Genomic DNA, 226493 nt, shown 5'->3' on the forward strand with positions numbered 1-226493 from the left:
GAGTTCGTCGGCCGCCTGCCGGTGATCGCGACGCTCGAGGACCTCGACGTGCCCGCGCTGGTCAAGATCCTGGCCGAGCCGAAGAACGCGCTGGTGAAACAATATCAGAAGCTGTTCGAGATGGAGGAGGTGAAGCTCGGCTTCACCGACGACGCGCTCACCACGGTCGCCAAGAAGGCGATCGAGCGCAAGACCGGCGCGCGCGGGCTGCGCTCGATCCTGGAGGCGATCCTGCTCGACACGATGTTCGACCTGCCGGGGATGGACTCGGTCGACGAGGTGATGATCGACCGCGACGTGGTCGAGGGTCGCAAGGAGCCGGTCCGCGTCTACGCCGAGAAGAAGAAGGCCGGCGAGGTCGCCTGATCGCTTCGGGGCTCCCGCGCGCGCGGGAGCCCAGGGGCGTCGATGGGTGGCGCTGGGTTCCTGCCCTCGCAGGAACATGATGCCGGATGACGGGCGCTCGCCGGACGCCCGTCGTCGTCCCGGACCCCAGGTCGGGCTTCATCGCTCCGCCGCCGTGGTGCTGGCGGGACGGTCGAGCCTGAGGCAAGCCCGGGAAGACGCTGAGGGACGGCGTTCGCATCGACCCGGGGCGCTCGGTACTGGTCAGGCATATCACGGGCGTCGCGGCATCACGGCGGCGCCCTTCTTCTTTGCTTATCATGTCCGGCGGATCGCACCGGCGCGTTCGCGCATTGCCCAGGGATGCAGACGAATACCGACACCCCGCTGCCGCCGCCGCCGACGCTGATGCCCCGGTGGGCGATCGGCTTCCCGCTCGCGGGGCTGGCCGCGGTGCTCGCCGGCGTGGCCAAGCTCGGCAGCGCTGGCACGGTCGCGGCGGCGGCGATCCTGTTCGGCGCGGTGCTCGCCGCGGTCCATCACGCCGAGGTGGTCGCGCATCGCGTCGGCGAGCCGTTCGGCACCCTGGTGCTCGCGATCGCGGTGACCGTGATCGAGGTGTCGCTGATCGTCGCGCTGATGCTGTCCGACGCGGGTGACGCCTCGGCGCTGGCGCGGGACACGGTCTTCGCCGCGATCATGATCATCCTCAACGGCATCATCGGCCTGTGCCTGATGGCAGGCGGGCTGATCCACGGCGAGCAGCGTTTCTCGCTGCGTGGCGCGAGCGCGGCGCTCTGTACGCTCGCCGCGCTCGCGATCCTCACGCTCGTCCTCCCCAATTACACCTCGACCGTGGCGGGTCCGAGCTACTCGACGTCGCAGCTCATCCTCGTCGCGGTCGTCAGCCTGTTCCTCTACGGCGTGTTCGTGATGGTGCAGACGCTGCGGCACCGCGACTATTTCCTCGCGGCGGGGGGCGAGGACGATCACGGCGCGGTCCCGGACGCGCGCACCACCTGGATCGCCTTCGCGCTGCTGCTCGTCGCGCTGGTCGCGGTGGTGCTCCTCGCCAAGGCGCTGTCGGCGACGATCGAGCGCGCGGTGCTCGACGCCGGGCTGCCGCTCGCGGTGGTCGGGGTGGTGATCGCGGCGCTGGTGCTCGCGCCCGAGAGCCTGGCTGCGTTCCGCGCGGCGCGGCGCAACCGCATCCAGACCAGCCTCAACCTCGCGCTCGGCTCGGCGCTGGCGACGATCGGGCTGACCATTCCCGCAGTGGCGATCGTCAGCCTGGTGCTCGACCTGCCGCTCGCGCTCGGGATCGGTGCCAAGAGTCTGGTGCTGCTCGCGCTGTCGCTGTTCGTCGCGACGATCTCCCTGGGCAACGGGCGGACCACGGTGCTCCAGGGAGCGGTGCACCTCGTGATCTTCGCGGTCTATCTGTTCACCACCGTGGTGCCATGACTGGCCACGAGGGGGTGACCGACGACGCTTGATCGTGCTCCTGCGAGCGCAGGAAGCTGAGCTCGAACGGCGACGCTCGTGGCCCTGATGTCCCGCCCCCCGCACGCGGACGCGCGACGCCTCGGACTCACCGCGCGTGCTGGCGCGCCGCCAGCGCGATGCCCGCCGCGATCTGCAGTAGCGCGTAGGCGCGCCGCCGCCCGGGCCGTCCGACGAAGGGCGCCACCAGCGCCTCCGCGCCGAGCGCGCGCTCCTGCCACAGCGCGACGTGGCGGCGCGGCTGGAGCAGCCCGAGCATGCCGTCGCCGATCATGAACACCGCGGCCATCTCGACGGTGCGGCGCGCCAGCAGCCGGGTCACTTCGGGCTCGTGGGTCGCGCGCGCCATGCCTGATAGTCCTCCACCGCGACCGAGCGGCGCAGGACGCGCGCCGCCGGATCGATCGTGACGTGCGCGCCCGCGGGGACCCGCAACTCGCCCGGCACCGCCACGCGACGCACCGCCTCGCCGACCTGAACCTCGACCGGCAGCGCGAAGGCGCGCGGCCGCTCGGTCTTCCAGGCCAGACGCAGCACGTCGCCGTCGCGGGTCGCCAGCAGCTCGGGTAACGCGCGGTCGCGCAGATAAGTGTCGAAGAACCAGCCATAATCCTTGCCGGTCACGCGCGCGACGATCGCCTCGAACTCGCGCGTCGAGCCGTAGCGCGGGCGGAAGTTGCCGGGGCGCGGGTCGGGGCGGCCGTAGACCAGCCGCCGCACCGACTCGTAGAAGGCCGCGTCGCCGATCAGCCAGCGCAGGGTGTGGAGCGTCCACGAGCCCTTGTAATAGATGTCGGTGCCGGCGCCGCCCTTGCCGGGTTCGTACACCTCCTCCTCGGTGAGCACGCGGTCGCGCACCACCGGGGCGCGGTTCGCGATCTGGTTGCGCTGCGCCTCGAGCATCACCGCGTAGCGCGCCGCGCCCTCGCGCCAGCGCCCGTAGAGCGGCTGCATGTAGCTGCCGAACCCCTCGTGCAGCCAGTAATCGTCCCAGTTCGCCGCGGTCAGCTGGTTGCCGAACCACTCGTGCGAGAATTCGTGGTGGAACAGCCAGTCGAACCCCTCGGGCGCCTTGGCATAGCCGTTGCCATAGGCGTTGATCGTCTGATGCTCCATGCCCTTGTGCGGCGTCTCGACCACGCCGAGCTTCTCGTCGCCGAAGGGGTAGGGTCCGATCACCGCCTCGAAGAAGTCGAGCGTCGGCGCGAACTCGGCGAAGAGCGCGCGCGCCTGCGTCTCCTCGCCCGGCAGATACCAGTAAGCGAGCGGGATCTGGTTGCCGTAGCGGCTGCGATACTGCCCCTCGAGCACCTCATAGGGGCCGAGATTGATCGCGATCGCATAGGTGTTGGGCTGGCGCGCGCGCCAGTGCCACACGCTGCTCCCGTCGGGCAGCGCGTCCACGCCGAGCAGCCGCCCGTTCGATGGCGCCTTGAGCCCCTTGGGCGCGGTGATGTGGAGCAGCGCCTCGCCCGGCTCGCCCTCGGGGAAGTCGAGGCAGGGCCAGAGCAGGTCGCAGCCATAGCCCTCGGTCGTCGTGGCGACCCAGGGGCGGCCGTCGGGCGTGGTCGACCAGACGATGCCGTCGTCCCACGGCGCGTTGACCGCGACGTGCGGCGTCCCGTCATAGGCGATATCGACCGAGGCGGTCGCGCCCCTCGCCAGCGGCACGGCGAGCGCGAGCTGGCCGTCGGGGCGCCGCACCGCGGCGGCGGGGAGGGGGCGGCCGTCGACTCTGACCGAGCGCACCGCATAATTGGAGTCGAGGTCCAGCAGGAGCCGCGGCACCGCCGCCTCGGCACGCACGCTCAGCCGCGCGCGCGCCGCCAGCGTGTGTCGCGTCGGGTCGAGCGCGAACCAGAGCTCGGCCGAGGCGAGCCGGATCGCGGCCTGCTCGGCCGGGCGGACACCCCCCGATCGCTGCGTCTGCGCGCTGATCGGCGGCTCACCCTTCTCCGGCAGGTGCGATCCGCGCGCCGCCGCCGCCGCCGAGAGCGCCAGCAAGGTCGCGAGCACTGCCAGATTGATGCGGCGCCCCCACACACCATATACAGCGTGTTGGCCGTCCTCGTTGGGCGGCGCCGGAGTATCCATGACGTCCACTTTCCCCGTACTGCCGCTTCGCGACATCGTCGTCTTCCCGCACATGATCGTGCCGCTGTTCGTGGGCCGCGACAAGTCGGTCGCCGCGCTGGAGGCGGCGATGGCCGCGGACAAGGAGATCTACCTGGTCGCGCAGCTCGACCCGGCAGAGGACGACCCCTCGCGCGACGATCTCTACACGATGGGGGTCACCGCCACGGTGCTCCAGCTGCTCAAGCTGCCCGACGGCACGGTGCGCGTGCTGGTCGAGGGCAAGGCGCGCGCGACGCTGGAGACGCTGGAGGAGAGCGGCGCCTATCTCACCGCCACGGTCGCGCCGGTCGCCGACGCCGAGGTGGAGGGGCCCGAGCTGGCCGCGCTGATGCGCTCGGTGGTCGACCAGTTCGAGAATTATGCCAAGCTGAACCGCAAGCTCCCCGCCGAGCTGGCGGCGCAGCTGGCCGAGATCGAGGGCGCGGGCCAGCTCTCCGACACGGTCGCGGGCAACATCCAGGTCAAGGTCGCCGAGAAGCAGTCGCTGCTGATGGAGGCTGACCCGCTCAAGCGCCTCGAGATGGCCTATGCGCTGATGGAGGGCGAGCTGGGCGTCCTGCAGGTCGAGAAGAAGATCAAGAGCCGCGTCAAGCGTCAGATGGAGAAGACGCAGCGCGAATATTATCTCAACGAGCAGCTGAAGGCGATCCAGCGCGAGCTGGGCAACGACGGCGAGGAGGGCGAGGGCGACGAGATCGCCGAACTCACCCAGAAGATCGCCACGCTGCGCCTCTCCAAGGAGGCGCGCAGCAAGGCGACCGCCGAGCTCAAGAAGCTGAAGACCATGGCACCCATGAGTGCCGAGGCGACCGTCGTGCGCAACTATCTCGACGTGCTGCTGGGCTTGCCCTGGGGTAAGAAGAGCAAGATCAAGAAGGATATCGCCGCGGCGCAGGCGGTGTTGGACGAGGACCATTACGCGCTCGAGAAGGTCAAGGACCGCATCGTCGAGTATCTCGCGGTGCAGGCGCGCACCAACAAGCTGAAGGGGCCGATCCTGTGCCTCGTCGGGCCGCCGGGCGTGGGCAAGACCTCGCTGGGCAAGTCGATCGCCAAGGCGACCGGGCGTGAGTTCATCCGCCAGTCGCTCGGCGGCGTGCGCGACGAGGCCGAGATCCGCGGCCATCGCCGCACCTATATCGGCTCGCTGCCGGGCAAGGTGGTCACGAATCTCAAGAAGGCGGGGACGAGCAATCCGCTGTTCCTGCTCGACGAGATCGACAAGCTCGGGCAGGACTTCCGCGGCGACCCGGCGTCGGCGCTGCTCGAGGTGCTCGATCCCGAGCAGAACGCACGCTTCAACGACCATTACCTCGAGATCGACATCGATCTCAGCGACGTGATGTTCGTCTGCACCGCCAACTCGCTCAACCTGCCGCAGCCGCTGCTCGACCGGATGGAGATCATCCGGCTCGAGGGCTATACCGAGGACGAGAAGGTCGCGATCGCCGAGCGCCACCTCATCGCCAAGCAGGTCCAGGCGCACGGCCTGAAGCCGGGCGAGTTCACGCTCACCGACGAGGGACTGCGCGCGCTGATCCAGCGCTACACGCGCGAGGCGGGGGTACGCACGCTCGAGCGCGAGGTGGCCAAGCTGTGCCGCAAGGCGCTGCGCCAGATCCTCGAGGGCAAGGTGACGAGCGTGACGATCACGCCCGACACGCTCGCCGAGTTCGCGGGCGTGCAGAAGTTCCGCCACGGGCTGTCCGAGACCGAGGACCAGATCGGCGCGGTCACCGGCCTGGCCTGGACCGAGGTGGGCGGTGAGCTGCTGACGATCGAGAGCGTCACCGTGCCCGGCAAGGGGCAGGCGAAGGTGACGGGCAAGCTGGGCGACGTGATGAAGGAATCGGTCCAGGCCGCCTACAGCTTCGTCCAGGCGCGCTCGCCCTCGTTCGGGATCAAGCCCAGCCTGTTCCATCGCAAGGACATCCACATCCACCTGCCCGAGGGCGCGGTGCCGAAGGACGGTCCGTCGGCGGGGATCGGGCTGGTCACCTCGATCGTGTCGACGCTCACGGGCACCCCCGTGCGCAAGGAAGTGGCGATGACCGGCGAGGTGACGCTGCGCGGCCGCGTGTTGCCGATCGGCGGGCTCAAGGAGAAGCTGCTCGCGGCGCTCCGCGGCGGCATCGAGACGGTGCTGATCCCCAAGGAGAATGAGAAGGACCTGGCGGAGATCCCCGCGAACATCCGCGAGGGGCTGCGGATCGTGCCGGTGAGCCATGTCGACGAGGTGCTGAAGCTCGCGCTGACCCAGCCGCTCGAGGCGATCGACTGGACCGAGGCGGACGAGCTGGCGGCGCTGCCGCCCGCTCCGATCACCCCGGTGGGCGGCGAGCTGCATCACTAACTCACGTTAACGCAACGTAACTTATTGCCGCCGCGTCCTGTCCCGGGGCGCGGCGGTTTCGTTTGACTTGGGCTAGGGCGCGCGCCTTACTGGAGGGATGCGGACCATGCTCCGCGAATCCATCACGAATGCGTAACGGTAAGGAACGGGGTCTTTTCGCATGAACAAACAGGAATTGATCGCGCAGGTCGCGACGGCGGCCGGGCTCGGCAAGAGCGAGGCGAGCCGCGCGGTCGAGGCGGTGTTCGACACGATCTCGACGTGCCTGAAGAAGGGTGACGAGGTCCGCCTGGTCGGCTTCGGCACCTTCGCGGTCAGCCGTCGCAAGGCGTCGACCGGGCGCAACCCGCGCACCGGTGAGCCGATGACGATCAAGGCCTCGAGCCAGCCCAAGTTCAAGGCGGGCAAGGTGCTCAAGGACTCGCTCAATTAAGTGCTGGACAGGGCCGGCGTGCTCCCGTAGGTGCGCCGCTCCCGACGCGGATGGGCGCGTAGCTCAGCGGTAGAGCACACCCTTCACACGGGTGGGGTCACAGGTTCAATCCCTGTCGCGCCCACCATCCGGCCGGCCCGAACGCCCCGCTCGTCCCTGTGACCGGCGGGGCTTCTCGTATCTGGCGTCCGTCGTCGCGAGAGCGCAGGATTCGTTCAGCATATCGCTTGTGGCTCCGTGTTCGTGCGTGTGCGGGAACACCGGTGAGCGCGCGCCCTCCGTCCCAGATCGGGGCATGCGCACTTCTGTCACGTAAGCGTAACGGAAGCGACGCCGAACTGTCTTCGAAGACTCATTCAGCTGTCATCGTCGGGGCCTAGCCGCGCTGCTCAGGGAGCGAGCGGACGCACAAGGTTCGACTCGCGCACCGGGTCCCAACGCGGGACCTGTCCTAACAGGGAGTGAGTCATGGTCAGCTTCAGCCGTCGCAGCAAGTTCCTGCTGGCGACCTCCGCCACGTTGTTCCTCGCCTCGTGCGGCGCGGACGATGTCGCCTCGCCGGGCGCCGGCAGCCTGCCGATCACGATCGTCCAGCCCGCGCCCACGCCGACGCCTACCGCGGCGCCGACCCCGACCGCGCTGACCAACGCGCAGATCGCGCTGGCGACGACGCAGTCGGGCGTCACCGTCACCGCCGACGAGCAGGTCGCGATCCTCAACGCTGGCCAGAACAACAATCTGCAGGGCTTCGGCAGCACGCTGAACGGCGTCTACCCGATCAACGGCACCTCGCTGGCGACCGCGAGCAACCCGCAGACCGTGCTCGGCAATACCAGCTTCATCCAGAACACCAGCTATGTCGGTGCGCTGAGCGGCCCCAACGACGCGGCCTTCTCGGGCTGGACCTGCAGCTCGACCGCGGCGAGCTTCCTCAACAGCAGCAGCTGCACCGCGGTGCCCGCGGTCGGCACCGGCGGTTCGGCCGCGGCCTGCCCGACCGGCACCACCGACGACGGCATCGTCCAGACCTTCCGTGCCTGTCGCCTGCCGCAGGCGATCACCTCTGACCTCACGCTGCCGAAGATTGCGGGTGTGTTCTACCGCTTCCGCGGTCAGACCGAGGTGGGTGACATCAACAGCGCCACGGGCGTGACGCTGACGATCGCGGCCGGTGTCGTGCTCGCGGCTGACTCCTCGGAGACGTCGAACGACCTGCTGCTGGTCAACCGCGGCAGCCGTCTCAACGCGGTCGGCACCGCCGACGCGCCGATCGTCTTCACCGCGCAGCAGAACCTCGGCAGCAACGGCGTGTCCGACGCGACCCAGGGCCTGTGGGGCGGCGTGATCCTGCTCGGCCGCGCGCCCACTGCCGTCTGCGCGGCGGGCACCGGCCCGAACGACGCCAACGGCAGCTCGGCGACCTGCCAGCAGGCGATCGAGGGCGTCACCGGCCGCTTCTACGGCGGCACCAACCAGGCGGACAGCTCGGGCACGCTCCAGTACGTCCAGATCCGCTACACCGGCATCGCCATCAGCGAGGGCAACGAGCTGCAGGGCCTCACGCTCGGCGGCACCGGCTCGGGCACGACGATCGACCACGTGCAGAGCCACAATTCGTCGGACGACGGCGTCGAGATCTTCGGGGGCGCCACCAACCTGAAGTACTTCGTGGTGACCGGCGCCGATGACGACGGCTTCGACGTCGACAACGGCTGGCGCGGCTTCATGCAGTTCATCATCGCCGCGCAGAAGGCCTCGGGTTCCACCGCCGACTCGTTCGCGACCGAGATCGACTCCAACGGTGCAGAAGACCTGCTGCCGCGTACCTATGGCCGCTACGCCAACTTCACGTTCGTGCAGACGACTCCTTCGGCACCGGCGGCCATCCGCCTGCGCGGCGGCGCGGACTTCGCCTTCGTCAACGGCGTGGTGAAGTCGGCCAGCGGCTCCGCGTGCGTCAATATCATCGCGGGCGCGGGCGACGGTGCTAACCGCACCACCATCCGAGCCGCCGATAGCGCGCTGCAGGACGTCGGGCCGCCGACCTTCAACTCGGTCTACTTCCAGTGCCAGGGCCGCTGAGGCGCCACCAGCCCTCGTGATGCTCGGCGGAGCCCGGGGAGCGCCTCTCAGCGCCGCCCCGGGCCCGCTCATAGAAACAGACTGGAACCCTCCGCCATGCGCCAGCGCACCTATGCCTCGCTCCTTCTCCTGACGACCACGTTGGTGGCCCCCGCGGCGCTGGCGCAGGTCGCGCCGCAGACGGGCACGCCCACCACCTCGTCCCCCGCCGGCCCGCCGCCGACGAGCACCACCACCAACCCCGACGCCGCGCCGGCGGCGCAGGACCAGGCCACCACCACCGCGACGCCCGGCACCGAGCAGGGCACGACGCAGGGCACCGACCCCGCGGCCGACGAGCCCCAGGCCGAGGTCTCCGCGCCCGGGCTCGACGCCAGCGGCGGCGGCGACATCGTCGTCGTCGGGCGCAACATCCCCAACACGATCCGCGCTACCGCGCAGGTGGTCAGCGTGCTCTCCAGCGCCGACATCGCGCGCACGGGCGAGGGTGACATCGCCGGCGCGCTCACCCGCGTCACCGGCCTGTCCGTGGTCGGCAACGGCTATGTCTTCGTGCGCGGTCTCGGCGACCGCTATTCCTCGGCGCTGCTCAATGGCTCGCCGCTGCCGAGCCCCGAGCCGCTGCGCCGCACCGTGCCGCTCGACATCTTCCCCACCACGGTGGTCGGCTCGGCGCTGGTGCAGAAGACCTATTCCGCCAACTATCCGGGCGAGTTCGGTGGCGGCGTCATCAACCTGACGACGAAAGCCATCCCCGACGAGAATTTCTTCACGGTCGGCGCCTCGGGCGGGATCGACACCGAGTCGACGGGCAAGCTCGGTTACACCTATTTCGGCTCCAAGACCGACTGGCTCGGCTATGACGGCGGGGAGCGCAACGTTCCCGACTTCATCAAGCAGGCGCCCACGGGCAGCGGTGTCATCCCGAGCGCGCAGGTGCTGCAGCTCTCCAACGCGCGCACCACCCTGCTCCAGCGCAACACCGACACCCCGGCCAATTACTCGGGCAGCATGGACCTCGGCGTCACCGGCGACATCGGCTCGACCCGCGTCGGCCTGATCGGCAGCCTGGGCGTGTCGAACACCTGGCGGACCCGCGACGCGACGCAGCAGGACACGGTCAGCGTCGACGGCACGCTGCGCAACGACTTTCAGACGGTGATCACCGACAATCGCGCGGTGGTGAACGGCCTGCTCGGCTTCGGCGCCGAGTTCGGCGAGAACAAGGTGCGCTGGACCAACGTCTATATCCACGACACGCTCAAGCAGGGCCGTGCCTCGGGCGCGACCGTGTACAACAACTCGAGCGGCAACCCGCTCTTCCAGCAGAACACCAACTGGTTCGAGCGCAAGCTGATCGAGACGCAGCTGGTCGGCGAGTTCAAGCCGATCACCGACCTGTCGATCGACGTGCGCGGCGCCTATGCCAACACGCAGCGCAACTCGCCCTATGAGCGCCAGTTCATCTATCTCTGCAACACGACGCTGACCAACCAGACCGGCGACGTGCCGATCAGCGACCGCGGGCTCAACTGCCCGGGCGCGTGGCAGGCCACCAACGCGTTCGACCGTTTCGCCACGGTGGTGTTCAGCGAGCTCAACGAGGATCTCTACTCGGGCCAGGCCGACGTCGCGTACAAGATCCCGGGCGAACGCCCGATGACCGTGTCGGGCGGCTATTACTTCTCGGAGAACGACCGCACCTCGACCCGCCTGCCGTTCGTCTACCAGACCGTGTCGGGTGGCGCGATCCCGTTCCCGTGCAACCTGCTGCGCCCCGACTATCTGCTCTCGCCCGACGTGGTGAACGGCTGCCCGACGCCGGTCTCCGGCGATCCTGCCAACACCGCGGTGCAGCTTCGCTTCGACGCGGGCCAGAACGGCTCGTACGAGTATGACGCGCTGCTGCGCGTCCACGCCGGCTACGCCCAGGTCGAGGCGGAGGCGCTCGACGGCCTGCGCGCGATCATCGGTGTCCGCTACGAGACCGCGACCCAGCGCGTCACTCCGATCAACGCCACCTCTACCCGGCTCAAGAACGACTATTTCCTGCCGGCGGCGACGATCACCTGGAACTTCGCCAACAACCAGCAGCTGCGTTTCGCCGCCTCCAAGACGATCGCGCGGCCGCAGTTCCGCGAGCTGGCGCCGCAGGCCTTCCGCGACTTCGAATCCGACCGCCTGTTCTTCGGCAACCCGCGGCTGAAGGACTCGGAGCTCTACAACCTCGAGGCGCGCTACGAGTGGTTCTTCGCGCGTGACCAGCGCATCACGCTGGCGGGCTTCTACAAGCGGATCGACAACCCGATCGAGCAGGTCGGCTTCTTCCCGACCCCCGACGCGCGGCTCCAGACCGGCTTCACCAACCTGCCGAGCGCCAAGCTGTACGGCGCCGAGGTCGAGGCGCAGAAATACGTGCCGCTCGACTTCATCTCGGTGGGCATGGCGGGCAAGCGCGCGGTGCTGATCGCCAATTATACGTGGACCCACTCCGCGATCACCGCCGATCAGAGCTGCGTCCCGGGCGTGCTTGAGGGCACGACGCTCGGCGGCTGCCAGGCGAACTTCGCGCCGGCGCAGTCGCTTTTCCGCGACGGCGCGCCGCTGACCGGCCAGTCGGACCATCTCGTCAACCTGCAGCTCGGCTACGAGGACACCGACAACGGCACGCAGGCGACGCTGCTGTTCAATTATGCCAGCGAGCGCGTCACCAACCGCGGCCCGTCGCTGCTCGACGGCTCGGGCTTCCAGCCCGACATCATCGAGAAGCCCGGCATCCGGCTCGACTTCGTGATGCGACAGCAGGTCCAGTTCGTCGGGCAGAAGGTCGAGATCAAGGCGGAGGCGCGTAATCTCACGGGCACGCGCTATCAGGAGTTCCAGACCTTCGACGGCGGCAATCGCGTCGACATCAACCGCTACCGGCTGGGTCGGCTGTTCACGCTCGGCGCGAGCGTGAGCTTCTGATCCGGGCGCGCGACCGGCGGTGGGTGCCGCCGGTCGCCGCTCAGCCCCAGGGGTGCTCGCGAAACCACTTGGTGATGACGTATTTCACACCGGCGCGCACCTTCATGCCGTGGTGAAGCGTGGCGGGATTGGGCGTGTCGTCGGCGCGGCGATTGTTCCAGCAGACGAGTTTGCCCGGCTCGGGCTGGATCGTCTTGTCGATCGCCTTGAACCGCGTCGCCCCGCCCGCCTCGGGCTCGTTGAGATAGACCATCATCGTCCAGGTGCGATTGCCCGCGACGCTGCAATAGCGCGCGAAGTCCGCCCCGGTCGGCTCGAAATAGTCGGTGTGCGCCTTGAACTCCTGGCCGACCGCGTAGCGCTGGCCCTGGAGCGGCTCGCCGTGGCGCGGGTCCAGCCCGGCGAATTCGGCGAGGCGTCGGTTGATCGCGGCGACCAGCGGGTCGTCGCCGCGCAGGTCGCATGTCTCGCTGGTGCGGAAGGCGGTGTCACCGTTCGGGTCGGCGATGGTCGAGGGCCGCCGATCCACGTCGATCAGCCCGATCAGCGCGGCGCACTCCGCCGCGTCGAGGAAATCGCGGCGGATGAACAGGGTCAGCTTGGGGGAGGGGACGCGCTGGATCAGCGGCTGCGCACTCAGTCGCGCGATGATGGGGTCGGTCGCCATGGCCCCGCTATATTCTACCCGAAGCAAGTCGAACCAGCCTCAGAAATATTACACAAGCCGCCGACGCCGATGTAACAGGGCGATCGTGGTGGCGCAGGGAGTTCAGCCGAGCGCATGCGTTTGAAATTCGACGCCCGGGCGCGGGCGATCCTGCGGCGGTTGCCGGTGGTGAACGCTTACTCGGCCGTCGAGCTGCTGCTGCTCGCCGGGCTCGCCGTGCAATGCGCGCGGCTGATGTGGGTGATCGTGACCCCCGTATCGCCGCTCGGCGCCTGGGTGCCGGCCGGCCCGACGATCCCGGTCGATCCCGCCGGTGTGCTCACCAGCGTCGATCCCTTCTACCGGGTCAGCGGCGCACAGGCGCAGGGTCCCGCGGTGGTCACCTCGCTTCAGCTCACGCTGTTCGGCACGCGGATGGACGACGCGCAGGCGCGCGGCGCCGCGATCCTGGCCGGGCCGGACGGTCTGCAGCGCAGCGTCAGCGTCGGCGAGGAGGTCGTGCCCGGCGTGATCTTGCGCGGGGTCGCCTTCGACCATGTCACGCTCGAGCGCGGCGGCGCGCGTGAGGACCTGTTCCTCGACCAGTCGACCAGACCGAGCGCCGAGGTGCCGCCGCCCGGCGCGGTCCCCGCGGCGATGCCTGGGCCGGACCCGCGCGTGCCGCGCGACTCCGACGCGGGCGGCGGCGCGATGTCGCCGGATCGGCTGCGCACCGACATCACCGCCATCCCGCAGATCGAGGGCGGGCGCGTCGTCGGGCTGACGGTCCGCGGGCAGGGCGGCAACGCCTTCCGCGCGTCCGGCCTGCGCGACGGCGACGTCGTCACCCAGGTCGCGGGCCGGCCGGTCTCCGGCCCCGCCGACCTCGATCAGTTCACCCGGGAGCGCGCCCCCGGCGGCGCGGTCCCCGTCACCGTCCAGCGCAACGGCCAGACGGTCGCGCTCTCCATCCCGGTAAAGTGATGACGCCCCGCCACGTCCTTCTCGCTCCCCTCGCCGTGGCCGCCGCGGCGCAGCCCACGCTCGCGCAGACCACGCTCAACGTGCGCGACGCCGATATCCGCGCCTTCATCGCCGACGCCGCCAAGGTGACGGGGCGCACCTTCATCATCGACAACCGCGTCCAGGGTAAGGTGACGGTGGTCACCGACCGGCCGCTGTCGCGCTCTGAATATCTCGAGGTGTTCCTCTCGACGCTGCGCGCCAACGGGCTGGTCGCGGTGCCGAGCGCCAACGGTGCCTTCCGCGTCCAGCCGATCGACAATGCGGCGAGCCAGCCGGGACGGATCGGGCTCGCGGGCGCGCCGCGCAACCAGCTCGTCACCGAGATCATCCGGCTGCGCTCGGTCGACGCGGCGCAGGCGGTCGACACGGTGCGCCCGCTGGTCAGTGCGCAGGGCTCGGTGACCGCCAACCGCGGCGGCAACAGCCTGGTGGTGGTGGACTTCGCCGACAACGTGCGGCGCGTGCGCGAAGTGGTGCGGCGGATCGACTCGGACACGTCGGCGACGCGGATCATCCCGCTCAAGAACGCGCGCGCGAGCGAGGTGGCGACCGCGCTCCAGGGGCTGCTCGGCGGCGGTGGCGCGGGCGGCGCCGCGGCCGCGGCAGGTGGTGCCTCGGCGGTGGCGATCGAGAGCTCGAACGCGGTGGCGCTGCGCGGCGACCCGCAGACCGTCGCGCGGCTGGCGGCGCTGGCGCGCGAGCTCGACCAGAGCGCGCGCAACGCCACCGAGATCCGCGTCGTCTTCCTCGAGAACGCCGACGCCAACCAGCTGCTGCCCGTGCTCCAGCAACTCGTCGGCCAGGCGCCCGACGCGATCGAGGAGCAGGCGCTCACCCGCTCGGGGCTGAGCAGCTCGAGCACCGGCTCGACCGGCGTCGGCGCGACGCCGCAGCCGGCGACACGCTCGCGGCCGACGCAGACGACGACGCAGCAGTCGGGCAGTCAGCCGCAGCAGGCCGCGATCACCGGCCAGGGGAATCGCACCGCCGCGGTGGTGACCCGCTACGCCGGTGCCAACGCGATCGTCATCGCCGCGCCCGCCGACATCCAGCGCCAGCTGTCCGACGTGGTGAAGCAGCTCGACCAGCGCCGCCAACAGGTGCTCGTCGAGGCGATCGTCGCCGAGGTGTCGGACTCGACCGTCAACCAGCTTGGCGCGCAGTTCATCCTCGGCAATCTCGACGGGGGCGCCTTCGCCGCCTCGACCTTCAGCAACTCGGCGCCCAACATCCTCCAGATCGCGGGCGCGATCGGCGCGCGCGAGCTGGCGAGCTCGACCACCACCACGATCGCCAACGGCGTCACCACCACGGTGACCAACAACACGCCGTCCGACACGCTGACCCAGTCGGCGATCCAGTCGATCATCGGCTCGTCGGGCGGGTTCGGCGGCTTCGGCGGCCAGATCGGCAGCACCATCTTCGGCGCGATCATCAACGCGGTGAAGCGGGACAATACGTCCAACCTGCTCCAGGTGCCGCAGATCATGACGATCGACAACCAGGAGGCGCACACGCTCGTCGGCCAGGAGATCCCGATCACCACCGGCGAGGCGCTGTCGAACAATTTCGACAACGCCTTCCGCACCACGCAGCGGCAGAACGTCGGCATCGGGCTGGACGTGCGGCCGCAGGTGAACTCCTCGGGCACGATCAAGATGAACCTCCACCTCGAGGTCAGCTCGATCGCGGGGCCGGTGTCGAGCAACAACTCCGACCTGATCCTCAACAAGCGCGAGGTCGAGACGGTGCTGACCGTCGACGACGGCGCGATCGGCGTGATCGGCGGGCTGCTCTCCGACGAGGAGCGCCGCACGATCGAGAAGATCCCGCTGCTCGGCGACATCCCGGTGCTCGGCAACCTCTTCAAGTCGCGCGCCAAGACCCGGTCGAAGACGAACCTGATGATCTTCATCCGCCCGACCGTGATCCGCAGTGCCGCCGACAACCGCCGCGTCACCGAGCAGCGCTACGGCTATCTCCGCCTGCAGCAGGCGGCGCAGGAGCCGCTGTCCGAGCCCTCGATCGACACGCTGGTGCGCGACTATATGGGCGCGACGCCGCCGCTGCCGCCGCCGGGGCAGCCGGGCAGCATCGAGGACCCGCGCGTCGCGGTGCCGGTCTATCGCAACTCCACCACCGTCATCCCCGGAGGAGGCAGGCGCAAGTGATCGTGCGCACCGGAGCCGAGATCGACGCCATCGCGGCGCCGCTGCCGCCGCCGGGAGAGGGGGTGACGGTGCCACCCGCGGTGCTGCCGCCGGCCGCGCTGCCTTACTCCTTCGCGCGCAAGTTCGGCGTGGTGCTCGACCAGGGCGGTACGGTCGGCACGCCCAAGGTGGCGCTGCGCGAGGGCGCCGACCCGCGCGCCTTGATCGAGGTGCGCCGCGTGCTCGGCCGCGCCTTCGACGTCGCGGTCGTGCCGGTCGCGGCGTTCGACCGGCTGCTCAGCGACAATTACGCGATGGACGGCCAGGCCACCGCCGCCGCCGCGGTCGGCATGGGCGACGAACTCGACCTGCTTGCCGAGGGGCTGCCCACCGCGGAGGACCTGCTCGACACCGCCGACGACGCGCCCGCGATCCGGCTGATCAACGGCATCATCGCCGACGCCGCGCGCAACGGCGTGTCCGACATTCACATCGAGCCCTATGAGACCGGGCTGGTCGTCCGGATGCGGATCGACGGCGTGCTGCGCGAGACCCTGCGCATGCCGCCGCACGTCGCGCCGGTGGTGGTGAGCCGCATCAAGGTGATGGCGCGGCTCGACATCGCCGAGCGGCGCGTGCCGCAGGACGGGCGCATGGGGCTGACGCTCGGCGGCAAGCTGCTCGACGTGCGCGTCTCGACGCTGCCCAGCCGCGCGGGCGAGCGCGTGGTGCTGCGCATCCTCGACAAGGAGAATGCGGGGATCGATCTCGACGCGCTCGGCATGACGCCGCCGATGTACGCGCTGCTGCGCGACGTCATCGCTGAGCCTAACGGGATCGTGCTGGTCACCGGCCCGACCGGCAGCGGCAAGACGACGACGCTATACGGCGCGCTGCGCCTGCTCAACGACGGCAGCCGCAATATCCTGACGGTCGAGGACCCGGTGGAGTACGCGGTCGAGGGCGTCGGCCAGACCCAGGTCAACAGCAAGGTCGGGCTCACCTTCGCCGCCGGCTTGCGCGCGATCCTGCGCCAGGACCCCGACGTGGTGATGGTCGGCGAGATCCGCGACCGCGAGACCGCCGAGATCGCGGTCCAGGCCTCGCTCACCGGGCATCTCGTGCTCTCCACCGTCCACACCAACGACGCGGTCGGCGCGATCACGCGCATGCGCGACATGAAGGTCGAGCCGTTCCTGCTCGCCTCGACCCTGCGCGCGGTGATCGCGCAGCGGCTGGTGCGGCGACTGTGCACCAACTGCCGCCACGCGGTGCGCGCGAGCGAGACGGTGGCGCCGCTGCTCGGGGTCGACCCGGAGGCGGTGGTGTACGAGGCGGTGGGCTGCGAGCAGTGCAACCGTACCGGGTTCCGCGGGCGAGTCGGCGTGTTCGAGGCAGTCCGAGTGGACGCGGTGGTGCGGCGCATGATCAACGAGGGCGGCGACGAGGACGCGATCGCGCGCCACGCCTTCGCGCAGAGCGACACGCTCGCGATCGCGGCGCGTCGGCTCGTCGAGAACGGCCAGACCACCGCCGAGGAAGCCGTGCGCGTCTCGCGCAGCGAGAACGCCGACGCCGCCGAGTTGGCCATCACCGATGCGTGATCAACGACGCCCTTCCAGCCGCCTCCTGCCGTCATCCCCGCGACGGCGGGAATCCATACACGCTGACGTCGCGGCTCCATCGCGGAGGTCCGCGCGTCTGGATCCCCGCCTGCGCGGGGATGACGGTCGGGAGGGGACGAGGCACCTTCGATTCTGCCGCCGCTTCCGTGGGGCGGGCCGCCATGGCTGACTTCGACTATCTCGCGATCGACACACGCGGCAACGAGACCCGCGGCCACGTCGCCGCGGCCGATCTCGCCGCCGCGCGCGCGACGCTCGATCGCCGCCGCCTCTATGTCGTCCGCCTCGAGCCCGGCAGCGCCCCTCCGACGCGCCAGAGGCCGCTGTTCGGGCTCGAGCTCGGCCGTGCCAAGATGTCGGGCAAGCAGCTGACGCTGTTCACGCGCCAGCTCGCCACGCTCAACCGCGTCTCGCCGCTGGAGGAGTCGCTCCGCACCATCACGCGCCAGACCGAGCAGGAGAGCGTGCGCGCGATCGTCCAGACGGTGCACGGCGGGGTGGTCGAGGGCCGCCGTCTCGCCGACGCGATGGCGCGCGAGCCCAAGAGCTTCCCGCCGCTGTACCGCGCGATGGTCGCCGCCGGCGAGAGTTCGGGGACGCTGCCCGAAATCATGGAGCGGCTCTCCACCCTGCTCGAGCGACAGGCGGAGATCCGCGGTAAGCTGCTGACGGCGATGGCCTATCCCAGCGTGCTGTCGGCGGTGGCGTTCAGCGTGGTGATCGCGCTGATGACCTTCGTGGTGCCGCAGGTGGTCGAGCAGTTCGACACCGTCGGCCAGCAGCTGCCGCTGCTCACGCGCATGATCATCGCTCTGTCGGACCTGCTGGTCGGCTGGTGGTGGCTGCTGCTGCTGATCGTGGTCGCGGCGGTCGGCGGCGCGGTGATCGCGCTGCGCCAGCCGCCGATCCGCCTCGCCTTCGACACCTGGCTGCTGCGCGTACCGCTGATCGGGCGGCTGCTGCGCGACCTCCACGCCGCACGGATCGCGCGCACGCTCTCGACCATGGTGGCGAGCCGGCTGCCGCTGCTCGAGGGGCTGACGCTGACCGGGGGTACGATCCACAACCGCCGGCTCAAGGCGGCCTCGGACGAGATCACCGAGTCGATCCGCGGCGGCGGCAGCCTCTCCACCGCGATGCGGCGCACCGGCGTGTTCCCGCCCCTGCTCGTGTATCTCGCCGCCAGCGGCGAGGCGGCGGGGCGGCTCGACGAGATGCTGGAGCGCGCCGCCGACTATCTCGAGCGCGAGTTCGACCGCTTCACCGCGACCGCGCTGTCGCTGCTCGAGCCGCTGATCATCGTCGTGATGGGCGCGATCGTCGCCACGATCGTGCTGTCGATCCTGCTCCCCATCCTCCAGCTCAACACCCTGGCCGGCCAGTGAGACCCCTGATGCACAACGTACAGACCAAGCGCCGTAAGAAGAAGAACGGCTTCACCCTCGTCGAGCTGATGGTGGTGATCGTGATCATCGGCCTGCTCGCCACGATCGTGGCGCTCAACGTGCTGCCCTCGGGCGACACCGCGCGGATCCAGAAGGCCAAGGCCGATATCGCCACGATCGAGCAGGGGCTGGAGCTCTATCGCCTGCAGATCGGCAGCTATCCGACGACCTCGCAGGGGCTCCAGGCGCTGGTGACCGCCCCCGCGGGCGCCGACGCGGCGCGCTACCAGGCCGGCGGCTACGTCAAGAAGCTGCCCAAGGACCCGTGGGGCCGCGACTATCTCTACGCCGCGCCGGGCCAGCACGGCGCCGCCGACGTGTGGACCTTAGGTGCCGACGGCAAGGACGGCGGCGAGGGGATCGATGCCGACATCGGCTCCTGGCAGTAAGCGCGGGCCGTCTCGGCTCGCGCGTCGCCGCGCGCGTCCCGCGAGGCATGTGGCGGAGTCCCGCGCCTTCTTCCTGCCCCCCCGTCATCCCGGATTTGGTCCGGGATCCACCCTTCCGTGCATTCTGCGACCGGGGAGCCTGCGAGACGGTGGATCGCGGGCCAGGTCCGGGATGACGGCAGCGGAGCGCGGCGGGGAAGGAACAACAGGCGTGCGCCACGGCGAGCTACGCCGCACCACCCGCGGCTTCACCCTCATCGAGCTCATGGTCGTGATCACCGTCATCGGCCTCGCCTCGGCCGCGGCGGTGCTGGCCATGCCCGACACGCGCGGGCGGCTGGCCGACGAGGCGGCGCGCTTCGCCGCCCGCGCGCGCGGGGCGCACGATGCCGCGATCGTCGAGTCGCGGCCGGTCAGCCTGTGGGTGACCGAGACCGGCTACGGCTTCGACCAGTGGCGCGGCGGCCGCTGGTCGCCGATGGAGCCGCCCCTCGGCGTCGAGCAGTGGCGCCCCGGCACCGCCGCGGCGGGGATCGTCCGCGAGCGCGTCACCTTCGACACCACCGGGCTGGCCGACCGCCCCCTGACGATCACGCTGACTCGCGAGGGCGCGCGCACCGACGTCGTGATCGAGCCCGACGGGCGCGCGCATGTCGCGGGCTGAGCGCGGCTTCACGCTGATCGAGATCATGGTGGCGCTCGCGGTGTTCAGCCTCGCCGCGCTCGCGCTGATCCGGCTGGAAGGGCAGACGATCCGCTCCACGGGCGCGCTCTCGGCGACGCTGCTGGCGCAGGCGGTGGCGCGCAACGTGGCGATCGAGGCGGTGACCGACGCCGAGCCGCCGGTGCGCGGCCGGGCCAGCGGCGTGGAGCAGAACGGCGGTCGCTCCTGGACCTGGGTGCGCGAGGTGCAGCCGCTCGGCGACGGCGACGTCATGCGGATCGACGTCAGCGTCAGCGATCCCAGCGGCGCGGTGCTCGGCCGCATGACGATGGTGCGGCCGCCCGCGCCGCCGCTCTCGGTGGACGTGGCCGGGTGAGCACGCGCCGCGACGCCGGCTTCACCCTGGTCGAGGTGATGATCGCGCTGATGATATTCGGCATGATCGCCGCCGCGGGTGTGGCACTGCTCGCCTTCAGCGTGCGCGCGCAGGGCGCGACCGAGATCGCGCTCGACGACACCGGCGCGCTCAATCGGCTGTCCTCGATCCTCACCACGGACCTCGCCCAGGCGCAGGACCGCAACACGCGCGACGCGGGCGGCGTCCTGTTGCCGGCCTTCAGCGGCGACGCAGCCGCCACGCCGCTGCTGCGGCTGGTTCGCGCCGGCTGGAGCAACCCCGATCAGGCGCCGCGCGCCGATCTCCAGAAAGTGGAATATCGGCTGGCGGGCGACGGTCTCGAGCGCGTCGCCTATCCGGCGCTCGACGGCGCCGCGCCGCTGCCGCCCGCGCTGCTGCTCGACCGGGTGCGCACGGTGCAGCTGCGCTTCCGCTACCGCGGCGCGTGGAGCGACACCTGGCAGGGCAACCCGCGCGCGGCGCTGCCCCAGGCGGTCGAGCTGGTGGTGACCCGCGCCGACTCGCGGCTCTATCGGCTGCTGTTCCTCGTCGGCACCGGCGCGGGGCGCGTGCAGGAGAGTGGCAACGGCGCGTCGGGCGGTGCCGCGGGGGGTGGTACGGTGTCGCCGGGCGCGGGCGCCCCGGCGCGGATGCCGGGAGGCGGCGATGCGGCACGGTGAGCGCGGCGCCGCGCTGCTGACGGTGCTGCTGCTCGTCGCGGTGATCTCGGTGATGGCGGCGAGCGCGCTCGAGCGGCTGCGGCTGTCTACCCGGCTCGCCGCCAACGCGGTCGCGCTCGACGCCGCGCGTGGCTACGCCTATGCCGCCGAGACGCTGGCGACGACGCGCGTGACGTCGCTGCTGAGCCAGGCACGCGGCCGGGTCGCGCTGACCGGCGGGTGGAGCGGGCGACCGTTCGGCCTGCCGATCCCCGGCGGCACCGCGACGGCGCGCGTGACCGACGGCGGCAATTGCTTCAACCTTAACAGCCTCGTCGTGCGCGCGCCCGACGGTAGCTACGCCGTCAACGTCGAGTCGCTCCAGCAGCTGCAGCGGCTGGCGCGGCTGCTGCGCGTGCCCGACGGGGACCGTGTCGCGGCGGCCGCGGCCGATTGGATCGACAGCGACGACAGCCCGCTGCCCGGCGGCGCCGAGGACAATGACTATCGCGGCTATCGCACGTCGGGCGTGCTGATGGCGGACGTCAGCGAGATGCGCGCGGTGCGCGGCGTCACGCCCGAGGTGTATCGCGCGATGCGGCCCTATCTCTGCGCCCTGCCGCTGGCGCAGCGCACCGTCCTCAACGTCAACACACTGCTGCCCGAGCAGGCGCCGCTGCTGGCGATGCTGGTAGGCGAGTCACTCAGCGTCGAGGCGGCGCAGGGCGTGCTGTTGCGTCGGCCGCCCGATGGCTGGCCCAACGTCGACCAGATGTGGGCGCAGCTCTCCACGCAGAGCGGCGGTGCCTCGCAGGTGGGTGCGGCGCAGTCGACCAGCGTCAAGACGTCGTGGTTCGCGCTGCGCGTCGACGTGGCGCTCGGCAACGCCGAATTGCACGAACAGGGGCTGATCGACGCGCGGACCCTTCCCGTGCGGCTCGTGACGCGGCAATGGGGGGATGCGCCATGACCGCTGCCACGCTCCTCTTCCTGCCCTCCGCCGACGACCAGCCGTGGCGCTGGTGGCGGATCCTCGACGACCGTATCGAGGGCGAGGGGGAGGGCGTGCCCGCGCGCGACGAGCACGTGCCGGTGATCGCGGTCGCGCCCGCCGACGCGGTGACGCTCCACTGGGCCGAGCTGCCCGCGCGCTCGCCGGCGCAGGCGCTCGCCGCGGCGCGCGTGGTGGTGAGCGACGCGACCGCCGAGCCGGCGCAGGATCTGCACGTCGCGGTCGGCGGCGAGCGCGGCGGCGAGCGCGCGATCGCGGTGGTCGCGCCGGCGCTGATGCGGGGATGGCTGGAGGCGCTCGCGCGCGCCGGGATCGATCCGGGCGCGATCGTCCCCGCGCCATTGCTGCTCCCCGCGCCCGAGGAGGGCTATGTCGCCGCGGACCTGCCGGGGCAGCGCGTCGTGCGCGGTCGCACCAGCGGCTGGGCCGACGAGCCGCTGCTGACCGAGCTGATCACCGGGGGCGAGCGCCCCTCGCCGCTCGCGCGCGAGGCGGTGCGCGGTGCCGCGGTCGCCGCGATCGCCGCGCCGGCGATCGACCTGCGCCAGGGCGCCTTCGCGCGGCGGCGCAAGCGCGCGGTGGACTGGGCGCTGCTCCGCCGGATCGCGGTGCTGCTCGGCTGTATCCTGCTGGCGACGCTGGCGATCGATCTGGTGCGGATCCTGCGGTACTCGTTCGGTGCCGACACGATCGAGGCGCGCGCCGACGCGGTGGCCCGCCAGGCGCTGCCGCGCGGCGCGAGCGCGGGCGACTCGTCGCGGCTGCTCGGCGAGCGGCTGACCCGGCTGCGCGGCCCGGGGCAGGGGTTCACCCGAACCGCCGCGGCGGTCTACGCGATCGTCGACGCGGTGCCCGAGAGCGAGGTCACCGCCCTCCAGTTCGAGCCCAATGGCGCGTTACGGGTGTCGCTGTCGCTCGCCGGCGAGGCGCAGGCCAACGCCATCAAGCAGCGGCTCGCCGGCGCGGGCTTCACCGTGGAGTCGAGCGTGTTTCAGCAGGCCAACAACCGGCTCACCGGCGACATGACGGTGCGGCCGTGAACGCCGCGCGCGCCTGGTTCGAGTCGCGGTCGCGCCGCGAGCGGCGGTTGATCGCGGTGATGGCGGTGCTGCTGGTCGTCACGCTCGTCTGGGGCGCGGTGATCCTGCCGGTGCGCAACGGCCTGTCCTCGTCGCGCGCGCGCTACACCGACGCGGTGGTGCGGCTGGGCGCGGCGCAGAGCGGGCTGGCGCAGGTGAAGTCGCTCCAGCGCCGCGGCGCCACCGCGCTGGGCGGCTCACTCGCCGACGTGGTGCGAGCGCGCGCCGACGCGGCCGGCTTCGCGCTCGCCTCGCTCGACGTGGTCGCGCCCGACCAGGTGCGCACCTCGATCACCAGCGCGCGCGCTGGCGCGCTGATGCGCTGGGTCGCGGGGCTGGAGCAGGAGGGCATCTTGGTCGACTCGCTCAGCGTGACGGGCAGCGGCGCGGGCAGCGTCACCGCGCAGCTCAGTCTGCGCCAGCGGGGCGAGTGATGCGGATCCGTCTTGCCACCGGGCGCCGCGCGCTCTTCATCGCGCTGTTCGTTCTGGCGGTGCTGGTGTTCCTGCCGATGCGGCTGGCGCTCGGCTGGGCCGGGCTCGACGCGCAGGGCTTCACCGCGCGCGAGGTAACCGGCAGCCTGTGGTCGGGCCGGCTGGTCGAGGCGCGTTTCGGCGACATCGCGCTCGGCGACCTCGACGCGGGCGTGTCGCCGCTGGCGCTGCTGATCGGGCGCGCGCGCATCGGGCTGGCGGGGGCGAGCGCGGACCCGTCGCGCCAGCTGTCGGGCACGGTCGAGCTGGCGCGCAACCGCGCGGCGATCATCGGCGCGCGCGGACCGCTCACCCCGGGCAACGCTTTCCGACCGCTGCCGGTGACCGCGCTCGACCTCGACGACGTCACCGTCCGCTTCGTCGACTCGGCGTGCGAGCAGGCCGAGGGGCGCGTGCGCGCGACCTTGTCGGGGCAGTTCCTCGGTCAACCGCTGCCCGGCGCGATCAGCGGCGCGGCGCGCTGCGGCTCCGGCGCGCTGCTGCTGCCGCTGACCAGCGGTGCGGGCGAGGGCGTCAACCTGCGGCTGTGGCCCGACGGCCGCTACCGCGCCGAGCTGACCCTGGTGCCGACCGACCCGACCGTCGCGGCGCGGCTCGACGCCGGCGGCTTCGTCGCCGTCGGCGCAGCGCGCACCTTCGCGGTGGAGGGAAGGTTCTGAGCTGCTTGACGAGGGGCCACGCGCCCCGCTAGGGGACCGGCCTTCGCGGCGATCGTAGCTCAGTTGGTTAGAGCATCGGTTTGTGGTACCGAGGGTCGCGGGTTCAAGTCCCGTCGATCGCCCCATTTTCTCCCATCGTCCATTTCTCGCTGGCCTCGGCGGCCTGCTATGAATATTGCGCTGAGCGGTAATTATCTGCTGCGCTTGACGGAGGCGTGATGACCTCGCTGTGGGACTATCCCGATTTCGACGCCCATGAGGGGCTCCACCTCTTCGCCGACCCGGCCTCTGGGTTGAAAGCGGTGGTCGCGGTCCACTCGACCGCGCTCGGGCCGGCCGCGGGCGGCGTGCGCTTCTGGCATTATGCCGACGACTCGCGCGCGCTCACCGACGCGCTGCGGCTGTCGCGCGGGATGAGCTACAAGAACGCGATGGCGGGGCTGGCGCTGGGCGGGGGCAAGGGCGTGGTGCTCGCGTCGCGTCCCGGCGAGACGATCAGCGAGGCGCAGCTGCGCGCCTTCGGTCGCGCGGTCGAGTCGCTCGGCGGGCGCTACGTCACCGCCGAGGACGTCGGCATGTCCGAGGCGCGGATGAAGGTGATCGCGGAGGAGACGCGCTACGTCTCGGGTCTTCCCGTGGCACAGGGCGCGGCGGGCGGCGACCCCGGCCCGTACACCGCGCACGGCGTGTACCTCGGCGTGCGCGCCGCGGCCAAGCGCGGGCTCGGCAGCGACGACGTGCGCGGCGTGCGGGTCGCGATCCAGGGGCTCGGCTCGGTCGGTGGCGGGCTCGCCAAGCTGCTCGCGCGCGACGGCGCGGTGCTGACGCTCGCCGACGTCGACCAGGCGCGCGCGGAACGGCTCGCGGGGGAGCTCGGCGCGACGGTGGTGGCGCCCGAGGAGGTCCTGCGCGCCGAGGTCGACATCGTCAGCCCCAACGCGCTGGGCGCGATCCTGACCGAACAGTCGATCCCGACGCTCAAGGCCAAGATCGTCGCGGGCGGCGCTAACAACCAGCTCGCCACCGCGGCGGACGGGCGCCGGCTGCACGAGGCGGGCGTCGTCTACGCCCCCGACTATGTCATCAACGCGGGTGGGATCATCAACGTCGGTCTCGAGTATCTCGGTCACGGCGACGAGGCCGAGGTGATGGCGCGGATCGCGCAGATCCCGGGCCGCCTCGACGAGGTATGGGACGAGGCCGCGGCGACGGGTGACCCCACCGCCGAGGTGGCGGATCGGATCGCACGGCGGCTGATTGGGCGCACGTGACGGAGGAGGCGCGGCTGTCATCTCCGATGCGGCGCGTACGCTACACGATCCCGGCGGGGGGCCACGGGAGACACCGTGGAGGAGGCGACCGGTCCACTTCCACTATCGTCATCCCGGACTTGGTCCGGGATCCACGGTGGCGCGTACCCACCGGCGCCTGAGTGCGCGGGCCAGTGGATCCCGGAACAAGTCCGGGATGACGGAAAGAAGGGGGCGTGGTCGTGAAGGCTGAGCATCCGAACTGCGCCCCGATAGTCCCAGGCCCTTCTACCGCGCCAGCCCCGCGGCCGCGCGCGCGCGCGCCTCGATCTCGGGAAGCGTGCCCTCGGTCACCCAGCTGCCGCCGACGCACAGCACCGGGGCGAGCGCGAGCCAGTCGGGGGCGCTCGCCTCGGTGATCCCGCCGGTCGGGCAGAAGCGGCACTGGTAGAAGGGCGCCGCCAGTGCCTTCAGCGCCTTGATCCCGCCGCTCGTCTCGGCGGGGAAGAACTTGAAGTGCGACAGCCCCATGTCGAGCCCGCGCATGATGTCGCCCGCGGTGGCGACGCCGGGCAGCCAGGGGATGCCGCTCGCCAGGATCGTCTCGCCCAGCTTCTGCGACAGGCCCGGGGAGACGATGAACTCGGCGCCCGCGTCCCTCACCTGCGCCACCTGCTCGGCGGTGACGACGGTGCCCGCGCCGACGATCGCGCCGGGGACTTCCTTCATCGCGCGGATCGCGTCGAGCGCGGCGGGGGTGCGCAGCGTCACCTCCAGCACCTTGAGCCCGCCGGCGACCAGCGCCTCGGCCAGCCCGCGCGCCTGCGCGGCGTCGTGGATCACCAGCACGGGAATCACCGCGCTGGTCCGCATCACCGTCTCAATGTCGCTCATGTCACTGATGCTCCTGCGCGAAAGCCGCCGCGGCGCCGAACAGGCCGGGCTGGGGATGGGTGATGAGCTTGACGGGGATGGCCGCCATCATGGACTGGAACCGGCCCTTGGAGACGAAGCGCTGGTCGAAGCCCGAGCGCAGCAACTTGTCCTTGATCCGCAGCCCCAGCCCGCCGGCGATCACCACGCCGTGTGCGCCCTGCGCCAGCGCGAGGTCGCCCGCCACCGCGCCGAGCGCGAGGCAGAAACGGTCGAGCGCGGCGAGCGCGATCGAGTCGGTGCCCTCCAGCGCCTCGGTCCAGATCGCCTTGTCGTCGCGCCGCAGCACCGCGCGGCCCTCGAGGTCGGCGAGCGTCTCGTAGATCGCGACGATGCCGGGGCCGGCGACGATCCGCTCGGCCGACACGCGCGTGTAGGTCTTGCGCAGCCGCTTGAGGATCGCGTCCTCGATCCCGTCGAGCGGGGCATAGTCCATGTGCCCACCCTCGGTCGGGAGCACCCAGTAGCGGCCGTCGCGCTTGAACACCTGCGCCACGCCTAGCCCGGTGCCGGGGCCGCACACGGTGGTCACCCCGTCGCCGGGCAGATCGGTGTCGGGGCCGCAGAGATGCTCGAAGTCGCCCGCGGGGAGCTGCGCCACGGCATGGCCGATCGCGCCGAAATCGTTGATGATCGTCCACTGCTCGGCGCCGAGCCGCTCGGGGATGAGCGAGGGGCGGATGACCCAGGGGTTGTTGGTGAGGCGGATCACGTCGCCGGTGATCGGCGAGGCGACCGCGATCGCCGCGGCGGGGGGCAGGGTGCCGCCCTGGCGCGCGCGGAACGCCTCATAGGCGGTCTGCAGGCTGGCGTGCTCGGCGGTCTTGAGCGTCACCGGCTCGCCGAGCGTCCGCACGCGGCCGCCGTCGACCTCGGCGATCGCGAAGCGGGCGTGGGTGCCGCCGATGTCCACCGATACGATCTGCATGCTCTTCTCCCTCTCCCCGGCGAGCGGCCGGGCGGATGCCGCGGTGCCGCTCTCCCGACCCTCGTCCCGCGGGAGAGGGCCTCGATCTACTACAATCCGGCGCCGGCCAGTATCGCGCTGGCACCTTTCTCGGCCTCGTCGGCGAGCCCGCGGAAGAGGCCGAACAGCTCGCGTCCCATGCCGCTGGCGGGTGGCGGCGCGGCGGCGGGCGTGCGCGCCTTCCACTCGGCCGCGTCGACCAGTGCGGTGAGCGTGCCCGCCTCGGCGTCGACCCGGACCAGGTCGCCGTCGCGGATCAGCCCGATCGCGCCGCCGACCCCGTTCAACCCGGGCAGCGCCTCGGGCGAGCAGTGGATCGCGCACGGCACCTTGCCGCTGGCGCCTGACATGCGCCCGTCGGTGACGAGCGCCACCTTGAAGCCGCGGTTCTGCAAGACGCCCAGCGGCGGAGTGAGCTTGTGCAGCTCGGGCATGCCGTTGGCGCGCGGCCCCTGGAAGCGGACGACGACGACGACGTCGCGCTCCAGCTCACCGTCGCGGAAGGCGGCGAGCACCTCGAGCTGGTCGGCGAAGACGCGCGCGGGCGCCTCGACCACCCAGCGGTCGCGCTCGACCGCGGAGACCTTGATACAGGCGCGGCCGATATTGCCCTGGAGGATGCGCATGCCGCCGTCGGGGGCGAAGGGGCGGTCGGCGGGGCGCAGGATCGTCTCGTCGCCGCTCGCCGGCACCGGCTGCCACGCCAGCCGCTCGCCCTCGATCACCGGCCGCTCGCCATAGGCCGAGAGGTCGGCGCCCGCGACCGTCTTCAGGTCGCGGTGGAGATAGCCCGCACCGATCAGCTCGTGGATCACGAAGGGCATGCCGCCCGCCGCCTCGAAGGCGTTCACGTCGGCCGAGCCGTTGGGATACACTCGCGCGACGGTGGGTACCGCGGCGGAGAGCCGGTCGAAATCCTCCCAGTCGATCACGATCCCCGCGGCGCGGGCGATCGCGGGCAGGTGAAGCAGGTGGTTGGTCGAGCCGCCGGTGGCGAGCAGCCCGACCGCGGCGTTGATGATCGCCTTCTCGTCGACGCAGACGCCGAGCGGGCGATAATCGTCGCCGTGCACGCCGATCGCGGCGAGCCGGTGGACCGCGGCGCGGGTCAGCTCCTGGCGCAGCTTGGTGCCGGGATTGACGAAGGCGGCGCCGGGCATGTGCAGGCCCATCACCTCCATCATCATCTGGTTGGTGTTGGCGGTGCCGTAGAAGGTGCAGGTGCCCTGGGTGTGATAGGCCTGGATCTCGGCGTCGAGCAGCTCGTCGCGGGTCGCCTGGCCCTCGGCGAAGCGCTCGCGCACCGCTGCCTTCGCCTTGTTGGGCAGTCCCGAGGGCATCGGGCCGCCGGGGATCAGGATCATCGGCAGGTGGCCGAAGCGCAGTGCGCCCATCAGCAGCCCGGGCACGATCTTGTCGCAGATGCCGAGCAGCGCCGCGCCCTCGAACGTGCCGTGGCTCAGCGCCACCGCGGTGCTGAGCGCGATCGTGTCGCGGCTGAACAGCGACAGTTCCATGCCGGCATAGCCCTGGGTCACGCCGTCACACATCGCGGGCACGCCGCCCGCCACCTGGGCGGTGGCGCCGACCTCACGCGCCCATATCTTCATCTGCTCGGGGTAGCGGTAATAGACCGCGTGCGCCGACAGCATGTCGTTGTAGGCGGTGACGAGGCCGATGTTCATCGCCTCGTGCCGCGTCGTCATCGCCTCGCGGTCCTCCGGGGTGCCGGCATAGGCATGGGCGAGGTTGGCACAGCCGAGCCGCGGGCGGCCGATCCAGCCGTCGCGCTCGCGCTCGATCAGCGAGAGATACGCCTGGCGGGTCGGGCGCGAGCGCTCGATGATCCGGTCGGTGACGGCGCTGACGGCTGGATTCATGCTGCTACCTTCGGCTCGGGCGGGTCCTCGCGCGGCGGCGCGGTTGTGCGGCAGTGCCGTGCCGCACTCAAGTCCCGCTGGGTCGGAATACGTATTCGGCGGCGGCGCTCAGGCCGCCCAGTGGATGTCGACCGGCAGCTCGACGTCCGCCAGCACGCGCCCGATCGGGTAGGGCGAGCCCGCGCCCTCCTTGATCGCGTCCTCGATCACCTTGCGCTTGGCGTCGCCGGTCACCGCGATCATCAGCGCGCGCGCGGTGGCGATCGCCTGACGGCTGAGCGTCACCCGCGCCACCGGCGCCTCGGGCGGCAGCGGATCGGGCATCACGCCGAGCGCACGCCGCTCCTTGGGGCCGCTGAGCGCCTCGTCATAGTCGGGGCCCGGGAAGATCGACGCCGTGTGCCCGTCGCCGCCGACGCCGAGCAGGCAGAGGTCGAGCGGCCAGTGCAGGTCCTGCATCAGCGCGTCGGCCGAGCGGCCCGCGGCCTTATAGTCGTCGGTCGCCTTGGGCACGATCGGCATGACGCGCGCGCCCTTGGGAATGAAGATCTTGCCGAGCGCGGTGACGTTGGAGAGCGGGTCGCCGAGCGGGACGATGCGCTCGTCGCCCGGGATGATCGTCACGCGCTTCCAGTCGAGCTTGGCCTGGGCGAGCTTCTCATAGGCGGGCAGGGGCGTCTTGCCGCCCGCCAGCGCGATCACCGCCGAGCCGCGCGCGTCGATCGCGCTCTCGACGACGAACTGGATGTCGCCCGCGACCGCGTCGGCCAGCTCGGCCGCGTCGTCATATTCCCACCATTCGATCTCGGTCATGTCTCTCTCCGTCGCGGCGCTCGGGGCCGCGCTGGTCGCCGCGCGGTAGGCGCCGGCAGGTCGTGGCCTGCTTTCGCAGGAAGTTCGGTCAGGTCAACCGAGCAATGCGGTGGTGAGGGCGAGGAGGCAGGCATGTGGCGCGCTTTGAAGCGCTCGCCCGACGAGCTGCACCCCGGCGCACGCCGGAGGTCCGGCTGGGAGACGATGGTGAGTCCCAAGGCGGCCTTCCCACCCTGGCCCCGGCGTCTGCCGGAACGGTGGCTGGTCGGGCGATCCGTGCTCCTGCGCAGGCAGGAGCCTGGCGCCACGAGCGCCCCTCCCGCCAACCCTGGGTCCCTGCGTTCGCGGGAACACCGCGCGTTCAGTCGTCGTGCCAGCTCACCCCGTCGCGCTCGGTCAGCGCGATCGCGCCGGCCGGACCCCAGGTGCCCGCCGCGTAATGTTTCGGCTTCGTCTGCGCCGCGGTCCAGCCGGCGCGGATCGCGTCGATCCACCCCCATTGCGCCTCCACCTCGTCGCGCCTGACGAACAAGGTCTGGTCGCCCTCGATCAGGTCGAGCAGCAGTCGCTCATAGGCGATGCGGCGGCGCGAGCCCGCGAACTGAGCGTCGAGGCTGAGGTTGAGCGGCACCTCGCGCAGCTTGATCCCCTCGCGATCGAGCCCCGGCTCCTTGGTCATCACCAGCAGCTGAATATATTCCTCCGGCTGGAGGCGGATGATGAGCTTGTTGGGCTGGAGAAGCCCGCCGCGCCCCGAGAACATCGAGTGCGGCACCGGCTTGAACTGGATCGCGATCTCGCTGCGGCGCTTGGCCATGCGCTTGCCGGTGCGGAGATAGAAGGGCACGCCCTGCCAGCGCCAATTGTCGACGAAGGCCTTGATCGCGACGAAGGTCTCGACGTCGCTGTCATAGCCGAGCTCAACGTCGTACCCGCGCACGACCTTACCGCCGACCGCGCCTTCCTCATACTGGCCGGTGACGGTGGCGGTCTGCACCTCCTCCGGCTTCATCCGACGCAGCGAGCGGAACACCTTGGCCTTCTCGTCGCGGATCGCGGTGCCGTCGTACAGCGCCGGCGGCTCCATCGCGATCAGCGCGACGAGCTGGAGCATGTGGTTGGCGACCATGTCACGCAGCGCGCCGGCGCCCTCGTAATAGCCGGCGCGATCCTCCAGCCCCACCGTCTCGGAGATGGTGATCTGGACGTTGTCGATGCCCGTCGCGTTCCAGATCGGCTCGAACATCGAGTTGCCGAAGCGCAGCGCGAGGATGTTCTGCACCGTCTCCTTGCCGAGATAGTGATCGATGCGGAAGATGCGATCCTCGGGGAAGACCGAGGCGACGGTGTCGTTGATCTCGCGGCTCGACTCGAGGTCGTAGCCGAGCGGTTTCTCCAGCCCGATCCGCACCGTGCCGCCGGCCAGGCCGACGCTTTCCAGCCCCTTCACCGCGGGCTCGAACAGCGAGGGCGCGGTGGACAGATAGATGGCCAGCCCGCCCGAGACGTCGCCGATCTTGTCGGCGAGCGGCTGGAAGCTCGCCGGGTCGGACAGGTCGGCGGGCTGGAACTGCAATCGCTGGAGGAAGCTGTCGATCGCGCCGGCGTCCTTGCGGTCGGCGGGCAGGAACTCGTCGAGCGCCTTGCGCGTGGCATCGCGGAAGGCATTGTCGTCGAGGTCGCCGCGCGCCGAGCCGGTGATCGTCAGCCCCGCGGGCAGCAGCCCGTCGGCGTGCAGCCCGTAGAGCGAGGGCAGCAGCATCCGCTTGGCGAGGTCGCCGGTCGCACCGAATAGCAGCAGCTTGCCCACCGGATTGCGCTCCATCTGAGTCTCCTGCGTCGCTTTCTAGAGGGTCAGGCCGGCGACGGGGTCGAGTCCGGCCATGATATTGAGGTTCTGCACCGCGGCACCAGCCGCGCCCTTGCCGAGATTGTCGAGCGTGGCGATCAGCAGCGCCTGACCGCTCGCCTGGTTCCCGACCACGCGCAGCGTCATGCGATCGGTGCCGGCATCGTCCTCGATCCGCACCACCGTCGCGGCCTCGTGCGCGAAGCGGACGACGCGCCCGCCATCATAGGCCTCGGCGAGCACCTCGGACAGGTCAGTCAGCGTCGCGGCGCGCGTGAGCTGGCGCAGGTGCAGCGGCACCTGCACCACCATGCCGCGATAGGTGCGCGCCACCGCCGGCTGGAAGATCGGCGCGACGCTCAGGCCCGCGTGGCGGGTCATCTCGGCGACGTGCTTGTGCGCGAGCGCGAGCGCGTACGGGCGGAAGGCGGTCACCGCCTCGCCGCCTTCGAACTCGGCGATCATCGCCTTGCCGCCGCCGGAATAGCCCGAGGCGGCGTTGACGCTGAGCGGCGCATCGGCGGCGAGCAGACGGGCGCGCACCAGCGGCCGCACCAGTGCGAGGAAGCCGGTCGGATAGCAGCCCGGGTTGGTGACGTAGCGCGCCGCGGCGATCCGCTCGGCCTGGTCGACCTCGAGCTCGGCGAGCCCGTAGACCCAGTCCGGCGCCACACGGTGCGCGGTCGAGGCGTCGATCACCCGGGTGCGGTCGTTGGCGATCATCGCCACGGCCTCGCGCGCGGCCTCATCGGGCAGGCACAGGATGACCACATCGGCATCGTTGAGCGCCTCGGCACGCGCCGCGAGGTCCTTGCGGCGCGATTCGTCGACCGTCACCAGCGCGACGTCGCCGCGAGTCGCCAGTCGCTCGCGGATCTCGAGGCCGGTGGTGCCCGCGGCACCGTCGATGAAGACCGCGAGCGTCACGCCGGGCGCACCGCCGCGGCGTCGACATAGCCGACGAGATTGGCGTCGACCGCGATACCCCAGGCGAACCCGCCGGTGAGGTCGAGGAGGTCGAACGCGGCACCGGCGGGAAGCTCGGCCAGCGCCGCGGAGGCGGAGTCGCGGGACTCGCGCAGCGTCGCCGCGGCGGCGAGCGCGCGACGCAGTGGCGCGGCATAATGGGGCGCGAAGACGCGATCGGCGAGGCGGACGTCGGCGATGTCGGCGCGCACCGCATGGGTGCGCGGGTCGAGCGTGCGCGACCGCCCGGTGAGCGTGAAGCCGCTACGCGGTGACGTGATGCTGCTCGGCGGTACGGGCGGGTGGGTGGTCGCCGTCACCGATGAACTGGCCGAACTCCTCAAGAAAATCTGCCCCTTCGGATGTACGCGCGACGAAGATGTTGCGCTTGTCGCTGTCGTCGCGTTGGCGGCGCAGATAGCCGAGCGCACCCAGTCTGTTCAAGGCGCGCGTCACCACGGGTTTGGAGACGTTGAGCACGCGCGCCAGCCCGCGCACTGTGTGCGGGCCGGGCCGCAAGTATACGACGAGGAGGAGCGCCATCTGGCGATTGGTGAGGTCGGGCTCGCCCGAGCGCACGTAATCGACCAGCGCGTTCATCCACGAACTGAGTTCGGGTTGCGCCAATGTTGCCACGTCCTCGTCCCGCTGCATCGCGCCCGGTCCGTTCCGGGTTTGTGCGAGAATAACGCCCGCTTCCGCGGCTGGTTTCAGCCATGTCACGAATTAGCGAGCCGTTTTCGTGCCGTTCCGGGGGTGAGCGGCGCGGTTGATCCGCGCTCGCCGCTCCCCTATGTGCCCGCCATCCGGCGTGCGCGACCTGGTCGCGCGTGCCCCTGGCTGTATCGGACCCGCGTCGCTCCCATGTTCACCTTCCTGCTCGTCCTCCAGGCCATCATCGCGGCTGCCCTCGTCACCGTGATCCTGATGCAGCGCTCGGAAGGCGGCGGGCTGACCTCCTCGGGCAGTCCCTCGGGGCTGATGTCGGCGCGCGGCGCGGCGGACTTTCTCACGCGCGCCACCTCGGTGCTGGCGGGGATCTTCGTGGTGATGAGCATCGTGCTCGCCTTCATCGCGGCGCATCGCGGCGCAGTGTCGGTCGACACCTCGTTGCAGCGGCGGGTGCCCGCCGCACAGACGCAGCAGCCCGCGCCGACTCAGCCCGACGCCGCCGCGCAGGTCCCGCTCGCCGGTGGCCCGGCCAACGCCGCCGCGCCCGCGCCGGCACCGGCCGACAACGGCGTGCCGCTGGCGCGCTGATCGCCCTCACAGCGTCGACTCGTCGCGCGCGGCCTCACCGCGCGCTTGCCCTCGCTCGTACTCTAAGGTTAGGCAGTTCGCCCCATGGCGCGGTATATCTTCATCACCGGCGGCGTGGTCTCCTCGCTCGGCAAGGGTCTCATGGCGGCGAGCCTCGCGGCGTTGCTGCAGGCGCGCGGCTATCGCGTGCGGATCCGCAAGTTCGATCCCTATCTGAACGTCGATCCCGGGACGATGAGCCCGTACCAGCACGGCGAGGTGTACGTCACCGACGACGGCGCCGAGACCGACCTCGACCTCGGCCATTACGAGCGCTTCACCGGCGTGGCGTCGCGCCAGTCGGACAACATCACCTCGGGCCGGATCTACAAGACGATCATCGAGCGCGAGCGCCGCGGCGACTATCTCGGTGCCACGGTGCAGGTGATCCCGCACGTCACCGACGCGATCAAGGCCTTCGCGCGCGCCGAGACCGACGACCTCGACTTCGTGCTGTGCGAGATCGGCGGCACCGTCGGCGACATCGAGTCGCTGCCCTTCATCGAGTCGATCCGCCAGCTCAAGAACGAGGTCGGGCGCGGCAACGCCATCTCGGTCCATGTCACGCTGGTGCCGTACATCGCCGCGGCGGGCGAGCTGAAGACCAAGCCGACGCAGCATTCGGTGCGCGAGCTCGCCGCGCTCGGCGTCCAGCCCGACGTGCTGGTGTGTCGCTGCGAGAAGCCGCTGCCGGTGTCGGAGCGTGCCAAGATCGCCTTGTTCTGCAACGTGCCCGAGAGCGCGGTCATCCCCGCGCTGGACGCGGCAAGCATCTACGCGGTGCCGCTGCAATATCATGCCGAGGGGCTCGACTCGGAGGTGCTGCGCGCCTTCGGCATCACGCCCTCGTCGCCCCCCGACCTGACGCGCTGGCAGGAGATCGTCGACCGGCTCCAGCACCCCGAGGGCGAGGTGACCGTCGGCGTCGTCGGCAAATACGTCGGCCTGCAGGACGCGTACAAGTCGCTCAACGAGGCGCTGGTGCACGGCGGCATCGCCAATCGGGTCAAGGTCAACGTTCGCTGGATCGACGCCGAATTGTTCGAGCACGACGACGAGGAGATCGTCAGCCAGCTGGAACCGCTCGACGCGATCCTCGTGCCCGGCGCCTTCGGCGAGCGGGGCGCGGAGGGCAAGATCAAGTCGGTGCGCTTCGCGCGCGAGCGCGAGATCCCCTATTTCGGTATCTGCTTCGGCATGCAGATGGCATGCATCGAGGGCGCGCGCGACCTGGCCGGGATCGCCGAGGCCTCGTCGACCGAGTTCGGTGCGACCGAGCAGCCCGTGGTCGGCCTGATCACCGAGTGGATGGGGCGCGACGGGCTCGAGCAGCGCGAGGCGCAGGGCGATCTCGGCGGCACGATGCGGCTCGGCGCCTATGACGCGACGCTCGCGGGCAAAAGCGTGGTAGCCTCGATCTACGGCGACACGCATATCTCCGAGCGCCACCGCCACCGCTATGAGGTCAACACCGGCTATCGCGAGGCGCTGGAGAAGGGCGGCCTGGTGTTCTCGGGCATGTCGCCCGACGGCACCTTGCCCGAGATCGTCGAGCGGCCCGACCATCCCTGGTTTGTCGGTGTCCAGTTTCACCCGGAGCTGAAGAGCAAGCCGTTCGAACCGCACCCGCTCTTCGCCAGCTTCATCGAGGCGGCGGTGAAGCAGAGCCGGCTCGTGTAGCGCCGAGACCGTCCGGGCGGGCGGTCGTCTTATAATTGGGGAACGGAACCGCTGCGCCGACGTGGGCGCGGGTCAACGGAGCTTGCCCCTAATGAACCAGCTACGCATCGCGCCCAGGCTCGTCCTGTCGTACGCGGTGGTCTTCGTCGTGATGCTGGGCATCAACCTGCTCGCGCTCGCCAATGTGAGCAGGATCGACGCGATCGCCGAGGACATCGGCGTGCATCGCCGTCTCAACTACGAGGCGATCTCGGCGCTGGGGCTCGCGGCCACCCAGTATCGCCTGGGCGAGGCGGCACTGGTGGCGGCGCGGGACGGCGCCGAGGCCGCGGCGGCGATGGCCGACGTCGCCGACCGCGCGCGCGCGGTGGAGACGCGTATCGCCGAGCTCAACGGCCGGCTGCGCTCGCCAGTGACCCAGGGCATGCTGCGGGAGTTCACGCATGACTGGGAGACGTATCGCGCCACGGCCTCGAACCAGCATCGCGGCGGTACCGCACTGGCGGAGCTGACGACGTTTCGCGCGCGCGCGCCGGCCTTCGCCGACGTCGCGCGTGACGCGGGGCGGCTGCTGGTGCAGCAATCGGGCTCGCTCGACACCGGCGTGGCCACCGCGCGCGCGCTCGTCGACGGGGCGCGCACCACCACTTATGCCGCGATGGCGGCGACCGCGCTGCTGGCGATCGCGATCCTGGCGATGCTGATCCGCGGCATCGCGCGCCCGCTCGACGCGGTGACCGGCGTGCTGCTGCGGCTCGCCGACGGGGACCTGGGCGTCGAGGTGACGGGCGCGGGGCGCGGCGACGAGATCGGCGATGTCGCCGCCGCGACGATCAGGCTGCGCGACCGGCTGCTCGCCGCCGAGCAGGAGAAGGCGCGGCAGACCGCGTTGATCGTCACCAGCGTGGGTGCCGGGCTCGACTCGCTCGCGCGCGGCGACCTGACCACCCGGGTCGACGACGAGTTGGAGGGCGCCTTCGGCAAGCTGCGCACCGACTTCAACGACGCGATCGAGGCGCTGGCGGCGGTGCTCGCGGCGGTGCAGGAGAGCGCCGCCGGGATCAGCGACGGTGCCGCCGACATCCTCCAGGCGAGCGACGACCTGTCGCATCGCACTGAGAAGCACGCCGCGGGGCTCGAAGAGACATCGGCGGCGATGCAGCAGATCACCGAGACGGTGCGCCAGACCGCCGACGGCGTCTCTCGGGTCAACGGGGTGGTGGTGGAGACCCGCGGCGACGCCGAGCGCTCGGGCGAGGTGGTGCGCCGCGCGGTCGCCGCGATGAGCGGGATCGAGCGCGCCAGCCACGAGATCGGCGACATCATCAGCGTGATCGACGGCATCGCCTTCCAGACCAACCTGCTCGCGCTCAACGCGGGCGTCGAGGCGGCGCGCGCGGGTGACGCCGGGCGCGGCTTCGCGGTCGTGGCGCAGGAGGTACGCGCCTTGGCGCAGCGCTCCGCCGACGCGGCCCGCGACGTCAAGAGGAGGATCGGCGCCTCGACGGAGCAGGTCGGCGCGGGCGCCAAGCTGGTGGTGGAGGCGGGCGACGCGCTGACGCGGATCATCGCCCGGGTGGGTGAGATCGGCGCGCTGGTGGCGCAGATCGCCGAGGCGGCCGAGCAGCAGTCGACCGGTCTGATGCAGGTGAGCAAGGCGATCGCCGAGATGGACGGCGTCACCCAGCAGAATGCCGCCATGGTGGAGCAGACCACCGCCGCGGCGCGCGCGCTCGCCGGCGAGGCGGACGCCTTGGCGCAGGAGGTGGCGCGCTTCCTGCTCGACCGCCCCGCGCCGACCCGCGCCGGCATGCCACGCCACCGTCAGCTCGAGGCTCCGCCGCGGCAATTGCCCCGACCGGCGACGCGACTCGGTCCCGCGGCGCGGGCGCGACCCGGCGAGGACGACGCGGCGCGGCGTAGCGAGTGAGCCGATGAAGGAAAGGCGCCCGAGCCTGTCGGCCCGGACGCCCCCACCGGCGCCTCGAAAGGGAGCAAAGAGGCGCCGATCCCGCTCGGGCGGCTGAGGTTACGCAGCCTTGGCCGCGTCGGTGGTGTTGTCCTCCACCGCGGCGAGCTGCGGACCGGTCTTGATCGCGATCGACTTCGGCTTCATCGCCTCAGGCACTTCGCGGACCAGATCGATCACCAGCAGCCCGTCGTTCAGCCGCGCGTCCTCCACGAACACGAAGTCGGCCAGCTCGAACCGCCGCTCGAAGCTGCGGTTGGCGATGCCGAGGTGGAGGAACTGCGCGTTCTCCGCGCGATCATCCTTCTTGCCGGCCACCATCAGCAGGTTCTGCTGCGCGGTGATCTCGATCTCGTCGCGGCCGAAGCCGGCGACGGCCAGCGTGATACGGTAGCGGTCGTCGGCGACTCGCTCCAGGTTGAACGGCGGATAATTCTCGGACGCGCCGCGCGCGTTCGCCTCGATCATGTCGAACAGACGATCGAAGCCGATGGTCGAGCGGCGGTAGGGAGTCAGGTCGAAACGCATGTTCAAATCCTCCGATGAGCTATTTGAAGCAAGGCACCCGGTCATCCGCGGCGCCTCTGGTTCGTGCGGCCCGGCCAGCGGCGCCGCACGCTAGCTACATGGGAGTAGCGCGAAGCGTTTCAAGTCCCCCTGATACTCCTACTTCGTTGATGGACATTGCCGGATCGGCCATGCAGGATGGCGACGACGTAAACAGGGGGTAATCGATGTCGCTCACGCTCGCGCTCTTGCTGGCACAGGCCGCCGTGCCGTCGGTCGCGGCCGACCAGGGAACGGGCGCGCCCGGCGACTCGGCGCCGGCGCAGGACGACGCGGTGGTCCGCGGCGCCGGCGACGGCAACGGCGACAACCAGCGCGGGCGGCTCGGCCCGGCACAACAGGGTGGGGGCGACATCGTCGTCACCGCGCGGCGCCGCGCCGAGAGCGTCCAGCGCGTCCCGCTCGCGGTCTCGGTGATCGGCGGCACCGCGCTGGCGGAGACGGGCGCGTACAATGTCAGCCGGCTGACGCAGATCCAGCCGACGCTGCAATTCTACTCGACCAACCCGCGCAACTCGGCCGCCAACATCCGCGGCCTGGGCGCGCCGTTCGGCCTCACCAACGACGGGATCGAGCAGGGCGTCGGCATCTACGTCGACCAGGTCTATTACTCGCGGATCGCCTCCGCGACGTTCGACTTCACCGATACCGAGCGGATCGAGATCCTGCGCGGGCCGCAGGGCACGCTCTACGGCAAGAACACCACCGCGGGCGCGATCAACATCACCACGCGCCGGCCGAGCTTCACGCCGGAGGCGCGCGTCGAGCTCACCGCGGGCAACCTCGAGTTCGTCCAGGCCAAGGCCTCGGCCTCGGGCCCGCTGATCGACGACACGCTGGCGATCCGCCTCTCCGCCTCGGTGACGTCGCGGCGCGGCACGATCTACAACACGCGCACCGGCGCCTATGTCAACGCGCAGGACAATCGCAGCCTGCGCGGCCAACTGTTCTGGCAGGCGACGCCCAACCTCGATCTGACACTGGCGGGCGACTATAATCACCAGGACCCGGAGTGCTGCGCGCAGATCTACGCGCGCGTCGGCCGCACCCAGCGCCCGCTGGCGCGCCAATATGAGGCGCTCGCCGCCGCCTTCGGCTATCAGCCGCCGTCACGGAACGCGTTCGACCGGCTGACCGACCTCGATACCCCGTTGCGCGCGCGGCAGGAGCTGGGCGGCGTGTCGCTGGTGGCGAACTGGGACCTGGGCGCGGCGACGCTCACCTCGGTCTCGGCGTGGCGCAAATGGGACTGGGATCCGTCCAACGACCGCGACTTCGTCGGCCTGCCGATCACCACCGTCTCGGCCAACCCGTCGCAGCAGGAGCAGGTGAGCCAGGAGCTGCGCGTCGCCTCGAATGGCCGCCACACGCTGGATTACGTCGCCGGCCTCTTCTACTTCCACCAGACGATCGACACCCAGGGACTGCAGGTGCAGGGCCCGGCGGCGAGCCGCTGGCTGCTCAACCCGGGCGACCCGCCGTTCGGCGCCAACGGCTGCGCGCGCCCGAGCAGTGCGGCCTGCAATCCCGCGATCCTGGACGGGCTGACCGCGCGCAACACCATCGGCTTCAGCAACACCTCCGCGGCGGCGTTCGGCAAGGTCACCTGGCACCTGGGTGACAGCTTCTCGATCGCACCCGGCGTGCGCGTCAACTACGACAGGAAGCGCGGCTCCTACGTCTCGGTGGTGACCACGGGGAGCGGCTCGACCACGCTCACCAGCGACCAGCGCGGCGTGCTCGCCCCGCAGAGCTACGCGCCCGACTTCGACGATTGGAACGTCTCGGGCGACATCACCGCCGCCTGGGACCTCGCCGCCGACGTGCACGGCTATGCCACCTACGCGCGCAGCTACAAGTCGGGCGGGATCAACCTGTCGGGCCTGCCGCTGGACGCGAACAACGACCCCATCCTCAGCGCCGCGACGGTGAAGCCCGAGCAGGTCAACCACTACGAGCTCGGGCTGAAGACCCAGTTCCTCGGTCGCCGCGCGACGGTGAACCTGGCGGCCTTCTGGACCGACATCTCGGACTATCAGGCGACCGTCACCAACGGTCAGCTCGGCGTGCTGCGGGGCTATCTCGCCAACGCGGGCAAGGTGCGGACGCGCGGCGTCGAGCTCGACTCGGCGTTCCGCCCGACGTCGCGGCTCAACGTCTACGCCAACGCCGCCTACACCGACGCCAAATACGTCGACTTCACCGACGCGCCGTGCCCGCCCGAGCTGTCGGGCGGCACGAACAGCCCGGCCAATTGCGACATCTCGGGCCAGCGGCTGCCGGGCATTTCCAAATGGGCCTTCTCCTACGGCGCCGAATATGCGGTGCCGGTGACGCTGGGCGGGGAGGGCGGCAACGTCTATCTCGGCTATGACGGCAGCTATCGCTCGGACTTCTCGAGCAACCCCTCGGAGTCGATCTACACCAACGTCGACGGCTACTCGCTCTCGAACGTTCGCCTGGGCTATCGCAGCGACCGCGGGCTCAACGCCTTCCTGTGGCTGCGCAACGCCTTCGACCAGGATTATTACGAGCTGCTGGCGACCCAGTCGGGCAACACCGGGCTGGTGGTCGGCCAGCCGGGCGACCCGCGCACCTATGGCGTGACGGTGTCGGCGAGTTTCTGAGCGGGCGAGGTCGCGGGATCGCTTGTCCGCGCGACACTACCCCGTCATCCCGGACGTGTTACGGGGTCCACGCCGCCGTGCATCAACCGACGTCGAGATGAACGACGAGGTGGATCCCGGAACCAAGTCAGAGTGACGAGGAGGCTTACCGCTTGAACGCGCGCCGAGCGGCACCACATTCCCGCCACAAAGCAAACGCCCGGGCCGCTCATCGCGACCCGGGCGCCTGCGTGACGATCGCTCGTCAGCCCCCTATCCCGCCGTCTGCCCGCGCGCCTCGGTGTGAAGCGGAGCTCGACGACATTCCCCGAACCACGGCCTTTGCCTGTGTGCCAGTGACACGAGCTATGCTGGTGACGCGCTCGGCTGTCGACCGAAATGAACCCCGGCAAAACCGATTGCGGCGACTCTGTGTCGAATCCGCCACACGCCCCGTTGCGCCGCTGCCCGCGGCATCCTAGAGGCGGCGGCATGTTGCTGTCGCGCTACGAGAGCATGATCGCGCGGCGGTACCTGCTGCCTGGTCGCGGTGAGCGGTTCATCGTCCTGGTCGCGGGCTTCTCGCTCGGCGCGGTGATGCTGGGCGTCGCCGCCCTGGTCATCGTGATGAGCGTGATGAACGGCTTCCGGGCCGAGCTGTTCGACAAGATCGTCGGGCTCAACGGTCATGCGGTGATCCAGGGCTATAACGGCCGCCTGCCCGACTGGCGCCGCGCGCTGGCCGAGGCCAAGGCGACCCCCGGGGTCACCAGCGCGATCCCGATGATCGAGCAGCCCCTGTTCGTCACCTACAACGGCCGCGCCGAGGGCATCATCCTGCGCGGCATGCGCCCCGAGGACATCCGCGCCAACAGGACGATCAACTCCAAGGTGATCGTCGGCAGCCTGGCGAGCGTGACCCCGGGTAGCAACAACGTCGCGATCGGCGCGCGGCTGGCCGAGCGGCTCGGCGCGACGATCGGGTCGGAGATCACCTTGATCAACCCGCTCGGCCCCTCGACGCCGTTCGGGACGATGCCGCGCTACGTCAACTACACCGTCGGCGCGATCTTCGAGGTCGGCGTGTACGACTATGACAAGGCCTATGTCGTGATGCCGCTCGCCGACGCGCAGACGCTGCTGCTGAGCGGCGACAGCGTCGGGATCATCGAGCTGCAGACCAGCGATGCCGACCGCGTCGGCGAGATCCTGGCACCGCTCACGCGCAAGGTGCAGGGCTATGCCGCGGTGGCCGACTGGCGCCGCCTCAACGCCGAGCTGTTCGACGCGCTCGCGGTCGAGCGGGTGGCGATGTTCACCGTGCTGTGCATCATCATCCTGGTCGCCGCCTTCAACATCGCCTCGTCGCTGATCATGCTGGTCCGCTCGAAGACGCGCGACATCGCGATCCTGCGCACCATGGGGGCGAGCCGCGGGGCGATGCTGCGCATCTTCATCACCGTGGGGACGACGATCGGGGTGCTGGGCACCGTCGCGGGGCTGCTGCTCGGCTTCGGCTTCCTGTTCATCCGCCAGTCGGTGGTCAACGCGGTGCAGGCGATCACCGGGCAGAACCTGTGGGACCCGTCGATCCGCTATCTCACCGAGCTGCCGTCCAAGCCCAACCCGGTCGAGATCGTCGCGATCGTGCTGATCACGCTGCTGATGACCTTCCTGGCGACGGTCTATCCCGCGCTCAAGGCGGCGGGGACCGACCCGGTCGAGGTGCTGCGCTATGAATGAGGCGGTGCTCCAGACGAGCGGCCTGGCGCGCAGCTTCACCCAGGGTGGGGCCACCATCCACGTGCTGCGCGGGGTCGACCTGGCGATCGCGCCGGGCGAGATCGTCGCGCTGCTCGGGCCGTCGGGCTCGGGCAAGTCGACGCTGCTCCAGGCGGTGGGCCTGCTCGAGGGCGGTTTCGCGGGCTCGATCCGGATCGGCGGGGTGGAGGCGGCGCAGCTCGACGCCGCCGGGCGGACCGCGATGCGGCGCGACCGGCTCGGCTTCGTCTATCAGTTCCATCACCTGCTGCCCGACTTCAACGCGAGCGAGAATGTCGTGCTGCCCCAGCTGATCCACGGCGCCGAGCGCGCACCGGCGGAGGAGCGCGCCGCCGGGCTGCTCACCGCGCTCGGCGTCGGGCACCGGCTGACGCACCGGCCGGCGCAGCTCTCCGGCGGCGAGCAGCAGCGAGTCGCGGTGGCGCGCGCGCTGGCCAACCGGCCGGCGCTGGTGCTGGCCGACGAGCCGACCGGTAACCTCGACGAACATACCGCCGACATCGTGCTCGCCGAGTTCCTCAGGCTGGTGCGCGGCGAGGGCTCGGCCGCGCTGGTGGCGACCCACAACGAGCGGCTCGCCGCCAAGATGGACCGCGTGGTGCGGCTGCATGAGGGCACGATCGCGTGAGCCGCTGGCGTGAGACGCCGCGGCTGGTGGGCCAGCACGTGGTGCTCCGCCCGCTCACCCCGGGCGACGCGCCCGCGCTCGCCGCGGCGGCGGGGGACGGCGACCTGACCGAGCTGTTCTTCGCCAACGTCTCCGGCCTGACCGACCCGGACGCCTTCGTCGCCGCCGCGCTGCGCGAGCGCGACTTCGGGCGTGCGCTGCCGTTCGTGGTGGAGAGGCCTGACGGCGGGGTCGTCGGGCTCACCCGCTTCATGCGGATGAGCGAGGCGCATCGCCGCGTCGAGATCGGCGGCACCTTCTACGCGCGCTCGGTGCAGCGCACCGGAGTCAATACCGAGGCCAAGCTGCTGCTGCTGGGCCACGCCTTCGACGCGCTCGGCTGTCAGGTGGTGCAGATCCGCACCGACTGGTTCAACAAGCGCTCGCAGGCCGCGATCGAGCGGCTCGGCGCCAAGCGCGACGGGGTGCTGCGCTCGCACCAACTGTTCAACGGGCGGGTGCGCGACCTGGTGGTCTACTCGATCATCGCGAGCGAGTGGCCGGGGGTGCGGACCAACATCGAGTTCCTGCTGCGGAGGCACGGATGAGCCCGATCACCGATCTGAGCGTCCGCACCGCCACGGGCGGCGAGACGTCGCTCGCCGACTGCGCCGGCAAGGTGCTGCTGGTCGTCAACACCGCGTCCAAGTGCGGGTTCACGCCGCAATATGCCGGGCTCGAGGAACTCCATCGCACCTACGCCGAACGCGGCCTGGCGGTGCTGGGCTTCCCGTGCAACCAGTTCGGCGCGCAGGAGCCCGGCGACGCTGACGAGATCGCGACCTTCTGCTCGACCAGCTACGACGTGACCTTCCCGGTGTTCGCCAAGGTCGAGGTCAACGGACCGGGCGCCGACCCGCTGTTCGAGCGGCTCAAGCGCGCCGCGCCTGGGCTGCTCGGCTCGCGCGCGATCAAGTGGAACTTCACCAAGTTCTTGGTCGCGCGCGACGGTCAGACGGTGCGCCGCTATGCCCCCACGACCGCGCCCGAGGCGCTGCGAGCCGACATCGAGGCGCTGTTGTAGCGGAGGACCGGGGTTGGAAGATGGCGGGCTTCCCCATCGACTTGGCGTCATCCTGAACTCGTTTCAGGATCCACCGCGCCGCCCACTCAAGTGCCACGACGTCCGCGGGACCGTAGATCCTGAGACAAGCTCAGGATGACGGCAGGAGCGGGAGCGACGTTGCCGGCGCGATCCCTCTCCACCTCACCACGCCCCCTCACTGCTGCACCATCTCCTCCGGCATCGCGAAGGCACTCGCGCCGCTGCGGTGGTCGCTCGCCGCGGCGATCGCGGTCACCCCGCCGAAGAGGAAGCTGATCCCCAGCACGTAGCCCGGCAGCGTCAGCGCCGACCACGGCACCGTGAACAGGATGAACAGCGCGAGCATCAGATTGATCGCACCCAGCACGATCATCATCACCCGGCGGCGCCGCATCCGCGTGCCCGCGACGATCTCCAGCACGCCGCGCACGCCGAGCCACACCGCCACCATCAGCGTCAGCGACACCGCGCCCGTCACCGGCTCGAAGACCATGATCGCGCCGACCACCACCGACAGCACGCCGAACAGCAGCGCGTAGATCCGACTCTCGCTGCCATGGCCGAACACGCCCGCCGCGATCGAGAAGACGCCCGAGACGAAGAACAGCGTGCCGATCACCACCGTCGCGGCGTAGGTCGCCACATAGGGCCAGATCATCGCCGCGACGCCGACCAGGACCGAGACCACGCCATAGGCCATGATCCAGCCCCACCCCGCACCCATCGCGCGCGGCGCACCCCTGAGATCGCTCATGTCCGTCCTCCTGCTGCGCTGGCGAACGGGCCGGCGCTGGCGCGGTTCCGGCGGTCGCGCGGGCGCTGGTCGAATCGGGTCGGGAGGCTTAGCTAGGAGCGATGCCACATTCGGGCTTCGTGCCGCTCCGCATCTTCTCCAGCTACACCATGCTCGACGGCGCGATCGAGCCCAAGGCGATCGCCAAGCGCGCCGCCAAGCTAGGCTTCCCCGCCGCGGCGCTGACCGATCGCAACGGTCTCTACGCCGCGATGGCCTTCTCGGACGCGGCCAAGAGCGCGGGCGTCCAGCCGGTGATCGGCACGATGCTGGGTGTGGCGCGACCGGACATGCCCGAGGGCGCCACCACGGTGGTCGACTGGGTCGCGCTCTACGCGCAGGACGAGGCGGGCTACGACAATCTGTGCGCGCTGGTCAGCCATGCGCACCTCGACCGCCCGCTCGAGCTCGCGCCGCACGTCGAGCTCGACGTGCTCGAGCGCCATGCCGCCGGCCTGATCGTGCTGACCGCCGGCGGCGAGGGCGGCGTGGCCCGGCTGTTCGCCGAGGACCAGCCCGCCCGCGCGATCGCCTATGCCGAGCGGCTCCACGCCACCTTCGGCGACCGGCTCTACGTCGAGCTGTGCCGTCGCGGCGACTCGATAGAGGAGCGCGCCGAGGAGGCGCTGCTCGACCTCGCCTATGCGCGGGGATGGCCGATCGTCGCGACCAACCCGAGCTGCTTCGAGGAGGCCGACTTCGGCGCTGCGCACGACGCCATGCTGTGCATCGCCAGCTCGAGTTACCTCGAGAGCGACGACCGCCCGAGGAGTTGCGGCCACGCCTGGATGAAGCCGGCCGAGGCGATGCGCGAGCTGTTCGCCGACCTGCCCGAGGCTATCGCCAACACGTTGGTGGTGGCGCAGCGCTGCGCGGTCGCCGCGCCCAAGCGCAAGCCGATCCTCCCCAGCCTCGCGGGCGATCGCGAGGGCGAGGCGGCGATGCTGCGCGACCGCGCGCGCGAGGGGCTGGCGGCGCGCATCGAGCGGATCGTCGCGCTAGGCCAGGCGCCCGCCGACCCCGACTGGCAGGAGACCTACCGCCAGCGGCTCGAGTTCGAGCTCGACGTCATCATCCAGATGGGCTTCCCCGGCTATTTCCTGATCGTCGCGGACTTCATCCAATGGGCCAAGTCGCACGACATCCCGGTCGGGCCTGGGCGCGGCTCGGGTGCGGGCTCGGCGGTGGCCTGGGCGCTGACCATCACCGACCTCGACCCGATCAAGCTGGGCTTGCTGTTCGAGCGCTTCCTCAACCCCGAGCGCGTGTCGATGCCCGACTTCGACATCGATTTCTGCGAGACCCGGCGCGGCGAGGTGATCCGCTACGTCCAGGAGAAATACGGCCGCGACCAGGTCGCGCAGATCATCACCTTCGGTAAGCTGAAGGCGCGCGCGGTGCTGAAGGACACCGGGCGCGTGCTGCAGATGAGCTACGGCCAGGTCGACCGGCTCGCCAAGCTCGTCCCCAACCACCCGACCGACCCGTGGACGCTCGACCGCGCGCTGAACGGCGTGTCCGAGCTGGCGCGCGAATATTCGAACGACAATGAGGTGCGCCGGCTCCTCGATCTCGCGATGAAGCTGGAGGGCCTGCCGCGCCACTCCTCGACCCACGCCGCGGGCGTGGTGATCGGCGACCGGCCGCTGGCGCAGCTCGTCCCGCTCTATCGCGACCCGCGCTCGGACATGCCGGTGACCCAGTTCGACATGAAATATGTCGAGGGCGCCGGCCTGGTGAAGTTCGATTTCCTGGGGCTCAAGACGCTGTCGGTGCTGAAGAAGGCAGTGCAGCTGCTGGCCAAGCGCGGGATCGCGGTCGACCTCGACGCGCTGCTGTGGGACGACGAGGGCGTCTACAAGCTGCTCCAGCGCGGCGACACGGTGGGCGTGTTCCAGCTCGAATCGGAGGGCATGCGGCGCACGCTGTCGGCGGTGCGCCCGACCAATTTCGGCGACATCGTCGCGCTCGTCTCGCTCTATCGCCCCGGGCCGATGGACAACATCCCGTCCTTCGGCCGGCGCAAGCAGGGCACGGAGGAGATCACCTACCCGCACCCGCTGCTCGAGCCGATCCTGAAGGAGACCTACGGGATCTTCGTCTACCAGGAGCAGGTGATGCAGGCGGCGCAGATCCTCGCCGGCTACTCGCTCGGCGGCGCCGACCTGCTGCGCCGCGCGATGGGCAAGAAGATCAAGGCGGAGATGGACGCGCAGCGCGCCACCTTCGTCGCGGGCTGCGCCGAGCATAACGGGATCAAGAAGGATTATGCCAACCAGCTCTTCGACTTGATCGACAAGTTCGCGGGCTACGGCTTCAACAAGAGCCACGCCGCGGCCTATGCTCTGCTCGCCTATCAGACCGCCTGGCTGAAGGCGCATCACCCGGCCGAGTTCTTCGCCGCCTCGATGTGCTACGACCTGCACCTCACCGACAAGCTGGCGATCTTCGTCGACGACATGCGCCGGCTCGGGGTCGGGCTGCTGCCGCCGTGCATCAACGCCAGCGCGGCCGAGTTCGACGTCGAGGTCGACGGCGAGGGCGTGCCGTCGGTGCGCTACGCGCTCGCCGCGCTCAAGTCGGTCGGCGAGGGCGCGATGGAGCGGCTGTGCGAGGAGCGCGCCACGGCCGGCGCGTTCCGTGGCCTCGACGATCTCGCCACCCGCGTCGACCCGCGGCTGCTGAACAAGCGCCAGCTCGAGACGCTCGCGGCAGGAGGGGCGTTCGACTCGCTCGAGCGCGATCGCGCCGGCATCCACGCCGTCGCCGAGACGATCCTGGCGATCGCGGCGCGCACGCACGAGGGGCGCGCGAGCGGGCAGGGTGGCCTGTTCGGCGACGACGCGGGCGCGGGCGACACGATCAAGCTGCCCGACGCGCGCTGGTCGCTCGCCGAGCGGATGGAGCAGGAGAAGGAGGCGTTCGGCTTCTATTTCTCGGCGCACCCGGTCGATCGCTATCGCCATCTCGCCAAGACCCACGGCGCGCGCAGCTATGTCGCGCTGGGCGAGCTGCCGATCGCCGAGGGCGCGCGCGTGATGGCGACGATGGCGGTGCTGGTCGAGGACGCGCGCTGGCGGACCTCGGCGCGTGGCAAGCGCTACATGATGGCGACGCTGTCGGATGCCACCGGGCAGTTCGTCGCGACCTGCTTCGACGACGGCCCCGCCGCCGACCTAGAGGAAGCCGCGCGAAACGGCGGCTGCGGGCTTGCGACGGTCGAGCTCGACCGGCGGCCGGGCGAGGAGACGCCGCGCGTGACGGTGAAGGCGATCAGACCGTTCGAGGGACTGGCCTCGTCGACGCGCTTCGCGCTGGAGGTGCATGTCACCGATGCCGCGGCGGTGGCTGGGCTGGTCGCGCTGGTCGGCGAGCTGCGCGGCGCGCGGGGCAAGGTCACGCTCAAGGTGCCGCTCGCCGGCGACGAGCAGGCCACCGTGATCCTCGGCCGCGACTTCGCGCTCGACGCCGAGCTGGCCGAGCGGATCGAGCATCTGCCCGGCGTGACCAGGGTCGAGTTCGACGTGGAGGAGACGCGGCTCAAGTCGGTCGGCTGATCCCGGCGACGTAGAGCGCCAGCACCGCGCTGACCTGCGCCGGCGGCGCGTCGACGCGCGAGTCGAGCGCGAGCGTGGCGAGGCCGTGGACGATCGCCCAGCACCCGAGCGTCGCGTCGGCCGCGTCGCGCCCCGCCAGCGCGGCGACGCGGTCGGCGAGGATGGCGAAGGCGGGGGCGTTCTCGCGCGTCTTCTCGGGCGCGGGATCGCCCTCCGTCGGGCGGGCGAACATCAGCCGGAACAGCGCGGGGCGCGCGCGGGCGAAGGCGACATAGGCGCGGCCCTGCGCGACCAGCCGCTCGGCGTCGCTGCCGCTGGCGTCCGCCGCGGCCAGCTCGGCCGCCAAGGTCGCGAAGCCGCGCTCGGCCACCGCGGTCAGCAGCGCGGCCTTGTCGGCGAAATGGCGATAGGGCGCCATCGCCGACACGCCCGCCGCCCGTGCCAGCGCGCGAATGCCCGGCTCGCTCTCGCCCGCCTCCAGCATCGCCTCGGCATGATCGAGCAGCTGATCGCGCAGGCTGGCGGGAACTTTCACCTGTTTACACCGTACACACAGCAGAATATGTGTACGGTGTAAACGAAGGAGGCGATGATGCAAGCCAAGGATGCGCGACGCGTGACGGTGGACGTGTCGGCCTGGCCCGACATGGTGGTGGTGCTGCTCGGCTTCCGCGTCGGCGCGGTGCGGGGGCTGCCCTCTTTCCTGTCGATCGGTCGCGGGCTGGCCGCGATCAAGCGGTCGCCGCCCGACGGACTGCTCTACAGCCAGACCGGGCTCTATGCCTGGAACCACGTCGGCATCCGGCAATATTGGCGCGACCTGGAGAGTCTGGAGGCGTTCACCCGCTCCGACCCGCACAGCGGCTGGTGGCGCACCTTCCTCGCCGACCGTCACGGCAACGGCTTCTGGCACGAGGCTTTCTCGGCGCGCGGCGGGATGGAGGCGATCTACGTCGACATGCCGGAGCCGCCGGGGCTCGGCGCCTTCGCACCCGCGGTCGCCGCGCAGGGGCTGCTGCTGTCGAGCCGGGGGCGGCTCGGGCGGTAGAAGGTCGCGATGGCAGACGCCACCGTGCGTCGGCGAACGCCGGAGCCTTGGGGCGGGAGGGTGGCGTGCTTGGCGCTGGCCTCCCGCTCGCGCGGAGCACGCCGGTTCAGACGTGCCGGATCACGTGCAAGCGGCAAACGGTGGCAGCTTCCACTCTCTGAAGCCCACTCCGAAATCGGGTCCGGCCTGACGAACGTGACAATCAGAACAACTCCCCCTGTGCCGCCGCCGGTGCGCGGAAGAGGTCGCAGCGCAGGTCGAGCCGGCGCCGCTCGTCGCTGAACCCGTGGCGCGCACGCGCGATGCGGAAGCGCGTCCGCAGCAGCTCGGCCCAGGGCCCCTGGCCGCGCATCCGCTCGCCGAAGCGCGGATCATTGTCCCTGCCGCCGCGGAGGCTCTGGATGATCGCCATCACCTTGGCGGCGCGTTCGGGATAATGTTCGTCGAGCCAGGCGCGGAACAGCGGTGCCACCTCCCAGGGCAGCCGTACCGGGATGTACGAGACGCCGAGCGCGCCCGCGGCGGCGCTGGCGGCGACCACCGCCTCCACCTCCTCGTCGGTGATCGCCGGGATCACGGGCGCCATGTTGACATAGGTCGGCACGCCGGCGTCGCTGAGCCGCCGCACCGCGGCGAGCCGGCGCGCCGCCGCGGGCGCACGCGGCTCGACGGTCATCGCCACGCGCGGGTCTAGCGAGGTGACCGAGATCGCCACCGCGACGAGGCCCTTCGCCGCCATCGGCGCGAGGAGGTCGAGGTCGCGCACGACGCGGTCGGACTTGGTGGTGATCACCAGCGGGTGGTCGCAGGCGGCGAGCACCTCGATCACCTCGCGCGTGACGCGCCACTCGCGCTCGATCGGCTGATAGGGGTCGGTGTTGGTCCCCATCGCGATCGGCGCGCAGCGATAATCGCGCCTGCCGAGCTCGGCGCGGAGCAGCGCGGCGGCGTCGGGCTTGGCGAAGAGCTTGGTCTCGAAGTCGAGCCCGGGCGAGAGATCGTGGAAGGCGTGGCTCGGTCGCACGAAACAATAGATGCAGCCGTGCTCGCAGCCGCGATAGGGATTGATCGAGCGGTCGAACGGCACGTCGGGCGACTGGTTGCGCGTGATGATCGTGCGCGCGCGCTCGACCGTGACGCTGGTGCGCGCCGGGGCGGGGGCGCCGTCGATCGCCTCGCGCGAGTCGAGCCAGTCGCCGTCCTCCTCGGCCTGCGGCAGGGTGAAACGCGTGCTCGCCGCGTTCAGCGTGGCACCCCGGACGGCTCTGGGCTTGCGATCGGCCATTGCGCCAACCTAGCTCAAGGATTAGAACATAGCAAGAACAGAAGGAGAGACCTTATGTCACGGCTCAACTATCTGGAACTGCCGGTCGCGGACACGACGCGCGCCAAGGCCTTCTACGGCGCGGCGTTCGGCTGGTCCTTCGCCGACTACGGCCCGACCTATGCGGCGACCACCAGCGGCGACACCGACGTGGGTTTCCAGGCCGACCCGGCGGAGTCGACCGTGGCGGCGCTGCCGGTGATCGCGGTCGACGACCTCGAGACGGCGCTGGAGGCTGTCACGGCGGCGGGGGGACACGTCACCCGGCCGATCTTCGCCTTTCCCGGCGGGCGCCGCTTCCATTTCACCGATCCCGACGGTCACGAGCTCGCCGCCGTGGTCGCGGGCTGAGGTCGCGTGTCGGGTGCGGCTCAGCGCTCGGTGAGCCGCGGCATCAGCTCGACGAAGTTGCAGGGACGATGGCGGATGTCGAGCTGGCTGGCCAGGATGCCGTCCCACGCGTCCTTGACCGCGCCGGTGGAGCCGGGCAGCGCGAAGACATAGGTGCCGCGCGCGACACAGGCGCAGGCGCGGCTCTGCACCGTCGAGGTGCCGATCGTCTGGAAGCTCAGCCAGCGGAACAGCTCGCCGAAGCCGGGGATCATCTTGTCGGCGACCCGCTCGATCGCCTCGGGGGTGACGTCACGCCCGGTCACGCCGGTGCCACCGGTGGTGATGACGCAGTCCACGCCCTCGTCGTCGATCCAGCGGTGGAGCTGCGCCACGATCGAGTCGACGTCGTCGCGCAGGATCGCGCGCTCGGCGAGCACGTGCCCGGCCTCGCTGAGCCGCGCCACCAGCGCGTCGCCCGAGCGGTCCTCTGCCAGCCCGCGCGTGTCGGAGACGGTCAGCACCGCGATGCGCACCGGGACGAAGGTGCGCGTGAGGTCGAGACTCATCGCTCGGCGTGGGTCGTCGACTGCGCCGCGACCGTGCCGTTGATCGCGATCGCGGTCACCGGCGCCGAGGTCATCCGCACCGCGCTGTCGCCGGGCAGGCCGGGGAAGCGCGGCCACATGCCCTGCGCCAGCGCGACGCGGCTGGGGCTCTTCGCCTTGCCGCCGAGCGACTCATACATCCAATAGTTGCGCAGCACCGTCACGACATAGCCGCGCGTCTCCCAGTAAGGGATGCTCTCGATGTAGAGCAGCGGGTCACCGCCGTCGCGTACCAGCGCGTTCCACTCGCCGACGGGCTTGGGACCGGCGTTATAGGCCGCGATCACCTTGGGCAGCAGCCCGCCGGTGAGGCCCATGTCGCGCAGCTTCTCGATATGGCGCTGGCCGATGTCGATGTTGGTGGAGGGGCGGGCGAGCGCGTCCTGGTCGATCGCGACCCCGCGCTCGCGCATGTAATCGGTCGCCGCGGCGGGCATGATCTGCATGAGCCCGAACGCGCCCGCGGGGCTGCGCACCCGGTTGCGGAAACCCGATTCCTGCAGCGTGTGCGCGTAGACCAGCGCCTTGTCGATACGCCAGCCGGTGTCGGGCGTCCAATTGGGCATCGGGTAGCGCGTGTCGGCGGTCGCGGTCGCGCCCTGCGGCATGTTGTGCGCCAGCCACACGGTGGTCGCGGGCAGGTCGAGCGTCTCGCTGATATGGACGAGGCTGGCGAACTCGGCCGGGTCGCCGATCCGCGCCTGCTGGCGCACCACCGCGTCGGCGCGCTCGCCTTCGCCCAGCTCGGCGAGCGCGGCGGCGACGCGGACGTTCGGGCGCCGCTCGAGCCGCGCCCATTCCTCACTCACCAGCTCGGGGCGAACGCGCTCGACCGGTAGCCCGAGCGACTGACGCGCGAGCAACCCGTAGAAGGTCTCCTTATATTGCGCCGCGGTCTTGAGCCGCGCCTCGACCCGGTCGGGTCGACCGCACGCCATATCCGAGCGCGCCGCCCAGTAGAGTGCGGTGGCGCGCAGGTCGGTGTCGGTCGCGCGCGCGGCGACATTCTCGAAATCGACCTGGGTCGCGGCACAATCGTGCTGGCGCCACGCCGAGAGCGCCTCGGTCCAGCGGCCGTGGAGCGCCCACTCGCCGCTGCCCGCCGCTGCCCTGGCCGCGAGCGCGCGTGCCTGCGGGTCGAGCCCCTGGAGAAAGTAGATCCAGGCGACGCGCGCCTGCCACTCGGTCGTCGCCTCGGGGGAGAGACCGTCGGTCGACTCGAGCAGCGCCTGCGCCTCGGCACCCATGTCGGCCTTGACATAGGGCTGCATGCGCTGCGCGAGATCGGCGGCGACCTCGTCGCTGCGGGTGGCGCGGGCACGGACGCGCGCGGGCGCGCCGTCCTGCCAGATCAGCCGCTGCGCGCTCGGCAGCGCGGGGAGGTCGGCGAAGCCACGCGCGCTCGCCAGCCGCATCAGCGCCTCCGCCTGGGGTAGCTCGGGCGCCTCGGCGATCAGCCGGGTCAGCGCCTCGTCGCCGACGCGCGGCGAGCCCTTGGCCAGCACCAGCTCGGCGCGGGCATAAGCGTGCAGCGGGCCGCTCGCCATCGTGTCGAGCGTGATCTGCGCGTCGCTCCAGCGCCCGTCGCGGATCGCGGCGAAGACCGCGCGATAGCCCGAGCGCTGCTCGGGGGTGAGCTGCGCCGGGATGCCGGCGGTGCGCGCGGTCGCGACCGTCACCGGCGGTGGCGGCGCCACAAGCACGGGAGACGCGAAGGCTGGCGCGGCGGCGACGACGAAGGCGGCGGTGGCGGCCAGCGCGGCGCGGCGGGGGCTCATGACGCGATCTCCCCGGTGAGCATCAACAGGTCCTTCCAGGTCTCGGCTTTGGCGGCGGGGCGATCCAACAGGAAGCGCGGGTGATGGGTCGCCACGACGTGCGTGATCCTGCCCTGCTTATGGTTAATCATGTGCGTACGTCCCCGCGCGTCGGCGACGCTCATCGCCAGCAGCGCACGGCTCGCCGCATCGCCCATCGCCAGCAGCCGCTTCGGCGCCGCGAGCGCGACGTGGTGGCGTGTGATCTCGCCGAGCCGGTCGGCGATGTCGCGCGGCACGCGGCCCGTCGTGGGGCGGCGCGCGCAGACCGAGGCGAGCGCGGTGTCCGCGCGCGAGCGACCGATCGCGGCGAGCATCCGATCGAACAGCCGCCCCGTCTCGCCTTCCAGCAGCGTCTCGCGGTCGTCGCGCTCGGGACAGTCGACGAGCACCATCAGCTCGGCGTCCTGCGGCCCGCTCGCCGCGATCGCGACGCCGCCCCAACGCGCCTCGGGCGCCTCGTCGCCGAGCCGCCACGTCGCGAACGCCTCGCGCGTGTCGGGCAGGGAGGCCGGTTCGGGGGCAGGGGCCGACGCCGGCGCGGCGAGGGACCCGGCGAAGGCGAGCGGCGCGGCCGGCTCGACCGGCGCGAGCCAGTCGAACGGCGCGTCCCCGACGAGCACGTCGACCCCCGCATCGCGCCACCATTCGAGCGCGCTCGCGGCGAGTTTGGCCCAGTCGTGGTTCTGGTCTGCCCCCATGGACGCATCATAGGATCGCAGTTGACGTGAGCGTCAACTTTCTGGCACCGCCGGCCCGATCAGCCGTGGCGACGACACGACGAGTGCCCGCGAAGAGGCGGCGCCGGGTGCTCCTGAGGAGAAGATGACGTGAGCGAGCGCGAGTCCATGCCCTATGACGTGGTGATCGTCGGCGCCGGGCCGGCGGGCCTGTCGGCGGCGATCCGGCTCAAGAAGGTCGCGGCGGAGAAGGGCGCGGAGGTCTCGGTCTGCGTGCTCGAGAAGGGCTCCGAGGTCGGCGCACACATCCTCTCCGGCGCGGTCATCGACCCGCAGTCGCTCGACGAGCTGCTGCCGGACTGGCGCGAGCAGGGCTGCCCGCTCGCCGAGGTGCCCGTCACCGAGAACCTCCACTGGGTGCTCACGCGCGGCGGCAAGTTCACGCTGCCGCACCTGTGGACTCCGCCGTTCCTCCACAACAAGGGGACCTACACCGGCTCGCTCGGCAACCTGTGCCGCTGGCTCGCGGGCAAGGCGGAGGAGCTGGGCGTCGAGATCTTCCCCGGCTTCGCCGCCGCCGAGATCCTGTTCCACGAGGACGGGAGCGTGAGGGGCGTCGCCACCGGCGACATGGGCGTGGCGCGCGACGGCACGCGCAAGCCCGATTATCAGCCCGGGCTCGAGTTGCACGCAAAATATACCTTCTTCTCAGAGGGTTGTCGCGGACACCTGTCGAAGGAACTGATGCGGATCTTCGATCTGCGGCGCGACTGCGACCCGCAGGTCTACGGCCTCGGCGTCAAGGAATTGTGGGACATCGACCCCGCGCTGCACACGCCCGGCAAGGTGATCCACACCCAGGGCTGGCCGCTGAGCGAGAGCGGCTCGAACGGCGGCGGCTGGATCTACCACCAGGCCAACGGTCAGGTGAGCATCGGCTTCGTCACCTGGCTCAACTACAGCAACCCCTATGTCTCGCCGTTCCAGGAGATGCAGCGCTGGAAGACCCATCCCGCGGTGGCGGCGCTGCTGGTGGGGGGCAAGCGGGTGAGCTACGGCGCGCGCGCGATCAACGACGGCGGGCTCCAGTCCATCCCCAGGCTGGTCTTCCCGGGCGGCGCGCTGATCGGCGACAGCGCGGGCTTCCTCAACGTGCCGCGGATCAAGGGCACGCACACCGCGATGAAGAGCGCGATGCTCGCCGCCGAGGCAGCCGTCGACGCGATCGTGTCGCAGCGTGGCGGCGACGAGCTCACCGCTTATCCCGAGGCCTTCGAGCGCAGCTGGGTCAGGAAGGAGCTGTCGATCGTCCGCAACGTCGTGCCGCTGGTGAAGCGCTTCGGCGACCTGATCGGCTCGGGGCTGGCGGGCGTGACGATGTGGCTCGAGTATCTGGGGCTGCGCATGCCCTTCACGCTGCACCATCACCCCGACCACGAGACGTTGTGGCGCAAGGATCTGGTCAGGAAGATCGACTATCCGAAAGCCGACGGCGTGCTCACCTTCGACCGGCTCTCCTCAGTGTTCCTGTCGAACACCAACCACGAGGAGGACCAGCCGGTCCACCTGACGCTCAAGGACCCGACTGTTCCGGTCGAGTACGACCTGCCGCTCTACGACGAGCCGGCGCAGCGCTACTGCCCGGCCGGCGTCTACGAGATCGTCGGCGAGGACGTCGGTGAGCCCAAGTTCGTGATCAACGCGCAGAATTGCGTCCACTGCAAGACCTGCGACATCAAGGACCCGACGCAGAACATCAACTGGGTCGTGCCCGAGGGTGGGGGCGGGCCCAACTACCCGAATATGTGAGGACGCGGGTCGTTGCGGGCGCGGACGACCTTCCAACTCCCGTCATCCCGCACGTGGTCCGGGATCCAGTCTTCCGCGAGAGCGACGCGCCCCGGATGTGCGGCGCGGTGGATTCCGGCTCACGTCCGGGATGACCGTGGAGCGGAAGCGCGCGTCACGGTAACGAAGCGCCTGTCCCCACCGCGCGCAATAAACGCGGGCGGCGGGGTTGACGCGACCGCGCCCGAGCCGCGACAGCGGGGCATGCGGTTCAGCCCTCCCGGTCTCGCCTCCGCCGCGCTGCTCGCGCTGCTCGCGCCGGGCGCCGCCGCGGCCGCGACGGGCGACCTCGGCGCGTACATGAAGGCGCGCGCCGCCGCGGCGGACGGCGCGGTCACCACCGCCACGCGCGACTATGCCCGCGCGCTCGCCGCCGCGCCCGACAATGCCGTGGTCGCGGTGCGCGCCTATCGCGAGGCGGTGCGCGGGGGTGACCTCGCGCTCGCCGATCGCGCCGCCGCCTCGCTCGCCGACCAGGGTGTCGCGCCCGCCGACGCCGCGCTGCTCGCGCTCGCCCGCGCCGCGCGGACGGGCGACCGCGTCGCGGCGAGTGCCGCGATCGCGCGGCTGCGCGACGACCAGCTTCGCATCCTCGCCGCGCCGCTCGCCGCCTGGGCCGCGCTCGACGCGGGCGGTGACGCGTTCGCCCCGCTCGCGCGCGCGGCCGCCGACGCGGTCTCGCGCCGCTTCGTCGAGGAGACCCGCGCGCTGCTGCTGATCGCCACCGGCAAGGTGGCGGAGGGCGAGGCGGCGCTGCGCCCGCTGCTCGGCAACGACCTAGCCAGCCAGGACCATCGCGTCGCCGCGGCGCGGCTGCTGCTCGGGCGCGGCGAGCGGCAGGCGGCGGCGCGTCTGCTCGCCGTCGGCGGCGAGTCGGCGATCACGACGCTGCGCGCCGCCGCGGCCGACCCCGCGCTCGCCGCGCGCTACGCCGCCGCGCCCTCGCTCGCGTTCGGCGCCTCCTATCTGTTCACGCGCGTCGCCTCGGACCTGGCGGTGGGCGCGCCCGGCCCGCTCACCTACACGCTGCTCCAGGCCGCGCTGCGCGCCGAGCCGGGCAACGACCGCGCCCGCGTGCTGCTCGCCGGCGTGCTCGCGCGCGACGACGCGGTCGACCAGGCGCTGGCGGTGCTCGACGCCGTGCCACCGACCAGCCTCTACGCGCAGATCGCCGCGACCGGCCGCGTCCAGCTGCTCGCGGACGACGGGCGCGACGCCGAGGCGCTCACCGCCGCGCGGGCGCTCGGCACCGCGCCCGACGCCGCGACCGAGGACGTGCAGCGGCTCGCGGACCTCAACGTCCGCCTCGGCCGCCCCGGCGAGGCGGTGCCGCTCTACCGCCGCCTGCTCGATCGCGCCGGCACGGGTGCCGACTGGGCCGACTGGCTGCAGTACGGCGCCGCGCTCGACGAGGCGAAGCGCTGGGACCAGGCGCTACCCGCGCTGGAGCAGGCGGTGCGGCTGGGGCCGAGCGAGCCGCTCGCGCTCAACTATCTCGGCTACGCGCTGGTGCAGCGGCGCGAGCGGCTGGGCGCGGCGCAGAAGCTGCTGGAGCGCGCCGCCGCGCTGAAGCCCGACGACGCCGCGATCGCCGACTCGCTCGGCTGGGCGCTGCTGGTGCGCGGCCAGCGCGCGCGCGCGCTGTCGCTGCTCGAACAGGCCGCGCTGGGCGACCCCGCCAACGCCGAGATCGGCGAGCATCTCGGCGACGCGTATTGGACGTCGGGGCGGCGCTACGAGGCGCGCTACGCCTGGACCGCGGCGCGCCAGGTCGCCGACGCCGACGGCGCCGCCCGGCTCGACGCCAAGATCGCGCGCGGCATCGGGTCGCTGCGATGAGCGCGGCCGCGGCGGCCGCGACGGCGGCGGCGGTGCTGGTCGAGCCCGCGCCGGCGAAACTCAACCTCGCGCTCCACGTCCGCGCGCGCCGCGCCGACGGCTATCACGAGCTGGAGACGCTGTTCGCCTTCGCGCGCGACGGCGACACGGTGACGCTCGCGCCCGCCGAGCGCGACACCTTCCGCGTCACCGGGCCGTTCTCGGAGATCGTGGGCGACGACGCCGACAATCTCGTCGTCCGCGCGGTCGCGGCGTTCCGCGCCGCCTTCGGCGTGGACGAGCGCTACGCGATCACGCTCGACAAGCGGCTGCCGGTCGCCTCCGGGATCGGCGGCGGCTCGGCGGACGCGGCGGCGACGCTCCGCGCGCTCGCGCGGCACCGCGGCATCGCGCGCGACGACACGCGGCTCGACGCGGTCGCGCGCGCGCTCGGCGCCGACGTTCCCGCCTGCCTGCTCGGTCGCGCCGCGCTCGGCACCGGGCGCGGCGACGACCTCGTCGCGATCGCGGGGCTGGGCGATCGTCCCGCGCTGCTCGTCAACCCGCTCGAGAAGGTGTCCACCGCCGCGGTGTTCGCGCGCTGGGACGGCATCGACCGCGGCGGTGTGGGGGAGGGGGGCACGCTGGCGCGGGCGCTGGTGGGACGCAACGATCTCCAGCCCGCCGCGGAGGCGATCGCGCCCACGGTGCGCGACCTGCTCCGGGCGCTGGCGAACCAGCCCGGCGTGATCCTCGCGCGCATGTCGGGCTCGGGCGCCACCTGTTTCGCGCTGTTCGACGAGGTCAGGGCGCGCGACGTCGCGGCGCGCGCGATCTCCGCCCAGCGACCGGGCTGGTGGCAGCTGGCGACCACGGTGGCATGATCGCGCTCGACGTCCTGGAGGATGTCGCGGTCGTCTCGCTCGAGCGGCCCGCCGCGCGCAACGCGCTGCCGACCGGCGCGTGGCAGGCGCTCGCCGCCATCCTCCAGACGCTGCCGACGAGCGCGCGCGCGCTGCTGCTGCGCTCGGCCGTGCCCGGGGTGTTCTGCGCGGGCGCCGACCTCGTCGACCTCGCGCGGCTGGTCGACGATGTCGACGCGCGGACCGAGTTCCGGCTCGCGCTGGAAGACGCCGTCGGCGCGCTCGCGGCGCTGTCGATCCCGACCGTGGCGGCGGTGGAAGGCGGCTGCTTCGGGGCGGGCGTGGCGCTGGCGCTCGGCTGCGACCTGATCGTTGCCTCGCCCGCCGCGCGGTTCGGCGTCCCGCCGGCGCGCCTGGGGATCGGCTATCCCGTCGCGGACGTCGCGCGATTGGCGCAGCGGGTCGGCCGCGCGCAGGCGGCGCGGCTGCTGTTCACCGCCGGCTCGATCGACTCGGCAGAGGCGCTGCGGATCGGGTTGATCGACATGATCGGCGACGCCGCCAAGGTGGTCGACGAGATCGTGCGCAACGACGAGACGGCGCTGTGGCTGCTCAAGCGCACGCTCGACGACCCGCTCGACGAGTCGCTCGATACCGCCTTCGAGGATTCGTTCGCGGGCGCGCGCTTCGCCGCCGGCGTCGCCCACTATCGCGGCAAGGCTTGATATCGCAGTGTAGTTCTCTACTTGTTCTCTCGGAACAAAGAGAATACACCATCGCGGTGCGTTGAACGCGACGCGCGGTTGCTCTAGCGAAAGGGTCCACGGCAATGGCCGCCAAACTTCAGGTGATCGATACCGGCATGGCTACCGCGAACGCAGACCGTCAGAAGGCGCTCGACGCCGCGCTGGCGCAGATCGACCGCGCCTTCGGCAAGGGCTCGGCGATGAAGCTCGGACAGAAGGAGACGATGCAGGTCGAGGCGATCTCGACCGGCTCGCTCGGGCTCGACATCGCGCTGGGCGTCGGCGGGCTGCCGCGCGGCCGCGTGATCGAGGTGTACGGGCCGGAGAGCTCGGGCAAGACGACGCTGGCGCTCCACGTCATCGCCGAGGCGCAGAAGAACGGCGGCACCGCCGCCTTCGTCGACGCGGAGCACGCGCTCGACCCGGTCTATGCCAAGAAGCTGGGCGTCAACATCGACGAGCTGATCGTGTCGCAGCCCGACACCGGCGAGCAGGCGCTCGAGATCGTCGACACGCTGGTGCGCTCCAACGCGATCGACGTGCTGGTGGTCGACTCGGTCGCCGCGCTGGTACCGCGCGCCGAGATCGAGGGCGAGATGGGCGACAGCCACGTCGGCTTGCAGGCGCGGCTGATGTCGCAGTCGCTGCGCAAGCTCACCGGCTCGATCAGCCGCTCGCGCTGCATGGTGATCTTCATCAACCAGCTGCGCATGAAGATCGGCGTCATGTACGGGAATCCGGAGACGACGACAGGCGGCAACGCGCTGAAATTCTACGCCTCGGTCCGGCTCGACATCCGTCGCACCGGCGCGATCAAGGACCGCGACGAGGTGATCGGCAACGCCACGCGCGTGAAGGTCGTCAAGAACAAGGTCGCGCCGCCCTTCAAGCAGGTCGAGTTCGACATCATGTACGGCGAGGGCATCTCCAAAATCGGCGAGATCCTCGACATCGGCGTCAAGGCGGGGCTCGTCGAGAAATCGGGCGCGTGGTTCTCCTATGACTCGGTGCGGATCGGGCAGGGGCGTGAGAACGCCAAGACCTTCCTGCGCGACAATCCCGAGATGATGCAGCGGCTGGAGAAGGCGATCCGCGCGCGCACCGAGCAGGTGGCCGACGGCATGATGGCCGGGCCGAGCGAGGACGACGACGTCTGATCCGCGCGGTCGTCGGGCGCGGCGGGGGCGGCGGGGTCGTGCGGCGAGCCGAACGTGGTCGGCAGTCCGCTCCCGCCTTCGGCCGTCCGCGGGGATGGGCGGGAGGCTGATCGATGACCTCGGGTGCGGAATGGAGCGCGCGTGTCGGGGCGACCTGGGCGGCGGAGTGGCAGCGCACCGAGCGCGCCTTCGCCGATATCGCCGGCGTCCTGGACCCGGTAATCGCCTCGGTGGCGCCGGCGAGCGGGCGGGCCGCGGACGTCGGCTGCGGCGTCGGGAGCACCGCGCTGACGCTCGCCGCGGCCCGGCCTGGGCTGCGTGTCACGGGGATCGACCTCGCCGCGCCGCTCGTCGCCGTCGCGCGGGAGCGTGCGGGCACCCTCGCCAGCCCCACGGAGGATCGCGCCGACGATGATCGCCGCGTTGACTTCCGTCTCGGTGACGCCGCCGCGGTGCTGCCGACACTCGCCCCGCTCGATCTGATCGTCTCGCGGCACGGCGTCATGTTCTTCGACGATCCCGTCGCGTCCTTCGCGGCGATGGCGCGGGCCGCGCGGCCCGGCGCGCCGCTCGTCTTCTCCTGCTTCAGGGCGCGCGAGGAGAATGACTGGGCGAGCGCGCTCGACGCCGCGGTCGGCGCGACACCCGGCCCGACGGGCTCCTACGCCCCTGGACCGTTCGGGCTCGCCGATCGCGCGCGGACCCAGGATATCCTCGCCGCCGCCGGGTGGCGGGACGCGGATGCGACCGGCCATGACGTGCGTTACCTGGTCGGCGGCGGCGACGACCCGATCGCCGACGCGCTCGCCTTCTTCCGCCGTATTGGTCCTGCCGCCGCAGTGCTCGCCGCGGCGGCGCCGGACGAGCAGGCGGCGATCGAGCGGCGGATCGCGGCGGTGCTCGCCGCGCGGATACGCGACGGCGCCGTCGCGTTCACCGCAGCGATCTGGATCTGGGTCGCGCGCGCCGGGGAGCCACTATGACGATCGTCGTCCACCATCTCGAGAACTCGCGTTCGCAGCGCGTGCTGTGGCTGCTCGAGGAACTCGGGCTGCCCTATGAGGTGGAGCGCTACGCGCGCGACGCCAAGACGATGCTGGCACCGCCCGAGCTGCGCCGGGTCCATCCGCTCGGCAAATCGCCGGTCATTGAGGACCGCGACGACGCCGCGGAGGGCGAGCGCGGTCGGGTCGTCGCCGAGACCGGCGCGATCGTCGAGTATCTGGTCGACCGTGCCGATGGGAGGCTGGGCGCCCCGGCGAAGCGCGACGACGCGCTGCGCTATCGTTTCTGGCTCCATTATGCCGAGGGCTCGATGATGCCGCCGCTGCTGCTCAAGCTGGTGCTCTCCCGGCTGCCACTGATCGGCAGGCGCGCGGTGACTCGAGTCCAGCCGATGATCGACCGTCACCTCGATTTTGTCGAGGAGTCGCTGGTGGAGCGGCCGTGGTTCGCGGGCGAGGCGTTCACCGCGGCGGATATCATGATGAGCTTCCCGCTCGAGGCGGCGCGTCACCGCGCGGGCCTAGGCGAGTCGCGGCCGGCGACGGCGGCGTGGCTCGCGAAGATCCATGCCCGCCCGGCCTATCAGCGCGCGCTCGCGCGCGGCGGCCCTTATGCCTATGCGCGGTGAGGCGTAGCGCGGGACTGGTCGACGCGCGCCGTCGCTCCCTCCCTATCCGACGGCGGTCTAGAGGGGCGGAGGCGACCAGCCGCCTCCTGCTGGCCTGTAGAGGGGAGGCAGCCGCCCGTCAGCGCGCCGCCGTGTCCGCCAGCGCGTGGCGCACGACCGGGGTCACACGATCCGCGATCCGCGCGACGCCGCGCGCGTTGGGGTGGACCCCGTCGGGAAGCATCAGCGCCCTGTCGCCGAGCACGCCGTCGAGGATGAACGGGTACAAGGGCGCGTGATGCTGCTTCGCCAGTTCGGGGTAGATCGCGTTGAAGCGCGCCGCATAGTCCGGCCCCAGGTTGGGCGGCGCGAGCATCCCGGTCAGCACCACCGGCACCTTCCGCTTCCGCAACTCGTCGAGCATCGCCGCGAGATTGTCGCGCGTCACCCCGGGGTCGAGCTGGCGCAGCACGTCGTTGCCGCCCAGCCCCAGCAGCACCAGGTCGGGCGCCTTGCCCAGGCGATCGAGCGTGTAGCCGAGCCGTCGGCGCCCGTCGGCGCTGGTGTCACCCGAGACGCCCGCGTTGACCAGCCGCGCGTTGATCCCGGCCGCCCGCAGCCGCGCCTGGATCGCGTCGGGCAGGCTCTGCCCGCGGCTCAGCCCATAGCCGGCGTAGAGGCTGTCGCCGAGGGCGAGCACGATCCGCTCGGGGCCGCTCACCGGCACGGTGGCGACCGGGGCGGGCGCGGCCGTCGCGTCGTTGCCGCCGACGCGCGGGCCATGGGGCGCGCCCTCGTCGCGCGGCGAGCAACCGGCGATCGCCAGCGTGGCTTGGAGAAGCGCCGCCGGCACCGCATATGTCAGATATGATCGCGTCACTTATGCCCCGGCCCCGCTGATGTCGCCGCCGGATATGGTCATCGCCGCGCGCGATGTAAGGCTCACCCTGGGGGGCGCCGAGCCGGTCGAGATCCTGCGCGGGGTGGATCTCCAGGTCGCCGCGGGCGAGAGCGTGGCGCTGCTCGGCGCCTCGGGGTCGGGCAAGTCGTCGCTGATGGCGGTGCTCGCCGGGCTGGAGCGCGCCACGTCGGGCAGCGTCGAGGTGACGGGGCTCGACTTCGCCGCGCTCGACGAGGACTCGCTCGCGGTGGCGCGGCGCGGGCGGATCGGCGTCGTGCTCCAGGCCTTCCACCTGTTGCCGACGATGACCGCGCGCGAGAACGTGATGGTGCCGCTGGAGCTGCAGGGCGCCGGTGACGCGCGCGCGCGCGCCGAGGCGGAGCTGGACGCGGTGGGGCTGGGGCATCGGCTCGGCCATTATCCCGCTCAGCTCTCGGGCGGCGAGCAGCAGCGCGTCGCGATCGCGCGCGCGCTGGCGCCGCGCCCCTCGCTGGTGTTCGCCGACGAGCCGACCGGCAACCTCGACGCCGCGACGGGGACGCGCGTCATGGACCTGTTGTTCGAGCGCCGGGCCGCCACCGACGCCAGCCTCGTCATCATCACCCACGACCCGGCACTGGCGCGACGCTGCGACCGGATCGTCGAGCTCGCCGACGGCCGCCTGCGATGAGGGGCTGGGCGCTGGCCTGGCGGCTCGCCCGGCGCGAGCTGTCGCTCCGTTTCAAGGGCCTGCGCCTGCTGCTGCTCTGCCTGTTCCTCGGCGTCGGCGCGCTGGCGGCGATCGGCAGCCTGACCCAGGCGATCACCGGCGAGCTGGCCGCGCGCGGGCGCGTGCTCCTCGGCGGGGACGTCGAGTTCGCGATCTCGCAGCGCGCCGCCGATCCCGGTGAGCGCGCCGCGATCGCGCGGCTCGGGCGCGTGTCCGAGACGGTCCGGATGCAGTCGATGGCGGTGGCGCGCGACGGCGCCACCGCGCCGGTGCAGCTCAAGGCGGTCGACCCGGCCTATCCGCTCTACGGTCGGCTCACGCTCGCGGGGGGACGAGTGACGCGAGTCACCGCCGTCGACGCCGCCTATGTCGCGCCCGCGCTGGTGGAGCGGCTCGGGCTGCGCGTCGGCGACCCGCTGCGGCTCGGCGCGGCCACCTTCCGTGTCACCGGCGTGATCGCGGACGAGCCCGACCGGCTGAGTGAGGGCTTCAGCTTCGGCCCGGTGGTGCTGGTGTCGAGCGCCGGGCTGGCGCGCACGGGCCTGGTACAGCCGGGCAGCCTCTACGAGACCAAGTATCGCGTCGCGATCGGCGCGCGCGATCCCGCCGCGACGGTGGCGGGATTCGGCAGGCGCTATGCCGCGGCGGGGTGGGAGACGCGGACGCGCGACCGCGCCTCGCCGGGTGCCAGCCGCTTCATCGCGCGGATGGGCGAGTTCCTCACGCTGGTCGGGCTCGCCGCGCTGGTGATCGCGGGGATCGGCGTCGGCAACGGCGTCTCCTCCTATCTCGAGCAGCGCCGCGCCAGCGTGGCGATGCTCAAGGTGCTCGGCGCGACGTCGGCGACGGTGACGCGAGTCTATCTGATCCAGGTGCTCGCGGTGGCGGGGGTGGGGATCGCGCTCGGGCTCGTCGCCGGGCTGGTGGCGGTGCCGCTGGTCGGCGCGCTCGCCGGCGCGGTGCTGCCGGTCGCGCCCGGCTTCGTGGTGGCACCGCTGCCGCTCGCGCTGGCCGCATCGTACGGGCTGCTGATCGCGCTCGCCTTCTGCGCGCCCGCGTTGGTCGCGGCCGGGCGCGTGCCCGCCGCGGCGCTGCTGCGCGGCGTCCACGATCGCCGCGCCCGCGGCGGCCGAGTCGCCGCCGCCTGGATGGGCGCGGCGGGCGCCGCGCTGGTGGCGCTGGTACTGGCGACGAGCGATCGGCCGCTGTTCGCCGCGGGCTTCCTCGGCGCCGCCGCGGCGACGCTGCTGCTGCTGGTCGCGCTCGGTCACGCGGTGCGCTGGCTCGCCGCGCGCGTGCCGCCGCCCCGCCGCCCGCTGCCGCGGCTCGCGCTCGCCGCGCTCCATCGCCCGGGCGCGCGCACCGTCGCGCTGGTGGTGGCGCTGGGGCTCGGGCTGACGCTGTTCGTGCTGCTCGCGACGATCCGCACCAGCCTCGACGGCTATATCACGCGCAGCGTACCCGAGCGCGCGCCCGCCCTGTTCGTGCTCGACGTCGCGCCCGAGCGCGAGCGTGAGTTCCGCGCCGCCGTCGCCGCGGCCGCGCCGAGCGCGGTGATCGCCACCGTGCCGCTGATGCGCGGCACGATCACCGGCTATGCCCGGACGCGGGTCGCCGATCTTGCCGAGATCCCCGAGGGCGCCTGGGCGCTGCGCGGCGAGCGCGGGCTGACCTTCGCCGCGGCGCTGCCCGCGGGCAGCACCCTCAGCGCCGGTCACTGGTGGAGCCCGGCCGAGGCACGACGCCCGCTGGTGTCGGTCGACGAGCGGCTGGCGCAGTCGCTCGGGCTCAGGATCGGCGACCCGTTGACGATCTCGGTACTCGGGCTCGAGCGGACCGCGACGATCGCCTCGTTCCGCCGCATCGCCTGGGACACGCTGGGCTTCAACTTCGTGCTGGTGTTCTCGCCCGGCGCGCTGGCCGACGTGCCGCACAATCTCGCCGCGACGATCGACATGCCCGCGGCGCGCACCGGCGCGGTGACGCGCGCGCTGCTGCCGCGCTTTCCCTCGCTGTCGGTGATCGAGGTGGGCGGGGTGCTCGCGCAGGTGCAGACCGTGGTGCGTCAGATGGCCACCGCGATCGCCGCCGCGGCGGGGGTAGCGGTGCTCGCCGGCGTCGCGGTGCTGGTCGGCGCCATCGCGGCGGCGCGCGCGACGCGGACGTATGACGCGGTGGTGCTCAAGGTGCTCGGCGCCACGCGGCGGCAGGTGCTGGTGATGCAGCTGCTCGAATATGCGCTGCTGGCGCTGGTGGCGGCGGCGGTGGCGCTGCTGCTCGGCGTGGCGGGGGGCTGGTACGTCGTGACGCAGCTTTTCGGCTTCGAGTGGCTGCCCGACTGGGGCGCGGTCGCGTCGACCCTGCTGGTCGGCGTGGTCGCGACCGTGGCGATCGGCGTGGCGGGCAGCCTGCCGGTGTTGCGCGCACGGCCCGCCGCGGCGCTGCGCGAGCTGTAGCGAACGGCACCGGCGCCATGCTGAGTCTCCCTCATCGCCTTCCTGAGCGGAGCGATTGATCCTCATCGGCCCGCCGCGCGTTACGATTATCGCCAGTCGACAGGGACTTGGACGCTGCGCCCGGGAGGGCAGGAAGAGGGATACCGGCGATGTCGGACACAGCAGGATTCGCGCTCTCGCGCCGCGGGGTGCTCGCCGGGAGCGCCGCCAGCGCGGTCGCCGCCGCGGCCCCGGCCGAGGCGGCACTGCAGCGCATGCCAGCGAGCGCGACGCCGACCATGCCGGTGCGCCTCACCGTCAACGGCGAGAAGCGCGAGCTGGCGCTCGACCCCCGCACCACCCTGCTCGACGCGCTGCGCGAGCATCTCCACCTCACCGGCACCAAGAAGGGCTGCGACCACGGCCAGTGCGGCGCCTGCACCGTCATCGTCGAGGGGCGGCGGATCAACTCGTGCCTCAGCCTCGCGCTCCAGCACGAGGGTGACGAGATCACCACGATCGAGGGGCTCGGCACCCCCGGCAAGCTCCACCCGATGCAGGCCGCGTTCGTGAAGCACGATGGCTATCAGTGCGGCTATTGCACGCCGGGGCAGATCTGCTCGGCGGTGGCGGTGCTCGACGAGATCAAGCGCGACGTACCCAGCCATGTCCAGGGCGACCTCACCGCCAAGGCGCGTTTCAGCAACATGGAACTGCGCGAGCGGATGAGCGGCAACATCTGCCGCTGCGGCGCCTATTCGAACATCGCCGAGGCGGTGGCCGACGTGGCGGGAGAGCGCGCATGAGGAGCTTCACCTACGAGCGCGCCACCGATGCGGTCGCCGCGGCGCGCGCGGTGGCGCAGCGGCCCGGCGCCAAGTTGCTGGCGGGCGGCACCAACCTGCTCGACCTGATGAAGCTGGAGATCGAGACGCCGACGCACCTCGTCGACGTGCAGGACCTCGGCTTCGACACGATCGAGAAGACCAGCGAGGGTGGCTTGTGCATCGGCGCGCTGGTGACCAACACCGACCTCGCCGCCGACGCGCGCGTGCGGCGCGACTACGGGGTGCTCAGCCGCGCGATCCTCGCGGGCGCCTCGGGCCAGCTGCGCAACAAGGCCTCGACCGCGGGCAATCTGCTCCAGCGCACGCGCTGCCCCTATTTCTACGACACCAACATGGCGTGCAACAAGCGCAAGCCTGGCTCCGGATGCGCCGCCATCGGCGGCTATTCGCGCCAGCTCGGCGTGATCGGGGTGAGCCCGTCGTGCATCGCCACCTTCCCCGGCGACATGGCGGTGGCGATGCGCGTGCTCGACGCGGTGGTGGAGACGGTCGACGCGGGCGGCCAGCGCCGCAGCATCCCGATCGCCGACTTCCACCGGCTATGGGGCGACCATCCGGAGCAGGATACGACGCTGCGCCCGGGCGAGCTGATCACCGCGGTGGTGCTGCCCAGGCCGCTCGGCGGCGAGCATTTCTACGAGAAGGTACGCGACCGCGCATCCTACGCTTATGCCCTGGTGTCAGTCGCGGCGGTGATCCAGCGCGACGGCAGCGGGCGGGTGGCGTTCGGCGGCGTCGCGCCCAAGCCGTGGCGCGTCGAGGCGGCCGAGGCGCTGCTGCCGCAGGGTGCCGCCGCGGTGACCGCGCGCGCCTTCCAGGGCGCGACGCCGACCAAGGACAATGCGTTCAAGCTGCCGCTGGCGACACGCGCGCTCGCCGCGGTGCTCGCCCAGGCGGGCACTCCCGCGCAGAAGAGGGGCTAAGGGCCATGAAGTTCGACACACCGGCCGGCACCAATCCGATCGACACCATGGCGGTGGTCGGCCGCGCGCACGACCGCATCGACGGTCCGCTCAAGACCAGCGGCACAGCACCCTACGCCTATGAGCACCATGACGTCGCCGCGAACCAGGCCTATGGCTACGTCGTCGGCGCGGCGGTGGCCAAGGGGCGCATCCGCGCGCTCGACACCGCCGCCGCCAAGGCCGCCCCGGGCGTGATCGCGGTGGTCACCGCCGCCGACGCGGGCAAGCTCGGCAAGGGCAAGTACAACACGGTCAAGCTGTTCGGTGGCCCCGAGGTAGACCATTACCATCAGGCGATCGCGCTGGTCGTGGCGGAGACGTTCGAGCAGGCGCGCGCCGCCGCCGCGCTGGTGCGCGTGGATTATGCGCGCACCGCCGGCCGTTTCGACCTCGACACCGCGCTCAAGACCGCGCCGCTCACGGGTGGCGACAGCGCCGAGGGCAGCGGCGCCCCGCCGGTCGATCGCACCGGCCAGTTCGAGCAGGCTTTCGCCGCCGCGCCGGTCAAGCTCGACCAGCATTACATCACCCCCGACCACAGCCACGCCATGATGGAGCCCTTCGCGTCGCTGGCGACGTGGGAGGGCGACTCGCTGACGGTGTGGACCTCCAACCAGATGATCGACTGGGGCCGCGGCGATCTCGCCACCACCTTGGGCATGCCCAAGGAGAAGGTGCGCCTGATCTCACCCTATGTCGGTGGCGGCTTCGGCGGGAAGCTGTTCCTGCGCGCCGACGCGGTGCTGGCGGCGCTCGGCGCGCGGGCGGCGGGACGTCCGGTCAAGGTCGCGCTCACCCGGCCGCAGATGGCCAACAACGCCACCCACCGGCCGGCGACGCGCCAGCGCATCCGCATCGGCGCGACGCCCGACGGCACGATCACCGCGATCGCGCATGAGAGCGGCTCGGGCGATCAGCCCGGCGGCGGTCCCGAGACCGCGGTCAACCAGACCAAGCTGTTGTACGCCGGCAAGAACCGGCTCACCGCGATGCGGCTGGCGGTGCTCGACCTGCCCGAGGGCAACGCCATGCGCGCGCCGGGCGAGGCGCCGGGAATGATGGCGCTCGAGATCGCGATCGACGAGATGGCCGAGCAGCTCAAGCTCGACCCGATCGAGTTCCGGATTCGCAACGACACGATGGTCGATCCCGAGAAGCCCGAGCGTCGCTTCTCCGAGCGGCAGCTGGTGCGCTGCCTGCGCGAGGGGGCGCAGCGCTTCGGCTGGTCCCGGCGCAGCGCGACGCCGGCGCAGGCGCGCGACGGGCGCTGGCTGGTCGGCATGGGCGTGGCCTCGGCGTTCCGCAACCACATCAATTATCCCTCGGGCGCGCGTGTGCGGCTTGGGCGCGACGGGCGCGTGACGGTCGAGACCGACATGACCGACATCGGAACCGGCAGCTACACGATCATCGCCCAGACCGCGGCCGAGATGATGGGCGTGCCGATGGAGCAGGTGACCGTGAAGCTCGGGGATTCCGCTTTCCCCGTGTCGGCCGGCTCGGGCGGGCAGTTCGGCGCGGCCAACGCCACCGCGGGGGTCTATGCCGCGTGCGTCAAGCTGCGCGAGGCGGTGGCGCAGCGCGTCGGCGTCAACTCGGCCGATGCGCGCTTCTCCGGCGGCAAGGTGGTGTCGGGCAACCGTACGGTGCCGCTTACCGCGGCGGCGGCGCAGGGCGAGCTGACGGGCGAGGACAAGATCGAATATGGCGGGCTCGACAAGACGTGGCAGCTCTCCACCTTCGGTGCGCATTTCGTCGAGGTGGGCGTCGACGCGTACACCGGCGCGGCGCGGCTGCGGCGTATGCTGGCGGTGTGCGCGGCGGGTCGGATCATCAATCCGAAGTCGGCGCGCAGCCAGGTGATCGGGGCGATGACGATGGGGGTCGGCTCGGCGCTGATGGAGGAGCTGGCGGTCGACACGCGCTTCGGCCTGTTCATCAATCACGACCTCGCGACCTACGAGGTGCCGGTCCACGCCGATATCCCGCACCAGGACGTCGTGTTCCTCGACGAGGCCGACGACAAGGCCAACCCGATGAAGGCCAAAGGGGTCGGCGAGCTCGGCCTGTGCGGGGTCGGCGCGGCGGTGGCGAACGCGATCTACAACGCCACCGGCGTGCGCGTGCGTGACTATCCGGTCACACTCGACAAACATCTGTCGGGACTACCCGCACTCGTCTGAGCCGCACGGCCCCTGGACCGCGACGCGCTCGCTCGAGAGAGCGGGCGCGTTCGTGCGTCTGGCTCGTCGCGCGCCCATCACAAATGGCTGTAAGTGCTCGACGTTACGTCGCCGCATGATGAAAATCGCCGGCAACGGTGCACAACAATAAAGAAATTAGAAAGTTAAATAGGTTTGGCGGGGCACTTTTGTCCGATCAATCCGCGCTGAGATTATACCGTCAGTTCAGTTGACAGCGGCATTCAACTTGATAGCGTTATCACATCTGGTGACTCCACAGGGGCGCCGGTCGTGCCTGCGGGAGGTCCCGCAGCAGCGCTGTAGGGGGGGGATGATGAAGCGTCTTAACGTGCTGTCGAAGCTTGCTCTGTCCACGTCGCTTGGGGCGCTGGCGATCGCCGCCGCACCCGCGCTGGCGCAGACCACCGGCGGCGAGCCGGCGGCGACCAACGCCCAGCCCGGCGGCGGCCAGGCGGTCGACAGCGATACCGCGCGCTCGGGCTCGGTCGCCGATCAGGAGAATGGCGCGGTCGACGACATCGTCGTCACCGGCGTCCGCGCCAGCCTCGATCGCGCCATCGCGATCAAGCGCGACTCGCCGGGCGTCGTCGACGCGATCTCGGCCGAGGACATCGGCAAGTTCCCCGACACCAACCTCGCCGAGTCACTGCAGCGCATCACCGGCGTGTCGATCAACCGCGTCAACGGCGAGGGTTCGCAGGTCTCGGTCCGCGGCTTCTCGGGCGGCTTCAACCTCGTCACCATCAACGGCCGTCAGCTGCCCGCGACCAACATCGACACCAGCGGCGGCAACCTGTTCGCGCGCGGCGCCGGTCGCTCGTTCGACTTCCAGAACATCGCCTCGGAAGGTGTCAGCGGGCTGGAGGTCTACAAGACCGGTCGCGCCTCGGTTCCCACCGGTGGCATCGGTGCGACGATCAACATCAACACGCGCAAGCCGCTCGACTCGCGCGAGACCGGCGTGACCGGCTCGATCGGCGCCAAGGCACTGTACGATACCTCGGTGGAGAAGGCGGTCGGCGACAAGCACCGTGTCACGCCCGAGGTCTCGGGCCTGCTCAACTATAAGAACGAGGAGGGCACCTTCGGCGCCGCGGTGTTCGGCAGCTACCAGCTGCGTTACTCGGCCTCGGCACAGTCCAACCCGAACTATTGGAACGTCATCCCCACCGCCGATTTCTTCAACCCCGGCACGTTCATCAACTCGACCACGGTGCTGGACGGCAACCGCCCGACCGCGCCCTACGTGCTGGTGCCCAACGACAGCCGCTACCAGTTCTCCGAGAACCGGCGCGAGCGCATCAACTTCCAGGGCGTGCTGCAATTCCGCCCGACCGACACGCTCGAGTTCACCGTCGATAGCCTGTTCGCGCAGAACCGACTGCGCGAGCAGCGCAGCGAGCAGACCAACTGGTTCAACCGCCCCTTCAGCGAAGTCCGCTTCGACGACAATCCGAACATGGCGACCGCGATCTTCCTGCGCGACTATCTGCCGACCAGCCCGAAGGACGAGGGCTTCGAGCAGCAGCAGGCCGCGACCAAGGCGCGTCTCGCCTCGGTCGGCCTCAACGCCAAGTGGGATTTCGCCCCGAACTTCACGCTGACGCTCGACGGCCACCACTCGGAGTCGCGCTCGTCGCCCGACAATCCCAACGGGACCACGGCCACCACCGTCGCGCTCGGCGCGCCGGTGATCGCGGGTCACTCGCTCGACTTCAGCACCGGCTTCCCGCAGCAGGCGCAGATCATCAACGACTGCTATCGCGCCACCCCGACCGACGCGCCCAAGGGCAATTGCAACGGCGTGCTCGACATCGGCGACCTGGGCGCCGCGCCGGCGCGGACTATCATCTCGCGCCAGACGCAGCGGATCGACCAGATCCAGGCGCGGCTGGGCTGGGACCTCGGCGGCGGCAGCCGCTTCGACGCGGGCGGTTCGTACACCGACTCGAAGATGCACTCGACCCAGACCCAGACCCAGCAGACGCTGGGCGACTGGGGCCTGCAGAACCCGGGCATCATCCAGCAGCTGGCGCCCGAGTTGGTCCAGCAATATTGCCTGACCTGCAAGTTCGACCACTTCAATCCTGCGTCGGAAGGATCGTCGCTGATCGCCTTCCGCGGCAACGCGATCGACCTCTACAACGTGCTGAGCCCCTATTATACGGGCCTGGGCCAGCCGCCGGCACCGTCGGCGCCGGCGGACGATACCGTGCAGGAGAAGATCTGGGCGGTCTTCGGTCAGTTCACCTGGAACGGCGAGGTCGCCAACCGTCCCGCCAACCTCGTGATCGGCGCGCGCTACGAGCAGACCCGCGTCGTCTCGGACGCGGTGCAGACGTACAACAACATCGTCTGGACCGCGGACAACGACTTCCGCGGCGACGCCAGCGGCGTGTTCACCGCGATCCGCCAGCGCGGCAAATATGAGAACCTGCTGCCCGCGGTCGACTTCAGCATCGAGCCGATCACCAACGTGAAGGCGCGCGTCTCGTTCAGCCGCACGCTGGCGCGGCCCGACTATGGCAATCTGTTCGCCACCGCCTCGGCGGGTGCGCCGGGCCGCCCGACGCTGCTCGGCGGCATCCCGACCGGTAGCACCGGCAACGCCAACCTGCTGCCGCTGCTGTCGGACAACTTCGACCTGTCGCTGGAATGGTATTACAAGCCGTCGAGCTTCGTCTCGATCGGTTTCTTCGACAAGCGCGTCGCCAACTTCCTCGGCACGGGCGTGATCAACCAGAACCTCTTCGGTCTGCGCGATCCCAGCTCGGGCGCGGCGGGTTCGCGCTCGGGCACCGCGGCGGCGTTCCTCCGCTCCAGCGGTTATGACCTGAGCGACGTCAACCTGTTCACCTATACCGCGCTGCTCGTGCAGAACGGCGGCAACCAGGCGGCGGCGACCTCGCAGTTCAACGCCAACTACGTTGCCGGCCGCGGATTGCAGCAGACCTTCGTCGACCAGGTGCTGTCGCAGATCGATATCTCGTCCGACGCCAACGATCCGCTGTTCAACTTCTCGGTCTCGCAGCCGATCAACAATCGCGAGGGCAAGATCCACGGCTTCGAGCTGGCCTGGACCAACTTCTTCGGCAACACGGGCTTCGGCTTCGCGGGCTCGTTCACCAAGGTGAGCGGCGACGTGAACGTCGACCCCTACGCCGACCCGACGGTCAACATCTTCGCGCTCACCGGTCTGGGCAACAGCGCCAACGCCACCGCGATCTATGACAAGAATGGTATCTCGGCGCGCATTGCCTATAATTGGCGCGATAAATACCTCGCCGCTACGAACCAGGGCGGCAACCGCAACCCGCTGTTCGTCGCGCCGTTCGGCACGCTCGACGTCAACATCAGCTACGACGTGAACGACACGATCGCGGTCACGCTGGAGGGGATCAATCTCACGAGCGAGAGCGTGAAGACCTATGGCCGCACCGAGCGCAACCTCGTGTTGGCGCAGGAGCTGAAGCCCCGCTTCCTGCTGGGCGCTCGCTACAAGTTCTGAGCGCGAGGGGAGGGGATCGCCCGGAGGCGGTCCCCTTCGTCGCTCCAGGAACGAGGGTCTCTCCTTCACCATCGTCATCCCGAACCCGTTTCAGGATCCACCGTCCCGCGAGCGCGTCAGCCTTCGACGTCGAGGCACGGTGGATCCCGACACGAGTTCGGGATGACGGCTGTTCTCCGGGTCAGCGCGGTGGACCAAAACGCCGCTTCCGTGCCGCATGGCTCTGGTGCACAACGCCCGGGGAGAGGGCGGCGCCGCCGCGTCGAGAGAGTCGCATGAACCGAGTCCTGCTCAACAACGTCGATCATGCCGAGCTGCGGGTGGCGCCGCGCGTCGGCGCCGATCATGGCGACCGCGCCAATCAGCTGCCGATCTTCCCCGCCGAGTTCGAGCAGGCGCAGCGCGACTTCCCGATCCTGTTCCGCCGTGACGGTGACTCGATCGACGCCATCGTGCTACTGGGGCTCGACCCCGACGAGAATCTTTTCCTGGGCGAGCAGGGCTGGACCAGCCGCTACGTCCCCGCGGTGCAGCGCCGCGGCCCCTTCTCGATCGGGGTGGCGGCCGGTGCCAGCGATGCCGAGCCGATGGTCCACGTCGACCTCGATGACCCGCGCGTCGGCGACGACGGCGGTCTCCCGCTCTTCCTGCCGCACGGCGGCGACGCGCCCTACCTGCAGCACGTCGCAGCGGCGCTGCGCGTGATCTACGAGGGCTCGCAGCAGGCGCGCGCGACGAACGCCCAGCTCGCCGCGGCGGGGCTGCTGCGCGAGGTGGTGCTCGAGATCGATCTCGGCGACGAGGGCGGTTACAACGTGCCCGGCGTGCTCGCGGTCGACGAGGAGGCGCTCGCCGCGCTGCCCGACGCGGAGGTGGTGCGGCTCCATCGCGCCGGGCTGCTGCGGCTCGCCACGATGGCGGCGGCGTCGCTGGCGAACGTGTCGCGCCTGATCGAGCTGAAGAACAAGAAGCGGGCGGGGGTGTGACCGCGCCGATCACGCACCGCCGCGCGCGGGAGATCGCGGCGAGCGACCCGGCGGCGCGCGACCTCGCCGCGCTAGTCGCGGCGGGCGAGCCGGTGGTGGTGCGCGGGCTCGTCGGGGACTGGCCGCTGGTCGCGGCGGGGCGCGAGGGGCCGCGCGCGCTCGCCGACTATCTGCTCGACTTCTACAACGGCCATCCCGTGGTGGGCTATACCGCGCGCGCCGAGTTGGGCGGGCGCTATTTCTACGACGCGGAGGTGACCCGGCTCGATTTCGAGGGCGAGCGCGTGCGCCTCGACGATTATCTCGCGCGCCTGCTCGCCGCGCTCGGGCGCGACGATGCCGAGTCCTTCTACGTCGGCTCGACCGACCTCGACCTGTTCTTCCCCGGCCTCGCCGACGCCAACCCGCTGCCCGAGGCGGGGTTCGACCGCGCGCTGCGGAGCATCTGGATCGGCAACCGCACCACCGCGGTGGCGCACCACGACATGTCGAACAACGTCGCGGTGGTCGGCGCCGGGCGACGGCGCTTCACGCTGTTCCCGCCCGACCAGGTGGCCAACCTCTACCCCGGTCCGCTCGCGCCGACGCCCGGCGGGCAGGTGGTCTCGATGGTCGACTTCCGCGCCCCAGATCTCGACCGCTACCCGCGCTTCGCCGAGGCGGTCGCGGCGGCGCAGGTGGCCGAACTCGAGCCGGGCGACGCGGTGGTCTACCCCGCGCTGTGGTGGCACCAGGTCGAGGCGCTGGGCGAGCTCAACGTGCTCGTCAACTACTGGTGGAACCAGGCGCCCGCCTTCATGGACACGCCGATGAACACCCTGCTCCACGCGCTGCTCAGCCTGCGCGACCGCCCGGCGGGCGAGAAGGAAGCGTGGCGCGCGATGTTCGACTATTATGTCTTCGGTGATGCCGAGCGGCCGGCGGCGCATCTGCCCGCGCACGCGCGCGGCGCGCTGGCACCGCTCGACGATCTCGGCGCACGGCGGTTGCGCGCCGAGCTGCTGCGGAAGCTCAACCGGTGAGGCCGGTGCGCCGCGTCGTCGTCGCGGGGGGCGGCACCGCGGGCTGGCTCGCCGCCGCGATCCTGACGCGCCAGCTCGGCGCGCTGGTCGAGGTGACGCTCGTCGAGTCCGAGGAGATCGGTACCGTCGGCGTCGGCGAGTCGACGATCCCCACGGTGCGCGCCTTCCACCAGCTGATCGGCATCGACGAGCAGGAATTCGTCCGCGCCACCGGCGCCAGCTACAAGCTCGGGATCTCGTTCGAGGGCTGGTCGCGACCTGACGAGCGTTACCTCCACTCGTTCGGCACGCTGGGCCGGTCGACCTGGATGGCGGACTTCCACCATTTCTGGCTCGAGGCCCGCGCGCAGGGCGTCGCCGGGGAGATCGGCGCTTATTGCGTCGAGCATGAGGCGGCGCGCGCCGGGCGGTTCGCGGGACCCCCCGCGGCCGCGCTCAACTACGCCTTTCACTTCGACGCCGCGCGCTACGCACGCTACCTGCGCGAGCGCTGCGAGAGCGACGGCCTGGTCCGCCTCGAGGGGCGGATCGAGCGCGCCGAGCGCGACGCCGCGGGCGACATCGCCGCGCTGGTGATGGCCGACGGGCGGCGGGTCGAGGGAGATCTCTTCCTCGACTGCACGGGCTTCCGCGCGCTGCTGATCGGTGAGACGCTCGGCGTCGGCTACGAGGACTGGACCGAGTGGCTGCCGACCGACCGCGCGATCGCGGTGCAGACCGCCGCGACCGGTCCCGCGGTGCCGTACACGCGCGCGATCGCGCACGACGCCGGCTGGCAGTGGCGTATCCCGCTGCAACATCGCGTCGGCAACGGCATCGTCTACAGCGGCGCCTATCTCTCCGACGACGCGGCGCGCGCGCGCCTGCTCGACACGGTCGAAGGCGAGGTGCTGATCGAGCCCCGGCTGATCCGCTTCCGCACCGGCCGGCGCGAGCGCGCCTGGGAGCGCAACTGCGTCGCGCTGAGCCTGGCGGGCGGCTTCGTCGAGCCGCTCGAGTCGACCAGCATCCACCTGATCATGATCGCGCTGACCCGGCTGCTCCAGCTCTTCCCCTATGACGGGGTGACCGAGGCGCTGGCGGCACGCTTCAACGACATGGCGCGGCGCGAGATCGAGGGCGTGCGCGACTTCATCATCCTTCACTATCACGTCAACCAGCGCGACGAGCCGTTCTGGCGACGCCTCCGCGACATGCCGCTGCCCGACAGCCTCGCGGCGCGCATCGCGCTGTTCCGCGAGGGCGCGCAGGCGTTCCAGGCGAGCGACGAGCTGTTCACGGTCACGTCGTGGGTGCAGGTGCTGCTCGGCCAGCGGCTGATGCCCGAATCGCACAATCGCGTGGCGCGCATGATGCCGCCGGGGCGGCTGGCCACCACGCTCGCCGATCTCGGCCGCGACGTCGCGCGGCAGGTGTCCGCGCTGCCGCCGCATCAACAATATCTCGATCGGCTCGTGGCACCGGCCACGACGGTGAGCGCGCGCGGCGCGGGGGCGCGCTGATCGTGCCACGTGCGAGCACGGGCAGGTGACAGCGCGGCCGCGGGCGGGCACAGCGGCGCCATGTCCCGCCTCGCCCTCGATCGCGCGTGATCCCCCGCGCGCTGCGCCGCTGGCCCGCCTGGTCGCGCCGGCTCGGCGCGCGCGTGCGCTCGATCGAGCTGCTGTTCGTGCTGGTCGCGATCGTGATCGGCATGGGCGCGGGGCTGCTCACGGTGGTGCAGGGCGCGCTGGCGCGGGCGCTGCAGCATCTCCTCTACCATCTGCCCGACGAGCTGCGTCTGAGCGGCGCGCCCGCGCTCGACTGGCGGCAGCTGCTGGTGCTGCCGCTCGGCGGCGTCGCGCTCGTGCTGTTCAACCGGCTGGTGGGCGCGCGGCGGCGCTCGCTGGTCGACGCGGTCGAGGCGAACGCACTCCACGGCGGGCAGCTCTCCGCGCGCGACAGCGCCATCGTCTCGGGCCAGACGATCCTGTCCAACGGCTTCGGCGCCTCGGTCGGGCTGGAGGCCGCCTACGCACAGCTCGGGGGGCTGATCGCCTCGGCGACCGGCCGTTGGCTGGCGCTGCGCCGGATCGACGTGCGCACGCTGGTGGGCGCGGGCGCCGGTGCCGCCATCGCCGCGGCGTTCGGCGCGCCGCTGGCGGGCGCCTTCTACGCCTTCGAGGTGGTGATCGGCGCCTATACGCCGGCCGCGATCGCGCCCGTGGTCGCCGCCGCGCTGGCGGGATCGCAGGTGGCGCAGCGGCTCGGCACCGTGCCCTATATCGTCGCGGTGGAGCGCGGGCCGGCGATCCACACCTTCGGCTATCTCGTCTACGGCGTCCTCGGGGTGCTCTGCGCCCTGATCGGCATCGCGATCATGCGCTCGGTCGGCGTGGTCGAGGCGCAGACTCGCGCGCGTCTGCCAGGCTGGAGCCGGCCGATCCTCGGCGGCGCGCTGCTGGCGGGGTTGGCCGCGGTGTCGCCGCAGGTGCTCTCCGCCGGGCATAGCGCGCTCCACCTCGACATCACCGCCGCGGTGCCGCTCGCCTTCGTCGCGACGATCCTGCTGACGAAGTCGCTCGCGTCGATCGTGTCGCTCGGCCTCGGCTTCCGCGGCGGGCTGTTCTTCGCCTCGCTGTTCCTCGGCACGTTGGTGGGGCATCTCTACGCCGGCGCGCTCGGCTGGGCGGCGGGGGAGTCGATCCTCAACCCGGGCAACGCCGCGATGGTCGGCATGGCGGCGCTGGCCGTGGCGGTGATCGGCGCGCCTTTCACGATGACGATGCTGGTCCTCGAGGCGACGGGCAATTTCAGCCTGACGGGCGCGGTGTTGGCGGCGAGCCTGGTGTCGTCGACGATCGTGCGACAGTTCTTCGGCTATTCCTTCTCGACCTGGCGGCTCCACCTGCGCGGCGAGACGATCCGCAGCGCGCGCGACGTCGGCTGGGTCAAGGCGCTGACGGCGGGCCGCATGATGCGGCGTCAGCCCAACATGGTCGCTGGCAGCACCGGCGCCGCCGAGTTCCGCCGCCGCTTCCCGCTCGGCTCGACCAAGCGCGTGGTCGTGCTCGACGAGAGCGACCGCTACGCCGGGATCGTCGATCCCGTCGCGGCGCATGACGGGACGGTGCGGGACGACACGCCGGTGCTCGCGCTGGCGCAGGGGCGCGGCGAGATGTTGCGCCCCGAGATGGACATCCGCGCGGTGATGGCGCGGTTCGACGCGGCGCAGCGCGAGGAGCTGGCGGTGGTCGACGAGGCGGGGCGGGTGCTCGGCCTGCTCACCGAGGCGCACGTGCGGCGGCGCTACGGCGAGGAACTGGAGAAGAGCCAGCGCGAGCTGTTCGGCGAGGCCTGACCCCCCATCTGGGGGCGTTGTCGTGGCGGTGCCGGGTCGCTAGCCTCCTCGTCACAAGAGGATGGGGAGGACAGGATGATAGGCCGGGTCGCGCGCGCGTGCTGCGCGCTGTTGTTGATGGCGGCATCGCCCGCGACGGCGCAGACCGCGCCTTACTCGTCGCTCACGGTGTTCGGCGACAGCCTCGTCGACGCGGGCAATATCCGCGCGCTCGGGCTCGGCGCCGATCCCGCGCTGGGATATGCCAATGGCCGTTTCACTAACGGCTACGACTATACCGACCTGCTCAGCATCGCGATGTACGGCACGCCCACGCGCGCCTCGCTGCTGGGCGGCAGCAACTATGCCTTCGGCGGCGCGCGCGCGAGCGACACCAGCGGGGTGCCCGACGCGCGCGCGCAGGTCGCCGCGTACGGGGCCGCGCTCGCGAGCGGTAAGACGGTCGACCCCACGGGGCTCTACGTCCTCAATTTCGGCGGCAACGACGTGTTCGCAGCGGTCGCGCCGGGAGCGCCGGCGGGCTATACCAGCGACACCGCCTTCCTGCTGGACGCCGCGTCGCAATATGCCGCGGCGGTGCAGGATCTCGCCGACCTCGGCGCGCGCAACATCCTCGTCACCGGCTTCCCGGTGGCCACCGCGGGCTTGCCGCTCGACCTCTCGATCGAGGCGGAGAAATATCTCACGACCGATCTCGCCGGGCTCTCCGTCGCCGACGGGGTGAGGGTGACGCAGTTCAGCTACCTCGGCTTCTTCGGGCGGGTGCAGGCTGATCCGTCGGCGTTCGGTCTGCCCCCGCTGATCCTGCCCGATCCGAGCGACGCCGCGACGACCTGCCAGGGCGCGGGGGCGCTGCCCGACTGCACCGGCTATTTCTCGCTCGACGGTATCCACCCGACCGCGGCGATCCATCGCGCGCTGTACGACGACCTGAACCGCCAGCTCGGCCTCGGTCTGCCCGCGGTGCCCGAGCCGGCCACCTGGGCGATGATGATCCTGGGCTTCGCGCTGGTCGGCACGTCGCTGCGACGCCGGCGCGTGGCCGCGATGGTGTGACGCAGGCGAGACCGGCGCGGCGACGGGTAGGTATGCGCCAACCTCGCTGCCGCCCGTGTCAGACCGCGATCTCGTCGCGCTCGACCGAGTGGGCGCCGGCGATGACCGTTTCCCCACCGCGTCGTGGACGCGTCCCAGCGACCTGCTTCTCGCCACCGAGCGCAGGCTGGTGACCCCTACGGGGCTCGAACCCGTGTTTCAGCCGTGAAAGGGCCGCGTCCTAACCACTAGACGAAGGGGCCGCGAGGGCGGCTGGTCGGTTACGGGCAAAGCGGCGGACGGTCAAGCCGGTTCGCCGCCTCACCGGGCGTCGCTCACACCGCCCAGGCGGCGTCGTCGAGGTGGAGCTCGGCGGTACCGCGGCCGCTCCACTCGTCGATCCGCGCGCGACCGGCGAGCCACAGCCGGCGCGACGGCCCGGCGGCGAGCAGCGCCTGGCCGAGCGCGGTGTCGGCGGCGCGGAACGCCATCGTCTTGAGGCTGCGCCCGTCGTCGCCCGCGACGATGGCGCGGACGTGCCCGCTCCCGACGACGTCGACCCTGATCGTCCGCACCGGCCCCACCGCGACGCGCGGCGCCGGCCAGCCGCTGCCGTACGGCCCGCCCGCCTCGAGCGCCTCGACCAGGGCCGCGGTCACGCCGCCCGGCGCCAGCACCGAATCGACCAGCAGCGCGCGTCCGGCCTGCGCCAGCGCGACCGTCTCGGCCAGCCTGGCCTCGATCCAGTCGGCGAAGGCGGGCACCTGCTCGGCGGCGATCGTCAGTCCCGCCGCCATGGCGTGCCCGCCCCCCGCGATCAGCAGCCCCTGCTCGCGCGCCGCGAGGACTGCCGCGCCGAGGTCGACGCCGGAGATCGATCGGCCCGATCCCTTGCCCACGCCCGCCTCGTCGAGCGCGATGACGATCGCGGGGCGGCCGGTCTTCTCCTTCAGTCGCCCTGCGACGATCCCGATCACGCCGGGGTGCCACCCGCTGCCGGCGACGACGCCGACCGCGCGATCCTGGTGGAGCAGCGCCTCGGCGGCTTCCTGCACCATCGCCTCGATCGCGCGGCGCTCCTCGTTGAGCCGGTCGAGCTCGGCGGCGAGCGCGCCCGCCTCGACGGGATCGCTGGTGGTGAGCAGCCGGACGCCCAGGTCGGCGCGGCCGACGCGGCCGCCCGCGTTGATCCGCGGGCCCAGCGCGTAGCCCAGGTCGGTCGCGGTCGGCGCGCGCGTCAGCCGCGCCGCGTCGGCGAGCGCGGCGAGGCCGATGTTGCGGCGCTGCGCCATCACCTTGAGACCCTGCGCGACGAAGGCGCGGTTGAGCCCGCGCAGCTGCGCCACGTCCGCGACGGTGCCGAGCGCGACGAGGTCGAGCAGCTCGATCAACCTCGGCTCGGGTCGCGCGACGAAATGGCCGCGCGCGCGCAGCACGCGCAGCAGCGCCGCGCCGAGCAGGAAGGCGACCCCGACCGCGGCGAGATGGCCGTGCGCGGCGCCGTCGGTCTCGTCGCGGCGGTTGGGGTTCACCACCGCGAGCGCGCGCGGCAGCTCGGTGGTGCACTGATGGTGGTCGACCACGATGACCTCGGCGCGCGCCGCGGCGAGGGCCTCGAACGCCTGCGCGCCGCAGTCGACCGTGACGATCAGCGTCGCGCCCTCGACCGCGAGCCGCTCCATCGCCGCCACGCTCGGGCCATAGCCCTCGATCAGCCGGTCGGGGATGTAGACCCGCGGCGCGCGGCCGAGCTCGCCGAGCAGCCGCGCCAGCAGCGCGGAGGAGGTGGCACCGTCGACGTCATAGTCGCCGAACACCGCGACCTGCTCGCCCGTCACCACCGCGTCGGCGAGCCGCTCGGCGGCGGCGTCCATATCGCGGAAGATCGACGGGTCGGGCATGAAGCCGCGGATCGACGGCGCCTTGTGCGCCTCGAGCGCCTCGCGCGGGCAGCCGCGCGCGAGGAGCAATTGGGTGAGGAGATCGTCGGGCACGAACCGCTCGCGCTGGTCTGCCGCCAGCGCTCGCCAGCGCCAGGGCTGGCCGAGGATCGAGCGCTCGACATCGAGGACGTGACGCATCCCACCTCTCCTATCGCATCGCGGACGGACAAGTCACGTGCGGCGACCCCGCCGAGAAAATAAACGGATGAGACATTGTAACATCGCGCCGCATCACCTATTTGGCGCGGCATGTCGTCGTCGCCTGTCCCTCGCAGCGAGCGCCCCGGTCGGATCGACCGTTGGGCGATCTGGCTGTCGGCGGCGTGCGTCGTCCACTGCCTCGCCACCACGGCGGCGGTGGCGCTGCTGTCGACCGCCGGTGGACTGCTGGGCAGTCCGCTGATCCACGAGGTGGGGTTGCTGCTCGCGCTCGGGCTGGGGCTGCTCGCTTTCGGGCGCGGCGTGCTGACGCACCGGCGGCTGCTGCCGGTCGTGCTCGGCGGCGGCGGATTGGTGCTGATGGCGGCGGCGATCGTGGCGCCGCACGGCGACTCGCACCTGATCGAGTCGCTGCTCACGATCGCGGGGGTGCTGCTGCTGGCGGTGGGACATACCGTCAACCGCCGCGCGCGCGGCTGAGCCGGCGCTTGCTGCGCGGGCTTGCCCCGCCTAGTTTGGATCGACCATGGCGCATCGTCACGACGAACCCGAGGGCGCGGACCTGCTGGCCGCCGCGCGCCACACGCTCGAGCGATCGGGCGAGCAGTGGACCGCGATGCGCGAGAGCGTCTACGCGGCGCTGAGCGGCTTCGCCAAACCCGCCTCGGCCTATGACATCGCCGAGGCGGTGTCGCGGACGCAGGGGCGGCGCATCGCCGCCAACAGCGTCTATCGCATCCTCGACCTGTTCGTCGGCGCCAACCTCGCCCAGCGGGTGGAGAGCGCCAACGCCTATGTGGTCAACGCGCACCCGGGCTGCCGTCACGACTGCATCTTCCTGGTGTGCGACGGCTGCGGCACCACCACGCACCTCGACGACGACTCGCTCACCCGCGGACTGCGCGAGGCGGCGGCGGCGTCGGGGTTCGCCGCCGAGCGGCCGGTGATCGAGCTGCGCGGACGCTGCCGCGACTGTGCCGCCGCCACGCACTGAACCACCAAAACCGGTAATCGACAGCCTGATGTGGCTCAGCTATTCCGGTTAGATGGCTGATGCCCCCGACACCCCGCTGCTCGACACGGTCGAGACGCCCGACGCGCTCCGCACCCTGAAGCCCGACCAGCTCCGCCAGCTCGCCGACGAGTTGCGCCAGGAGACGATCTCCGCCGTCGGCCACACCGGCGGCCATCTCGGCTCAGGCCTGGGCGTGGTCGAGCTGACCGTGGCGATCCACTACGTCTTCGACACGCCGCGCGACCGGCTGATCTGGGACGTCGGCCACCAATGCTATCCGCACAAGATCCTGACCGGGCGGCGCGACCGCATCCGCACGCTGCGGCAGGGCGGGGGCCTCTCGGGCTTCACCAAGCGCAGCGAGAGCGAGTATGACCCGTTCGGGGCGGCGCACAGCTCGACCTCGATCTCGGCCGCGCTCGGCTTCGCCACTGCCAACAAGCTGAGTGGCGCGCCGGGCAAGGCGATCGCGGTGATCGGCGACGGCGCGATGTCCGCCGGCATGGCCTATGAGGCGATGAACAACGCCGAGGCGGCGGGCAACCGCCTGATCGTGGTCCTCAACGACAACGACATGTCGATCGCTCCCCCGGTCGGCGGGCTCTCCGCCTATCTCTCGCGCATGGTATCCAGCCGCGAGTTCCTCGGCGTGCGCGAGCTGATGAAGCGAGTCGCGCGGCGGCTGCCGCGGCCGTTCCACACCTCGCTGCGCAAGACCGACGAATATGCCCGCGGCATGACGATGGGCGGCACGCTCTTCGAGGAGCTCGGCTTCTACTACGTCGGCCCGATCGACGGCCACAATCTCGACCATCTCATCCCCGTGCTCGAGAACGTGCGCGACGCGGAGGAGGGGCCGATCCTGGTCCATGTCGTCACCAAGAAGGGCAAGGGTTACGCCCCCGCCGAGAAGGCCGCGGACAAGTATCACGGCGTCCAGAAGTTCGACGTGATCACCGGCACCCAGGCCAAGGCGCCGCCGGGGCCGCCGGCCTATCAGAACGTCTTCGGCCAGGTGCTGAGCGCCGCGGCGGACAAGGACCAGCGGATCTGCGCGATCACCGCGGCGATGCCCTCGGGTACCGGTCTCGACCTGTTCGCCAACGCGCACCCCGAGCGCTTCTTCGACGTCGGCATCGCCGAGCAGCACGCGGTGACCTTCGCCGCCGGGCTGGCGGCGCAGGGGATGCGGCCGTTCTGCGCGATCTACTCGACCTTCCTGCAGCGCGCCTACGACCAGGTGGTGCACGACGTCGCGATCCAGAACCTGCCGGTGCGCTTCGCGATCGACCGCGCCGGGCTGGTCGGCGCCGACGGCGCCACCCACGCGGGCAGCTTCGACGTCACCTATCTCGCCACTCTGCCCAACATGGTGGTGATGGCGGCGGCGGACGAGGCCGAGCTGGCGCATATGGTGCAGACCTGCGTCGAGCATGACTCGAGCCCGATCGCGGTGCGCTACCCGCGCGGCAACGGCACCGGCGTGGCGCTGCCCGCCGAGCCGAAGGCGCTCGAGATCGGCAAGGGCCGGATCGTGCGCGAGGGCAAGAAGGTGGCGATCCTGTCGCTCGGCACGCGGCTGGCGGAGGCGATCAAGGCGGCCGAGGCGCTCGACGCCAAGGGGCTATCGACCACGGTGGCCGACCTGCGCTTCGCCAAGCCGCTCGACGAGGCGCTGATCCGCCGCCTGCTCACCACGCACGAGGTGGCGGTGACGATCGAGGAGGGCGCGGTCGGCGGCCTGGGCGCGCACGTGCTGACGCTCGCCTCGGACGAGGGGCTGACCGACGCGGGCCTGCGCATCCGCACGATGCGGCTGCCCGACCTGTTCCAGGACCAGGACAAGCCCGACGTGCAATATGCCGAGGCCGGGCTCGACGCCGACGCGATCGTGCGCACGGTGCTGACCGCGCTGCGCTACAACGAGGCGGGCGCGATCGCGCGCGCCTGACGCGGGCGTGACCGGCTGGGAGAAGGTCGGCGCGCTCACCGCGCTGTACGCGATCGGCTTGCTCTGGGCCAATTGGCTGATGGTGCGGCGCGTGCGCGGGGCGGTGGCGGCGCGTGCGGCCTGGACCGCGGCGGACTTCGACGACTGTTTCGCCGAACTCGACCCGCGCGTCGCTCCCTCGGTGCGCGCGGCACTGGCGCCGCATTACGGTCCCGGCGTGGTGCCGCGGCCGGAGGACACGCTGCGCCGCTTCCTCAAGCTCGACCGCGGCGAGGTCGAGGACGTCGCGCTCGACGCGGCGGCGCGGCTGGGGCTGGCGCTGGAGGCGGAGCGGAAGGCGCTGCTCGTCGCGGACCTCCCCGACGTCGCGGCGCTGGTGCGGTATCTCGGAGCGAGGGTGAGGCAGTCCTAGATCCTCCCCGGCACCGGGAGGGGGACCAGCCGCAGGCTGGTGGAGGGGGGCTTTCGCAAGAGCCGCGCCTGGTGGAGAGCCCCCTCCATCACTCGCTGCGCGAGCGGTCCCTCCCTGTGCCGGGAGGATCCGGCTGGCGCGTTCCGCTCTCGAACCACCTTCCGCAACCCGTTGCACCTTCACGCATTCCGCTTCCCGCGCGACGCGAATGTTGAGAAAGTTGAGTCGCTGACGCAGCATGACTCAACATTCGTCGCGGGCCGGCGCCGGCGTTCGCTATATCCACGGTGAGAAAGAGCGGCGCGATCGTCGCACGTCCTCACCGATGTAGGAAAGACGAGGCTTGCCAACCCCGCCCCACCACCCTATCGTTTAACGCGTTAAACGGAGGACGAAGTGCTCGGCGTCAGGCTCGACACGGAACTCGAGGAGCGGCTCGCCGCGGTCGCGCGCACGCAGGGGCGTAGCAAGAGCGACATCGCGCGCGAGGCGGTCCGTCGCTACGTCGAGCTGCACGACGAGGCGTTCCGGCGCGAGGCGCGGCGCCAGTCGCTGCGTGCGTCGAAGCGCGACACGAGACAGGATTATGCCTTCTGGGAGACGATCGAGGCGGAGGATTCGGCGTGGCGGTGACGTTGGCCGAGGCCCCGGCGGCGACCGACGCCGCGCCGACGATCACGCACGGCGCGATCGTCGAGCTCGCCGCGCCGGACGACGCCGCGGGTGCCCCGCGCGTCGGCGTCGTGGTCCAGGCCGACCTCTTCAACGAGACCCATGCCACCGTCACCCTGTGCCCGCTGACCGCGGTGGTCGGCGGCGAGTCGCTGTTCCGCGTCGCCATCTCGCCGCAGGAGCACACCGGCCTGACGGTCGAGTGCGAGGTGCAGGTGGATCGCATCACCTCGGTGCGGCGTCATCGCATCGTCAAGGTGATCGGCCATGCCTCGGCGACCCGCATGGAGCAGGTCGATCAGGCGCTGCGTCGCTGGTTAGCTCTTTAGATACAACTGGATAGGGACGGAATATGACCCCGATCGTGAAGTCCATCCTCGACAAATACGAGGCCACCAGCCCGGCGATCAAAGCCAATCTCGCGCGCATCCTCATGCACGGCAAGCTGGGCGGCACGGGCAAGCTGATCATCCTGCCGGTCGATCAGGGCTTCGAGCACGGGCCGGCGCGCAGCTTCGCGGTCAACCCGCCGGCGTACGACCCGCACTATCACTACCAGCTCGCGATCGACGCCGGCCTGTCGGCCTATGCCGCGCCGCTCGGATCGCTCGAGGCGGGCGCGGACACGTTCGCGGGGCAGATCCCGACCATCCTCAAGCTCAACAGCTCCAACAGCTGGGCCACCCGCGCCGCGCAGGCGCAGACCGGCAGCGTCGAGGACGCGCTGCGGCTCGGCTGCGCCGCGATCGGCTTCACCATCTATCCCGGCTCGGACGACATCTTCGAGTCGATGGAGCAGATCCGCGGGCTGCGCGAGGAGGCCGCCGCGGCGGGGCTGGCGACGGTGATCTGGAGCTACCCGCGCGGCGGCAAGCTGAGCAAGGACGGCGAGCTGGCGCTCGACGTCGGCGCCTATGCGGCCCACATGGCGGCGCTGCTCGGCGCGCACATCATCAAGGTCAAGCTGCCGACCGCGCACATCGAGCAGCCCGAGGCGCAGAAGGCCTATGAGGGCACCGACTGGTCGAACCAGGCCGATCGCGTCCGCCACGTCGTCCAGTCGAGCTTCGCGGGGCGGCGGATCGTGGTGTTCTCGGGCGGCGCGGCCAAGGGGATCGACGCGGTCTACCAGGACGCGCGCGATATCCTCGCGGGCGGCGGCAACGGCTCGATCATCGGGCGCAACACCTTCCAGCGCGAGCGCGGCGAGGCGCTGGCCATGCTGGAGAAGCTGGTCGCGATCTATCGCGGCGAGGGGTGAGGGAGGGGGGCGCTCGCCGGTGAGATCGCGGTACGTTCGTCACCGTGCCCCGGCGCAGGCCGGGGCCCAGGTGGGAAGGCTGCGGTGGATCCTGCCGATCGTCGCCCGACTGGGCTCCGGCCTCGGCCGGGGCACGGCTGGCGAGGGGCTGACACCAGAACCGCCCCCGCTTCCCCCCGCGCTCCCGACCCGCTAGTCGCACGCCCATGACAGACGACCCGCTCGGCCCGCTCGACCCCGATTTCGCCGTGAACTTCAAGCGCGACGATCGCCGGCCGCCGTGCCAGCTCTACCTGATCTCGCCGCTCGACGTGGCGGGCGCCTTCCCCGATCGGCTCGCGCGCGCGCTCGACGCCGCGCCGGTCGCGGCGTTCCAGTTCCGCGTCAAGGACGTGGACCAGCATCAGGCGGCGCGGCTGGCCGAGCCGCTCCAGAAGATCTGCGCGCAGCGCGACGTCGCCTTCATCGTCAACGACAGCGTGAGCCTCGCCAAGCGGCTCGGCGCCGACGGCGTCCACCTCGGGCAGGAGGACGGCGACGCGCGCGAGGCGCGCGCCACCCTCGGCCCCTCGGTCCAGATCGGCGTCACCTGCCACGACAGCCGCCATCTCGCGATGGAGGCGGGCGAGGCGGGCGCCGACTATGTCGCGTTCGGCAGCTTCTATCCCACCTCCACCAAGGAGGTGAAGCATCGCGCCGAGCCGGTGATCCTGTCGTGGTGGTCGGCGGTGTTCGAGCTGCCCGCGGTGGCGATCGGCGGGATCACGCCCGCCAATGCCGCGCCGCTGGTCGCCGCGGGCGCGGACTTCATCGCGGCGTCGGGCGCGGTGTGGGGCGGTGACGAGGCGGCGGCGGTGCGCGCCTTCGCCGCGGTGCTGGAGCCCGGGCGCGGCTGAGTCGTTACGCCCCTCACACGTTCGTGAGAGGTGATGTCGATGCGTCTCAACTTCCTTCTGACCGCGGCCGCGGTCCTGGCCCCCGCCGCTGCCGTGGCACAGGCGCCCGCCGCACCGCCGCCGCTCGACCGCGACATCCTCCACGTCCAGGTGATCCTCGACCATCTCGGCTTCGCGCCCGGCATTCTCGACGGGCGCGGCGGCCAGTCGCTCCAGCTCGCGCTGCGCGGCTTCCAGGAGAGCCGCGGCCTCCCAGAGACGGGCAAGCCCGACGCCGCGACGATGCGCGCGCTCTACCCCTATCGCGCGGCGCGGCCGACCGTCACGATCAGGCTGACCGCCGATATGGTGCGCGGTCCGTTCCTCGGCGCGATCCCGCACGGCTATGATAAGCAGGCCGAGCTGCCGACCCTCGGTTACCGCTCGCCGATGGAGAAGCTGGCCGAGATGTTCCACACCACGCCCGCGGTGCTGATGGCGCTCAACTCGCCCGCGACGCGGATCGCGCAGGGCGCGACGGTGACCTTCCCCAACGCGCTGCCCAGCTCGCGCGCTTATCCCGCCGACGTCTCGCCGGAATGGCGCCAGACGCTGACGATGCTCAACGTCGACGGCGCCTCGCCCAAGGGTGAGAGCATCGTCGTCGACAAGTCCGAGGGGTCGCTGCGCGTGCTCGACAAGGCGGGCAAGCTGGTGGCGCAATTCCCGGTCACGACGGGGAGCGAGCACGACCCGTTGCCGCTCGGCACCTGGACGATCAAGGGCAAGGATTACAACCCGAAGTTCCACTACAACCCGGCGCTGTTCTGGGACGCCAAGAAGAACGACAAGAAGACGATGCTGCCGCCGGGGCCGAACGGGCCGGTCGGCGTGGTGTGGATCGATCTGTCCAAGGACCATTACGGCATCCACGGCACGCCCGAGCCGTCGACGATCGGGCGGAGCGAGAGCCACGGCTGCATCCGCATGGCCAATTGGGACGTCGCGCGGCTGACGCTGATGCTCTCCAACGGCGCCAAGGCGGTGTTCCAGGCGTGAGGCGCGCGTGACGAGGCTGGGCTGGGGCATATTGGCGCTGATCGTCGTCGCGGTCGCGGGCTTCATCTCGCTGCTCGAGCCGCATCGACCGGGGCGGGGCGGGGCTCCCGCGGTCTCCGCCTCGTCCACCGCCGCTCCCACTCCGGTCGCGCCGGTGCCGGGCAAGCTGCTGGTCCCGGTCGCGGGCGTCGAGCGCGCCGCGCTGCGCTCCTCCTGGGGGGAGGCGCGCGGCGGCGGCACGCGCGGGCACCAGGGGATCGACATCATGGCGCCGGCCGGCACGCCGGTGCTCGCCGCGGCGGACGGTCGCGTCGAGAAGCTGTACGAGAGCGGGCTCGGCGGCACCACGCTCTACCAGCGCGCCGCCGACGGGGCGTGGGAGTTCTACTACGCGCATCTCTCGGGCTACGCGCCCGGGCTCGCCGAGGGGCAGGCGGTGCGCGCGGGGCAGGTGATCGCCTATGTCGGCGACACCGGCGACGCCGGGCCGGGCAATTACCACCTGCATTTCGGGCTCAGCCGGATGCCCGCGGGGGCGCGCTGGTGGCAGGGCGAGCCGCTCGATCCCTATCCTTACCTTGCCGTCAGCCCCGCCAGCCGCTAGAGCCGCGCCACCCGGCGCCCCGCTGACCAGCGGCGGTGCCCCAGTTCTGTTGACATAGGCACGGCCCCATGAAGATCAGCGGCGTGGACATTCGTCCCGGCAACATCATCGAGTACGAAGGCGGCATCTGGCGCGCGGTCAAGATCCAGCACACCCAGCCCGGCAAGGGCGGGGCGTACATGCAGGTCGAGCTCAAGAACCTGCGCGACGGCCGCAAGAACAACGTCCGCTTCCGCTCGGCCGAGACGGTGGAGCGCGTCCGCCTCGACACCAAGGACTTCCAGTTCCTGTTCGCCGAGGGCGAGGGCCTCGTCTTCATGGACAAGGACACCTACGATCAGGTGACGCTGCCGCGCGACCTGCTCGGCGACGCTGCCGCCTTCCTGCAGGACGGGATGGACGTGGTGATGGAGCTCCACGACGAGGAGCCGATCAGCGTGCAGCTGCCCGACACGATCGAGGCGACGATCGTCGAGGCCGACGCGGTGGTGAAGGGGCAGACCGCCTCGTCGAGCTACAAGCCCGCGATCCTCGACAATGGCGTGCGCGTGATGGTGCCGCCGCACATCAGCAGCGGCACGCGCATCGTCGTCGACGTCTACGAGCAGACCTACGTCCGCCGCGCCGACTGAGGCGCGACGTCCCCGCTCTCGACGGGAGCGGGCCGGGGCGCGGGGCGGCCCCACTTCCCACCGCCCTTTGTTCCTCCGGGCCGGCGCTCTTCCCGGTGCAGGGGGAGGAGAATGATCGAATGCCATCCCATTCCGGCCTGTTCACGGTCATCGAGCGCGCCGCCCGCAAGGCCGCGCCGCGGCTGCGTCGCGACTTCAACGAGGTCCAGCACCTCCAGGTGAGCCGCAAGGGCCCCGCCGATTTCGTGAGCCAGGCCGATCAGCGCGCCGAGCGGACGCTGTACGACGAGCTCTCCAAGGCGCGCCCCGACTGGGGCTTCGTGATGGAGGAGGGCGGCACGATCGAGGGCGACCCGAGCAAGCCGCGCTTCATCATCGACCCGCTCGACGGCACCAGCAACTTCCTCCACGGCGTGCCGCATTTCTGCATCTCGATCGCGGTCGAGGAGCCGCTCGCCAACGGCAAGCGCGAGATCACCACCGCCCTGGTCTACCAGCCGCTCACCGACGAGAGCTTCTGGGCCGAGAAGGGCCGCGGCGCCTGGCTGCAGGACCAGCGGCTGCGCGTGTCGTCGCGGCGTGACCCGTCCGAGGCGCTGGTCGCGACCGGCATCCCCTTCATGGGTCACGGCGACTTCGTGCAGTGGACGCGGATCTTCGGCGCGGTGGCGCCGCAGGTCGCTGGTATCCGCCGGCTCGGCGCCGCGGCGCTCGACCTCGCCTGGGTCGCCGCCGGGCGCTTCGACGCTTACTGGGAGAGCGACCTGAAGCTGTGGGACGTCGCCGCCGGCATGCTGCTGGTGAAGGAGGCGGGCGGCTATGTCACCGACTTCCGCGGCGGCGACAAGCCGATCGAGCGCAACGAGTTCCTCGCCGCCAACGACGGGCTCCATACCAAGCTCCACAAGATGGTGGCGCAGGCGCTGCGCTGAGTCCTCCCGGGCGGGGGGCTGAGCCCTCCCGAGCGGGCGCGCCATGCACCGGCGCGCGGCCAGTTCACCTGCGATTCATTCTCAGCGCCCGCGGCCTTGCCCCCTATCGGGCAGGGGTCTAGAGCGTCCGCGTTCCATTCGCACCTGCGAGAGAGGCGAGAGAGACATAGTGGTCGATCTGTCGCAATATCTGCCGATCCTCCTGTTCCTGGGGGTGGCGCTCCTGCTGTCGAGCGCGTTCGTCTTCCTGCCGATGGCGGTCGCCAAGCTGACCGGCGCGGCCAAGCCGACGCCCGAGAAGCTGGCCGAATATGAGTGCGGCTTCCCCGCGTTCGAGGACAGCCGCTCGCAGTTCGACGTTCGTTTTTATCTCGTTGCCATCCTGTTCATCATCTTCGATCTCGAGGCGGCGTTCCTATATCCTTGGGCGGTAAGCGTTTTCTCGCTCGGATGGACCGCATGGATCTCGATGATGATCTTCATCGCCGAACTCGCGCTCGGCCTGGTATACGCATGGAAGAAGGGAGCGCTGGAGTGGGAGTAGAGGCGCACTCCGGGCCGATCGGGCTCGTCAACAACCCGGAGCCCGCGGGCGGCATCGTCACGCCCGACCAGGGCTTCTTCGACGGCCTCAACGGCGAGCTCAACGACAAGGGCTTCCTGGTCACCTCGACCGAGGAACTGTTCCAATGGGCGCGCACCGGCTCGCTCTGGTGGATGACCTTCGGGCTGGCGTGTTGCGCGGTGGAGATGATCCACGTCAACATGCCGCGCTACGACATGGAGCGGTTCGGCGCCGCCCCGCGCGCCTCGCCTCGCCAGTCGGACGTGATGATCGTCGCCGGCACGCTCTGCAACAAGATGGCGCCCGCGCTGCGCAAGGTCTACGACCAGATGTCGGAGCCCAAGTACGTCATCTCGATGGGCTCGTGCGCCAACGGCGGCGGCTATTATCACTATAGCTACAGCGTCGTGCGCGGCTGTGACCGGGTGGTGCCGGTCGACATCTACGTGCCCGGCTGCCCGCCGACCGCGGAGGCGCTGCTGTACGGCGTGATGCAGCTGCAGCGGAAGATCCGCCGCGCCGGGAGCATCGAACGGTGAGGGCGCCCGCTCCCGCCTATGCGGCGAATCTCAACGACGCGACGATCGAGACCGCGCGCGGCGCGATCGGCGCCGGCCTGCTCGACGCGGTCGAGGTCGCCGGCGAGGTGCAGCTGCATGTGACGCGCGAGGCGCTGGTGCCCGCGCTGACCGCGCTGCGCGACACGCCGGGGCTCGAATATCAGCAGCTGATGGAGATCGCGGGCGTCGACTATCCCGATCGCGCCGAGCGGTTCGAGGTGGTCTACTGCCTGCTGTCGCTGACGCGCAACCACCGGCTCCACGTCCATGTCGGCGCGACCGAGGACACGCCGGTGCCGTCGGTCACCGAGCTGTGGCCGGTCGCGGGCTGGCTCGAGCGCGAGGTGTACGACATGTTCGGCGTGCTGTTCGCGGGCAACCGCGACCTGCGCCGTATCCTCACCGACTATGGCTTCCGCGGCCACCCCTTCCGCAAGGACTTCCCGCTGAGCGGCTTCGTCGAGATGCGCTATTCCGAGGAGCAGAAGCGCGTCGTGTACGAGCCGGTGAAGCTCGCGCAGGACTTCCGCACCTTCGACTTCATGAGCCCCTGGGAGGGCGCCGAATACGTGCTCCCGGGCGACGAGAAGGCGAAGCTGCCCGAGGCGAAGGGCGCGCAGACGCCCGCCACCGCGACCGAGATCCAGAAGGCCGGCGCGACCGAGACGCCGAAGCAGGCGGCGCCCGCCTCGAGCGAGCCGTACGCCAAGAAGGACGCGACCAGCACCGCCGAGACCGGCGCGGGGCGCGCCGAATCCGCTGGTAAGCCCGCGCCGGCCGACCCCGACGTCGTGCCGTCGAAGGGCGGAGGGCAGAACCAATGACCGACATGCTCGTCGACAAGCACCAGCCGAATAGGGATCAGGCGGTCGACCGCGAGGTCGATCCCGCGCTGGAGAAGATCCTCCACGTCACTGACGCCGCGCACCCGAGCGAGGGCGACGTCGCGATCCAGAACTACACGATCAACTTCGGCCCGCAGCATCCCGCGGCGCACGGGGTGCTGCGGCTGGTGATGGAGCTGGACGGCGAGATCATCGAGCGGATCGACCCGCACGTCGGTCTGCTCCACCGCGGCACCGAGAAGCTGATCGAGTACAAGACCTACGCGCAGGCGATCCCCTATTTCGACCGGCTCGATTACTGCTCGCCGGCGTGCATGGAGCACACCTTCGTGCTCGCGATCGAGAAATTGCTCGATCTCGAGGTGCCGCTGCGCGCGCAATACCTGCGCGTGTTCTTCGCCGAGCTGACGCGCATCTCGAACCACATGCTCAACCTGGGCAGCCACGTCATGGACGTCGGCGCGATGACGCCCAACCTGTGGCTGTTCGAGATCCGCGAGGATTGCTACGGCTTCCTCGAGCGCGCCACCGGCGCGCGGATGCACCACAATTATTTCCGCCCCGGCGGCGTCCACCAGGACGTCCCGCTCAAGCTGCTGACCGACATCGCCGACTGGCTCGACACGCGGCTGCCGCGGCTGTTCGAGGACGCGATCAGCCTGGTGGCGGACAATCGCATCTTCAAGCAGCGCAACGTCGACATCGCGACCGTGAGCCGCGACGACGCGATCCGCTGGGGCTTCTCGGGGCCGATGATCCGCGCCGCGGGCATCCCCTGGGACCTGCGCAAGTCGCAGCCCTATGACGTGTACGACCGCATGGACTTCGACGTGCCGGTGGGCACGCGCGGCGACTGCTACGACCGCTTCATGGTGCGCGTCGAGGAGGTCCGCCAGTCGGCGCGGATCATGAGGCAGTGCCTCGCCGAGATGCCGGAGGGGCCGATCGCCTCGACCGACCGCAAGGTGGTGCCGCCCAAGCGCGCCGAGATGAAGCGCTCGATGGAGGCGCTGATCCACCATTTCAAGCTGTACACCGAGGGCTATCACGTCCCCGCGGGCGAGGTCTATGTCGCGACCGAGAGCCCCAAGGGCGAGTTCGGCGTGTATCTGGTGAGCGACGGCTCGAACAAGCCGTACCGCTGCAAGATCCGCCCGACCGCTTTCTCGCATCTCCAGGCGATGGACTTCATGAGCCGCGGCCACATGCTCGCGGACACCACCGCGATCCTGGGCGCGATGGATATCGTCTTCGGGGAGTGCGACCGGTGACGACGGCGGTCACCAACGAATTGATCTACTCGGTGCTGCAGAAGGTGCAGACCGATGTGTCGGAGCTGAAGTTCGACGTTCGTGACCTGAAGGTGCGGATGACGATGGTCGAGGAGCATCTCGGCAGCTCTCTTATCGCGACGTCGGGCGTGAACAGTCGCCTCGATCGTCTCAATGATCGTGTCGAGCGGATCGAGAACCGCCTCGACCTTACGGAACACCGCTGATGGCCGACGCACCTACCATCCCCGACGAGGCCGAGACCCGCGCGCGCTGGGGCGCGTTCCAGTGGAACGACGACAGCCGTGCCAAGCGCGACGCGATCCTCGCGCGCTATCCCAAGGGGCGCGAGCAGTCGGCGTCGATCCCGCTGCTCGACCTCGCGCAGCGCCAGGTCGGCGCCGAGACGCAGACGCAGGGCTGGCTGCCCGTGCCCGTGATCGAGTTCGTCGCGCGCGAGATCGGCGTGCCGTACATGCGCGTGTACGAGGTCGCGACCTTCTACACGATGTTCAATCTCGCCCCCGTCGGCCGCTTCCACGTCCAGGTGTGCGGCACCACGCCGTGCCTGCTGCGCGGCTCGGACGACGTGCTCGCGGCGTGCAAGAACAAGGGGCTGATCAAGGGCAAGACCACGCCGGACGGCCTGTTCACGCTCACCGAGGTGGAGTGTATGGGCAATTGCGCCTCGGCGCCGATGGTCCAGATCAACGACGACAATTACGAGGACCTCGACTATGATCGCACCGTCGCGATCATCGAGGCGCTCGCCCATGGCCAGACGCCCAAGCCCGGCACGCAGGAGCCCGGCCGCCACACGGTCGAGCCCAAGGGCGGCCCGACCTCGCTGACCGCGATGGTGACCGAGAACCACGATTATCGTGGCGAGTGGGCGTGATGGCTGAGATCGACATCGCCAGCCATACCTTGGAGCTGCTGAAGCGGCTGAACGGCAAAATGGACTCGTTCGGCCTGGAATTGGGTGACCTGAAGATGCGCATGGCGTCGGTGGAGGACCATCTCTCGGGCCTCACCGTCTCCAACGCCGGGATCACGCATCGGCTGGACCGGATCGAGGGCAGGCTCGACCGGATCGAGCGCCGGATCGACCTGCGGGATGGGAACGCGTGATGCTCGCCGACAAGGACCGCATCTTCACCAACGTCTACGGCTATCAGTCGTGGCGGCTCGACGCCGCGATGGCGCGCGGCGACTGGGACAATACCAAGGCGCTGCTCGAGCTCGGGCAGGACAAGATCATCGACGTCATCAAGGCGTCGGGGCTGCGCGGGCGCGGCGGGGCGGGATTCCCGACCGGCACCAAATGGTCGTTCATGCCCAAGGAGCCCAAGCCCGACCGGCCCAACTTCCTCGTGATCAACGCCGACGAGTCCGAGCCGGGCTCGTGCAAGGACCGCGAGATCATCCGCCACGATCCGCACAAGCTGATCGAGGGCGCGCTGGTCGCGGGCTTCGCGATGCGCGCGCGCGCGGCGTACATCTACATCCGCGGCGAGTATATCCGCGAGGCCGAGACGCTCTTCGCCGCGGTCGCCGAGGCCTATGACAAAGGGCTGGTGGGCAAGAACGCCTGCGGCTCGGGCTATGACTTCGACGTCTTCGTCCACCGCGGCGCCGGCGCCTATATCTGCGGCGAAGAGACCGCGATGCTCGAGAGCCTCGAGGGCAAGAAGGGCCAGCCGCGGCTCAAGCCGCCGTTCCCGGCGGGTGCCGGCCTGTACGGCTGCCCGACGACGGTGAACAACGTCGAGTCGATCGCGGTGGCGCCGACCATCCTGCGTCGCGGCGCCGAGTGGTTCGCCGGGTTCGGCGCGGAGAACAACCGCGGTACCAAGCTCTTCCAGATCTCGGGTCACGTGAACACGCCGTGCGTGGTCGAGGAGGCGATGAGCATCCCCTTCCGCGAGCTGATCGAGAAGCATTGCGGCGGTATCCGCGGCGGCTGGGACAACCTGCTCGCGGTGATCCCGGGCGGCTCGTCGGTGCCGTTGGTGCCCGCCAAGGACATCATGGACGCGCCGATGGACTTCGACGGCCTCAAGGCGGTCGGCTCGGGGCTCGGCACCGCGGCGGTGATCGTGATGGACAAGTCGACCGACGTCGTCCGCGCGATCAGCCGCCTGTCCTACTTCTACAAGCACGAGAGCTGCGGCCAGTGCACGCCGTGCCGTGAGGGCACCGGCTGGATGTGGCGCGTGATGGAGCGGCTGCGCACCGGCGACGCCGACATCTCCGAGATCGACATGCTCCAGCAGGTCACCAAGCAGGTCGAAGGTCACTCGATCTGCGCGCTCGGCGACGCCGCGGCCTGGCCGATCCAGGGGCTGATCCGCCACTTCCGCCCCGAGCTGGAGCGCCGGATCAACGAGCGGGGCGGCGCGGGCGATCTGGCGCCGATGCAGGAGGCGGCCGAGTGACGCTGGAGCAGGGCAACCTGATCCTCGAGATCCTGCGCCGCATGCAGGGCGACATCGCCTCGCTCAAGCGCGACATTTCCGCGCAGGGCATGCGTTTCTCGGCGCTCGAGGATTTCGTGCGCGGGATCGTGACGTCGCAGTTCAGCACCAACGCCGAGATCACCGGGATCAACCATCGGCTCGATCGCATCGAGCGTCGTCTCGATCTGACGGAAGAGACTGAGTAATGCCAAAGGTTAAAGTCGACGGAGTCGAGATCGAGGTGCCGCAGGGCGCCACCGTGCTGCAGGCGTGCGAGCTCGCCGGCAAGGAGATCCCGCGCTTCTGCTACCACGAGCGGCTGTCGATCGCGGGCAACTGCCGGATGTGCCTGGTCGAGGTGAAGCCCGGGCCGCCGAAGCCGCAGGCCTCGTGCGCGCTGCCCGCGGCGGAGAACCAGGAGATCTTCACCACCACGCCGATGGTGAAGCACGCCCGCGAGGGCATCATGGAGTTCCTGCTGATCAACCACCCGCTCGACTGCCCGATCTGCGATCAGGGCGGCGAGTGCGATCTGCAGGACCAGTCGGTCGCCTACGGCCGCGGCCACTCGCGCTACGCCGAGAACAAGCGCGCGGTGACCGAGAAGTACATGGGGCCGATCGTCAAGACGATCATGACCCGCTGCATCCAGTGCACCCGCTGCGTGCGCTTCGCCGAGGAGGTCGCCGGGGTCGAGGAGATCGGCGCGATCTACCGCGGCGAGAACATGCAGATCACCTCCTATCTGGAGGAGGCGGTGTCGAGCGAGCTGTCGGGCAACGTGGTCGACCTGTGCCCGGTCGGCGCGCTGACCAGCAAGCCCTATGCCTTCGAGGCGCGCCCGTGGGAGCTGCGCAAGACGCTGACGATCGACGTGATGGACGCGGTCGGCACCAACATCCGGCTCGACAGCCGCGGCCGCCAGGTGCTGCGCTGCGTCCCGCGCGTCAACGACGAGGTCAACGAGGAGTGGGCGACCGACAAGACCCGCCACGCCGTCGACGGGCTCGTACGCAAGCGGCTCGACCGCCCCTATGTGCGGCGCGACGGCAAGCTCCACGCGGTGACGTGGGACGAGGCGTTCGCGGCGATCGCGTCGGTGGACCATGGCGGCTCGGTCGCGGCGGTCGCGGGCGACCTGGTCGACTGCGAGACGATGTTCGCCGCCAAGGCGCTGCTCGGGGAGCTCGGCTCGTCGCTGCTCGAGGGGCGGCAGACCGGCATGGACTATGACGCGTCCAGCCTCGCCGCGGTGAACTTCAACACCACGATCGCGGGCACCGAGGAGGCGGACGCTATCCTGCTGGTGGGCACCAACCTGCGCTGGGAAGCGCCGCTGGTGAACACGCGCATCCGCAAGGCGATCAAGAAGGGTGCCAAGGTCTTCGCGATCGGCCCCGAGACCGAGCTGACCTACAAGGTCGAGTGGCTCGGCGCGGACCTGGCGGTGCTCGGCAGCCTGCCGGAGCGCGTCACCGAGGCGTTCGGCCAGGCGGCCAAGCCGATGGTGATCGTCGGCGGCGCGGCGCTCAAGGGCGCGCACGGCGCGGCGCTCGGACTGGTCGAGACGCTCGGGCTCGTGAAGGATGGCTGGAACGGCTTCAACGTCGTCCACATGGCCGCGAGCCGGATGGGCGGGCTGATGCTTGGCTACGCGCAGAAGGCCGGTATCTCAGCGTTGTACGACGCCAAGCTCAGCTTCTTCCTCGGCGCCGACGAGTGCGATCACGCGCGCTTCACCGGCTTCAAGGTGTATGTCGGCCACCACGGCGACCGCGGCGCGCACCACGCCGACGTGATCCTGCCGGCGGCGAGCTACGCCGAGAAGGCGGGCACCTACGTCAACCTCGAGGGGCGCGTGCAGCGCGGCGAGCGCGCGGTGTTCCCGCCGGGCGACGCGCGCGAGGACTGGACGATCTTCCGCGCGCTCAGCGAGAAGATGGGCCGCACGCTGGCGTTCGACACGATCGACGAGCTGCGCGCGGCGATGGCGCTCGACTGCCCCGAGCTGGCGACGCTGGGGCTCAAGACCTTCGCGTGGAACCCGCCGGCGCTCGGCGGCACCGCCGAGGGCGTGCTCGACGGCTATCCGATCAAGGACTTCTACCTCACCAACGCGATCTGCCGAGCGTCGCCGACGATGCAGCGCTGCTCGGCCGAGCTGGTCCATGGTGAGAGTTTCGCGGAGGCGGCGGAGTGACCCAGTCCTCACGCATGGCCGTCATCCCGGCGCAGGCCGGGATCCAGCTCCATCCCTCGCGTAACTGGACCCCGGCCTGCGCCGGGGTGACGGTGAAGTAGACATGACCGCATTCTTCAACTCGACGGTGGGCCTGCCGTACGGCTGGGCCTGGTTCCTGGCGACGATCGTCGGCATCCTCGCGATCGCGCTGCCGCTGATGCTGTCGGTGGCGATGATCATCTACGCCGACCGCAAGATCTGGGCGGCGATGGCGCTGCGCCGCGGCCCCAACGTGGTCGGCCCGTTCGGGCTGCTCCAGTCGTTCGCGGACGGCCTCAAGGTGTTCCTGCAGGAGACGATCGTCCCCTCGGCGGCGAATCGCGGGCTGTTCCTGATGGCGCCGATCATCACCTTCACGGTCGCGCTGATCGTCTGGGCGGTGGTGCCGTTCCAGCCCAGCGTGGTGCTCGCCGACATCAACGTCGGCCTGCTCTACGTGCTCGCGGCCTCGTCGCTGGGCGTGTACGGCATCATCCTCGCGGGCTGGTCGTCCAACTCGAAATACCCGTTCTTCTCGGCGATCCGCGCCGCCGCGCAGATGGTGAGCTACGAGGTGGCGATCGGCTTCGTGCTGATCTCGGTGGTGATGTGGGCGGGGTCGTTCAACCTGACCACGATCGTCGAGGCGCAGAGGGGGCTGTACGGCTTCATCAACGGCTTCGGGTTCAACCCTCTGCTGTTCCCGATGAGCGTCGTGTTCCTGATCTCGTCGCTGGCGGAGACGCAGCGCGCGCCGTTCGACCTCACCGAGGCGGAGAGCGAGCTCGTCGCGGGCTACCAGACCGAGTATAGCTCGATGGCGTTCGCGCTCTACTGGCTCGGCGAGTACGCCAACGTGCTGCTGATGTGCACCCTCAACGCGACGCTATTCTGGGGCGGTTACCTGCCGCCGTTCGACTGGGCGCCGCTGTACATGGTGCCGGGGATCATCTGGCTTTTCGCCAAGATCCTGTTCTTCTTCTTCGTCTTCTCGTGGATCAAGGCGACGGTGCCGCGCTACCGCTACGACCAGCTGATGCGGCTGGGATGGAAGGTGTTCCTGCCGCTGTCGCTGTTCTGGGTGTTCCTGGTGTCGGGCGTGCTGATGTTCATGCGCGTGGGAGTTTGAGATGGGTATCGCGCAGACGATCAAGGCGTTCACGCTCTACGAGTTCGTGAAGGCGCACGCGCTCACCTTGCGCTATTTCTTCAAGCCCAAGGCGACGATCAACTATCCGTTCGAGAAGAACCCGATCAGCCCGCGCTTCCGCGGCGAGCACGCGCTGCGCCGCTATCCCAACGGCGAGGAGCGCTGCATCGCGTGCAAATTGTGCGAGGCGGTGTGCCCCGCGCAGGCGATCACGATCGAGGCCGAGCCGCGCGACGACGGCAGCCGCCGCACGACGCGCTACGACATCGACATGACCAAGTGCATCTATTGCGGGCTGTGCGCCGAGGCGTGCCCGGTCGACGCGATCGTCGAGGGGCCGAACTTCGAGTTCGCCACCGAGACGCGCGAGGAGCTGATCTACGACAAGGCCAAGCTGCTCGACAACGGCGATCGCTGGGAGCGCGCGATCGCGGCCAACCTTGCCGCCGACGCGCCGTACCGGTAGGCGCTCGCGTGAATTCAGGGGTCGACATGATTCTGACGGACACCACCGCGGCCACGGCCGCGGTTCTCTCGACCGCGCGCCGCCGCGGCGCCGACGTGGGGATAGCGTGAGATGATCCAGGCCATCGCCTTCTATCTCTTCGCGATCGTCGTGCTGGTGTCGGGCGCGATGACGATCTCGTCGCGCAACCCGGTCCATTCGGTGCTGTGGCTGATCCTCGCCTTCTTCAACGCCGCGGGGCTGATGGTGCTGGTCGGCGCCGAGTTCATCGCGATGCTGCTGGTGATCGTCTACGTCGGCGCGGTCGCGGTGCTGTTCCTGTTCGTCGTGATGATGCTCGACATCGACTTCACCGAGCTGCGTGCCGGCTTCGTGCGCTACTTCGGCATCGGGCTGGTGCTGGCGGTGGCGCTGGTGGCGGAGATCCTGATCGGCGTCGGCGCGTGGAGCGCGGGCGGGATCGATCTGGCGCGGCGTGCGGCGCCCACCGTCGCGGCCAAGTCGAACATCGTCCAGATCGGCGAGCTGCTCTACTCGCGCTATCTCTTCATCTTCGAGGGGGCGGGGCTGGTGCTGCTGGTCGCGATGATCGGCGCGATCGTGCTGACCCATCGCGAGCGCTCGGGCTCGCGCTACCAGAATATCGCGCGGCAGAACGCGCGCCGGCCGCAGGACGCGACGCGCAACATGCGGCCCGAGATCGGCCAGGGAGTGCAATTGTGAGCGGAGCCATGACGGGCGGGGTAGGCCTGGTCCATTATCTCGTGGTGGCGGCGCTGCTGTTCACCATGGGGGTGCTAGGCATCTTCCTGAACCGCAAGAACATCATCGTCATCCTGATGGCGATCGAGCTGATCCTGCTGGCGGTGAACATCAACCTCGTCGCTTTCTCGGCGGCGCTCAACGACCTGGTCGGCCAGGTGTTCGCGATGTTCGTGCTGACCGTCGCGGCCGGCGAGGCCGCGATCGGGCTCGCCATCCTCGTGATCTTCTTCCGCGGCCGCGGCTCGATCTCGGTCGACGATCCCAGCCGGATGAAGGGGTAATCCGCCCGTGACGTCGATCCTCTTCATCGTCTTCGTGCCGCTGATCGCGGCGATCGTCGCCGGCTTCGCCAACAAGTCGTTCGGCGCGACGCTGCCCAAGGCGATCACCACCGGGGGGCTGTTCCTCGCGAGCGCGCTATCGTGGCCGATCTTCATCGGCTTCCTCACCGGCGCGAACAGCGCGACGGTGACGCCGGTGCTGCACTTCATCCACTCGGGCAGTTTCGACGTGTCCTGGGCGCTGCGCGTCGACGCGCTGACCGCGGTGATGCTCGTGGTGATCACCAGCGTCTCGGCGCTGGTCCACCTGTATAGCTGGGGCTATATGGCGGAGGACCCGGACCAGCCGCGCTTCTTCGCGTATCTGTCGCTGTTCACCTTCGCGATGCTGATGCTGGTGACCGCGGACAATCTCATCCAGATGTTCTTCGGCTGGGAAGGCGTCGGCCTCGCGAGCTACCTGCTGATCGGCTTCTGGTTCCGCAAGCCCAGCGCCAACGCCGCGGCGATCAAGGCGTTCGTGGTCAACCGCGTCGGCGACCTCGGCTTCATGCTCGGCATCTTCGGCACCTATCTGGTCTTCAACACCGTCTCGATCCCCGCGATCCTCGCCGCGGCGCCGTCGATGGCGGGCTCGACGATCGGCTTCCTGTGGTTCCGCGCCGACACGATGACGGTGCTGTGCCTGCTGCTGTTCGTCGGCGCGATGGGCAAGTCGGCGCAGCTGGGGCTGCACACCTGGCTGCCCGACGCGATGGAGGGCCCGACGCCGGTGTCGGCGCTGATCCACGCCGCCACCATGGTGACCGCGGGCGTGTTCATGGTGTGCCGCCTCTCGCCGATGTTCCAGACCTCGCCCACCGCGATGGGCTTCGTGACCTTCATCGGCGCCGCGACCTGCCTGTTCGCCGCGACCGTCGGCACGACGCAGACCGACATCAAGCGCGTGATCGCTTATTCGACCTGCTCGCAGCTCGGCTACATGTTCTTCGCCGCGGGCGTCGGCGCCTATGGCGCGGCGATGTTCCACCTGTTCACGCACGCCTTCTTCAAGGCGCTGCTGTTCCTCGGCGCGGGCTCGGTGATCCACGCGATGCACCATGAGCAGGACATGCGCTATTACGGCGGGCTACGGAAGGCGATCCCGATCACCTTCTGGGGCATGCTGCTGGGCACGCTGGCGATCACCGGCGTGGGGATCTACGGCATCGGTGGCTTCGCGGGCTATCACTCCAAGGACGCGATCATCGAGGTGGCCTGGGCGGCCGGCTCGCCGGTGGCGTCGATGGTGGGCGTGTTCGCCGCGCTGCTGACGAGCTTCTACTCGTGGCGCCTGATGTTCCTCACCTTCTGGGGGGAGCCGCGCTGGGCCGCGTCCGAGCATATCCAGCACGCGCTCCACGACGCGCACGGCCACGCGCATGACGCGCACCACGACCACGCGCATGACGCGCACGGGCACGAGGTGCATGCGGCCGAGCACGGCAGCGCGCACGCGCACGGCCATGACGACGCGCACCATCCCGATCCCGCGGGCGAGGATTCGGGCCACGCGCCGGCGACGGAGTCGCGCGGGTTCAACGAGATTCCCAGGGGCACCGGCGGCTATCACCCGCACGAGAGCCCGGTGGCGATGCTGATCCCGCTGATCGTGCTGTCGATCGGCGCGGTCGCCTCGGGCTTCGTCTTCCACCATTGGTTCATCGACCCGGAGAGCGCGGGCGGCTTCTGGAAGGGTGCGCTCTACTTCAACGAGCATCTCATGCACGAGATGCACCAGGTGCCGCTGCTGGTGCAGCTGGCGGCGACGATCGTGATGCTGACGGGGCTGCTGATCGCGTACCTGACCTACATCCGCTCGCCCGAGGCGCCGGCGAAGTTCGCCGACACCTTCCAGCCGCTCTACCAGTTCCTGCTGCGGAAATGGTATTTCGACGAGCTGTACCATTTCCTGTTCGTCCGGCCCGCCTTCGCGATCGGTCGGCTGCTGTGGCACCGCGGCGACGAGGGGACGATCGACCGGTTCGGGCCGAACGGCTCGGCCTGGGTGGTCCAGGTCGGCAGTCGCGTCGCGGGCCGCCTGCAGACCGGCTATGTCTATACCTACGCGTTCGTCATGCTGATCGGGCTCACCGCCGCGGTCACCTGGGCGATCGCGGGCTGAGGGGCTCCATCACGTGTCGTTCCCGATCCTCTCGCTGATGCTCGCGATCCCGGCCGCCGCGGCGGTCGCGTGCCTCTTCCTCTCGCCCTCGACGGCGCGCTGGACCGCGCTGGCGGCGACGCTCGTCAACCTCGCGCTCGGCGTATTGCTGTGGCTGTCGTACGATATCGGCGGCGCGCAGTGGCAGTTCGTCGAGTATGCGCCGCTGTTCGGGCGTTTCGGCTGGGCGCTCGGCATCGACGGCTACGCGCTGCTGCTGATCGTGCTGTCGGTGTTCCTGATGCCGATCTGCATCGGCGCGAGCTGGCAGGCGATCGAGAAGCGCGTGCCGGAATATATGAGCGCGTTCCTGTTCACCGAGGTGCTGATGATCGGCACCTTCGCGGCGCAGGACCTGTTCCTCTTCTACATCTTCTTCGAGGCCGGCCTGATCCCGATGTTCCTGATCATCGGCATCTGGGGCGGCGCGAACCGGATCTACGCCTCGTACAAGTTCTTCCTGTACACGCTGCTCGGCTCGCTGCTGATGTTCATCGCGATGCTCTACATGAGCATCACCGCGGCGACCACGAGCATCCCGGCGCTGATGAACTACGACTTCCCGCCGCAGGTGCAGACCTGGCTGTGGCTCGCCTTCTTCGCCTCGTTCGCGGTGAAGATGCCGATGTGGCCGGTCCACACCTGGCTGCCCGACGCGCACGTCCAGGCGCCGACCGCGGGCTCGGTGATCCTGGCGGGCGTGCTGCTCAAGCTCGGCGGCTACGGCTTCCTGCGCTTCAGCCTGCCGATGTTCCCCGAGGCCTCGGCGCAGCTGGTGTGGCTGGTGTTCGGGCTGAGCGCGGTGGCGGTGATCTACACCAGCCTCGTCGCGCTGGTGCAGTCGGACATGAAGAAGCTGATCGCTTATTCCTCGGTCGCGCACATGGCGATCGTGACGATCGGGCTGTTCGCGTTCAACGCGCAGGGGATCGAGGGCGCGATGATGGTGATGCTGGGCCACGGCCTGGTGTCGGGCGCCTTGTTCCTGTGCGTCGGCGTGATCTACGACCGGCTCCACACGCGCGAGATCAGCCGCTACGGCGGGCTGGCGATCAACATGCCGCGCTACGCGCTGCTGTTCCTGCTGTTCACCATGGCCTCCATCGGCCTGCCGGGGACGAGCAACTTCGTCGGCGAGATCCTGAGCCTGATGGGCACCTACCAGGTCTCCACCACGGTCGCTCTGCTGTGCACCACCGGGATCATCCTGGGCGCGGCGTACATGCTGTACCTGTACCGCCGCGTCGTGTTCGGCGAGATCAAGTCGGAGGAGGTCGCGGCCATGTCCGATCTCAGCCCGCGCGAACTCTGGCTGCTCGCGCCGATCGCCGCCGCGGTGCTGTGGATGGGCGTCTATCCGGAGAGCTTCCTCGCGCCGATGCGCAAGGATACGCAGGTGCTGCTCGCGCGGATCGATCGCGCGCGGCCGGCGGGTGACTCGCTACCCACGAAAGGCACCGGCGTCGTGCCCGCCGCGCACGCCGAAACTCACGCGCAAGGGAGCGCGCACTGATGGACTATGCCGCTAATCTCGCGATGACGCTGCCCGAGGTGGTGCTCGGGTTGGGCGCGATCGCGCTCATGCTGGTGGCCGCCTGGGGCGGACCGGCCTCGACCAAGGCGGTGTCCTGGACCGCGGTGGCGGTGCTCGCCGGCGCCTGCGTCGCGCTGGTCGGCCCGGCCTCGTCGGGCGGTCAGGCCTTCTACGGCCTGTACCGCGCCGACAGCTTCGCCGCTTTCTCCAAGGTGCTGATCTATATCGCCGCCGCGGTGGCGATCGTGATGGCGCCCGACTTCTTCCGCCGCACCGCCGGCGACGACCTGCGCCCGGAATATCCGGTGCTGATCCTGCTCTCTGCGGCGGGCATGGGGATGATGGTCTCCGCCGCCGACCTGCTGACGCTCTACGTCGGGCTCGAGCTGCAGAGCCTCGCCGCTTATGTGCTGGCGAGCTTCATGCGGCAGGACCAGCGCTCGGCCGAGGCGGGGCTGAAGTATTTCGTGCTCGGCGCGCTGGCGAGCGGCATCCTGCTCTACGGCATCAGCCTGATGTACGGCTTCACCGGCTCGACCCTGTTCGACGAGATCGCGGGCGCCTATGCGGCCGCGCCGCTGACCGGCGACGCCAAGTCGACCGGGCTGCTGTTCGGGCTGGTGTTCGTGTTCGCGGGCATCGCCTTCAAGATCTCGGCGGTGCCATTCCACATGTGGACCCCCGACGTGTACGAGGGCGCGCCGACACCGGTGACCGCCTTCTTCGCCTCGGCGCCCAAGGTGGCGGCGATCGGGCTGGGCGTGCGCGTCGCGGTCGAGGCGATGGGCCCGGCCGAGGGGCAGTGGCGCCAGATCGTGATCTTCGCCGCGCTCGCCTCGATCCTGCTCGGCGCGGTCGCCGCGATCGGCCAGCAGAACATCAAGCGGCTGCTCGCTTACTCGTCGATCAACAACGTCGGGTTCGCGCTGATCGGGCTCGCCGCGGGTACGCCCGACGGCGTCGCCGCGGTGCTGACCTACATGACGATCTACATCGCGATGACGCTCGGCAGCTTCCTCGTCGTGCTGCAGATGCGCGACGCGGACGGCCAGCCGATCGAGACGATCGCGAGCCTCGCCGGCCTGTCGCGCACGCGGCCGGGCCTCGCGGCGGCGCTGGCGATCTTCATGTTCTCGCTCGCTGGCATCCCGCCGCTGTTCGGTTTCTACGCCAAGTTCGCGGTGTTCTACGCCGCGGTGCAGGCGGGGCTGTTCCCGCTGGCGGTGGTCGGCGTCGTGTTCAGCGTGATCGGCGCTTATTACTACCTGCGCCTGGTCAAGACGATGTACTTCGACGAGCCCACGGGCGTGTTCGGCGAGGGGGACCGGCTCGAGGGCGGGCTGATCGCCGCGGCGGCGGTGATCGTGTCGCCGCTCGGCTATCTCGCTATCCCGGCGCTGTCGGCCTGGACGCTGGCGGCGGCCGCGAGCCTGTTCTGACGCGCACGCTCCACGTCCCCGAGACCGGCTCGACCAACGCCGACCTGCGCTCCTTCGCGCGCGACGGCTACGGCGAGCACGGCCTCTGGCTCCGCGCCGATCGCCAGACCGCCGGCCGCGGGCGCGAGGGCAGGGGGTGGGACTCGCCCGTCGGCAACCTCTACGCCAGCACGCTCGTCCGCCTCGCCGCGGGTGACCCGCCCGCGCCGACGCTCGCGCTGGTCGCCGCGGTCGCGCTGGAGGAGGCGGTACGCGCCGCCCTGCCCGACGCGGGTGCGTTGCAAATCAAATGGCCCAACGACCTGCTGCTGGGCGGGGCTAAGCTGTCGGGCATCCTGCTGGAGCGCGTCGACGACTGGGTCGTGATCGGCTCCGGCGTCAACGTCGCGCACCATCCCGAGCTCGCCGACCGCGCCACCACCAGCCTCCGCGCCGCGGGCGCGACGATCGACGCCCCCGCGCTCCAGGCCGATCTCGCCGCCGCGCTCGCGCGCTGGCTCGCGATCTGGCGCGGCCAGGGGCTCGCTCCCGTCACCCAGCGCTGGCGCGAGCGCGCGCACCCGCCCGGCACCGAGCTGCGCGCGCGCCTGCCCGACGGCGGCGAGTGGCACGGGCGCTACGAGACGCTCGATCCCGGCGGCGCGCTCGTCCTGCGCTTGGCGGACGGCACCGCGCGTGTCATGCACGCGGGCGACATATTCCTGCTGTGAGAGAGGGTGCGATGCTGCTCGCGGTCGACGCCGGCAACACCAACGTGGTCTTCGCTTTGGTCGATACCGCCACCCGTGCGATCCGCGCGCGTTGGCGCATCGCCACCGATCCGCGCCGCACCGCCGACGAATATGCGGTGTGGCTGAGCCAGCTGCTCGCGCTGGAGGGCTATAGCCGCGACGACGTCGCCGCGGTGATCGTCTCCACCGTGGTGCCGCGCGCGCTCCACAATCTCGAGGTGCTCGCCGCCAAATATTTCCGCACCGACGCGCTGATCGCCGGCCGAGCGCCGCTGGACTGGGGCATCGCGATCGACGTCGACGAGCCGCGGAGCCTCGGCGCCGACCGCGCGGTCAACACGATCGCGGCGCACGCGCTCCACGCCGGCGACCTGATCGTGATCGACTTCGGCACCGCCACCACCTTCGACCATTCCGACTATACCGGCGCCTACAAGGGCGGGATCATCGCGCCGGGCATCAATCTCTCGCTCGACGCGCTGGTGATGGCGGCGGCCAAGCTGCCCCGCGTCGCGATCGAGGCGCCCGCGAGCGACAGCGTGATCGGGCGCAACACGGTCGACCAGATGAACATCGGCATCTACTGGGGTTATATCGCGATGATCGAGGGGCTGGTCGCGCGGATGAAGCGCGAGATCGCGCGTCCCGTCAGAGTGATCGCCACGGGCGGGCTCGCCGCCCTGTTCGAGCGCCACACCGACGTGTTCGACGCGATCGAGCCCGATCTTACCATCCAAGGGCTGGCGATCATGTACGAACGCGCCCATATATCAGCGTGAACGCCCGGCCGGCGCGCAGTCCGGCCCTTCTTACTCCCTCCCGCTCCATCGGCGCATCCGGCGACCCGCGGGACGACAAAGGACTCGAATGACTCCCAATAACAAGGAACTGCTCTTCTGCGCCCTCGGCGGCTCGGGCGAGATCGGCATGAACGTCACGCTCTACGGCCACGCCGGCAAGTGGCTGATGGTCGACTGCGGCGTCACCTTCGCCGACTCGCATTATCCCGGGATCGACGTGATCTTGCCCGACCTGCGCTTCATCGAGGAGCGGCTCGACTCGCTCGTCGGTATCGTGCTGACGCACGGGCATGAGGATCATATCGGCTCGCTGCCCTATCTCGCCGAGGATCTCGGCGTGCCGATCTACGCCACCGCCTTCACCGCCGGGCTGGTCCGCGGCAAGCTGGAGGAGGAGCGGATCGAGGAGCGCGTCAAGGTGCGCCTCGTGCAGCCACGCAAGCCGTTCAAGGTCGGCCCCTTCTCGGTCGAGGTGGTGCCGCTGTCGCACTCCATCCCCGAGGCCAACGCGCTGCTGATCGACACGCCCGCGGGGCGCGTCTTCCACACCGGCGACTGGAAGCTGGATCCCACGCCGGTGATCGGCAAGCCCTCCACCCCCGACGAGCTGGCCGCGATCGGCGAGCAGGGCGTCGACGTGCTGGTGTGTGACTCGACCAACGTCTTCAACAACGAGGCCTCGGGCAGCGAGGCGACCGTGCGCCAGGGCCTCGCGGAGAGCGTCGCGCGCGCGCGCGGCCGCGTCGTGGTGACCACGTTCGCCTCCAACGCGGCGCGGCTGCACACGCTGGCCGAGGTGGCCAAGGAGACCGGCCGCCGCCTGTGCGTCACCGGCCGCTCGCTCGATCGGATCATCCGTGTCGCCAAGGCGACCGGCTATCTGAAGGACTTTCCCGAGACGATCGACGTCGACTCGGCGATGCGCATGCCGCGCAACAAGGTGCTGATCATCGCCACCGGCGGCCAGGGCGAACCGCGCGCCGCGCTGGCGCGCATCGCCGACGGCTCGCACCCGGTCCGGCTCGACATGGGCGACATGGTGATCTTCTCCGCCAAGCAGATCCCCGGCAACGAGGTGGCGGTGGGCCGGATCCAGAACCAGCTCGCCGCGCGCGGCGTGGAGATGGTCACTGAGAAGCAGGCGCACGTCCACGTCTCGGGCCATCCCGGTCGCCCCGAGCTGGCGCAGATGTACGGCTGGATCCGCCCGGGCGCGCTGCTGCCGGTGCACGGCGAGATGCGCCACCTGATGGAGCACGCGCGCTACGGCCAGACGCAGGGCATCCGCGACGTATTGGTGCAGACCAACGGCGACCTCGTCCGGCTCGCCCCCGGCGCGCCCAGGAAGATCGGCGACGTGCCGGTGGGCCGGCTGGTGCTCGACGGCGACGTGATCCTGCCCGCCGACGGCGGCACGATCAACGACCGGCGCCGCATCGCGGTCAACGGCCAGATCTCGGTCGGCATCGCGGTGGACCGCAACGGGCGCGCCGGGGGCACCCCCGAGGTTCGCATCCAGGGCGTGCCGGTCGAGGAGGAGCGCGAGCCCTTCCTGGCCGAGGCGGCCGAGGCCGCGGCCGAGGCGATGAAGGGCCGCGTGCGCGACCGCGAGCGGCTGCGCGAGGACGTGCGGCTCGCGGTGCGCAAGGTCGCCACGCGCTGGACCGGCAAGAAGCCGGTAATCGACGTGGTGATCGTCCAGGTCTGAGCGGGGAGGGCGGGCGATGCGCTGGACGTCGCTGCTGGCGATCTACGTGCTGTTCTGGTCGTTCTCGGTCTTCCTGGTGCTGCCCTGGGGGGTGCGCACCTCGGCCGAGATGGGCGCCGAGCACGTCCCCGGCACCGCCGAGAGTTCGCCGCACAGCTTCTCGCTCAAGCGGGTGGTGGTGCGCACGACGATCGTCGCGACCCTGTTGTTCGGGCTGTTCGTGGCCAATTACGAGTTCGGCTGGGTGACCGCGGGGATGCTCGACTTCGCGGATCCAGCCAACGCGGTGTAGGAGATCGCGGTGGGAGCTCGGATGCTCGCGCCTGTCGTTCGAGCCACCATCTTCTCGGCCGTCGTCCCGGACTTGCTCCGGGATCCACGGCTCCGGACCTTGTCCGGGATGACGAAGTAGAAGCGCCGGGCCAGTTTAGGGTCCGGTCCACCTCCATCGATCCGTGCTCCGGCGAACGCCGGAGGCGAGCGCCGCTCGCGTGACGCTCGTGGCTCCGCCCTCTTGCGTCCACAGGAGCATTCCGCTGGCCCACATCAGATGGATCAGCCTCTAGCGCAGCCGCTCGATCGCCTGTGCCAGCGCCACGTACAGCTTGCCCATGTCCGACGACAGCAGCGTCACGCCCAGCGGCGAGCCGTCGCGCTGCGCCAGGATCGTGCGCAGCATCGCCTCGAAATCGTGGATGTAGCGGTTGACCTGCTCGCGGAAGGCGCCGTCCTCATCGTACAGCCGCGCCACGTCGCGCTGCTCGCCGCCGTCGAGCAGCCGCACCGCGCGCCGCGTGAACACGCCGCGGTCGCCCTTGAGATAGGCCGCCCAGGCGCTGTCCGAGATCTCGGGCGCGAAGGTACGAGTGAGATCGATCGAGGCCGAGTTGAGCGACTCGATCAGCAGCGAGGCGCGCCGCGCGAAGCTGTCGCGCTCATTCTCCTCGCCCGCCGCGCGCGCTTCCTCCAGCCGCTGGTCGATCAGCGCGATCGTCGCCTCGATCGAGTCGAGCTGCTGCTGCAGCCGCTCGCCCGCGCGATTGGTCGCGGCGACCGCCGCCTCAGCGACCTGCGCCACCTGGCGGACCTGGCCCTGCACGCCGCTCTCGACCGCGCGGCTCAGCGCCGCGGCGCCCGCGCTCTCCAGCGCGTCGGCGGCCTCGGGGATCACGCGCGCGATCGCCTCGCGCGCGTGGTCGGCCGCGGCGGCGGCGGTCTCGCGCACGCGCAGCAGCGCCTCGACCAGCCGCGGCGCGGCCTGCTCGGTGAGGTCATCCATCTGGCGCGAGGCGTCGCCCATCGCCTCGCCGATCTCGTCGGCCTGGCTGCGCCCGCGCGCCAGCCCGTCGTGGAGCCGGCTGGTGAGCGACTCGACCGTCTGGCGCTGCTCGGCGACGACCTGCGCCACCGCCTCGATCGCGTCGTGCGTGCTCTCGGCGGCGGTGACGAGCGCGAGCAGCTCGGGCTTGGCGGCGGTGATCACCTGCTTGGTCGACGCGACTCGGCTCTCCAGCCGCGAGATCGCCTCGGGCATGGTCTCGTCCATCTCGCGCGCCGCGGCGTCGAGCGCGACGAGCAGGTGCTCGGTGGTCGAGATCGTGTGCTGCGCCGAGGCGTGGCCCGCGTCCATCGCGCGCGCCAGCGCCTCGGCCGAGGCGTGGAGCGCGCTCACCGATGCGGCGAGCTGCTGCGTGCGCTCGCCGCCGTCGCGGTGGAGCGCGACGAGGCGCTGGTCGACGCGCAGGATGGCGTCGTCGAGCGAGTCGAACAGCTGGCGCCCGGCGCCCTGCTGGGCGTCGAGCCGCGCCGCGATCCGCTCGATCACGACCTCGATCAACCCGATCCGCTCGGCCAGCGCCTCGGCGCTCTCGCGCGCGGCATGGTCGAGCGCGGTCTGGTTGGTGCTGACCATCGCCAGCATCGCGTCGCCCTGCGCGGCGATCGCCTTGCGGGACTCGTCGATCGCGCGCGCGGTGCGGTCGAGCAGCGCGTCGACCGCGCCCGCCGCCGCGGAGGTGACCGCCTCGAGCCGCGCGCCGGCGGTGTGGCTGGTCGACTCCATCCGCTGCATGTACGCGGCGAGCTTCTCCGCCGCGCCGCCCGCGATCGCCTCGGCGTCGCGCCCGCGCGCCACCAGCGCCGCCACCTGCGCGTCGAGCCCCGCGCTATGCTCATAGGCGACCAGCCCGGCCTGGTCGATCGTCTCGGTCAGCGCGCGCGTCTCGTCCGCGGCGCGCGGCAGCGCGTCGAGCAGCGCGTCGAGCCGCTCGTGCGCCGCGCCGGCGCTGGTCGAGAGGTTGCCCGTCTGCGCGTCGACGCGCTGCACCTCGGCGGAGAGCGTGCCCGCGATCTCGGCCAGCCGCGCGGTCGCGGCGTCACCCAGGGCGGTGAGCAGGCGGACCTGCTCCGCCATCTGGCCGCGCTGCTCCTCGATCGTGGTGCCGAGCACCGCGACGGTATTCTCCAGCGCCACCGCCTCGCCGCGCATCGCGCGCGCGGTCGCGCCGAACCGCTGCGCCTCGGCGGTGCTGGTGCGCAGCGCGGCGAGCCAGACCACCCCGGCGAGCGCGGGCACGGTCGCCAACGCGGCACCATATTGCGCCAGCGCCAGCGGCGTCATCGTGCCGAACGTGTCGCGCGCCAGCCAGAGCAGCGCCGCGACCCACAGGGCCGCGACCGCGATCGCGACCCAGCCGAACACCGGCCGAGGCCCGCCCAGCGCGGGGCGGTCGGGGGCGTCGTCGGAGAAGAACGGGTCGGTCACGTGCGGGGCAGGCTCCGGGGACGGCAGGGTGGCGGGGTCGGGCCAGCTCTCCGGCCAATGGTCTGGCCAGCGTGCGCCCGGCTCGGCCGCGCGTGCGTCGGATCGTGAAGTCGGCCCCCCGTTCATCCCTTCCATCTAACACGTTTGCCCGCATCGGGAAGCCGTCTCGGAGAGGCACAGTCGCTCGGCCCGGCGCATCGCTGCGCCGCGTCACGGATGTTGCCGCGGTGCACGCCACCCCCTAACAGCCATGGGATGCTGGCCGGGCTCCTGTTCGCGATCCATGAGGCAGAGGACCGACCGGGGACGCTGGCGGCGACGCTGCCGTTCGCCGCGGCCTCGCTGATCGAATATCAGGCGCGGCTGCTGGTGGCGTGCGACGCCGCGCAGGTCGTCGTCGTCGTGGGGCGCGAGACCCCCGAACTCGCCGGCGCGCTGGCGCGCATCGCGCGGCGCGGCGTCTCGGTCGACGTGGTCCGCACCGCCGCCGACGCGCTGGCGCGGCTCCACCCGCTCGCGCGCGTGCTGATGATGGCGGACGGGCTGGTTACCACCGAGGGCGTCGTCCACGCGCTGGCCGGCGAGGGCGGCGACGCGCTGCTGGTGGTGCCCGGCGCGCAGGCCTCGCCGCTGTTCGAGCGCGTCGGCGCCGGCGCGGCCTGGGCGGGCGTGGCGCGGCTCGACGCGCGGCGCATCGCCGAGGCGGCGCGGCTGCCCGACGACTATGACCTGCAGTCGACGCTGCTGCGCGCCGCCGACCAGGCCGGGGCGCGCCATATCTCGCTGCGCCTCGACGACATGGAGCTGGGCCATGGCATCGAGCGCCGCGCCAGCGCGCTCGAGGAGCGCGGCCGCGCGGTGCTGTCGGCCTCGATGGCGGTGCGGCCGAGCTGGCTCGAGCGGCTGGTGCTGCGTCCGCTCGCGCGCGCGGTGATCCCGGTGATCGCGCGCCGCGCCATCGGCACCGGCGCGTGCACCGCCGCGGCGGGGGCGGCGGGGCTGGTCGGCTGCGCCGCGATCGCGCTCGGCGCGCCGGGCCTGGGTATAACGGTGGCGCTGGCCGCGGTGCTGCTGGCCGAGATCGCGGGCGCGCTGGCGCTGTTCCGCGACGAGCCCGCGCTGCTGCGCGCCGGGCGCGCGCTGGTCATGGCGGTGCCCGCGGTCGCCGCGCTGCTGCTCGCGCATCTCGTCGACCGTGAGGCGGCGACCGCCAGCGCGCGGCTGCTCGCCCTCGGCGCGCTGGTCGCTGGGGGCGTCGGCGAGCGTGCCGCCGGCGCCGCGCCGCGCCGCGCCTGGTGGGGCACCGCGCCGGGCTATCTCGCGATCCTGGCGGTGGCGACGCTGCTCGGCTGGCCGACATTGGGGCTCGGTCTGGTCGCGGCCTATGCCGCGCTGACGCTGGTGGCCGCGGTCGAGTGGCTGCGGCGGGTGACTTAGAGCGTGGTTAAGGATCGCTCGTTAAGGGGTGGGGAGATGCCCGCCCAACCCTCTCAGGCGATCGACTCGGACCTGGCCGCGCGCGTCGCGGCGCAGGCGGCGTCGGCCGATGGTCGCGCGGGCGCGCGCCTCAGCGCGGCGATCGCCGACGTGTTCGTCGACACGCGCGACCGGCTCGACGAGCGCAGCCGCGTCGCGATCAACCGCCTCGTCGAGACGACCGTCGCCGCGATCGAGCGCGACATTGCCGGCCATGCGGCGCGGCTGCTCGAGGCGCGTGGCCTGCCCGACGCCGCCGCGCTGCTCGCCGGCAATCGCGCGATGACGCTGCCGCGGCTGGTCGAGTCGGGGCTGATGCGCGACCCCGAGGTGATGGGCGAGCTGATCGCCCAGGCGCGCGTCGACCTGATCGACGAGGCGCTGGCGGCGCAGCGCGCCCCGGGCAGCAGCGCGACCCTGCTCGCCGCCTTGGCCGAGAGCGCCGACGGCGTGGTGCGCGGCAGGGCGGTGACCTATCTGGTGGCGGACAGCCGACGCCGGCTGGCGCATGCCGAGCGCCGCGCCGAGCTGCCCAGCGAGCTGCACGAGAGGCTCGCCTGGTGGGTGGCGGCGGCGCTGCGCGAGCGGCTCGGCCACGGCGTGCCGGCCGAGGTCGATCGGGCGCTGTCGGAGGCGAGCCAGCGCAGCATCGCCGCGCACGACGACGCCGAGCGAGTCGAGACCGCCGCGGCGCAGCTCGCCGCGGCGATCGATCCGACCGCGGGCGCGCTGCCGCAGCTGATGATCGACTCGCTCGGCGAGGCACGCACCACCTTGTTCGCCGCGCTGCTGGCGCACGCGCTCGGGATCGAGCCCGCCGAGGCGCGCGGGCTGACGCTCGACGGCGACAGCGATCGGCTGTGGCTGGCGCTGCGCGCGCTCGGGATCGAGCGCCACGTGATCGCGCAGATCGGCTTCGTGCTGTGCGAGGCCGACCGCGAGCGCGACGTCGAGAGCCTGCCCGACTCGCTCGACCGGGTCGCCACGCTCGCGCCCGAGACCGCCGCGCGCGCGGTGGCGCCGCTGACGCTCCACCGCGACTTCCGCGCCGCGGTGCGCGCGCTCGCCCGCAGCCCGCGCGCGTGACCGCGCTGGCGACGCTGCACGCGGCGGTCGACCGCCACGATCGGCTCGCCCGGGCCGACGACGCCTTCGCCGCGCTCAACGCGCGCGCGGGCGGGCGGCACGGCGCGCTGCTCGCGATCCCGCAGGTGGCGGTGCTGGTGCGGCTGGCGCGGCGGTTGCGCATCCTCGTCTCGCGCGCGGTGACGATCGCCGACGGCGAGCGCGACCTCGACTGCTGGGTCAAGGCGATCCCCGACGAGACGGGGGTGGTGCTGACCGTGTCGCTGCTGCGTGAGCGCGCCGCCGGCCACGCCCGCGCCGGCGCCGCGACGTCGGAAGAGGTGTCCGCGCCCGAGGACGCCGACTGGACCTGGGAGGTCGACTCGGAGCTGCGCGTGACGCGCTTGTCGCTCGGCGCGGCGGCGCGGCTCGGGCTCGACCCCGCCGCCGCGCTCGGCCGCCCGCTCAGCCGGCTGTTCGTGCTCGAGCCCGATCGCGGCGGGACGATGCCGCTGCTCGACGCGCTGACCGAGCGACGCGACTTCGCCGACCAGCCCGCCCGGCTGCACGGCGGCGGCCCGCGCGTGACGCTCGCGGGGCATGTGCGGCTCGACACCGGCGGCGGCTTCGGCGGCTTCGTCGGGGGCGCCTATGCCGCCGCGCCCGAGCCCGCGGCGCCGCAGCTCCGCCCGTTCGACCACCGGCTCGACACGCTGTTGCGCGGCGCGCTGGCGCGGATCATCGCCGACGCCGAGGGGATCAGCGCCGCGGGCGACGGCCCGCTCGACAGCCATTACGCCGATTATGCCGCCGACATCGCCGGCGCGGGGCGCCACCTCCTCGGGCTGATCGACGACCTCGTCGACCTCGAGGCGATCGAGCGCGACGATTTCAGCACCGAGCGCACGCCCGTCGACCTCGCCGACGTCGCGCGGCGCGCCGCCGCGCTGCTGGCGACGCGCGCGGCCGAGGCGGGGGTGACGATCGACCGCGCCGGGTGCGAGCACGAGCTCGTCGCGCTCGGTGAGTTCCGCCGCCTGCTCCAGGTGGCGGTGAACCTGATCGCCAACGCGGTGCGCTACGCGCCGCGCGACAGCGCCGTCGTGCTGACCGTGCGGCGCGAGGGCGGGCGCGCGCTGCTGACGGTCGCCGACGCCGGTCGGGGTATCGCGGCGGTCGACCAGGCGCGCATCTTCGGTAAGTTCGAGCGGGTCGATCCCGGCGAGCCCGGCGGCAGCGGGCTCGGGCTCTATATCGCGCGCCGGCTCGCCGAGGCGATGGGCGGCGCGCTCACCGTCGACAGCGCGCCGGGCGAGGGCGCGCGCTTCACGCTGGCGCTCCCCGCGGGCTGAGCCGCGCTCAGCGGGCGCGGGGATCGAGCGCGGGCACCTGCCGCGCCGCGCCGGCGGGCTCGATCCCGGGGCGCGCCCCGGTGGGCAGCCGCTCCTCGCCGCGGATCGCGCGACCCGCGCGCCGGATCGCGGCGGTGAGCCGCGGGTAGATGCCGCAGCGGCAGACGTTGGTGATCGCCGCCGCGATCGCCTCCTCCGAGGGCATCGGGTCACGCCGCAGCAGCACCGCCGCGGCCATGACGATGCCGGGGACGCAGAAGCCGCACTGCGACACGTTCTCGGCCAGCAGCGCGAGCTGGACCGGGTGGGTGCGATCGCGCGACAGCCCCTCGATGGTGGTGACGAAGGTCCCCTCCGCCGCGGCGAGCGTCACCTGGCACGAGCGCACCGCGCGCCCGTCGACGTCGACGGTGCAGGCGCCGCAGCTGCCGGTGCCGCAACCATATTTGGTGCCGGTCAGGTTGGACGCGTCGCGCAGCGCCCAGAGCAACGGCGTCTCGGGGGCGAGGCGATACTCCACCGCCTCGTTGTTGACGGTCAGCCGGGTCATCCGCGCTCGCGATAGGCGTCGCGGATGTGCTGCATCCAGCCGGCGCTGGGCTGGACGCCGGTGTTGCGCGTGCGCGGGCGCCGTGCCGCGGCGATGTCGACCTGCGCCTCGAAGTGCAGCCCCGCCAGTGTCGCCTTGGCCCACATCACGCGCGCCGCGAGCTGCTCCAGCGATCCCATCGTCACGCGCACCTCGTCGCCGTGAGTCAGCCCCGCGCTGTTGTCGACGCACGCGCCGGTGACCGAGAGGTTGCGGACGCGACACTCCACCGCCTCGGTGCCGGTGTCGACGAGCGCGTAGAGGATCACGCTGCTGCGCGGTTCGCGGGGAGGGGTCGACATGCGGGCAGCTCTAGGTCCGGTATCCTAACGGGTTGCTACCTCGATCCCACCGTCTCGCCGCGGGGGCAACCCCCGTGCGACGGTTGTCCCGCGATCGCGCAGAAACGCTATGAAATAGCGCCGGATCAGTTGCCTGTGTCGTAGATTTTGTCATAAGCGCGCGATGGCAGGTCCTACCGTGCAACGCGACCCCGACGCGGAGTCGCTCAACCTGACCGCGTGCGACCGCGAGCCGATCCACGTCCCGGGGGCGGTGCAGGCGCACGGCCTGCTCCTGGTCGCCGACGCGTTGTCGCTCGAGATCGTCGCCGGGGCCGGCGCGATCGAGGCGCTGTTCGGCGACGACTGGCTCGGCGCGCGGCTCGACGCGCTGCTCGCGCAGGACGTCAACGCGCTGGCCGAGGCCGTGCCGATCGGTCCCGGGGGGACGATCCTGGCGGCGCCGGTCCACGGCCACGACGTCGCGCTCCACCGCACCGGGCAGTGGCTGCTCGCCGAGCTGGAGCCGGTGGGCGAGGCGGGCGGCGGCAGTGTCGCCGAGACGCTCGGCTGGCTCGACGCGATGGCGGCGGGGTTCGAGCGCACCACTACCTTCTCCGCGCTCTGCGAGCGCGCCGCCGTGGCGTTCCGCGCGCTGACCGGGTTCGACCGGGTGATGGTCTATCGCTTCCTCGACGACGAGGCGGGCTGCGTCGTCGCCGAGGACCGCGCTCCCGGGCTCGACACCTTCCTGCACCATCACTTCCCCGCGAGCGACATTCCGCGGCAGGCGCGCGCGCTCTACGTGCGCAACCGTACCCGCGTGATCCCCGACGTGAATTACCTGCCCGCACCGCTGCGTCCGTCCGGCTTCGAGCTGACCGATCTCAGCGATGTCGCGATCCGCAGCGTCTCGCCGGTGCACGTCGAGTATCTGCGCAATATGGGGGTGGGCGCGTCGGCGTCGATCTCGATCGTCAAGGACGGGCTGCTCTGGGGTCTGGTGGCGTGCCACCATGCGACGCCGCGGCTGCTGCCGCGCGCGACCCGCGCCGCCGCGGCCGCGCTCGCCGGCGGGCTGGCGCGCCAGCTCCGCGCGAAGGAGGAGGCGGAGGCCTATCGCGAGCGGCTGGCGCTGCGCGGCGAGGAGGATTCGCTGCGCTCGCTGCTGCTGACCAGCGACACGCCGCTCGACGTGGTGCAGGCGCGCGCGGAGGACATCCGCCACGCCTTCGGCGCCGACGGGCTGGCGCTGGTGCGCGGCGGTCGCGCGACCGCGGTGGGCGTGGCGCCGCAGGAGACCGCGCTCGTGGCGCTGGCGCGCTGGCTGGCGTCGCGCGACGAGACCGCGCCGCTCGCGACGCGCGAGCTGGGCAAGGACTGGGCCGATGCCGCCCGCGTCGCGCCGATCGCGGGTGTGCTCGGCTTCGCGCTCGGCGACGGCGACGCGCTGCTGTGGCTGCGCGCCGAGAAGATCGAGGAGATCGAGTGGGCGGGCAACCCGCACAAGGCGGTGCCGCACGATCCCCGGGCGATCCTGCGCCCGCGCGCCTCGTTCGAGTCGTGGCGCGAGCAGGTGCACGGCCGCGCGCGGCGCTGGACGCTCGAGCAGGTCGACGGCGCGGCGCGGCTGCGCCGCCTGCTCGCCGAGGCGCGCGCCGCGGCCGAGCTGCGCCGGCTCAACCGCGAGCTGGAGCGCACCGGCGCCGAGAAGGACGCGCTGCTCGCGCAGAAGGACCTGCTGATGCGCGAGGTCGACCATCGCGTGCAGAACAGCCTGCAGCTGGTCTCCTCCTTCCTCGCGATCCAGGCGCGCGACGCCGGCGCGGGAGCGGTGGCCGACCAGCTCCTCGAGGCGCGCTCGCGCCTATCGGCGGTGGCGCTGGTGCACCGTCGCCTGTACCGCGACGACCAGATCGAGGTGATCGACCTCAGCCGCTACATCGGCGAGCTGATGCAGGACCTGCGTTCGTCGCTGGGCGAGGAATGGAGCCGCCACCTCACGCTCGACCTCGCGCCGGTGCTGATCCCGACCGACCGCGCCGTCAGCGTCGGCCTGATCGCCGCGGAGCTGGTGATCAACGCGACCAAATATGCCTATCCGACACAGCGCGGCGGCGCGATCGACGTGGTGCTGGAGCAGCACGGACACCTGCTGCGGCTGATCGTGGCGGACCGCGGCGTCGGCAAGGCGGCGGGCGGCGACGGCGGTTTCGGCAGCCGGATGATGAGCGCGGTGGTGCAGCGCATCGGCGGCACGGTCGAGTTCCAGGACAACGACCCCGGCACGCGCGCGCTGCTCACCGCGCCGATCGAGGGCGACTGAGCGCGGCGTCGCGGAGGCGGTGAACCCGAGTCGCGAACGGGCCGTTTGTTCGAGCTGATCGGCGTGCCGCGCGCCCCGCCTGTCCGCCACCGCGGCGGAGGTCGCCGCCGCGTCGCTCTCGCGCCGGCGCCCGGCGCCGCGAGGATGGTGCTCGTGGCGCTGGGCTCCTGCCCGCGCAGGCGCCCGGTCCTGCCCCGAACGGGCGGTGGCATCCTAGTCGAACCCGCGCTCCAGGAAGCGTTCCGCCAGCGCGCAGTGCATCGCCACGCCGGTGGCGAAGACCTGCTCGTCGATCGTCATCCGCGGGTTGTGGAGCGGCGGGTTGGTCTCGGGCGTCGTCCCGGGTGCCGCCGCGCCGACGAAGGCGATCGCGCCGGGCAGCTCGCGCAGCACGTAGCTGAAGTCCTCGCCGCCCATGATCGGCGCGGGCATCGTCGCCCAGCCCTGCGCGCCGCCGATCTCCTGCGCCAGCGCGCGCATCAGCCGCGTGGCGCGCGGGTCGTTCATCGTCACGGGATAACCCTCGTCGATGCTGGTCTCGACGGTGCAGCCGTGCGCCTCCGCCACGCCGCGCGCGACCTGGTGGAAGGCGGCGCGCGTCGCCTCGCGCGTGCCCGGCGACAGCGTCCGCAGCGTGCCCGCGAGCTGGACCTCGTCGGGGATGATGTTGTGCGAAGAGCCGGCGTGGATCTGCGTGATCGTCAGCACCGCGGGATCGGCCACCGGCACGCGCCGCGCGACATGCTGCTGGAGCGCGGTGACGATCGCGCAGGCGACCGGGATCGGGTCGATCGCGTCGTGCGGCATGGCGGCGTGACCGCCCCGGCCGCGGACGGTGGCGCGGACGGTGTCGGTGGAGGCGAGCAGCGCGCCCTCGCGCCCGATGAACACGCCCGCGGGCGCGTTGGGCAGGACGTGGAGTGCGAAGGCGGCGTCGGGGCGCGCGCGGTCGAGCAGCCCGTCGGCGATCATCTCGCGCGCGCCGTGATGCCCCTCCTCGCCGGGCTGGAACATGAAGACGACCGTGCCGGCCAGCTGGTCGCGTCGCTTCGCCAGTGCCTTGGCGGCGCCGACCAGCATCGCGGTGTGCGCGTCATGACCGCAGGCGTGCATCGTGCCCGGCAGCGTCGAGGCGAAGGGCAGGCCGGTCTCCTCGGTGATCGGCAGCGCGTCCATGTCGCCGCGCAGCAGCACCGTGCGCGCGTTCGAGCCCGCGCCGCCGTCGCTCCGGCCACCGCGCAGGATCGCGACGAAGCCGGTGGTGCGCGTGCCGTCGTGGATCTCGAGCGGCAGGCCGGCGAGCGCGGCCTTGGCCTTGGCGGTGGTGAGCGGGCAGTGCAGACCCATCTCGGGCTCGGCGTGGATCGCGCGGCGCAGCGCGACGACGTCGGCGAGCTGCTCGGCGCCGAGCGCGCTCCAGTCGGTGGGCGAGTCGAGCGGTGGGGACATCGGGGACACTCCTTCTCGCCCCGGTGTAGACCCTCGCGCGGCGCTAGTCGACGCGCCGCGCCGCGGTGATCGTGATCACGGGCGCGAGCATCTGCCCCTTCATCACGCCCTCTCCCAGCGTCGGCGAGGTCGGCGCGGCGAGGATGCGGCGCACCACGTCCATCCCTTCCAGCACGCGGCCGAAGGCGGCGAAGCCGGGGCTGTCGGCGGTGGCGTCCATCGAGCTGAGATCGCCCACGGTGATGAAGAAGTCGCCCGCGGCGGTGTCGGGCTTGGCCATCGCCATGGACAGCGTGCCGTCGCGGTGGCTCAGCTTCGTGAGCGTGGTCGGCTCGTGCTTGATCGGCGGCAGCGTGCGCTTGGGGTCGTTGCGCGTGCCGAACTGCGCCAGGCCATAGCCGTCCGCCACCTTGACCGCGCGGTAGAAGCCGACGCCGTCGAGCTTGTGCTGGTCGACGTAGCGCAGGAAATTGCCCGCGGTGACCGGCGCCGCCCTCGTGTCGACCCCGACGAGGATGTCGCCCGCCGCGGTGCTGAGGCGGACTCGGGTGAGCGCGGCGGCGTCGGTCGCGGGGGCGGGTGACGGGGCAGGGAGCTGCGGCGCGGGCGCGACGCTCGCGGGCGCCTGCGGCCGGGTCTCCGCCGGGGCCGCGGGCACGGTCTGCGCGGCGAGCAGCAGGGCGAGCGCGGCGATCATGCCGCCACCCGCGGCGCGCGCGCGATCATCACCGGCAGCGAACTCGCCTTGGTGCCGCTCAGCTGGAGCACGTAGCGCCCCGGCCCGAGCTGGAAGTCGACCATCTTGCGGATGCCGCTGCACGCCGGGCCGTGGCCGTGCGCGCTCGCCGCCAGGGCGCGGCCGGCGCGCACCACGTCGATCCATGCCGCGTCCCCGAGCGCCACCCGATAGGTGCCTGCGCGCGCGATCTGGAAGAGCGCGAGGCCGGCCGTCTCGCCGAGATCCGGCTCACGCGGCGGGGCGACCGCGGGGGTGACCTGCTCGGCGGGGGCGAGCCGCAGGTCGGCACCGTGGCCGACCACGATCACCGGCGCGCTGCGCGTGCTGATCCCGGCGGCGAGCGGCGCGCGGCGCGACCATCCGGTCAGTCCCGCGGGCAATGCCGGCCGCGCGACGGCACAGCGCTGGTCCGCCGCGGGCTCGGGCGCGGGCGCCTGCGCGATCGGCGCGGCCGCGACGAACAGGGGAAGCAGCAGCGAGACTGTGGACATCCTGGGCTCCATGGAGGAACCTCTCTCTACCTTCTCGGCGCCCGCGCATCCAGCCCGGGAGTCCGGCGTTGAGGCACACAGGCGACCCGCGACGGTGCGATCGCGCCGGAGCGAGGTGGTCGGCACAGGAGAGCGAGCATGAGCGACTCGAGCGAGGACGGCGCGGGCAAGAGCGGGGCGGACGGCACGGGCACCCTCGGGGGAGGGGCGGCCGACCAGGCGCGGCGCGGCGCCGAGCAGATGCGCGACGCCTTCAACGAGCATGTCGTCGACCCGGCACGGCGCGCGGGCGAGGCGATGCGCGCCTCGGGCGAGCGGATCGCGCAGAACGGCTCGGCGCTGGGTTCGACGATCATCGACCAGGCCGAGGCCAACGCGCGCGAGGCCTTCGCCGCGCTGCGCTCCGCGGCGGGCGCGCGCGACCTCACCGAGGTGATGCGGATCCAGGGCGAGTATCTGCGCAAGCAGGGCCAGCGCTCGATGGAGCAGGCGCGCGAGATCGGCCAGCTGATCATGCAGTTCGGTCGCGAGGCGATCCACCCGGCCGTGGGCGAGGAGCCGAAGCGGGAGGAGTGAGGCCGCCACTATCGGACCGCTTGCACTCACGATGGCGTCCTGAGTTTGTCTCAGGATCCACTGTCCCGCACGCACCGCGCGAGCGGATGGGGCGGCCCGGTAGATCCTGAAACGGGTTCAGGATGACAGACCTGGATGAAGGATCGCTTCACTGCCGTAAGTTACCCTCCTGTGTCCGCGGGAGCACGGCCGCCAATCAGCGACTTATCGCGCCCCCGTCGTCGCGCGCACGCCCGCCGCGTCCGCCGCGCTCCCCGTCGCGGTGACCGGCCCCTGCGGCGTCGCGTCCAGCAGCGAGTCGCCGCCGAGCGTGCGGTACAGCGTCACCAGGTTGGTCGCGCGGGTCAGTTGGGTCTGCACCAGCGTCTGCTGCGCCGAGTAGAGCTGACGCTGCGCGTCGAGCGACGAGAGGAAGGTGTCGATGCCACCGCGATAGCGCGCGTTCGTGAGGTCGAGCGTGTCACGCGCGGCCTCGTAGAAGCGCCGGTTGGCGGCGAGCTGCTCGGTGATCGTCCCGCGCCGCGCCAACGCGTCCGACACTTCCTGGAAGGCGGTCTGGATCGTCTGCTCGTAGGTGGCCAGAGCGGCGTCGCGCTGCGCGACGCTATACTCGACCCCGGCACGGCCTGCCCCGGCCCGGAAGATCGAGTAGCTGGCGTTGGGTGCGACAGAATAGTTGAATGAGCCGCTGTTGAAGAGCGTCCGCAGCGCGGTGCTGGCGAAGCCGACCAGGCCGGTGAGCGAGATGCGTGGGAACAGCTCGGCGCGCGCCGCGCCGATCTCGGCGTTGTAGGCGCGCAGCGAATATTCCGCCTGAACGACGTCGGGGCGGCGCAGCAGCACGCCCGAGTCGATCCCGGCGGGCAGCTCGCCGATCGTCGTCGCGGCCTGCTCGATCGAGGGAGGGAGCAGCGCGGCGTCGACCGGCGCGCCGACGAGCAGCTGGAGCGCGTTGACGTCCTGCGCCAGCAGCGTCGTCTGCTGCGCGAGATCGGCCTCAGCGGTGGCGAGGATCTGCTGCGCCTGGCGCAGGTCGGTGCGCGGCGCCACCCCGCCGCGCAGGCGCGCCTCGGTGAGTCGGACGCTCGCGCGCGCGGCCTCGGCGGTCTGCTCCGACACGCTGAGCAGGCTGCGGTCGGCGGCATAGGTGAGCCAGGCGTTGGCGATGTCGCCCACCAGCGTCAGCCGCGTCGCTCGCGCCGCCGCCTCCTGCGCGAAATAGCGCGACAGCGCCGCGCTGGTGAGCGAGCGGACGCGGCCGAACAGGTCGATCTCAAAGGCGGTGACGCCGAGCTGCGCCTGGAAGGTGCTGCGCGCCGAGGAGACGGTGGTGACACCGGTGCCGCCCGTTCCCGTGCCGGTCCCGCCCGTGCCCGTCCCACCCGTACCCGTGCCGCCGGTACCTGTGCCGCCCGTCCCCGTGCCGGTGCCCGTCCCGCCGGTGTTGGTGCCGGTGACCACGCCGCTGCTGCCGCTGTCGCGATAGCTGTAGGCGCCCGTGGCGTTGACCTGGGGGAAGAGGTCGGCGCGCTGGATGCGATATTGCGCGCGCGTCGCCTCGATGTTCGCCACCGCGACGCGCAGGTCGCGGTTGTTGGCGAGCGCCTGGTCGATGATCGCCTGCAGCCGCGGGTCGCGGAAGATGTCGCGGTAGGTGACGCTCGGTAGCCGCGCCTCCGACTGGCGCAGATAGGCGTCGCCGGCGGGCCAGGAGGTCGGCACCGGCGCGGCGGGGCGGACATAGGTCGGCGCGAGCGAGCAGCCGGCCAGCGCGGTGCCGGCGGCGAGCGCGACGAGCGCGGGGAGGCGGGTCATCGGGCGGGCTCCGGCGCGGGCAGCGCGGGGTGGTCGATCGGGCGCGGCAGCTGCGGCGGGCGCTCGCCCCCGGGCGCGCCGCCCCCTGGACCGCCGCGGTCGCCGCCACCACCCTCTTCCTCGTCCGGACTCGGGTCGGCGCCGCGACGCAGGCCCTTGAGGCCGTCGCGGAAGCCGCGGCGCACCAGCACGAAGAACAAGGGGATGTAGAAGATCGCGAGCACCGTCGCGGTCAGCATCCCGCCGATCACCGAGGTGCCGATCGCGATCCGGCTGTTCGCGCCCGCGCCGGTCGAGATCGCCAGCGGCAGCACGCCGAAGATGAAGGCGAGGCTGGTCATGATGATCGGGCGCAGCCGGATGCGCGCGGCGGAGAGCGCGGCGTCGATCACGCGCTTGCCCTTCTTCTCCTCCTGCTCGGCGAACTCGATCATCAGGATCGCGTTCTTCGCCGCCAGCCCCATCGTCGTCAGCAGGCCGATCTGGAGGTAGACGTCGTTGACCAGCCCGCGCAGCGTGGTGAACAGGATCGCGCCGACCAGCCCGAGCGGGATCACCAGCAGCACCGCGAACGGGATCGACCAGCTCTCGTACAGCGCGGCGAGGCACAGGAACACGACGAGGATCGAGAGGCCGTAGAGCAGCGGCGCCTGCCCCGAGGAGAGCCGCTCCTGGTACGACAGCCCCGCCCAGGACACGCTGGTGCCCGGGATCTGCCCGGCGAGTTCCTGGATCCGCGTCATCGCGTCGCCCGAGCTCTTGCCCGCCGCGGCCGAGCCCTGGAATTCGAACGAGGGCACGCCGTTGAAGCGCGACAGGATCACCGGCGCCTGGCTCCAGCCGATCCGCGCGAAGGCGGAGAAGGGCACCATCTGCCCGCTGCTGCCGCGCACGAACCATTGGTTGAGGTCGGTCGGGGCGGCGCGGTACGGCGCGTCGCCCTGGACGTAGACGCGCTTGACCCGGCCGCGATCGACGAAGTCGTTGACGTAGCGGCCGCCCCAGGCGGTCGACAGCGTCGTGTTGACGTCGGCCTGGCTGAGCCCGAAGGCGGCGAGCTTCTGCTGGTCGACGTCGACCTTGAGCGTGCCGACGTCGGGCAGCTCGGTCAGGCGCACCGAGGTGAGCGCCGGGTCGGCGTTGGCGAGCGCGAGCAGCCGGTCCTTGGCGTCGTTGAACTTCTCCGCGGTCATCCCGCTGGTGTTCTGCAGCTCCATGGTGAAGCCGTTCGACTGGCCGAGGCCGCGGATCGCGGGCGGCACCAGCGCGAAGACGCGCGCGTCGCGCAGGCCCCGGAACGCCGCCGAGGCGCGCGCCACGATCGCGTCGGCGGTGTTCTCCTTGCCCTTGCGGTCGTCCCAGTTCGTCAGGTTGACGAAGCCCTGGCCCGTATTCTGCCCGCTGACGCCGCCGCCGCCGCCGCCGCTGACGGTGAACATGGTGGTGACGTTCTTGCCCTCGCTGCCGGCGAGATAGTCCTCGACGCGGTGCTGCACCTCCTCGGTGCGCGCGCGCGTGGCGCCGGCGGGAAGCTGGAACTGCACCAGCGCGCTGCCCTGGTCCTCGGTCGGCAGGAAACCGGTCGGCAGCCGCACGAACAGGATCACGAGCAGCGCCACCGTGGCGGCGTAGACGAGCAGGAACAGCCACTTGCGGTCGATCACCCGGCGCACGCCGGCGACGTAGCGCGCCACGCCCTTGTCGAACGTGTCGTTGAACGTGTCGCGCGCGCGCTCGAGGAAGTGCGCCACCTTGGGGAGTTTGCGGCCGAGCCAGCTCTGCTCGATCGGGTCGCCGTTCTCGTCGTGGCTCTGCTTGAGCAGGGTCGCGGTCAGCGCGGGCGAGAGGATCACCGCGACCAGCACCGAGAGCACCATCGCCGACACGATCGTCAGCGAGAACTGGCGGTAGATCACGCCGGTCGAGCCGCCGAAGAAGGCCATGGGCATGAACACCGCCGACAGCACCAGCGCGATCGCGACCAGCGCGACGGTGATCTCCTTCATCGACTCGATCGTGGCCTCGCGCGGCGTCATGCCGGGATTCTCGTCCATCAGCCGCTCGACGTTCTCGACCACGACGATCGCGTCGTCGACCAGCAGGCCGATCGCGAGGACGAGGCCGAACAGGGTCAGCGTGTTGATCGAGAAGCCCGCGACGTAGAAGACGGCGAAGGTCCCCAGCAGCACCACCGGCACCGCGATCGCGGGGACCAGCGTGGCACGCCAGCTCTGGAGGAAGACGAACATGACGATGACGACGAGGATGATCGCCTCGATCAGCGTCTTCACCACCTCCTCGATCGACAGCTTGATGAAGTCCGTCGTGTCATTGGCGAAGGCGTATTCGAGGCCGGGCGGGAAGCCCTTGGCGGCGGCGGCGACCTGCGCCTTGACCAGCTCGGCGGTCTTGAGCGCGTCGGCACCGGGTGCGAGCAGCACCGCGATGCCCGCGCCGGGGTGGCGGTTGACCCGGCTGAAGGCGTTGTAGCTCTCCGCGCCCAGCTCGATCCGTCCCACGTCCGCGAGCCGCACGGTGGCGCCGCTGCTCTGCGTCTTGAGGATGATGTTGGCGAACTCGGCGGGCGTCTGCAGCCGCGACTGGGCGGTGACGATCGCGTTGAGCATCTGCGTGGACGGCATCGGCTGGCCGCCGATCTCGCCCGCCGCGACCTCGGTGTTCTGGTTGGTGATGGCGGTGACGACGTCGCCCGGCATCAGCTGGTAGCTGTTGAGCTTCTCCGGATCGAGCCAGACCCGCATGGCATATTGCGAGCCGAACACGTTGGTGTCGCCGACGCCCTGGATGCGGCCGAGCGGGTCCTGGAGGTTGGAGACGAGATAGTCCGAGACGTCCTGGTTGGTCAGCTTGTCGGTGACGTCATAGACGCCGACGATCAGCAGGAAGTCCGGGTTGGACTTGCGCACCACGAGGCCCTGCTGCTGCACCTGCTGCGGCAGGCGGCTGAGCGACTGCTGGACCTGGTTCTGCACCTGGACCTGCGCGATGTCCGGGTCGGTGCCCTTGTTGAAGGTGGCGGTGATCGTCACCGAGCCGCGGCTCGACGAGCTCGACTGGAAGTAGAGCAGCCCGTCGATGCCGGTGAGCTGCTGCTCGATCACCTGGGTGACACTGTTCTGCAGCGTCTGCGCGTTGGCGCCCGGGAAGGTCGCGCGGATCGAGACCTGCGGCGGCGCCACGTCGGGATATTGCGCGATCGGCAGCGACAGGATCGCGCCGACGCCCGCCAGCATCACGATGATGGCGAGCACCCAGGCGAAGATCGGCCGATCGATGAAAATGCGCGACATGAGCGATCAGCCAGCCTTGCCCTTGGCCGATGACATCTTCTCCATCTGCTCGGGCGAGGGCGCCTTCACGTTCTGCGGCGTGTCGGCGGGCACGGGCTGGAGCGGCGTCTTGGGCTTCACGTTGGCGAGGCCCTGGGTGATCACCTTGTCGCCGTCCCTGAGCCCGCCGGTGACGACCCAGAAGGCGCCCTGGGTGCGGTCGGTGTTGACGGTGCGCTGCTCGGCGCGGTTGTTCGCACCGACGACGTAGAGCGTGGCCGCCCCCTTGGCGTCGCGCGTGATCGCGGTCTGCGGCACGAGATAGGCGTTCTGCTGGATCGACTGCGAGAACACCGCGCGGACGAACATGCCCGGCAGCAGCAGCCCGTTGGGATTGGCGAAGCGCGCGCGCAGCGTCACCGTGCCGGTGCTGGGATCGACCACCACCTCGGCGAACTCGACCGTGCCCTTGATGCCGTAGTCGCTGCCGTCCTCCAGCTTGAGCGTCACCTCGGCGCGCGCGGGCACCGCGCCGCCCGACGCGAGGCTGCGGCGCAGGGCGAGCAGGTTGGCGCTCGACTGCTGGATGTCGACGAACATCGGGTCGAGCTGCTGGATCGTCGTGAGCGGGTCGGTCTGGGTCGCGCTCACCAGCGCGCCGACGGTGAACAGCGAGCGGCCGATGCGCCCGGTGATCGGCGCGGGCACGGTGGTGAAGCGCAGGTTGACCCGCGCGGTGTCGAGCTGCGCGCGGTTGACCGCGATCGTGGCCGCGGCCTGGCGCTGCGTCGCGACCGCGTCGGTATAATCCTGCGCGCTGATCGCCTCTATGTCGGCGAGCGGCTTGTAGCGGTCGGCGCGGATCTTGGCCGCCTCGTAGGTGGCCTGGGCGTTGGCCACGTTGGCGCTCGCCTGGTTGGCGCTGGCGCGGTAGAGCGAGGGATCGATCTGGTAGAGCGGCTGGCCGCGCTTGACGATCGCGCCCTCGGTGAAGAAGCGGCGCTGGATCACGCCCGAGACCTGGGGGCGCACCTCCGAGCTCTGATACGCGACGGTGCGGCCCGGGAGTTCGCTGGTGGTCGGCACCGACGTCGGCTGGACCACGACATAGCCGACCGTCACCGGACCCGACTGGCCCGGCGCGCCGCCTTTCTCCTTGCCCTGGGGTTGGTCGCCCCCGCCGCCGCACGCGGCGAGCGCGAGCAGCGCCGACGCCGCCGCGCCACCGATGACCTGGCGGCCCGGCCGAACATCGATACGCATTCTCAGTCTAATCCCCGCGAGAGACTTCGGGCTGCCCCGGCGCCTAACCGCAATTTGTCGCAAATGTTTCGCAAGGGTGCCAGAATTTTCGCGCGACCGACCGGTACTGGTGATCGTCTCGTCGACCGGCACGGCAGCGTCATGAAACCGATGCCGCGCTGGGTCGTTGCAGGGTGACGGGGGCTCAGCGGAACGCCGCATGCCTCGCCTAAAGGGGCGTAGTTTTTGTCTTTTTCCGTTCGTCGCTCGCGCCTCCTGCTCGCCACCGCGGGTCTGGCGCTGGGCTGTGCCGCCGCCTCGGCGCAGATGCAGAAGCCCGGCACCGCACCCGCGCAGGGCCCCGACTCGCCCAGGCCGGCCGATGCCGCGCCGGCCACCGACAGCACGGCGATCATCCCCGAGGCCGAGTTCGACGCCGCGCTGCCGCCGCTGTCGGGTGACCTCGACGCGCCGCTCGAGCCGATGCCGGCCGACCCCGCGCCGCCGTCAGCCCCGCCGTCCCCGGCGGATAGTTCGCAGGCGCCCGCCCAGGCGGCGGCGCAGCAGCCGATCACGCCCGGCGCCTTGCCCCCCGCGCCGCCGCAGGACCCGCAGCTGGCGCAGCCGCTCGAGCCGCTGTCCAGCTTCAACAGCGCGCCGCTCCAGACCGTCGCCGATCCCGCCAAGGGCGACCAGCCCGACGTCCGCTACGCCAGCGAGGTGAAGGGGCTCGACCCGCTCGGCCTCACCGACGAGTTCGACTCGCTGTCCGCGCTCAAGAAGGGCGGCGGCAAGGCGGACAATGCCACCCAGGTCTCGGCGCGCGCGCGCGAGGACGAACAGCTCGCGCTGCGGCTGATGAAATCCTTGGGCTATTATGACGGGACCGCGGTCGCGACGGTCGACACCGTCGCCGGTACGCCGGCGACGCTGCGCGCGCTCGTCACCGCCACGCCGGGGCAGCAGTACAAGCTCGGCAGCGTCACGGTGAAGGCGGATGCGACCCAGCCTCCGGAGCTGGTCCGCCGCGAACTGCCGCTCAAGGTCGGCGACCCGATCGAGGCGGCGCGGATCCAGGGCGCCGAGGCCAATGTCAGCCTGCGCCTGCCGCAGCAGGGTTATCCCTTCGTCAAGGTCGGGGAGCGCGACGTGCTGCTCGACGAGCAGGCCGGCAAGGGCGACTATACGCTGCCGGTCGACACCGGGCCGCGATCCTCGTTCGGCAAGCTGCGCAGCGAGGGCGAGCCGGTGTTCGACCTCGAGCATCTCAACGTCTTCCCGCGCTTCGACCAGGGGCAATTATACGACGCTCGGCTCACCGACGACCTGCGCGAGGCGCTCGTCGCGACCGGGCTGTTCAACGGTGTCGGCGTCGAGCCGGTGCGCACCGGCGTTACCGCGGCGGACGGCACGGAGCAGGTCGACCTGCTCGTCCGCCAGACCCGCGGGCCGGCGAAGAGCCTGTCGGGCTCGGTCGGCTACAACACCGGCGAGGGCGTGAAGGCCGAGGCCAATTTCACCAACCGCAACCGCTTCCCTCCCGAGGGCGCGCTGATCCTGGGCGTGATCGCGGGCACGCAGCAGCAGGGTCTCTCGGTCGGGCTTCGTCGCCAGAACGCCGGGAAGCGCGACCGTACCGTCAGCCTGCTCGCGAGCGCCAACCACTCCAGCTACGACGCGTTCGACGCCTTCACCGGCACGCTGTCGGGCCGGGTGAGCTATGATTCGACGCCGATCTGGCAGAAGCGCTTCACCTATGCCTACGGCTTCGAGCTGGTCGGCACCAACGAGAGCGTGTTCGATTTCGACAAGTTCGACCGCGACCGCCGCACCTACGGCGTCGTCGCTCTGCCCGGGCAGGTGCTGTTCGACACGTCGGACGACCTGCTCAACCCGACCCGCGGCTATCGGGTGAAGCTGAACGTCAGCCCCGAGGTCTCGGTCTCGGGCCAGACCAAGCCCTATGCGCGCACGCTGATCGAGGGGACCGCTTATTATCCGGTGAGCGACAGACTGGTGATCGCGGGCCGCGCGCGCGCGGGCAGCATCTTCGGGATCGCGCGCGACGACATCGCGCCCTCGCGGCGTTACTATGGCGGCGGGGGCGGCTCGGTGCGCGGCTACGGCTTCCAGCGGCTCGGGCCGCTCGAGCCGGTCGCCTCGCTCACCCCCGACTCGAGCGGCAACGTCGACCGCGCCGACCTGCGCCCGCTCGGCGGCCGCAGCATCAACGAGTTCGCGCTCGAGGCGCGCTACCGTTTCGGCAATTTCGGGATCGTCCCCTTCGTCGACGCGGGCAACGCCTATGAGAGCAGCCTGCCCAAGGGCAGCGACCTGCGCATCGGCGCCGGCATCGGCGGGCGTTTCTACACCAATTTCGGGCCGCTGCGCGTCGACGTCGCGACCCCGCTCAACCCGCGCGAAGGGGACGGCAAGATCGCGCTGTATATCTCGATCGGGCAGGCATTCTGATGGCCGAGGACACGCTCCCGACCGCCGCCGACACCGTCGTCCGCCGCCCGCTGTGGCAGCGCGTGCTGAAGTGGGTCGGCATCGCGCTCGCCGCGCTGGTGCTGCTCGTCGTCGCCATCGTGCTCGGGATCAACACCGATCCCGGCCGCCGCTTCGTCGCCGACAAGATCGGTGGCTACACCACCGCCTCGGGGCTGAACATCAAGGTCGGGCGTATCGACGGCTCGCTCTACGGCCAGCTGCGCCTCAGCGACGTGCGCGTCAGCGATCCCAAGGGCGTGTTCCTGACCTCGCCGCGGCTCGACCTCGACTGGCGCCCGTTCGCGTTCGTCAACAACCATGTCGACGTGCGCAGCGTGGCGGCCGATCTCATCACGCTGCGGCGCAACCCCGAGCTGAAGCCGACGCCGACCACCCCCGAGGACGAGAACGCGCCGCTGCTGCCCGACCTCGACATCGACATCGACCGGCTCCACGTCGGCCGCTTCGTGATGGAGCCGCCGGTCGCGGGCGCGCGCCACGTCGCGCGCTTCGACGGCCAGGCGCATATCGCCGACCGTCGCGCGCAGCTGGTGGTCGACGCCGCGACGCTGCGCGCGCCCGGCGTCGCCGGCGGCGACGTCGCGCGCGTGCGGCTCGACGCGGTGCCCGACGACGACAAGCTCGACCTCGACGTGAAGCTCACCGCCCCCGCCAACGGCGCGGTGGCGCAGCTCGCCGGGCTGAAGGCGCCGCTCACCGCCACGATCGGTGGTCGCGGCAGCTGGGCGTCGTGGCAGGGCCGGATGCTCGCGAACCTGGGGGGCGGCGAGCTCGCCAACCTGGCGATCACCGCGCGCGACGGCCATATCGAGGTCCGGGGACCGACGCGGCCCGGCCTCTACATCGAGGGTCCGGTGGAGCGGCTGACCGCGCCCGCGCTCGACGTCGCCGCCGACGTCACGCTCGCCGAGCGCCGCGCGGACACGCGGATCAGGCTCAGCTCGCGCGCGCTCGCGGTCGACGCGGGCGGGGTGATCGACCTCGCCAACAGCCGTTTCGGCAATTTCGCGGTCGATGCCAAGCTGCTGACGCCGGGTGCGATCATGCCGGGCGTGAGCGGGCGCGACGTGCTCGCGCGCGTGGTACTCAACGGTGCCTTCGCGACCCCGACGGTCGACTATAAGATCCGCGCCGCCGCGCTCGGCTTCCAGCAGACCTCGGTGCAGGACCTGTACGCCGAGGGTCTGGCGCGGGTGAACAGCGATCGCATCCTGGTGCCCGTCCACGCGCGCGCGCGCCGCATCGCCGGGCTCAACGCCGCGCTCGGCGGGCTCACCACCAACGCGCGGATCGACGGCGATATCGCGGTCGCCATGCCCAACATCCTGTCCGATAACCTGCGCATCCGCTCGGACACGATCGATGCCACCGCGATCATCGCCGCGAACATGGAGACGGGGCGCTACACCGGCGGCTTGCAGGGGCGCGTGAACGATTTCCGCGTCGACAGCGTCGGCATCATCAACGTCCAGACCGACGCCAAGCTCGTCCCCGGCCCGAATGGCGGGTTCGGCATCACCGGCCGCGTCGCGCTCCAGACCAAGCAGTTGTTCAACGAGGGGGTGCGCACCTTCCTCGGCGGCAACGCGGTGATGAGCACGCGCTTCGGCTACTCGCCGACCGGCGTGGTGACGTTCCAGAGCCTGTCGCTCAACGCGCCGCAGTTCCGCGTGACGCGCGGGCAGGGGCGTTTCGACCCCGCCAACGGCGCGCTGCTGGTCGACGCCGACGCTTACTCGACCCAGTACGGCCCGCTCTACGCGCGCGTGACCGGCTCCTCGACCGCGCCGGTGGTGCGGTTGCGCGCGCCCCGGCCGGGCGTGGGGATCGGCCTTGCCAACCTCGACGCGCGCGTGGTCGGGCGCGGCGGCGCCTATCAGGTCAACGCCAGCGGCGGGACCAATTACGGCGCCTTCACCGCGGACGTGCTGGTCACGCCGGGCACTCAGCTCGCGGTCGACATACGCCGCGTGCTGTTCGCCGGCATCGACTTCGCCGGCCGCGTCGTCCAGACGGCGGCCGGGCCGTTCGCCGGGCAGGTGCGCTTCGCGGGCAACGGGCTCAACGGCGATGTCGCGCTCGGCGCACAGGGCAAATATCAGCGCGCCAGCGTGAACGCGCGCGCCGCGGGCGCGACGATCCCGGGCCTGGCGGGCTTCAGCATCGGTCGCGCGATCGTCACCGCCGACGCGGTGCTCTACGACAAGCCGCAGATCGTCGCCGACGCGCAGGTCGCCAACCTGCGCTACGGCGCGACGCTGCTGCAGACCGGCCGCGTGAAGGTGGACTATCGGAACGGCGCGGGCACGGCGCAGGCGCTGTTCAACGGCTCCAACGGCGTGCCCTTCCGGCTCGCGGTCAATTCCAAGCTGTCGCCGAGCCTCTATCTCGTCGCGCTGAGCGGCGCGGCGAACAACGTCGGCTTCCGCACTGCCCAGCCGGCGCGGATCATCCCCGCGGGCGGCGGCTACCGGCTCGAGCCGGCGCGGCTCGACTTCGACAAGGGTTCGGTGCGGCTCGCCGGCCGCTTCGGCGGCGGCGCGACCCAGGCGCAGATGCGGCTCGACCGGCTCGACCTGTCGCTGATCAGCGCGCTCGTGCCCAACCTCGGGGTCAACGGCCAGGCGACCGGCAGCCTCGACTATGTCCAGGACAAGGGCGAGGCGTTCCCCCGCGCCGACGCCCGGCTCAACGTCACCAACTTCACGCGGTCGAGCCTGGTCGCGGTGTCCGAGCCGGTCGACATCGTCTTCCAGGGCCGTCTGTCGAGCGCGGCGGGCGAGGGACGCGCGCTGATCAAGCGCGCCGGCACGCCGGTCGGGCGGATGGTGGCGACGCTCACCCCCTCGGGCAGCGGCAGCTGGACCACCCGGCTGATGCAGGGGCCGCTCGGCGGCGGGATCCGCTACAACGGGCCGTCGGGCGTGCTGTTCAGCTTCGCCGGGCTGGCGCAGCAGCAGCTCAGCGGACCGATCGCGATCGCGGCGGATCTCGGCGGCACCGTCTCGGCGCCGCGCGTGATCGGTCTGATCCGCGCCGACAATCTCACCTATGACAACGAGACCTATGGCACGCGTCTGACCAACATGAAGATCGCCGCGCGCTTCAACAACGACCGGCTCGAGCTGCAGCAGCTGCAGGCGCGCGCCGGGCAGGGGACGGTACAGGCGCAGGGCAATGTCGGGCTCGCCGCGGCGCAGGGCTTCCCGCTCGACGTCCGCGTGGCGATGCGCAACGCCCAGCTGGCGCGGTCCGACGCGCTCGGCGCCACCGCCAGCGGCGACATCCGTATCCAGAACAGCGCGAGCGGCGGGCTGATCAGCGGGCAGATCAACGTGCCCAACGCGCGCTACGAGATCATCCGCCAGGGCGCCGCCGAGGTGCCCGAGCTCACCGGCGTGCGCAAGAAGAGCGAGGTGCTCGCGCAACAGGCCGCAGTGGCGGCGGCCAAGGCGGCGGGGCAGCCGCCCGCGCCCGCGTCGCCGCCGGGACTGTTCAAGCTCGACCTGCGGGTCCGCGCCGACAACCAGCTCTACGTCTCGGGCATGGGGCTGGAGAGCGAGTGGCAGATGGACATGCGCATCGGCGGCACCTCGGCGGCGCCGATGATCAGCGGCGGGCTTGACCTGGTCCGCGGCACCTATTCCTTCGCGGGCAAGCGCTTCGAGGTGGAGCGCGGGCAGGTACGCTTCCGCGGCGGCGCGCTGACCGACCCGGACATCAACATCCTGGCCACGACCACCAACGACAATGTGACCTTCAACATAGCGATCACCGGTACCGGCCAGCGCCCGCAGATCGCCTTCACCTCGACGCCCTCGCTGCCGCAGGACGAGGTGCTGAGCCGCCTGCTCTTCGGCACCAACCCGGAGAATCTGTCGGCGACCGAGGCGATCCAGCTGGCCAGCGCGCTCAACTCGCTGCGCGGCTCGGGCGGCGGGCTGAACCCGCTCGGCAAGCTGCGCTCGGCGACCGGTTTCGACCGGCTTCGTATCCTCGGCGCGGACGAGGCGAGCGGGCGCGGCTCGGCGCTGGCGGCGGGCAAGTACCTGACCGACGACATCTACGTCGAGATCGTCACCGACGCGCGGGGCTTCACCGCGACGCAGCTGACGATCGCGCTGACGAAGGCCATCAGCGTGCTGTCGCAGGCGGGATCGTTCGGCGGGTCGAACGTGCAGCTCCGCTACTCGCGCGACTTCTAGTCGCGCGGGGCCGGCGCGCGCCCGCCGCGCGCCGGTGGTCGGCGGGGGGCGCCTCCTCGCTGGCGCGAGCGCATCCACACGCTATCTCTGTCCGATCACGGGAGGGGCGCGGTGGAGCGGTTCGACGTCATCATCATCGGCGCGGGCCTGTCGGGGATCGGCGCGGGGTGCCAGCTGCGGCGGCGCTGTCCCGACCGGCGCGTCCTGCTCCTCGAGGCGCGGCACGCGATCGGCGGCACCTGGGACCTGTTCCGCTATCCCGGGATCCGATCCGACTCGGACATGCATACGCTTGGCTATGCCTTCCGTCCGTGGCGCGCGGGCGAGGCGATCGCGGACGGCGCCGCGATCCGCGCCTACATCGACGAGACCGCGCGCGAGGAGGGTGTCACCGAGCTCATCCGCTTCGGCCACCGCGTCATCGCGGCCGACTGGTCGAGCGCGGGGGCGCGATGGACGCTGACGGTCGAGCGCGAGGACGCGTCGCGGCTCACGCTCGCGTGCGACTGGCTCCACGCCTGCACCGGCTATTACGCCTATGACCGCGCGCATCGGCCCAGCTTCGTCGACGAGGCGGCGTTCGCTGGGACGATCGTGCACCCGCAGTTCTGGCCCGATCGGCTCGACCATGCCGGGCGGCGCGTCGCGGTGATCGGCAGCGGCGCCACCGCGGTGACGCTGGTGCCCGCGCTGGCGCGCACCGCCGCGCACGTGACGATGGTGCAGCGCTCGCCGAGCTACGTCGTCTCCCGTCCCGCGCGCGACCCGATCGCCGACCGCCTGCGCGCGATCCTGCCCGAGCGCGCCGCTTATGCCGCCACTCGCTGGAAGAATGTGCTGCTCGGACAGGTCTTCTACCGGCTGGCGCGGGGGCGCCCGCGCGGCGTGGCGCGGCGGCTGATCGCGCTGGTGCGCCGCGAGCTCGGCGCCCACTATGACGTCGCGCGGCACTTCACCCCGCGCTACGATCCCTGGGACCAGCGCTTGTGCCTCGTTCCCGACGGCGACCTCTTCGCCGCGCTGCGCGAGGGGCGCGCCAGCGTCGCGACCGGCACGATCGAGCGCTTCACCCGCGACGGCCTGCTGCTCGCCGACGGCACGCAGGTCGAGGCCGACCTCATCGTGACCGCCACCGGGCTCGAAATTCTGCTACTCGGCGGCGTCACTTTGTCCCGGGACGGGACGATCGTCGATCCGGCGGCGTCGCTCCAGTACAAGGGGATGATGCTGTCAGACGTGCCGAACCTCAGCTTCGCCTTCGGCTATACCAACGCGTCGTGGACGCTGAAGGCGGATCTCGTCGCGGCCTATCTGTGCCGGGTGCTCCGCGCGATGCGGCGACGCGGTGCGTCGAGCGCGACGCCGCGGGTTCGACCCGGCAGCGTGACCGAGGTGCCGTTCGCGGATCTGAGCTCGGGTTATATCCGCCGCGCGCTGGCGTCGCTGCCGCGTCAGGGGCATCGCCGCCCGTGGCGGCTGCGTCAGAATTATCTACTCGACCTGCTCGCGCTGCGGTTCGGCTCGGTCGCCGAGGAGATCGAGTTCACCGCGGGCGTGACCGGACCGCGGGACGGAAACAAACTTGAAGAAAATACTTGGGCCCGACAGCGGCGATGACAGTCACGCCGCGTGCCGGGCCCTCGACCTGCTTACCAGGGCCTGATGGTGGTGCCGACGAAGCCGACCAAGGCGAGAACGAAAGCGAGCATCGATGGTCTCCGATTACCAGGGACGGATCGTGGTGCCGACAAGGCCGACCAGTGCGAGAATGAAAGTGAGCATCACGTGCCTCCTATTACCAGGGACGGATGGTGGTGCCGACGAAGCCGACCAGCGCGAGAACGAAAGCGAGCATCGATCTACTCCCGATTACCAGGGGCGAATGGTGGTGCCGACGAAACCGATCAGCGCGAGAACGAATGCGAACATGGGTCTTCTCCCTATTTCTTGCTCAACCCCCCCGAAGGGTAACGCGCAGGTAACGCTTTTTTCACCACATCTCAACGACGTTAACCAGCGGTTAACCCAAAGTGGGACGTACTTAAGCTATTCATTAAGCTAGCGGGCCTAGGGTGGCACCGGAATGGACATGCCTCGCCTCCCAATGCCGCCCGGGCCGGCCGATCACGCCTCGGGTGCCGATCCGGCGGCGACCGGGCCCGACCGCCGCGCCGAACTGCTCGCGCAGGTGCGCGATTTCGCGGCGGTACGGCGCGCGATCGGCGCCGCCGCCGCGGCCGACTTGACGCGAGCCGCGGCGGAGCGGCTCGCCGGCGCGCTCCCGCTGGCGCGGGTCGTCGCGGTAGGGCAGGATGTGATACGGGTGAGCTGCGGTGGCGCGCCCGACAAGGTGGAGCATGTTTCGGCGGCAGTGCGGTCCTTCTTCGATCCGGCGCACGAGCGGTGCGACGAGGCCGCGCGTCACGGCTGGGCGGTGGGCGGCGCGATCGCGGCGCCCGAGGTCGACGACGTGACGCTCGCCGAGACCAGCGAGGCCGCGTTGGCGCAGGCGATCGCGGTGCCGGACGTCGCGCCGGTCGCCGCCGCGCTGGTGGCCGAGGCCGACCTGGCGAGCGAGCTCGACCGCGCGCTCGCCGAGGACGAGATGGAGCTCTTCTATCAGCCCAAGCTCCACGTCCGACAGCAGGTGATCAAGAGCGCCGAGGCGCTGATCCGCTGGCGCCACCCGACGCGCGGGCTGATCCCGCCGGCGGACTTCATCCCGCTCGCCGAGGAGCGCCGCCGCGTCGGTCCGCTGACGCTGTGGACGGTCCGCCGCGCGATCCAGGACCAGCGCCGGCTGCGCCGGCTCGGCCATGACGTGCGCATCTTCATCAACATCTCGGGCCAGGTGCTGGCCGACGCCGCCTTCGCCGAGGCGGTGTGCCACTATGTCGCCGCCGCCCCCGACGCGCGGTTGGGTTTCGAGATCACCGAGACCGCGGTGATCCGCGACCCCGAGGGTGCGATCGCCAACCTGCAGCGGTTCGACTCGATCGGCATCACCGTCTCGATCGACGATTACGGCGCGGGCCTGTCGAGCCTGGCCTATCTCAAGCAGCTGCCCGCGCGCGAGCTGAAGATCGACAAACTGTTCATCACCGGCATCACCAGCTCGCATCGCGACCCACTGATCGTCCGCTCCACCATCGACCTCGCCCACGCGCTCGACATGGAGGTGGTCGCGGAGGGCGTCGAGACCCACGCCGCGCTGGCGCTGCTCTCGGTGATGGGATGCGATATGGTGCAGGGCTATGTGCTCAGCCGCCCGGTCGAACTGGAGACACTCGCCGGTTTCCTCGCGGAGGAGCGCCATCATCGCGCGTCGGCCGACACGCGCGCGTCGTTCACGCGATTGAGCGCCACGTGGAAGCGCGCCTGAGGCGGCTCGTCGCGGCCGTCGCGCTCGCGCTCGCGCTCGTCACCGGCGTGCCCGCCACCGCGGCGCCCGACGACGCGGACCCGCTCGTCGCGCGTGTCCAGCAGCAGATGCTGGTGGATCCGCGCGGTGCGATCGCCTTGGTCGATCAGGCGCGCCGACCGCTGGGAGCGGCCGCGTCACGCGCCGACTATCTTCGCTCGGCGACGCTCAACTGGCTGGAGGCCGAGGCCTTCACCCGCGTCGACCAACCTCGTCGCGCGCTACAGCTGCTCGCGGTGGCACAGCGCCAGGTGGATAAGGCGGATCGTGGCGCACACCTGGCCGCCGATATCCTGTTGTCCCAGGGCGGTGCACTCACCGACACGGGGCAGATCACCGAGGCGCTCGGCGCGTTGCAGCGCGCGCACGAGCGCTACGTCGTGCTGCGCGATCAGCGTAGCCAGGCTAAGGCGCTGACCTATATCGCGCTGCTCTATCGCAGCGCCAATGATCACGCGACCGCGCTGAAGTATTTTTCCGAGGCGTCCGAGCGCTACGCCGACGATCCCGGGCTGACCGTGGCGGTGGAGAACGGTCGCGGCCAGTCGCTCACCGCGCTCGGTCGCTACGCCGAGGCCGAGGCAGCGTTCCGGCGCACGGTCGAGGCGGCGGCGACGCTGCGCAGCCCGCTCGCGCTCGCCCAGGCCTTCAGCGGTGTCGCCGAGGCCGAGCTGCGCCAAGGACAGATCGCGCGCGCGCGCCAGACGATCGAGCGCGGCCTCGGGCTGACGCGTCAGGACGGCGCCGAGCTGCAGCGCCCGCAGTTCATCGCGCTGGCCGCCGAGGCCGCGCTGCAATCTGGCGACCTCGCGCGCGCGCGGGGCCTGATCTCGCAGCGCCTCGCGGGCGTCGATCCCGAGAGCACGCTCATCGCCGACCGCGACGTCCATGACATCGCCTACCGCATCTATGTCGCGAGCGGCGATGCCGCCGCGGCGTTGACCCAGCTGCGCGCGGTCAAGCGGCTCGACGATCAGGCCACCGAGATCGCGCGCTCGAACAGCGCCGCGCTGGCCGCCGCGCGCTTCGACTATGCCAACCAGGAGCTGCAGATCGCGCGGCTCAAGGCGGCCGATCTCGCCAAGACGGTCGCCTTCGAGCGCCAGACCGCGCGCACGCAGCGGCTGCTGCTCTACGGCACCGTCGCGAGCACCTTGCTGATCATCGCCCTGCTCGCGATCGGCCTCTTCACGATCCGGCGCAGCCGCAACGAGGTGCGTGCCGCCAACGCCGACCTCGCCGCGAGCAACGCCGAGCTGGCCAAGGCGCTGCGCGCGAAGACCGAGTTCCTCGCCACCACCAGCCACGAGATCCGTACCCCGCTCAACGGTATCCTCGGCATGACCCAGGTCATGATCGCGGACGCGACGCTCGACGCCGCGACGCGCGATCGGCTCGGCATCGTTCACGGCGCCGGCGTGACGATGCGCGCGCTGGTCGACGACATCCTCGACGTCGCCAAGATCGAGACCGGGCGGATGACGATCGAGACCGTCCCGCTCGACCTGCGCGCGGTGCTCGCCGAATCGACCCGGCTGTGGCGCGATCCCGCGCGCGCCAAGGGGCTGGCTTTCGACGTGGACGTCGACGCGGCCCCGCCCTGGATCATGGGGGATCCCGCGCGGCTGCGGCAGATCATCTTCAATCTGCTGTCGAACGCGGTGAAGTTCACGCCGGCGGGGCACGTGGCGCTGCGCGTCGCCAACGCGGGGGAGCGGCTGCACGTCACGGTGCAGGACACCGGGATCGGTATCGCCCCCGGGGCACAGGAGCTGATCTTCGAATCCTTCCGCCAGGCCGACGCGGGGACGACTCGCCAGTTCGGCGGCACGGGGCTGGGGCTGGCGATCTGCCGCAACCTGGCGCGCGCGATGGGCGGCGACGTCACCGTGTCGAGCCGACTGGGGGAGGGCGCCACCTTCGTGCTCGACCTGCCCTATGTCGCCGCCGCCGGGATCGCCGAGGAGGCGGAGGCGATCGCGCTGGTGGTGATCGAGCGCAACCCCATCACGCGCGCGATGTACAAGACGCTGTTCGGGGGAAGCGGCGCGATCCTGTTCGCCGACGGCGACGAGGCGGCCGCGGCGGTCGCGCGCGCGCGCCCCGAGCGCGTGCTGGTCGACGCCGCGTCGCTGTCGCCCGCGGCGCTGGGCGAGCAGCTGGCGGCGATCGCGGCGGCGGCGGAGGGGGCACCGGTGGCGCTGCTCGCCACCGCCGAGATCGCGGGGCGACGCGCCGAATGGGTCGCGTCAATCACCCAGGTTATCGAGAAACCGGTAGCCAAGAAAGCGCTGGTCGCGGCAGTGCTGGCGATGCCGCGCGCGAGCGTGCGCGACGCCGCCTGATGTGGTAGGATGATGGTGAGAGAAGCCGGGTCGCATCGCCGAAGTGGGAGAGGGTGTCGGACGTGACCGCATTGACGGCTCTGTTCATCGAGGACGACCGGATGAACCGGCGCGTGGTCCGCGACATGCTCGACGTCGCCGGCGTCGCCATGGTCGAGGCCGAGAGCGCCGAGCTCGGGCTCGAGCTGATCGACCGCGACGAGTTCGACGTCATCCTGGTCGACCTGCGCATGCCCGGCATGGACGGCATCACTGCGATCCGTCACATCCGCGCGCGCCGCGACACCAAGGCGCGCCTGCCGATCATCGTCGTCACCGCCGACACCGCGGTCGACCTGCGCCAGCGCTGCCTCGAGGCCGGCGCGGACGACGTCATCTTCAAGCCGGTGGCGATGGACGCGCTGTTCGACTCGATGGGTCGGCTGCTCGCCGAGGACGACGACGACGAGTTGATCTGAGGCGGGCAGCGCGGCATCCTCGGCGCGACCCTCCTTCCTCGCGCGAGGATGTTCGAGCTCCCGGGAGCCGAGCGCCCCTCACTCCCCTGGTGCGTTCCCGCCGCGCAGCGCCGCCGCCAGCGACGCGCTCGCGCTGCCGCGCCGCGCCGGTTTGGGCTGGTCGGGCGACGGCGCCCAGCCGGTGAGGAACACCAGGTCGAAGCGCTCGCGCACGCGCCCGTCCGCGTCGGCGCGCGCGGCGAAGGCGGCGGCGGCGCGCGCGAGCGTGTCGCGGCGAAGGGCATGGCGGTCGGCCAGCGCGTTGCTCGAGGCCATGCCGCGCAGGTCGTCGAGCAGCCGGCCCAGCCCGCCGTAGCCGACGCTCAGCGTCTCGACGTCGGCGACCGGCAGCGCGAAGCCGGCGCGGACGAGCAGGTCGCCCGCCGAGCGCACGTCGACCAGCGGGTGGAGCCGCGCGACCGCCGGCTCCTCGGCGCCGCGCAGCGCCGCGCGCAGCTGCGCCAGGCTGCCGCCGCCGACGAAGGCGCCGAGGAACAGTCCGTCGGGACGGAGCGCGCGGCGCGCGAGCGCGAGCGCGCCGGGCAGGTCGCTGACCCCGTCGAGCGTCCCGGCGGCGACGATCAGGTCGAACGACTCGTCGGCGAAGGGCAGTCGGTCCTCGTCGCCCTGCACGCCGCCCGCGACGCGCGCGAAGGCGAAGCCGGAGTCGAGCCGCGCGACGCGCGCGCCGGGCGGGGGCACATAGTCGCCGCGATGGCAGCCGAGGTCGAGCACGTCGGCGAAGTCGCGCTTCACCGCGTCGAGCCGGTCGGCGATGCCGTCGAGCATCGCCGCGCGCAGAAAGTCGTGCGCGGCGAAGTCGGCGGCGGCGCGGTCGCGGTGCCGTCGGCGCGCGGCGCGGTCGAAGATCTCGGGAGGCTGCATGGGTCGCCCGCCGGCTTGTGCCCGCTCGCGTCGCGCGCCACAAGCGCGACGTGCTCGCCCGGCTGATCGATCAGGTGCTGCCGCCGCGCTGCCCCGGCTGCGGCGCGATCGTCTCGGCGCAGGGACGATTCTGCGCGGGCTGCTGGGCGACGCTCCATTTCCTCGGGCCGCCCTGGTGCGAGTCGTGCCGCCTGCCGCTCGCCGCCGATCAGGGCGCGCCCGCCCGCTGCGACGACTGCCGTGCCGCACCGCCGCGCCACGCCGGCGTGTGCGCCGCGATCGCCTATGGCGAGGTGGCGCGGACCCTCGCGCTGCGGCTCAAGCACGGCGGGCGCGCCGCTTATGCGGTCACCGCGGCGCGGCTGATGACGCGCTGGGTGCCGAAGGACGCGACCTTGCTGGTGCCGGTGCCGCTGCATCGCTGGCGGATGTGGTCGCGCGGCTACAACCAGGCCGCGCTGATCGCCGCCGCCGTCGCGCGGCTCAGCGGCGTGGCATGGCACCCGCGCCTGCTCGAGCGCCACCGCGCCACGCCGATGCTGCGCGAGCGCGGTGCGGGCGAGCGCCACCGCGCGGTGGCGGGCGCCTTCCGCGTGCCGGAACGCCGGCGCGCGCGCCTCGCCGGGGCGCACGCGGTGCTGGTGGACGACGTCTACACCAGCGGCGCCACCGCCGACGCCTGTACCGCGACGCTGCTCGCGGCGGGCGCGGCGCGGGTGACGGTGCTGGTCTGGGCACGCGTGCTGCCGCGAACGGATTGACAGCGCGAGGGTACGATCACACCTAGGGACGATGGCACGGGTCGAGATCTACACCAAAGCATTCTGTCCTTACTGCTCGCGCGCGATGAACCTGCTCGCGAGCAAGGGCGTCTCGGTCGAGGAGACCGACATCGGAGTCGAGCGCGACCGGCGCGCGGAGATGATCGGGCGCGCCGCCGGCCGATCGACCGTGCCGCAGATCTTCATCGGCGGCGTCCATGTCGGCGGGTCGGACGACCTCGCCGCGCTGGAGCGCGCGGGCAAGCTCGACGCCATGCTCGCCGCCTGAGCGGCCGTGATCGTCTTCGATCTCCGCTGTTCCGGGTCGCACGTGTTCGAGGCGTGGTTCGCCTCCACCTCGGCCTATGAGGCGCAGCGCGATCGCGGGCTCGTCGCCTGCCCGATGTGCGGTGACACCGGCGTGGAGAAAGCCGTGATGGCGCCCAACGTCGGCGCCAAGGGCAATCGCGCCGCCGCCACCGTGCCCGCGCTGTCCGCGGAGGCGGTGCGCCGGCTCGCGGAGGTCCAGGCCGAGCTGCTGCGCCGGTCGCGCTGGGTCGGCGCCGACTTCGCCGCGGAGGCGCGCGCGATCCACGAGGGGGAGCGGCCCGGCGGCGCGATCCACGGTCAGGCGAGCGCGGCCGAGGTCAGCGCGCTGGTCGAGGACGGCGTGCCGATCGCGCCGCTGCTCTTCCCGGTGGCGCCGCCCGAGCAGGTCAACTGAGCCGCGCCTACCGCGTCGGCGGGCGCTGAGCTTCGCCGAGGACCAGCCGTCCCTCCTCCAGCGTGGCGGTGAGCGCGGCATAACCCTCCACCTGGCGCCAGCGAGTCGGGAGCGGCTCGTGGTGGCTCGCGGAGATCACGACGACGTCCGCGCCCGCCGCCTCGGCCGCGGCGATGCCGGCGGGCGCATCCTCCCACACCAGGCAGTCGCGCGCGTCGACGCCGAGCCGCTCGGCGGCGAGCAGGAAACAATCGGGCGCCGGCTTGCCGCGCTCGACGTCGTCGGCGGTGATCATGACCTCCGGCGGAGTCACGCCCGCGGCCTTGAGCCGCACCTCGGCGAGCGAGCGCGGTGCCGATGTCACGATGGCCCAGCGCTCAGGCGGTAGCGCGGCGGTGAAGGCGGCCGCGCCGGCGATCTCGACCACGTCGGCGACGTCGTCGATCTCGGCCTGGAGCAGCGCCTCGAACTCGCGCTGCGGGTCCGCGCCCGACGGCGCGAAGCGGCGGATCGTCTCGATCGCCTTCACCCCGTGCATCACGCGCATCAGCTCGTCGACGTCGACGTCGTTGCGCTCGGCCCAGGCGGTCCAGGCGCGCACCGCCGAGGGGATGGAGTTGATCAGCGTCCCGTCCATGTCGAACAGGAAGGCGGCGTAGCGGCCCGTCACGCGCGGTTCGCCGCGGAGAGGACGGCGCGGACGCTGGCGGTGGCGATGTCGCTGTCGATGCCGACGCCCCAGACGGTGTGGCCGTCAGGAGTGCGGCACTCGAGATAGGCCGCGGCCTGCGCGCCGGCGCCGTGGCCGATCGCGTGCTCGGCATAGTCGATCACGTCGAGTGTGGGCCCGGTGCTGTCCGCCAATGCGGCGATCACGCCCGAGATCAGGCCGTTGCCACGGCCGGACAGTGAGCGCTCCTCGCCGTCGATGGCGACGCGGCCGACGAAGACACGCTCGCCCGCGGCGCCGCTCTCGTCATAGTCGCGCAGCACGAAACGGTCGCGCGCGCCGGGCAGATAGGCCTGCTCGAACGCGCCCCAGATGTCGGCGGCGTTGAGCTCGCGGCTGGTCGCGTCCGCCAGCGCCTGGACGTGGCGGCTGAAGTCGCCCTGCAGCCGCTTGGGCAGCCGCAGTCCCTTGTCCTGCTCGATCACCCAGGCGACCCCTCCCTTGCCCGACTGCGAGTTGACGCGGATCACCGCCTCGTAGCTGCGCCCGAGGTCGGCCGGATCGATCGGCAAATAGGGCACTTCCCACAGCCCGTCGTTGCGCTGCGCCTGCGCGGCGAAGCCCTTCCTGATCGCGTCCTGGTGCGAGCCCGAGAAAGCGGTGAAGACCAGGTCGCCGGCATAGGGCGTGCGCGGATGGACCGGGATGTTGGTGGCATATTCCACCGTCTTCACGATCGCGTCGATGTCGGAAAGGTCGAGCTGCGGATCGACCCCCTGGGTGTACATGTTGAGCGCCACCGTCACGAGGTCGCAATTGCCGGTGCGCTCGCCGTTGCCGAGCAGGCAGCCCTCGACGCGGTCGGCGCCCGCCATGATGCCCAGTTCCGCCGCGGCGACGCCCGTGCCGCGGTCATTGTGGGTGTGGAGCGAGATGACGGCGGCGTCGCGTCGCCGCAGGTGGCGCGCGAAATACTCGATCTGGTCGGCGTAGACGTTGGGGGTCGCGCACTCGACCGTGGCGGGCAGGTTGAAGATGATCGGCGCCTCGGGGGTGGGCGCCAACACCTCGGCCACCGCCTCGCAGACCTCGAGCGAGAAATCGAGCTCGGCGGTGGAGAAGGTCTCGGGCGAATATTCGAACTGCCAGCGCGTGTGCGGGCGCTTGGCGGCCTCGTCGCGGAGCACCTTGGCGCCCTCGACCGCGATCCGCTTCACCTCGTCGCGCGACATGCCGAAGACGATCTTGCGCCACGCCGGGCTGACCGCGTTGTAGAGGTGGACGATCGCGCTGTGCGCGCCCTCCAGGCTGGCGAAGCTGCGCTCGATCAGGTCGCGGCGCGCCTGGGTGAGCACCTGGACCTGCACGTCCTCGGGCACGCGCTCGTCGCGGATCAGCCCCGAGATGAAGTCGAACTCGGTCGCGCCGGCCGAGGGAAAGCCGACCTCGATCTCCTTGAGCCCGACCTTCACGAGCAGGTCGAAGAAGCGCGTCTTCTTCTCGGCGTCCATCGGGTCGATCAGCGCCTGGTTGCCGTCGCGCAGGTCGGTCGAGAGCCAGCGCGGGGCGCGCGTGATCGTCGCGGAAGGCCAGCGCCGGTCGGGCAGGTCGACGGGAGGGAAGGGGCGGTATTTGGTCGCGGGGTCGCGCAGCATGGCGGTGGCTCTCTCGACAGGAGCGGTAGGGATATCGTCCAGCCCTTAGGCGCGGCGCGACAAGCGCGCGAGCGGTGACGCGCCTAAGGGCGCGTAAGTCGAAGCAGCAGGGCGAGGCCGCGGATCATCGGGCGCCTGAGTAGCGCGCGTCGCCGGGATTTGTCCAGCGCGGCGATGGTGGGCGAGATGTTGAGCGAAAAGAAACCTTTGTCGGCGAAATAGAGGGTGGATGAAGGAGTTCACCATGTTGCAGCTGGTCTATATCAGCACCGCGGTCGGCAGCATCGCCACCGCGTCGATCCTCGCGGAGTCGCGCGCCAACAACACGCGCGACCGGATCACCGGCCTGCTGTTCAGCGACGGACGTCGCTTCCTCCAGGCGCTCGAGGGCGAGCCGGCGATGGTGGAGCGCGCCTTCGCGCGGATCGGCACCGACCCGCGCCACCGCGCGCTGGTCGTGCTGTCGCGGCGCGAGGTGGCGCAGCGCGAGTTCGGCGACTGGGCGATGGCCGAGCGCGTCCCCGGCTCGGACGGCGAGGCCTTCACGCGCCGCGTCGCCGCGCTGGTCGCCAACGCGTCGCCCGCGGTGCGCGCGACCTTCGACAGTTTCGCGCGGCTCCAGCGCGCCGCGTGAGGGGCAGCTACGCCCCTCTCCTAGCGTCATCCTGAAGCTGTTCCAGGATCCACCGTCGCGCAGGTGCCGCGGCGTCAGAGCGAGCCGCACGGTGGACCCCGAGACGAGCTCAGGATGACGACGCCCGATGGGGAACGACGGCTCGAGAGAGCCCCCCGGTTACGCCGTGAAGGCCGCGTTGACGTTGAGCTTCACCATGTCCGACACGGCAGGCGCGGCATAGCCGAGGCCGAAGTCGCTGCGCTTGATCGTGCCTGTCCCGACGAAGCCGAAGTTGGCCTTCTTGCTCATCGGATTGTCCCCCGCGCCGACGAAGGTGACGTCGAGCGTCACCGGCTTGGTGATGCCCTTGATCGTCAGGGTGCCCGCCAGCGTCGCCTTGTTCGGCCCGCGCGGCGTGACCGCGGTCGACACGAAGCGCGCCGTCGGGTTGTTGGCGGTGTCGAAGAAGTCCTTCGACTTCAAGTGATTGGCGAACTGCGGCGAGGTGACCGAGAGCTGGTCGACCGCGAAGGTAACCTCCACCTTGGTGGCGGCGGGCTTCTTCGGGTCGATCGTGATCGAGCCGCCCGAGGCGCCGAACTGGCCCTGCAGCATCGAGAAGCCGAGATGGTTGACCTCCCACGTCACCTGCGTGTGCGCGGGATCGACCTGATAGGTGCCGGCGGCGACTCGCGCGGCGGCGGGCTGGCCCGGCTGGCCCGGCGCGGTGGCGATCTGCGCGGCGGCGGGGACGGCGAGCGCGGCGATGGCGCCGAGCGCGAGAAGATGACGCATGGTGGTTCCTCCTGTGGTGCGCACCTTGCACCATAGTATCGCGCGGCCGGCTAGGGGCCGCGGCGAAACGGAGGTTTTCGGCGCGCTCACTCGCCGCCCGACGGGTCCCCCGGCGCGCGCTCGACCGTGACGTCGAAGCGGATGCGGACCCAGGCGCCGATCAGCGGCTGGCCGCCACGGCGCGGCGGGCGCACCAGGAACTGCCACGCCGCGCGCCGCAGCCCGCGCGCGATGCCCGAGCCCGGCGACTCGCCCAGCTCGCGGCAGTCCTCGACGTGGTAGCGCGCCGCGGTGCGACAGGCGACGATGCCCCAGCCGGCCTGCCCGCGCGGCAGGAACGGCGCGGTCTCGGCGTGGGTCGGCTCGCGATACCATTCGGCGGCGTAGAGCGGCTCGCCGCCCGGGCCCGCCCCGACCGAGGGCGTGTCGTCGCCCGCGCCGGCGCTCGCGCTCTGCTGGCCGTCCATCCCGCTGCCGGGCGGCGCCGCGGTGCCCTTGATCGTGCCGATGTCGGAGGCGGCATAGTCACGGCGGTTCAGGATCATCACGCCGGGCAGCTGCAACTCGGCGAGCGGCGGCGGGGGTGTCTCGGCGGGGCGGTCGACCGGGCGCTCGCGCGCGGCGGGCGCGCTGCGCTGCCGGCCCGACTGGCGCGCGCGCTCGGTCCGCTTGGTCGCGGCGGTCTCGGCGCGCTGACCCTGCGAACTGACGTCGAAGGTACTGAGCGGGCGGTGGTCGCCGAAGTCGCCGCGGACCACGCCGCCCATGCGCAGCAACGCGTAGAGCAGCAGCGCGGCGATGCCGAGCGCGAGCGCCCAGGAGAGCGCGCGGCTGCCGGTATCGGCGCGCGTGCGGTACGACGAGTCTCGGTACGTCGCCGTCCGCATCGCGCGCGCCTACAGGAGCGCGCGCGCGGCTTCAATCCGCCGCGCGCGCGGTGAGCGTCAGTTGCGCTCCTTGTCGACCAGCTTGTTGGCCCCGATCCACGGCATCATCGCGCGCAGCTCACTGCCGACCTGCTCGATCTGATGGCGCTTGGCGGCGCTGCGGCTGGCCTTGAGCTCGGGCTGTCCGGCGCGATTGTCGAGCACGAAGTCGCGCACGAAGCGACCCGACTGGATGTCGGCCAATACCCGCTTCATCTCCTTCTTGGTCTCGTCGGTGATGATACGCGGGCCGGTCTTGATGTCCCCATATTCGGCGGTGTTCGAGATCGAGTAGCGCATGTTGGCGATGCCGCCCTCGTACATCAGGTCGACGATCAGCTTGAGTTCGTGCAGACACTCGAAATAGGCCATCTCGGGGGCATAGCCGGCCTCGACCAGCGTCTCGAACCCGGCCTGGACCAGCGCGGTCGCGCCACCGCACAGCACCGCCTGCTCGCCGAACAGATCGGTCTCGCATTCCTCGCGGAAGTTGGTCTCGATGATGCCCGAGCGGCCGCCGCCCACGCCCGAGGCATAGGCCAAAGCGACGTCGTGCGCGTTGCCGCTGGCGTCCTGGTGGATCGCGATCAGGCAGGGCACGCCGCCGCCGCGGACATATTCGGAGCGGACGGTGTGGCCCGGGCCCTTGGGCGCGATCATGATCACGTCGATGTCCGCGGGCGGCTCGATCAGGCCGAAATGCACGTTGAGCCCATGCGCGAAGGCGAGCGCGCTGCCGGGCCTCATGTTGCCCTTGAGGTCATTCTCCCAGATCGCGGCCTGGTGCTCGTCGGGGGCGAGGATCATCAGCACGTCGGCCCAGGCGGCCGCGTCCTTGTTGGCCATGACCCGGAAGCCGGCCTCCTCGGCCTTCTTCGCCGAGGCGCTGCCCGGGCGGAGCGCGATCGCGATCTCCGTCACGCCCGAGTCGCGCAGGTTCTGCGCGTGGGCGTGGCCCTGCGAGCCATAGCCGAGGATCGCGATCTTCTTGCCCGTGATCAGGTTCAGATCGGCGTCGCGATCGTAATAGACCTTCATCTCTCTTCTTCCCTCTGCTCGTCGTCATCCCGGCGCAGGCCGAGATCCAGGGCCGCGGACGGCGGCGCGTGTGGACCTGGGCCCCGGCCTCCGCCGGGGCGACGGTTCAAAATAGCTTACGCCGCCTCGGCGCCGCGCGCGATCGCGACGATGCCGGTGCGCGCCACCTCGACCAGGCCGACCTCGCCCATCAGCTCGACGAACTTGTCGATCTTCTCGATCGTGCCGGTCACCTCGAACACGAAGGAGGCGATGGTCGCGTCGACGACGCGGGCGCGGTACACCTCGGCGAGGCGCAGCGCCTCGATGCGATGGTCCCCGCTGCCCGCCACCTTCACCAGCGCGAGCTCGCGCTCGACGTGTGCGCCGCGCGCGGTGAGGTCGGTCACCTTGTGGACCGGCACCAGCCGCTCGAGCTGCGCGACGATCTGCTCGAGCGTCGCCGGGCTGGCAGAGGTGACGATGGTGATCCGGCTCACCGCCTTGTCCAGCGTGATCTCGCTGACGGTGAGGCTCTCGATGTTGTAGCCGCGCGCGGTGAACAGGCCGGCGATCCGTGCCAGGATGCCGGGCTCGTTGTCGACGATCACCGCCAGCGTGTGCCGCTCGGCCTTCTCTTCTCGTATCTGCATGTCGTTCTCACTTCCGTCCCGGCGAGGGAGGGGGTCAGTCCAGGTGATAGGGTCGAGGCAAGTAGAGACAAAGCCGTATCCGTCATCCCAGACTTGTTCCGGGGTCCACTTGCCGCGCACACCGAGAGCGTTGCTCTTTCGGAAGAGTGGATCCCGGAACAAGTCCGGGATGACGGAAGGGGCGGGGCGTGCTCGGCCGAGACGCCGAGGTTTTACACCAGCGCCTTGGCCTCGTCGTCCATCGTCCCCGAGACCTCGTTGGCCTGGAGGATCATGTCGGTGTGCGCCGCGCCCGACGGGATCATCGGGAAGCAGTTGGCGAGCTTGGCGACCATGCAGTCGACCATCACCGGCCCGTCGTGCGCGAGCATGTCGGCGATGCCCTGCTCGAGCTGGTCGGGATGCTCGATCCGGATGCCCTTCCAGCCATAGGCCTCGGCCAGCTTGACGAAATCGGGAAGCGAGTCGGAGTAACTCTCCGAGTAGCGGCTCTCATAGGTGAGCTCCTGCCACTGGCGCACCATGCCCATATATTCGTTGTTGAGGATGAAGACCTTCACCGGCAGCCGGTATTGCGTGGCGGTGGCGAGCTCCTGGATGTTCATCTGGATCGAGGCCTCGCCCGCGATGTCGATCACCAGCGCGTCGGGATCGCCGAGCTGCGCGCCGATCGCCGCGGGCAGGCCGTAGCCCATCGTGCCGAGCCCGCCCGAGGTCAGCCATTTGTTGGGTGACTCAAAGCCGAAATGCTGCGCGGCCCACATCTGGTGCTGGCCGACCTCGGTGGTGATGATCGGCGCGCGCGCGTGCGTCGCCTCCCACAGCGCTCGGATCGCGCGCTGGGGCATGATCTCGGTGCGGCTCTCGGGGAAGCTGAGCGACTTCCTCGCGCGCCATTCCTCGAGGCGGCCCCACCATGCGGCGAGGTCCGGGCGCGGGTGCTCGCGCTCGCGCCACACGCGCACCATGTCGGCGAGCGCGTGGCCCGCGTCGGCCACGATCGCGAGGTCGATCCGCACCGTCTTGTTGATGCTGGACCGGTCGATGTCGATGTGGACCTTGCGGCTGTTGGGCGAGAAGGCGTCGAGCCGGCCGGTGACCCGGTCGTCGAAGCGCGCGCCGACGTTCACCACCAGGTCGGCCTGGTTCATCGCCATATTGGCCTCGTAGGTGCCGTGCATGCCGAGCATGCCGAGCCACTGCGGGCCGGTCGCGGGATAGGCGCCGAGCCCCATCAGCGTCGAGGTCACCGGCGCGCCGGTGAGATGCGCCAGCTCGACCAGCAGCTCGGACGCGCGCGGGCCGGCGTTGATCACCCCGCCGCCGGTGTAGAGTACCGGGCGCTCGGCCGCGGCGAGCATGTCGACCACCTCCTCGATCAGCGCCGGGTCGGCGGCGAGCGCGGGGCGGTAGGTCTTGTGCTGGATCGGGCCGGGCGCGCTGTACGCCGCGGTGGCGACCTGGACGTTCTTGGGGATGTCGACCACGACCGGGCCGGGGCGGCCCGAGGTGGCGATATGGAAGGCCTCGTGGATCACCGCGCCAAGCCGCGCCGGGTCCTTCACCAGGTAATTGTGCTTGGTGCAGTGGCGCGTGATGCCGACCGTGTCGGCCTCCTGGAAGGCGTCGCTGCCGATCAGGTTGGTCGGCACCTGGCCGGTGATCACCACCATGGGGATCGAGTCGAGCAAGGCGTCGGTGATGCCGGTCACCGCGTTGGTCGCACCCGGGCCCGAGGTGACGAGCACGACGCCGGGCCGGCCGGTGGAGCGCGCGTACCCCTCGGCGGCGTGCGTCGCCGCCTGCTCGTGGCGGACGAGGATGTGCTTGATCCGCCCCGAGCGGAACAAAGCGTCGTAGATCGGCAGGACGGCGCCGCCCGGATAGCCGAACACGACCTCCACGCCGAGATCGCACAGCGCCTCGACCAGGATGTCGGCTCCGCTCTTCTCGGTGGTCACGTCAGGTCTCCTCGCTTGAAGTCGGGGCGCGCTACGGCATCGAAAGTTGCCCGTCAACACGCTTTCGAGAAATAAAATTCCAATGTGGCGGTTTCGCTTCGTGACCAACCGGAGGGTGGCTGGTGCCGGAACCAGGTATATTGACGCTTGGCATAGCGCCTGGTGGCGAGCCGCGCGCGGGCGAGCGCCTTGTCGCGGGTGATCGTGCCGGCGAGATGGGCCGCGATCTCGGGCACGCCGATGGCGCGGCGGACCGGCGCGTCATCGGGCACGTCGGCGCGCGCGAGGAGGGCGGCGACCTCGTCGATCGCGCCCGACGCGAACATCGCCTCCAGCCGCGCGTCGCAGCGCGCGACCAATCGCTCGCGCTCGGGCAGCAGGACCAGCGCGCTGAGGTCGATCGCCGCGCCGATTCCGCCGGTCCGTTCGCGCTGCCAGTCGGCGAGCGGGCGGCCGGTCGAGCGCACCACCTCGAGCGCGCGCGCCACCCGCGCGGTGTCGCCGGGCGCGAGCCGGGCGGCGGCGGGCGCGTCCTCGCGCGTGAGCGCGGCATGCGCCTCTGCCACCGCCAGCGCGCGCACCGCGGCGCGGACCGCCGGGTCGATCTCGGGCACGGGCGCGATGCCGTCGAGCAGGGTGCGCAGGTAGAGGCCGGTCCCGCCGACCAGCACCGGCAGCAGGCCTTCTTGCTGCGCCTCGGTGATCGCAGCGCGCGCGTCGGCGGCCCAGCGCGCCGCGGAACAGGCCTCCGCCCCGTCGACATAGCCGAACAGCCGGTGCGGCACGCGCGCCTCGTCCGCCTCGGACGGACGGGCCGAGAGCAGCCGTAGGTCGCGATAGACCTGGCTCGCGTCGGCGTTGATCACGACACCGCCGGCCCGCTCCGCCAGCTCGATCGCCAGCGCGCTCTTGCCGCTCGCGGTCGGCCCTGCGATGAGCGCGACCCGCGGTCTCGGGCAAGTCTCAGGGGAAGAACCCATGTTCACGGCGACGCTGATAGCAGCCGGGCGGCTGACGCCCAATATCGTCGCCGCGGCGCAGGAGCGGCTCGCCGCGGCGGGCTGCGTGCCGACGACGCTCGGCTGGATCGACGAGGGCGACGCGGCCGACCTCCATTTCGAGATCGCCCCCGCGGACGCGCGCGCCGCGCTGGAGGGGGCGTTCGAGGCGGTCGACGTCGTCGTCCAGCCGCGCGAGACCCGGCGCAAGATGCTGCTGGTGGCGGACATGGACTCGACCATGATCACGGTCGAGTGCATCGACGAGCTGGCCGATTATGCCGGGCTCAAGCCGCAGATCGCCGCGATCACCGAGCGTGCGATGCGCGGCGAGCTCGACTTCGAGGCGGCGCTCGACGCGCGCGTCGGGCTGCTCGAGGGGCTGAGCGGCGGGGTGATCCAGGCGTGCCTGGAGGAGCGCGTGCGGCTGATGCCGGGCGCGACGTCGCTGGTGCGGACGATGCGCGGCTGGGGCGCGACCGCGATCCTCGTCTCGGGCGGCTTCACGCGCTTCGCCGAGCCGGTGGCGAACGCGATCGGCTTCGACCGCGCGATCGCCAACGTGCTCGAGCTGGAGGACGGCGCACTGACCGGGACGGTGGCGCGGCCGATCGTGGGCGCGGCGACCAAGCGGACGACGCTGCTGGAGGCGCGGGCCGCGCTCGGGCTGGCGGACGCGGCGACGCTGGCGGTGGGCGACGGCGCCAACGACCTGGCGATGATCGAGGTGGCGGGGCTCGGCGTCGCATATCGTGCGAAGCCGATCGTGGCGGCGGCCGCGGCGGCGCGGGTCGAGCACGGCGACCTCACGGCGCTGCTCTGGGCACAGGGCGTGCCGCGGGCGGAGTGGGTGGCGTAGGAAGCTGTCATCCTGGCGTTGAGCCGGGATCTATCGAGCTGCGCACACCGACGCCGTCGGTCCCGCGGAGCCATGGATCCCGGTCAAGGGCGCAATGACGGGGATCGCCGAGCCTTAACCGTCACCGTGCTCCTACGAACGTAGGAGCACCCCGCTGGTTCACACCAGATGGATCAGCCCCCCCTGCGTGCGCGGGAGCGCGCCAGATCACGCCGCGACTGCCTCGCGCTTCGCCGCCATCGCCTCCCCCAGGTGCGCCTCCAGCTCGGCGGCGCGATACATCGCGGTATGCTCCGCCAGCACGCGCGCACGCCCGGCCGCCCCGATCGCGGCGAGGTCGTCGCGCGCCAGCATGACCTCCACGTCCTCGGGTGAGTCCGCCAGCACGATCTCGCGCCCCGGCGTCAGCAGCTCGTCGATGCCCTCCCACCGGTCCGACACGATCGGCGTGCCGCAGGCGGTCGCCTCGAACAGCCGGACGGAGGGCGACCAGCCCGCCGCGATCATGTCGGCGCGGGTGACGTTGAGCGTGGCGCGGCTCGCCGAGTAGAAATCGGGGTGGTCGGCGGGGGGCAGATGCTCGATCCGCTCGACGTTGGCGGGCCAGTCGATGTCGTCGGGATATTGCGGCCCGGCGACGACGAAGCGCATCTCCGGATGACGCCGCGCCGGCTCGAGCAGCAGCCGGTCGAGCGTCGGTTGGCGGTCGGGGCTGTAGGTGCCGAGATAGGAGAGGTCCCACCGCGTCGCCGCGCCGGTCGGACGATAGCGCTCGGCGTCGACCGAGCAGTAGAGCGCGCGCGCCGCCGGGCTGCCGTAGCGCTGCTCGATCAGCCGCAGCGTCGGGCCGCCGGTGAAGGAGCAATAGACGTCGTAGCCGGGGATCACCTCGGGCGAGACATAGTCGCACGTGCCGCCTTCGACCTTCGCGAGCGTCACCGGCGTGTCGATGTCGTAGAAGGCGGTCACGCCGGTCGCCCATTCCTGCACCAGCCGCGCGACCGCGATCCCGTCGGGCACGTAGGAGCCGACCATCACCGCGTCCGCCTCGGCGATCACCTCGCGCCAGTCGGTCAGCGCCGCGAGCGAGTCATACAGTTCAAGGCGGCAATAATCGGGCGCCGGCTCGTCGCGGTGCGACGCGTACCAGGGCATGTCGCGCTCGAGGAACAGGATCTGATGCCCGCGCGCGGCATAGGCCTGGAGTAGCGCGCGGAAGGTGGTGGCGTGGCCGTTGCCCCAGGACGAGCTGAGCGAGAGGCCCAGGACGACGAGCCTCACGCCGCCACCCGCTCGCGCGCGGCATGCGCCTTGAACAACGCGTCGACCTGGGCGCCGCGCAGGTCGTAGGTGTGCTCGGCCAGCACGCGCTCCAGCGCGGCGGCGCCGATCGCGCGCGCGCGCTCGGGGGTGAGCGCGGCGAGATGGTCGGCGACGTCCTGCCCGTCGCGCGCCACCAGCACCTCGCGGTCGGGCGCGAGGAACAGCTCGATGCCTTCCCACGCGTCGGTGATCAGGCAGGCCGCCGCGCCGGCGGCCTCGAACACGCGCGTCGCGGGCGAGAAGCCGACGTGCGCCATCGAGTCACGCGCGACGTTGAGCACCGCGCGCGGTGTGCAGTTGAAGGCGTTGTGCTCGGCGGTGAAGACATGGCCGCGGTGGCGGACGTTGGCGGGCATGGCCTTGCTGTCCCAGCCGTTGCCGCCGATCAGGAAGCGCTGCTCGGGCAGCGCCGCGGCGGGGCAGAGGAAGAACTCCTCCACGCGCGCCTCGCGATCGGGCAGGCGGTTGCCGAGGAAGGCGAGGTCGCAGGCGAAGCGCTCGTCCGGCGCGACCGGGTGGTGGGTGGTGGGATCGAGCGCGTTGTACACGGGGACGCACGCGGCCGCGCCGAAACCGCGATAGGCGTCGACCACGGGCGCACCGCCGCCATAGGTCAGCACCATGTCGATCGACGGCAGCGCGGCGCGGACCGGGTGATCGGCGTCGGCGCGCATCTCGTCGAGCGTGGCGGCGGCGTCGACGTCCCAGAAGATGCGCAGCGCACCGGGCCGCGCCGCCGCGGTGACGCCCTCGAGCAGCTCGCGGTCGAACACGCCGACGCCGTTGGCCTTGACGACGATGTCGGCGTCCGCCGCCTCGGCGACCACCGCGCGCATCGCCTCGACCGTCGCGGGGTAGACGACCGATCTGGCATAGGGCGGCGGGTCGATGTCGCGGTGCTGCTGGCGCTCGAACGCGTCGGGCTCGTAGAAGGTGATGTCGTAGCCGCGCTCGGCGAGCGCGCGCAGGATGCCGCGATAATAGGTCGCGGCGCCGTTCCAGTAGGAGGACACCAGGCTGGAACCGTAGAAAGCGATCTTCACGCGGCGGTGCTCCGGGCAGCGGAAAGGGAAGGGGCGTCGAGCGTCGCGAGGATGGCGAGCAGCTCGTCGACGCGGTGCGCGCAGGTGTGGCGCGCCAGGATCGTCTCGAGGCCAGAGCGCGCCAGCGCGGCGCGCATGTCGCCGTCGTCGCGCAGCGCGACGAGCGCGGCGGTCATCGCGGCGCGGTCGGCGGCGAACAGGAAGTCCTCGCCCGGGCGGAACAGATGCTCGGCATCGTCCCAGGGCGCCGAGACGAGCGGGATGCCGCAGGCGAGCGCCTCGAACACGCGGATCGTCGGGATGCCGGGCAGGATCGTGGTATAGTAGCGGCGCGGCACGTGCACCGTCGCCAGCGCGCGCGCGAAGATCGCGGGCGCGGCGGCGTTGGGCGCCCAGCCGTGATAGCGTGCGCCGTAGCGCGCCAGCATCGCCTTGCCCTCGTCGGGGTAGCGGACGCCGTAGATGTCGAGCGGCAGCCCGGCGTCGCGCGCGGGAGCGAGCAGGAAGTTCTCGATCTCGGCGGTGCGCTCGCCGTCGCCCCAGTTGCCGATCCACACCAGACCGGCGCGCTCGCCCTCGACCGGGAAGAAGCGGCGCGTGTCCGCCGCCTCGTGCCAGGTCCAGACGCGCTCGCCCCAGCCCCAACCACGATAGACGTGAGACAGCGCCTCGCCGAACGCGAGTACCCCGTCGTAGCCAGAGAGGTCGTAGGCGCGCATCTCCTCGGGCGCGCTGACCGCGCGGTGGTGCGTATCGTGGAACAGCAGGGTGAAGCGCGCGCCGGTTTTACGGAGCGCGCCGAGCGCCGCGACCAGGGCGTAGTCGTTCCACTCGTGGACGATCACGACGTCGGCGCCGTCGACCAGCGCGGCGGGATCCATGTCGGCGGCGTAGCGCGACGAGGACAGCTCCGGATAGGCGGTGCGATAGGCCGAGAGCGCCGCCTCGCCATGGTCGCCGACCAGATTGGCGCGGCTCCAGCTGTCCGCGGGCTCGTGGACGCGGACGTCGTGCCCGCGCGCGATCAGCTCGGAGAGGACGCCGCGCAGGAAGTGCGCGTTGCCGTGGTTCCAGCAGGAGTCGAGGCTGTGGGTGAGATAGACGATCCTCATGCCGCGACCTTGGTGCCGCCGTCGAGCAGCCGGTCGTACAGGGTCGCCATGGCGCGGCGATTGCGCTCGGGCGTGTAGGTCAGCGCGCGGCGCCGCGCGAGCGCGCCGCGCGCGACCCGCAGCGGCACGTCGCCGACCAACTGCTCGATCGCCGCGGCGAAGCCGAGTGAGTCGTGGGCGGGGACGAAGGTGGCGACGCCCTCCCACAGTTCGCGGAAGGTCGGGATGTCGGAGAGTACCAGTGGGCAGCCCGCCAGCGCCGCCTCCAGTACCGCCAGGCCGAACGGCTCGTACACCGCGGCGGACGCGAACACCGGGCGTGCCGAGAGGCAACCCGCGATCACCGCGTCGCCGACATGGCCTAACAGGTGGAGATGCTCGACGCGAACCTGCTCGCCGTGCGGGCCCGTCGTCGCCCCCGCGGCCTTGAACGGGACGCCGAGGCGCGCCGCGGCGCGGTCGAGCGTGGCGACGTTCTTGCCGCGGTCCCAGAGCCGGCCCGCGGTGAAGGCGAAGTCGTGCATCGGGCCGCCGGCGGGCGGCAGCGAACGCCCGTTGTGGATCGCCAGCGGGATCGGCGACTTGGGGTAGAGTCGGAAGACGGTCGCGGCGAGCGCGGTGCTCGGCGCCACGACGGCGCCGGCACGCGCCAGCCCGCGCGCGACCAGATCGGTCTGCCAGCGCAGCGAGGCTGGCAACGGCCCGTGGCCGGCCGCCTCCCACCAGCTCGCGACGCAGCTGTGCACCACCGCCACGACCGGCACGGCGAAGCTCGCCACGCCGAGAGCCGGCTGGTTGAGCTGGACGAGGTCGGCGCCGCGCTCGCCCGCCAGTCGCGCCACCGCCTCGGCGGCGGCGGTGACCTCGCGCGCGTCGACGGCGAGCCAGTCGAGCGGCAGGCCGGTCTCGACGAGCGTGACGCCGGCCTCGTCGGCCTCCACGCGCTGCGCGGGCGATGCCGGCGGCCCGAGCAGCGCGAGATCGACCCCCCAGCCGTCGCGCACCAGGCCGCGCGCGAGGTCGATCGCATATTGCCACACGCCGCCGACCGCGTCCGCGGTCATCAGCAACCGTCGCGTCACGCCGCGACCTCGATCCGCGCGGCGCCCGCGCCGCTCTCGTCGCGCTGTGCCCGGAGCCAGTCGGCCAGCGCCGCGACCCCGTCGCGCCAGTCGCGGCGCGCCGGCAGGTCGAGCGCGGCGATGGCGGCGCGCGCGTCGGCGACGAAATAGCGCTGGTCGCCCGCGCGCCAGTCGGACAGGCGGAGATCGACCGGGCGTCCGATCAGCGCGGCGATATGGTCGAGCAGCCGGCGCAGGCTGACCGCGTTGGCCGGCCCGCCGCCGAGATTGAAGGCGCGCCCCGCCACCTCGTCGATGCGCTGCCACGCCGCGACATAGGCCTCCACCGCGTCGCGCACGTCGAGGATGTCGCGCACCTGATGGCCGTCGCCGTAGAGCGTGATCGGCTCGCCCGCGAGCGCGCGGATCAGGAAATGCGCGACCCAGCCCTGGTCCTCGGTGCCCATCTGCCGCTGGCCGTAGATGCAGCTCATCCGGAAGACGCAGGTCTTCAGCCCGAAGCTGCGCGCGTAATCGAGGACATATTGGTCCGCCGCGCCCTTCGACACGCCGTAGGGCGTGTGGAAGTCGAGCGCGCGCGCCTCGCCGATGCCGTGCGCGCGCACGTCGGGGTCGGTAGGCACATAGGCGCGGTCCTCGAGCTGGAAGTCGAGGTCGGCGAGGTCGCCGTACACCTTGTTGGTCGAGGCGAAGATCAGCGGCACGTGCGGCGCGCGCGTGCGCAGCGCCTCCAGCAGCTGGAAGGTGGCGGTGATGTTGGTGGAGAAATCGTCGGCCGGATCGTCGAGGCTGGTGGTCACCGCCACCTGCGCCGCGAGATGGAAGACGGCGCGCGACCGCGCCACCTCCTCGGCGAGGCGCGCGGCGTCGCGCACGTCGGCACGGACGAAACGGATCCGCTGGCCGTGGCGCTCCTGCAGCCAGGCCAGGTTGCGCTCGACCCCGGCGCGCGCGAGCGCGTCGTAGACGGTGACCTCATGCCCTTCGGAGGCGAGCCGGTCGACGAGGTTGGACCCGATGAAGCCGGCCCCGCCGGTGACGAGGATCGGCGCCGTCATGCCACCAGCCCGCGCTTCTCGAGTTCGGCGCGCATCGTCGCGACCTTGTCGACCGCGGTCTGCTGCGCGACCCACTCGGCCAGTTCGGCGAGACCCTGGGTGAAGTCCTGCGTCGCGGCGAAGCCGAGCCTGTCGCGCGCCAGCGACGTGTCACAGAAACAATGTCGGATGTCGCCGATCCGCGCCTTGCCGACGATCTCGGGTGTCAGGTCGTTCTTGCCCATCGCGCGCGCCAGTTCGGTGGCGACCTCGGTGACCGAGCGGTCGTGGCCCGAGCCGATGTTGAACGTCCCGCCCACCGCCTGCGGCAGCACCAAGGCGTCGGCGAAGGCGCGCGCCACGTCGGAGACGTGGACGAAGTCGCGGCGCTGCTCGCCGTCCTCGAAGATCATCGGCTTCTGCCCGTTGAGCAGCCGCGAGGCGAAGATCGCGAGCACGCCGGTGTACGGGTTGGAGAGCGCCTGGCCCGGGCCGTAGACGTTGAACAGCCGCAGGCACACGCCCTCGATGCCGTAGGGCGCGGCCATGATGTGCGTGGTGCGCTCCTGGACGTATTTGTTGAGCGCGTAGATCGAGGCGAGGTTGGGCTGCTTCCACTCGGGGGTGGCCACCGGAGCGAGCGGGCGGCCCTGCGCGTCGACGGGCTCCCAGTTGCTGAGCCCGTCGCGCAGCCCCTTGCGCTCGGCGTCCTGGACGAGCGCGCCGTCTGCGTCGCGGTACAGCCCCTCGCCGTAGATCGACATCGACGAGGCGGTGACGACGCGGCGCACCGGCTTGTCGATGAGCTTCTCGAACAGCACCGCGGTGCCGACGTCGTTGGTGGAGGTGTAGCGCTCGACCTCGTACATCGACTGGCCGACGCCCACCTCGGCGGCGAGATGGATGACGCTGTCGACGCCGTCGAGTGCCTTGGTGACGACGTCGCCGTTGCGCACGTCGCCGCGGATCAGCTCGACGTCATCGTTGAGGAGGGGAGGGCGCTCGACGTCGCCGTGCACCTGCTCGATCAGGCTGTCGAGCACGCGCACCTTGTTGCCGCGCGCGAGCAGCTCGTCGGCGACGAAGCGCCCGATGAAGCCGGCGCCGCCGGTGATGAGAACCGTTTCCATATCCACCCTCCCGCTCGTCCGACCGATCGGGCCGCCCCGGGCCGATTGATCGGGATCAACGACAAGCGGCCACGTTGCCGCTTGGTTACAGGAAGAGGAACATCTTCTACTTAGCTTGGTTCCCTAACTTATTGCGCAGCCGGAATTTTCTCGCGATGGGCGTGAGTCGTGCTAGGGGCGCGGCATGACACGGGTCCTGCTGCTCGCCCGCCACGGCACCCACGCCGAGGTCGGCCACGTGCTCAGCGGCCGGTCGGAGATCGCGCTGAGCGAGAGGGGGCGTGAGGAGGCGGCGGCGCTCGCGCGTCATCTCGCCTCCGTCGAGCTCCGAGCGATCTACGCCAGTCCGCGCCGTCGCACCGTCGAGACCGCCGCGGCGGTGGCGGGGCCGCGCGGGATCGTGGTCGACGCCCCGGCACTCGACGAGATCGATTTCGGCGCCTTCGCCGGACGTGACTTCGCCGCACTGGCGAACGATCGCGACTGGCAGCGCTGGAACGCGGAGCGCGGCAGCGCGCGCTGCCCCGGCGGCGAGACGATGGGCGAGGCGGTGGGGCGCGCGGTCGGTTTCCTGACCCGGCTGGGCGAGGGGACGACGCTGTGCGTCACCCACTGCGATATCATCCGCGGCGTAGTGGCCCATTGGCTCGGCCTAGGGTTCGAGCGGATGTTCCAGCTCGGCTGCGATCCCGGCGCGGTGACGACGCTGGCGCTCGACGACCGCGGCGGCGCGACGCTGGTCGCGCTCAACGAGCGGCCGCGAAAGCGTCCCGTCCGCTGATCTGATCCGTGCTCCGGCGCACTCCTGCTCTCGCAGGAGCACGCCGGCGGTGCGCACCCGCTCGATCAGAGCGGCGCTGCTCGGCTCAGATCCCGACCTTGAGCGTCACCCGGACGTCGCGTCCGGCGAGCGGGGCGAAGTCCTTGAGGAAGCTCGAGTGGCGTCGCGCGAGCACGTCGAAGATGTTGTTCGCCGAGAGCAGGATGCTGGTGCGGTCGCTGGCACTCCCGAAGGGATGGAACGACAGCGACGCGTTCGTCATCGTATAATCGTCGGTGCGAGTCTCGAACGCGGCGGTGCGGTTCTGCGGGAAGACATGCTCCACCTCCACGCGGCCGCCGAGCCGCTCGCCCTGCGCTTCCAGGCCACCGAGCACGCGCGCCGGCGGGATGCGCGGCACGGGACCCTCGTCGACGATGTTGGCGCGGACATAGTCGCCGAGCACGTCCGCGTTGATCGTGTAGCCGCCCACCTGCGCCAGCCGCAGCGAGGCGTCCGCCTCGAAGCCATAATAGCGCGCGTCCTGCTGCTGATATTGGAAGCAGGGGAGGTCGACCTCGTCCGAGCGCGCGAGGCAGACCGACTGGTCGACCTGGTTCTCCGAGATATAGTTGCTGAACCAATTGTAATAGGCCGAGGCGTCGAAGCTGAAGCCGTCCCCGTGCGCGTGGAGCGTCGCTTCCAGCCCCCAGGATTTCTCGACCTTGAAGTCGGGGCTGCCGAGCTCATAGGCCTGGGTGCCGGCGTGCGGGCCGTTGGCGAACAGCTCCTCCGCCGAGGGCGCGCGCTCGGTGTGCGAGCCGTTGAGGCCGATCCGTACCTCGGGCGCGACCTCGTAGGACGCGCCGAGCGACCCCGACAGCGCGCCGAAGGAGCGCGTGCCGTTGAAGAAGCGCGTGTCGACGCCGGGAGCGCGCGCGGCGAGATCGGTGGTCTCGTAGCGGAGCCCGCCCTCGGCGCGGAAGCCGCCGAGCGAGACCTGCTGCAGCGTGAACAGGCCGACCTGGTTGGTCTCGTTGCGCGGCAGGAAGGCCTCATCCCCGACGACGTCGAACTGGCGGTTGAAGAACTGCACGCCGCTGGCGCCCTGCCAGCCGCCGCGATTGGCCTGCACCAGCTCGAGCCGGCCCTCCAGCCCGTTGTTGTAGAAAGCGGTGCCGACGCTGCCGTCCGCCTCCAGCTCGAAGTGGCGGTAGGTGGCGTGGCCGACGCGGACGCGGATGCGATCGAGGAAGCCCCCGCCGGTCTGCACCTCGCCGCGCAGGTCGACTCGGTTCTGCACGACGCTCAGGCGCGGCGCCTCCTGCTCCTGCCCGACCTCGGTGGCGTAGCGGATCGGCACCCCGTAGAGGCTGTCATAGTGGCTGTACGACACGCCGAGATTGCCCGTGTCGGTGATGATCGACGCGCCGACGCCCGCGGTCCAGGTCTCCGCCGCGGAGTTGGGCAGGCGGTCGCGCAGCGCGGCCGAGGCGGCGAAGTCGATCGGCTCGTCGCCGTCCTGCGGCAGGCCGACCTGGCTCAGCGCGGCGGCGCGCGCCTGCGGCGACAGCAGATAGCCGCGCCCGGTGCGCAGGTCGTTGCTCTTCAGGTACGAGCCGTCGACGTGCAGGACGAGGGGCCCGGCGACCTGCGCGTCCGCCGCGGCGCCGACCGAGCGCTCGTCGGCGGCGCTGCCGTAGCTGCCGATCGCGTCGGCGCGGTAGCCGTTCTCCGGGATGACGCGCGGGATGCGGCGGTCGACCACGTTGACCACGCCGCCGATCGCCGACGAGCCGTAGAGCAGCGCCGACGGGCCGCGGAGCACCTCGACCCGCTCGGCCAGCAGCGGGTCGATCACCACCGCATGGTCGACCGAGGTGTTGGAGACGTCGATCGAGCCGATGCCGTCGGTCAGCACGCGGATGCGGTCGCCCTGGAAGCCGCGCAGGATCGGGCGCGACGCGCTCGGCCCGAACGAGGTGGCGGAGACACCGGGGAGGCGCGCCAGCGTCTCGCCGATCGTCGGGCGAAGCTCGCGGGTCAGCTCGGCGCCGCTGAGCACCGAGGTGCCCTGGAGCACGTCGGACTCGCTCTGGCGGATCGGCGCGGTGACGATCACGTCGTCGGAGCGGTGCGGGTCGCGCTGGCGGAGGGTGCCGGCGCCGCCGCCCTGGTCCGTCTCGGACGGCGCGACGGGGGCGGGGCTGGTCTGGGCGAGGGCGGGAGAGGCGAGCGGCGCGAGCGCGACGGCGGCGAGGAGGATCTTCTTCATGGACGACTCCGACTGGAGCCGTCCCTCTAGCGCAATGTTACAACATATCAAGACCGGCATCGCGGTCGTGTTCGTCGCGTTCCACCGCGTCGAGTATCTTGCCGCCGGCGATGAAGACGACTCCGGTACAGGCGGCGAACATCAGCCAGCCGCTCGCGCCCGGCATGCGGTGGACATAGCCGAAGCCGCGCTCCACCGCCCCCGTCGCGAGCGCGTAGATCACGAGAAAGGCCTCGAACTTGGTCTTCACCGCGAACAGCCGCTTGAACCGACGCCACGGGCCGGGGCGGGCGGGCGAGCTCTGGGCGAGTGGCGGTCTGCGGCGGATCACGCGCGGCTCATAACGGTGGAGTGTCAATCAAGCGGAAATACGGGCGCATGCGCCGCCTGCCCATACCGGTGATCGTGCCCCGGCCGTCGTCGGGGGACGGGCGAGGAGCGTATCGCGCGAGCCCGACCTCACGCCAGCTCCTCCAGCCGCATCACCTCCAGCAACGCGCGCCGTGCCGTCTCGATCTGCGCGATCAGCCGGGGGTCGCCGATCGCGTTGGGAGAGATCGCCTCGGGCCAGTGGCGCTCGATCACTTCTGCGATCGCGTCGAGCCGGCCCGGGTCGACGAGGAAGCGCGGATCGACCGTCGCCGGGTCGCACAATACGCGCAGCCGCAGGCACGCCGGCCCGCCGCCGTTCGCCATCGACTCGCGCACATCGACCACCTCGACCCGACGGATCGCCCCGTTGCCCGCCAGATGGCGCTGCACCCAGCCCCAGACCCGCGGGTTGGCGCGCGCCTCCTCGGGGACGATCAGCGTGGTCGCGCCGTCGGGCGCCGTGACCAGCTGCGCGTTGAAGAGATAGGAGCCGATCGCGTCCTCCAGCATCACCTCGGCGGCGGGTACCTCGACCAGCTCCACCTCGGGCAGCAGCGCGGCGAGCGCCGCCTGCACGCCGGCGCGGTCGGCGAAGGCCTGCTCGTGCGCCAGCAGGACGCGCTCGTTCGCCACCGCGACCACGTCGTTGTGGAAAGCGCCCGCCGCGATGGCCGCCTCGGCCTGCTCGACGAACAGCGTCCGCGCTGGGTCGAGCCGATGCGCGCGCGCCACCGCGCGGCTCGCCTCGAGGTGCTGGCGCGCGGGGAAGGGACCGCCCGCGGCGCCGTAGACGAACAGCTCGACGCCGGGCGCGCCGTGCTCGGCGGACAGCCGCATGTGGTTGGCCGCGCCCTCGTCCCCGAACGGCGCGGGGATCGGCGCGTGCACCGCGAAGGCGGGGTGCGCGAAGGCGAGGCGCAGCTGCGTCAAGGTCGCGCGCCACTCGTGGCTGCGATGCGGCATCGTCACCAGGTTGGCGACGGTGAGATGGCAGCGGCCGTCGGCGGTGTCGGGCGCGGGCGAGACCGTGGCGGCATTGGCCGCCCACATCGCCGAGGCGGACAGAGCGCGCGCGCGCAGGAACGGCGCCGCCGCGGCGTAATCGGTGTGGAGCGCGGCGAGCCAATCATGGTCGGGTCGCGGGTGCGGCAGCAGCACGCCCTGCACCAGCCCGAGCGCGAGATTGGCGCGCATCTTCGCCACCCCCTGCAGCGCCGCGGCGCGGGGATGCGCCACCGCGCCCGCGTTCAGGGTCGCGGCGAGGTTGCCGGGGCTGAGCCCGGCGTAATTGTGGCTCGGACCGACGATGCCGTCGAAGTTGATCTCGCGCAGCATCGTCATACCCGCGCGATCCAGCTCACCGTCGCGCCCGGCTCGAGCCCCAGCCCCGCGGCGCAGGCCCGGTCGAGCGTCACCCCGCCGTCGACCTCGCGCACCGCGCCATAGGCGCAGCGGAACGCGCCCAGCCGCCCGGTAGCGACCAGCGCCTCGACACCGCCGCCGTCCGCCACCTCGACCAGCGCCGCGTCGCGCGCGTCGCGCACGGTGCGGATATGGTCGGTGCGTGCGGTCATGGTCGGGCCACCGTCGAAGATGTCGACGTAATTCTCGAAGGCGAAGCCCTCATGCTCGAGCATCCGCATCGCCGCGCGCCCCGAGGGATGCGGCAGGCCGATCGCGGCGCGCGCGCCGTCGGTCAGCATCGCGGTGTAGATCGGGTGTTTGGGCATCAGGTCGGCGATGAACTGGTGGCCGTTGATCGCGTTGAACTCGTCCGCCTGCTGGAAGCTCATGCCGAAGAAGCGCCCCGCCAGTCCGTCCCAGAAGGGCGAGCCGCCGGCCTCGTCGATCACGCCGCGCAGCTCGGCCAGGGTCCGCTCGGCGAAGCGTTGGCGGTGTGCGCGGATGAAGAGATAGCGGCTGCGCGCGAGCAGCAGCCCCAGCCCGCCGGCGCGCTCGCCGGGGTGGAGGAACAGCCCGCCCACCTCGCTGGCGCCCTCCAGGTCGGTGGTGAGCGTCAGCATCTCGGCGCGGAAGGTGCGCTCCAGCTCGCGGCTGTGCTGGGTCAGCGTGCCGATGCGATAGCTGTAGAAGGGGTGTTTCTGCCCCACATGCGTGATCAGCTGGCAGGTGCCGCGCACCTCGCCGGTGGCGCTGTTCTCGAGCATCAGGACGAACAGCTCGTCGCGCAACGTGGCGTCGTCGCGGCCGAACGCCTCGGCGCAGCGGCTCAGCTTGGCACCGAGCGCGGTGCGGTCGGGCGGCAGGTTGGTGAAGCCGCCGCCGGTCAGCTTCGCCATCTCGTACAGGTGCGGCAGGTCGCCCTCCCGCGCGGCGCGGATGACGAAGCTCATGCCAGCGCTCCCGCCGCGATCCGCAGCATCGTCACCGCGGAGAGGGCCGCGCGTTCCGCCAGGCTGTCGACGATCAGATATTCCTCCGCCGAGTGGATCGCGCCGCCGCGCGCGCCCATCGTGTCGACCACGGGCACGCCGCAGGCCGCGATGTTGTTGCCGTCGCACACGCCGCCGGTGTCGCGCCAAGCGATCGCCTGGCCGAGGTCGGCGCCGCTCGCGCGGACCAGCGCGAACAGCCGCGCCGCGCCCTCGTCGATCGGCTTGGGCGGCCGATTGAAGCCGCCGTGGACGGTCACGCTCACCTCATGCACCGCCGCCACCTCGGCCGCGGCCTGCTCGACCAGGGCACGGGCCCGCGCGATCTCGCCCGCGTCGGCGGGACGGAAGTTGACGCGCAGCACCGCGAGATCGGGGACGACGTTGCTGGGGCCGCCGCCGTCGATCCGCGCCGGGTTCACCGCGAGCGTCGGCGAGCGCTCGGCGTGGAGCCGCAGCGCCAGCGCGCTCGCGGCCACCACGGCGTTGCGCCCGTCGGCGGGGTTGCGCCCGGCATGTGCGGCGCGCCCGCGCACCACGATCGAGAAATTGCCCGTGCCGCCGCGCGCGCCCGCCAGCGTGCCGTCGGGCAGCGCGGGCTCATAGGTGAGCGCCGCGACCTTGCCGCGCGCTGCCTCCACGAGCAGCGCGGCGGAGGAGAAGGAGCCGGTCTCCTCGTCCGAGTTGATCACGACGTCATACCCGAAGGTCGCGCCCTCAGCCTCGACCGCGAGCAGCGCCTCGAGCATCAGCGCGAGGCCGCCCTTCATGTCGGCGACGCCGGGGCCGTTGAGCACGCCCGGCTCGCGCCACACCAGCGCCTGGAACGGGTGGTCGGCGGGATAGACCGTGTCGAGGTGGCCGGTGAGCAGCAGCCGCGGCGACGCCTCGGGCCGCACCGTCAAACGCAGGTGGCGGCCGTGCGCCAGCGCGGCGACGTCGCCGTCGGCACCGACGCTCTCCGCCGCGCCCGGCTCGATCAGCGCGAGCTCGCCGGGCAGCGCGGCGAAGGCGTCGGCGAGCTCGCCCGCCATCGCGGCGCAACCCGCGAGGTTGCGCGTGCCGCTGTTGATCGCGGCCCAGCGCTCGACCCGCGCGAGCATCCGCGCCGCGTCGAGCCGCTCGACCGCGCCCCGTTCCCCTCTCGTGAGTTCCCCCATGACGGACAGCCTAGCGGGGTCGGCGGCGCGTTGCCAGTCGGGCGTCAGGCGGGCAGGTCGAGGTGCGCGGCGAAGACCTGGAGCACGTCGCTGTAAAGCTGCCGCTTGAATGGCACGATCAGCGAGGGCAGGTCGGCCGGCTCGGCCCAGCGCCAGGCGCGGAACTCGGGGTGGGGCGTGTCGATGCGGATATCCGAGTCGTTGCCGTCGAAGCGGAACAGGAACCAGCGCTGGCGCTGGCCGCGATACTTGCCCTTCCACACCTTGCCGATCATCTCGGGCGGCAGGTCGTAGTAGAGTTCCTCCGGCGCCTCGGCGATCAGCGTCACCTTGTCCGCGGTGACGCCGGTCTCCTCCCAGAGCTCGCGCGTGGCGGCGGCGCGTGCCTCCTCGCCCGGGTCGATACCGCCCTGGGGCATCTGCCACGCTTCCAACACGTTATCGATCCGCTGCCCGACGAAGACGTGGCCGTCGCGGTTGAGCAGCATGACGCCCGCGCAGGGACGATAGGGGAGATCGGTGGGATCGGTCATGGCGCGTGCCTTAGCGCGGTGACGGGTCGGGGTGAAGCGACGGTCGCCGACGCGCGGTTCAATGCGCCGCGCCGTCCCCGCGATGGAAGAGGTGGAGCAGCCCCGCGATCGCGCCGCCCACCGCCAGCCCGACCACGCCCGACAGCGTCGCGGTGAGCAGCCAGCCGAGCACCGCGCCCAGCGCCGGCACGCCGTGCTCGACGCGCTCGGCGAGATGGTGGACGAGGTGCTGCGGCGCGCGCCATCCCAGCGTCTCCGCGCCGTGCAGCAGGATGCCCCCGCCGACCCACAGCATCGCCGCGGTGCCGATCACCGCGAGCCAGCGCATCAGCACCGGCACGCCCTTGACCAGCCCGCGCCCGATCGCGCGCAGCGGCGACGACGCGCTCTTGGCGAGGTGCAGCCCGACGTCGTCGGCCTTCACGATCAGCGCCACCACGCCGTACACGCCCGCGGTGATCGCCACCGCCACCAGCGCCAGCGTGATGGCCTGGGTCAGCAGCGGCGTGTCGGACACCTCACCGAGCGCGATCGCCATGATCTCGGCGGAGAGGATGAAGTCGGTGCGGATCGCGCCCGAGACCTTCTGGCGCTCGAGCTCGGCCGGGTCGGTCGCGGCGTCGGCACCGTCGTCGCGGTGCTGGCCCGAGAGCGCCTCGATGACCTTCTCGGCACCCTCGAAGCAGAGATAGCCGCCTCCCAGCATCAGCAACGGGGTGATCGCCCACGGCGCCCAGGCGCTCAGCCCGATCGCGATCGGCAGCAGGAAGACGATCTTGTTGCGCAGCGAGCCCAGCGCGATCTTGCCGATGATCGGCAGCTCGCGCTGCGGCGACAGGCCGGTGACGTAGCGCGGCGTCACCGCGGTGTCGTCGATCACCACCCCCGCCGCCTTGGTCCCCGCCTTGGCCGCCGCGGCGCCGACGTCGTCGAGCGAGGCGGCGGCGAGGCGGGTCAGACCCGCGACGTCGTCGAGCAGCGCGACCAATCCGCTGGGCATCGTCTATCTCCCTGTTCGTGCGCGCTGATGCCCGGCGCGCCCGGGGCTGTCGAGGGGTGGCGGGTGCTCAGCCGTCGGCCAGGCCAATGCCGATCGAGGCGCGCGCCGCCTCGGCCTCGTTCGACACCACCGGATAGGCGCAATAGTCGGCGGCATAATAGGCGCTCGGCCGATGGTTGCCCGACCAGCCGATGCCACCGAACGGTGCCGAGGAGGAGGCACCGTTGGTGGGCCGGTTCCAGTTGACGATCCCCGCGCGCGCGCCCGCCCAGAAGCGATCGAACAGCGCGGGCGTCTGGCTGATCAGCGACGCGGAGAGGCCGTAGCGGGTGGCGTTGGCCTCGGCGATCGCGGCGTCGAAATCGTCGACGCGCACGACCTGGAGCAGCGGGCCGAACAGCTCCATGTCGGGGCGCTCGGCGACGTCGGTGACGTCGATGATGCCGGGGGTGAGGAACGGTCGCGCGGGGTCGGGGCGCGCCATGTGGCGGACCGGGCGGCCGCCCTTCATCATCAGCGCGAGGAAGCTCTCGCTCAGCCCGTCCGCGGTCTCATTGTCGATCACCGGCCCCATGAAGGGCTGGGGCTCGTCGTGCGGCGCGCCGACGATCAGCCGGTTGGTCAGCTTGGTCAGCTCGCCCAGCAGCGCGTCGGCCAGCGTGTCCTGCACGATCAGCCGCCGCGCGGCGGTGCAGCGCTGCCCCGCGGTGGTGAAGGCCGATTGCGCCACCAGTACCGCGGCGGTGTGGAGGTCGGGCGTGTCCCAAACCAGGATCGGGTTGTTGCCGCCCATCTCGAGCGCGAGGATCTTCTCGGGCTTCTCGGCGAAGGCGCGGTTGAGCGCGATGCCGGTACGCGCCGAGCCGGTGAACAGCAGCCCGTCGATGTCGGGGTGAGCGGCGAGCGCGCGGCCCTCCGCCGGCCCGCCGACGACGACGCGCACCGTCTCCTCGGGCACGCCCGCGGCGTGGAGACACTCGACCAGGAACAGCCCGGTCGCGGGGGTCTTCTCCGACGGCTTGAACACCACCGCGTTGCCCGCGATTAGCGCCGGGACGATATGGCCGTTGGGCAGGTGCGCCGGGAAATTGTACGGCCCCAGTACCGCGAGCACGCCGTGCGGCTTGTGGCGTAGCGCCATGCGGCTGTTCATCGGCGCGTCCATCCGCCGCTGCGCGGTGCGCTCGGCATAGGCGGTGACCGAGATGTCGACCTTGGCGACGACAGTGTCGACCTCGGTGCGCGCCTCCCACAAGGGCTTGCCGGTCTCGCGCGCGATCACCTCGGTGAAGGCGTCGGCGCGCTGACGCACCACGTTGGCGAAGCGGCGCAGCGTCTCGACGCGGAAGGACAGCGAGCGTGCCGCCCAGGGCACGAAGCCGTCGCGCGCCGCGGCGACCTCCCGATCGACGTCGCTCGTCGGGCCGCGCCAGAGCTCGGCGCCGGTGGCGGGCTCGTACGAGATGTGTTCTGCCATGCCGTCCTCTTCGCGTACTTTGGGTAGGTTGCCAATCGGGTGCGGGGGAAAGGGGGCGTTCGGTCTTTCACTCCTACCGGCGTCATCCTGAAGTCGTTTCAGGATCTACGGCGCCGCAGGAGCCGAGCCCTTCGATCGCGCGGGCCAGTGGATCCTGGAACAGCTTCAGGATGACGCTAGAAGCGGGGGTAGGATCACCCAACTCCGTTGTGCTTCTGCGCACGCGGGAGCCCAGCCCGACGAAGCGCGGTGCATGGGGCCTTCACGCCAGCGCCTCAGCCATCTGCCGGATTGCCGTCAGTTTCGCCTCGAACGCGGTCCAGTCGTCGCGCTCGGCGATCGGTGCCCAGATCGCCTCGACCTCGTCGATCAGCATCGCGCACGGCTCGCCCTGCCAATAAGCGTGGTCGCGCGTCCTGCGCGGCGCGTGGTCCGCCAGCGCGGCGCGGACCGCGTCCCACTCGGCGCCGTAGCTCGGCGGCAGGTCCTGCGCGAAGACGTCGAAGAAGAAGCGATCGAGCCCGGCCCCGCTCGCCCGCAGCGCGCGCTCCACCTCCTGCACCAGCGCGCGGTCGCTCTCGTCATGCCGCGTGACCCGCCCCATCCGCCACAGCAGCGCCTCCGCCACCGCCGGCTGGTACGCCTCGGCGAAGCGGTCGAGCGCCGCGACCAGGGGGTCGCTCTCCGCGATCAGCCGCAGCGACGAGGCGAGCTGCATCGCGTCCCACAGGATCGCCTCGGGCTGGCGGCCGAAGGCGTACAGCCCGGCATGGTCGAAATAGGCCGCGGTGAACCCCGGGTCCCAGGTCGGCGCGAACCGCCACGGACCATAATCGAAGCTATCGCCGGTGACGTTGATGTTGTCCGAGTTGAGCACGCCGTGGACGAAGCCCGCCGCCATATAGCGTGCCGCCAGCACCGCGGTACGCGCCACCACCAGCTCGAGCAGCCGAACCGGGTCCTCGCCCTCCTCGCCGTACAGCTCCGCGAGCACGTAGCGCACCAGCCGCCGCATCGCCTCCTCCTCGCGGTGGTACGCCAGCCGCTGAAAGGTGCCGATGCGGATATGGCCGTGGCTCAGCCGCACCAGCACCGCGGCGCGCGTCGGCGAGGGCTCGTCGTTGCGTTCCAGCGCCTCGCCCGTCTCGATCAGCGAGAGACTGCGCGAGGTGGGCACGCCGAGCGCCTCGAGCATCTCGCTCGCCAGCACCTCGCGCACCCCGCCCTTGAGCGTGAGCCGACCGTCGCCGAAGCGGCTCCACGGCGTCTGCCCCGACCCCTTGGTGCCGAGGTCGAGCAGCCGCCCCGCGCGGTCGCGCAGCTGCGCGAAGGTGAAGCCGCGGCCGTCGCCGAGGTCGGGGTTGTACGAACGGAACTGGTGTCCGTGATACCGCAGCGCCAGCGGCTCCTCCAGGCTGCCCGGCAGCGGCACGAAGCGGCCGAGATGCGCGACCCACTCGGCGTCGTCGAGCCGCTCCAACCCGATCTCGGCCGCTACGCGATCGTTGCGGAACCGGGGCCGGGTCTCGGGGAAGTCGGCGGCACGGACGGGGTCGTAGAAGGGCTCGCCGAGCGACAGGATCCGGCGCTCGGGGCGATATGCTTGCGGGTCGAAGGGCATGCGTGGATATGGGGGGCGCTCGAGCGGGGAAGCAAGCATGGCGGGATTTCGCGACGTCTACTGGTGGTCCGCCGACGGGCTGCGGCTGCACGCGCGCGACTATCCCGGCCCCGAGGGCGACACCGCCCCGCCGCTGCTGTGCCTGCCCGGCCTGACCCGCAACGTCCGCGACTTCGAGCCGCTGGTCGCCGCGCTGGACGGGCGGCGGCGCGTGCTCGCGGTCGAGTTCCGCGGCCGCGGCGAGAGCGGCTATGCCAAGGACCCGATGACCTATGTCCCGCTGACCTACGCGCAGGACGTGGTCGCGCTGCTCGCCGACCAGCAGCTGGACCGCGTGGTCGCGATCGGCACCTCGCTCGGCGGGATCGTCACGATGCTGCTCGCGGGCATGCTGCCGGGGCGGATCGCGGGCGCGCTGCTCAACGATATCGGCCCCGCGATCGAGCCCGGCGGCCTGGCGCGGATTCGCGGCTATGTCGGCAAGCCCAGCGTCTATCCCACCTGGCTCCACGCCGCGCGCGGGCTACAGGAGACCAATGCCGACGCCTATCCGGGCTGGCGGATCGAGCAGTGGCTGGCGATGGCCAAGCGGCTCTACCGGCTCAACAGCGCCGGGCGGATCGTGCTCGACTATGACCTCAAGGTGGCCGAGCCGTTCCGCCTGCCCGGCGGCGAGGCGGGGCCCGACCTGTGGCGCGCTCATGCCGCGCTCGGCGGCGTGCCGGTGGTGGTGGCACGCGGCGAGCGCAGCGACATCCTGAGCGACGCCACCGCGCGGCGCATGGCCGAGGCGCTGCCGCGCACCGAGCTGGTGACGGTGCCGGGCGTCGGCCACGCGCCGCTGCTCGACGAGCTCGCGCTGCTGCCCGCGATCGACCGGCTGCTCGCCGCGACCGCGGAACCCGCGCGCTAGCGGATCGTCTCGCTCGGTCGGGGGAGCGAGAGGACCAGCATGACCGAGACCAGTGACGCGCACAGCGCGCAGACCACGCTCGCGGGTCGGCGCGCGATCGTCACCGGCGGCACCACTGGGATCGGGCGCGCGGTCGCGGTGCTGCTCGCCGCCGAGGGCGCGAAGGTCTATCTGGTCGGCACCGACCAGGCGCATCTCGACGACGCGCTGGCGCGGGTGCGCGAGGTCGGCGCGGGCGAGGGCGGGCTGTTCGATCTCAGCCGCCCCGAGCAGGTCGGCGCCGCGGTGGACGCCGCCAGCGCGGCGCTCGGCGGCTATGACGTGGTGGTCGCCAACGCCGCCGAGGCCGCGAGCGGGGTCACCGAGATGGACGAGGCCGAGCTGCTCCACGCCATCGCGCTCAACTTCACCCACTATCTGCTGCTGACCCAGCGCGCCGCGCGCGACCTGCGCGAGGGCGACGTGGTGATGATCGGCTCGACCAGCGCCTATGTGCTGGGGCCGCACTCCACCGTCTACGCCGGGATCAAGAGCGGGCTGCAGGGCTTCTCGATCGCGCTCCGGCGCGAGCTCGGGCCGAGGGGCGTGCGCGTGGCACTGGTCGAGCCGGGCCTGACCGGCTCGGACATGCAGCTGCCCGACATCCCGCCGGAGAAGCAGCGCGCGATGATCGGCGAGGAGAAGATGCTGCGCGCCGAGGACATCGCCGTCGGCGTCCACTACCTTCTCACCCAGCCGCGCCGCGCGGTGATCCAGCGGCTGACGATCAGCCCGCGCGTCCAGGACGGGGACTGACCGGCATGGCGGCTGATTTCCCGCATGACGCGCTGGTGTTCACGCCCGACGACGTCGACCTGTCGCGCTCGCCCTTGGCGGGCCAGCTCGACGCCGAGACCTATGTGCTCGGCGCCTTCAATCCCGGTATGACCCGGCTGCCCAGCGGTAACCTGTTGCTGATGGTCCGCGTCGCCGAGGCGCTGCGCCACCCGATGCGCGACCAGCAGATCCACGCGATCCGCTGCGACGCCGGCCGCTACGTGCTCGACGCCTGGCCGCTCTCGCTGGTGGATACCTCGGACCCGCGCAAGTTCATGATGCGCGGCGGCGGGTGGAAGGTGATGGCGCTCACCTCGCTGTCGTGGCTGCTGCCGGTCGAGCTCGACCCGAGCGGCACGCGCGTCGAGGCGGTCCATTACGATCGCGCGATCGCGCCGCGTGCCGCCTATCAATGCTATGGCGTGGAGGACGCGCGGATCAGCCGCGTCGACGGGCGCTATTACATGACGACCTGCTCGGTCAGCCCCGAGCGGCACTGCACCACATTGTACACCAGCGACGACGCGCTCGACTGGCAGCTCGAGGGGATCGTGCTCGACCATCAGAACAAGGACATGCTGATCTTCGAGGGCAAGGTGCGCGACGCCTTCTGGGCGCAGACGCGGCCGCTCGGCGACCTGTATTTTGCCTACCCGCCCGAGAGCGAGTGGCGCGCGGGACCGTCGATCAACCTCGCCACCTCACCCGACGCGCTCCACTGGAAGCCGCTGGACTCGCCCGGCATCCGACCGCACGCCAAGACGATGGCGACCGCGCGCATGGGCGGCGGCGCGCCCCCGGTGCTGACGAGGGTGAACGGGCAGGAGGGCTGGCTGACCTTATGGCACGGCGTCGAGCCATCGGGCGTCGTGGGGATCTATCGCACCTATTGGACCTTGCTCGACCGTGACGACCCGTCGCGCGCGCTCGCCACCAGCGACGCCGCGCTGCTGGAGCCGGCGCCGGCACTGACCGAGCCGCTCAAGGAGCAGATGTACCTCGACGATGTCGTCTTCACCACCGGCCTGGCGGACGGCGGTGAGCATTGGGTCGTCGCGAGCGGGGAGGCGGACCTGGCGTGCCGGATCACGCACGTCCCCAAGCGCGCGATCGGCTGACCGGCCGCGTGGCCGGCACCGCGCCGCGGCGGTGCCGGCGGACGGCTCAGTTGCTGTCCGAGTTGTCGCCGTCGTCGACCGCGATGATCACGCCCGCGACCACGACCGCGGCGGCCAGCACCAGACCGACGATCGCGCCGGGCGCGGCGAGCTCGCTCTTGCCCTTGGCGGTGGCCGAGGCGCGCGCCGACTTGGCGACCGACAGCGAGGCGGCGGGGTTGGCGGCGGCGAGGGCCGGGGTGGCGGTGAGCGCGAGCGCGGAGGCGCCGGCGATGATCGACTTCAGCATGTAGAGAACTCCCTTGGTCCTGCGAGCGACGGCACGGGCCGCACCACTCGCAATTTGCTTTAAGCACGAGAGTTGCGTGCAAATCACCGACAACGTGGTGCGCGCATGCTTTCTCGGCGCTATGTGGCCGCCATGCCACAGCCGCTCTCGCTCCTCCACGTCCTGCCGAGCTTCGACCTCGACGCGCGCGGCGCGCGCGTGGCGCGGCTGATGACCGCGTTCGGCGATCGCGCGCGGCATCGGCTGATCGTCGCCGACGCCACTCGGCTCGCGGCGCGACAGCGCGTCGGCAAGGGGGTCCGTTACGAGATCGCGCAGGAGGCGGCACCGCTCGCGGGCAAGCCCTCGCTGGCGCGCTACGAGGCCCTGGCCAAGCTGATGCGCGGACACGATCTCGTCCTCACCTACGACTGGGCCGCGATCGACGCGGTGATGGCGCGCCGCGTGTTCGCGCGCGGGCTGCCCCCCGTGATCCACCACGAGGACGGCTTCGTCGACGTCGAGGCGGGCGGCCTACGCCGCGACCGTACGATCTACCGTCGCCTGGCGCTCTCCGCCGCGCACGCGCTGGTGGTGCCCAGCCGCGCGCTCGAGCGGATCGCGCTGGAGACGTGGAAGCAGCCGCGCGCACGGGTCCACCGCATCGGCAACGGCGTCGCCACCGCGCTGTACGCCGAGCGCCCGGAACCGCGCGCGCTGCCCGGCTTCGTTCGGAACGAGCGCGAGCTGACGATCGGCGCGGTCGGGGCGCTGCTCCCGCACAAGGACCTGCCCGCGCTCGTTCGCGCGGTCGGCGGCCTGGCGACGCGCTTTCGCCTCGTGATCGTCGGCGAGGGGCCCGAGCGCGCCGCGATCGAGCGTGCCGCGCTGGCGATGGGGATCGACGATCGTGTCGTGCTCACCGGCTCGGTCGAGCGGCCGTACCGCTACATGGGGCTGTTCGACCTGCTCGCCTTATCGTCGACGAGCGAGCAGATGCCTACCCCGGTGATCGAGGCGATGGCGGCGGGGCTACCGGTGGTGAGCCCGCCCGTCGGCGACGTCGCCGAGATGGTCTCGCCCGAGAACCTGCCCTATGTCACCGAGCATCACGGCGAGGTGCGGCTGCGCGACGCGATCCAGGACCTCGCCGACCCGGCGCTGCGGGCGCGCGTCGGTGCCGCCAACCGCGGCAAGGCGCGCGCCGAGTTCGACGAGGCGGACATGATCGCGCGCTACGCCGCGCTCTACGCCGCCGCCGCGGGTGACCCGGCCGGTCTCGATTGAGTCGCAATTTTGTCGCGCTGCGGCCCGATTGCTTTATACGGGCGCGCTACGTCAGTGATGGAAGTGGGAAGAGCGTGTTCAAGGGGCTGAAGCCGATCGTCTATGGAGGCCATGAGGTGTGGCCGCTGGTGGAAGGTGGCAAGGGCGTCGCCGCGACCAACCACGCCTCGGCCGGGGCCTGGGCCGCGGCCGGCGGGATCGGCACGGTCTCCGCGGTCAACGCCGACAGCTACGATCCCGACGGCAAGATCATCCCGCAGATCTACCGCGCGCTGACCCGGCGCGAGCGCCACGAGGAACTGATCGCCTACGCCATCGAGGGCGCGGTGCAGCAGGTGCAGCGCGCGTGGGAGATCGCGGGCGGCAAGGGCGCGATCAACATCAACGTGCTGTGGGAGATGGGCGGCGCGCCGCGCGTGCTCCACGGCGTGCTAGAGCGCACGCGCGGGCTGGTCGCGGGCGTCACCTGCGGCGCGGGCATGCCCTATAAGCTGAGCGAGATCGCCGCCTCGTACAACGTCAGCTACCTGCCGATCGTGAGCTCGGGCCGTGCTTTCCGCGCGCTGTGGAAGCGCGCTTATTCCAAGGCGAGCGAGTGGCTCGCGGCGGTGGTCTACGAGGATCCGTGGCTCGCCGGCGGGCACAACGGCCTGTCCAACGCCGAGGACCCGCTCCGGCCCGAGGACCCCTATCCGCGCGTGAAGGCACTGCGCGAGACGATGCGCGAGGGGGGCATTCCCGATACCACGCCGATCGTGATGGCGGGCGGCGTCTGGTACCTGCGCGACTGGGAGCACTGGATCGACAATCCCGAGCTCGGCACGATCGCCTTCCAGTACGGCACGCGCCCGCTGCTCACGCGGGAGAGCCCGATCCCCGAGGCCTGGAAGACGAAGCTGATGGAGATCGAGGAGGGTGAGGTGCTGCTCCACCGTTTCTCCCCGACCGGCTTCTACTCGTCGGCGGTGCGCAACCCGTTCCTGCGCTCGCTCGAGGCCCGCTCGGAACGCCAGATCGCCTTCTCGACGCAGGAGGCGGGTGACCATGTCTTCCAGCTCGACGTCGGTGTGAAGGGCAAGAACTTCTGGGTCACGCGCAACGACCTGCTGCGCGCGCGCCAGTGGTTCGGCGAGGGCTTCACCGACGCGCTGAAGACCCCCGACAACACGCTGGTCTTCGTCTCGCCCGGCGAGAAGGCCGAGATCCGCAAGGACCAGGCCGATTGCATGGGCTGTCTCAGCCAGTGCCTGTTCTCGAGCTGGGCCGACACCGAGACCAACTCGACCGGGCGGCTCGCCGACCCGCGCAGCTTCTGCATCCAGAAGACCCTGCAGGAGATCGCGCACGGCGGCGACACCGACCAGAACCTCATGTTCGCCGGGCACGCCGCGTTCAATTTCAAGCGCGATCCCTTCTACTCGAACGGCTTCGTGCCGACGGTCCAGCAGTTGGTCGATCGCATCCTGACCGGCGACTGAGCGCGGTGTCGCCGCTCGCCGCCGCGCTGGGCAGGGTGGCGGCGGCGCTGGACGGCGCGCGTGACCCGTGGTGGGTGATCGGCAGCGCCGCGGCGTGGCTTCACGGGGCAGTGACGTCGGTCGCCGACGTCGACGTGCTGCTCAGCGCGCATGATGCGACCGCCGTGTTGGCAGCGTGGCGCGGCGCGATCGTGATCGGTGCGCCGGGTGAGCGCTTCCGCTCGTCGCCGTTCGCGCGGTTGCAGGGTGCGACGCTCCCGATCGAGCTGATGGCCGGACTCGAGGTGCACGATGAGAGGCATTGGAGGGCAGTGCGACCGGTCACGCGGCAGGCGCTCGCCGGCGTGTACGTGCCCGAGCGGGAGGAACTGGCCGCGTTGTTCGCGCTGTTCGGCCGCGACAAGGATCTCGCGCGGGCAGACTTGCTCGGGGCAAGCGCGACGCGCTCCGGCTCCGTATAGCGAAGGGTGAGGGCGAGGCGGCGGGTAGCAGCCCGGCCGTCCTATGGACGAGCGCTCCTCACCGGGCTCCCACCCTCACCGATCGCCGGGGACTCAGTCTACCACGGTGCCGACGACCGCGCCGCCGACGCCACCGACCGCCGCGCCCTTCTCGACGCTCTTGCCCGTCGCCGCCGCGACACCGGCGCCACCCGCGCCGCCGATCGCTGCGCCGCGCAGCGTCGAGCAGGCCGACATGCTCACCGCGCCGGCGACTAGCAGGGTGGAGAGGAGAATCTTACGCATGGATCGACTTCCTGTGCTGTGGAATGCCCGCTCCAATGACGCGCGGCGCGATGGGTTCCGTCACGCAACCTTTCGTCACGCACCCGCCGCGACAATCACTCGGCCTCGCGACAATGATGACGCGCGCGCAACATCGCCGACATGCGGACGACAAGCGCGGCGACGAGGGGAGGCGCGAGGAGATCGCGCATGTACCACGACCACGACGCCGATTATCACGCCGCCCGAGCGCGCGCCGAGGCGGTTCGCGCCATCGCCGCCAGCAGCGACGCGGCGGCAGCCATCCACCAGGAACTCTGCCTGCGCTACACCGGCCGGCTACTCGCCGCCCTGGTCCTAGGCAGGGTGGGGCGGGGCCACGACTGAGCCAGGACCGATCCTCGCCCGGTCGCGAGATCGTGGGCGGGGGATCGCTCACGCCCCTCCGCCGCTCGATGCAGCGCGATGACGCGGCCGCGCGGCGTGCGTCCCGTCGCCGCGGCGACCATCGAGGTGAGCGTATGACGGGCTGATCGCCGGCTGAAGACCCGTCGAGGCGAACGCACGACCGGACCTCGTGCGGCTCGGACGCGCGTTCCGTGATCGAGGTTCCGACCGTGGGGCAGATCGGACCGCCTGTCCGCGCCGGCTCTATCCCGCACGCTGGGAGCGGCGCCGATGTGATGCGCCGACGTGCCAGTGACGGCGGAGCGAGCTCATGCCGAGCGCGGTCGTGCGACACTGGCTTGTCGATCGGTCGCGTCTGCCGCGGCCGATCAGGGCGTTCGTCGCGGATCGAGTGCGGGGCCGTGAGCTTCGCCCAGGACCCCGCGCTTCGTGGGTCCCGGAACGGCGACGTCCCGGACTGCCGCAGATCCGCCAGCCCATGCCGCCGCGGGTGCCGCAGGGATAGGCGCCCTGCGGCGCGAACCTCTCCCCGCCGCGCGAACTTCCTCCGCCGCAGGGACGAGCACCTCCCTCGGCCGGCGTCACCGACACCGGGCGTCCGTCCTGTCGACACCCGCTCCTTGACCAGCTGAGGCCGTTCGCCCGTCGCCGCGCGTACGGCTGATGACCGCTTCACACCCCGGCGGCGGCGCGCGCGCTATCGATCGAGAGCAGCGCGTCGAGCGGGTAATTGGCGCCGTTGACCGTGACGATCGCGCGGCCGTCGAGCATCATCGCCGACGTGATCGTTCCCGCCGCGGCGACCGCGCCGTTTATCGTCGCGCCGTTGACGTCCTTGGCGACGAGCGACAGCGTGTAATTGCCCTCGGGCGCTCTGCCGCCGAGCGCGCTGGTGCCGTCCCAGTCGATCCGGCCCTTGCTCGCCGGGCTCGGCGCCATCGTCTTGACGACGAAGCCCTTGGCGTCCTTGATCTCCGCCATCATGGTCGCCGGCACCTGGCTATACTGATACGACCAGGTGGCGGGCTTGTCCGCGCTCAATCCGGCGACGGTCGTGTCGAAACGAGCCTCGCGGCCGATATAGGAGGACGCCTGCGCCAGCTCCTGCGAGGTCAGCTTGGCAAGGATCGTCTTGAGAGTGCCGCTCTGCTGGATCGACTGCTCGGTCTGTGCGAACTGCACCAGCTGGCTGGTGAACTGCGTCGTGTCCATCGGGCTGAGCGGATTCTGGTTCTGTATCTGCGACGTGAGCAGTTTCAGGAACATGTTGAAGTCGGCGCTGATCACCGGCTTGTTCTCGCCGGCCGCGGCGTCGCCGCCACTCTCGGGGGCGGCGCGATCGGCCGCCGCCTTCTGAGTCGCCGTCTTCTGCGCCGCCGCTTTCTGGGCGGCGCTTCTCTCGGCGACGAGGCCGGTGTCGGACGTGCTGATCGGGGCGGTCATGGTGGCAACTCCTCAGGCGAAGACGTCGATCAGGCCGCTCGCGCGCAGTCGTCGCGGTGGAGACCCGGCGCTAGGGTGGTCGGAAGCGGGTTCGGCGTGAGCGGCGTGGCGCTGATCGCGCGCTACCGGCGCGTCCCATCGCTGGCCGCTGCCGGACTGCCGCTCCGAGAAGTGGAAGGACTGCGAGTCCGCGCGCACGCCCGCGTCGGCTAGGGCGCGATGCAGCTGATCGAGGTCGCGGCGCAGCAGGTCGAGCGCGGCGCGATTGTCGCTCGCCACGATCGCCCGCAGCCCGCCGTCGGGACCGAAGCTCAGCTGGACGTCGATCCGGCCGAGATCGGGCGGATCGAGCCGCAGCGCGACATGGTCCCGCCCGTCGGCGACGCCGCGCGCGAGCGCCACGCCCGTATCCTGTCCGATCGTGCCGAGGCGCGCGAACGCGCTCATGGCGCCGGACGCGGCCTCATGCGGCGCGTAGAGCCGTTCGAGATGGTGCAGCGCGGCGGCGTCGGCCTCGCTCCCACCAGCGCGCGCGAGCGACGACGCGGCCGCGGAGGCCGAGGGTACGACGGCGCCCGTCGGCACCGGTGTGGCGAACGCCGTGGCCGCGGTGGAGGACAGCGCCAGACCGGCGTGATGCGTGCCCACGCCGTGTGGCATGGTCGCCCCCGCGGCGGCGACGTGCGTCTTCTCACCCTGCTCGACGCCGTCCGTCGTGTCGGCCGCGTCTAACGGCGACGGTTCGACCCGGGCGGTGCCCGGCCGACCGGCATGCGCCTTGGGCCTTAGCGGCCCGGCGAGTGAACCGCTCTCCGTGCCGCCCGCTCCGGCCCGCGTGAGTCCATCGGCTCTCTCGGCCTGCGATATGGTGACGATCGGCGTCATCGCTGCCAGGGCGGCTGACCCGGTGACGTCGGGGTTCGTGGAAGACGTGTCGTCGGTGAGAGGCGCCGGATCGGTCTCCGCCGCATCCCCCGGTCCGGCGCGCGGGGCGCCGCGATCGACGTCGCTCGCGATCGCGGCGCGATCATCGTCGGCCACCAGCGTGGTGCCGTCCGTGACGGCGGCGCCGAGCACCGGACCGCTGCCCAGGCCGATCACCGCGGCGACAGGGGCGATGCGCGATCGGATCGTCGCGTCGGGTGAGGCGGCGGTCGCGTGGGGCGGCGCGGACGCGGCCGCTGCGGTGGCGTCGGCGTCGGCGTCGATCCTCGCCGCGACCGCCGTGCCCGGGTCGCTGGGCGCCGAGAAGCCCGCGGTGGAAGGGGCGTCCAGCTCGCGCTGCGTGGTGAGGCGGGATGCGGCCTCGCGGGCATCGACGACGCTCGCGCCCCCGTCGACCGACCTTAGGTCGCGCGACGCCAGCGCCGCGCGCGCCGCGGGAGCTTCGTCCCCGGAAAGCTCGTCCGCGAGCAACTGACCGAACGGGCCGGAACCATGGCCGTCATCGTCGCTCGAGGCACGCGAGGGCGGGAACTGGCCAGCGGCCGTGGCGGAATGGACGTCGATCACCGGCACGCTGACTCCACGATCAAAGCTAGAGGTGAACCCATCATAGGACGCCGCCCGCTCACGCCGCGGCGGCGGTGGCGGAATCCTCGTCGAGCGTTCCCAGCGCCCGCACGCGCGCGCGCGGGTGGATCTCGCCCTGCGACAACACCACCGTGGCGGGGCGCGCGCGCTCGATCACCGAGCGGACGAAGGGGCGCAGCGCCGGGCTGGTGAGCAGGCACGGTATCTCGCCGCGCTCGGCCCAGCGATCGAGCGCGCGCCCGACCGAGCCGATGAAACGCTGTACCAGGTCGGGCGCCAGCGCCAGTTGGCGCTCGTCGCCCTGGCCGACGATCGCCTCGGAGAAGACCTCGTCCCATTCCGCACCGAGCAGCAGGACCGGGATCGCACCGTCGCGTGCGTGCTGCGCCGAGATCTGGCGCGCCAGTCGCGCGCGCACGTGCTCGGCGATGAAGCGGATCGATTGGGTGAAGCTCACCGCCTCCGCGATCCCCTCGAGGATCGTCGGTATGTCGCGGATCGAGATCTCCTCTGCCAGCAAGGTCTGCAGCACCCGCTGCACCGCGGATACGGTGATCTTCGACGGGATGATCTCGGCGACCAGCTTCTCGACGTCGCGGTGCACCTCGGTCAGCAGTTTCTGCGTCTCGGTATAGGTGAGCAGGTCGGGCAGATTCGCCTTCACCACCTCGGTGAGATGGGTCGTCACCACCGTGCCGCAGGTCACCGTGGTGAGGCCGCGGAGCGCCGCCTCGTCGCGCAGGCCGCGGTCGATCCACAGCGCCGGCAGGCCGAACACCGGCTCGCGCGCCGACTCACCGGCGAGGCCGAGCGGCGCGCCGCCGGGATTGATCACCAGCAGCTTGTCGATCCGGATCTCGCCGCGCGCCGCCTCCGTGCCGCGCACGAAGACGAGATATTGGTGCGGCGGCAGCGTCATATTGTCGAGGATGCGGACCGCGGGCAGCACGAAGCCATAGTCGGCGGCGAGCTGGCGCCGCAGCGCGCGGACCTGGTCGTCGAGGCGCGGCTCGCTGTTCGAATCGTTGATCAGCGGCAGCAGCGCGTAGCCCAGTTCGATCCGCACCGCGTCGATCGCGAGTGTCTCGGCGATCGGCTCGGCGGCCTCGGCCGCGCTTTTCTCCGCCTCGATGATCGAGACCGCGAGTTCGTCGGCGCGGCGACGCGCGGCGACCTGGCCGAGCGACCAGCTCAGCCAGCCGCAGCCGGCCGCGAGCAGCGCGAAGGGCACGAAGGGCAGGCCCGGCGCGATCGCGAGCGCGGCGAGCAGCGCGGCCACGATCGCGAACGCCTGCGGATAGCGGCCGAGCTGCTCGCTCAGCGCCATCCCGGTCTTACCGCGCGCGCCACCCTTGGACACGAGCAGGCCCGCCGCGGTGGAGACGATCAGCGCGGGGATCTGGCTGACCAGCCCCTCGCCCGCGGTGAGGATCGTGTAGGTGCGGAACGCCTCGCCGAACGGCAGGCCGTGCAGCACGACGCCGATCGTCAGCCCCACCAGGATGTTGATCCCGGTGATGACGACGCTGGCGATCGCGTCGCCCTTCACGAACTTGGAGGCGCCGTCCATCGCGCCGTAGAAGCCGCTCTCCGCCTCCAGCTCGGCGCGCTTGGCGCGCGCCTGCTCCTCGGTGATCATGCCGGCGGAGAGGTCGGCGTCGATCGCCATCTGCTTGCCGGGCATCGCGTCGAGGCTGAAGCGCGCGCCGACCTCGGCGATGCGCCCCGCGCCCTTGGTGATGACGACGAAGTTGATGACGATGAGGATCAGGAAGATGGTGAGGCCGATGATCGTCTCGCCGCCCATCAGGAACTCGCCGAACGCCCCGATCACACCGCCCGCGGCGCGATGCCCCTCGTGGCCATGGCCCAGGATCAGGCGGGTCGAGGCGAGATTGAGCCCGAGCCGCAGCATCGTCACGATCAGCAGGATCGTGGGGAAGCTCGAGAGCTGCAGCGGGTTCTCGATGAACAGCGCGGTCATCAGGATCAGCACCGACACCGTGATCGACGTGGCGAGCCCGAAGTCGAGCAGCCACGCCGGCATCGGCAGCACCAGCATGGCGATGATCGCGGCGACGCCGAGCGCGAGGCCCAGGTCGCGGGTCTCGGCGATGCCGCCGAGCAGCTGACGCAGCCGGTTCACAGGCAGGCCCGCTGCGCGGGCGAGAGGGCGGGAGGAGTCACGGCAACACCCTCGTCGATCAGCGCGCGCAGCTTGTTGCGCATGGTGCGCACGGAGATGCCGAGCATCTGCGCGGCATAGGTGCGGTTGCCCTGGCAGAAGCCGAGCGTGCCGAGCAGCAGCTCGCGCTCGACCTCGGCGAGGCGGCGGCCGACCAGCGGCAGGATCTCGCCCGCGGCGGCCGCGCCGCCCTCGGCCTCGTCCGGCGCCGGGCGCAGCGCGATCAGCAGCGGCGAATGGCGCGCGATCTGCGCCAGCAGCGCGCCGTCGACCCGCCGCAGCGCGTAGCTCGCGTGCTGCGCGCGCGCCAGCGAGCGCGCCAGCCGCAGCACCGCCCGCCGTCCGCCCAGCAGGAACAACTCGTCGTCATCGTCGCCCCCGTCACGCATCAGCCGTCCTGTCGGACGATCTCGGTCAGCGTCACGCCGAGCGCGTTGTCGACCAGGACGACCTCGCCGCGCGCGACGAGCCGGTTGTTGACGAACAGGTCGACCGGCTCGCCGGCGCGGCGGTCGAGCGGGAGCACGTCGCCGGGGCGGAGCCGCAGCAGCCGGTGCAGCTCCATGCGCGAGCGGCCGAGCACCGCGCGCAGCTTCACGGGCACGTTCATCACGGCCTGCAGGCTGTCGGCGTTGGGCGGCGTGTCGATCGCGGCGGGGGCGGGGGGCGGGGGCGGCGCGGTCTCGGCGCCGGCGGCGGGCTGTTCCATCGTGCTGTCCATCGTCACTTCCTCACGCGTTCATCCACTGCCGCACCACCGCGGCCGACTCTGCCGGGCTGGCGGCGATCGCCGCGCCGATCCGCTGCAGCGCCGACAGGCGAACCTTGCCGTCGACCTGCGCCAGCGCGATCTCCTGATCGAGCAGCGCGAGCTCACTCGACGCCTCGCCCTCCGGCCCCTCGAGCTGCGGCGTGGCCGACGCCTCGCCGGTGAGCGCCGGCTGTGCGGCGGTGACCGGCTGCGGCGGCAGGATCGCCACGTCGCGCTCGGGCGCCGGGCGCAGCTGGCGCCGCAGCAGCCACGCGCCACCGAGCAGCGCCGCACCGATGATCAGCCACTTGGCTATGTCCAACCACTCGGCGCCGGTCAGTCCGAGCGTGCGACCGTCGCCGGTGCCGTCGTCTAGCCCGTCGGCCGCGAAGGCCATGTTCTCGACCACCACGCTGTCGCCGCGGCCGGCATCATAGCCCACCGCATTCTCGACCAGCCGCGTCAGTCGCTGGACCTGGCCGGCGTTCATGCCCTTGGCACTGCCGTCGACCATCACCGCCACCGAGAGCCGCTCGATCCTGCCCGGCGCGCTGACGCTCACCGTCTGCGTCCGGCTGTTCTGATAGGTGGTGTCCTCGGAATTCTCCGCCTTGGCGGCACGCTGCGTCTCGGCGCCGCTGCCGTTGATCGGTGCCTGGCTGTCGGGCAGCTGCGCCGAGACGGTGGCGCCCTCCGCGCCTGCGGTCACCGCGTTGCTCTGGTCGTTGGTCTCCACCGTGACCTGGCGCTGCACCACCTGCGTGTCGGGATCGTAGCGCTCCGCCTCCTCGCGCTTCTGGTCGCGGTCGAGCGTCGCCGCCACCTCGGCGCGCACCTTGCCATGGCCGACGATCGGCTCGAGCAGCGACTCGACCTGACCGCGCAGACGGCTCTCCAGCGCCTGCTGCTGGCCGTCGAGATCGCCGCCCGCGCCGCTGCCCTCCTCGCCCGCGCGCGCGAGCAGCGCGCCGGTCTGGTCGATCACCGACACGGAAGCGGGCGCGAGTTCGGGCACCGACGAGGCCACCAGGTAGCGGATCGACTGCACCGCCTCGCCCGGGAGGCGACCGGCGGTGCGCAACGTCACCGCCGCGCTCGCCTTGCGCTCCTGGGTCGAGAACAGCTCGCGCTCGGGCATCACGAGGTGCACCCGCGCCGCGCTGACATGGTCCAGGCTCTGGATCGACTTGGCGAGTTCGCCCTCGATCGCGCGGGTCTCGTTGATGCGGGCGCGCGACGAGGACACGCCGAACGGTTCCTCGGTGTCGAGCACCTCATAGCCGATCTTGCCGCCCAGTCGCTCCGACGCCAGCGACATGCGCAGGTCGGGCAGTCGGTCCACCGGCGCCAGGATCGCGCGCCCGTCCGAGGAGAGTTCGAAGGGGACGTTCTGTGCCTTGAGCTTGTCGGAGATCGCGGCCGCCGCGCTGGGGTCCAGGTCGGTGTAGAGGAAGCCCATCGGGCCGTGCGACCCGCGCACCGCGAGCACCGCCAGCGTGACCAGCAGCGCCGCGGCGACCGCGCCCATCAGCATCATGCGTCGCGAACCGAGTTGCGCGATCAGAGAACGTAGCTCTTTCATCGGGGCAGGCGAGCCTCATGGCTGGGAACGGAGGATCTGTGTCACCTCGCCCGCGGGAGAGGTCGTCCGCATTATAGGCGGTCAGCCGAGCGCCGGATCGCGCGCGTCGTCTTCTTTGGCCGGATCCGCCGCGGCGCGGTCGTCGCGCGCGGTCGGCGCGATGGTGGCGAGCGCCGGCGCCAGCTCGGCGCTCAGCGCCGCGCGACGCGCGGCCGCGTCGATCGCCAGCCCGCCGCGCCGCCAGTCGACCATGCCGTCGCCCGGTGTCACCTCGTCGTCGGGCACGATCTCGACGTGAATACCGCGGGTCAGCGCGCGCGGGCGTTCCGCCAGCCACAGGTCGAGCGCGGGCGCGAGCGAGGGATTGACCCGGATCGCCAGCGCGGTGGCGCGCTCGGTGTCGCGGAGCACGCGCTCGACCGCCGTCGTCACCGCCGCGAGCGGCCAGGTCACCGCGACCTCGCCCGCGAGGAGATCCGCCGCCGCGAGCGCGAGCTCGGCCGCGTCGCGGGTGAGGTCGGCGACCCGCTCGTCGATCCGGTGCTCGATGGTCTCGAGCTGGTGGCGAAGCGCGTCCAACGCCGCCCGCAGCGCCGCCGACACCTCGGCGCGGCCCTCGTCGCGCCCCCGGTCGAGCGCGGCCTCGCGCGCCTCGGTGAGTTCGGTCGCATGGGCCGTCGCCTGCGCGTCCAGCTCGGTCTCGAGCGCGCCGACGCGCTCCAGCAGCGCGTCGAGCGAGGGTGGGGCGACGATGGTGTCGAAGCGCGGGCCGAAGTCGAACGGCTGGATGTTCATGGCGATGTCCCCGGCAACCGATCAGTAGATCACCGTGTCGTCGCTCTTGGCGTCGAACAGCACGATCTCGCCGCGGTCGGCGAGCGACTTGGCGAGGCGGACGAGATTGGCCTGCGCCTTCTCGCAGTCGCGCGCGCGCACCGGACCCATCGCCAGGATGTCCTCCTGCAGCATCTTGGCGGCGCGCAGGCTCAGCGCGGCGTAGAACACCTCGCGCGTCGCCTCGGGCGCGGCCTTGAGCGCGAGCGCGAGGTCGCGCTTGTTGCTCTCGCGCACCAGCACCTGGACCGCCTCGGGCAGCAGCCGTGCGAGGTCCTCGAAGGTGAACATCAGCTCGCGGATCCGCTCGGCCGACTCCGGCGCGCGCGCGTCCAGCTCGGACAGCAGGCGCTCCTCCGTGCTGCGGTCGAGCGCGTTGAACACCTCCGCCATCGCCTCATGGGGGTCGCGCCGCTGCGCCCGCGCCAGGTTCGACATGAACTCGCCGCGCAGCGTCTGCTCGACCTGCTGGATCACGTCCTTCTGCACGTTCTCCATGCGCAGCATGCGCATCACCACGTCGGTGGCGAACTCGGGGGGCAGTGCCCCGAGGACGCGCGCGGCGTGGTCGGGGCGCAGCTTGTGCAGGATCACCGCGACCGTCTGCGGATATTCGTTCTTGAGATAGGAGGCGAGCACCGTCTCGCTGACGTTGGACAGCTTGTCCCACATCGTACGCCCGGCGGGTCCGCGAATGTCCTCCATGATCTCGTTGAGCTGATCCGACGGCAGCACGCCGCGCAGCAGCCGCTCGACGCTCTCGAACGAACCGTGCATCGTCGCCATGCCCGAGACCTCGGCGAGGAAGACCCGGAGCAGATGCTCGATCACGCTGGCGGGCACGCGGCCGAGCTGCGCGATCTCACCCGACAGCTCCTTGATCTCGTCGGTCGTCAGCTGCTCCCAGATCGGCCCGCCGTGCTCCTGACCGAGGGCCAGCATCAGCGCCGCGGCGCGCTGCGGGCCGGTGTAGCGGCTCACGCTCGCGGGCTCGGCGAGCTGGGCGGTGGCGGTCATGCGGCAGGTCTCCAAAAAGACGGTGGCCGGCGCCCAGCGGACGCGCGTCTCGCCTATTTATAGGAGTAGCAAGTCGAGCGAACGCGAGGACGTCATGAATTTGTCGAGCAGCATGATCGCGCTAAGCATCCTTAGCAGTGGCTCGGGCAGCAGTGGCTCGGGCAGCGCGATCAACCCGTATCAGGACGATGGCGGCGACATGCCCGCGATCGAGGGCTCGAAGGCGCGCGCCGCGAAGAAAGCGTTCACCACGGTCAAGGCCGCCGCGCCCTGGGAGAGCAAGGACTATAAGGCAGCCGATCCCGCGCAGCTGAGTGCCATCCGATCGATGAAATCGATCACCGCGGTCAGTAGCGCCGACAAGCTCCCGGCCGATCCCGACCTACGCGCCACCTTCATCGCCTATCGCGCCGTCGACCGCCTGCAGGTACTCGCGCAGGCCGCCGCGAAGGCCGGCATCTCGACGCTCGATCGCGAGCAGCTCCAGCGAAGGTTCGAGCTCGGCCTGGGACAGTTGCGGTCCTTCGTCGAGAATGCGGGAACCGACAAGCTGACGCTCTACTACGGCAAGGCGAGTGCCAGCGTTCAGTCGTTCGCGCTCAACCTGCCCAGTTACACCGTGTCCGGGAGAGGTGACGCGGTGGCGAGCGCCCCCGACGCGGCGCTGACCGGCCTGTCAGGTCGTGAGGTGCTGGAGGTCCATATCGGGGCGCGAGGAAGCGCGCGCGACACCATCAGGGTGGATCTGAGCACCGGGCCGCAGCCGCCGACGCTGAAGAGCGTCGTGGGCTCCATCAATGCCGCGATCGCCGCGGTGACCGACCGGTTGCCGGACGGCACGATCATGCGCAACGGGGATGGCTCGGCGCGCTCGCGTTGGTCGACCCGCTTCGAGGTGCGCGAGGTCAGCAAGGGGCATTACGCCATCGGCTATTCGCTGGCGGCGGGCGAGTTCGCCTCGATCGGGGAGGAGGGCGCGGGAGACGCGCTGATGGTGGCCGTCGCGCGCCATGGCAAAAGCGAGGCGGACGCGGTGCAGTTGCGGCGAGTCAACGATCCCGTCACGGATCTCGCGGCGTCCCGCACCGTCGGTAACGACGTGTCGGTCGACCGCGCCGCCACCGCCCGCAAGGCGGCCGACATCGATGCCAAGGAGAGTGCGCGTAAGTCGCAGAACAAGGATCACGTCCGGCCGGATCCCACCGTGAACGCGGGGCTGACCGTGCACGCGAGCGCGAGTGACGCGGATGGCAACAGCTATCTCGTCGGCACCGCCAGGGGCGATTACGGCGCGGTCCGGTCGGACGGGAACAGCGCGCTGTTCCTGACCAAGGTCGACAGCGGCGGGCATGTGCTCTGGCGCCGTGCGCTGGCCACGACCAGCCATGTCGAGGGGGCTGCGATCTCGGTCGACCGGAAGGGCAACGTCAGTGTCGCCGGGACGGTAGCGGAGAAAGCGTCGGCGCCGGGCGCGATCGGTCACGACGCCGATCTGCTCGTAGCGCGTTTCGACTCGTCCGGGGAACAGCTGACCCGGGCTACGATACAGAATATCGGGTCTGACCTCGCACGAGGGGTCGTCGCCGACGCCGACGGGAATATCGTCGTTGCCGGGAGTACGGTAGACCGCTCGGGCGCGCGCGCCGGCCTGATGGTACGTGTCGACGCGAGCGGCGCGGTGACGCAGCGGGTCCGCGTCGCCGACGTCGACGAGGTGAGATCGGTCGCGATCGACGCCGCCGGGTCGGTATTGGCGCTGACCGGGGACAATGGTGGGTCCAGCCTTCGGCGTTACCGATCCGATCTCTCGGGCGAGATGGGGCATCGCTCGCTCGGGACGGGCGTGCAGGCGACCGCGCTGGCTGTGGCCAGTGACGGGCGGATCGGTGTCGCCGGCGCGACGAGCTCGGCGGTCGCGGGCGACCAGGCGAACGCGCGCGCCGGCGCACGCGACGCCTTCGTGACGATCGTCTCGGACGATCTGTCCGGCGCGCGCACGTCCTACATCGGCGGGTCGAGCGACGAGGTCGCCGACAGTCTGGCCTTCTCCGATGGCCAGGTCTACGTCGGCGGTCGAACCTATGGCTCGCTGAGCGGCGCGCGTGGCGGCGTCGTGGATGGCTTCGTCGCCAGAGTGTCGACGAGTGACGGCACAGTCGGCGCGGTCAGTCAGTTCGGCGCGCAGGGAGATGTCACCGGCGGCGTCGAGGTGAGTGTTGTGCACGGGGGGCGCAATCATCTCGGTCTCCTCGGACTGAGCAGTGGCGAGTTGGCGCCGCGCGAGAGCGCTAAGATCGTCGATCAGACGGGGATCAGACCGGTACCCTCTGGGATGGGGATCGCGGGTCTCGGCGCCATCTCGGGGGATACCTTTCGGCTCCAGCTGGACGATGGCGTCATCAGAACGATCGCGATCACGGCGGACGACACGCTCGCCAGCCTGCGCGACAAGTTGAAGAAAGTGGTCGGCAAGGCGGCGATGATCTCGCTGGTCAGGGGTGAGCAGGACAGAACGTCGCTCAAGATCAGCGCGCTTCCAGGCCACAAGGTGACCTTGTTGCACGGCGTGACAACGGCGGAGAAGGGCGACGCGCTCGCCATGCTCGGCTTCACCGCGGGCACCGTCTCGACTCCGGTCAGCAGCCGCGACGTCAAGATCCGGCCAGGCGGCAGGTACGGTCTCAACCTCGCCGATGAGCTCGCGATCGTCTCCAAGGAAAGTGCGGCTCAGGCCGCGCAGCAGCTGGCCAGCGCGGCGGGTGAACTGAAACGGGCCTATGGCTCGCTGTTCTGGAATGCTGGCAAAGCACAGATCGCCGACGGTCGTCCGGCGGGCGGTGGCGGCGGCAGCGCGGCCGATCGGGCCAAGCTGGCCAGTTACAAGGATGCGCTGGCGCGGCTCTCCGCTGTATCGAGCGCACGGCCGACAGGGTCACTGCTGTGAGCGCGACACCGCCGCTGATCGAGGCGATCACCCGGTCGCTGCACCACCTGGCCGCACGGCAGCGCGTGATCGCGGGCAATGTCGCGAACAACGATACACCGCATTATCAGGCGCAGGAGATCGCTGCCCCGGATTTCAGCGCGCTGTTGGCAGAGCAGCTGGAAGGCTCACGCGCGGTGCGGGTGAGCCATCCCGCCATCGCTGCCTCGGCACGCATGCTGGCGCTGGGCGCGACGCCGCCGCGAGACACACGCATCACGCGGGACGAGGAAGTGAGCGAGACCAAGCCCGACGGCAACAACGTCTCGCTCGAGGACCAGTTGCTCAAGCTCGGGCAGGTCCAGGCCGATTACGCCGCTTTGACGAGCATCTACCGCAAGCAGTTGGCGCTGTTGAACGAGGCCATCGGACATTGATCGCGGCTATACTGATCCAAGGCGCATGCGAGGGCGGAGGGCCGTGGAGTAAGACCGTTGGGGCGGGTGATCCGGTCCGCGCGATCGATCGTCGCGAGGGTTCAGCTACTCTGCGATCGCGGCGTCACTCTATAAGCGCAGGATGGCGGAGCGGCGCGAGATAGCGGATGGAGGCCGGGTGACGCGAGCCAGCGCGCGCCGTCGGCGCATGATCGGCGCCATCAGCCGCGCGAGCGGGGCTGGAACGACAGCAGGACATGGTCGACGATCGAAGGATCCTGTGATCCGATCCTGTCGTCCATCGCGTCCCGTGTCCCACCGCGGGCCTAGCTTCGCTCCGATCCGATCCTCCACGATGTCGTCGTGACCGCGCGATCGGTCGATACGCCGCCATAGGAGAGCGATCGGCGGGTCTGAGCTGGAGCAGATCAGCAGGATCGCGGTCAGGCATCGCCGCCGTCGGGCTAGATTCAACACATCGACGATCGCGGGCACGCGAGGCGCGTGGTGAGCGACAGAGGCAGGTGCCGCCGAGCATGAAATGGCCGCCTCCGGCGATGTCGCCGATGCTTCCACGCTGTGACGGTGACCGACGGCTACTTCATCGCGTGGGCTGCTAACGCCCTACCATGACGCGGGGCGGCATAGCGAAAGGCCGGAGCGATCACTCGCTCCGGCCCCCGCCGCGGTTCCCGCTCTGGGTAAGCGGAACTGCGCGCGTCAATTAGCCGCGGAACAGGTTCTGGAGGACCTGCGGCTGCTGATTGGCGATGCTGAGCGCCTGGATGCCGAGCTGCTGCTTGACCTGCAGCGCCTGGAGCTTGGTCGACTCCTTGGCCATGTCGGCGTCGACGAGGTTGCCCACGCCGGCGTTGAGCGCGTCGGTCAGCTTGCTGGTGAAGGTCAGCTGCAGGTCCATGCGACGGGCCGCGGCGCCGAGGCGACCGACGACCTGCGCGAAGGCGGTGACCGCCTGATCGGCATAGTCGAGGAACTGCGCCGCCGGCACGCCCAGGTTGGCGTTCGGCGTGCCGGTGGGCTGGTCATAGGCCGCGTTGTCGTCGCGGACCGAGCGGGCGTTGGCGTTGGCGATGAAGGCGCGGGCCGTGCCGGTGCCGTTGGCCGCCCCGAGGAAGGCGTTGAGCATCTGGAGCACCGTGCCCGGCGTCGCAGCACCGGCGCCACCGCCGCCGCCGCCGCCGCCGGCGGCAGCGCCGGTCGCTGTCGGGGTGGTGACCGTCCAGGTGTACTGACCATCCACGCGGATGCCGCCCCAGGCGGCGGGGTTCACCGCGACCGGGGTCGTCGGCGCCGCGCCCTCTGCCACGACGATCTGCGCCATCGTCTTGGTCGAGGTCAGCGCCGAGACGGTGTCGCCCTTGAACAGGTTGACGCCGTTGAATTCGCCCGCCTGGACCGAGGTCTTGATCTGGTTCCAATATTCCTGGATGTCGCGCTGGATGATCTCGCGATCCGAGCTCGACTTGGCCGGATCCTTGGCCTCCAGCGCCTTGGAGCGCATGTCACCCAGATACTCGTTGATCACTTCCGCCGCGGCGAGCGCGGTGTCGACGACGCTCTTGGCGTTGCTGATCGAGCGGCTGACGACGCCATAGTCACGCACGTTGCCGCGCAGCTTCTCGGCGACGACATAGGTGGCGCTGTCGTCCTTGGCGCTCGACACCGACAGGCCGGTGTTGACGCGGTTCTGCGTCGTCAGCAGGTCGTGCTGCGTCGCCTGCAGGTTCTGAAGCGCCGCATAGGCGCCCAGGTTGGTGTTGACCGAATAGACCATGACATGTCCTTCTAGGAGAACGGACCGGTTCGACCAGTCCGGACCGGAGCGCCGATCAGCGACGGAAGATATTTTCCGTACTTCCCTCTTAGGATGCTGCCGGGTCGCCATCGTATCATCCGCCGCTTTATTTTCACACGACGATCAGAAGAAGTATCAAGGCGGCGATGGCCGTGATGAGCGCGATCATCGCCGTGACGTCGATCAGTCCGCCCCGCTCATCGAAGATAGTCCGCGAGTGACAGCTCGCTCCAGTCGCGATAGGACTTGAAGCTGATCTTCAGCAATTCCTGGTGCGCGGTGAGTTCGGTCGCGACCTTGGCCACGTCGGCATCCTCCAGACCGCTGATCACGCCAGTCATGATCCGCGTGCGGTCGGTCACCCGCGTGTCGATCGCCTCGATCCGGTTCTGCCTGACGCCGTTGGCGGCCTCGAGCTCGCGGAGTCGGCCTAGGCCGGTGAGGATGGTGCCCGCGATCTCCTTGATCTGGATGATCTGCGTGTCGCTCATCTTGGTCGGTATGTCGCCCATCTGCTGGAGCGACTTGAACGCCTTGAGGAAGTCGGTGCCGAGGTCGGAGGCGAGGAGGCCATATTCGAAGCTCTGGCCGTCCCCGACGCGGCCGCTCCGGCGCACCTGATCGTTGCCATAGGCCGTGCCGAGATCGGCGTCGGCGAGCGCGGCGAGATCATCGAGCGTCGCCGGCTTGAGCGAGTCCTCCTCGGTGTTGGCGCCGGCGAAGAGCTGCTTGCCGTCGTCGATCGCGTTGAGCGAGCCGCGGAACGTCTCATACGCCTCCTTGATCTGCTGTGTCAGCGTGGGCGCATCGTTGGTGCTCACCGCCTTCCACAATTCGACCCGAAGCCCCTCCATCGTCTGGTCGATCTCGGTGAGGCGATTGTCGTAGAGGCTGAGCTGCGTCTGCACGCCCTGGTTGACCCAGGCCTGTGCCTTGAGCTGGTCCAGCAGGCCATGCGCGTTGAGCGCGCGACCGGTGTCCACGCCCAGGTCCGCGAAGGTGCCGGGCCGCCGCCCGGTCACCTGTTGCTGGACGAGCTTGTCGGTCTCCTCGCGCGTACGCATCAGTTGCTGCTGTGCGATCCGCTGCGAGGCGTAGGTGCTGACGCGGGTCATCTGGTCCTCCTATCGGACGATGCTGAGAAGCGAGTCGTAGAGATTGTTCACCGCGCTGATCACGCGCGCCGAGGCGGCATAGCTGTTCTGCAATACGATCAGCTGCGACATCTCCTCGTCGACGTTGACGCCCGAGAAATTGTCGCGGCGCGCCACCGCATCGCTGAGGCGATCGTCGGCCGCGGTGCGCGCGCCGGAGGCGACCGCCGCGCGGTTCCCGATCTCGTTGATCGCGTCAGTCGTGACGCCGTACAGCGACGCCGGGTTGAAGCGGCCCAGGTCGAGCTTGGCGCCGAGCCGATCGACAAAGACCGCCGCACTGGTCGGATCCGACGGCGTGAGCGCGCGCGCGCCCACCGCCACGGTGGGGTCGAGGCGCGATAGCGGCACGCGCTTGGAATTGGACGCCATCTCGGCGCTGACGTCGGCGCCGCGCAGTCCGCTGGCGCCGCGTGCGAGCCCGGACCATTGCGAGAAGCTCACGCCCGTGCCGAGCCGGTCGGACGTGTCCCCGGCGACGTCGATCGTGGCTCCCTCGCTGCTGTTCGCCGCGGTGAACCGCACGCGACCCCGCGAGTCGAGCGCGAAACTGCCATGCGCCGCGAGCGGGCTGGCGTTGAGCTCGATGAGCAGATCACGCACCGATCCGCCGCCGCTGCCCGTCATCGTGTAGCGCGCGAGCGCCTGGCCCGTCGCGTCGCGGACGACCAGATCCGCCTTCTGCCCCGCCGTCATGCCGTGCGGATCGGACGGGACGAGACCGATCGGTGCGATCGGCGCATCACTCCTCACCATGTCGTTGAGGCCGAAGAATTGTGAGAAACCGAGGCCGGCGCGCCGCGCCGGCGACGTCTCGTCCTGCGCGACGGCGATGCCATTGTTGTCGCTGGTCGCCTGGATGGTGAGACGGCCGTTGGTGAAGCTCGCCGTGCCTTTGCCCTTGAGCTGGCTGTTGATCGAAGCCACCGCGTCGTCGATCGTGGCGTTGGCGCCCAGCGCGGCGAAATCGAGCTTGGCCTTGGCGACCAGCACGCCGGCGGCGCTGACGACCGCCACCGTGGCGACGCCGGAGAAGTTGAGCGAGTCGTCCGCGACGAGACCGGTCGGTCGTCCGTCGAGCCGTCGCGGCGCCGGGTAGCTCGTCGCGGCGTTGCTCGCGCCGTTGAGCGACTCGGCGAGCGCGGCGAACATGTCGGTGATATTGTGCTCGATCCGCGAGACCTGCTCGTCGCGGAGCTGAAGGAGGCCGCCGAGCTTACCGCCGACCCACGCACCCCCCAGCGTATCACCGGTGAGCGCCCCCATCGAACCGTCGCGGTTGATGAAGCGCACCGCGATGTCCGCGGCGCTGCCCTGCTCGTCGCCGACGCCGCCGCGATAGTCGAGCTGGCGCACCTGCTGGTCGAGCAGCGGGATCCCCTTGGCGGTCTCGATCGCGACCCGGCCGTCCTTCTGCTCGCGCGCGTTGACCGCGATCAGACCGCTCAGCTCTTGCACCGCGACCGCGCGCTGGTCCGCCGGCCCCGAGACGTTGAGGTGGAGCGCGGTGAGGCGCACGATGTCCTGGTTCAGCGAGTCGATCTGGCGCAGCAGCGGATTGATCCGGTCGACGGTGTTCCTGATGTCGACGTCGATCTCGCCGCGGATGCCGCGCACCTGCTTGCTGACGTCCTGCACGTCGCGCAGCGTGTCCTGTGCCTGCGCGACGAAGCCGGCGGCGGCGAGCGTCGGATCCGAGCCCCCGGTGAGCTTCGTGGCGGATGCCAGCAGGGCGCTCACGCGGGCGGCGAGGTTCGACTCACTGCCCGGCGTGCCGAACAGGTTCTGGATCCGGTCCAGATAGGAGGCGGTGATCGAGGCGCGTTCCGCCTCGCCCGAGCGCGCGTAGACCGCGCGCTCGAGGAAGCGGTCGGCGATCCGCGTCGGCTCCTGCACCTCGACGTTCCACCGCGTCGCTTCCTGATTGTGCCGCTGGCGCGCGTAGCCGGGCGTATTGGCATTGGCGATGTTCTGCGACGTAGTGCGCAGCGCCGTCTGCGACGCGTGGAGGCCGCTGACCGCCGCGTCGAGGATGCTGTTGATCGACATGGTTCACTCTCTCTCATCGGCGCGGCGGCAGCGGCGCTGCCGTCGCCGGCTCAGCGCTTGAGGTTGCTCACTTCCTGCAGCATCTCGTCGACCGTGGTGATGATCTTCGACGAGGCGCTGTAGGCGCGTTGGAAGCGGATCATGTCGCTGAACTCCTGCGCCAGGTCGGTGGTGGAGCCCTCCAGCTTCCCGCCGGCGATCTGGTTGCCGTTGGCGCTGGCGACGTTGATCGAGGGCGCGCCCGAGTCCTGCGACGCCTGGAAGGCGGTGCCGCTGATCCGCGCGAGCCCGTCGGGGTTGCGGAAGCTGGCGAGCGGCAGCTGGTAGATGTCGCGACGCGCGCCATTGGCGAAGATCGCGGTGACGACGCCGGTCTTCGATACCTCGACGCTCTGATAGTCGCCGAGCAGCCCGCCATCGGCCTGGTTGGTGTAGGCGGTGAAATCCTGCGCCAGCTGCATGATGCCGTCGCGGTTGCCCTTCGTGCCGAGCGACAGCTTGATCGCGTTGCTGCCCGCCTTGTTGGCCCATTTCGGCGTCACGTCGGCGGGCAGGGTGGTGCTGTCGAAGGCGCCCGCGCCGTCGAACTTGATCTCGCCCGAGGCGAGCTTCGCGACGCCGCCGTCGATGTCGGTCTTGGGATTGACGTAGACCTCGACCTTCCAGGTGTTGGCATCGGTCTTGAGGTAGCTGAAATTGACGACATGGCCGTTGCCCTGCGCGTCATAGACGGTGACCGGCCGGGTGTAGCTCGCCGGGATCTTGCCGGCGGCGAGATCGCCGTCGGCGTACGTCCCCGCATAGGCCGTGGTGCGCGAGTCCAGGTTCATCTGCAGATCGAGCTTCGTGCTCGCCTCGGCCTCGCCCGAGAGCAGGTTCGGTCGCACCGTCTCCAGCGAATCGATGCTGCCGCCGCCCCTGAGGTTGCCCGCCTTGTCGAGCTGCCAGCCCTGCAGATAGAGCCCCGCGCTATTCTGCAGATAGCCCTCGCGGTCGACCGCGAAGGAGCCCGCGCGCGTGTACGCCACTTGGTTGCCGGTCGCGCTGCTCTTCACCACGAAGAAGCCGTTGCCGCTGATCGCTAGGTCGGTGCTGCGCGCGCCCGCGGTGAGCGCGCCGGCCACCGACACCATCGCGCGCGGCACGATCGAGACGCCGCCGGCGACATAGCTGGTGCCGCGCCCCACCGTCGCCACCATGCTGTTGAAATCGGCGCGGGTGCCCTTGTAGCCGACGGTGTTCACGTTGCCGATATTGTCGGCCACAGTCGCCATCGCGGCGCCCTGCGCGCCGAGCGCCGACACTCCTGCACTCATCGCAGAATAAAGGCTCATGTTCGTTCCCCAGAGGTGGTCGCGCAGCCCGCGGCGCGGACTCCAGTCGTTTTATAGGAGCGGCGTCGCGCGCCCCAAACGTCGGCAAATTTTGCCTAGCCGCCGCGTCGCGCGGCGATGCTCCTATAATGCTGCTCGACGAGCGGTGGAGGGAACGTGCTGCATATCAATCTGCGCGACGGCGAGCAGGTCGTGATCAACGGGGCGGTGCTGCGCGCGACCGGCCGCGTCGCGCTCTGCGTCGAGAATGAGAGCGCGGTGCTGCGCGGGCGTGACATCATGCACCCCGATGAGGCGACCACGCCCGCGCGCCGCGCCTATCTGGCGTGCATGCTGGCCTATATCGATCCGGACGCCGGCACGGCGCACGGCAACGCGGCGGTGGCGCACGCCGCCGAGGCGTTCGCCGCGATCGGCAGCGACGAGGCGCAGGCGCTCTGTGCGGAGCTGATCGACCGCGTCGCCGAGCAGCGCCTGTACCAGGCGCTCGGCCTCTGCCGCGCGCTGATCCGGCTCGAGGACGAGGCGGTGCCGCTCCTCGCGGTCGTGCAGGACTGAGCGATGCGTCGCCTCCAGGGGATCGCGCGCGCGTTGCGGGAGGTGGCGCCGGACCGCCGCTACGGCCGCGTCGTCGCGGTGCGCGGCGCGCTGGTCGAGGTCGAGGGCCTGCGCGGCGCGGCGCGGATCGGCTCGCGCCTGACCATCGACGCTGACCGGGGCGCCATCGAGGCCGAGGTCACCGGGCTGGACGGCGACGTCGCGCATTGCCTCACCTTCGCCGATCCGCAGGGGATCGCGGCGGGTGCGCGCGTCGACCTCGCCGCCGCGGCGCTGACGATCAGGCCCCGCGCGGCCTGGTTGGGACGGACGCTCGACGGCCTCGGGCGGCCGGTCGACGGCAGGGGACCGCTCGAGCCCGGCGCCACCGCGCGGCTGGTCCGCGCCGCGCCGCCGCCCGCGGCCGAGCGCGCGCGCGTCGGCGCCAAACTCGACACCGGGATCGCGGCGATCGACCTGTTCGCGCCGCTGTGCGAGGGGCAGCGGCTCGGGCTGTTCTCCGGCTCGGGCGTGGGCAAGTCGACGCTGCTCGCGATGTTCGCGCGCTGGACCGCCTGCGACGTGGTCGTGATCGGGCTGGTGGGCGAGCGCGGGCGCGAGGTGAAGGAGTTCATCGAGGACGACCTCGGCGACGCGCTCGCCCGAAGCGTGATCGTCGCCGCCACGTCGGACGCGCCGGCCCTCATGCGTCGCCAGGCGGCATGGACCACGCTCGCGCTCGCGGAGCATTTCCGCGACCAGGGGCTGCGCGTGCTCTGCCTGCTCGACTCGGTGACCCGTTTCGCCATGGCGCAGCGGGAGATCGGGCTGGCGAGCGGCGAGCCGCCGGCGACCAAGGGCTATACGCCGACGGTCTTCGCCGAGCTGCCGCGGCTGCTCGAGCGCGCCGGGCCCGGGCTGGTGGGAACGGGCACGATCACCGCGGTCTTCACCGTGCTGGTCGACGGCGACGACCATGACGAGCCGGTCGCCGACGCGGTGCGCGGCATCCTCGACGGCCATGTCGTGATCAGCCGCCGCATCGCCGAGCGCGGGCGCTACCCCGCGGTCGACGTGCTGCGCTCGCTGTCGCGCACGCTGCCCGAGGCGCACACGCCCGCGCAGGAGGCGCTGCGGCTCGCCGCCCGGCGCGAGCTGGCGGCCTATGGCGAGATGGAGGAGTTGATCCGGCTCGGCGCGTACAAGGCGGGCGCCAACCCGGCGGTGGATCGCGCGATCCGACTGGCGCCCGCGATCGAGGCGTTGATCACCCAGCACAAGCGCACCGCGGCCCGGCCGGAGGCGCTGTTCGCCGCGCTGCGCACGCTGTTCGCCGCCGAGGACGGAACGAGAGAGACGCATGACGACACCCTATGACGCCGCGATGCGCCACAACGCGCGCGCGCTCGACTCCCTGCGGCTCGAGATCGCGCGCGCGATGACCGAGGACGAGGCATTGTCGCGGCGTGCGCGACACCTCAGCGACGAGGCGCGGCGCGCGCGCGCGAACCAGATCGGCGACCCGCTGCTCGACACCTCGCGCTATCTCGCCCAGGCCGCGGCGCACCGCGGCTCGATCGAGCGGCGGCGGGGCGAGGTGGCCGCCGCGGTGGGGAAGCTGCAGGATAGCGCCGGTAGCGTGGCCGCCGAGCTGCAGGCGATCCGGCAGCTCGCCGCGACGCATCGGCTGACCGAGACGCGTCGGCTCAGCGCGGCCGAGCAGCGCGTCATCGACGATCGCTTCGCCGCGCTGCGGACCGAGCGATGAGCCATCCTCTCGTGCCACCGCGGGCGATCCCGGCGGTGGCTCGCCTCCCGGCCACCGCGTCGCAGCTCACCGCATCGCAGCCCCCCGCGTCGCAGTCCGCCGCATCGCAGCGGCTGTCGCCGACGGCGCGTGCGCGGCTGATCTACGGTGAGGCCAAGGCCGGAACGGCGACGCGGCTGTGGGAAGCGATGTTGGGCGACCGGGTCGACGTCGCCCCCGTCTCGCGGCGCGCGAGCGTCGGCGAGAACGGGCGGGTCGTCGCCGTCGCCGCGTCCGACGGCGGGTGGTCCGCGCTCCTCGCGCTCCCCATGCCGAGCGGTGCCGCGGCGCCGGCGAACCTGGACTCGGCGCATCGTGACGCGTCGTCGCGGCGGCAACCGCCGACGCACGCGCCCACCGCGTCGCCGCCGACCGCATCTGTCATGCCGCTCGGGCCCAATCAGGACTATGCGCCCTGGCTGCGCGCGGCGGCGGACCGGACCGGCGTGCCGGGACCGGCGATCGCCGCGATCGTCGGCGCGGAGGCGGCCAGGGGAGGCGACGGGCGCTGGCTGCCGCTGTCGCGCAACCCGCGGTCGAGTGCCGCGGGACTGGGGCAGTTCCTCTCGCGCACGTGGATCGGCGAGGCGGAGCGTGCCGGGACCTGGCTGCATCAGTTGGCGACGACCAACGGCTGGCTCACCGCGGAGGGACGGGTGCGGCGCGACGCGCGGTCCGCGGTTCTGGCGCTTCGCTACGACGCGCGTGCGGCGATCGAGACGGTCGCCGATCACGCGCGTCACAATCTCGCGCAGCTGCGCGCGGTGAAGGTGATCGCGGGCGAGAGCCTCGAGGCGGTGACCCGCACCGCTTATGTCGCGCATCATCTCGGGATCGGCGACGCCATCCAATTCCTCCGGGACGCACTGGATCCGGCGCGCGCGGCGCGGCTGCTGGTGGCCCAGATCGGCGTAAACGCGGCGGCTGATCGCATCGGGCGCAGCGTCGATGCGGTCGCCGCACATCGTTCCTGGCTCACGGACTTCATGGCCCGTGCTGTCAAGCCCCGGCAAACCTATTAGAGAACCAGTATTTAGACTGTAGAATCGCCAAATATGAGAAGAAAGACGGCTCTCACATGAAGTAACACCCCGTTAATATCTCGACGGCAACTCTTTCCGGGCCGGACGCGATGCTGCGTACGATGCAGTGGTTCGCCGGGGACGGGGTGATCAATGTCAAAGACAACCGAAGCTATCGAGAGAGCGGTGCAAGCTGTTCTTGCGCAGAGGCCATCAGAGAACGAGCCGCCGACCGCGCGTCAGCGCCGCGAGCTGGATCGCGGGTTCGCTCGCATCCTGGCGCTCATCGCGCCGCGGATCCGTCATTTCATCCGCCAGTACGGGCTCACCGCCCATTGGGAGGACGCGGAGCAGGTGTGCGCCATCGCGGTCCATCGCGCCTTGCAGACCTATGATCCGACGAAGGCGCAGTTCACGACCTTCATCAACTGGATGATCCGCGGCGAGCTGCAGGGGCTGCGCTTCCGCCTGATGACGGACCAGCGACCGTCGGCGCGCAAGGTCTCCGCCACCACCGTGTCGCTCCACGCGCTCGTCGGCAATGGCGAGGACGAGACGGAGATGGAGGTGGCGATCGAGGAGGAGAGCGCGCTGCCGCTCACCGAGGCATCGGCGAGCAATTATCTCGCGGGTTCGGCGATCGGCGCGTTGCTGGACGGTTATGTCGCGCACCTGCGCGCGGTCGGACTGCAGCAGCTGAGCCGGCGCACGCGCGCGCGGCGGGATCGCGTCTTCACGGCCGACGATCGCCCGCGGCTCAAGATCAACGCGCTCGACCCTACCGAGGTCAGCGACCTGGAGCAGCGTATCGCGCGCAACCGCGCCCTGGTGGAGCACCGCCTCTTCGATCTGCCCGCCGCCGGCGATCTCCTCGACGATCCCAGCATCACCAAGGAGCGCGTGCGCCAGATCACCAAACGCGCGGTGCAGACGATGGCGGAACTGGTCGCCAAAGATCCTCGCTTCGCGGTGATGCGCGAGGTCGCCGGTGCCGGGCGGCTGGACGGTGCCACCGGTGCGCCGAGCGCGCCCGCGCCGGGGCGACCGCCGCGCGCGAACCCGATCGCGCCCGATCGCGGCGAGCGCAAGCCGGTCCCATCCGACCAGCATGATCCGGGGCACGTGCTCCACTGAGGCGCGCCGGTCGCCGCGCCAGGACGGGGGGGCGGGGCGCTATGCCGCCGACGAGATCATCGACGGGCATCGCTCGACCGCCTCCCTCCGCCGGGTGCGCGAGCGGCGGACGCGAGCCCGGCTCCTGCGGCGGGCGGAGACCGGCGCCGCGCCGCTCGATGGATGGGACAGCGCCGCGATCGCCGCGGCCTCGGCGCCGTTCGGGGCCGGTGACCACCGCCCGAGCTGATCGTCGGCGCGCTGGTGCGGCCGAGCCCGGATCGTCATAGGCCATCAGCGACCGCCGGCGCCGCGCTCTACACCCGCGGCGCCGGCGCACGAGCGCTCATCGCCACGGCTCCTCGCGGGAGGGTACGCGACCGACCGCCGTGGGACGGCGAGCGCGACAGCGTGCCGCAGGTTCCGGTCTATGACGGCGCCGCGGGTGGACGGCTCTGCCGGTGGTGGACTGCTCGCTGACACGGTGACGTCGTCATGCCGCGCGCGGCCGCGCGGCGTCGGCCCTGCGTCCCTCTAGGCGGGTGCCTGGGGATCGGTCGGTCGACCGGCTCGACACTCACCGCCGACCCGTATCGCTCCACGCCCGCCGGCGTTCTGGCGCCACGCGCTCACGATCGCGGCGAGCACGTGCCAGCGGTATCGCGCGATCGTGACGGCACCATCTTGGGCGTCGGCCGGAGCCCGACCTGGAACTCGCGCTTTGCCATCGACGCCCGCGAGGCTCAGAGTCGCGTATCGATCGTGATCGGCACCGCCTCGCGCTCGGGCAGCGCGCCCTCGGCGGTGTAGGTCGAGGCGCGGCGCGAGGCGAGCCGCCGCGCCTCGTCGCCGAGCACGTTGAGCAGCTCCGACGTCACCTCGAGGTTGCGCGCGACGGTCTCCGCGTTGGTCACCATCGCCGCGCGCAGCGTGTCGAGCGCGCGGTCGAGCGTCTCATGCTCGTCGGCGGGGAGATGCTCGGTCCAGGACGGATCGGCGCGATCCAGCCGCGCGATCTCGGCCTCGAGCTGGCCGACCAGTCGCGTCTTGGCGCCGACCAGCTCGCCCAGGCTCTTGCCGCCGCGCATCTCACGCAACCGCTGGGTCTCCTCCTCGACGATCAGCGTCAGCGAGATGATCTGATCGAGCAGCTCCTCGGTGATCACGGCCGCGCTCCATCCAGGCGGCGGAGCTGCGCTTCGACGTCGGCGGCGATGCCGATCCCGCCGCGCGTCGCCATGGCGCTGCCGATCTTCTCCGCCAGCACGCCGCGGAAGATCTCCTCGCCGTGGCCGCCCTCGACGTCACCCTGCTGTACCTCCTCGAGCATGAACTTGGTCATCTCGCCGAGGAACACTGCCTCGAACTCCTTCGCCGCGCCGCGGCGCTCGACCGCGGCGGCATCGGGCAGCGCGCGGGTGGGCAGCGTGGGGCGGGGGGGGATAGGGTCCATCACCGATACTCCGTCATTGTACCTCGATATCTGCCTGCAGCGCGCCGGCCTGGCGGAGCGCCTGCAGGATCGAGATCAGCTCGCGCGGGCTAACCCCGAGCCGGTTGAGCCCCGACACCAGCGCGCGCAGCGAACTGCTGCCGTCGACGATGGCCAGTCCCTTCCCGCTGCCGTCACTGACCGTGATGTTGGTGCGCGGCACCACCGCGGTATCCCCGTTGGAGAAGGGACCGGGCTGCGACACCAGCGGCGTCTCGGCGACGCTGATCGTGAGTCCGCCCTGCGCGATCGCGACCGGGCTGATGCGCACGTCCGCCCCCATCACGACCGTGCCGGACGCCTCGTTGATCACCACCCGCGCGGGCTGATCGATCTCGACCGGCAGGTTCTCGATCCGGGCGACCAGTGCCATCGCCGCCTCGGGCGCGGACTGCGAGGCCACCTGCACCGTCGCCGAGTCGAGCACCGCGGCGGCGCCGGGCAGCGCCGCGTTGATCGCGTCGGCGATGCGATAGGCGGTGGTGAAGTCGGCGTTCTTGAGCGCGTGCTTGAGCTGGCGCGCGCTGCGCAGGTCGAACGGTACCTCGCGCTCGATGATCGCACCGCCGGCGATCCGGCCCGAGGTGGCCACACCGCGCGTCACACTGGCCGCGGCGCCCTGGGCGCGGAAGCCGGACACGGCGAGCGGCCCCTGCGCCACCGCGTAGATCTGTCCGTCCAGGCCGCGCAGCGAGGTCACCACCAGCGTGCCGCCCTGCAGGCTGGTGGCGTCGCCGAGCGAGGAGACCTGCACGTCGATCCGGCTGCCCGCGCGGGCGAACGGCGGCATCGTCGCGGTGACCGAGACCGCGGCGACGTTCTGCGTGCGCATCTGCGTGCCGCGGATGTTGACGCCGAGCCGCTCGAGCATCGAGAGCATCGACTCCTCGGTGAACGGCGCGTTGCGCGTGCGGTCGCCGGTGCCCGCCAGGCCGACCACCAGGCCGTAGCCGACCAGCTGGTTGGGGCGGACGTCCTCGACGTCGACCACGTCCTTGATCCGCGCGATCGTGCGTGCCGCGACCGGGCAGGGGCCGAGTGCGAGCAGCAGCGTCACGGCCGCCAGGGCCGACGGCGAGCGGCGGCCAGTCGGTCGGCGGTCGCGCGGGCGGGGAAGCAGGGTCAGTCGCATCACACGGTTTATAGGATGCGCCCGCCGCCCGCCGGGTGCTGGTCGGTGCTTTTCTCGACGCCGCGGCGGCTGCGGCTCAGCCGGACGACATAGGCGATGATCTCGGCGACCGCGGCATAATGGTCGACCGGTATGGGGCGGTCGATCTCCGCGCTGGCGTACAGCGCGCGGGCCAGTGGCGGGCTCTCGACGATCGGCACACCCGCCTCCTGGGCCGTCTCGCGGATGCGCTGGGCGAGCGTGTCGACCCCCTTGGCCACCACGAGCGGGGCGTGCTGGTCGCCCACCTCATAGGTGAGCGCCACCGCGTAATGCGTGGGGTTGGTCACGACGACGGTGGCTTGCTTCACCGCGGCGAGCATGCGGCGGCGCGCGCGCTGAAGCGCGATCGCGCGGCGACGCGCCTTGAGCCGCGGATCGCCCTCGCTGTCCTTGTGCTCGTCCGCAACCTCCTGCCGCGTCATGCGCAGCCCGCGCAGGAAGGCGCGGCGTTGGTAGAGCGCGTCGGCGAGCGCGAGCACGACCAGGGCGATCGTCGTCCCGCGCAGCAGCGCCGCCACCAGCCCGACCGCGGCGTGCATCAGCGCGTCGGGCGCGGCGCCGATCAGCTGGTCGAACGCGACCACGTGCGGCCACAGCCCGGCGAAGGCGATCACGGCGACGAAACAGCTCTTCGCCAGCGTCTTCAGGAACTCGACCAGACCTCTCGTGGCGAACATGCGCTTGAGGCCGGCGCCGGGGGACACCTTGGACCAGCGCGGTGCCACCCGCGTCCAGGACACGCTGGGGCGCGCCTGGATGGCCGACGCGAGCAGCGCCGCCGCCATCAGCACCGCCGCGATCGGCGCCAGCGCCCAGCCGGCCTCGGCGAGGAAGCCGCGCGCGAAGGCGGGGGCGTCGCGCGGCTGGAGCGGGTAATCCTGTGCCGCCCCCCACAGCCGCACGAACAGCCGCGCGAGATGCATCGCCGCCATCCCGCCGAGCGAGCCGGTCAGCACGAGCGCCGCGGCGACGATCGCGGCGTGGCGGACCTCGCCCGCGACCGCGCGCTCGCCGCGGCGGCGCGCTTCCTCGAGCCGGCGGTCGGTCGGTTCCTCGGTCTTCTGGTCCTGGTCGGCCCCGGCCATCGCTCAGATCAGTCCGCTGTCGCGCAGCGCGCCGCCCATCGCCGCGGCGAAGGCGGTGATCACCACCCCGGCGGTGGTGGCGAACAGCGCGAGCCCGAGCAGCAGGTTGAGCGGCTGGGTGATGAAGAAGAGCTGCAGCATCGGCGCCATCCGCCCGGCCAGCCCGAGCGCGACGTTGAAGGCGATGCCGTACAGGAGCAGCGGCGCGCTCAGGCTCAGCGCGATCCGCGTCGTCGCGACCGCGCTGCTCACCGCCAGCCGCGCGAAGTCGGCGGGCGGCGGCAGGCCGCCGATCGGGAAGGTGACGTAGGAGTGGAGCAGCGCGCCGACCCAGAGATGATGGAGCTGCGCCGCGAAGCATGCGATCAGTGCCGCCAGCGCCGCGATGCGGCCGAGCAGCGGCACCTGACCGCCCTGCGCCGGATCGACGATCAGCGTCGAGCCGAGCCCGACCTGCATGCTGGCGATCCCCCCGAAGATGTTGATCGCCTGATAGAGCAGCCGCACGATCAGCCCGAGCGCGAGCCCCGTGAGCAACTCGGCCACCAGCACCGCGACCAGCCCGGCGTCGCCGCGCGCCGCCGCGACGGCGCGCGCGTGCACCATGCCGGCGAGGCCGATGCTGAGCCCCACGCCGAGCAGCAGCCGCATCCGGCCGGGCAGCGCGTCCTCCGAGAAGCCCGGCAACACCATCGCCATCGCGCCGACGCGCGCGAACACGATCAGCCAGGCGGTGAACTCGAGCGCGAGGTCGAGCATCAGTGGCCGGCGACGATCAGGTCGACGATCCGATCCATGAAGCGCGCCATGGCCTGCCCCATCAGCGGCAGCGTCACCAGCAGCACCAGCGCGAGCACGATCATCTTCGGCACGAAGGTGAGCGTCATCTCCTGTATCTGCGTGAGCGCCTGGAGCAGGCCGATCGCCGCGCCGACGATCAGCGAGGCGATCAGCAGCGGCCCCGCCAATGTCAGCAGCAGCATCATGGCCGCGCGTGTGATCTCGATCGCCTCGGTCCCGGTCATCGCGCGACCTCAGATCTGCATCCGCATGATCTCATTGTACGCGTTCACCACGCGGTCGCGCACCGCGACCATCGTGTTGAGCGCGGTCTCGGCGGCGCCGATCGCGGTCACCACGTCGATGATGTCGCCCTGTCCGACGACCTGGCGCGCGCTGGCGGTCTCCGCCGTGCGCAGCGCGGTGCCGGTCTGCTCGATCAGCGGGGTGACATAAGCGGCGAAGCCGCTGCTCCCGGCCTCGGCGGGGGCGGTGACGGGTGCCGCCTCGCCGAGCCCGGCGATGATCGAGCGCGCCGTGCGGCCGTAAGCGTTGAGCGCGTCGAGCGCCTGGATCGACATCGTCTTTCTCCTGGGTGAGGGATCAGCGCAGCACGTCGAGCGTGCGCGCCGCCATGCCGCGCGCGGCCTCGATCGCGTTGAGATTGGCCTCATAGGCGCGCTGCGCGGCCTTCATGTCGGCCGCCTCGATCAGCCCGTCGACGTTGGGACGCAGCACATAGCCGGCGGAGTCCGCCGCCGGCGTGCCGGGGGCGTAGACGCGCGAGAAGGGCGCCTTGTCGGGCGTGATCGAGCGGATGCGCACGCCCTGCGCGCCGGTGGCGCGATCCAGCGCGGACTGGAAGGTGGCGACGCGGCGCTGATACGGCTTGCCGCCCGCCGTGGTGGCGAGCGAGTCACTGTTGGCGAGGTTCTCCGCGATCACGCGCATGCGCAGCGACTGCGCATGCAATCCGGTGGCCGAGATCTCGACCGCATTCCTGAAGCTCATCGGCTGCTCCCGCTGTCCGTCGTCGCTCCTGTTATAGGCAATATTCACCGCAACCGCCGTCCGGCGCGGAATTCTTCCTACAATCTGGCGAACACAGGAGGACATGCATGAGCGCGCTCGACGGGATCGTCGTAGAACTATCGGTCGTACTCGGGTCGGTGGACCTGCCGATCCGTCAGGTGTTGAAGCTGAGCCGCGGTACGATGGTCTCGCTGGACTGCGGCCACAACGATCCCAGCCAGATCCACGCCGGGGACACGCTGATCGCCGAGGGGCGCGTCGTGCTCAGCGGCGAGGTGCTGTCGTTCGAGGTGACCCGCCTCGTGCGACCGGCCGCCTGAGCGATGGACCTGATCGCCTCGCTGAGGTCGCTCGGCGCGCTCGCGCTCGTCCTCGGCCTGCTCGCCGCCGGTGCCTGGGGCGTGCGGCGCTACGCCCCGGGCGGGCTGCGGCTGGCGCTGCCGGGCGGCGCCGGCGCCGCGGGCGAGCGGCGGCTCCACCTCGTCGAGCGGCTCGCGCTCGACCAGCGGCGCGCGCTGCTGCTGGTGCGCCACGACGCACGCGAGCATCTGATCCTCCTGTCGGGCGACCAGGCGGTGCGGCTCGACGCCGGCGGCGCGGCCGAGGGGCGGGGAGTGTCCGCTGCCCTGGTCGAGGAGGCGGTGCATGCGTGATCGCCCGCCGCGGCGCCGCGCGCGCGCCTTCCTGATCGCGGTCGGCGGCGCCGCCGCGCTGATCTCTCCCGTCGCCGCGCACGCCCAGGCGGTGCTCCCGCAGGGCGTGGCGGGCTCGCTGTCCGGCCATGCGATGCAGCTCGTCCTGGCCATGACGGTGCTGAGCCTCGCGCCCGGACTGCTGATGACGGTCACCGCCTTCACCCGCATCGTGGTGGCGCTCTCGCTGCTGCGCAGCGGCATCGGCGCGCCCGGCGTGCCACCCAACCCGGTGATCATCAGCCTGGCGCTGTTCCTCTCGTTCTTCGTCATGGCGCCGACCTTCGACACCGCGTGGCAGAAGGGGGTCGCGCCCTATAGCGCGGGCAAGATCAGCGAGACGCAGGCGTTCGAGCAGACCAGCGCGCCGTTCAAGCAGTTCATGCTGGCGCACGTGCGGCGCGAGGACCTGGCGCTGTTCGTCCAACTCTCCGGCCATCGCCCGCCGTCGCGCGCGGCGGTGCCGCTGACCACGCTGATGCCCGCCTTCATGATCTCCGAGCTCCGCCGCGCGTTCGAGATCGGCTTCCTGCTGCTGCTGCCCTTCTTCGTGATCGACCTGGCGGTGTCGGCGGTGCTGATGGCGATGGGCATGATGATGCTGCCGCCGGCCTCGATCTCGCTGCCGCTCAAGATCATCTTCTTCGTGCTGGTCGACGGCTGGGCGCTCGTCGCCGGTTCGCTGGTGAAGAGCTTCGGCTGAGCCGCGCCGACCGACGGACGAGCCGCCGGGGGCGGGGCGTCAGCCCGGCTGGTCGGTGCCGCCGGGCCGGTCGGTCAGCCCTTCCATGATCGTGCGGTTGACGTCAATCAGCGAGTCGATGTCCTCCTCGCCGCGCATCACCGCACTGGTGTGGCGATCGACCCACAGGCCGAGGGAAATGATCCGCGCGCGCAGCTCGGGCGGCAGCTGGTTGGCGTCGTCGGCGCACATCGTCGCGAACAATGCCCACATCTCGCGGTTGCGGTGGAGCGGCGCCATGAGGGCGGGCCCGCGCAACCGTTGTGCCGCGGCGGCCACCAGCTCGTGCGTCACCTCCGCGATGAGCCGCAGCTCGCTCATGCGCGGCGTCTCGGCATAGGCACGCGCCTTGACATAGGCTTGGACGGACACGGTGATCTCCTCGTAACGGACTGACGCCTCATTATAGTCGCCGATCCGCCCGAGGCGGCGAACGAGACCCGGAACGACGCGGCGCGGCCGCGGAAATTGTTCGCGACCGGCCGCGGCGCGGATCGATCCTCCTATAAACAGGCAGCGGCCTCAGTCGCGCTCTGGGCGGGATAGCGATGTTCAACAGTATCGGAATCGTGGTGGTGCTGGTCTGCGTCTTCGGCAGCTTCGTGCTGTCGGGCGGCAAGTTGGCGGTGGTACTTCATGCGATGCCCTATGAGCTGCTGGCGGTCTCCGGCGCGGCGGTCGGTGCGTTCATGCTGGGCAACTCGGTGTCGATCGCGAAACGCACGCTCAACGGCGTGTCGCGCGCGTTCCGCGGGCCGCACTGGCGCACCGCGGACTATCGCGACCTGCTCGCCCTGCTCTTCTCGCTGCTGCTGCTGTTCCGCAAGGGCGGGGCGGCGAAGATCGAGAATCACATCGACGAGCCGGCGAACAGCAGCATCTTCGCGGCCTATCCGCGGCTGCTGGCGGATGCCGGGCTGATCGAGTTCATCTGCGACTATCTGCGCGCCATGACGGTCAACCTCGACGACCCGCACCAGCTCGCCGAGGCCATGGAGAGCGACATCGATCGCCACCACGCCGAGGAGGCGCAACCGGTGCACGCGCTGCAGGCCATGGCGGACGGCCTCCCGGCGCTGGGGATCGTCGCGGCGGTGCTCGGCGTCATCAAGACGATGAGCTCGATCGACCAGCCGACCGACATATTGGGCGCGATGATCGGGGGCGCGCTGGTCGGTACCTTCCTCGGCGTGCTGCTATCCTATTGCTTCGTCGGGCCGCTCGGCGCGAAGCTGGCGCAGGTGGTCGACGAGGACTGCAAACCCTATTCGATCGTCAAGGCGGCGATCGTCGCCCACGCCCAGGGCATGCCGACCCAGCTCTCGATCGAGCTGGCACGCCGCATGACGCCGTCCGAGGCGGCACCCAGCTTCGCCGAGCTGGAGGCCTCGCTCGACGACGCGCAACAGCGCTTCAACCTCGCCCCAGCGGCCTGAGCCCCGCGCAGCTCGGCACACCCCCAAGGAGGAGCTGGAAAGCGCTCATGGTACAAGCTTCAGCGATCAAGGTGATGGTCGTCGACGACCAGACGAGCATGCGCGCGATGATCTGCCGCGCGCTGCAGGACTTCGGCTTCCGCGACGTGCGTGACTGTCCCGGCGCCGCGCAGGCGCTCGACGCGATCCGCGCCGACCGGGTCCATCTCGTCATCTCCGACTATAACATGCCGGAGATGGACGGGCTCGCCTTCCTCGAGGCGGTGCGGAGCGACCCCGAGATCGGCAAGACCGGGTTCATCATGCTGACCGGCTCGTCCGACCGCGCGGTGGTCGAGCGGGCCGCGGCGCTCGGGGTCAACAACTATGTGGTCAAGCCCTTCACCCCGGCGACCCTGCGCGAGAAGATCGAGCATGTCTTCGGAGCGCTGGCATGAGCGCGATCGACGACGACCGCCCGGATGCCCCGGGCGCGATGTACGATGTCGCGCGCGCCGCGCTCCTGGGTCTGACGCAGGGCCGCTCGTCGGGTCCGGCGCCACGCCGTCGCGCGGTGGACGCGCTGGAACGCCTCGGCGGCCCGGCGGACGCCGCGGGAGAGGTGGCACCGCTCGACGAGCGGGATGGAGGGTCAGGTCAGGAGGGCGACCATGAGCGTGGCCGGTGAGGAAGCGGCACCGACGGTGGTCATCCGCCGCCGCCGGTCTCGTCGCGGGGCGGCGTACCGTCACACGGGAGCGTGGAAGGTCGCCTATGCGGATTTCGTGACCGCGATGATGGCTTTCTTCATGCTGCTGTGGCTGATCGCGACGCCCGACAAGGGGCGCCTGAAGGGCCTAGCGCAATATTTCTCCACCTCGGTGACGACGATGGCGCCGGCGGCGCAGACGGACCAGCCCGAGATCGAGCCCGGGACCGGCGGGCGACTGCGCCGCGCGCAGGGTGACCAGCCGCAGGCCTATGGTATCCTGAGCGCGGAGGCCGGCACCGCCGGCGCGTCCCGCGGCGGCACCGCGAACATCCCAGCCGCGAGCCGGCGCGCGCTCGCCGACGAGCTCAAGGTCGCGCTCGAGCTCGCGCCCAACGCGGCCCCGGGGCAGCGCGCGGTACAGGTCGAGCGCGAGCATGACGGCGCTCGCATCACGCTGATGGACACCGCGCAGCAGAGCATCTTCGTCGGGCCGACCGCCGAACTCAACGGCTACAGCCGCGCGCTGCTCGCCCATGTCGCGCGCAAGCTCTCACACGTCGACGCGCAGCTCGCGATCGAGGGACATACCAGCGCGGAGGGCGGCGCGCAGAGCGCGGCGAACTGGCGGCTCTCGGGCGACCGCGCCGAGGCCGCGCGCGACGTGCTGGTGGCGGGCGGCCTCTCGCCCGATCGGTTCGCGCAGATCGTCGCGCGCGCCGGCACCCAGCCGATCTATCCCGACCAGCCGAGCCGCGCCGAGAACCGACGGATCGCGATCATCGTGCTGTCCGAGCCGTCCGTGCTGCCGCGTGACGTCAGCCTCCGCTTCTGAGCCTCAAGGATTATCGCGATGCCCCCATTCGCGCGTCGTCTGCTCGTGCTGCTCTGCGGCGTCTCCGTCGGCAGCCTGAGCGCGCTCGAGGTCAGTCATCTGGTCGCGGGCGACAATGTCTTCGCCGCGACACCTAGGCGCGAGTTCATGCCGATCGGCACACTGACCGCGCCGCTCGTCGGCTCGGACGGCCATCTGCTCGGCTATCTCAGCTTCGAGGCGCAGATCGAGGTGCCGGTCAGGCGCGAGCGCGAGGTACGCTCCGGCCTGCCGGTGCTCGCCGACGCGGTCAACCGCACCAGCTTCGCCGCGCCGATCGCCGGCGCGGCCGAGGGCTATGTGCCGCAGTTGCAGGTGCTGCGCGAACTCGTCCATGCTGCGGCGCTGAAGACCTACGGGCCGGACGTCGTGTCGCGAACGGTGATCACGCGCGCCGGACTCACCTGAACGACCGCGCGAGCATCTCGGGCCTGCGCCGGCGGGACGCTCTCGTGGCGATCGCCGCGACGCGGCCCAGGGCCAGATCAGGGGGGCGGTCGTATGACTCGCGCCTGGCGTGCAGCGATGGGCTCGGGCACGGACCGGCGCCGGTCGACCGGCGTGAGCGACGTTGATCGACGAGGTCGCCGCGCTCGCCCCCAACCCGCTCTCACCGCCGTTCCAGCAGGTGGTAAGCTAGCGGGTCGCATGGACATCGACGGTCGGTAGGCGGAGCCGCTCGCCTGTGGTCACCCTTCGTTTCAGCGTCGACGACGGCTCGAGCCTGTCGCGATCGCGGGCGCCCGGCAGTGACGAGGGTCGGGTTCGCCGATCCGCACAGGTCCGCGTGACACGGCGTCAGCCAGCCGCGCGCCTGGTCGGGCTCGGACCTGCCGAGCCGATCGCGCCGCATGCGTCCGGACCATCTGTTCGCGCCGCTACGCGCCCGATCGCGGCGTCCTCTACGCGGGAAACGGAAGCGACCCTTGTCACGGCCGGCGCGCGCGACCCGCGATCTGGATCAGCCCGCGCGGCGCTGCCCCGCGCGGTGCGGCATCCGTCACGCCGGCGGCGTGCCCGGCGTGACCGGCGCGTCGAGCAGCGGTGCGAGCGCGTCGACCGGGCTGACCGTCGGCAGCGCGGCGAGTGCCTCTTCCAGCCGTGTCCCGCCGCCGCCGGTGAGCGGACCGCTGAGCAGTCGGAAAACACGGTCGCTCGGCCGTGCCTCGAATCCGGCGGCGTAGCGCTGGTGCAGCGAGTCGAGCTCGCTGATGCGGCCCAGCATCGCCAGCGCGATGGCATGACGCAGCACGATGATCTGCTCGACGTCGCTGAGTGGCGCCGCGACGCGAGGCAGCAGCGACTGGTCGGCGGCGAGCAGATCGGCCCAGCGCCGCTGCTTCCACAGGATTTCGCTGCGCAGCGCGGCGCTGTTCGGGACCTCGGCGAGGATCGCGACCGCCTGATCGACCCGGCCGAGCTGGGAGAGCGCGATCGCCTGGAGGCGTTGGCGCTCCTCGATCATCGCGGGCGTATAGTCGTTCCGCGCGGTGGTGCGCAGCAGCGTCACCGCGTCACCCGGCTTGCCGGCGAGGATCTGCAGCGTCGCCACGCGCGCGGAGAGAGGCCCCTGCGCGATATCGCTGGTGCGGTAGCGCAGCTGATAGGCGAGCAGGTCGGCCGCCTGCGGGTAGAGTCCCGCCTGGATGAGCCGCTGCGCGAACGTCTCCATCAGCCGGTTGCCGCTCGCCCCGGAGGGCAGGATATCGCGATAGTCCCACAGCAGGGTCGCGCTGCGGGGCAGCGGCATGGTCGCGCCCGGGCCGACCAGCGCCTCGAGCTGATCCTGCACCCGCGCGCGGAACTCGGCCGGCCGGCGGGTCACGTCGAAATAGCGGAGCAGCGCGGCGCCCGCGGCGAGCGCGGCGGCATGGTCGCCGCGCTCGGCGGCGAGCCGGAAGGTGAGCACCCGCGCCCGCTCCTCCACCGCGTCGCCGCGCCAGGCGAAATCGAGCGCGTTCAATTGCTTGATTGCGGCGTCCGGGGCGAGCTCGCGACTGGCCAGGCCCACCTCGATCAGGCCGAGGCGAGCGGCCGCGCGGTCCACCGGCGCCCCCTCGCGTTCGACCTTTCCGAAGAGCGTTCGCGCCGGAGCATATTGTCCCAGCTGCGCCTGCGCGCGCGCGCGCAGCAGCGTGGCGGTGGGGTGATCGGGCGGCAGAGCCGCAAGCACCGCGCCCGCCGCCTCGGGACGCCCCGTCTCGAGCGCGATCGTCGCGATCGCCAGGGTGAACGGCGTCCGCGCGGGGGCGGGACGCGCCATCAGCGCGGGGGTAGCGCAGGCCACCGAGGCGCGCGCCGCCTCATATTGCGCGAGCTCCGCCAACGCGCGCAGCCGCCAGGCGCAGCGCTCGGCGCTGGGCGCGCCGGTGCCCGCGGCGCCGGGAGCGAGGGCGACCAGCGCCTCCGCGTCATGATGCGCCAGCGTGAGCGCGGCGCCGTAGGCGAGCCGGAACGAGTCGAGCAGGAGCAGGTCGGGCTCGTCCTGTCGCATGGTCTCGAGCACGCCGATCGCCTCGGCACCGCGCGCCTGCCCGATCAGGCTGCGCGCGAACGCCCAGCGCGCCGGCTGGCGCTCGCTCGCTGAGACGCTCAGCGCGTGCCAGGCGTCGGCGTCGGGTACGACCGGCCAGGCCGCCCGGCCACTCGGCAACGGCACGCGCGCCAATGTCGGCGCGAAGCTGGCGCCGCCCGTCTGCGCGGTCGCGCCGCCGGCCGCGAGCGCCAGCGCGAGCGCGAGCGCGGCGGTGAGACGCGCCCTCACGACAGCACGTCCGGGATCAGGCCGAGCAGCGCCACGGCCACGCCGCCTGCCGCGGTGGCGCACAGGAACAGGATGGTGAGCGACCAGGAGGGCGCGTCCTCGGCGAGGGTCGGCGCGGGCGGCTCGCGATCGAACGCGTCATCGTCCCAGCGCCGATCGCCCCGCTCGGTCGATGCTGTCGACGTGTCACTGTCGCGGGTGATGACCCGGTAGCGTGGTGGAAGGTTTCGACCGTTCATTGACGCATCCATCGAGTTGGTCGTCCTATCATAGGAGCGGATGGGCGGCGCGCGGTCGCGCCGCGTCGCTTTCGGAGGATCGCGTGAGACGCTCGCTGTTGCGTGCCCTGCTGCCGCTCGTGCTAGTCGCGGCCGACCGCGGCGCCGGGATCCGCGGCCTGATCACCGATCGTCCGATCGTCTACGTCGACCCGATCGAACTGCCCTTGTTCGAGGGCGGCGCGATCGCGGGGCGGATGCAGGTGCGACTGGCGCTGCAGGCGGCGGACACCGACGCCGCACTGCGGCTCTATCTGCAGCGGCCCGAGGCGCGATCGGCGCTGTTGATCGCGCTGGTCGACTTCGACCGGGCCGAGTGCGGCCCGCTGGCGCCGATCAACGCCGAGCGCATGAGCGGCGTGCTCAACCGCGCGATCCAGGCCGCGGGGATGATCGACGTGCGCCAGGTGCTGATCCTGGAGGTGACCAGCGCGCCGATCTGACCGGGCGAGAGGCCCCCCGCGCGCGCGGACCTGGCGGATGGCTGCTGACGGCGCGCGCTGCGCCCACGGCCGAAGGGGCGGGGTGTCGACCGCGATCGTGGTCGGCGGGCGAGATGTTGCGGGCTCCACGTCGCGGCGGTCACCGATCGCGAGCGGCGACGGCCGCGTCGCACGGTCCTCCCCGAGGACGCTCGCGCCATGACCGACCCCGTGCCGATCCGATATGCCCGTCCGACGGAGGCGGCGCGCAGGCATGGTCATGGCTGGCGCTCGCCCCCGCATCCCGCGAGGGCTCATCGCTCAGGCGCGATGCCCGACGGGTCCTGAGAGAGACCCGTCGACGCTGCATCGTGCTCCCGCGGAGCCGGGACCGTGGGGACGAGACTCGCGGCCTTGGGCTTCTTGTGACACAGCAGCACGCCGACGGTTCAGGCGCGAAGGATCATCAGCTAGCGGACGTCGTACGGCACAGGCCGGTCGCGACGCTTGAGCCGCGCCGACGCATGACGATGGGGATCGCCCGAGACTAGGTGGTGGGTCGCTCCGGTGCGCTGGCGGATCTGGCGGGGGTCGCCGCGACCTCACCGGGGGCGGCCGGCGAGGCGGCGATGCGCGGGGCACTCACGCGCGGCGCGCCGACCGCCGGGCGCGGCGGCTCGCCGCGCGTTCGGGCCGGCGGCGCACCCGCCGCGGCGGGGCGAGGGGACGGCGGGTGCGGCGGGGCGGGAGAGAGCGCGACGCCGGCGGCGCTGGCGACGCGCTGCTGCGCCACGATCATCTCGGGCGCGGCACGCCCCGCGAGCGCGGTGCTCAGGCGCAGCGCCGCGGCGGGAGTCATCGCGCCCATCATCAGCGCCAGCGAACGGCCGCGCATCCGCCGCGCGACCTGCGCTTGCAGGTCGATGTCGAGCGCGGCGAACACCGGCGCCGCGCGGTTCGGCTTCATGGTCTGGTAGACGCGCGCGAGATCCTCGATCGGTTGCGGCGCGTCGCCGTAGCCGCCCCGGTCATCGCGCGCGCCGCCGTCGCGTCGGGCGCCGAGCTGCGCCTGGACGCGCTGCTCGAGCGCGAGCGCGCTCTGCTCGCGCAGCTCGGCGGCGCGTGTTCGCCGCGCGATCGACTGGTCACGCTCGCTGATGCTCTGTGCGATGGCGTTGCCGAAGCGATTGTCGCTGACCGCCTCGGTCGCGTTCGTGCCGGCCACCGCGTGCGCGATCGTCGAGGCTGCCGCGGCGCCCGCGGTGAGAGTCAGCAGCGAGGGGCGCAGCAGCCGCTTGGTCCAGCCGCGCGACGCTGCTCTGGGCGACGCCGTGCCGGGGGAGGCGAGCGCGACGGGCGCCGGATCACCCGCTCGGGGAGCGACGGGGGGAACGACATGGTGGGTCACGACTGGGGTTCCTTGTCAGCGGCGCCGAACGGCACGGCCGCGCGCTCGGGCCGATCCGCGGGCAGGTCGACAGGCTCGGCGATCGCGGGCGGCACGTTCGTCGTCCCGGCGGTCGCGAGCGTGGCGCCGCGCACGGCACAGGCCGCCTCGCCCGCGCGTCCCGGGTCACGGACGTCGAGCGGAGCGGCCGCGGCCGACGCGGCGGTGGCCTCGCCCTGGCGCTCCCTCGGCGCGTCGCTCTGCCGCGACGAGGCCGGTGCCGCCATGTCGTCGGCGGGGATCACCTCGGCGTCGCTGGTACCACGCGGCGTCAGGCGCGCGCCGTTCGCCGCCGCCAGGATCCGCTCGGCCACGCCGTTGCCGACATCGATCATGAGCGAGAGCTCGTCGCGCAACGTGACCAACTGCGCGCGCAGGTCACGTGCGCCGCGCACCGCGGCGTCGAGCGGCGGACCCTCGGCGCTCAGCACCTGCGTGAGCTCCCCGAGCGCCTGCTGCGACGTCGCGGTGGCGGCCTCGAGCGAGGCGACCACCTCCATCAGTCCGGCGTGGCGCAGCTTATGCACCGCGCGCGAGAGCCGCACCGTCTGCACCAGCACCGCGGCGCAGAACAGCGAGGTGATCACGTTGGTGACCACGGAGAGGTCGATCACGGCGCCACCTGGCCAATCGCGGTGCTCAGCCTGATCGCCGCGAGCGCGTTGTGGGTGCCGATCGTCCCCGCCGCGAGCGGGACGCCGCGACATTCCAGCGCGACCTCGTCGTCGGGCGCGCGATCGAGCGTGATCGTGCGCCCCTCACCGAGCGCGAGATACTCCTCGATCCGCATCTCGCGCTCGCCGAGCACCGCGTCGACCTGCACCTCGGTGTGGAGCAGTTCCTCGGCGATGTGGCTCTCCCACATCGTGTTGCGCCCCATCTTCTCGCCGACGAAGCGCTCCACCAGCTTCTCGCGCACCGGCTCGATCGTGGCGTGCGGGAGGACCAGGTTGAAGCGTCCCCCGCGGCCCTCCATGTCGATGCGGAAGCTCGCCACCGCGGTGAGGTTGGTCGAGGCCGCGATCGCGGCGAAGCGCGGGGTGACCTCCACGCGCTCGAGCACGAAGTCGACCGGCTCGATCGCGCCGAACGACTGGGCGAAGTCGTCGAGCGTCTGCTGCATCATCCGGCCTACCAGATGCGTCTCGATCGCGGTGAAGGCGCGACCGTCGATGCGCATCGAATTGGGCGCGCGACGCCCGCCCAGCAGCGAGTCGACCACCGCGTAGACCAGCGAGGAATCGACCGTCATCAGGCCGTAATTGCCCCATTGCTTGGCGAGGAAGACGCCGATCATCGCGGGCAGCGGCAGGTGGTTCATGAACTCGGCGAAGCGCATCGTGGAGACTCGCTCGGCGTGGACGTCGAGCGAGTCAGCGGTGAGATTGCGCATGCTGGTGCCGAGCGTGCGTACCATGCGCTCGCACACCACCTCCAGCATCGGCAGCCGCTCGTGGTTGGCGACGTCGGCCTCGATCAGCGCGCGCAGGCCGGTGCGCCGCGCCGGCCGCGGCGCGCTCTCGATGCCGAACAGCGCGTCGATGCTGGCCTGATCGAACGTGTCCGGCTCCTCCGCGCGGACGGACTGTTCGATGGCGCTGGTCGCGGCGGCGGCGGTCGGCTCGGTGGTGGCCGGAACGGCGCCGGTCGGCTCGGCGGCAGCCGGGTCGGCGGCGGCCGTGACGGCACGGGGAGCGCTCGCCGGCACCGCCGCCGCGCTCGCCCCCGGCGGCGTGACCGACGTACCGGCGAGTGCGCCCGCCCGGGCGGCGGCGGGCTCGCTCGCGGCGGTCACGCCACGCGGGGGCGCGGGCGCGCGCGCGTCCGCGGGGCGCGGCGTCGTCGTCGATGGCGGGGCTGCCGCGCGATCGCGGGCCGCGCGCTCGGGGCGCGCTGGCGCCACGCGCTCCGGTCGGGTCGGGGCGGGGGTCGGGCCGGGCTCGCCGCGGCCGTCGGAGCTGGTCGTCATTGCTCGATCAGATCCTGGATCAGCACCTCGCTCACGCCGTCGTGGCCGAGCACGTCGCGCAGCCGCACCAGGATCTCCTCTTTGACGCGGAACACCGCGGCCGAGCCGCCCAGGTCTTCCGGGCGCAGCTCGCGCAGGAACGACTGCAGCGTGTCGAGGATCAGCGGCATCGCCGACCCGATCCGGCCGACCTGCGCGGGGTCCGCGGCGACGATGACGAAGTGCAGCTTGAGGAAGTGCTGTCGGCCGTCGGCGCTGCGGAGCGTCACCACCATCGGCGGCACGTCGACGTAGCGCGCGCTGGCCGCCTGACCGCTCGGGTGCTCGGTCGCGTCGCCCGCGCCGCCGAACGGCCACACGCCGGCGAGCGCCAGCCCGCCGCCGACGACCAGCAGCGCGGCCAGGCCGATGATCACCGCCAGCAAGACGCGGCGCTGCTCGTCGCGCGGCGTCGTCGTCACCGCCGCTGCGCCGCGGGACCGGTCGAATCTCAACACGTCGGCTCGTTCTGCCACGTCATACCTCTTGCTTGGCCGCGCAGATTTCGAGCGGTGAGCCACCACCCGGCGCGGTTGGTCCTATTATAGGGGCGAGCCTCGGGCGGTTGCCGCGACGTGCTGGTTTTTGGTGCGATGCCCGCGCCGGTGCCGGCCGCGTCGGCCGCGTCGCGGCGGGACGTAGAAGGACGGGGCGAGAGAGACGGATGGGGTCCGACGTATCCACCTATGTGCTGCTGAGCCACCAGGCCGCGCTGCGGCGTCAGCTCGACGTCACCGCCAACAACATGGCGAACAGCAGCACGGTCGGCTTCAAGCGCGAGCAGGAAGTCTTCCGCGAGCATGTCGAGCGAGTCCGCCGCGCCCCGATCGAGGACGCCAAGCGGCTCTCGTTCGTGCTCGATTTCGGCCAGGTGCACGATACGCGCGCGGGTGCGTTCCAGCCGACGGGCAACCCGCTCGACGTGATGATCGACGGCCCGGGCTATCTCTCGGTCGAGGACGCGAGCGGCGCCACCGCCTACACGCGCGCCGGCTTCGTCACCTTGCTCACCGACGGCGAGTTGGGCACCCCCTCGGGCGCGCCGCTGCTCGACGAGAGCGGCCGCCATATCGCCGTGCCGCCCGACGAGCAGGGCAGCCTCGCCATCGCCGAGGACGGCACCGTCTCGACCAGCGCGGGCCCGATCGCCCGGCTCGCGGTGACCCAGTTCGACGAGATGCGAGTCAATGAGCGCGGCGACGGCCTGCTCACCGGCACCGGCGGCCGACTGTTGCCCGCCGCGGAGACGCGGCTTCGCAGCGGCGGCGTCGAGGGTTCCAACGTGCAGCCGATCATCGAGACCACCAACATGATCGAGGTGCTGCGCGCCTATCAGCGGACCAGCGAGGCGGCGGCGAACATCGACACGCTGCGCAAGCTGGCGATCTCGCGGCTCGCCAAGCCAGACTGATCCACGACCGACCCCCCATCAGAACAGGATATCTATCATGCGCTCTCTGTCGATCGCTGCCAGCGGCATGCTGGCGCAACAGACCAATGTCGACGTCATCGCGAACAATATCGCCAACATGAACACCACCGCCTTCAAGCGGCAGCGGCCCGAGTTCGAGGACCTGTTGTACGAGCAGGTGAGCCGACCCGGCGCGGCGACCAGCGCCGACGGCACGCGCGTGCCGGCGGGCATCCAGCTCGGCAGCGGCGTGCGCGCGGCGGGCGTGTATCGGGTGCTGGAGCAGGGCGCGGCGACCGAGAGCAAGAGCAAGTTCGACATCGCGATCATGGGCCAGGGCTATTTCCGCATCGCGCTGCCCAACGGCGAGGTCGCCTACACGCGGTCGGGCGCCTTCAAGCTCTCCGACCAGGGCGAGGTGGTGACCACGGACGGCTATCGCGTCCAGCCCGACATCACGATCCCCAACGGCGCCACCGACGTGTCGATCAGCCCGACCGGGCTCGTCCAGGCCAAATTGGCCGACCAGGTGCAGCTGCAGGACGTCGGTCAGCTCGATCTCGCCACCTTCGTCAACGAGGCGGGTCTCGAGGCGCTCGGGTCCAACCTGTTCCAGGAGACCGAGGCATCGGGTCAGCCCATCGTCGCCAACCCCGGTCAGCCGGGTTTCGGCACGCTCAAGCAGGGCTATCTCGAGGCGTCGAACGTCAACCCGGTCGCCGAGATCACCGCGCTGATCAGCGCGCAGCGCGCCTATGAGATGAACAGCCGCATCGTGAAGACCGCGGACGAGATGCTCGCCACCACGACGCAGCTGCGGTGACGGTGATGCGTGTCGCCTCCGCTCGCCCCGCCGTCGCGCTCCTCGCGCTCTGGATCGCGCCCGCGGCGGCCCAGCCCGCGACGGCGCAGCCCGCGACGGCCCAGCCCGCGACGGCGCAGCCCGGGACGGCGCCGTCGCCCGTGGTGCTGGCGCAGCCGGTCGCGGCGGGCACGGTGCTCGGCGCCGACGACCTGCGCGCCTGGGGGGCGGGCGACCCGCCGCCGATGCGCGGTGCCTTGTCGGCGGCGAATATCGTCGGCCGCGCGGCGGCGCGGCGGCTCGCCGCCGGCGCGGTGGTGCGCGAGGGCGACGTGCGCGCGCCGCAGGTGATCCAGCGCGGCGAGCCGGTGACGATCGTGCTGCGCAGCGGCGCGCTGACGATCAGCACGCAGGGCCAGGCGCTCAACGCCGCCGGGATGGGCGAGCCGGTCCGGGTGATCTGCGACTCGACCAAGCGCACGCTCTCGGGGCGCGCGGAGGCGCCGGGCCGCGTCGCGGTCGCCGGCTGAAGGAAGGAAAAGCCTGATGAGACTGCAGCCCTACCGCGGCGCCCTGCTGCTCGCCGCGACCGTGCCGCTGCTCGCCGGCTGCGGGTCGGTCGGCCGGCTCAAGGCGATCGGCAAACCGCCGAGGATCGAGCCCGCCGAGACCCCGGTCGCGCCCACGGTCGTTCCCTCGCTCGGCGACCAGGCGCAATATGGTCGAGACCCCGCGACGATGACCGAGCCGGGCAACAGCGCCTCGCTCTTCCGCACCGGCGCGGGCGCCTTCTTCCACGACCAGCGCGCCTCGCAGGTCGGCGATATCCTGACGGTGCGGATCAGCATCGCCGACAGTGCCACGCTCGACAACAAGTCGAGCCGGGCGCGGAGCGGCAACGACAGCGTCGGGCTGCCCAATTTCCTCGGGCTCGAGAATACGCTGAAGAAGGTGCTGCCGTCGGGCGCCAACCCGGCCTCGCTGATCGACACCAAGAACGCCTCGGGCAGCACCGGCACGGGCAACACGTCGCGGAGCGAGCAGATCAACACCGTGGTCGCGGCCACGGTGGTAGGCCTGTTACCCAACGGCAATCTCCTGATCCGCGGGCACCAGGAGGTGCGGGTCAATTTCGAGCTGCGCCAGCTGCTGGTCAGCGGGATCGTCCGGCCGCAGGACATCGCGCGCGACAATAGCGTGCTCAGCAGCCAGATCGCGGACGCGCGGATCAGCTACGGCGGTCGCGGCCAGATCACCGACGTGCAGCAGCCGCGCTGGGGGCAGCAGGTGATCGAGGCGATCTCCCCCTTCTGAGGTGGCCCCCGCGATCGCGTGCGCGGACGAGGGTGGTGGCGGTGGCGGTCGCGGTGGCGCACGCGCGGGTGCGACCGACGCCCGAGAGCAAGGGGAGCGATCGCTGTTCGCTTCCGGGAGCGCGGCCGAAACCCGCCGGGCGTCGTGCGGTGCTGGCGAGCGGCACAGCGGCCGTCGCTGCTGTCCGGCGATAACAGGCCGTGTCCCAGAGGCCTGCCTCGCTCGCCAGACGGTGCGAGCGTCGCCCGACGGGGCGCGGATCGCTCGCGTGCGCCGTAAGGCTTGGCCTCCGCCAGCCGGCATCGGGCCTCCGCCAGCCGGCAACGGCGAGGCGCGTCGGCCCGAGAGGTTGCTGCATCGGAGGGACGCCACCTGCGGCCATCGCTCGGCCGTCGCCCTTCTGAGGCCGCCGCTTCGGCTCACCGGAACGATCCATCTCGCATGAGCGCGACCTCACCCGTGTTCCGCCTCCCGACGCACCTCCGTGCCGCACTGCCGCCGCTGCCGCTCGAGAATGGCGCCGCGGGTCGGCGCGCGCGGGGCTCCGTCCGTCGCTTGGCGAATGACCGACCATCGACGGCGTGCGCTGCTGTCGCGACAGGGACTGTCATCGTCGCGGTACGGGAACCGGCCGCGGCCGAGAGGGAGAAGAAGATGCGTGTTCGTACCGTCCTGATCGCCGCCTGCGGGTTGGCGACACTCGCGGCATGCTCGAAGAAGCCGGTCACGCCGCTGCCGCCCCCGCCGCCGCCGGGTGCGGTCGCGGGCAGCAGCGCCGCGGACCGCGACGGCGACGGCATCGTCGACGGCTATTACACCTCGGACGGCATCTACCACCCGTACGCGCCGCCCGCGCCGCCGCCGCCGCCGCCCGCGCCGACGCGTCGCGGGGAGCGCGGCTGATCGCTCGCGCGCGGGCAGGGCGGATGGCGCGCGGGCGAGCGGCATTGTTGCTACTCGCCGCGGCCGCGCCCGCTGGCGCAGCGGCGAGGGCGCCGGCCGAGCGCGCGGCGCCGGCGCGTGCCGCCGCGAGCGACACCGCGGAGCGCGCGGTCGCCGCGGTGCTGCGCGACCGCGCGGGGGGCTGGATCGGGCGGGTCTATGCCGAGCGCGGCTACCGTCCGCTCTGGGCCGGCGGCGGTCGGCTCGGGCCCGCCGCCGACGCGCTGCTCGACGACCTCGACACTGCCGCGCTCGACGGGCTCGGCTCGACCTATGACGCG

General features: G+C 71.2%; 210 protein-coding genes and 3 tRNA genes (2 of these 213 running past the window's edge). 130 read left to right on the top strand and 83 right to left on the bottom strand.

Features of this window, described 5'->3' with window-relative positions:
* On the top strand, window positions 1–366 hold the end of the coding sequence (gene clpX, locus KZ813_RS00775; protein WP_219753083.1) for an ATP-dependent Clp protease ATP-binding subunit ClpX. The gene continues 900 nt to the left of window position 1, outside the view; the window shows 366 of its 1266 coding nt (coding positions 901–1266); its start codon lies off the left edge, out of view; the stop codon is at window positions 364–366.
* 342 nt (window positions 367–708) lie between these two features.
* Complete coding sequence (locus KZ813_RS00780) at window positions 709–1809, top strand: calcium:cation antiporter (RefSeq protein ID WP_258046294.1); 1101 nt, start codon at window positions 709–711, stop codon at window positions 1807–1809.
* Window positions 1810–1936: 127 nt separating this feature from the next.
* Here the strand turns inward: KZ813_RS00780 and KZ813_RS00785 are convergent, their stop codons facing one another.
* Entirely contained in the window at window positions 1937–2197 is a 261-nt protein-coding gene (locus KZ813_RS00785) for a hypothetical protein (RefSeq protein WP_219753084.1), read from the bottom strand.
* Window positions 2167–3942 carry a M1 family metallopeptidase gene (locus KZ813_RS00790; RefSeq protein ID WP_219753085.1) on the bottom strand — a complete coding sequence of 592 codons (1776 nt, stop codon included), beginning with the start codon at window positions 3940–3942 and terminating at the stop codon, window positions 2167–2169. Before KZ813_RS00790 ends, KZ813_RS00785 begins: the two co-directional genes overlap by 31 nt.
* Between KZ813_RS00790 and lon the strand changes: the two genes are divergently transcribed.
* From lon to KZ813_RS00815, 5 genes are all read left to right on the top strand, one after another.
* The gene (gene lon, locus KZ813_RS00795; protein WP_219753086.1) at window positions 3941–6337 is read left to right on the top strand and encodes an endopeptidase La; all 2397 of its coding nucleotides are present in this window, start codon (window positions 3941–3943) and stop codon (window positions 6335–6337) included. The two genes, KZ813_RS00790 and lon, sit on opposite strands and share 2 nt — an antisense overlap.
* Before the next feature lie 160 nt (window positions 6338–6497).
* Complete coding sequence (locus KZ813_RS00800) at window positions 6498–6770, top strand: HU family DNA-binding protein (RefSeq protein WP_219753087.1); 273 nt, start codon at window positions 6498–6500, stop codon at window positions 6768–6770.
* A gap of 52 nt (window positions 6771–6822) precedes the next feature.
* Window positions 6823–6897, top strand: a tRNA-Val gene (locus tag KZ813_RS00805).
* A gap of 341 nt (window positions 6898–7238) precedes the next feature.
* Window positions 7239–8852, top strand: coding sequence for a beta-helix domain-containing protein (locus tag KZ813_RS00810; RefSeq protein WP_219753088.1), 1614 nt, complete (start codon window positions 7239–7241; stop codon window positions 8850–8852).
* Window positions 8853–8948: 96 nt separating this feature from the next.
* Window positions 8949–11819 carry a TonB-dependent receptor domain-containing protein gene (locus KZ813_RS00815; protein WP_219753089.1) on the top strand — a complete coding sequence of 957 codons (2871 nt, stop codon included), beginning with the start codon at window positions 8949–8951 and terminating at the stop codon, window positions 11817–11819.
* 40 nt (window positions 11820–11859) lie between these two features.
* Here KZ813_RS00815 and KZ813_RS00820 read toward each other — a convergent pair whose 3' ends face one another.
* Entirely contained in the window at window positions 11860–12486 is a 627-nt protein-coding gene (locus KZ813_RS00820) for a prolyl hydroxylase family protein (RefSeq protein WP_219753090.1), read from the bottom strand.
* 114 nt (window positions 12487–12600) lie between these two features.
* On the opposite strand from KZ813_RS00820, the gene KZ813_RS00825 reads away from it, so the two are divergent.
* From KZ813_RS00825 to KZ813_RS00890, 14 genes are all read left to right on the top strand, one after another.
* Window positions 12601–13449, top strand: a complete 849-nt coding sequence (locus KZ813_RS00825) for a type II secretion system protein N (RefSeq protein ID WP_219753091.1) — start codon at window positions 12601–12603, stop codon at window positions 13447–13449.
* A complete protein-coding gene (gspD, locus tag KZ813_RS00830) occupies window positions 13449–15662 on the top strand; it encodes a type II secretion system secretin GspD (RefSeq protein ID WP_219753092.1) in 2214 nt (737 codons plus the stop codon). The genes KZ813_RS00825 and gspD overlap by 1 nt, the downstream gene beginning before the upstream one ends.
* Window positions 15663–15703: 41 nt before the next feature.
* Window positions 15704–17245, top strand: a complete 1542-nt coding sequence (locus KZ813_RS00835) for a GspE/PulE family protein (RefSeq protein ID WP_258046325.1) — start codon at window positions 15704–15706, stop codon at window positions 17243–17245.
* A 182-nt stretch (window positions 17246–17427) separates the two neighbouring features.
* A complete protein-coding gene (gspF, locus tag KZ813_RS00840; protein WP_219753093.1) occupies window positions 17428–18651 on the top strand; it encodes a type II secretion system inner membrane protein GspF in 1224 nt (407 codons plus the stop codon).
* An 8-nt stretch (window positions 18652–18659) separates the two neighbouring features.
* On the top strand, window positions 18660–19100 hold the full coding sequence (gspG, locus tag KZ813_RS00845; RefSeq protein WP_219753094.1) for a type II secretion system major pseudopilin GspG: 441 nt from the start codon (window positions 18660–18662) through the stop codon (window positions 19098–19100).
* Between the two features lie 211 nt (window positions 19101–19311).
* A complete protein-coding gene (locus KZ813_RS00850; RefSeq protein WP_308461751.1) occupies window positions 19312–19764 on the top strand; it encodes a GspH/FimT family pseudopilin in 453 nt (150 codons plus the stop codon).
* On the top strand, window positions 19751–20140 hold the full coding sequence (gspI, locus tag KZ813_RS00855; RefSeq protein WP_219753096.1) for a type II secretion system minor pseudopilin GspI: 390 nt from the start codon (window positions 19751–19753) through the stop codon (window positions 20138–20140). The genes KZ813_RS00850 and gspI overlap by 14 nt, the downstream gene beginning before the upstream one ends.
* On the top strand, window positions 20137–20841 hold the full coding sequence (gene gspJ / locus KZ813_RS00860) for a type II secretion system minor pseudopilin GspJ (protein WP_219753097.1): 705 nt from the start codon (window positions 20137–20139) through the stop codon (window positions 20839–20841). The genes gspI and gspJ overlap by 4 nt, the downstream gene beginning before the upstream one ends.
* On the top strand, window positions 20828–21790 hold the full coding sequence (gene gspK / locus KZ813_RS00865) for a type II secretion system minor pseudopilin GspK (RefSeq protein ID WP_219753098.1): 963 nt from the start codon (window positions 20828–20830) through the stop codon (window positions 21788–21790). The genes gspJ and gspK overlap by 14 nt, the downstream gene beginning before the upstream one ends.
* A complete protein-coding gene (gspL, locus tag KZ813_RS00870; RefSeq protein WP_219753099.1) occupies window positions 21787–22872 on the top strand; it encodes a type II secretion system protein GspL in 1086 nt (361 codons plus the stop codon). Before gspK ends, gspL begins: the two co-directional genes overlap by 4 nt.
* Window positions 22869–23345 carry a type II secretion system protein M gene (locus KZ813_RS00875; RefSeq protein WP_219753100.1) on the top strand — a complete coding sequence of 159 codons (477 nt, stop codon included), beginning with the start codon at window positions 22869–22871 and terminating at the stop codon, window positions 23343–23345. The genes gspL and KZ813_RS00875 overlap by 4 nt, the downstream gene beginning before the upstream one ends.
* Window positions 23345–24064 carry a type II secretion system protein N gene (gene gspN, locus KZ813_RS00880; RefSeq protein ID WP_219753101.1) on the top strand — a complete coding sequence of 240 codons (720 nt, stop codon included), beginning with the start codon at window positions 23345–23347 and terminating at the stop codon, window positions 24062–24064. The genes KZ813_RS00875 and gspN overlap by 1 nt, the downstream gene beginning before the upstream one ends.
* 48 nt (window positions 24065–24112) lie before the next feature.
* Window positions 24113–24189: transfer RNA gene (locus KZ813_RS00885), tRNA-His, on the top strand.
* Between the two features lie 93 nt (window positions 24190–24282).
* Window positions 24283–25335 carry a Glu/Leu/Phe/Val dehydrogenase family protein gene (locus KZ813_RS00890; RefSeq protein ID WP_219753102.1) on the top strand — a complete coding sequence of 351 codons (1053 nt, stop codon included), beginning with the start codon at window positions 24283–24285 and terminating at the stop codon, window positions 25333–25335.
* 267 nt (window positions 25336–25602) lie between these two features.
* On the opposite strand, the gene eda is transcribed toward KZ813_RS00890, so the two are convergent.
* The 8 genes from eda to KZ813_RS00930 all read right to left on the bottom strand — a co-directional run bounded on the left by eda (window position 25603) and on the right by KZ813_RS00930 (window position 33322).
* A complete protein-coding gene (gene eda, locus KZ813_RS00895) occupies window positions 25603–26208 on the bottom strand; it encodes a bifunctional 4-hydroxy-2-oxoglutarate aldolase/2-dehydro-3-deoxy-phosphogluconate aldolase (protein ID WP_219753103.1) in 606 nt (201 codons plus the stop codon).
* 1 nt (window position 26209) lies between these two features.
* A complete protein-coding gene (gene glk, locus KZ813_RS00900) occupies window positions 26210–27175 on the bottom strand; it encodes a glucokinase (RefSeq protein WP_219753104.1) in 966 nt (321 codons plus the stop codon).
* A gap of 89 nt (window positions 27176–27264) precedes the next feature.
* A complete protein-coding gene (gene edd / locus KZ813_RS00905) occupies window positions 27265–29094 on the bottom strand; it encodes a phosphogluconate dehydratase (protein WP_219753105.1) in 1830 nt (609 codons plus the stop codon).
* A gap of 108 nt (window positions 29095–29202) precedes the next feature.
* The gene (gene pgl, locus KZ813_RS00910) at window positions 29203–29907 is read right to left on the bottom strand and encodes a 6-phosphogluconolactonase (RefSeq protein ID WP_219753106.1); all 705 of its coding nucleotides are present in this window, start codon (window positions 29905–29907) and stop codon (window positions 29203–29205) included.
* A 361-nt stretch (window positions 29908–30268) separates the two neighbouring features.
* Window positions 30269–31732: a glucose-6-phosphate dehydrogenase gene (gene zwf / locus KZ813_RS00915; RefSeq protein ID WP_219753107.1), complete on the bottom strand. Its 1464-nt coding sequence runs from the start codon at window positions 31730–31732 to the stop codon at window positions 30269–30271.
* Between the two features lie 21 nt (window positions 31733–31753).
* Window positions 31754–32683, bottom strand: coding sequence for an N-acetyl-gamma-glutamyl-phosphate reductase (argC, locus tag KZ813_RS00920; RefSeq protein ID WP_219753108.1), 930 nt, complete (start codon window positions 32681–32683; stop codon window positions 31754–31756).
* Window positions 32680–33042, bottom strand: coding sequence for an SH3 domain-containing protein (locus KZ813_RS00925; RefSeq protein WP_258046295.1), 363 nt, complete (start codon window positions 33040–33042; stop codon window positions 32680–32682). Before KZ813_RS00925 ends, argC begins: the two co-directional genes overlap by 4 nt.
* A complete protein-coding gene (locus tag KZ813_RS00930) occupies window positions 32987–33322 on the bottom strand; it encodes a MarR family transcriptional regulator (protein WP_219753109.1) in 336 nt (111 codons plus the stop codon). Before KZ813_RS00930 ends, KZ813_RS00925 begins: the two co-directional genes overlap by 56 nt.
* A gap of 264 nt (window positions 33323–33586) precedes the next feature.
* Here KZ813_RS00930 and secG point away from each other — a divergent pair, with 264 nt between their 5' ends.
* From secG to KZ813_RS00945, 3 genes are all read left to right on the top strand, one after another.
* Window positions 33587–33982 (top strand): preprotein translocase subunit SecG, encoded by a 396-nt coding sequence (gene secG, locus KZ813_RS00935; RefSeq protein WP_219753110.1) that lies wholly within the window; start codon window positions 33587–33589, stop codon window positions 33980–33982.
* Between the two features lie 84 nt (window positions 33983–34066).
* Complete coding sequence (pyrG, locus tag KZ813_RS00940; RefSeq protein ID WP_219753111.1) at window positions 34067–35701, top strand: CTP synthase; 1635 nt, start codon at window positions 34067–34069, stop codon at window positions 35699–35701.
* 91 nt (window positions 35702–35792) lie between these two features.
* Window positions 35793–37631, top strand: coding sequence for a methyl-accepting chemotaxis protein (locus KZ813_RS00945; protein ID WP_258046296.1), 1839 nt, complete (start codon window positions 35793–35795; stop codon window positions 37629–37631).
* A 99-nt stretch (window positions 37632–37730) separates the two neighbouring features.
* Here KZ813_RS00945 and KZ813_RS00950 read toward each other — a convergent pair whose 3' ends face one another.
* Entirely contained in the window at window positions 37731–38198 is a 468-nt protein-coding gene (locus KZ813_RS00950) for an Hsp20 family protein (RefSeq protein ID WP_219753112.1), read from the bottom strand.
* 206 nt (window positions 38199–38404) lie between these two features.
* Between KZ813_RS00950 and KZ813_RS00955 the strand changes: the two genes are divergently transcribed.
* The 5 genes from KZ813_RS00955 (at window position 38405) to KZ813_RS00975 (ending at window position 44316) form a co-directional block, all read left to right on the top strand.
* Complete coding sequence (locus KZ813_RS00955; RefSeq protein ID WP_219753113.1) at window positions 38405–40864, top strand: TonB-dependent receptor; 2460 nt, start codon at window positions 38405–38407, stop codon at window positions 40862–40864.
* A gap of 471 nt (window positions 40865–41335) precedes the next feature.
* Window positions 41336–42586 (top strand): lipoprotein-releasing ABC transporter permease subunit, encoded by a 1251-nt coding sequence (locus KZ813_RS00960; RefSeq protein WP_219753114.1) that lies wholly within the window; start codon window positions 41336–41338, stop codon window positions 42584–42586.
* Window positions 42579–43253 carry an ABC transporter ATP-binding protein gene (locus tag KZ813_RS00965; protein WP_219753115.1) on the top strand — a complete coding sequence of 225 codons (675 nt, stop codon included), beginning with the start codon at window positions 42579–42581 and terminating at the stop codon, window positions 43251–43253. The genes KZ813_RS00960 and KZ813_RS00965 overlap by 8 nt, the downstream gene beginning before the upstream one ends.
* Window positions 43250–43840: a GNAT family N-acetyltransferase gene (locus tag KZ813_RS00970; protein WP_219753116.1), complete on the top strand. Its 591-nt coding sequence runs from the start codon at window positions 43250–43252 to the stop codon at window positions 43838–43840. The genes KZ813_RS00965 and KZ813_RS00970 overlap by 4 nt, the downstream gene beginning before the upstream one ends.
* Window positions 43837–44316 carry a glutathione peroxidase gene (locus KZ813_RS00975; RefSeq protein ID WP_219753117.1) on the top strand — a complete coding sequence of 160 codons (480 nt, stop codon included), beginning with the start codon at window positions 43837–43839 and terminating at the stop codon, window positions 44314–44316. Before KZ813_RS00970 ends, KZ813_RS00975 begins: the two co-directional genes overlap by 4 nt.
* 196 nt (window positions 44317–44512) lie before the next feature.
* Here the strand turns inward: KZ813_RS00975 and KZ813_RS00980 are convergent, their stop codons facing one another.
* Window positions 44513–45091, bottom strand: coding sequence for an HdeD family acid-resistance protein (locus tag KZ813_RS00980; RefSeq protein WP_219753118.1), 579 nt, complete (start codon window positions 45089–45091; stop codon window positions 44513–44515).
* A 101-nt stretch (window positions 45092–45192) separates the two neighbouring features.
* Between KZ813_RS00980 and dnaE the strand changes: the two genes are divergently transcribed.
* Entirely contained in the window at window positions 45193–48687 is a 3495-nt protein-coding gene (gene dnaE, locus KZ813_RS00985) for a DNA polymerase III subunit alpha (protein ID WP_219753119.1), read from the top strand.
* Here the strand turns inward: dnaE and KZ813_RS00990 are convergent.
* Window positions 48671–49222, bottom strand: a complete 552-nt coding sequence (locus KZ813_RS00990; RefSeq protein ID WP_308461752.1) for a TetR/AcrR family transcriptional regulator — start codon at window positions 49220–49222, stop codon at window positions 48671–48673. The two genes, dnaE and KZ813_RS00990, sit on opposite strands and share 17 nt — an antisense overlap.
* Before the next feature lie 57 nt (window positions 49223–49279).
* On the opposite strand from KZ813_RS00990, the gene KZ813_RS00995 reads away from it, so the two are divergent.
* Window positions 49280–49735, top strand: a complete 456-nt coding sequence (locus tag KZ813_RS00995; protein WP_219753120.1) for a monooxygenase family protein — start codon at window positions 49280–49282, stop codon at window positions 49733–49735.
* A 202-nt stretch (window positions 49736–49937) separates the two neighbouring features.
* On the opposite strand, the gene KZ813_RS01000 is transcribed toward KZ813_RS00995, so the two are convergent.
* Window positions 49938–51020, bottom strand: coding sequence for a PA0069 family radical SAM protein (locus KZ813_RS01000; RefSeq protein ID WP_219753121.1), 1083 nt, complete (start codon window positions 51018–51020; stop codon window positions 49938–49940).
* 54 nt (window positions 51021–51074) lie between these two features.
* Here KZ813_RS01000 and KZ813_RS01005 point away from each other — a divergent pair, with 54 nt between their 5' ends.
* Window positions 51075–51410 (top strand): VOC family protein, encoded by a 336-nt coding sequence (locus tag KZ813_RS01005; protein ID WP_219753122.1) that lies wholly within the window; start codon window positions 51075–51077, stop codon window positions 51408–51410.
* Window positions 51411–51430: 20 nt separating this feature from the next.
* Here the strand turns inward: KZ813_RS01005 and moaB are convergent, their stop codons facing one another.
* The 3 genes from moaB to KZ813_RS01020 are packed head-to-tail and all read right to left on the bottom strand — an operon-like array spanning window position 51431 to window position 54515.
* Complete coding sequence (gene moaB / locus KZ813_RS01010) at window positions 51431–51958, bottom strand: molybdenum cofactor biosynthesis protein B (protein WP_219753123.1); 528 nt, start codon at window positions 51956–51958, stop codon at window positions 51431–51433.
* Window positions 51955–53775, bottom strand: coding sequence for a lytic transglycosylase domain-containing protein (locus tag KZ813_RS01015; RefSeq protein ID WP_219753124.1), 1821 nt, complete (start codon window positions 53773–53775; stop codon window positions 51955–51957). Before KZ813_RS01015 ends, moaB begins: the two co-directional genes overlap by 4 nt.
* Complete coding sequence (locus KZ813_RS01020) at window positions 53772–54515, bottom strand: uracil-DNA glycosylase family protein (protein ID WP_219753125.1); 744 nt, start codon at window positions 54513–54515, stop codon at window positions 53772–53774. The genes KZ813_RS01015 and KZ813_RS01020 overlap by 4 nt, the downstream gene beginning before the upstream one ends.
* Before the next feature lie 129 nt (window positions 54516–54644).
* On the opposite strand from KZ813_RS01020, the gene KZ813_RS01025 reads away from it, so the two are divergent.
* The 7 genes from KZ813_RS01025 to KZ813_RS01055 all read left to right on the top strand — a co-directional run bounded on the left by KZ813_RS01025 (window position 54645) and on the right by KZ813_RS01055 (window position 62559).
* Window positions 54645–56303, top strand: a complete 1659-nt coding sequence (locus tag KZ813_RS01025; protein WP_219753126.1) for an electron transfer flavoprotein-ubiquinone oxidoreductase — start codon at window positions 54645–54647, stop codon at window positions 56301–56303.
* Between the two features lie 243 nt (window positions 56304–56546).
* Window positions 56547–58181, top strand: a complete 1635-nt coding sequence (locus KZ813_RS01030; RefSeq protein WP_258046297.1) for a tetratricopeptide repeat protein — start codon at window positions 56547–56549, stop codon at window positions 58179–58181.
* Entirely contained in the window at window positions 58178–59044 is an 867-nt protein-coding gene (locus KZ813_RS01035; protein ID WP_219753127.1) for a 4-(cytidine 5'-diphospho)-2-C-methyl-D-erythritol kinase, read from the top strand. Before KZ813_RS01030 ends, KZ813_RS01035 begins: the two co-directional genes overlap by 4 nt.
* On the top strand, window positions 59041–59748 hold the full coding sequence (locus KZ813_RS01040) for an enoyl-CoA hydratase/isomerase family protein (RefSeq protein ID WP_219753128.1): 708 nt from the start codon (window positions 59041–59043) through the stop codon (window positions 59746–59748). Before KZ813_RS01035 ends, KZ813_RS01040 begins: the two co-directional genes overlap by 4 nt.
* Before the next feature lie 104 nt (window positions 59749–59852).
* Window positions 59853–60926, top strand: a complete 1074-nt coding sequence (gene recA / locus KZ813_RS01045) for a recombinase RecA (RefSeq protein ID WP_219753129.1) — start codon at window positions 59853–59855, stop codon at window positions 60924–60926.
* A gap of 113 nt (window positions 60927–61039) precedes the next feature.
* Window positions 61040–61909, top strand: coding sequence for a class I SAM-dependent methyltransferase (locus tag KZ813_RS01050; protein ID WP_219753130.1), 870 nt, complete (start codon window positions 61040–61042; stop codon window positions 61907–61909).
* Complete coding sequence (locus tag KZ813_RS01055; RefSeq protein ID WP_219753131.1) at window positions 61906–62559, top strand: glutathione S-transferase family protein; 654 nt, start codon at window positions 61906–61908, stop codon at window positions 62557–62559. Before KZ813_RS01050 ends, KZ813_RS01055 begins: the two co-directional genes overlap by 4 nt.
* Window positions 62560–62677: 118 nt before the next feature.
* Here the strand turns inward: KZ813_RS01055 and KZ813_RS01060 are convergent, their stop codons facing one another.
* Window positions 62678–63391, bottom strand: coding sequence for an arylesterase (locus tag KZ813_RS01060; protein WP_308461753.1), 714 nt, complete (start codon window positions 63389–63391; stop codon window positions 62678–62680).
* Window positions 63392–63437: 46 nt separating this feature from the next.
* On the opposite strand from KZ813_RS01060, the gene KZ813_RS01065 reads away from it, so the two are divergent.
* The 11 genes from KZ813_RS01065 (at window position 63438) to KZ813_RS19995 (ending at window position 80512) form a co-directional block, all read left to right on the top strand.
* Window positions 63438–64109 (top strand): ABC transporter ATP-binding protein, encoded by a 672-nt coding sequence (locus KZ813_RS01065; protein ID WP_219753132.1) that lies wholly within the window; start codon window positions 63438–63440, stop codon window positions 64107–64109.
* Complete coding sequence (locus KZ813_RS01070; protein ID WP_219753133.1) at window positions 64106–66604, top strand: ABC transporter permease; 2499 nt, start codon at window positions 64106–64108, stop codon at window positions 66602–66604. The genes KZ813_RS01065 and KZ813_RS01070 overlap by 4 nt, the downstream gene beginning before the upstream one ends.
* 149 nt (window positions 66605–66753) lie before the next feature.
* Window positions 66754–67389: an aldehyde dehydrogenase iron-sulfur subunit PaoA gene (gene paoA, locus KZ813_RS01075; protein ID WP_219753134.1), complete on the top strand. Its 636-nt coding sequence runs from the start codon at window positions 66754–66756 to the stop codon at window positions 67387–67389.
* Window positions 67386–68354 carry an FAD binding domain-containing protein gene (locus KZ813_RS01080; protein ID WP_219753135.1) on the top strand — a complete coding sequence of 323 codons (969 nt, stop codon included), beginning with the start codon at window positions 67386–67388 and terminating at the stop codon, window positions 68352–68354. Before paoA ends, KZ813_RS01080 begins: the two co-directional genes overlap by 4 nt.
* Before the next feature lie 5 nt (window positions 68355–68359).
* A complete protein-coding gene (gene paoC, locus KZ813_RS01085; RefSeq protein ID WP_219753136.1) occupies window positions 68360–70579 on the top strand; it encodes an aldehyde oxidoreductase molybdenum-binding subunit PaoC in 2220 nt (739 codons plus the stop codon).
* Between the two features lie 331 nt (window positions 70580–70910).
* The gene (locus KZ813_RS01090; protein ID WP_219753137.1) at window positions 70911–74108 is read left to right on the top strand and encodes a TonB-dependent receptor; all 3198 of its coding nucleotides are present in this window, start codon (window positions 70911–70913) and stop codon (window positions 74106–74108) included.
* Between the two features lie 275 nt (window positions 74109–74383).
* Window positions 74384–75094, top strand: a complete 711-nt coding sequence (locus tag KZ813_RS01095) for a SapC family protein (protein WP_219753138.1) — start codon at window positions 74384–74386, stop codon at window positions 75092–75094.
* A gap of 8 nt (window positions 75095–75102) precedes the next feature.
* Window positions 75103–76116 carry a cupin-like domain-containing protein gene (locus KZ813_RS01100; protein ID WP_219753387.1) on the top strand — a complete coding sequence of 338 codons (1014 nt, stop codon included), beginning with the start codon at window positions 75103–75105 and terminating at the stop codon, window positions 76114–76116.
* Entirely contained in the window at window positions 76113–77618 is a 1506-nt protein-coding gene (locus tag KZ813_RS01105; RefSeq protein ID WP_219753139.1) for a tryptophan halogenase family protein, read from the top strand. The genes KZ813_RS01100 and KZ813_RS01105 overlap by 4 nt, the downstream gene beginning before the upstream one ends.
* 86 nt (window positions 77619–77704) lie before the next feature.
* Window positions 77705–79456 carry a chloride channel protein gene (locus KZ813_RS01110; RefSeq protein WP_219753140.1) on the top strand — a complete coding sequence of 584 codons (1752 nt, stop codon included), beginning with the start codon at window positions 77705–77707 and terminating at the stop codon, window positions 79454–79456.
* Window positions 79457–79531: 75 nt separating this feature from the next.
* Window positions 79532–80512 carry an SGNH/GDSL hydrolase family protein gene (locus tag KZ813_RS19995; protein WP_258046299.1) on the top strand — a complete coding sequence of 327 codons (981 nt, stop codon included), beginning with the start codon at window positions 79532–79534 and terminating at the stop codon, window positions 80510–80512.
* Window positions 80513–80679: 167 nt separating this feature from the next.
* Here the strand turns inward: KZ813_RS19995 and KZ813_RS01120 are convergent.
* Window positions 80680–80754 (bottom strand) — tRNA-Glu (locus tag KZ813_RS01120).
* Window positions 80755–80826: 72 nt separating this feature from the next.
* Window positions 80827–82572 (bottom strand): single-stranded-DNA-specific exonuclease RecJ, encoded by a 1746-nt coding sequence (recJ, locus tag KZ813_RS01125; protein WP_219753141.1) that lies wholly within the window; start codon window positions 82570–82572, stop codon window positions 80827–80829.
* Window positions 82573–82683: 111 nt separating this feature from the next.
* On the opposite strand from recJ, the gene KZ813_RS01130 reads away from it, so the two are divergent.
* The 33 genes from KZ813_RS01130 (at window position 82684) to KZ813_RS01290 (ending at window position 111296) form a co-directional block, all read left to right on the top strand.
* Window positions 82684–83073, top strand: coding sequence for a MerC domain-containing protein (locus tag KZ813_RS01130; RefSeq protein ID WP_219753142.1), 390 nt, complete (start codon window positions 82684–82686; stop codon window positions 83071–83073).
* A gap of 46 nt (window positions 83074–83119) precedes the next feature.
* Entirely contained in the window at window positions 83120–83587 is a 468-nt protein-coding gene (locus tag KZ813_RS01135; RefSeq protein ID WP_219753143.1) for a Fur family transcriptional regulator, read from the top strand.
* Window positions 83588–83639: 52 nt separating this feature from the next.
* Window positions 83640–85559: a 1-deoxy-D-xylulose-5-phosphate synthase gene (gene dxs / locus KZ813_RS01140; protein WP_219753144.1), complete on the top strand. Its 1920-nt coding sequence runs from the start codon at window positions 83640–83642 to the stop codon at window positions 85557–85559.
* Between the two features lie 7 nt (window positions 85560–85566).
* Window positions 85567–85971 (top strand): hypothetical protein, encoded by a 405-nt coding sequence (locus KZ813_RS01145; RefSeq protein ID WP_219753145.1) that lies wholly within the window; start codon window positions 85567–85569, stop codon window positions 85969–85971.
* A gap of 396 nt (window positions 85972–86367) precedes the next feature.
* The gene (locus KZ813_RS01150) at window positions 86368–86604 is read left to right on the top strand and encodes a ribbon-helix-helix protein, CopG family (protein WP_219753146.1); all 237 of its coding nucleotides are present in this window, start codon (window positions 86368–86370) and stop codon (window positions 86602–86604) included.
* On the top strand, window positions 86595–86972 hold the full coding sequence (locus tag KZ813_RS01155) for a type II toxin-antitoxin system PemK/MazF family toxin (protein WP_308461754.1): 378 nt from the start codon (window positions 86595–86597) through the stop codon (window positions 86970–86972). Before KZ813_RS01150 ends, KZ813_RS01155 begins: the two co-directional genes overlap by 10 nt.
* 23 nt (window positions 86973–86995) lie before the next feature.
* Window positions 86996–87904 (top strand): class I fructose-bisphosphate aldolase, encoded by a 909-nt coding sequence (locus KZ813_RS01160; protein WP_219753147.1) that lies wholly within the window; start codon window positions 86996–86998, stop codon window positions 87902–87904.
* 206 nt (window positions 87905–88110) lie between these two features.
* Entirely contained in the window at window positions 88111–88800 is a 690-nt protein-coding gene (gene thiE / locus KZ813_RS01165) for a thiamine phosphate synthase (RefSeq protein ID WP_219753148.1), read from the top strand.
* Window positions 88801–88833: 33 nt separating this feature from the next.
* On the top strand, window positions 88834–89838 hold the full coding sequence (locus tag KZ813_RS01170) for a L,D-transpeptidase family protein (protein ID WP_373369232.1): 1005 nt from the start codon (window positions 88834–88836) through the stop codon (window positions 89836–89838).
* 7 nt (window positions 89839–89845) lie between these two features.
* Window positions 89846–90442: a M23 family metallopeptidase gene (locus KZ813_RS01175; RefSeq protein WP_219753149.1), complete on the top strand. Its 597-nt coding sequence runs from the start codon at window positions 89846–89848 to the stop codon at window positions 90440–90442.
* Window positions 90443–90510: 68 nt separating this feature from the next.
* Complete coding sequence (gene efp, locus KZ813_RS01180; protein WP_219753150.1) at window positions 90511–91074, top strand: elongation factor P; 564 nt, start codon at window positions 90511–90513, stop codon at window positions 91072–91074.
* Window positions 91075–91193: 119 nt separating this feature from the next.
* The gene (locus tag KZ813_RS01185) at window positions 91194–92006 is read left to right on the top strand and encodes an inositol monophosphatase family protein (RefSeq protein ID WP_219753151.1); all 813 of its coding nucleotides are present in this window, start codon (window positions 91194–91196) and stop codon (window positions 92004–92006) included.
* A gap of 169 nt (window positions 92007–92175) precedes the next feature.
* The gene (ndhC, locus tag KZ813_RS01190; RefSeq protein ID WP_132910433.1) at window positions 92176–92550 is read left to right on the top strand and encodes an NADH-quinone oxidoreductase subunit A; all 375 of its coding nucleotides are present in this window, start codon (window positions 92176–92178) and stop codon (window positions 92548–92550) included.
* Window positions 92541–93110, top strand: a complete 570-nt coding sequence (locus tag KZ813_RS01195; RefSeq protein WP_444547595.1) for a NuoB/complex I 20 kDa subunit family protein — start codon at window positions 92541–92543, stop codon at window positions 93108–93110. Before ndhC ends, KZ813_RS01195 begins: the two co-directional genes overlap by 10 nt.
* Window positions 93107–93955, top strand: a complete 849-nt coding sequence (locus KZ813_RS01200; protein WP_219753152.1) for an NADH-quinone oxidoreductase subunit C — start codon at window positions 93107–93109, stop codon at window positions 93953–93955. Before KZ813_RS01195 ends, KZ813_RS01200 begins: the two co-directional genes overlap by 4 nt.
* Window positions 93952–95247 carry an NADH-quinone oxidoreductase subunit D gene (locus KZ813_RS01205; protein ID WP_258046301.1) on the top strand — a complete coding sequence of 432 codons (1296 nt, stop codon included), beginning with the start codon at window positions 93952–93954 and terminating at the stop codon, window positions 95245–95247. The genes KZ813_RS01200 and KZ813_RS01205 overlap by 4 nt, the downstream gene beginning before the upstream one ends.
* Window positions 95244–95474, top strand: coding sequence for a hypothetical protein (locus KZ813_RS01210; RefSeq protein WP_219753153.1), 231 nt, complete (start codon window positions 95244–95246; stop codon window positions 95472–95474). Before KZ813_RS01205 ends, KZ813_RS01210 begins: the two co-directional genes overlap by 4 nt.
* Complete coding sequence (locus KZ813_RS01215) at window positions 95474–96145, top strand: complex I 24 kDa subunit family protein (protein ID WP_219753154.1); 672 nt, start codon at window positions 95474–95476, stop codon at window positions 96143–96145. Before KZ813_RS01210 ends, KZ813_RS01215 begins: the two co-directional genes overlap by 1 nt.
* Window positions 96145–96378, top strand: coding sequence for a hypothetical protein (locus tag KZ813_RS01220; protein ID WP_132910437.1), 234 nt, complete (start codon window positions 96145–96147; stop codon window positions 96376–96378). The genes KZ813_RS01215 and KZ813_RS01220 overlap by 1 nt, the downstream gene beginning before the upstream one ends.
* Window positions 96378–97685 (top strand): NADH-quinone oxidoreductase subunit NuoF, encoded by a 1308-nt coding sequence (gene nuoF, locus KZ813_RS01225; protein WP_219753155.1) that lies wholly within the window; start codon window positions 96378–96380, stop codon window positions 97683–97685. Before KZ813_RS01220 ends, nuoF begins: the two co-directional genes overlap by 1 nt.
* The gene (locus tag KZ813_RS01230; protein ID WP_183931504.1) at window positions 97682–97912 is read left to right on the top strand and encodes a hypothetical protein; all 231 of its coding nucleotides are present in this window, start codon (window positions 97682–97684) and stop codon (window positions 97910–97912) included. The genes nuoF and KZ813_RS01230 overlap by 4 nt, the downstream gene beginning before the upstream one ends.
* Window positions 97912–99906: an NADH-quinone oxidoreductase subunit NuoG gene (nuoG, locus tag KZ813_RS01235; RefSeq protein WP_219753156.1), complete on the top strand. Its 1995-nt coding sequence runs from the start codon at window positions 97912–97914 to the stop codon at window positions 99904–99906. Before KZ813_RS01230 ends, nuoG begins: the two co-directional genes overlap by 1 nt.
* Before the next feature lie 103 nt (window positions 99907–100009).
* Window positions 100010–101056 (top strand): NADH-quinone oxidoreductase subunit NuoH, encoded by a 1047-nt coding sequence (nuoH, locus tag KZ813_RS01240; protein ID WP_219753157.1) that lies wholly within the window; start codon window positions 100010–100012, stop codon window positions 101054–101056.
* A 1-nt stretch (window position 101057) separates the two neighbouring features.
* Entirely contained in the window at window positions 101058–101543 is a 486-nt protein-coding gene (nuoI, locus tag KZ813_RS01245; RefSeq protein WP_219753158.1) for an NADH-quinone oxidoreductase subunit NuoI, read from the top strand.
* Window positions 101544–101654: 111 nt separating this feature from the next.
* The gene (locus KZ813_RS01250) at window positions 101655–102266 is read left to right on the top strand and encodes an NADH-quinone oxidoreductase subunit J (RefSeq protein ID WP_219753159.1); all 612 of its coding nucleotides are present in this window, start codon (window positions 101655–101657) and stop codon (window positions 102264–102266) included.
* Between the two features lie 8 nt (window positions 102267–102274).
* The gene (gene nuoK, locus KZ813_RS01255; RefSeq protein WP_219753392.1) at window positions 102275–102589 is read left to right on the top strand and encodes an NADH-quinone oxidoreductase subunit NuoK; all 315 of its coding nucleotides are present in this window, start codon (window positions 102275–102277) and stop codon (window positions 102587–102589) included.
* 7 nt (window positions 102590–102596) lie between these two features.
* Entirely contained in the window at window positions 102597–104753 is a 2157-nt protein-coding gene (gene nuoL, locus KZ813_RS01260; RefSeq protein WP_219753160.1) for an NADH-quinone oxidoreductase subunit L, read from the top strand.
* 13 nt (window positions 104754–104766) lie between these two features.
* Window positions 104767–106305 carry an NADH-quinone oxidoreductase subunit M gene (locus KZ813_RS01265; RefSeq protein WP_308461755.1) on the top strand — a complete coding sequence of 513 codons (1539 nt, stop codon included), beginning with the start codon at window positions 104767–104769 and terminating at the stop codon, window positions 106303–106305.
* Window positions 106305–107765, top strand: a complete 1461-nt coding sequence (gene nuoN / locus KZ813_RS01270) for an NADH-quinone oxidoreductase subunit NuoN (protein ID WP_219753162.1) — start codon at window positions 106305–106307, stop codon at window positions 107763–107765. The genes KZ813_RS01265 and nuoN overlap by 1 nt, the downstream gene beginning before the upstream one ends.
* Window positions 107762–108475 carry a biotin--[acetyl-CoA-carboxylase] ligase gene (locus tag KZ813_RS01275; protein WP_219753393.1) on the top strand — a complete coding sequence of 238 codons (714 nt, stop codon included), beginning with the start codon at window positions 107762–107764 and terminating at the stop codon, window positions 108473–108475. Before nuoN ends, KZ813_RS01275 begins: the two co-directional genes overlap by 4 nt.
* Window positions 108476–108486: 11 nt before the next feature.
* A complete protein-coding gene (locus tag KZ813_RS01280) occupies window positions 108487–109275 on the top strand; it encodes a type III pantothenate kinase (protein WP_219753163.1) in 789 nt (262 codons plus the stop codon).
* Between the two features lie 88 nt (window positions 109276–109363).
* A complete protein-coding gene (locus KZ813_RS01285) occupies window positions 109364–111004 on the top strand; it encodes a ribonuclease J (RefSeq protein WP_219753164.1) in 1641 nt (546 codons plus the stop codon).
* 16 nt (window positions 111005–111020) lie between these two features.
* Window positions 111021–111296: a DUF1467 family protein gene (locus KZ813_RS01290; RefSeq protein ID WP_219753165.1), complete on the top strand. Its 276-nt coding sequence runs from the start codon at window positions 111021–111023 to the stop codon at window positions 111294–111296.
* A gap of 270 nt (window positions 111297–111566) precedes the next feature.
* On the opposite strand, the gene KZ813_RS01295 is transcribed toward KZ813_RS01290, so the two are convergent.
* Window positions 111567–113768, bottom strand: coding sequence for a hypothetical protein (locus KZ813_RS01295; RefSeq protein WP_219753166.1), 2202 nt, complete (start codon window positions 113766–113768; stop codon window positions 111567–111569).
* 255 nt (window positions 113769–114023) lie between these two features.
* On the opposite strand from KZ813_RS01295, the gene KZ813_RS01300 reads away from it, so the two are divergent.
* From KZ813_RS01300 to KZ813_RS01310, 3 genes are read left to right on the top strand one after another with little or no spacing between them, the layout of a single operon-like run.
* Window positions 114024–115205 (top strand): hypothetical protein, encoded by a 1182-nt coding sequence (locus tag KZ813_RS01300; protein WP_219753167.1) that lies wholly within the window; start codon window positions 114024–114026, stop codon window positions 115203–115205.
* A gap of 36 nt (window positions 115206–115241) precedes the next feature.
* Entirely contained in the window at window positions 115242–116330 is a 1089-nt protein-coding gene (locus tag KZ813_RS01305; protein WP_219753168.1) for a DUF2336 domain-containing protein, read from the top strand.
* A complete protein-coding gene (locus tag KZ813_RS01310; protein WP_219753169.1) occupies window positions 116327–117661 on the top strand; it encodes a sensor histidine kinase in 1335 nt (444 codons plus the stop codon). Before KZ813_RS01305 ends, KZ813_RS01310 begins: the two co-directional genes overlap by 4 nt.
* 7 nt (window positions 117662–117668) lie before the next feature.
* Here KZ813_RS01310 and KZ813_RS01315 read toward each other — a convergent pair whose 3' ends face one another.
* Together KZ813_RS01315 and KZ813_RS01320 are read right to left on the bottom strand one after the other, a co-directional pair.
* The gene (locus tag KZ813_RS01315; protein WP_219753170.1) at window positions 117669–118211 is read right to left on the bottom strand and encodes a (2Fe-2S)-binding protein; all 543 of its coding nucleotides are present in this window, start codon (window positions 118209–118211) and stop codon (window positions 117669–117671) included.
* Window positions 118208–118552, bottom strand: a complete 345-nt coding sequence (locus KZ813_RS01320; RefSeq protein WP_219753171.1) for a PilZ domain-containing protein — start codon at window positions 118550–118552, stop codon at window positions 118208–118210. Before KZ813_RS01320 ends, KZ813_RS01315 begins: the two co-directional genes overlap by 4 nt.
* A gap of 163 nt (window positions 118553–118715) precedes the next feature.
* Between KZ813_RS01320 and KZ813_RS01325 the strand changes: the two genes are divergently transcribed.
* Entirely contained in the window at window positions 118716–120857 is a 2142-nt protein-coding gene (locus KZ813_RS01325; protein ID WP_219753172.1) for a histidine kinase dimerization/phosphoacceptor domain -containing protein, read from the top strand.
* A gap of 213 nt (window positions 120858–121070) precedes the next feature.
* Here KZ813_RS01325 and KZ813_RS01330 read toward each other — a convergent pair whose 3' ends face one another.
* The 3 genes from KZ813_RS01330 to KZ813_RS01340 are packed head-to-tail and all read right to left on the bottom strand — an operon-like array spanning window position 121071 to window position 123536.
* Complete coding sequence (locus tag KZ813_RS01330; RefSeq protein WP_219753173.1) at window positions 121071–122306, bottom strand: M20 metallopeptidase family protein; 1236 nt, start codon at window positions 122304–122306, stop codon at window positions 121071–121073.
* Window positions 122307–122349: 43 nt separating this feature from the next.
* Window positions 122350–123003 (bottom strand): peptidylprolyl isomerase, encoded by a 654-nt coding sequence (locus KZ813_RS01335; RefSeq protein ID WP_219753174.1) that lies wholly within the window; start codon window positions 123001–123003, stop codon window positions 122350–122352.
* Window positions 123000–123536 (bottom strand): hypothetical protein, encoded by a 537-nt coding sequence (locus KZ813_RS01340; RefSeq protein ID WP_258046302.1) that lies wholly within the window; start codon window positions 123534–123536, stop codon window positions 123000–123002. Before KZ813_RS01340 ends, KZ813_RS01335 begins: the two co-directional genes overlap by 4 nt.
* Before the next feature lie 138 nt (window positions 123537–123674).
* Between KZ813_RS01340 and KZ813_RS01345 the strand changes: the two genes are divergently transcribed.
* Entirely contained in the window at window positions 123675–124112 is a 438-nt protein-coding gene (locus KZ813_RS01345) for a phasin family protein (RefSeq protein WP_219753176.1), read from the top strand.
* A gap of 204 nt (window positions 124113–124316) precedes the next feature.
* Here KZ813_RS01345 and KZ813_RS01350 read toward each other — a convergent pair whose 3' ends face one another.
* Genes KZ813_RS01350 through KZ813_RS01360 form a run of 3 tightly spaced genes read right to left on the bottom strand, consistent with a single transcriptional unit; the run spans window position 124317 to window position 130480 of the window.
* Window positions 124317–125927 (bottom strand): efflux transporter outer membrane subunit, encoded by a 1611-nt coding sequence (locus KZ813_RS01350; protein WP_219753177.1) that lies wholly within the window; start codon window positions 125925–125927, stop codon window positions 124317–124319.
* Window positions 125924–129238, bottom strand: a complete 3315-nt coding sequence (locus tag KZ813_RS01355) for an efflux RND transporter permease subunit (protein ID WP_219753178.1) — start codon at window positions 129236–129238, stop codon at window positions 125924–125926. Before KZ813_RS01355 ends, KZ813_RS01350 begins: the two co-directional genes overlap by 4 nt.
* A 6-nt stretch (window positions 129239–129244) precedes the next feature.
* Window positions 129245–130480, bottom strand: a complete 1236-nt coding sequence (locus KZ813_RS01360; RefSeq protein ID WP_219753179.1) for an efflux RND transporter periplasmic adaptor subunit — start codon at window positions 130478–130480, stop codon at window positions 129245–129247.
* 306 nt (window positions 130481–130786) lie between these two features.
* Here KZ813_RS01360 and KZ813_RS01365 point away from each other — a divergent pair, with 306 nt between their 5' ends.
* The 6 genes from KZ813_RS01365 (at window position 130787) to KZ813_RS01390 (ending at window position 143402) form a co-directional block, all read left to right on the top strand.
* The gene (locus tag KZ813_RS01365; protein WP_219753394.1) at window positions 130787–132931 is read left to right on the top strand and encodes an autotransporter assembly complex protein TamA; all 2145 of its coding nucleotides are present in this window, start codon (window positions 130787–130789) and stop codon (window positions 132929–132931) included.
* Window positions 132931–137178 carry a translocation/assembly module TamB domain-containing protein gene (locus tag KZ813_RS01370; protein ID WP_219753180.1) on the top strand — a complete coding sequence of 1416 codons (4248 nt, stop codon included), beginning with the start codon at window positions 132931–132933 and terminating at the stop codon, window positions 137176–137178. The genes KZ813_RS01365 and KZ813_RS01370 overlap by 1 nt, the downstream gene beginning before the upstream one ends.
* Before the next feature lie 111 nt (window positions 137179–137289).
* Window positions 137290–138795, top strand: a complete 1506-nt coding sequence (locus KZ813_RS01375) for a flavin-containing monooxygenase (RefSeq protein ID WP_308461756.1) — start codon at window positions 137290–137292, stop codon at window positions 138793–138795.
* A 472-nt stretch (window positions 138796–139267) separates the two neighbouring features.
* Complete coding sequence (locus KZ813_RS01380; protein ID WP_258046303.1) at window positions 139268–140560, top strand: EAL domain-containing protein; 1293 nt, start codon at window positions 139268–139270, stop codon at window positions 140558–140560.
* Window positions 140545–142944 carry a tetratricopeptide repeat-containing sensor histidine kinase gene (locus tag KZ813_RS01385; RefSeq protein WP_219753181.1) on the top strand — a complete coding sequence of 800 codons (2400 nt, stop codon included), beginning with the start codon at window positions 140545–140547 and terminating at the stop codon, window positions 142942–142944. Before KZ813_RS01380 ends, KZ813_RS01385 begins: the two co-directional genes overlap by 16 nt.
* A gap of 71 nt (window positions 142945–143015) precedes the next feature.
* Window positions 143016–143402 carry a response regulator gene (locus tag KZ813_RS01390; protein ID WP_219753397.1) on the top strand — a complete coding sequence of 129 codons (387 nt, stop codon included), beginning with the start codon at window positions 143016–143018 and terminating at the stop codon, window positions 143400–143402.
* Window positions 143403–143480: 78 nt separating this feature from the next.
* On the opposite strand, the gene KZ813_RS01395 is transcribed toward KZ813_RS01390, so the two are convergent.
* Window positions 143481–144326: a methyltransferase domain-containing protein gene (locus KZ813_RS01395; protein WP_219753182.1), complete on the bottom strand. Its 846-nt coding sequence runs from the start codon at window positions 144324–144326 to the stop codon at window positions 143481–143483.
* Between the two features lie 17 nt (window positions 144327–144343).
* On the opposite strand from KZ813_RS01395, the gene KZ813_RS01400 reads away from it, so the two are divergent.
* From KZ813_RS01400 to KZ813_RS01410, 3 genes are read left to right on the top strand one after another with little or no spacing between them, the layout of a single operon-like run.
* A complete protein-coding gene (locus KZ813_RS01400; protein WP_308461757.1) occupies window positions 144344–145087 on the top strand; it encodes a ComF family protein in 744 nt (247 codons plus the stop codon).
* Window positions 145088–145118: 31 nt separating this feature from the next.
* Window positions 145119–145376: a glutaredoxin 3 gene (grxC, locus tag KZ813_RS01405; protein WP_219753183.1), complete on the top strand. Its 258-nt coding sequence runs from the start codon at window positions 145119–145121 to the stop codon at window positions 145374–145376.
* 6 nt (window positions 145377–145382) lie between these two features.
* Entirely contained in the window at window positions 145383–145811 is a 429-nt protein-coding gene (locus tag KZ813_RS01410; RefSeq protein WP_219753184.1) for a DUF1178 family protein, read from the top strand.
* A gap of 7 nt (window positions 145812–145818) precedes the next feature.
* On the opposite strand, the gene KZ813_RS01415 is transcribed toward KZ813_RS01410, so the two are convergent.
* Together KZ813_RS01415 and leuA are read right to left on the bottom strand one after the other, a co-directional pair.
* A complete protein-coding gene (locus KZ813_RS01415) occupies window positions 145819–146481 on the bottom strand; it encodes an HAD-IA family hydrolase (protein ID WP_308461758.1) in 663 nt (220 codons plus the stop codon).
* A complete protein-coding gene (leuA, locus tag KZ813_RS01420; protein ID WP_219753185.1) occupies window positions 146478–148136 on the bottom strand; it encodes a 2-isopropylmalate synthase in 1659 nt (552 codons plus the stop codon). Before leuA ends, KZ813_RS01415 begins: the two co-directional genes overlap by 4 nt.
* Window positions 148137–148365: 229 nt before the next feature.
* Here leuA and KZ813_RS01425 point away from each other — a divergent pair, with 229 nt between their 5' ends.
* Complete coding sequence (locus KZ813_RS01425) at window positions 148366–148770, top strand: BLUF domain-containing protein (RefSeq protein ID WP_258046304.1); 405 nt, start codon at window positions 148366–148368, stop codon at window positions 148768–148770.
* Between the two features lie 159 nt (window positions 148771–148929).
* On the opposite strand, the gene KZ813_RS01430 is transcribed toward KZ813_RS01425, so the two are convergent.
* The 6 genes from KZ813_RS01430 to miaA all read right to left on the bottom strand — a co-directional run bounded on the left by KZ813_RS01430 (window position 148930) and on the right by miaA (window position 155084).
* The gene (locus tag KZ813_RS01430) at window positions 148930–149547 is read right to left on the bottom strand and encodes a YceI family protein (protein ID WP_219753186.1); all 618 of its coding nucleotides are present in this window, start codon (window positions 149545–149547) and stop codon (window positions 148930–148932) included.
* Between the two features lie 86 nt (window positions 149548–149633).
* The gene (locus KZ813_RS01435) at window positions 149634–150434 is read right to left on the bottom strand and encodes a hypothetical protein (RefSeq protein ID WP_219753187.1); all 801 of its coding nucleotides are present in this window, start codon (window positions 150432–150434) and stop codon (window positions 149634–149636) included.
* A 57-nt stretch (window positions 150435–150491) separates the two neighbouring features.
* Window positions 150492–151511, bottom strand: a complete 1020-nt coding sequence (ilvC, locus tag KZ813_RS01440) for a ketol-acid reductoisomerase (protein ID WP_219753188.1) — start codon at window positions 151509–151511, stop codon at window positions 150492–150494.
* 116 nt (window positions 151512–151627) lie between these two features.
* Window positions 151628–152143, bottom strand: a complete 516-nt coding sequence (gene ilvN, locus KZ813_RS01445; RefSeq protein WP_219753189.1) for an acetolactate synthase small subunit — start codon at window positions 152141–152143, stop codon at window positions 151628–151630.
* A 212-nt stretch (window positions 152144–152355) separates the two neighbouring features.
* On the bottom strand, window positions 152356–154104 hold the full coding sequence (locus tag KZ813_RS01450; protein WP_219753190.1) for an acetolactate synthase 3 large subunit: 1749 nt from the start codon (window positions 154102–154104) through the stop codon (window positions 152356–152358).
* Between the two features lie 53 nt (window positions 154105–154157).
* Window positions 154158–155084 carry a tRNA (adenosine(37)-N6)-dimethylallyltransferase MiaA gene (gene miaA, locus KZ813_RS01455; protein WP_219753191.1) on the bottom strand — a complete coding sequence of 309 codons (927 nt, stop codon included), beginning with the start codon at window positions 155082–155084 and terminating at the stop codon, window positions 154158–154160.
* Here miaA and serB point away from each other — a divergent pair.
* Complete coding sequence (serB, locus tag KZ813_RS01460) at window positions 155083–155961, top strand: phosphoserine phosphatase SerB (RefSeq protein WP_219753192.1); 879 nt, start codon at window positions 155083–155085, stop codon at window positions 155959–155961. The two genes, miaA and serB, sit on opposite strands and share 2 nt — an antisense overlap.
* A 207-nt stretch (window positions 155962–156168) precedes the next feature.
* On the opposite strand, the gene KZ813_RS01465 is transcribed toward serB, so the two are convergent.
* From KZ813_RS01465 to KZ813_RS01490, 6 genes are read right to left on the bottom strand one after another with little or no spacing between them, the layout of a single operon-like run.
* Entirely contained in the window at window positions 156169–157242 is a 1074-nt protein-coding gene (locus KZ813_RS01465) for a CgeB family protein (protein WP_219753193.1), read from the bottom strand.
* Window positions 157239–158327 carry a CgeB family protein gene (locus tag KZ813_RS01470; protein ID WP_219753194.1) on the bottom strand — a complete coding sequence of 363 codons (1089 nt, stop codon included), beginning with the start codon at window positions 158325–158327 and terminating at the stop codon, window positions 157239–157241. The genes KZ813_RS01465 and KZ813_RS01470 overlap by 4 nt, the downstream gene beginning before the upstream one ends.
* Window positions 158324–159439 (bottom strand): CgeB family protein, encoded by a 1116-nt coding sequence (locus tag KZ813_RS01475; protein ID WP_219753195.1) that lies wholly within the window; start codon window positions 159437–159439, stop codon window positions 158324–158326. The genes KZ813_RS01470 and KZ813_RS01475 overlap by 4 nt, the downstream gene beginning before the upstream one ends.
* Complete coding sequence (locus tag KZ813_RS01480; RefSeq protein ID WP_219753196.1) at window positions 159436–160503, bottom strand: glycosyltransferase family 4 protein; 1068 nt, start codon at window positions 160501–160503, stop codon at window positions 159436–159438. The genes KZ813_RS01475 and KZ813_RS01480 overlap by 4 nt, the downstream gene beginning before the upstream one ends.
* Window positions 160504–160517: 14 nt before the next feature.
* Complete coding sequence (locus KZ813_RS01485; RefSeq protein WP_219753197.1) at window positions 160518–161579, bottom strand: SDR family NAD(P)-dependent oxidoreductase; 1062 nt, start codon at window positions 161577–161579, stop codon at window positions 160518–160520.
* Window positions 161576–162688: an NAD-dependent epimerase/dehydratase family protein gene (locus KZ813_RS01490; protein WP_219753198.1), complete on the bottom strand. Its 1113-nt coding sequence runs from the start codon at window positions 162686–162688 to the stop codon at window positions 161576–161578. Before KZ813_RS01490 ends, KZ813_RS01485 begins: the two co-directional genes overlap by 4 nt.
* 184 nt (window positions 162689–162872) lie before the next feature.
* Between KZ813_RS01490 and KZ813_RS01495 the strand changes: the two genes are divergently transcribed.
* The gene (locus KZ813_RS01495; protein ID WP_219753199.1) at window positions 162873–163469 is read left to right on the top strand and encodes a histidine phosphatase family protein; all 597 of its coding nucleotides are present in this window, start codon (window positions 162873–162875) and stop codon (window positions 163467–163469) included.
* Between the two features lie 85 nt (window positions 163470–163554).
* Here the strand turns inward: KZ813_RS01495 and KZ813_RS01500 are convergent, their stop codons facing one another.
* The 9 genes from KZ813_RS01500 to KZ813_RS01540 form a co-directional block, all read right to left on the bottom strand.
* Window positions 163555–165723 carry a TonB-dependent receptor gene (locus tag KZ813_RS01500; protein WP_219753200.1) on the bottom strand — a complete coding sequence of 723 codons (2169 nt, stop codon included), beginning with the start codon at window positions 165721–165723 and terminating at the stop codon, window positions 163555–163557.
* Window positions 165724–165760: 37 nt separating this feature from the next.
* Entirely contained in the window at window positions 165761–165982 is a 222-nt protein-coding gene (locus KZ813_RS01505) for a hypothetical protein (RefSeq protein WP_219753401.1), read from the bottom strand.
* A gap of 200 nt (window positions 165983–166182) precedes the next feature.
* Window positions 166183–167430, bottom strand: coding sequence for an N-succinylarginine dihydrolase (locus KZ813_RS01510; protein WP_219753402.1), 1248 nt, complete (start codon window positions 167428–167430; stop codon window positions 166183–166185).
* 2 nt (window positions 167431–167432) lie between these two features.
* Window positions 167433–168449, bottom strand: coding sequence for an arginine N-succinyltransferase (astA, locus tag KZ813_RS01515; RefSeq protein ID WP_219753201.1), 1017 nt, complete (start codon window positions 168447–168449; stop codon window positions 167433–167435).
* Complete coding sequence (locus KZ813_RS01520; protein WP_219753202.1) at window positions 168446–169648, bottom strand: hydrolase; 1203 nt, start codon at window positions 169646–169648, stop codon at window positions 168446–168448. Before KZ813_RS01520 ends, astA begins: the two co-directional genes overlap by 4 nt.
* A gap of 44 nt (window positions 169649–169692) precedes the next feature.
* A complete protein-coding gene (locus KZ813_RS01525; protein WP_219753203.1) occupies window positions 169693–170181 on the bottom strand; it encodes an RNA pyrophosphohydrolase in 489 nt (162 codons plus the stop codon).
* A 58-nt stretch (window positions 170182–170239) separates the two neighbouring features.
* Entirely contained in the window at window positions 170240–171181 is a 942-nt protein-coding gene (locus KZ813_RS01530) for a DUF808 domain-containing protein (RefSeq protein ID WP_219753204.1), read from the bottom strand.
* A 67-nt stretch (window positions 171182–171248) separates the two neighbouring features.
* Window positions 171249–172658, bottom strand: coding sequence for a succinylglutamate-semialdehyde dehydrogenase (astD, locus tag KZ813_RS01535; RefSeq protein WP_219753205.1), 1410 nt, complete (start codon window positions 172656–172658; stop codon window positions 171249–171251).
* A 262-nt stretch (window positions 172659–172920) separates the two neighbouring features.
* Entirely contained in the window at window positions 172921–174279 is a 1359-nt protein-coding gene (locus KZ813_RS01540) for a protein adenylyltransferase SelO family protein (RefSeq protein ID WP_219753206.1), read from the bottom strand.
* A 37-nt stretch (window positions 174280–174316) separates the two neighbouring features.
* Between KZ813_RS01540 and KZ813_RS01545 the strand changes: the two genes are divergently transcribed.
* The 3 genes from KZ813_RS01545 to KZ813_RS01555 are packed head-to-tail and all read left to right on the top strand — an operon-like array spanning window position 174317 to window position 177126.
* Entirely contained in the window at window positions 174317–175192 is an 876-nt protein-coding gene (locus KZ813_RS01545; RefSeq protein WP_219753207.1) for an alpha/beta fold hydrolase, read from the top strand.
* Between the two features lie 39 nt (window positions 175193–175231).
* Complete coding sequence (locus KZ813_RS01550) at window positions 175232–175987, top strand: SDR family oxidoreductase (protein ID WP_219753208.1); 756 nt, start codon at window positions 175232–175234, stop codon at window positions 175985–175987.
* Window positions 175988–175992: 5 nt separating this feature from the next.
* Complete coding sequence (locus KZ813_RS01555; protein ID WP_219753209.1) at window positions 175993–177126, top strand: glycoside hydrolase family 130 protein; 1134 nt, start codon at window positions 175993–175995, stop codon at window positions 177124–177126.
* Between the two features lie 46 nt (window positions 177127–177172).
* On the opposite strand, the gene KZ813_RS01560 is transcribed toward KZ813_RS01555, so the two are convergent.
* Complete coding sequence (locus KZ813_RS01560) at window positions 177173–177415, bottom strand: hypothetical protein (protein ID WP_219753210.1); 243 nt, start codon at window positions 177413–177415, stop codon at window positions 177173–177175.
* A 132-nt stretch (window positions 177416–177547) separates the two neighbouring features.
* Between KZ813_RS01560 and KZ813_RS01565 the strand changes: the two genes are divergently transcribed.
* The 3 genes from KZ813_RS01565 to KZ813_RS01575 all read left to right on the top strand — a co-directional run bounded on the left by KZ813_RS01565 (window position 177548) and on the right by KZ813_RS01575 (window position 180620).
* Window positions 177548–178681: a glycosyltransferase gene (locus tag KZ813_RS01565; RefSeq protein ID WP_219753211.1), complete on the top strand. Its 1134-nt coding sequence runs from the start codon at window positions 177548–177550 to the stop codon at window positions 178679–178681.
* A gap of 74 nt (window positions 178682–178755) precedes the next feature.
* On the top strand, window positions 178756–180159 hold the full coding sequence (locus KZ813_RS01570; protein ID WP_219753212.1) for an NAD(P)H-dependent flavin oxidoreductase: 1404 nt from the start codon (window positions 178756–178758) through the stop codon (window positions 180157–180159).
* A 5-nt stretch (window positions 180160–180164) separates the two neighbouring features.
* Window positions 180165–180620 carry a hypothetical protein gene (locus KZ813_RS01575; protein ID WP_219753213.1) on the top strand — a complete coding sequence of 152 codons (456 nt, stop codon included), beginning with the start codon at window positions 180165–180167 and terminating at the stop codon, window positions 180618–180620.
* 93 nt (window positions 180621–180713) lie between these two features.
* Here the strand turns inward: KZ813_RS01575 and KZ813_RS01580 are convergent, their stop codons facing one another.
* The gene (locus KZ813_RS01580) at window positions 180714–180905 is read right to left on the bottom strand and encodes a hypothetical protein (RefSeq protein WP_183931466.1); all 192 of its coding nucleotides are present in this window, start codon (window positions 180903–180905) and stop codon (window positions 180714–180716) included.
* A gap of 189 nt (window positions 180906–181094) precedes the next feature.
* On the opposite strand from KZ813_RS01580, the gene KZ813_RS01585 reads away from it, so the two are divergent.
* Window positions 181095–181271: a hypothetical protein gene (locus KZ813_RS01585; protein ID WP_219753214.1), complete on the top strand. Its 177-nt coding sequence runs from the start codon at window positions 181095–181097 to the stop codon at window positions 181269–181271.
* A gap of 693 nt (window positions 181272–181964) precedes the next feature.
* Here KZ813_RS01585 and KZ813_RS01590 read toward each other — a convergent pair.
* The 8 genes from KZ813_RS01590 to KZ813_RS01625 form a co-directional block, all read right to left on the bottom strand.
* Window positions 181965–182735 carry a flagellar hook assembly protein FlgD gene (locus KZ813_RS01590; protein ID WP_219753215.1) on the bottom strand — a complete coding sequence of 257 codons (771 nt, stop codon included), beginning with the start codon at window positions 182733–182735 and terminating at the stop codon, window positions 181965–181967.
* Between the two features lie 12 nt (window positions 182736–182747).
* On the bottom strand, window positions 182748–184253 hold the full coding sequence (locus KZ813_RS20320; protein ID WP_219753216.1) for a flagellar hook-length control protein FliK: 1506 nt from the start codon (window positions 184251–184253) through the stop codon (window positions 182748–182750).
* Window positions 184254–184305: 52 nt separating this feature from the next.
* The gene (gene flhA, locus KZ813_RS01600; protein ID WP_219753217.1) at window positions 184306–186414 is read right to left on the bottom strand and encodes a flagellar biosynthesis protein FlhA; all 2109 of its coding nucleotides are present in this window, start codon (window positions 186412–186414) and stop codon (window positions 184306–184308) included.
* Window positions 186411–186842: a helix-turn-helix domain-containing protein gene (locus KZ813_RS01605; RefSeq protein ID WP_219753218.1), complete on the bottom strand. Its 432-nt coding sequence runs from the start codon at window positions 186840–186842 to the stop codon at window positions 186411–186413. The genes flhA and KZ813_RS01605 overlap by 4 nt, the downstream gene beginning before the upstream one ends.
* Window positions 186842–187174 carry a flagellar motor switch protein FliN gene (gene fliN / locus KZ813_RS01610; protein WP_219753219.1) on the bottom strand — a complete coding sequence of 111 codons (333 nt, stop codon included), beginning with the start codon at window positions 187172–187174 and terminating at the stop codon, window positions 186842–186844. The genes KZ813_RS01605 and fliN overlap by 1 nt, the downstream gene beginning before the upstream one ends.
* Window positions 187175–187184: 10 nt before the next feature.
* The gene (gene fliF / locus KZ813_RS01615; RefSeq protein WP_258046347.1) at window positions 187185–188738 is read right to left on the bottom strand and encodes a flagellar basal-body MS-ring/collar protein FliF; all 1554 of its coding nucleotides are present in this window, start codon (window positions 188736–188738) and stop codon (window positions 187185–187187) included.
* 129 nt (window positions 188739–188867) lie between these two features.
* Window positions 188868–189581, bottom strand: a complete 714-nt coding sequence (locus tag KZ813_RS01620; RefSeq protein ID WP_219753221.1) for a FliH/SctL family protein — start codon at window positions 189579–189581, stop codon at window positions 188868–188870.
* A gap of 21 nt (window positions 189582–189602) precedes the next feature.
* Window positions 189603–190637, bottom strand: a complete 1035-nt coding sequence (locus KZ813_RS01625; protein WP_219753222.1) for a flagellar motor switch protein FliG — start codon at window positions 190635–190637, stop codon at window positions 189603–189605.
* On the opposite strand from KZ813_RS01625, the gene KZ813_RS01630 reads away from it, so the two are divergent.
* Both KZ813_RS01630 and KZ813_RS01635 read left to right on the top strand, forming a co-directional pair.
* The gene (locus KZ813_RS01630) at window positions 190636–193581 is read left to right on the top strand and encodes an NHL repeat-containing protein (RefSeq protein WP_219753223.1); all 2946 of its coding nucleotides are present in this window, start codon (window positions 190636–190638) and stop codon (window positions 193579–193581) included. The two genes, KZ813_RS01625 and KZ813_RS01630, sit on opposite strands and share 2 nt — an antisense overlap.
* Window positions 193578–193997: a flagellar biosynthesis protein FlgB gene (locus KZ813_RS01635; protein ID WP_219753224.1), complete on the top strand. Its 420-nt coding sequence runs from the start codon at window positions 193578–193580 to the stop codon at window positions 193995–193997. The genes KZ813_RS01630 and KZ813_RS01635 overlap by 4 nt, the downstream gene beginning before the upstream one ends.
* Before the next feature lie 724 nt (window positions 193998–194721).
* Here the strand turns inward: KZ813_RS01635 and KZ813_RS01640 are convergent.
* From KZ813_RS01640 to KZ813_RS01655, 4 genes are all read right to left on the bottom strand, one after another.
* Window positions 194722–195792, bottom strand: coding sequence for a flagellin N-terminal helical domain-containing protein (locus KZ813_RS01640; RefSeq protein WP_219753225.1), 1071 nt, complete (start codon window positions 195790–195792; stop codon window positions 194722–194724).
* A 218-nt stretch (window positions 195793–196010) separates the two neighbouring features.
* Entirely contained in the window at window positions 196011–196928 is a 918-nt protein-coding gene (locus KZ813_RS01645; protein WP_219753226.1) for a flagellin N-terminal helical domain-containing protein, read from the bottom strand.
* A 9-nt stretch (window positions 196929–196937) separates the two neighbouring features.
* Entirely contained in the window at window positions 196938–199016 is a 2079-nt protein-coding gene (flgK, locus tag KZ813_RS01650; protein ID WP_219753227.1) for a flagellar hook-associated protein FlgK, read from the bottom strand.
* 50 nt (window positions 199017–199066) lie between these two features.
* The gene (locus KZ813_RS01655) at window positions 199067–200350 is read right to left on the bottom strand and encodes a flagellar hook protein FlgE (protein ID WP_219753228.1); all 1284 of its coding nucleotides are present in this window, start codon (window positions 200348–200350) and stop codon (window positions 199067–199069) included.
* Window positions 200351–200506: 156 nt separating this feature from the next.
* On the opposite strand from KZ813_RS01655, the gene KZ813_RS01660 reads away from it, so the two are divergent.
* From KZ813_RS01660 to KZ813_RS01685, 6 genes are all read left to right on the top strand, one after another.
* Window positions 200507–200908: a flagellar biosynthesis repressor FlbT gene (locus KZ813_RS01660; RefSeq protein WP_219753229.1), complete on the top strand. Its 402-nt coding sequence runs from the start codon at window positions 200507–200509 to the stop codon at window positions 200906–200908.
* Window positions 200909–200911: 3 nt separating this feature from the next.
* Window positions 200912–202264: a FliI/YscN family ATPase gene (locus tag KZ813_RS01665; protein WP_219753230.1), complete on the top strand. Its 1353-nt coding sequence runs from the start codon at window positions 200912–200914 to the stop codon at window positions 202262–202264.
* Window positions 202248–202655: a hypothetical protein gene (locus KZ813_RS01670; protein WP_219753231.1), complete on the top strand. Its 408-nt coding sequence runs from the start codon at window positions 202248–202250 to the stop codon at window positions 202653–202655. Before KZ813_RS01665 ends, KZ813_RS01670 begins: the two co-directional genes overlap by 17 nt.
* A 35-nt stretch (window positions 202656–202690) precedes the next feature.
* Entirely contained in the window at window positions 202691–203716 is a 1026-nt protein-coding gene (locus KZ813_RS01675) for a peptidoglycan-binding protein (protein WP_308461759.1), read from the top strand.
* Between the two features lie 186 nt (window positions 203717–203902).
* Window positions 203903–204850, top strand: coding sequence for a sigma factor (locus tag KZ813_RS01680; RefSeq protein ID WP_308461760.1), 948 nt, complete (start codon window positions 203903–203905; stop codon window positions 204848–204850).
* Window positions 204825–205079, top strand: a complete 255-nt coding sequence (locus KZ813_RS01685) for a hypothetical protein (RefSeq protein WP_219753233.1) — start codon at window positions 204825–204827, stop codon at window positions 205077–205079. The genes KZ813_RS01680 and KZ813_RS01685 overlap by 26 nt, the downstream gene beginning before the upstream one ends.
* Before the next feature lie 493 nt (window positions 205080–205572).
* On the opposite strand, the gene KZ813_RS01690 is transcribed toward KZ813_RS01685, so the two are convergent.
* The 8 genes from KZ813_RS01690 to flgC are packed head-to-tail and all read right to left on the bottom strand — an operon-like array spanning window position 205573 to window position 210371.
* Window positions 205573–205995, bottom strand: coding sequence for a flagellar biosynthesis protein FlgN (locus tag KZ813_RS01690; RefSeq protein WP_219753234.1), 423 nt, complete (start codon window positions 205993–205995; stop codon window positions 205573–205575).
* Window positions 205992–206282: a rod-binding protein gene (locus KZ813_RS01695; RefSeq protein ID WP_219753235.1), complete on the bottom strand. Its 291-nt coding sequence runs from the start codon at window positions 206280–206282 to the stop codon at window positions 205992–205994. The genes KZ813_RS01690 and KZ813_RS01695 overlap by 4 nt, the downstream gene beginning before the upstream one ends.
* A 13-nt stretch (window positions 206283–206295) precedes the next feature.
* A complete protein-coding gene (locus tag KZ813_RS01700) occupies window positions 206296–207453 on the bottom strand; it encodes a flagellar basal body P-ring protein FlgI (RefSeq protein WP_219753236.1) in 1158 nt (385 codons plus the stop codon).
* Window positions 207454–207461: 8 nt separating this feature from the next.
* Entirely contained in the window at window positions 207462–208580 is a 1119-nt protein-coding gene (locus tag KZ813_RS01705) for an EscU/YscU/HrcU family type III secretion system export apparatus switch protein (protein WP_219753237.1), read from the bottom strand.
* A gap of 3 nt (window positions 208581–208583) precedes the next feature.
* A complete protein-coding gene (locus KZ813_RS01710) occupies window positions 208584–209339 on the bottom strand; it encodes a flagellar biosynthetic protein FliR (protein WP_219753238.1) in 756 nt (251 codons plus the stop codon).
* Complete coding sequence (locus KZ813_RS01715; protein WP_219753239.1) at window positions 209339–209605, bottom strand: flagellar biosynthetic protein FliQ; 267 nt, start codon at window positions 209603–209605, stop codon at window positions 209339–209341. The genes KZ813_RS01710 and KZ813_RS01715 overlap by 1 nt, the downstream gene beginning before the upstream one ends.
* 9 nt (window positions 209606–209614) lie before the next feature.
* Window positions 209615–209941 carry a flagellar hook-basal body complex protein FliE gene (gene fliE / locus KZ813_RS01720; protein ID WP_219753240.1) on the bottom strand — a complete coding sequence of 109 codons (327 nt, stop codon included), beginning with the start codon at window positions 209939–209941 and terminating at the stop codon, window positions 209615–209617.
* A 22-nt stretch (window positions 209942–209963) separates the two neighbouring features.
* Window positions 209964–210371 (bottom strand): flagellar basal body rod protein FlgC, encoded by a 408-nt coding sequence (gene flgC / locus KZ813_RS01725; protein ID WP_219753241.1) that lies wholly within the window; start codon window positions 210369–210371, stop codon window positions 209964–209966.
* Between the two features lie 107 nt (window positions 210372–210478).
* Between flgC and KZ813_RS01730 the strand changes: the two genes are divergently transcribed.
* The 3 genes from KZ813_RS01730 to fliP are packed head-to-tail and all read left to right on the top strand — an operon-like array spanning window position 210479 to window position 211787.
* On the top strand, window positions 210479–210712 hold the full coding sequence (locus tag KZ813_RS01730; protein ID WP_219753242.1) for a FliM/FliN family flagellar motor switch protein: 234 nt from the start codon (window positions 210479–210481) through the stop codon (window positions 210710–210712).
* A gap of 3 nt (window positions 210713–210715) precedes the next feature.
* Window positions 210716–211045 (top strand): flagellar biosynthetic protein FliO, encoded by a 330-nt coding sequence (locus KZ813_RS01735; RefSeq protein WP_219753243.1) that lies wholly within the window; start codon window positions 210716–210718, stop codon window positions 211043–211045.
* Entirely contained in the window at window positions 211038–211787 is a 750-nt protein-coding gene (fliP, locus tag KZ813_RS01740) for a flagellar type III secretion system pore protein FliP (RefSeq protein WP_219753244.1), read from the top strand. The genes KZ813_RS01735 and fliP overlap by 8 nt, the downstream gene beginning before the upstream one ends.
* Before the next feature lie 39 nt (window positions 211788–211826).
* Here the strand turns inward: fliP and flaF are convergent, their stop codons facing one another.
* A complete protein-coding gene (flaF, locus tag KZ813_RS01745; RefSeq protein WP_219753245.1) occupies window positions 211827–212198 on the bottom strand; it encodes a flagellar biosynthesis regulator FlaF in 372 nt (123 codons plus the stop codon).
* A 176-nt stretch (window positions 212199–212374) separates the two neighbouring features.
* Here flaF and motA point away from each other — a divergent pair, with 176 nt between their 5' ends.
* The 5 genes from motA to KZ813_RS01770 are packed head-to-tail and all read left to right on the top strand — an operon-like array spanning window position 212375 to window position 215232.
* On the top strand, window positions 212375–213262 hold the full coding sequence (gene motA / locus KZ813_RS01750) for a flagellar motor stator protein MotA (protein ID WP_219753246.1): 888 nt from the start codon (window positions 212375–212377) through the stop codon (window positions 213260–213262).
* A gap of 47 nt (window positions 213263–213309) precedes the next feature.
* The gene (locus KZ813_RS01755) at window positions 213310–213699 is read left to right on the top strand and encodes a response regulator (protein WP_219753247.1); all 390 of its coding nucleotides are present in this window, start codon (window positions 213310–213312) and stop codon (window positions 213697–213699) included.
* Window positions 213696–213929 (top strand): hypothetical protein, encoded by a 234-nt coding sequence (locus tag KZ813_RS01760; protein WP_219753248.1) that lies wholly within the window; start codon window positions 213696–213698, stop codon window positions 213927–213929. The genes KZ813_RS01755 and KZ813_RS01760 overlap by 4 nt, the downstream gene beginning before the upstream one ends.
* Complete coding sequence (locus tag KZ813_RS01765; RefSeq protein ID WP_219753249.1) at window positions 213913–214785, top strand: flagellar motor protein MotB; 873 nt, start codon at window positions 213913–213915, stop codon at window positions 214783–214785. Before KZ813_RS01760 ends, KZ813_RS01765 begins: the two co-directional genes overlap by 17 nt.
* Before the next feature lie 18 nt (window positions 214786–214803).
* The gene (locus KZ813_RS01770) at window positions 214804–215232 is read left to right on the top strand and encodes a hypothetical protein (RefSeq protein ID WP_219753250.1); all 429 of its coding nucleotides are present in this window, start codon (window positions 214804–214806) and stop codon (window positions 215230–215232) included.
* A 592-nt stretch (window positions 215233–215824) separates the two neighbouring features.
* On the opposite strand, the gene KZ813_RS01775 is transcribed toward KZ813_RS01770, so the two are convergent.
* Window positions 215825–217588, bottom strand: coding sequence for a hypothetical protein (locus KZ813_RS01775; protein ID WP_219753251.1), 1764 nt, complete (start codon window positions 217586–217588; stop codon window positions 215825–215827).
* On the bottom strand, window positions 217585–217827 hold the full coding sequence (locus tag KZ813_RS01780; RefSeq protein ID WP_219753252.1) for a hypothetical protein: 243 nt from the start codon (window positions 217825–217827) through the stop codon (window positions 217585–217587). Before KZ813_RS01780 ends, KZ813_RS01775 begins: the two co-directional genes overlap by 4 nt.
* 83 nt (window positions 217828–217910) lie before the next feature.
* Here KZ813_RS01780 and KZ813_RS01785 point away from each other — a divergent pair, with 83 nt between their 5' ends.
* Window positions 217911–218309, top strand: coding sequence for a hypothetical protein (locus KZ813_RS01785; protein ID WP_219753253.1), 399 nt, complete (start codon window positions 217911–217913; stop codon window positions 218307–218309).
* A 526-nt stretch (window positions 218310–218835) separates the two neighbouring features.
* Here the strand turns inward: KZ813_RS01785 and KZ813_RS01790 are convergent.
* From KZ813_RS01790 to KZ813_RS01805, 4 genes are read right to left on the bottom strand one after another with little or no spacing between them, the layout of a single operon-like run.
* Window positions 218836–219696 (bottom strand): MotE family protein, encoded by an 861-nt coding sequence (locus KZ813_RS01790; protein ID WP_219753254.1) that lies wholly within the window; start codon window positions 219694–219696, stop codon window positions 218836–218838.
* Window positions 219693–220349, bottom strand: a complete 657-nt coding sequence (locus KZ813_RS01795; RefSeq protein WP_219753255.1) for a hypothetical protein — start codon at window positions 220347–220349, stop codon at window positions 219693–219695. Before KZ813_RS01795 ends, KZ813_RS01790 begins: the two co-directional genes overlap by 4 nt.
* Complete coding sequence (fliM, locus tag KZ813_RS01800) at window positions 220346–221704, bottom strand: flagellar motor switch protein FliM (RefSeq protein ID WP_258046305.1); 1359 nt, start codon at window positions 221702–221704, stop codon at window positions 220346–220348. Before fliM ends, KZ813_RS01795 begins: the two co-directional genes overlap by 4 nt.
* On the bottom strand, window positions 221701–222198 hold the full coding sequence (locus tag KZ813_RS01805; RefSeq protein ID WP_258046306.1) for a flagellar basal body-associated FliL family protein: 498 nt from the start codon (window positions 222196–222198) through the stop codon (window positions 221701–221703). The genes fliM and KZ813_RS01805 overlap by 4 nt, the downstream gene beginning before the upstream one ends.
* 209 nt (window positions 222199–222407) lie before the next feature.
* On the opposite strand from KZ813_RS01805, the gene KZ813_RS01810 reads away from it, so the two are divergent.
* From KZ813_RS01810 to KZ813_RS01835, 6 genes are all read left to right on the top strand, one after another.
* Window positions 222408–223154, top strand: coding sequence for a flagellar hook-basal body complex protein (locus KZ813_RS01810; RefSeq protein ID WP_219753256.1), 747 nt, complete (start codon window positions 222408–222410; stop codon window positions 223152–223154).
* A gap of 37 nt (window positions 223155–223191) precedes the next feature.
* The gene (gene flgG / locus KZ813_RS01815; protein ID WP_219753257.1) at window positions 223192–223977 is read left to right on the top strand and encodes a flagellar basal-body rod protein FlgG; all 786 of its coding nucleotides are present in this window, start codon (window positions 223192–223194) and stop codon (window positions 223975–223977) included.
* Between the two features lie 5 nt (window positions 223978–223982).
* The gene (flgA, locus tag KZ813_RS01820) at window positions 223983–224486 is read left to right on the top strand and encodes a flagellar basal body P-ring formation chaperone FlgA (RefSeq protein ID WP_219753258.1); all 504 of its coding nucleotides are present in this window, start codon (window positions 223983–223985) and stop codon (window positions 224484–224486) included.
* A 16-nt stretch (window positions 224487–224502) separates the two neighbouring features.
* Window positions 224503–225270 (top strand): flagellar basal body L-ring protein FlgH, encoded by a 768-nt coding sequence (gene flgH, locus KZ813_RS01825; protein ID WP_219753259.1) that lies wholly within the window; start codon window positions 224503–224505, stop codon window positions 225268–225270.
* A gap of 654 nt (window positions 225271–225924) precedes the next feature.
* Window positions 225925–226173, top strand: a complete 249-nt coding sequence (locus tag KZ813_RS01830) for a hypothetical protein (RefSeq protein ID WP_219753260.1) — start codon at window positions 225925–225927, stop codon at window positions 226171–226173.
* Window positions 226174–226196: 23 nt separating this feature from the next.
* Window positions 226197–226493, top strand: the 5' portion of a protein-coding gene (locus tag KZ813_RS01835) for a L,D-transpeptidase family protein (protein ID WP_219753261.1). The gene runs 1032 nt beyond the window's last position; the window shows 297 of its 1329 coding nt (coding positions 1–297); the start codon lies at window positions 226197–226199; its stop codon lies off the right edge, out of view.

Source organism: Sphingomonas folli, assembly GCF_019429525.1.
GTDB classification, from domain to species: Bacteria; Pseudomonadota; Alphaproteobacteria; order Sphingomonadales; family Sphingomonadaceae; genus Sphingomonas; species Sphingomonas folii.

Excerpts from the sequence above, each read along its gene's own strand:
- KZ813_RS00780 (WP_258046294.1), top strand. The coding sequence starts at position 709 with ATGCAGACGAATACCGACACCCCGCTGCCGCCGCCGCCGACGCTGATG.
- KZ813_RS00785 (WP_219753084.1), bottom strand. The coding sequence starts at position 2,197 with ATGGCGCGCGCGACCCACGAGCCCGAAGTGACCCGGCTGCTGGCGCGC.
- lon (WP_219753086.1), top strand. The coding sequence starts at position 3,941 with ATGACGTCCACTTTCCCCGTACTGCCGCTTCGCGACATCGTCGTCTTC.
- KZ813_RS00790 (WP_219753085.1), bottom strand. The coding sequence starts at position 3,942 with ATGGATACTCCGGCGCCGCCCAACGAGGACGGCCAACACGCTGTATAT.
- KZ813_RS00800 (WP_219753087.1), top strand. The coding sequence starts at position 6,498 with ATGAACAAACAGGAATTGATCGCGCAGGTCGCGACGGCGGCCGGGCTC.
- KZ813_RS00810 (WP_219753088.1), top strand. The coding sequence starts at position 7,239 with ATGGTCAGCTTCAGCCGTCGCAGCAAGTTCCTGCTGGCGACCTCCGCC.
- KZ813_RS00815 (WP_219753089.1), top strand. The coding sequence starts at position 8,949 with ATGCGCCAGCGCACCTATGCCTCGCTCCTTCTCCTGACGACCACGTTG.
- KZ813_RS00820 (WP_219753090.1), bottom strand. The coding sequence starts at position 12,486 with ATGGCGACCGACCCCATCATCGCGCGACTGAGTGCGCAGCCGCTGATC.
- KZ813_RS00825 (WP_219753091.1), top strand. The coding sequence starts at position 12,601 with ATGCGTTTGAAATTCGACGCCCGGGCGCGGGCGATCCTGCGGCGGTTG.
- gspD (WP_219753092.1), top strand. The coding sequence starts at position 13,449 with ATGACGCCCCGCCACGTCCTTCTCGCTCCCCTCGCCGTGGCCGCCGCG.
- gspF (WP_219753093.1), top strand. The coding sequence starts at position 17,428 with ATGGCTGACTTCGACTATCTCGCGATCGACACACGCGGCAACGAGACC.
- gspG (WP_219753094.1), top strand. The coding sequence starts at position 18,660 with ATGCACAACGTACAGACCAAGCGCCGTAAGAAGAAGAACGGCTTCACC.
- gspI (WP_219753096.1), top strand. The coding sequence starts at position 19,751 with ATGTCGCGGGCTGAGCGCGGCTTCACGCTGATCGAGATCATGGTGGCG.
- gspK (WP_219753098.1), top strand. The coding sequence starts at position 20,828 with ATGCGGCACGGTGAGCGCGGCGCCGCGCTGCTGACGGTGCTGCTGCTC.
- gspL (WP_219753099.1), top strand. The coding sequence starts at position 21,787 with ATGACCGCTGCCACGCTCCTCTTCCTGCCCTCCGCCGACGACCAGCCG.
- gspN (WP_219753101.1), top strand. The coding sequence starts at position 23,345 with ATGCGGATCCGTCTTGCCACCGGGCGCCGCGCGCTCTTCATCGCGCTG.
- KZ813_RS00890 (WP_219753102.1), top strand. The coding sequence starts at position 24,283 with ATGACCTCGCTGTGGGACTATCCCGATTTCGACGCCCATGAGGGGCTC.
- eda (WP_219753103.1), bottom strand. The coding sequence starts at position 26,208 with ATGAGCGACATTGAGACGGTGATGCGGACCAGCGCGGTGATTCCCGTG.
- glk (WP_219753104.1), bottom strand. The coding sequence starts at position 27,175 with ATGCAGATCGTATCGGTGGACATCGGCGGCACCCACGCCCGCTTCGCG.
- edd (WP_219753105.1), bottom strand. The coding sequence starts at position 29,094 with ATGAATCCAGCCGTCAGCGCCGTCACCGACCGGATCATCGAGCGCTCG.
- pgl (WP_219753106.1), bottom strand. The coding sequence starts at position 29,907 with ATGACCGAGATCGAATGGTGGGAATATGACGACGCGGCCGAGCTGGCC.
- zwf (WP_219753107.1), bottom strand. The coding sequence starts at position 31,732 with ATGGAGCGCAATCCGGTGGGCAAGCTGCTGCTATTCGGTGCGACCGGC.
- KZ813_RS00930 (WP_219753109.1), bottom strand. The coding sequence starts at position 33,322 with ATGAACGCGCTGGTCGATTACGTGCGCTCGGGCGAGCCCGACCTCACC.
- secG (WP_219753110.1), top strand. The coding sequence starts at position 33,587 with ATGTTCACCTTCCTGCTCGTCCTCCAGGCCATCATCGCGGCTGCCCTC.
- pyrG (WP_219753111.1), top strand. The coding sequence starts at position 34,067 with ATGGCGCGGTATATCTTCATCACCGGCGGCGTGGTCTCCTCGCTCGGC.
- KZ813_RS00945 (WP_258046296.1), top strand. The coding sequence starts at position 35,793 with ATGAACCAGCTACGCATCGCGCCCAGGCTCGTCCTGTCGTACGCGGTG.
- KZ813_RS00950 (WP_219753112.1), bottom strand. The coding sequence starts at position 38,198 with ATGCGTTTCGACCTGACTCCCTACCGCCGCTCGACCATCGGCTTCGAT.
- KZ813_RS00955 (WP_219753113.1), top strand. The coding sequence starts at position 38,405 with ATGTCGCTCACGCTCGCGCTCTTGCTGGCACAGGCCGCCGTGCCGTCG.
- KZ813_RS00960 (WP_219753114.1), top strand. The coding sequence starts at position 41,336 with ATGTTGCTGTCGCGCTACGAGAGCATGATCGCGCGGCGGTACCTGCTG.
- KZ813_RS00965 (WP_219753115.1), top strand. The coding sequence starts at position 42,579 with ATGAATGAGGCGGTGCTCCAGACGAGCGGCCTGGCGCGCAGCTTCACC.
- KZ813_RS00975 (WP_219753117.1), top strand. The coding sequence starts at position 43,837 with ATGAGCCCGATCACCGATCTGAGCGTCCGCACCGCCACGGGCGGCGAG.
- KZ813_RS00980 (WP_219753118.1), bottom strand. The coding sequence starts at position 45,091 with ATGAGCGATCTCAGGGGTGCGCCGCGCGCGATGGGTGCGGGGTGGGGC.
- dnaE (WP_219753119.1), top strand. The coding sequence starts at position 45,193 with ATGCCACATTCGGGCTTCGTGCCGCTCCGCATCTTCTCCAGCTACACC.
- KZ813_RS00995 (WP_219753120.1), top strand. The coding sequence starts at position 49,280 with ATGCAAGCCAAGGATGCGCGACGCGTGACGGTGGACGTGTCGGCCTGG.
- KZ813_RS01000 (WP_219753121.1), bottom strand. The coding sequence starts at position 51,020 with ATGGCCGATCGCAAGCCCAGAGCCGTCCGGGGTGCCACGCTGAACGCG.
- KZ813_RS01005 (WP_219753122.1), top strand. The coding sequence starts at position 51,075 with ATGTCACGGCTCAACTATCTGGAACTGCCGGTCGCGGACACGACGCGC.
- moaB (WP_219753123.1), bottom strand. The coding sequence starts at position 51,958 with ATGAGTCTCGACCTCACGCGCACCTTCGTCCCGGTGCGCATCGCGGTG.
- KZ813_RS01015 (WP_219753124.1), bottom strand. The coding sequence starts at position 53,775 with ATGAGCCCCCGCCGCGCCGCGCTGGCCGCCACCGCCGCCTTCGTCGTC.
- KZ813_RS01020 (WP_219753125.1), bottom strand. The coding sequence starts at position 54,515 with ATGGGGGCAGACCAGAACCACGACTGGGCCAAACTCGCCGCGAGCGCG.
- KZ813_RS01030 (WP_258046297.1), top strand. The coding sequence starts at position 56,547 with ATGCGGTTCAGCCCTCCCGGTCTCGCCTCCGCCGCGCTGCTCGCGCTG.
- KZ813_RS01035 (WP_219753127.1), top strand. The coding sequence starts at position 58,178 with ATGAGCGCGGCCGCGGCGGCCGCGACGGCGGCGGCGGTGCTGGTCGAG.
- KZ813_RS01040 (WP_219753128.1), top strand. The coding sequence starts at position 59,041 with ATGATCGCGCTCGACGTCCTGGAGGATGTCGCGGTCGTCTCGCTCGAG.
- recA (WP_219753129.1), top strand. The coding sequence starts at position 59,853 with ATGGCCGCCAAACTTCAGGTGATCGATACCGGCATGGCTACCGCGAAC.
- KZ813_RS01050 (WP_219753130.1), top strand. The coding sequence starts at position 61,040 with ATGACCTCGGGTGCGGAATGGAGCGCGCGTGTCGGGGCGACCTGGGCG.
- KZ813_RS01055 (WP_219753131.1), top strand. The coding sequence starts at position 61,906 with ATGACGATCGTCGTCCACCATCTCGAGAACTCGCGTTCGCAGCGCGTG.
- KZ813_RS01065 (WP_219753132.1), top strand. The coding sequence starts at position 63,438 with ATGTCGCCGCCGGATATGGTCATCGCCGCGCGCGATGTAAGGCTCACC.
- KZ813_RS01070 (WP_219753133.1), top strand. The coding sequence starts at position 64,106 with ATGAGGGGCTGGGCGCTGGCCTGGCGGCTCGCCCGGCGCGAGCTGTCG.
- paoA (WP_219753134.1), top strand. The coding sequence starts at position 66,754 with ATGTCGGACACAGCAGGATTCGCGCTCTCGCGCCGCGGGGTGCTCGCC.
- KZ813_RS01080 (WP_219753135.1), top strand. The coding sequence starts at position 67,386 with ATGAGGAGCTTCACCTACGAGCGCGCCACCGATGCGGTCGCCGCGGCG.
- paoC (WP_219753136.1), top strand. The coding sequence starts at position 68,360 with ATGAAGTTCGACACACCGGCCGGCACCAATCCGATCGACACCATGGCG.
- KZ813_RS01090 (WP_219753137.1), top strand. The coding sequence starts at position 70,911 with ATGATGAAGCGTCTTAACGTGCTGTCGAAGCTTGCTCTGTCCACGTCG.
- KZ813_RS01095 (WP_219753138.1), top strand. The coding sequence starts at position 74,384 with ATGAACCGAGTCCTGCTCAACAACGTCGATCATGCCGAGCTGCGGGTG.
- KZ813_RS19995 (WP_258046299.1), top strand. The coding sequence starts at position 79,532 with ATGATAGGCCGGGTCGCGCGCGCGTGCTGCGCGCTGTTGTTGATGGCG.
- recJ (WP_219753141.1), bottom strand. The coding sequence starts at position 82,572 with ATGCGTCACGTCCTCGATGTCGAGCGCTCGATCCTCGGCCAGCCCTGG.
- KZ813_RS01130 (WP_219753142.1), top strand. The coding sequence starts at position 82,684 with ATGTCGTCGTCGCCTGTCCCTCGCAGCGAGCGCCCCGGTCGGATCGAC.
- KZ813_RS01135 (WP_219753143.1), top strand. The coding sequence starts at position 83,120 with ATGGCGCATCGTCACGACGAACCCGAGGGCGCGGACCTGCTGGCCGCC.
- dxs (WP_219753144.1), top strand. The coding sequence starts at position 83,640 with ATGGCTGATGCCCCCGACACCCCGCTGCTCGACACGGTCGAGACGCCC.
- KZ813_RS01160 (WP_219753147.1), top strand. The coding sequence starts at position 86,996 with ATGACCCCGATCGTGAAGTCCATCCTCGACAAATACGAGGCCACCAGC.
- thiE (WP_219753148.1), top strand. The coding sequence starts at position 88,111 with ATGACAGACGACCCGCTCGGCCCGCTCGACCCCGATTTCGCCGTGAAC.
- KZ813_RS01170 (WP_373369232.1), top strand. The coding sequence starts at position 88,834 with ATGTCGATGCGTCTCAACTTCCTTCTGACCGCGGCCGCGGTCCTGGCC.
- efp (WP_219753150.1), top strand. The coding sequence starts at position 90,511 with ATGAAGATCAGCGGCGTGGACATTCGTCCCGGCAACATCATCGAGTAC.
- KZ813_RS01185 (WP_219753151.1), top strand. The coding sequence starts at position 91,194 with ATGCCATCCCATTCCGGCCTGTTCACGGTCATCGAGCGCGCCGCCCGC.
- KZ813_RS01205 (WP_258046301.1), top strand. The coding sequence starts at position 93,952 with ATGACCGACATGCTCGTCGACAAGCACCAGCCGAATAGGGATCAGGCG.
- KZ813_RS01215 (WP_219753154.1), top strand. The coding sequence starts at position 95,474 with ATGGCCGACGCACCTACCATCCCCGACGAGGCCGAGACCCGCGCGCGC.
- KZ813_RS01220 (WP_132910437.1), top strand. The coding sequence starts at position 96,145 with ATGGCTGAGATCGACATCGCCAGCCATACCTTGGAGCTGCTGAAGCGG.
- nuoF (WP_219753155.1), top strand. The coding sequence starts at position 96,378 with ATGCTCGCCGACAAGGACCGCATCTTCACCAACGTCTACGGCTATCAG.
- nuoG (WP_219753156.1), top strand. The coding sequence starts at position 97,912 with ATGCCAAAGGTTAAAGTCGACGGAGTCGAGATCGAGGTGCCGCAGGGC.
- nuoH (WP_219753157.1), top strand. The coding sequence starts at position 100,010 with ATGACCGCATTCTTCAACTCGACGGTGGGCCTGCCGTACGGCTGGGCC.
- nuoI (WP_219753158.1), top strand. The coding sequence starts at position 101,058 with ATGGGTATCGCGCAGACGATCAAGGCGTTCACGCTCTACGAGTTCGTG.
- KZ813_RS01250 (WP_219753159.1), top strand. The coding sequence starts at position 101,655 with ATGATCCAGGCCATCGCCTTCTATCTCTTCGCGATCGTCGTGCTGGTG.
- nuoK (WP_219753392.1), top strand. The coding sequence starts at position 102,275 with ATGACGGGCGGGGTAGGCCTGGTCCATTATCTCGTGGTGGCGGCGCTG.
- nuoN (WP_219753162.1), top strand. The coding sequence starts at position 106,305 with ATGGACTATGCCGCTAATCTCGCGATGACGCTGCCCGAGGTGGTGCTC.
- KZ813_RS01280 (WP_219753163.1), top strand. The coding sequence starts at position 108,487 with ATGCTGCTCGCGGTCGACGCCGGCAACACCAACGTGGTCTTCGCTTTG.
- KZ813_RS01285 (WP_219753164.1), top strand. The coding sequence starts at position 109,364 with ATGACTCCCAATAACAAGGAACTGCTCTTCTGCGCCCTCGGCGGCTCG.
- KZ813_RS01290 (WP_219753165.1), top strand. The coding sequence starts at position 111,021 with ATGCGCTGGACGTCGCTGCTGGCGATCTACGTGCTGTTCTGGTCGTTC.
- KZ813_RS01300 (WP_219753167.1), top strand. The coding sequence starts at position 114,024 with ATGCTGGCCGGGCTCCTGTTCGCGATCCATGAGGCAGAGGACCGACCG.
- KZ813_RS01305 (WP_219753168.1), top strand. The coding sequence starts at position 115,242 with ATGCCCGCCCAACCCTCTCAGGCGATCGACTCGGACCTGGCCGCGCGC.
- KZ813_RS01315 (WP_219753170.1), bottom strand. The coding sequence starts at position 118,211 with ATGACCCGGCTGACCGTCAACAACGAGGCGGTGGAGTATCGCCTCGCC.
- KZ813_RS01320 (WP_219753171.1), bottom strand. The coding sequence starts at position 118,552 with ATGTCGACCCCTCCCCGCGAACCGCGCAGCAGCGTGATCCTCTACGCG.
- KZ813_RS01325 (WP_219753172.1), top strand. The coding sequence starts at position 118,716 with ATGGCAGGTCCTACCGTGCAACGCGACCCCGACGCGGAGTCGCTCAAC.
- KZ813_RS01330 (WP_219753173.1), bottom strand. The coding sequence starts at position 122,306 with ATGTCCCCACCGCTCGACTCGCCCACCGACTGGAGCGCGCTCGGCGCC.
- KZ813_RS01335 (WP_219753174.1), bottom strand. The coding sequence starts at position 123,003 with ATGATCGCCGCGCTCGCCCTGCTGCTCGCCGCGCAGACCGTGCCCGCG.
- KZ813_RS01340 (WP_258046302.1), bottom strand. The coding sequence starts at position 123,536 with ATGTCCACAGTCTCGCTGCTGCTTCCCCTGTTCGTCGCGGCCGCGCCG.
- KZ813_RS01345 (WP_219753176.1), top strand. The coding sequence starts at position 123,675 with ATGAGCGACTCGAGCGAGGACGGCGCGGGCAAGAGCGGGGCGGACGGC.
- KZ813_RS01350 (WP_219753177.1), bottom strand. The coding sequence starts at position 125,927 with ATGACCCGCCTCCCCGCGCTCGTCGCGCTCGCCGCCGGCACCGCGCTG.
- KZ813_RS01355 (WP_219753178.1), bottom strand. The coding sequence starts at position 129,238 with ATGTCGCGCATTTTCATCGATCGGCCGATCTTCGCCTGGGTGCTCGCC.
- KZ813_RS01360 (WP_219753179.1), bottom strand. The coding sequence starts at position 130,480 with ATGCGTATCGATGTTCGGCCGGGCCGCCAGGTCATCGGTGGCGCGGCG.
- KZ813_RS01365 (WP_219753394.1), top strand. The coding sequence starts at position 130,787 with ATGCAGAAGCCCGGCACCGCACCCGCGCAGGGCCCCGACTCGCCCAGG.
- KZ813_RS01370 (WP_219753180.1), top strand. The coding sequence starts at position 132,931 with ATGGCCGAGGACACGCTCCCGACCGCCGCCGACACCGTCGTCCGCCGC.
- KZ813_RS01380 (WP_258046303.1), top strand. The coding sequence starts at position 139,268 with ATGCCTCGCCTCCCAATGCCGCCCGGGCCGGCCGATCACGCCTCGGGT.
- KZ813_RS01395 (WP_219753182.1), bottom strand. The coding sequence starts at position 144,326 with ATGCAGCCTCCCGAGATCTTCGACCGCGCCGCGCGCCGACGGCACCGC.
- grxC (WP_219753183.1), top strand. The coding sequence starts at position 145,119 with ATGGCACGGGTCGAGATCTACACCAAAGCATTCTGTCCTTACTGCTCG.
- leuA (WP_219753185.1), bottom strand. The coding sequence starts at position 148,136 with ATGCTGCGCGACCCCGCGACCAAATACCGCCCCTTCCCTCCCGTCGAC.
- KZ813_RS01425 (WP_258046304.1), top strand. The coding sequence starts at position 148,366 with ATGAAGGAGTTCACCATGTTGCAGCTGGTCTATATCAGCACCGCGGTC.
- KZ813_RS01430 (WP_219753186.1), bottom strand. The coding sequence starts at position 149,547 with ATGCGTCATCTTCTCGCGCTCGGCGCCATCGCCGCGCTCGCCGTCCCC.
- KZ813_RS01435 (WP_219753187.1), bottom strand. The coding sequence starts at position 150,434 with ATGCGGACGGCGACGTACCGAGACTCGTCGTACCGCACGCGCGCCGAT.
- ilvC (WP_219753188.1), bottom strand. The coding sequence starts at position 151,511 with ATGAAGGTCTATTACGATCGCGACGCCGATCTGAACCTGATCACGGGC.
- ilvN (WP_219753189.1), bottom strand. The coding sequence starts at position 152,143 with ATGCAGATACGAGAAGAGAAGGCCGAGCGGCACACGCTGGCGGTGATC.
- serB (WP_219753192.1), top strand. The coding sequence starts at position 155,083 with ATGTTCACGGCGACGCTGATAGCAGCCGGGCGGCTGACGCCCAATATC.
- miaA (WP_219753191.1), bottom strand. The coding sequence starts at position 155,084 with ATGGGTTCTTCCCCTGAGACTTGCCCGAGACCGCGGGTCGCGCTCATC.
- KZ813_RS01475 (WP_219753195.1), bottom strand. The coding sequence starts at position 159,439 with ATGAGGATCGTCTATCTCACCCACAGCCTCGACTCCTGCTGGAACCAC.
- KZ813_RS01480 (WP_219753196.1), bottom strand. The coding sequence starts at position 160,503 with ATGACCGCGGACGCGGTCGGCGGCGTGTGGCAATATGCGATCGACCTC.
- KZ813_RS01485 (WP_219753197.1), bottom strand. The coding sequence starts at position 161,579 with ATGACGGCGCCGATCCTCGTCACCGGCGGGGCCGGCTTCATCGGGTCC.
- KZ813_RS01490 (WP_219753198.1), bottom strand. The coding sequence starts at position 162,688 with ATGGAAACGGTTCTCATCACCGGCGGCGCCGGCTTCATCGGGCGCTTC.
- KZ813_RS01495 (WP_219753199.1), top strand. The coding sequence starts at position 162,873 with ATGACACGGGTCCTGCTGCTCGCCCGCCACGGCACCCACGCCGAGGTC.
- KZ813_RS01500 (WP_219753200.1), bottom strand. The coding sequence starts at position 165,723 with ATGAAGAAGATCCTCCTCGCCGCCGTCGCGCTCGCGCCGCTCGCCTCT.
- KZ813_RS01510 (WP_219753402.1), bottom strand. The coding sequence starts at position 167,430 with ATGCTGCGCGAGATCAACTTCGACGGCATCGTCGGTCCGAGCCACAAT.
- astA (WP_219753201.1), bottom strand. The coding sequence starts at position 168,449 with ATGAGCTTCGTCATCCGCGCCGCGCGGGAGGGCGACCTGCCGCACCTG.
- KZ813_RS01520 (WP_219753202.1), bottom strand. The coding sequence starts at position 169,648 with ATGGGGGAACTCACGAGAGGGGAACGGGGCGCGGTCGAGCGGCTCGAC.
- KZ813_RS01525 (WP_219753203.1), bottom strand. The coding sequence starts at position 170,181 with ATGACCGATCCCACCGATCTCCCCTATCGTCCCTGCGCGGGCGTCATG.
- KZ813_RS01530 (WP_219753204.1), bottom strand. The coding sequence starts at position 171,181 with ATGCCCAGCGGATTGGTCGCGCTGCTCGACGACGTCGCGGGTCTGACC.
- astD (WP_219753205.1), bottom strand. The coding sequence starts at position 172,658 with ATGGCAGAACACATCTCGTACGAGCCCGCCACCGGCGCCGAGCTCTGG.
- KZ813_RS01540 (WP_219753206.1), bottom strand. The coding sequence starts at position 174,279 with ATGCCCTTCGACCCGCAAGCATATCGCCCCGAGCGCCGGATCCTGTCG.
- KZ813_RS01545 (WP_219753207.1), top strand. The coding sequence starts at position 174,317 with ATGGCGGGATTTCGCGACGTCTACTGGTGGTCCGCCGACGGGCTGCGG.
- KZ813_RS01550 (WP_219753208.1), top strand. The coding sequence starts at position 175,232 with ATGACCGAGACCAGTGACGCGCACAGCGCGCAGACCACGCTCGCGGGT.
- KZ813_RS01555 (WP_219753209.1), top strand. The coding sequence starts at position 175,993 with ATGGCGGCTGATTTCCCGCATGACGCGCTGGTGTTCACGCCCGACGAC.
- KZ813_RS01560 (WP_219753210.1), bottom strand. The coding sequence starts at position 177,415 with ATGCTGAAGTCGATCATCGCCGGCGCCTCCGCGCTCGCGCTCACCGCC.
- KZ813_RS01565 (WP_219753211.1), top strand. The coding sequence starts at position 177,548 with ATGCCACAGCCGCTCTCGCTCCTCCACGTCCTGCCGAGCTTCGACCTC.
- KZ813_RS01580 (WP_183931466.1), bottom strand. The coding sequence starts at position 180,905 with ATGCGTAAGATTCTCCTCTCCACCCTGCTAGTCGCCGGCGCGGTGAGC.
- KZ813_RS01585 (WP_219753214.1), top strand. The coding sequence starts at position 181,095 with ATGTACCACGACCACGACGCCGATTATCACGCCGCCCGAGCGCGCGCC.
- KZ813_RS01590 (WP_219753215.1), bottom strand. The coding sequence starts at position 182,735 with ATGACCGCCCCGATCAGCACGTCCGACACCGGCCTCGTCGCCGAGAGA.
- KZ813_RS01605 (WP_219753218.1), bottom strand. The coding sequence starts at position 186,842 with ATGCGTGACGGGGGCGACGATGACGACGAGTTGTTCCTGCTGGGCGGA.
- fliN (WP_219753219.1), bottom strand. The coding sequence starts at position 187,174 with ATGGACAGCACGATGGAACAGCCCGCCGCCGGCGCCGAGACCGCGCCG.
- fliF (WP_258046347.1), bottom strand. The coding sequence starts at position 188,738 with ATGCTGATGGGCGCGGTCGCCGCGGCGCTGCTGGTCACGCTGGCGGTG.
- KZ813_RS01620 (WP_219753221.1), bottom strand. The coding sequence starts at position 189,581 with ATGAACATCCAGCCGTTCGACTTCGGCCCGCGCTTCGACACCATCGTC.
- KZ813_RS01630 (WP_219753223.1), top strand. The coding sequence starts at position 190,636 with ATGCGGCAGGTCTCCAAAAAGACGGTGGCCGGCGCCCAGCGGACGCGC.
- KZ813_RS01625 (WP_219753222.1), bottom strand. The coding sequence starts at position 190,637 with ATGACCGCCACCGCCCAGCTCGCCGAGCCCGCGAGCGTGAGCCGCTAC.
- KZ813_RS01640 (WP_219753225.1), bottom strand. The coding sequence starts at position 195,792 with ATGGTCTATTCGGTCAACACCAACCTGGGCGCCTATGCGGCGCTTCAG.
- KZ813_RS01645 (WP_219753226.1), bottom strand. The coding sequence starts at position 196,928 with ATGACCCGCGTCAGCACCTACGCCTCGCAGCGGATCGCACAGCAGCAA.
- flgK (WP_219753227.1), bottom strand. The coding sequence starts at position 199,016 with ATGTCGATCAACAGCATCCTCGACGCGGCGGTCAGCGGCCTCCACGCG.
- KZ813_RS01655 (WP_219753228.1), bottom strand. The coding sequence starts at position 200,350 with ATGAGCCTTTATTCTGCGATGAGTGCAGGAGTGTCGGCGCTCGGCGCG.
- KZ813_RS01665 (WP_219753230.1), top strand. The coding sequence starts at position 200,912 with ATGCGTCGCCTCCAGGGGATCGCGCGCGCGTTGCGGGAGGTGGCGCCG.
- KZ813_RS01670 (WP_219753231.1), top strand. The coding sequence starts at position 202,248 with ATGACGACACCCTATGACGCCGCGATGCGCCACAACGCGCGCGCGCTC.
- KZ813_RS01685 (WP_219753233.1), top strand. The coding sequence starts at position 204,825 with ATGATCCGGGGCACGTGCTCCACTGAGGCGCGCCGGTCGCCGCGCCAG.
- KZ813_RS01695 (WP_219753235.1), bottom strand. The coding sequence starts at position 206,282 with ATGGACCCTATCCCCCCCCGCCCCACGCTGCCCACCCGCGCGCTGCCC.
- KZ813_RS01700 (WP_219753236.1), bottom strand. The coding sequence starts at position 207,453 with ATGCGACTGACCCTGCTTCCCCGCCCGCGCGACCGCCGACCGACTGGC.
- KZ813_RS01705 (WP_219753237.1), bottom strand. The coding sequence starts at position 208,580 with ATGGCCGGGGCCGACCAGGACCAGAAGACCGAGGAACCGACCGACCGC.
- KZ813_RS01710 (WP_219753238.1), bottom strand. The coding sequence starts at position 209,339 with ATGCTCGACCTCGCGCTCGAGTTCACCGCCTGGCTGATCGTGTTCGCG.
- KZ813_RS01715 (WP_219753239.1), bottom strand. The coding sequence starts at position 209,605 with ATGACCGGGACCGAGGCGATCGAGATCACACGCGCGGCCATGATGCTG.
- fliE (WP_219753240.1), bottom strand. The coding sequence starts at position 209,941 with ATGTCGATCCAGGCGCTCGACGCGCTCAACGCTTACGGCCGCACGGCG.
- flgC (WP_219753241.1), bottom strand. The coding sequence starts at position 210,371 with ATGAGCTTCAGGAATGCGGTCGAGATCTCGGCCACCGGATTGCATGCG.
- KZ813_RS01730 (WP_219753242.1), top strand. The coding sequence starts at position 210,479 with ATGAGCGCGCTCGACGGGATCGTCGTAGAACTATCGGTCGTACTCGGG.
- KZ813_RS01735 (WP_219753243.1), top strand. The coding sequence starts at position 210,716 with ATGGACCTGATCGCCTCGCTGAGGTCGCTCGGCGCGCTCGCGCTCGTC.
- fliP (WP_219753244.1), top strand. The coding sequence starts at position 211,038 with ATGCGTGATCGCCCGCCGCGGCGCCGCGCGCGCGCCTTCCTGATCGCG.
- motA (WP_219753246.1), top strand. The coding sequence starts at position 212,375 with ATGTTCAACAGTATCGGAATCGTGGTGGTGCTGGTCTGCGTCTTCGGC.
- KZ813_RS01755 (WP_219753247.1), top strand. The coding sequence starts at position 213,310 with ATGGTACAAGCTTCAGCGATCAAGGTGATGGTCGTCGACGACCAGACG.
- KZ813_RS01760 (WP_219753248.1), top strand. The coding sequence starts at position 213,696 with ATGAGCGCGATCGACGACGACCGCCCGGATGCCCCGGGCGCGATGTAC.
- KZ813_RS01765 (WP_219753249.1), top strand. The coding sequence starts at position 213,913 with ATGAGCGTGGCCGGTGAGGAAGCGGCACCGACGGTGGTCATCCGCCGC.
- KZ813_RS01770 (WP_219753250.1), top strand. The coding sequence starts at position 214,804 with ATGCCCCCATTCGCGCGTCGTCTGCTCGTGCTGCTCTGCGGCGTCTCC.
- KZ813_RS01780 (WP_219753252.1), bottom strand. The coding sequence starts at position 217,827 with ATGAACGGTCGAAACCTTCCACCACGCTACCGGGTCATCACCCGCGAC.
- fliM (WP_258046305.1), bottom strand. The coding sequence starts at position 221,704 with ATGACGACCAGCTCCGACGGCCGCGGCGAGCCCGGCCCGACCCCCGCC.
- KZ813_RS01810 (WP_219753256.1), top strand. The coding sequence starts at position 222,408 with ATGGGGTCCGACGTATCCACCTATGTGCTGCTGAGCCACCAGGCCGCG.
- flgG (WP_219753257.1), top strand. The coding sequence starts at position 223,192 with ATGCGCTCTCTGTCGATCGCTGCCAGCGGCATGCTGGCGCAACAGACC.
- flgA (WP_219753258.1), top strand. The coding sequence starts at position 223,983 with ATGCGTGTCGCCTCCGCTCGCCCCGCCGTCGCGCTCCTCGCGCTCTGG.
- flgH (WP_219753259.1), top strand. The coding sequence starts at position 224,503 with ATGAGACTGCAGCCCTACCGCGGCGCCCTGCTGCTCGCCGCGACCGTG.
- KZ813_RS01830 (WP_219753260.1), top strand. The coding sequence starts at position 225,925 with ATGCGTGTTCGTACCGTCCTGATCGCCGCCTGCGGGTTGGCGACACTC.